This is a genomic window from Pseudarthrobacter quantipunctorum (assembly GCF_045291495.1).
Lineage (GTDB): Bacteria > Actinomycetota > Actinomycetes > Actinomycetales > Micrococcaceae > Arthrobacter > Arthrobacter quantipunctorum.
In genome coordinates this window covers 2,283,045-2,513,730 of sequence record NZ_CP148033.1, presented here as the reverse complement: position 1 = coordinate 2,513,730, position 230,686 = coordinate 2,283,045, and the positions used below count along the sequence as shown (strand labels likewise).

The 230,686-nt window shown below is 66.4% G+C and carries 192 protein-coding genes, 8 tRNA genes and 1 riboswitch (2 of these 201 only partly in view); of the genes, 134 read left to right on the top strand and 66 right to left on the bottom strand.

The window, feature by feature from the left end; all coding sequences use genetic code 11:
• The 7 genes from WHH00_RS11395 to WHH00_RS11365 form a co-directional block, all read left to right on the top strand.
• Nucleotides 1–766, top strand: partial view of a TlyA family RNA methyltransferase gene (locus WHH00_RS11395; protein WP_406632851.1) — the 3' portion only. The gene continues 50 nt to the left of window position 1, outside the view; the window shows 766 of its 816 coding nt (coding positions 51–816); its start codon lies off the left edge, out of view; it ends in the stop codon at nucleotides 764–766.
• A 13-nt stretch (nucleotides 767–779) separates the two neighbouring features.
• Entirely contained in the window at nucleotides 780–1,805 is a 1,026-nt protein-coding gene (locus tag WHH00_RS11390; protein ID WP_231456494.1) for an NAD kinase, read from the top strand.
• Between the two features lie 4 nt (nucleotides 1,806–1,809).
• A complete protein-coding gene (gene recN, locus WHH00_RS11385) occupies nucleotides 1,810–3,549 on the top strand; it encodes a DNA repair protein RecN (protein WP_406632849.1) in 1,740 nt (579 codons plus the stop codon).
• A 113-nt stretch (nucleotides 3,550–3,662) separates the two neighbouring features.
• On the top strand, nucleotides 3,663–5,432 hold the full coding sequence (locus WHH00_RS11380) for a CTP synthase (RefSeq protein WP_406632847.1): 1,770 nt from the start codon (nucleotides 3,663–3,665) through the stop codon (nucleotides 5,430–5,432).
• A 23-nt stretch (nucleotides 5,433–5,455) separates the two neighbouring features.
• Complete coding sequence (locus tag WHH00_RS11375) at nucleotides 5,456–6,118, top strand: NUDIX hydrolase (RefSeq protein WP_231456497.1); 663 nt, start codon at nucleotides 5,456–5,458, stop codon at nucleotides 6,116–6,118.
• On the top strand, nucleotides 6,118–7,155 hold the full coding sequence (xerD, locus tag WHH00_RS11370) for a site-specific tyrosine recombinase XerD (protein WP_406632844.1): 1,038 nt from the start codon (nucleotides 6,118–6,120) through the stop codon (nucleotides 7,153–7,155). The genes WHH00_RS11375 and xerD overlap by 1 nt, the downstream gene beginning before the upstream one ends.
• A gap of 2 nt (nucleotides 7,156–7,157) precedes the next feature.
• Entirely contained in the window at nucleotides 7,158–7,637 is a 480-nt protein-coding gene (locus tag WHH00_RS11365) for an 8-oxo-dGTP diphosphatase (RefSeq protein ID WP_406632842.1), read from the top strand.
• 114 nt (nucleotides 7,638–7,751) lie between these two features.
• Here WHH00_RS11365 and WHH00_RS11360 read toward each other — a convergent pair whose 3' ends face one another.
• From WHH00_RS11360 to WHH00_RS11345, 4 genes are read right to left on the bottom strand one after another with little or no spacing between them, the layout of a single operon-like run.
• Nucleotides 7,752–8,891 carry a bifunctional 2-methylcitrate synthase/citrate synthase gene (locus tag WHH00_RS11360; RefSeq protein WP_406632840.1) on the bottom strand — a complete coding sequence of 380 codons (1,140 nt, stop codon included), beginning with the start codon at nucleotides 8,889–8,891 and terminating at the stop codon, nucleotides 7,752–7,754.
• A 59-nt stretch (nucleotides 8,892–8,950) separates the two neighbouring features.
• Nucleotides 8,951–9,856 (bottom strand): methylisocitrate lyase, encoded by a 906-nt coding sequence (gene prpB, locus WHH00_RS11355; RefSeq protein WP_406632838.1) that lies wholly within the window; start codon nucleotides 9,854–9,856, stop codon nucleotides 8,951–8,953.
• Nucleotides 9,857–11,377, bottom strand: coding sequence for an MmgE/PrpD family protein (locus WHH00_RS11350; protein WP_406632836.1), 1,521 nt, complete (start codon nucleotides 11,375–11,377; stop codon nucleotides 9,857–9,859).
• Nucleotides 11,370–12,029 carry a GntR family transcriptional regulator gene (locus tag WHH00_RS11345; protein WP_406632834.1) on the bottom strand — a complete coding sequence of 220 codons (660 nt, stop codon included), beginning with the start codon at nucleotides 12,027–12,029 and terminating at the stop codon, nucleotides 11,370–11,372. Before WHH00_RS11345 ends, WHH00_RS11350 begins: the two co-directional genes overlap by 8 nt.
• A 172-nt stretch (nucleotides 12,030–12,201) precedes the next feature.
• Between WHH00_RS11345 and WHH00_RS11340 the strand changes: the two genes are divergently transcribed.
• On the top strand, nucleotides 12,202–14,100 hold the full coding sequence (locus WHH00_RS11340) for an AMP-binding protein (protein ID WP_406632832.1): 1,899 nt from the start codon (nucleotides 12,202–12,204) through the stop codon (nucleotides 14,098–14,100).
• 37 nt (nucleotides 14,101–14,137) lie between these two features.
• On the opposite strand, the gene WHH00_RS11335 is transcribed toward WHH00_RS11340, so the two are convergent.
• The gene (locus WHH00_RS11335) at nucleotides 14,138–14,851 is read right to left on the bottom strand and encodes a response regulator (protein ID WP_406632830.1); all 714 of its coding nucleotides are present in this window, start codon (nucleotides 14,849–14,851) and stop codon (nucleotides 14,138–14,140) included.
• On the bottom strand, nucleotides 14,848–16,482 hold the full coding sequence (locus WHH00_RS11330) for an ATP-binding protein (RefSeq protein WP_406632827.1): 1,635 nt from the start codon (nucleotides 16,480–16,482) through the stop codon (nucleotides 14,848–14,850). Before WHH00_RS11330 ends, WHH00_RS11335 begins: the two co-directional genes overlap by 4 nt.
• Before the next feature lie 204 nt (nucleotides 16,483–16,686).
• Between WHH00_RS11330 and WHH00_RS11325 the strand changes: the two genes are divergently transcribed.
• The 10 genes from WHH00_RS11325 to WHH00_RS11280 all read left to right on the top strand — a co-directional run bounded on the left by WHH00_RS11325 (nucleotide 16,687) and on the right by WHH00_RS11280 (nucleotide 26,337).
• Nucleotides 16,687–18,039 (top strand): cation:dicarboxylate symporter family transporter, encoded by a 1,353-nt coding sequence (locus WHH00_RS11325; RefSeq protein ID WP_406632825.1) that lies wholly within the window; start codon nucleotides 16,687–16,689, stop codon nucleotides 18,037–18,039.
• 244 nt (nucleotides 18,040–18,283) lie between these two features.
• Nucleotides 18,284–19,183 (top strand): ParA family protein, encoded by a 900-nt coding sequence (locus WHH00_RS11320; protein WP_102977304.1) that lies wholly within the window; start codon nucleotides 18,284–18,286, stop codon nucleotides 19,181–19,183.
• 7 nt (nucleotides 19,184–19,190) lie between these two features.
• Nucleotides 19,191–20,003, top strand: a complete 813-nt coding sequence (locus WHH00_RS11315) for a segregation and condensation protein A (RefSeq protein ID WP_406632823.1) — start codon at nucleotides 19,191–19,193, stop codon at nucleotides 20,001–20,003.
• Nucleotides 20,000–20,662 (top strand): SMC-Scp complex subunit ScpB, encoded by a 663-nt coding sequence (locus WHH00_RS11310; protein WP_406632821.1) that lies wholly within the window; start codon nucleotides 20,000–20,002, stop codon nucleotides 20,660–20,662. The genes WHH00_RS11315 and WHH00_RS11310 overlap by 4 nt, the downstream gene beginning before the upstream one ends.
• A 110-nt stretch (nucleotides 20,663–20,772) precedes the next feature.
• Nucleotides 20,773–21,987, top strand: coding sequence for a pseudouridine synthase (locus tag WHH00_RS11305; protein WP_406632820.1), 1,215 nt, complete (start codon nucleotides 20,773–20,775; stop codon nucleotides 21,985–21,987).
• Between the two features lie 3 nt (nucleotides 21,988–21,990).
• Nucleotides 21,991–23,100: a prephenate dehydrogenase gene (locus tag WHH00_RS11300; protein ID WP_406632818.1), complete on the top strand. Its 1,110-nt coding sequence runs from the start codon at nucleotides 21,991–21,993 to the stop codon at nucleotides 23,098–23,100.
• Nucleotides 23,100–23,813 carry a (d)CMP kinase gene (cmk, locus tag WHH00_RS11295; protein WP_406632816.1) on the top strand — a complete coding sequence of 238 codons (714 nt, stop codon included), beginning with the start codon at nucleotides 23,100–23,102 and terminating at the stop codon, nucleotides 23,811–23,813. Before WHH00_RS11300 ends, cmk begins: the two co-directional genes overlap by 1 nt.
• A 46-nt stretch (nucleotides 23,814–23,859) precedes the next feature.
• Nucleotides 23,860–24,540 (top strand): lysophospholipid acyltransferase family protein, encoded by a 681-nt coding sequence (locus WHH00_RS11290; RefSeq protein ID WP_406638576.1) that lies wholly within the window; start codon nucleotides 23,860–23,862, stop codon nucleotides 24,538–24,540.
• Between the two features lie 10 nt (nucleotides 24,541–24,550).
• A complete protein-coding gene (gene der / locus WHH00_RS11285) occupies nucleotides 24,551–26,101 on the top strand; it encodes a ribosome biogenesis GTPase Der (RefSeq protein ID WP_066275036.1) in 1,551 nt (516 codons plus the stop codon).
• 159 nt (nucleotides 26,102–26,260) lie between these two features.
• Nucleotides 26,261–26,337, top strand: a tRNA-Pro gene (locus WHH00_RS11280).
• 430 nt (nucleotides 26,338–26,767) lie between these two features.
• Here the strand turns inward: WHH00_RS11280 and WHH00_RS11275 are convergent.
• Together WHH00_RS11275 and WHH00_RS11270 are read right to left on the bottom strand one after the other, a co-directional pair.
• The gene (locus tag WHH00_RS11275) at nucleotides 26,768–28,414 is read right to left on the bottom strand and encodes a polysaccharide deacetylase family protein (RefSeq protein WP_406632813.1); all 1,647 of its coding nucleotides are present in this window, start codon (nucleotides 28,412–28,414) and stop codon (nucleotides 26,768–26,770) included.
• 355 nt (nucleotides 28,415–28,769) lie between these two features.
• Complete coding sequence (locus WHH00_RS11270; protein ID WP_406632811.1) at nucleotides 28,770–29,639, bottom strand: Fpg/Nei family DNA glycosylase; 870 nt, start codon at nucleotides 29,637–29,639, stop codon at nucleotides 28,770–28,772.
• Nucleotides 29,640–29,804: 165 nt separating this feature from the next.
• Between WHH00_RS11270 and gcvH the strand changes: the two genes are divergently transcribed.
• The 5 genes from gcvH to WHH00_RS11245 all read left to right on the top strand — a co-directional run bounded on the left by gcvH (nucleotide 29,805) and on the right by WHH00_RS11245 (nucleotide 32,893).
• Entirely contained in the window at nucleotides 29,805–30,191 is a 387-nt protein-coding gene (gene gcvH, locus WHH00_RS11265) for a glycine cleavage system protein GcvH (RefSeq protein WP_231456513.1), read from the top strand.
• A gap of 156 nt (nucleotides 30,192–30,347) precedes the next feature.
• A complete protein-coding gene (locus tag WHH00_RS11260) occupies nucleotides 30,348–30,824 on the top strand; it encodes an FHA domain-containing protein (protein WP_231456514.1) in 477 nt (158 codons plus the stop codon).
• Nucleotides 30,825–30,847: 23 nt separating this feature from the next.
• Nucleotides 30,848–31,564, top strand: coding sequence for a MerR family transcriptional regulator (locus tag WHH00_RS11255; protein ID WP_050055550.1), 717 nt, complete (start codon nucleotides 30,848–30,850; stop codon nucleotides 31,562–31,564).
• Nucleotides 31,564–32,067, top strand: coding sequence for a bifunctional nuclease family protein (locus WHH00_RS11250; protein WP_009358600.1), 504 nt, complete (start codon nucleotides 31,564–31,566; stop codon nucleotides 32,065–32,067). The genes WHH00_RS11255 and WHH00_RS11250 overlap by 1 nt, the downstream gene beginning before the upstream one ends.
• A gap of 232 nt (nucleotides 32,068–32,299) precedes the next feature.
• A complete protein-coding gene (locus WHH00_RS11245) occupies nucleotides 32,300–32,893 on the top strand; it encodes a MerR family transcriptional regulator (RefSeq protein WP_009358601.1) in 594 nt (197 codons plus the stop codon).
• A gap of 78 nt (nucleotides 32,894–32,971) precedes the next feature.
• On the opposite strand, the gene WHH00_RS11240 is transcribed toward WHH00_RS11245, so the two are convergent.
• Nucleotides 32,972–33,790, bottom strand: a complete 819-nt coding sequence (locus WHH00_RS11240) for a ParA family protein (protein ID WP_406632807.1) — start codon at nucleotides 33,788–33,790, stop codon at nucleotides 32,972–32,974.
• A gap of 301 nt (nucleotides 33,791–34,091) precedes the next feature.
• On the opposite strand from WHH00_RS11240, the gene WHH00_RS11235 reads away from it, so the two are divergent.
• A complete protein-coding gene (locus WHH00_RS11235) occupies nucleotides 34,092–37,490 on the top strand; it encodes a pyruvate carboxylase (protein ID WP_406632805.1) in 3,399 nt (1,132 codons plus the stop codon).
• Between the two features lie 89 nt (nucleotides 37,491–37,579).
• Here the strand turns inward: WHH00_RS11235 and WHH00_RS11230 are convergent, their stop codons facing one another.
• Nucleotides 37,580–39,388 (bottom strand): AMP-dependent synthetase/ligase, encoded by a 1,809-nt coding sequence (locus WHH00_RS11230; protein ID WP_406632803.1) that lies wholly within the window; start codon nucleotides 39,386–39,388, stop codon nucleotides 37,580–37,582.
• A 189-nt stretch (nucleotides 39,389–39,577) separates the two neighbouring features.
• On the opposite strand from WHH00_RS11230, the gene WHH00_RS11225 reads away from it, so the two are divergent.
• Entirely contained in the window at nucleotides 39,578–40,672 is a 1,095-nt protein-coding gene (locus tag WHH00_RS11225; protein WP_406632801.1) for an ROK family glucokinase, read from the top strand.
• A 77-nt stretch (nucleotides 40,673–40,749) separates the two neighbouring features.
• Here WHH00_RS11225 and WHH00_RS11220 read toward each other — a convergent pair whose 3' ends face one another.
• The 3 genes from WHH00_RS11220 to WHH00_RS11210 are packed head-to-tail and all read right to left on the bottom strand — an operon-like array spanning nucleotide 40,750 to nucleotide 42,930.
• On the bottom strand, nucleotides 40,750–41,337 hold the full coding sequence (locus tag WHH00_RS11220) for a hypothetical protein (protein ID WP_406632799.1): 588 nt from the start codon (nucleotides 41,335–41,337) through the stop codon (nucleotides 40,750–40,752).
• On the bottom strand, nucleotides 41,324–42,145 hold the full coding sequence (locus WHH00_RS11215) for an alpha/beta hydrolase (protein WP_406632797.1): 822 nt from the start codon (nucleotides 42,143–42,145) through the stop codon (nucleotides 41,324–41,326). The genes WHH00_RS11220 and WHH00_RS11215 overlap by 14 nt, the downstream gene beginning before the upstream one ends.
• Complete coding sequence (locus WHH00_RS11210; protein WP_406632795.1) at nucleotides 42,142–42,930, bottom strand: alpha/beta hydrolase; 789 nt, start codon at nucleotides 42,928–42,930, stop codon at nucleotides 42,142–42,144. Before WHH00_RS11210 ends, WHH00_RS11215 begins: the two co-directional genes overlap by 4 nt.
• A 111-nt stretch (nucleotides 42,931–43,041) precedes the next feature.
• Here WHH00_RS11210 and WHH00_RS11205 point away from each other — a divergent pair, with 111 nt between their 5' ends.
• Nucleotides 43,042–43,866 (top strand): lysophospholipid acyltransferase family protein, encoded by an 825-nt coding sequence (locus WHH00_RS11205; RefSeq protein WP_406632793.1) that lies wholly within the window; start codon nucleotides 43,042–43,044, stop codon nucleotides 43,864–43,866.
• A gap of 73 nt (nucleotides 43,867–43,939) precedes the next feature.
• Nucleotides 43,940–45,334 carry a class II 3-deoxy-7-phosphoheptulonate synthase gene (locus tag WHH00_RS11200; RefSeq protein ID WP_231456524.1) on the top strand — a complete coding sequence of 465 codons (1,395 nt, stop codon included), beginning with the start codon at nucleotides 43,940–43,942 and terminating at the stop codon, nucleotides 45,332–45,334.
• A gap of 31 nt (nucleotides 45,335–45,365) precedes the next feature.
• On the opposite strand, the gene WHH00_RS11195 is transcribed toward WHH00_RS11200, so the two are convergent.
• Both WHH00_RS11195 and WHH00_RS11190 read right to left on the bottom strand, forming a co-directional pair.
• A complete protein-coding gene (locus WHH00_RS11195) occupies nucleotides 45,366–47,576 on the bottom strand; it encodes a protein kinase domain-containing protein (protein WP_406632791.1) in 2,211 nt (736 codons plus the stop codon).
• A 100-nt stretch (nucleotides 47,577–47,676) separates the two neighbouring features.
• Nucleotides 47,677–49,062, bottom strand: a complete 1,386-nt coding sequence (locus tag WHH00_RS11190; protein ID WP_406632788.1) for a LysM peptidoglycan-binding domain-containing protein — start codon at nucleotides 49,060–49,062, stop codon at nucleotides 47,677–47,679.
• A 240-nt stretch (nucleotides 49,063–49,302) separates the two neighbouring features.
• On the opposite strand from WHH00_RS11190, the gene WHH00_RS11185 reads away from it, so the two are divergent.
• Entirely contained in the window at nucleotides 49,303–49,656 is a 354-nt protein-coding gene (locus WHH00_RS11185) for an Rv2175c family DNA-binding protein (protein WP_188813264.1), read from the top strand.
• A gap of 73 nt (nucleotides 49,657–49,729) precedes the next feature.
• Here the strand turns inward: WHH00_RS11185 and WHH00_RS11180 are convergent, their stop codons facing one another.
• Both WHH00_RS11180 and WHH00_RS11175 read right to left on the bottom strand, forming a co-directional pair.
• The gene (locus tag WHH00_RS11180) at nucleotides 49,730–50,824 is read right to left on the bottom strand and encodes a polyprenyl synthetase family protein (protein ID WP_406632786.1); all 1,095 of its coding nucleotides are present in this window, start codon (nucleotides 50,822–50,824) and stop codon (nucleotides 49,730–49,732) included.
• A complete protein-coding gene (locus WHH00_RS11175; protein WP_406632784.1) occupies nucleotides 50,821–51,348 on the bottom strand; it encodes a hypothetical protein in 528 nt (175 codons plus the stop codon). Before WHH00_RS11175 ends, WHH00_RS11180 begins: the two co-directional genes overlap by 4 nt.
• Before the next feature lie 75 nt (nucleotides 51,349–51,423).
• On the opposite strand from WHH00_RS11175, the gene dinB reads away from it, so the two are divergent.
• The 23 genes from dinB (at nucleotide 51,424) to dnaE (ending at nucleotide 78,477) form a co-directional block, all read left to right on the top strand.
• Entirely contained in the window at nucleotides 51,424–52,650 is a 1,227-nt protein-coding gene (gene dinB / locus WHH00_RS11170) for a DNA polymerase IV (protein WP_406632782.1), read from the top strand.
• A 274-nt stretch (nucleotides 52,651–52,924) separates the two neighbouring features.
• Nucleotides 52,925–53,299, top strand: a complete 375-nt coding sequence (locus tag WHH00_RS11165; protein ID WP_104188817.1) for a DUF3040 domain-containing protein — start codon at nucleotides 52,925–52,927, stop codon at nucleotides 53,297–53,299.
• Nucleotides 53,300–53,691: 392 nt separating this feature from the next.
• Nucleotides 53,692–54,120, top strand: coding sequence for a division/cell wall cluster transcriptional repressor MraZ (gene mraZ, locus WHH00_RS11160; protein WP_102977276.1), 429 nt, complete (start codon nucleotides 53,692–53,694; stop codon nucleotides 54,118–54,120).
• A 163-nt stretch (nucleotides 54,121–54,283) separates the two neighbouring features.
• Complete coding sequence (rsmH, locus tag WHH00_RS11155) at nucleotides 54,284–55,276, top strand: 16S rRNA (cytosine(1402)-N(4))-methyltransferase RsmH (protein ID WP_406632779.1); 993 nt, start codon at nucleotides 54,284–54,286, stop codon at nucleotides 55,274–55,276.
• Nucleotides 55,273–56,019: a hypothetical protein gene (locus tag WHH00_RS11150; RefSeq protein WP_406632777.1), complete on the top strand. Its 747-nt coding sequence runs from the start codon at nucleotides 55,273–55,275 to the stop codon at nucleotides 56,017–56,019. Before rsmH ends, WHH00_RS11150 begins: the two co-directional genes overlap by 4 nt.
• Nucleotides 56,020–56,067: 48 nt before the next feature.
• On the top strand, nucleotides 56,068–57,864 hold the full coding sequence (locus WHH00_RS11145) for a peptidoglycan D,D-transpeptidase FtsI family protein (RefSeq protein ID WP_406632775.1): 1,797 nt from the start codon (nucleotides 56,068–56,070) through the stop codon (nucleotides 57,862–57,864).
• A gap of 82 nt (nucleotides 57,865–57,946) precedes the next feature.
• Nucleotides 57,947–59,593: a UDP-N-acetylmuramoyl-L-alanyl-D-glutamate--2,6-diaminopimelate ligase gene (locus WHH00_RS11140; protein WP_406632773.1), complete on the top strand. Its 1,647-nt coding sequence runs from the start codon at nucleotides 57,947–57,949 to the stop codon at nucleotides 59,591–59,593.
• A 6-nt stretch (nucleotides 59,594–59,599) separates the two neighbouring features.
• Nucleotides 59,600–61,066, top strand: coding sequence for a UDP-N-acetylmuramoyl-tripeptide--D-alanyl-D-alanine ligase (murF, locus tag WHH00_RS11135; RefSeq protein WP_406632771.1), 1,467 nt, complete (start codon nucleotides 59,600–59,602; stop codon nucleotides 61,064–61,066).
• On the top strand, nucleotides 61,063–62,172 hold the full coding sequence (gene mraY, locus WHH00_RS11130) for a phospho-N-acetylmuramoyl-pentapeptide-transferase (RefSeq protein ID WP_406632769.1): 1,110 nt from the start codon (nucleotides 61,063–61,065) through the stop codon (nucleotides 62,170–62,172). Before murF ends, mraY begins: the two co-directional genes overlap by 4 nt.
• The gene (gene murD, locus WHH00_RS11125) at nucleotides 62,169–63,728 is read left to right on the top strand and encodes a UDP-N-acetylmuramoyl-L-alanine--D-glutamate ligase (RefSeq protein ID WP_406632767.1); all 1,560 of its coding nucleotides are present in this window, start codon (nucleotides 62,169–62,171) and stop codon (nucleotides 63,726–63,728) included. Before mraY ends, murD begins: the two co-directional genes overlap by 4 nt.
• 2 nt (nucleotides 63,729–63,730) lie before the next feature.
• Complete coding sequence (gene ftsW / locus WHH00_RS11120) at nucleotides 63,731–65,071, top strand: putative lipid II flippase FtsW (protein WP_350002197.1); 1,341 nt, start codon at nucleotides 63,731–63,733, stop codon at nucleotides 65,069–65,071.
• Nucleotides 65,072–65,077: 6 nt separating this feature from the next.
• Complete coding sequence (gene murG, locus WHH00_RS11115) at nucleotides 65,078–66,178, top strand: undecaprenyldiphospho-muramoylpentapeptide beta-N-acetylglucosaminyltransferase (RefSeq protein ID WP_406632764.1); 1,101 nt, start codon at nucleotides 65,078–65,080, stop codon at nucleotides 66,176–66,178.
• Nucleotides 66,175–67,551, top strand: a complete 1,377-nt coding sequence (murC, locus tag WHH00_RS11110) for a UDP-N-acetylmuramate--L-alanine ligase (RefSeq protein WP_406632762.1) — start codon at nucleotides 66,175–66,177, stop codon at nucleotides 67,549–67,551. The genes murG and murC overlap by 4 nt, the downstream gene beginning before the upstream one ends.
• On the top strand, nucleotides 67,544–68,515 hold the full coding sequence (locus WHH00_RS11105; RefSeq protein WP_406632760.1) for a cell division protein FtsQ/DivIB: 972 nt from the start codon (nucleotides 67,544–67,546) through the stop codon (nucleotides 68,513–68,515). The genes murC and WHH00_RS11105 overlap by 8 nt, the downstream gene beginning before the upstream one ends.
• A 183-nt stretch (nucleotides 68,516–68,698) precedes the next feature.
• Nucleotides 68,699–69,937, top strand: coding sequence for a cell division protein FtsZ (ftsZ, locus tag WHH00_RS11100; RefSeq protein WP_231456620.1), 1,239 nt, complete (start codon nucleotides 68,699–68,701; stop codon nucleotides 69,935–69,937).
• An 8-nt stretch (nucleotides 69,938–69,945) separates the two neighbouring features.
• A complete protein-coding gene (locus tag WHH00_RS11095) occupies nucleotides 69,946–70,635 on the top strand; it encodes a polyphenol oxidase family protein (protein ID WP_406632758.1) in 690 nt (229 codons plus the stop codon).
• On the top strand, nucleotides 70,628–71,392 hold the full coding sequence (locus WHH00_RS11090; RefSeq protein WP_406632756.1) for a YggS family pyridoxal phosphate-dependent enzyme: 765 nt from the start codon (nucleotides 70,628–70,630) through the stop codon (nucleotides 71,390–71,392). The genes WHH00_RS11095 and WHH00_RS11090 overlap by 8 nt, the downstream gene beginning before the upstream one ends.
• Nucleotides 71,393–71,482: 90 nt before the next feature.
• Nucleotides 71,483–72,013: a cell division protein SepF gene (locus WHH00_RS11085; RefSeq protein ID WP_104188679.1), complete on the top strand. Its 531-nt coding sequence runs from the start codon at nucleotides 71,483–71,485 to the stop codon at nucleotides 72,011–72,013.
• Between the two features lie 121 nt (nucleotides 72,014–72,134).
• Nucleotides 72,135–72,422, top strand: coding sequence for a YggT family protein (locus WHH00_RS11080; RefSeq protein WP_066275136.1), 288 nt, complete (start codon nucleotides 72,135–72,137; stop codon nucleotides 72,420–72,422).
• A 178-nt stretch (nucleotides 72,423–72,600) separates the two neighbouring features.
• Nucleotides 72,601–73,287, top strand: a complete 687-nt coding sequence (locus WHH00_RS11075; RefSeq protein ID WP_350002205.1) for a DivIVA domain-containing protein — start codon at nucleotides 72,601–72,603, stop codon at nucleotides 73,285–73,287.
• 92 nt (nucleotides 73,288–73,379) lie between these two features.
• Nucleotides 73,380–73,952 (top strand): signal peptidase II, encoded by a 573-nt coding sequence (gene lspA, locus WHH00_RS11070; protein ID WP_406632753.1) that lies wholly within the window; start codon nucleotides 73,380–73,382, stop codon nucleotides 73,950–73,952.
• Nucleotides 73,953–73,956: 4 nt separating this feature from the next.
• On the top strand, nucleotides 73,957–74,883 hold the full coding sequence (locus WHH00_RS11065; protein WP_406638574.1) for an RluA family pseudouridine synthase: 927 nt from the start codon (nucleotides 73,957–73,959) through the stop codon (nucleotides 74,881–74,883).
• 36 nt (nucleotides 74,884–74,919) lie between these two features.
• Nucleotides 74,920–78,477: a DNA polymerase III subunit alpha gene (dnaE, locus tag WHH00_RS11060; protein WP_406632751.1), complete on the top strand. Its 3,558-nt coding sequence runs from the start codon at nucleotides 74,920–74,922 to the stop codon at nucleotides 78,475–78,477.
• Nucleotides 78,478–78,574: 97 nt separating this feature from the next.
• Here dnaE and WHH00_RS11055 read toward each other — a convergent pair whose 3' ends face one another.
• Nucleotides 78,575–79,033 (bottom strand): flavin reductase family protein, encoded by a 459-nt coding sequence (locus WHH00_RS11055; RefSeq protein WP_406638572.1) that lies wholly within the window; start codon nucleotides 79,031–79,033, stop codon nucleotides 78,575–78,577.
• Between the two features lie 175 nt (nucleotides 79,034–79,208).
• On the opposite strand from WHH00_RS11055, the gene WHH00_RS11050 reads away from it, so the two are divergent.
• From WHH00_RS11050 to nrdR, 3 genes are all read left to right on the top strand, one after another.
• Nucleotides 79,209–79,739: a hypothetical protein gene (locus WHH00_RS11050; protein ID WP_406632749.1), complete on the top strand. Its 531-nt coding sequence runs from the start codon at nucleotides 79,209–79,211 to the stop codon at nucleotides 79,737–79,739.
• Nucleotides 79,740–79,748: 9 nt separating this feature from the next.
• Nucleotides 79,749–81,116 carry a histidinol dehydrogenase gene (gene hisD / locus WHH00_RS11045; RefSeq protein ID WP_406632747.1) on the top strand — a complete coding sequence of 456 codons (1,368 nt, stop codon included), beginning with the start codon at nucleotides 79,749–79,751 and terminating at the stop codon, nucleotides 81,114–81,116.
• A 199-nt stretch (nucleotides 81,117–81,315) separates the two neighbouring features.
• Nucleotides 81,316–81,819, top strand: coding sequence for a transcriptional regulator NrdR (gene nrdR / locus WHH00_RS11040; protein ID WP_104188663.1), 504 nt, complete (start codon nucleotides 81,316–81,318; stop codon nucleotides 81,817–81,819).
• A 223-nt stretch (nucleotides 81,820–82,042) separates the two neighbouring features.
• Here nrdR and ppgK read toward each other — a convergent pair whose 3' ends face one another.
• Nucleotides 82,043–82,846, bottom strand: coding sequence for a polyphosphate--glucose phosphotransferase (gene ppgK, locus WHH00_RS11035; protein ID WP_104188661.1), 804 nt, complete (start codon nucleotides 82,844–82,846; stop codon nucleotides 82,043–82,045).
• Nucleotides 82,847–82,980: 134 nt separating this feature from the next.
• Entirely contained in the window at nucleotides 82,981–83,859 is an 879-nt protein-coding gene (map, locus tag WHH00_RS11030; protein ID WP_406632744.1) for a type I methionyl aminopeptidase, read from the bottom strand.
• Nucleotides 83,860–83,980: 121 nt separating this feature from the next.
• Between map and WHH00_RS11025 the strand changes: the two genes are divergently transcribed.
• Complete coding sequence (locus WHH00_RS11025) at nucleotides 83,981–84,145, top strand: SPOR domain-containing protein (RefSeq protein WP_188732230.1); 165 nt, start codon at nucleotides 83,981–83,983, stop codon at nucleotides 84,143–84,145.
• 56 nt (nucleotides 84,146–84,201) lie between these two features.
• On the opposite strand, the gene panB is transcribed toward WHH00_RS11025, so the two are convergent.
• Nucleotides 84,202–85,104, bottom strand: coding sequence for a 3-methyl-2-oxobutanoate hydroxymethyltransferase (gene panB / locus WHH00_RS11020; RefSeq protein ID WP_406632742.1), 903 nt, complete (start codon nucleotides 85,102–85,104; stop codon nucleotides 84,202–84,204).
• Nucleotides 85,105–85,378: 274 nt separating this feature from the next.
• Between panB and glnA (WHH00_RS11015) the strand changes: the two genes are divergently transcribed.
• Genes glnA (WHH00_RS11015) through WHH00_RS11005 form a run of 3 tightly spaced genes read left to right on the top strand, consistent with a single transcriptional unit; the run spans nucleotide 85,379 to nucleotide 90,286 of the window.
• The gene (gene glnA / locus WHH00_RS11015) at nucleotides 85,379–86,719 is read left to right on the top strand and encodes a type I glutamate--ammonia ligase (RefSeq protein WP_066280551.1); all 1,341 of its coding nucleotides are present in this window, start codon (nucleotides 85,379–85,381) and stop codon (nucleotides 86,717–86,719) included.
• Between the two features lie 9 nt (nucleotides 86,720–86,728).
• Nucleotides 86,729–89,740, top strand: a complete 3,012-nt coding sequence (locus tag WHH00_RS11010) for a bifunctional [glutamine synthetase] adenylyltransferase/[glutamine synthetase]-adenylyl-L-tyrosine phosphorylase (protein WP_406632740.1) — start codon at nucleotides 86,729–86,731, stop codon at nucleotides 89,738–89,740.
• Nucleotides 89,741–89,761: 21 nt separating this feature from the next.
• The gene (locus tag WHH00_RS11005; RefSeq protein ID WP_406638570.1) at nucleotides 89,762–90,286 is read left to right on the top strand and encodes a GNAT family N-acetyltransferase; all 525 of its coding nucleotides are present in this window, start codon (nucleotides 89,762–89,764) and stop codon (nucleotides 90,284–90,286) included.
• A gap of 242 nt (nucleotides 90,287–90,528) precedes the next feature.
• On the opposite strand, the gene glnA (WHH00_RS11000) is transcribed toward WHH00_RS11005, so the two are convergent.
• Nucleotides 90,529–91,953, bottom strand: coding sequence for a type I glutamate--ammonia ligase (glnA, locus tag WHH00_RS11000; protein ID WP_174177032.1), 1,425 nt, complete (start codon nucleotides 91,951–91,953; stop codon nucleotides 90,529–90,531).
• A 300-nt stretch (nucleotides 91,954–92,253) separates the two neighbouring features.
• Between glnA (WHH00_RS11000) and WHH00_RS10995 the strand changes: the two genes are divergently transcribed.
• On the top strand, nucleotides 92,254–92,691 hold the full coding sequence (locus WHH00_RS10995) for an RDD family protein (protein ID WP_188813216.1): 438 nt from the start codon (nucleotides 92,254–92,256) through the stop codon (nucleotides 92,689–92,691).
• Nucleotides 92,692–92,724: 33 nt separating this feature from the next.
• Here WHH00_RS10995 and WHH00_RS10990 read toward each other — a convergent pair whose 3' ends face one another.
• The 4 genes from WHH00_RS10990 to lipB form a co-directional block, all read right to left on the bottom strand.
• Nucleotides 92,725–93,084: a DUF3817 domain-containing protein gene (locus WHH00_RS10990; RefSeq protein WP_406632737.1), complete on the bottom strand. Its 360-nt coding sequence runs from the start codon at nucleotides 93,082–93,084 to the stop codon at nucleotides 92,725–92,727.
• 82 nt (nucleotides 93,085–93,166) lie between these two features.
• Nucleotides 93,167–93,919 carry a DUF4191 domain-containing protein gene (locus WHH00_RS10985; protein WP_188813212.1) on the bottom strand — a complete coding sequence of 251 codons (753 nt, stop codon included), beginning with the start codon at nucleotides 93,917–93,919 and terminating at the stop codon, nucleotides 93,167–93,169.
• Nucleotides 93,920–94,016: 97 nt separating this feature from the next.
• On the bottom strand, nucleotides 94,017–95,024 hold the full coding sequence (gene lipA / locus WHH00_RS10980; protein ID WP_400516826.1) for a lipoyl synthase: 1,008 nt from the start codon (nucleotides 95,022–95,024) through the stop codon (nucleotides 94,017–94,019).
• A complete protein-coding gene (gene lipB / locus WHH00_RS10975) occupies nucleotides 95,021–95,689 on the bottom strand; it encodes a lipoyl(octanoyl) transferase LipB (RefSeq protein ID WP_406632734.1) in 669 nt (222 codons plus the stop codon). Before lipB ends, lipA begins: the two co-directional genes overlap by 4 nt.
• A gap of 161 nt (nucleotides 95,690–95,850) precedes the next feature.
• Here lipB and WHH00_RS10970 point away from each other — a divergent pair, with 161 nt between their 5' ends.
• The gene (locus WHH00_RS10970; protein ID WP_406632732.1) at nucleotides 95,851–97,812 is read left to right on the top strand and encodes a protein kinase domain-containing protein; all 1,962 of its coding nucleotides are present in this window, start codon (nucleotides 95,851–95,853) and stop codon (nucleotides 97,810–97,812) included.
• A 163-nt stretch (nucleotides 97,813–97,975) separates the two neighbouring features.
• Here WHH00_RS10970 and WHH00_RS10965 read toward each other — a convergent pair whose 3' ends face one another.
• Complete coding sequence (locus WHH00_RS10965; protein WP_406632730.1) at nucleotides 97,976–98,869, bottom strand: TIGR01777 family oxidoreductase; 894 nt, start codon at nucleotides 98,867–98,869, stop codon at nucleotides 97,976–97,978.
• A 73-nt stretch (nucleotides 98,870–98,942) separates the two neighbouring features.
• Here WHH00_RS10965 and WHH00_RS10960 point away from each other — a divergent pair, with 73 nt between their 5' ends.
• Entirely contained in the window at nucleotides 98,943–102,500 is a 3,558-nt protein-coding gene (locus WHH00_RS10960) for a S41 family peptidase (RefSeq protein WP_406632728.1), read from the top strand.
• A gap of 78 nt (nucleotides 102,501–102,578) precedes the next feature.
• On the opposite strand, the gene WHH00_RS10955 is transcribed toward WHH00_RS10960, so the two are convergent.
• The 5 genes from WHH00_RS10955 to WHH00_RS10935 all read right to left on the bottom strand — a co-directional run bounded on the left by WHH00_RS10955 (nucleotide 102,579) and on the right by WHH00_RS10935 (nucleotide 108,770).
• Complete coding sequence (locus WHH00_RS10955) at nucleotides 102,579–103,007, bottom strand: OsmC family protein (protein ID WP_406632726.1); 429 nt, start codon at nucleotides 103,005–103,007, stop codon at nucleotides 102,579–102,581.
• A 190-nt stretch (nucleotides 103,008–103,197) separates the two neighbouring features.
• On the bottom strand, nucleotides 103,198–103,548 hold the full coding sequence (locus WHH00_RS10950; RefSeq protein WP_406632724.1) for a hypothetical protein: 351 nt from the start codon (nucleotides 103,546–103,548) through the stop codon (nucleotides 103,198–103,200).
• 179 nt (nucleotides 103,549–103,727) lie between these two features.
• Nucleotides 103,728–105,488: a 2-oxoglutarate dehydrogenase, E2 component, dihydrolipoamide succinyltransferase gene (sucB, locus tag WHH00_RS10945; protein ID WP_406632722.1), complete on the bottom strand. Its 1,761-nt coding sequence runs from the start codon at nucleotides 105,486–105,488 to the stop codon at nucleotides 103,728–103,730.
• 114 nt (nucleotides 105,489–105,602) lie between these two features.
• Nucleotides 105,603–106,985, bottom strand: a complete 1,383-nt coding sequence (lpdA, locus tag WHH00_RS10940) for a dihydrolipoyl dehydrogenase (protein WP_350002224.1) — start codon at nucleotides 106,983–106,985, stop codon at nucleotides 105,603–105,605.
• Between the two features lie 261 nt (nucleotides 106,986–107,246).
• A complete protein-coding gene (locus WHH00_RS10935; RefSeq protein WP_406632719.1) occupies nucleotides 107,247–108,770 on the bottom strand; it encodes a leucyl aminopeptidase in 1,524 nt (507 codons plus the stop codon).
• Nucleotides 108,771–109,028: 258 nt separating this feature from the next.
• Here WHH00_RS10935 and WHH00_RS10930 point away from each other — a divergent pair, with 258 nt between their 5' ends.
• From WHH00_RS10930 to WHH00_RS10915, 4 genes are all read left to right on the top strand, one after another.
• Entirely contained in the window at nucleotides 109,029–109,967 is a 939-nt protein-coding gene (locus tag WHH00_RS10930; RefSeq protein WP_350002226.1) for a PAC2 family protein, read from the top strand.
• 49 nt (nucleotides 109,968–110,016) lie between these two features.
• Nucleotides 110,017–111,363, top strand: a complete 1,347-nt coding sequence (locus tag WHH00_RS10925) for a nitrate/nitrite transporter (protein WP_406632717.1) — start codon at nucleotides 110,017–110,019, stop codon at nucleotides 111,361–111,363.
• A 92-nt stretch (nucleotides 111,364–111,455) separates the two neighbouring features.
• Nucleotides 111,456–112,727, top strand: coding sequence for a DUF4192 family protein (locus tag WHH00_RS10920; RefSeq protein WP_350002228.1), 1,272 nt, complete (start codon nucleotides 111,456–111,458; stop codon nucleotides 112,725–112,727).
• A 303-nt stretch (nucleotides 112,728–113,030) separates the two neighbouring features.
• The gene (locus WHH00_RS10915) at nucleotides 113,031–114,335 is read left to right on the top strand and encodes an RNA polymerase sigma factor (RefSeq protein WP_406632714.1); all 1,305 of its coding nucleotides are present in this window, start codon (nucleotides 113,031–113,033) and stop codon (nucleotides 114,333–114,335) included.
• Nucleotides 114,336–114,539: 204 nt separating this feature from the next.
• On the opposite strand, the gene WHH00_RS10910 is transcribed toward WHH00_RS10915, so the two are convergent.
• Nucleotides 114,540–114,761 (bottom strand): hypothetical protein, encoded by a 222-nt coding sequence (locus WHH00_RS10910; protein WP_406632712.1) that lies wholly within the window; start codon nucleotides 114,759–114,761, stop codon nucleotides 114,540–114,542.
• A gap of 256 nt (nucleotides 114,762–115,017) precedes the next feature.
• Here WHH00_RS10910 and WHH00_RS10905 point away from each other — a divergent pair, with 256 nt between their 5' ends.
• On the top strand, nucleotides 115,018–117,126 hold the full coding sequence (locus tag WHH00_RS10905) for a type IIA DNA topoisomerase subunit B (protein WP_406632709.1): 2,109 nt from the start codon (nucleotides 115,018–115,020) through the stop codon (nucleotides 117,124–117,126).
• Nucleotides 117,127–117,206: 80 nt separating this feature from the next.
• On the opposite strand, the gene WHH00_RS10900 is transcribed toward WHH00_RS10905, so the two are convergent.
• Together WHH00_RS10900 and WHH00_RS10895 are read right to left on the bottom strand one after the other, a co-directional pair.
• Nucleotides 117,207–118,199: a M56 family metallopeptidase gene (locus WHH00_RS10900; protein ID WP_406632707.1), complete on the bottom strand. Its 993-nt coding sequence runs from the start codon at nucleotides 118,197–118,199 to the stop codon at nucleotides 117,207–117,209.
• A gap of 6 nt (nucleotides 118,200–118,205) precedes the next feature.
• Nucleotides 118,206–118,592, bottom strand: a complete 387-nt coding sequence (locus WHH00_RS10895) for a BlaI/MecI/CopY family transcriptional regulator (RefSeq protein WP_013600699.1) — start codon at nucleotides 118,590–118,592, stop codon at nucleotides 118,206–118,208.
• A gap of 272 nt (nucleotides 118,593–118,864) precedes the next feature.
• On the opposite strand from WHH00_RS10895, the gene WHH00_RS10890 reads away from it, so the two are divergent.
• Genes WHH00_RS10890 through cydD form a run of 3 tightly spaced genes read left to right on the top strand, consistent with a single transcriptional unit; the run spans nucleotide 118,865 to nucleotide 125,113 of the window.
• Nucleotides 118,865–120,469, top strand: coding sequence for a cytochrome ubiquinol oxidase subunit I (locus WHH00_RS10890; protein WP_406638568.1), 1,605 nt, complete (start codon nucleotides 118,865–118,867; stop codon nucleotides 120,467–120,469).
• 32 nt (nucleotides 120,470–120,501) lie between these two features.
• Complete coding sequence (gene cydB, locus WHH00_RS10885) at nucleotides 120,502–121,551, top strand: cytochrome d ubiquinol oxidase subunit II (RefSeq protein ID WP_406632705.1); 1,050 nt, start codon at nucleotides 120,502–120,504, stop codon at nucleotides 121,549–121,551.
• Nucleotide 121,552: 1 nt separating this feature from the next.
• A complete protein-coding gene (gene cydD / locus WHH00_RS10880; RefSeq protein WP_406632703.1) occupies nucleotides 121,553–125,113 on the top strand; it encodes a thiol reductant ABC exporter subunit CydD in 3,561 nt (1,186 codons plus the stop codon).
• Here cydD and WHH00_RS10875 read toward each other — a convergent pair.
• Both WHH00_RS10875 and WHH00_RS10870 read right to left on the bottom strand, forming a co-directional pair.
• Nucleotides 125,095–125,613 carry a DinB family protein gene (locus WHH00_RS10875; RefSeq protein WP_406632701.1) on the bottom strand — a complete coding sequence of 173 codons (519 nt, stop codon included), beginning with the start codon at nucleotides 125,611–125,613 and terminating at the stop codon, nucleotides 125,095–125,097. The two genes, cydD and WHH00_RS10875, sit on opposite strands and share 19 nt — an antisense overlap.
• Nucleotides 125,614–125,633: 20 nt before the next feature.
• A complete protein-coding gene (locus WHH00_RS10870; protein ID WP_406632699.1) occupies nucleotides 125,634–128,150 on the bottom strand; it encodes a DNA topoisomerase (ATP-hydrolyzing) subunit A in 2,517 nt (838 codons plus the stop codon).
• A gap of 89 nt (nucleotides 128,151–128,239) precedes the next feature.
• Here WHH00_RS10870 and WHH00_RS10865 point away from each other — a divergent pair, with 89 nt between their 5' ends.
• From WHH00_RS10865 to WHH00_RS10850, 4 genes are read left to right on the top strand one after another with little or no spacing between them, the layout of a single operon-like run.
• Nucleotides 128,240–130,924 carry a GNAT family N-acetyltransferase gene (locus WHH00_RS10865; RefSeq protein WP_406632697.1) on the top strand — a complete coding sequence of 895 codons (2,685 nt, stop codon included), beginning with the start codon at nucleotides 128,240–128,242 and terminating at the stop codon, nucleotides 130,922–130,924.
• A gap of 42 nt (nucleotides 130,925–130,966) precedes the next feature.
• Nucleotides 130,967–131,707, top strand: coding sequence for a DUF5998 family protein (locus WHH00_RS10860; protein ID WP_104187600.1), 741 nt, complete (start codon nucleotides 130,967–130,969; stop codon nucleotides 131,705–131,707).
• Between the two features lies 1 nt (nucleotide 131,708).
• The gene (locus WHH00_RS10855) at nucleotides 131,709–133,001 is read left to right on the top strand and encodes an alkaline phosphatase family protein (RefSeq protein WP_406632694.1); all 1,293 of its coding nucleotides are present in this window, start codon (nucleotides 131,709–131,711) and stop codon (nucleotides 132,999–133,001) included.
• Entirely contained in the window at nucleotides 132,994–133,719 is a 726-nt protein-coding gene (locus WHH00_RS10850; protein WP_406632692.1) for a thymidine kinase, read from the top strand. The genes WHH00_RS10855 and WHH00_RS10850 overlap by 8 nt, the downstream gene beginning before the upstream one ends.
• Nucleotides 133,720–133,758: 39 nt before the next feature.
• Here the strand turns inward: WHH00_RS10850 and sepH are convergent, their stop codons facing one another.
• Both sepH and WHH00_RS10840 read right to left on the bottom strand, forming a co-directional pair.
• Nucleotides 133,759–135,090 carry a septation protein SepH gene (gene sepH, locus WHH00_RS10845; protein ID WP_406632690.1) on the bottom strand — a complete coding sequence of 444 codons (1,332 nt, stop codon included), beginning with the start codon at nucleotides 135,088–135,090 and terminating at the stop codon, nucleotides 133,759–133,761.
• Nucleotides 135,091–135,214: 124 nt separating this feature from the next.
• Nucleotides 135,215–135,703 (bottom strand): DUF3093 domain-containing protein, encoded by a 489-nt coding sequence (locus tag WHH00_RS10840; RefSeq protein ID WP_406632687.1) that lies wholly within the window; start codon nucleotides 135,701–135,703, stop codon nucleotides 135,215–135,217.
• A gap of 171 nt (nucleotides 135,704–135,874) precedes the next feature.
• Between WHH00_RS10840 and dut the strand changes: the two genes are divergently transcribed.
• The 4 genes from dut to WHH00_RS10820 all read left to right on the top strand — a co-directional run bounded on the left by dut (nucleotide 135,875) and on the right by WHH00_RS10820 (nucleotide 138,372).
• Nucleotides 135,875–136,405, top strand: a complete 531-nt coding sequence (gene dut, locus WHH00_RS10835; protein ID WP_406632685.1) for a dUTP diphosphatase — start codon at nucleotides 135,875–135,877, stop codon at nucleotides 136,403–136,405.
• A 110-nt stretch (nucleotides 136,406–136,515) separates the two neighbouring features.
• Entirely contained in the window at nucleotides 136,516–137,244 is a 729-nt protein-coding gene (locus tag WHH00_RS10830; protein WP_406632683.1) for a DUF3710 domain-containing protein, read from the top strand.
• Nucleotides 137,237–137,596 (top strand): hypothetical protein, encoded by a 360-nt coding sequence (locus WHH00_RS10825; protein ID WP_406632681.1) that lies wholly within the window; start codon nucleotides 137,237–137,239, stop codon nucleotides 137,594–137,596. The genes WHH00_RS10830 and WHH00_RS10825 overlap by 8 nt, the downstream gene beginning before the upstream one ends.
• Nucleotides 137,593–138,372, top strand: a complete 780-nt coding sequence (locus WHH00_RS10820; RefSeq protein ID WP_406632679.1) for a DUF3159 domain-containing protein — start codon at nucleotides 137,593–137,595, stop codon at nucleotides 138,370–138,372. The genes WHH00_RS10825 and WHH00_RS10820 overlap by 4 nt, the downstream gene beginning before the upstream one ends.
• Here WHH00_RS10820 and WHH00_RS10815 read toward each other — a convergent pair.
• Nucleotides 138,369–139,112, bottom strand: coding sequence for a potassium channel family protein (locus tag WHH00_RS10815; protein WP_406632676.1), 744 nt, complete (start codon nucleotides 139,110–139,112; stop codon nucleotides 138,369–138,371). The genes WHH00_RS10820 and WHH00_RS10815 overlap by 4 nt on opposite strands.
• The gene (locus WHH00_RS10810; protein ID WP_406632674.1) at nucleotides 139,109–139,783 is read right to left on the bottom strand and encodes a potassium channel family protein; all 675 of its coding nucleotides are present in this window, start codon (nucleotides 139,781–139,783) and stop codon (nucleotides 139,109–139,111) included. Before WHH00_RS10810 ends, WHH00_RS10815 begins: the two co-directional genes overlap by 4 nt.
• A gap of 120 nt (nucleotides 139,784–139,903) precedes the next feature.
• Between WHH00_RS10810 and WHH00_RS10805 the strand changes: the two genes are divergently transcribed.
• The 8 genes from WHH00_RS10805 to WHH00_RS10770 all read left to right on the top strand — a co-directional run bounded on the left by WHH00_RS10805 (nucleotide 139,904) and on the right by WHH00_RS10770 (nucleotide 151,573).
• Nucleotides 139,904–141,880, top strand: a complete 1,977-nt coding sequence (locus WHH00_RS10805; protein WP_406632672.1) for an APC family permease — start codon at nucleotides 139,904–139,906, stop codon at nucleotides 141,878–141,880.
• The gene (locus WHH00_RS10800) at nucleotides 141,877–143,262 is read left to right on the top strand and encodes a class I SAM-dependent RNA methyltransferase (RefSeq protein ID WP_406632670.1); all 1,386 of its coding nucleotides are present in this window, start codon (nucleotides 141,877–141,879) and stop codon (nucleotides 143,260–143,262) included. Before WHH00_RS10805 ends, WHH00_RS10800 begins: the two co-directional genes overlap by 4 nt.
• A 179-nt stretch (nucleotides 143,263–143,441) precedes the next feature.
• Nucleotides 143,442–146,267, top strand: coding sequence for an aconitate hydratase (locus WHH00_RS10795; protein ID WP_406632668.1), 2,826 nt, complete (start codon nucleotides 143,442–143,444; stop codon nucleotides 146,265–146,267).
• 143 nt (nucleotides 146,268–146,410) lie between these two features.
• Nucleotides 146,411–148,384 (top strand): 1-deoxy-D-xylulose-5-phosphate synthase, encoded by a 1,974-nt coding sequence (gene dxs / locus WHH00_RS10790; RefSeq protein ID WP_406632666.1) that lies wholly within the window; start codon nucleotides 146,411–146,413, stop codon nucleotides 148,382–148,384.
• Nucleotides 148,381–148,998, top strand: a complete 618-nt coding sequence (locus tag WHH00_RS10785; protein WP_406632664.1) for a DUF402 domain-containing protein — start codon at nucleotides 148,381–148,383, stop codon at nucleotides 148,996–148,998. The genes dxs and WHH00_RS10785 overlap by 4 nt, the downstream gene beginning before the upstream one ends.
• The gene (locus WHH00_RS10780) at nucleotides 148,995–149,555 is read left to right on the top strand and encodes a hypothetical protein (protein WP_406632662.1); all 561 of its coding nucleotides are present in this window, start codon (nucleotides 148,995–148,997) and stop codon (nucleotides 149,553–149,555) included. The genes WHH00_RS10785 and WHH00_RS10780 overlap by 4 nt, the downstream gene beginning before the upstream one ends.
• Nucleotides 149,556–149,562: 7 nt before the next feature.
• Nucleotides 149,563–150,540 (top strand): aldo/keto reductase, encoded by a 978-nt coding sequence (locus tag WHH00_RS10775; protein WP_406632660.1) that lies wholly within the window; start codon nucleotides 149,563–149,565, stop codon nucleotides 150,538–150,540.
• A 7-nt stretch (nucleotides 150,541–150,547) separates the two neighbouring features.
• The gene (locus tag WHH00_RS10770) at nucleotides 150,548–151,573 is read left to right on the top strand and encodes a nucleoside hydrolase (RefSeq protein WP_406632658.1); all 1,026 of its coding nucleotides are present in this window, start codon (nucleotides 150,548–150,550) and stop codon (nucleotides 151,571–151,573) included.
• A 23-nt stretch (nucleotides 151,574–151,596) separates the two neighbouring features.
• On the opposite strand, the gene WHH00_RS10765 is transcribed toward WHH00_RS10770, so the two are convergent.
• A complete protein-coding gene (locus WHH00_RS10765; protein WP_406632656.1) occupies nucleotides 151,597–153,021 on the bottom strand; it encodes a mycothione reductase in 1,425 nt (474 codons plus the stop codon).
• 215 nt (nucleotides 153,022–153,236) lie between these two features.
• On the opposite strand from WHH00_RS10765, the gene WHH00_RS10760 reads away from it, so the two are divergent.
• From WHH00_RS10760 to WHH00_RS10750, 3 genes are read left to right on the top strand one after another with little or no spacing between them, the layout of a single operon-like run.
• Nucleotides 153,237–154,055 carry an ECF transporter S component gene (locus WHH00_RS10760; RefSeq protein ID WP_406632654.1) on the top strand — a complete coding sequence of 273 codons (819 nt, stop codon included), beginning with the start codon at nucleotides 153,237–153,239 and terminating at the stop codon, nucleotides 154,053–154,055.
• Between the two features lie 11 nt (nucleotides 154,056–154,066).
• The gene (locus tag WHH00_RS10755; protein WP_406632652.1) at nucleotides 154,067–154,810 is read left to right on the top strand and encodes an energy-coupling factor transporter transmembrane component T; all 744 of its coding nucleotides are present in this window, start codon (nucleotides 154,067–154,069) and stop codon (nucleotides 154,808–154,810) included.
• A gap of 3 nt (nucleotides 154,811–154,813) precedes the next feature.
• Entirely contained in the window at nucleotides 154,814–156,391 is a 1,578-nt protein-coding gene (locus tag WHH00_RS10750; protein WP_406632650.1) for an ABC transporter ATP-binding protein, read from the top strand.
• On the opposite strand, the gene WHH00_RS10745 is transcribed toward WHH00_RS10750, so the two are convergent.
• The 9 genes from WHH00_RS10745 to WHH00_RS10705 all read right to left on the bottom strand — a co-directional run bounded on the left by WHH00_RS10745 (nucleotide 156,392) and on the right by WHH00_RS10705 (nucleotide 166,670).
• Nucleotides 156,392–158,551 (bottom strand): 3-hydroxyacyl-CoA dehydrogenase NAD-binding domain-containing protein, encoded by a 2,160-nt coding sequence (locus WHH00_RS10745; RefSeq protein ID WP_406632648.1) that lies wholly within the window; start codon nucleotides 158,549–158,551, stop codon nucleotides 156,392–156,394. It lies immediately after the preceding gene.
• Nucleotides 158,548–159,825: a thiolase family protein gene (locus tag WHH00_RS10740; protein WP_406632646.1), complete on the bottom strand. Its 1,278-nt coding sequence runs from the start codon at nucleotides 159,823–159,825 to the stop codon at nucleotides 158,548–158,550. Before WHH00_RS10740 ends, WHH00_RS10745 begins: the two co-directional genes overlap by 4 nt.
• A gap of 262 nt (nucleotides 159,826–160,087) precedes the next feature.
• Complete coding sequence (locus WHH00_RS10735; protein ID WP_406632644.1) at nucleotides 160,088–161,422, bottom strand: HRDC domain-containing protein; 1,335 nt, start codon at nucleotides 161,420–161,422, stop codon at nucleotides 160,088–160,090.
• Nucleotides 161,423–161,534: 112 nt separating this feature from the next.
• A complete protein-coding gene (locus WHH00_RS10730) occupies nucleotides 161,535–162,185 on the bottom strand; it encodes a DUF3000 domain-containing protein (protein ID WP_400515771.1) in 651 nt (216 codons plus the stop codon).
• 76 nt (nucleotides 162,186–162,261) lie between these two features.
• Complete coding sequence (locus tag WHH00_RS10725; protein WP_406638566.1) at nucleotides 162,262–163,347, bottom strand: threonine aldolase family protein; 1,086 nt, start codon at nucleotides 163,345–163,347, stop codon at nucleotides 162,262–162,264.
• 46 nt (nucleotides 163,348–163,393) lie between these two features.
• Nucleotides 163,394–164,128, bottom strand: a complete 735-nt coding sequence (locus WHH00_RS10720) for an SDR family oxidoreductase (protein WP_406632641.1) — start codon at nucleotides 164,126–164,128, stop codon at nucleotides 163,394–163,396.
• Nucleotides 164,125–165,492, bottom strand: a complete 1,368-nt coding sequence (locus tag WHH00_RS10715; protein WP_406632639.1) for a DUF6421 family protein — start codon at nucleotides 165,490–165,492, stop codon at nucleotides 164,125–164,127. The genes WHH00_RS10720 and WHH00_RS10715 overlap by 4 nt, the downstream gene beginning before the upstream one ends.
• A gap of 144 nt (nucleotides 165,493–165,636) precedes the next feature.
• Complete coding sequence (gene msrB, locus WHH00_RS10710) at nucleotides 165,637–166,164, bottom strand: peptide-methionine (R)-S-oxide reductase MsrB (RefSeq protein ID WP_406632637.1); 528 nt, start codon at nucleotides 166,162–166,164, stop codon at nucleotides 165,637–165,639.
• A 14-nt stretch (nucleotides 166,165–166,178) separates the two neighbouring features.
• Nucleotides 166,179–166,670: a hypothetical protein gene (locus WHH00_RS10705; RefSeq protein WP_406632635.1), complete on the bottom strand. Its 492-nt coding sequence runs from the start codon at nucleotides 166,668–166,670 to the stop codon at nucleotides 166,179–166,181.
• A gap of 126 nt (nucleotides 166,671–166,796) precedes the next feature.
• Between WHH00_RS10705 and WHH00_RS10700 the strand changes: the two genes are divergently transcribed.
• Nucleotides 166,797–168,071, top strand: coding sequence for an alpha/beta hydrolase family protein (locus tag WHH00_RS10700; protein WP_406632632.1), 1,275 nt, complete (start codon nucleotides 166,797–166,799; stop codon nucleotides 168,069–168,071).
• Nucleotides 168,072–168,134: 63 nt separating this feature from the next.
• Here WHH00_RS10700 and WHH00_RS10695 read toward each other — a convergent pair whose 3' ends face one another.
• The 4 genes from WHH00_RS10695 to WHH00_RS10680 all read right to left on the bottom strand — a co-directional run bounded on the left by WHH00_RS10695 (nucleotide 168,135) and on the right by WHH00_RS10680 (nucleotide 170,546).
• Nucleotides 168,135–168,347, bottom strand: coding sequence for a hypothetical protein (locus tag WHH00_RS10695; RefSeq protein ID WP_406632630.1), 213 nt, complete (start codon nucleotides 168,345–168,347; stop codon nucleotides 168,135–168,137).
• A 257-nt stretch (nucleotides 168,348–168,604) separates the two neighbouring features.
• The gene (gene ybaK / locus WHH00_RS10690; RefSeq protein ID WP_406632627.1) at nucleotides 168,605–169,105 is read right to left on the bottom strand and encodes a Cys-tRNA(Pro) deacylase; all 501 of its coding nucleotides are present in this window, start codon (nucleotides 169,103–169,105) and stop codon (nucleotides 168,605–168,607) included.
• A gap of 20 nt (nucleotides 169,106–169,125) precedes the next feature.
• Nucleotides 169,126–169,584 (bottom strand): SufE family protein, encoded by a 459-nt coding sequence (locus WHH00_RS10685; RefSeq protein ID WP_350002269.1) that lies wholly within the window; start codon nucleotides 169,582–169,584, stop codon nucleotides 169,126–169,128.
• A gap of 38 nt (nucleotides 169,585–169,622) precedes the next feature.
• Nucleotides 169,623–170,546 carry a sulfurtransferase gene (locus WHH00_RS10680; protein ID WP_406632625.1) on the bottom strand — a complete coding sequence of 308 codons (924 nt, stop codon included), beginning with the start codon at nucleotides 170,544–170,546 and terminating at the stop codon, nucleotides 169,623–169,625.
• 263 nt (nucleotides 170,547–170,809) lie between these two features.
• On the opposite strand from WHH00_RS10680, the gene zapE reads away from it, so the two are divergent.
• Nucleotides 170,810–171,847 (top strand): cell division protein ZapE, encoded by a 1,038-nt coding sequence (zapE, locus tag WHH00_RS10675; RefSeq protein ID WP_406632623.1) that lies wholly within the window; start codon nucleotides 170,810–170,812, stop codon nucleotides 171,845–171,847.
• On the opposite strand, the gene WHH00_RS10670 is transcribed toward zapE, so the two are convergent.
• The 7 genes from WHH00_RS10670 to WHH00_RS10640 form a co-directional block, all read right to left on the bottom strand.
• Nucleotides 171,804–173,087 (bottom strand): benzoate/H(+) symporter BenE family transporter, encoded by a 1,284-nt coding sequence (locus WHH00_RS10670; RefSeq protein ID WP_406632621.1) that lies wholly within the window; start codon nucleotides 173,085–173,087, stop codon nucleotides 171,804–171,806. The genes zapE and WHH00_RS10670 overlap by 44 nt on opposite strands.
• Nucleotides 173,088–173,226: 139 nt before the next feature.
• Nucleotides 173,227–173,490: an antitoxin gene (locus tag WHH00_RS10665; RefSeq protein ID WP_174179273.1), complete on the bottom strand. Its 264-nt coding sequence runs from the start codon at nucleotides 173,488–173,490 to the stop codon at nucleotides 173,227–173,229.
• A gap of 238 nt (nucleotides 173,491–173,728) precedes the next feature.
• Nucleotides 173,729–173,800: transfer RNA gene (locus tag WHH00_RS10660), tRNA-Val, on the bottom strand.
• A 40-nt stretch (nucleotides 173,801–173,840) separates the two neighbouring features.
• Nucleotides 173,841–173,913 (bottom strand) — tRNA-Gly (locus WHH00_RS10655).
• A 58-nt stretch (nucleotides 173,914–173,971) separates the two neighbouring features.
• Nucleotides 173,972–174,046, bottom strand: a tRNA-Val gene (locus WHH00_RS10650).
• Nucleotides 174,047–174,087: 41 nt separating this feature from the next.
• A tRNA-Cys gene (locus WHH00_RS10645) sits at nucleotides 174,088–174,158 on the bottom strand.
• Nucleotides 174,159–174,205: 47 nt separating this feature from the next.
• A tRNA-Gly gene (locus WHH00_RS10640) sits at nucleotides 174,206–174,278 on the bottom strand.
• Nucleotides 174,279–174,585: 307 nt separating this feature from the next.
• On the opposite strand from WHH00_RS10640, the gene WHH00_RS10635 reads away from it, so the two are divergent.
• From WHH00_RS10635 to hisF, 14 genes are all read left to right on the top strand, one after another.
• Nucleotides 174,586–174,657: transfer RNA gene (locus tag WHH00_RS10635), tRNA-Val, on the top strand.
• Between the two features lie 101 nt (nucleotides 174,658–174,758).
• Nucleotides 174,759–175,619, top strand: coding sequence for a cytochrome (locus WHH00_RS10630; RefSeq protein ID WP_406632619.1), 861 nt, complete (start codon nucleotides 174,759–174,761; stop codon nucleotides 175,617–175,619).
• Between the two features lie 93 nt (nucleotides 175,620–175,712).
• Nucleotides 175,713–176,312: a peptide deformylase gene (def, locus tag WHH00_RS10625; protein ID WP_406632617.1), complete on the top strand. Its 600-nt coding sequence runs from the start codon at nucleotides 175,713–175,715 to the stop codon at nucleotides 176,310–176,312.
• The gene (gene fmt, locus WHH00_RS10620; protein ID WP_406632615.1) at nucleotides 176,309–177,229 is read left to right on the top strand and encodes a methionyl-tRNA formyltransferase; all 921 of its coding nucleotides are present in this window, start codon (nucleotides 176,309–176,311) and stop codon (nucleotides 177,227–177,229) included. Before def ends, fmt begins: the two co-directional genes overlap by 4 nt.
• A complete protein-coding gene (locus tag WHH00_RS10615) occupies nucleotides 177,226–178,830 on the top strand; it encodes an RsmB/NOP family class I SAM-dependent RNA methyltransferase (RefSeq protein ID WP_406632613.1) in 1,605 nt (534 codons plus the stop codon). Before fmt ends, WHH00_RS10615 begins: the two co-directional genes overlap by 4 nt.
• A 35-nt stretch (nucleotides 178,831–178,865) precedes the next feature.
• Nucleotides 178,866–179,546, top strand: coding sequence for a ribulose-phosphate 3-epimerase (gene rpe, locus WHH00_RS10610; RefSeq protein ID WP_406638564.1), 681 nt, complete (start codon nucleotides 178,866–178,868; stop codon nucleotides 179,544–179,546).
• Between the two features lie 39 nt (nucleotides 179,547–179,585).
• A riboswitch (FMN riboswitch) is annotated at nucleotides 179,586–179,735 on the top strand.
• Nucleotides 179,736–180,028: 293 nt separating this feature from the next.
• A complete protein-coding gene (gene ribD, locus WHH00_RS10605; RefSeq protein ID WP_406638562.1) occupies nucleotides 180,029–181,096 on the top strand; it encodes a bifunctional diaminohydroxyphosphoribosylaminopyrimidine deaminase/5-amino-6-(5-phosphoribosylamino)uracil reductase RibD in 1,068 nt (355 codons plus the stop codon).
• Nucleotides 181,096–181,740 (top strand): riboflavin synthase, encoded by a 645-nt coding sequence (locus WHH00_RS10600; RefSeq protein ID WP_406632611.1) that lies wholly within the window; start codon nucleotides 181,096–181,098, stop codon nucleotides 181,738–181,740. The genes ribD and WHH00_RS10600 overlap by 1 nt, the downstream gene beginning before the upstream one ends.
• Nucleotides 181,737–182,468, top strand: a complete 732-nt coding sequence (ribB, locus tag WHH00_RS10595) for a 3,4-dihydroxy-2-butanone-4-phosphate synthase (protein ID WP_406632609.1) — start codon at nucleotides 181,737–181,739, stop codon at nucleotides 182,466–182,468. Before WHH00_RS10600 ends, ribB begins: the two co-directional genes overlap by 4 nt.
• The gene (gene ribA / locus WHH00_RS10590) at nucleotides 182,465–183,274 is read left to right on the top strand and encodes a GTP cyclohydrolase II (protein WP_406632607.1); all 810 of its coding nucleotides are present in this window, start codon (nucleotides 182,465–182,467) and stop codon (nucleotides 183,272–183,274) included. Before ribB ends, ribA begins: the two co-directional genes overlap by 4 nt.
• A 72-nt stretch (nucleotides 183,275–183,346) precedes the next feature.
• Nucleotides 183,347–183,835 (top strand): 6,7-dimethyl-8-ribityllumazine synthase, encoded by a 489-nt coding sequence (gene ribH, locus WHH00_RS10585; protein ID WP_104187712.1) that lies wholly within the window; start codon nucleotides 183,347–183,349, stop codon nucleotides 183,833–183,835.
• 103 nt (nucleotides 183,836–183,938) lie between these two features.
• A complete protein-coding gene (locus WHH00_RS10580; RefSeq protein ID WP_015936881.1) occupies nucleotides 183,939–184,202 on the top strand; it encodes a phosphoribosyl-ATP diphosphatase in 264 nt (87 codons plus the stop codon).
• Between the two features lie 90 nt (nucleotides 184,203–184,292).
• Nucleotides 184,293–185,153, top strand: coding sequence for an ATP phosphoribosyltransferase (hisG, locus tag WHH00_RS10575; protein WP_066275344.1), 861 nt, complete (start codon nucleotides 184,293–184,295; stop codon nucleotides 185,151–185,153).
• Nucleotides 185,154–185,208: 55 nt separating this feature from the next.
• Entirely contained in the window at nucleotides 185,209–185,985 is a 777-nt protein-coding gene (gene hisF / locus WHH00_RS10570) for an imidazole glycerol phosphate synthase subunit HisF (RefSeq protein WP_406632604.1), read from the top strand.
• An 82-nt stretch (nucleotides 185,986–186,067) separates the two neighbouring features.
• Here the strand turns inward: hisF and WHH00_RS10565 are convergent, their stop codons facing one another.
• Nucleotides 186,068–186,712 (bottom strand): TIGR03085 family metal-binding protein, encoded by a 645-nt coding sequence (locus WHH00_RS10565; protein WP_406632602.1) that lies wholly within the window; start codon nucleotides 186,710–186,712, stop codon nucleotides 186,068–186,070.
• A gap of 111 nt (nucleotides 186,713–186,823) precedes the next feature.
• Between WHH00_RS10565 and hisI the strand changes: the two genes are divergently transcribed.
• From hisI to pyk, 11 genes are all read left to right on the top strand, one after another.
• Entirely contained in the window at nucleotides 186,824–187,267 is a 444-nt protein-coding gene (hisI, locus tag WHH00_RS10560) for a phosphoribosyl-AMP cyclohydrolase (protein ID WP_406632600.1), read from the top strand.
• Nucleotides 187,268–187,385: 118 nt separating this feature from the next.
• On the top strand, nucleotides 187,386–188,948 hold the full coding sequence (locus WHH00_RS10555) for an anthranilate synthase component I (protein ID WP_406632598.1): 1,563 nt from the start codon (nucleotides 187,386–187,388) through the stop codon (nucleotides 188,946–188,948).
• A complete protein-coding gene (locus WHH00_RS10550; protein WP_406632596.1) occupies nucleotides 188,948–189,640 on the top strand; it encodes a Trp biosynthesis-associated membrane protein in 693 nt (230 codons plus the stop codon). Before WHH00_RS10555 ends, WHH00_RS10550 begins: the two co-directional genes overlap by 1 nt.
• A 104-nt stretch (nucleotides 189,641–189,744) precedes the next feature.
• Nucleotides 189,745–190,032, top strand: a complete 288-nt coding sequence (locus tag WHH00_RS10545) for an HGxxPAAW family protein (protein WP_066275356.1) — start codon at nucleotides 189,745–189,747, stop codon at nucleotides 190,030–190,032.
• Nucleotides 190,032–190,853, top strand: coding sequence for an indole-3-glycerol phosphate synthase TrpC (trpC, locus tag WHH00_RS10540; RefSeq protein ID WP_406632593.1), 822 nt, complete (start codon nucleotides 190,032–190,034; stop codon nucleotides 190,851–190,853). The genes WHH00_RS10545 and trpC overlap by 1 nt, the downstream gene beginning before the upstream one ends.
• Nucleotides 190,854–190,966: 113 nt before the next feature.
• The gene (gene trpB, locus WHH00_RS10535; protein ID WP_406632591.1) at nucleotides 190,967–192,307 is read left to right on the top strand and encodes a tryptophan synthase subunit beta; all 1,341 of its coding nucleotides are present in this window, start codon (nucleotides 190,967–190,969) and stop codon (nucleotides 192,305–192,307) included.
• Nucleotides 192,304–193,149: a tryptophan synthase subunit alpha gene (trpA, locus tag WHH00_RS10530; protein WP_406632589.1), complete on the top strand. Its 846-nt coding sequence runs from the start codon at nucleotides 192,304–192,306 to the stop codon at nucleotides 193,147–193,149. Before trpB ends, trpA begins: the two co-directional genes overlap by 4 nt.
• A 3-nt stretch (nucleotides 193,150–193,152) precedes the next feature.
• A complete protein-coding gene (lgt, locus tag WHH00_RS10525) occupies nucleotides 193,153–194,307 on the top strand; it encodes a prolipoprotein diacylglyceryl transferase (protein ID WP_406632587.1) in 1,155 nt (384 codons plus the stop codon).
• 264 nt (nucleotides 194,308–194,571) lie between these two features.
• Nucleotides 194,572–199,185, top strand: a complete 4,614-nt coding sequence (gltB, locus tag WHH00_RS10520; protein WP_406632585.1) for a glutamate synthase large subunit — start codon at nucleotides 194,572–194,574, stop codon at nucleotides 199,183–199,185.
• Nucleotides 199,178–200,635, top strand: coding sequence for a glutamate synthase subunit beta (locus WHH00_RS10515; RefSeq protein ID WP_231454632.1), 1,458 nt, complete (start codon nucleotides 199,178–199,180; stop codon nucleotides 200,633–200,635). Before gltB ends, WHH00_RS10515 begins: the two co-directional genes overlap by 8 nt.
• Nucleotides 200,636–200,700: 65 nt before the next feature.
• Nucleotides 200,701–202,191, top strand: a complete 1,491-nt coding sequence (gene pyk, locus WHH00_RS10510) for a pyruvate kinase (protein WP_231454633.1) — start codon at nucleotides 200,701–200,703, stop codon at nucleotides 202,189–202,191.
• 105 nt (nucleotides 202,192–202,296) lie between these two features.
• On the opposite strand, the gene WHH00_RS10505 is transcribed toward pyk, so the two are convergent.
• The gene (locus WHH00_RS10505) at nucleotides 202,297–202,902 is read right to left on the bottom strand and encodes an ANTAR domain-containing response regulator (RefSeq protein WP_009358190.1); all 606 of its coding nucleotides are present in this window, start codon (nucleotides 202,900–202,902) and stop codon (nucleotides 202,297–202,299) included.
• Between the two features lie 203 nt (nucleotides 202,903–203,105).
• Here WHH00_RS10505 and WHH00_RS10500 point away from each other — a divergent pair.
• From WHH00_RS10500 to WHH00_RS10490, 3 genes are all read left to right on the top strand, one after another.
• Nucleotides 203,106–203,187, top strand: a tRNA-Leu gene (locus tag WHH00_RS10500).
• 1,128 nt (nucleotides 203,188–204,315) lie between these two features.
• Nucleotides 204,316–205,203, top strand: a complete 888-nt coding sequence (locus WHH00_RS10495) for a PASTA domain-containing protein (protein WP_406632582.1) — start codon at nucleotides 204,316–204,318, stop codon at nucleotides 205,201–205,203.
• A 171-nt stretch (nucleotides 205,204–205,374) separates the two neighbouring features.
• Entirely contained in the window at nucleotides 205,375–206,697 is a 1,323-nt protein-coding gene (locus WHH00_RS10490; protein ID WP_406638560.1) for a peptidoglycan DD-metalloendopeptidase family protein, read from the top strand.
• A gap of 40 nt (nucleotides 206,698–206,737) precedes the next feature.
• Here WHH00_RS10490 and WHH00_RS10485 read toward each other — a convergent pair whose 3' ends face one another.
• On the bottom strand, nucleotides 206,738–207,055 hold the full coding sequence (locus tag WHH00_RS10485; RefSeq protein ID WP_308192102.1) for a PAAR domain-containing protein: 318 nt from the start codon (nucleotides 207,053–207,055) through the stop codon (nucleotides 206,738–206,740).
• A gap of 10 nt (nucleotides 207,056–207,065) precedes the next feature.
• Nucleotides 207,066–208,328 carry a hypothetical protein gene (locus WHH00_RS10480; RefSeq protein ID WP_406632579.1) on the bottom strand — a complete coding sequence of 421 codons (1,263 nt, stop codon included), beginning with the start codon at nucleotides 208,326–208,328 and terminating at the stop codon, nucleotides 207,066–207,068.
• A gap of 312 nt (nucleotides 208,329–208,640) precedes the next feature.
• On the opposite strand from WHH00_RS10480, the gene WHH00_RS10475 reads away from it, so the two are divergent.
• The 16 genes from WHH00_RS10475 to WHH00_RS10400 all read left to right on the top strand — a co-directional run.
• Nucleotides 208,641–209,264, top strand: coding sequence for a response regulator transcription factor (locus WHH00_RS10475; RefSeq protein ID WP_231455414.1), 624 nt, complete (start codon nucleotides 208,641–208,643; stop codon nucleotides 209,262–209,264).
• A gap of 193 nt (nucleotides 209,265–209,457) precedes the next feature.
• Entirely contained in the window at nucleotides 209,458–213,429 is a 3,972-nt protein-coding gene (locus tag WHH00_RS10470) for a hypothetical protein (protein ID WP_406632577.1), read from the top strand.
• Between the two features lie 10 nt (nucleotides 213,430–213,439).
• Nucleotides 213,440–214,096 (top strand): DUF4255 domain-containing protein, encoded by a 657-nt coding sequence (locus WHH00_RS10465; RefSeq protein WP_406632575.1) that lies wholly within the window; start codon nucleotides 213,440–213,442, stop codon nucleotides 214,094–214,096.
• A 19-nt stretch (nucleotides 214,097–214,115) separates the two neighbouring features.
• Nucleotides 214,116–216,197, top strand: a complete 2,082-nt coding sequence (locus tag WHH00_RS10460; protein ID WP_406632573.1) for an ATP-binding protein — start codon at nucleotides 214,116–214,118, stop codon at nucleotides 216,195–216,197.
• Nucleotides 216,198–216,311: 114 nt separating this feature from the next.
• Nucleotides 216,312–217,091 carry a DUF4157 domain-containing protein gene (locus WHH00_RS10455; protein WP_406632571.1) on the top strand — a complete coding sequence of 260 codons (780 nt, stop codon included), beginning with the start codon at nucleotides 216,312–216,314 and terminating at the stop codon, nucleotides 217,089–217,091.
• A gap of 188 nt (nucleotides 217,092–217,279) precedes the next feature.
• On the top strand, nucleotides 217,280–221,056 hold the full coding sequence (locus WHH00_RS10450; RefSeq protein WP_406632569.1) for a hypothetical protein: 3,777 nt from the start codon (nucleotides 217,280–217,282) through the stop codon (nucleotides 221,054–221,056).
• Between the two features lie 166 nt (nucleotides 221,057–221,222).
• Nucleotides 221,223–222,779 carry a phage tail sheath family protein gene (locus tag WHH00_RS10445; RefSeq protein ID WP_406632567.1) on the top strand — a complete coding sequence of 519 codons (1,557 nt, stop codon included), beginning with the start codon at nucleotides 221,223–221,225 and terminating at the stop codon, nucleotides 222,777–222,779.
• Nucleotides 222,780–222,803: 24 nt separating this feature from the next.
• Nucleotides 222,804–223,247: a phage tail protein gene (locus WHH00_RS10440; RefSeq protein WP_231455407.1), complete on the top strand. Its 444-nt coding sequence runs from the start codon at nucleotides 222,804–222,806 to the stop codon at nucleotides 223,245–223,247.
• The gene (locus WHH00_RS10435; protein WP_406632564.1) at nucleotides 223,247–223,720 is read left to right on the top strand and encodes a hypothetical protein; all 474 of its coding nucleotides are present in this window, start codon (nucleotides 223,247–223,249) and stop codon (nucleotides 223,718–223,720) included. Before WHH00_RS10440 ends, WHH00_RS10435 begins: the two co-directional genes overlap by 1 nt.
• Entirely contained in the window at nucleotides 223,717–223,875 is a 159-nt protein-coding gene (locus WHH00_RS10430; protein WP_406632562.1) for a DUF6760 family protein, read from the top strand. Before WHH00_RS10435 ends, WHH00_RS10430 begins: the two co-directional genes overlap by 4 nt.
• A 3-nt stretch (nucleotides 223,876–223,878) precedes the next feature.
• On the top strand, nucleotides 223,879–226,767 hold the full coding sequence (locus WHH00_RS10425; protein WP_406632560.1) for a hypothetical protein: 2,889 nt from the start codon (nucleotides 223,879–223,881) through the stop codon (nucleotides 226,765–226,767).
• A 7-nt stretch (nucleotides 226,768–226,774) separates the two neighbouring features.
• Entirely contained in the window at nucleotides 226,775–227,212 is a 438-nt protein-coding gene (locus WHH00_RS10420; protein ID WP_231455403.1) for a phage tail protein, read from the top strand.
• Nucleotides 227,213–227,221: 9 nt separating this feature from the next.
• Nucleotides 227,222–228,076, top strand: coding sequence for a peptidase M23 (locus WHH00_RS10415; protein WP_406632558.1), 855 nt, complete (start codon nucleotides 227,222–227,224; stop codon nucleotides 228,074–228,076).
• Nucleotides 228,063–229,883 carry a VgrG-related protein gene (locus tag WHH00_RS10410; RefSeq protein ID WP_406632556.1) on the top strand — a complete coding sequence of 607 codons (1,821 nt, stop codon included), beginning with the start codon at nucleotides 228,063–228,065 and terminating at the stop codon, nucleotides 229,881–229,883. Before WHH00_RS10415 ends, WHH00_RS10410 begins: the two co-directional genes overlap by 14 nt.
• 41 nt (nucleotides 229,884–229,924) lie before the next feature.
• Nucleotides 229,925–230,338 (top strand): GPW/gp25 family protein, encoded by a 414-nt coding sequence (locus WHH00_RS10405; protein ID WP_231455400.1) that lies wholly within the window; start codon nucleotides 229,925–229,927, stop codon nucleotides 230,336–230,338.
• Nucleotides 230,338–230,686 carry the start of a putative baseplate assembly protein gene (locus WHH00_RS10400; RefSeq protein WP_406632554.1) on the top strand. The gene runs 1,601 nt beyond the window's last position, so the window shows 349 of its 1,950 coding nt (coding positions 1–349); it begins with the start codon at nucleotides 230,338–230,340; its stop codon lies beyond the right edge, outside the window. Before WHH00_RS10405 ends, WHH00_RS10400 begins: the two co-directional genes overlap by 1 nt.

Genomic DNA, 230,686 nt, shown 5'->3' with positions numbered 1-230,686 from the left:
CCGAACGCACGCAGCCGCCTTGATTGCCGAGGGCAAGGTCAGCTCAGCAGGCCAGGTCCTGGCCAAGGCGTCCCTGCAGGTGGACGAGGACAAGCCCCTGGAGGTCGACCACGACGAACGGGACACTTACGTAAGCCGGGCAGGGCACAAACTGGCCGGCGCGCTTGACGCCTTCCCGGAAGTCCAACCGGAGGGCAAGAGGTGCCTCGACGCCGGCGCCTCCACCGGCGGTTTCACTGACGTCCTGCTTCGGCGCGGGGCCGCGCACGTGGTGGCGGTCGACGTCGGACACGGCCAGCTGGTGCAGCGGCTGCGGGAAGATCCCCGAGTGGAAGTCCACGAGGGACTGAACGTCCGTTACATGTCGCCCGTGGACATCGGGGGCACGGCGGAACTCACCGTTGCCGACCTCTCCTTCATCTCCCTCACCCTGGTGGTCCAGCCGCTGGCGCTGTGCACCGAACCCGGTGGGGACCTGGTGCTGATGGTGAAGCCGCAGTTCGAGATCGGCAAGGACCGGCTGGGACGTACAGGTGTGGTCACTTCCGAGCGGGAACGGCGCCTGGCGGTGGAGAAAGTAGCCAGGGCATCGCTCGACGCCGGGCTGGACCTGTGCGGCCTGGCGGTCAGTCCGTTGCCGGGCCAGGACGGAAACGTTGAATACTTCCTGTGGATAAAGCGCAGGATCAGCCAAGACTTGCCTAAGATCGAAGAGCGGGAGGCAGCGGCTGCTGCCTTGCTCGGACGTATCTGGCCGAACCACTAGAGAGCGGAACCTGATGAGCAGGCGTGTACTGGTCCTCGCCCATACCGGCCGCGAGGACTCGCTGAAGGCCGCGTGGGAAGCGTGCGCCCTCCTGCACGCCTCAGGCATCGTGCCGGTCATGCAGGAATCCGAACTTGCGGACATGGAGCGTTTCTTCGGACACCTGGCCCAGCCCGTGGAGGTCCTCCACGACCACGTCCAGCTCCCGGATGTTGAACTGGTGATGGTCCTGGGCGGGGACGGTACCATCCTGCGCGCCGCCGAGCTGGTCCGGGAAGTGGACGTGCCGCTGCTGGGCGTCAACCTTGGCCATGTGGGCTTCCTGGCCGAAAGCGAGCGGGCGGACCTGGCCCAGACCGTCGAGTGGATCGCCAGCCGCGAGTACACGGTGGAAGAGCGGATGACCATCGATGTCCAGGTGTGGGTCCGCGGCCAGAAGATCTGGCACACCTGGGCGCTGAACGAAGCCGCCATCGAGAAAGCCAACCGCGAACGCATGCTCGAGGTGGTGACCGAAGTGGACGAGCGTCCCCTCACGTCCTTTGGCTGCGACGGCATCGTGCTGGCCACCCCCACCGGATCCACGGCGTACGGCTTTTCGGCCGGCGGCCCTGTGGTCTGGCCCGAGGTGGAGGCACTGGTCATCGTCCCCATCAGTGCCCACGCACTCTTCGCCAAGCCGCTGGTGGTCTCGCCCCGTTCCAGGCTGGCCGTGGAGGTCCTTGGCCGGACGGATGCCCAGGGCGTCCTGTGGTGTGATGGCAGGCGCTCCGTGGATTTGCCGCCGGGTGCCCGGGTTGAGGTCACAAAATCCGCCACGCCCGTGCGGCTCGCCCGCACCCACCAGACGCCGTTTTCGGCCCGGCTGGTCCGCAAGTTCGAGCTGCCGATCCATGGCTGGCGGGGACCGGTACCGAAGGCGGACGCCATCCACACCGGCCCCATACCCATCGTCAGGACACCGCGGCCCATGCCTCCGCTCCAGGTGCCCCAGCCGGACCAGCCCGGCGATGACAACGATCCCACCACCGCAAAGTGAAGCCATGCTTGAAGAACTGAGAATCCGCGATCTTGGCGTCATCACCGACGCAACGCTGCCGCTCGGGCCTGGCTTGAGCGTGGTGACCGGCGAGACCGGTGCCGGCAAGACCATGGTGGTCACCGCCGTCGGTCTCCTCCTGGGGGCGCGGTCCGATGCCGGCGCCGTCAGGAGCGGCGCCAAGAGTGCCACCGCCGAGGCAGTGCTGAAGCTCGACGCCGGCCACCCCGCGATTGCCAGGGCCCTGGAGGCCGGGGCAGAGGCGGAGGAGTTCGACGGCGGCGCGGAGCTGATCCTTGCCCGCCGCCTGGGCTCCGACGGCCGCAGCCGCGCCTTCCTGGGCGGCAGGGCCGCGCCGGTGGGGGTCCTGGCCGAGATCGGCGAGACCCTGGTGGTGGTCCACGGACAGTCGGACCAGATCCGGCTCAAGGGAGCTGCTGCCCAGCGGGGCGCCCTGGACAAGTTTGCCGGCGAAGCACTGGCTGGCCCGCTGGCCGCCTACCAGGACCTCTACAACCACTGGAAGTCCAGCCAGGCCGAGCTGGACACCCTCCGCAGCGCTGCACGCGACAGGCTGCGCGAGGCCGAATCCCTGCAGAGCGCCCTTGCCGAAATAGACGAGGTTGACCCGCAGCCGGGGGAGGATGAAGTCCTCAAGGCGGAAGCGGTGAAGCTGGCCAATGTGGAGGAGCTCCGCATCGCTGCCAGCACGGCCCACCAGGCGCTTATCGCCGAGGACTTCGGTGACGAGGGGGATGCAACCACCCTGGTTGACGCCGCCAAACGGACGCTGGAGCACGTGGCCGAGCACGACGCCGAGCTGGGCTCCGCGGCCGCCCGGCTGGCCGAGGTGGGCTTCCTGCTGAACGACATCGCCACCGAACTGGCCAGCTACCAGGCCGGACTGGACACAGAAGGCCCCGAACGGCTCGCGGAAATTGAGGACCGCCGGGCAGTCCTGGCCAAACTGGTCCGCAAATACGCACCGACCATCGACGAGGTCCTGGTCTGGGCGGAGAACGCCCGCGTGCGGTTTGATGAGTTGCAGGACGACTCCACCCGGATCGAAAAGCTGGACGCGGAAGTGGTCCAGGCAGAAGCGGACCTGAAGAAGCAGGCCGCCGCCATCAGCAAAATCAGGGCCAAGGCTGCGAAGGACCTCTCAGCCCGGGTCAGTGCGGAGCTGAAGGCGCTGGCCATGGCCGATGCCACCCTGGTCATCAACCTCGAACCCGGGGGCCAGTTGGGGCCGCACGGCGCTGACGAGATCAGCTTCCTGCTGCAGCCGCACTCCGGTGCCCCCGCCCGGCCCCTGGGCAAGGGCGCCTCCGGCGGTGAACTCTCCCGCGTCATGCTCGCCATCGAGGTGGTCCTGGCAGCCGTGGATCCCGTTCCAACATTTGTCTTCGATGAGGTGGACGCCGGAGTGGGCGGCCGCGCCGCCGTCGAAATTGGCCGCAGGCTTGCCATGCTGGCCCGTCACGTCCAGGTGCTGGTGGTCACGCACCTGCCTCAGGTGGCCGCCTTCGCGGACCAGCACATCACCGTCACCAAGACCTCCGTCCGGGGGGCCGACGGCGGAACCGCCACCGGGTTCACGTCCAGTGATGTCCGCCTCCTCGACGGTCCGGAAAGGGTCCGCGAACTGGCCCGCATGCTGGCCGGCCAGGAAGACTCCGAGTCGGCGCAGGCCCACGCCCAGGAACTGCTGGACGACGCGAAACTCCTGCCCCAGGGGGCCTGAAGGCTGGTTGGGGGCGTGCCCGGCGTGCCGGCCGCCCCTTGATCGGCGGACGGCCGAAGGGCAGACTTGGACGTTTGGGGAACACTGCCGGCGATCCGTGGAAGGCTCAAATGATGATAAGCTCGAATTCCGTGGTGCAGCGATCAAATTCCCGTGTAAATTCCCGGTTCCCGGGTTCCTCCAAGACGACCAAACACATCTTCGTAACTGGTGGTGTGGCGTCCTCGCTCGGTAAGGGACTGACGGCATCAAGCCTCGGCCACCTGCTGCGCGCACGCGGCCTGTCTGTAACTATGCAGAAGCTCGATCCCTATCTGAACGTGGATCCGGGCACCATGAACCCCTTCCAGCACGGCGAAGTCTTCGTCACTGACGACGGCGCCGAGACCGACCTGGACATCGGGCACTACGAGCGCTTCCTCGACGAAAACCTTGAGGGCTCGGCCAACGTGACCACGGGGCAGGTGTACTCGACAGTCATCGCCAAGGAGCGCCGCGGCGAGTACCTCGGCGACACCGTCCAGGTCATCCCGCACATCACCGATGAGATCAAGCGCCGCATGCGCCTGCCGGCCGAGGGCAAGAATGCCCCCGACGTCATCATCACCGAAATCGGCGGCACCGTGGGTGACATCGAATCCCAGCCGTTCCTCGAGTCGGCCCGCCAGGTGCGTCAGGACATCGGCCGCACCAACGTGTTCTTCCTCCATGTCTCCCTGGTCCCGTACATCGGGCCGTCCCAGGAGCTGAAGACCAAGCCAACCCAGCACTCTGTCGCAGCCCTGCGGTCCATCGGTATCCAGCCCGAAGCGATCGTTATCCGCTCGGACCGCGAAGTACCCGAAGCCATGCGGGAAAAGATTGGTCGGATGTGCGACGTCGACATCGACGCCGTGGTTAACGCCGCCGACGCCCCCAGCATCTACGACATCCCCAAGACCCTCCACACGCAGGGCCTGGACTCGTACATCGTGCGCGCCCTGGACCTGCCCTTCAAGGACGTGGACTGGACCAGCTGGGACAAGCTGCTCGAGGCGGTGCACAACCCCAAGCATGAGGTTGAGATCGCACTGGTGGGCAAGTACATCGACCTGCCCGACGCCTACCTGTCAGTGACTGAGGCCCTGCGTGCAGGCGGCTTCGCCAACGACACCAAGGTCAAGATCCGTTGGGTCCCGTCGGACGAATGCGAAACCCGCGAGGGCGCCATTGCCGCGCTCGACGGCGTCGACGCCATCTGCGTGCCGGGCGGCTTTGGGATCCGGGGACTTGAGGGCAAGCTCGGCGCCCTGAAGTTCGCCCGCGAAACTAAACTCCCCGTCCTGGGCCTCTGCCTGGGCCTGCAGTGCATGGTCATCGAATACGCCCGCAACGTGGTGGGACTCGAAGGCGCTTCATCCAGCGAATTCGAGCCGGACTCCAAGTACCCGGTCATTGCCACCATGGAAGAGCAGCTCGAGTTCGTCGAAGGCCGCGGCGACCTGGGCGGCACCATGCGCCTGGGCCTCTACGAAGCAAAGCTTGATCCCGGATCGGTCATTGCCGAGACCTACGGCAAAACCACCGTCAGCGAACGCCACCGCCACCGCTACGAGGTCAACAACAAGTACCGCGACCAGATCGCAGCCAAAGGCCTGGTCTTCTCCGGCACGTCCCCGGACGGCAAGCTCGTTGAATTCGTCGAGCTGCCCGCGGACGTCCACCCGTACTACGTGGCCACCCAGGCGCACCCTGAGCTGAGCTCGCGTCCCACCCGGCCGCACCCGCTCTTCGCGGGCCTGGTCAAGGCAGCCCTGAACCACCAGAAGGGCTCCGACACGGCAGGCACCGCGGATGCCGGTGCAACCGAGGCCCTGCAGTCCGGTACGGTAGCCGCTAAGTAGTTCCAACAGAAAAGGACGGCGCGATGCCCGGTACACCTGAAACCACCCCTGCTGCGAAGCAGGTTTCGGATGCACCGAGCCCGCGCCGTCTTTTGTCTACCGAGAAGGTCTACGAAGGCCGGATCTGGGATGTGGTCAGCGACAGCTTCCAGCTGCAGGAAACCGGCGAGGCACTCACCCGCGACTACATCGACCACCCCGGTGCCGTGGCCGTCCTGCCCATGAACGCTGCCGGCGAGATCCTCCTCCTCAAGCAGTACCGCCATCCTGTGGGCATGGATCTCTGGGAGATCCCCGCCGGCCTGCTGGATATTGAGGGTGAGGACTTCGTGGTGGGGGCCGCCCGCGAACTGGCCGAGGAAGCAGACCTTGCCGCGGGTACCTGGAACGTCCTGGCGGACTTCTTCAACTCACCGGGATCCTCCAGCGAGGCCATCAGGATCTACCTTGCCCGGGACCTGCTCGACATACCCCACCACGAACGCCACGAGCGGACGGATGAGGAAGCCGAGATCGAGTTCCACTGGATCAGCCTGGACGACGCCGTGGACTCGGTACTGGCCGGAAGGCTCCACAACCCGTCCGCCGTCGTCGGAATCCTTGCAGCCGCCGCCGCGCGCGCCAGCGGATTTGAGGGGCTCCGTCCCGCGGACGCACCCTGGCCTGCGCACCCCAGCCAGCGCTGATGGTGCCCCCTCCCTCCGCAGAACTTGCCTCCGCAGGGCCGGCTGTCGCCGAGGCAGCCCCGGCCGGACCGGTCCGGGACGCCGCACCGGCCCCCGCCCCGCACACGGCGATTGACCGCGGCATCACAGACTACCTGCAGCACATGGGCGTGGAGCGCGGACTGGCGGCCAACACCCTGGCAGCCTACAAGCGGGATCTCGCCCGTTATGCCCGCTTTCTGTCAGCGGCCGGCTGCGTCCGCCCTGAGGACGTCACCCGCCACCACGTCACGGGGTACGTCCGTGCGCTGACAGACGGGTCCGACGGCGGCTCCACCCTGGGCGTCCGGTCCGCCGCCAGGACCGTGGTAGCCGTCCGCGGCCTCCACAAGTTCTGGGCGTTGGAAGGCTTTACGCCCACTGACCCCGCCAGCGAAGTCCACCCGCCCATGCCTGGCAAGCGGTTGCCGAAGGCCATCAGCGTGGACGAAGTCACGCGGATCCTCGAAGCCGCAGGAACGGACACGGCAACGGGGTTGCGCGACCGGGCCCTCCTTGAATTCCTGTACTCCACCGGAGCGCGGATCAGCGAGGCCGTTGGCCTGGATGTTGACGACATCTCACTGGATGGTGGGGCGTCCGGGCCAGCCATCGTGCGGCTCTTCGGCAAGGGTTCCAAAGAGCGGCTGGTGCCCCTGGGCTCCTATGGTGCAAGGGCGCTCGAAGCCTACCTGGTGCGGGGCCGGCCCCTGCTGGCAGCCAAGGGAAAGGGTACCCCGGCGCTGTTCCTCAACGCCCGCGGCGGCCGGATCAGCCGGCAGAGCGCCTGGACCATCCTGAAGGCGGCGGCCGAAAAGGCAAACATCACCAAGGACGTCTCACCCCACACGCTCCGGCATTCCTTTGCCACCCACCTGCTCGAGGGCGGTGCCGACGTCCGCGTGGTCCAGGAGCTCCTGGGCCATGCCTCGGTGACCACCACGCAGGTGTACACCCTGGTCACGGCCGACACCTTGCGGGAGATCTACGCCGCCGCGCATCCACGGGCACTGGGCTGAGCATGGCTGCTGCGGTTGCCCTCTGCTTCCTGCTTCGGGAGGTTGACGGTGTCTCCCAGGTCCTGCTGGGGCTGAAGAAGACGGGCTTTGGGCGCGGGAAGATCGTTGGCATCGGTGGACACGTGGAACCGGGCGAGAGCGACGCGGAAGCGGCAATCCGTGAGGTGCGGGAGGAAGCCGACGTCGGGCTCCGGCACGAGGACCTCCGGGATGCCGGAATCATCCGGTTCGTGTTCCCGGCCAGGCCGGAGTGGGACATGCACACGCGGTTGTTCACAGCCGTCCGCTGGGAAGGCGAACCCACGGAAAGCGCCGAGATCGCACCGGAGTGGTTTGATACCGCAACCCTGCCTGTGGACCGGATGTGGCAGGACGCGGACCATTGGCTGCCCGTGGTGCTGGAAGGCGGGAAGGTGAACATCGTTGTGACCATGGACAACGACAACGAAGCCGTCGCCTCCTCCGAAAGCCTGCTGTTCTAAGCCTTCAGGACCAGGACTCCAAAGAGGGAAGAACGACGGCGGCTCGGCCACCCTGGAAGGTGGCCGCGCCGCCGTGGGCCACTGGCCGTCGTCGTGCTTTCCGCAGGGGCGGGGTTACGCCAGGTGCCGTTCCTCCGGACCCACGTATTCGCTCAGCGGACGGATCAGGGAGTTCGAGTCCAGCTGCTCCATGATGTGCGCCGTCCAGCCCGTGATCCTGCTGGCGACGAACAGGGGAGTGAACGTCTCGGTGTCGAAGCCCATCAGGTGGTAGGTGGGTCCCGCCGGATAGTCGAGGTTGGGCTTGATGGCTTTTGCCTCGTCCATGGCGGTCTCGAGCCCCTGGTACAAGCCCAGGAGTTCCGGCCGGCCGTAGTGGGCGATCATCTTGTCCAGGGCCGCCTTCATGGTGGGGACCCGGGAGTCGCCGTGTTTGTACACCCGGTGACCAAAGCCCATCACCTTCTTTTTGTGGGCCAGGGCGTCCTCCATCCAGGCCTTGGCCCGCGCTGCCGCTTCTTCCAGCGATTCCTCCGGACGGATGCCGATCTCGTCGAAGGTGTGCATGACAGCCTCGTTTGCGCCGCCGTGCAGCGGGCCCTTCAGGGCGCCGATGGCGCCCGTGACCGCTGAGTGCAGGTCCGAGAGTGTGGAGGTGATCACCCGCGCCGTGAAGGTTGAGGCGTTAAAGCTGTGTTCGGCGTAAAGGATCATGGAAACGTTGAAGGCCTCCACCACTTCGGGGACCTGTTCCTCACCGAAGGCCATCCACAGAAAGTTGGCCGAGTAGCCCAGATCGTCACGGGGCTCAATGGCGGCTTGCCCGTGCCTGCGCCGCTGGTCATAGGCCACCACGGCCGGCATCGCTGCGAACAGATCCACAGCCTTTGCCATGTTGGCTTCCCGCGATGAATCCTCCGCCAGCGGATGCCTGGCACCCATGACCGAGGCCGCCGTCCGGCACACATCCATGGGGTGGGAGCTGGTGGGAAGGGCATCGATCACCTGCTTGACAACCGGGTCCAGGGCGCGCCCGGCCCGCTCCCGGGCGGTGAACTCAGCCAACTGCTCCGCGGTGGGCAGCTCCCCGTTCCAGAGCAGGTATGCGACTTCCTCAAAGCTGCACCGCGCCGCGAGCTCCTGGACCGGGTAGCCGCGATACAGCAGCGAGTTGGTGTCCGGGTTGACCTTCGAAACGGACGTGTAGTCCACTACGACCCCGGCGAGACCTTTTTTGATGTCCTGTTCAGCCATGCTGAAACTCCCTTGTTCCTGTCGCCTTTCGGATGCCGGCCGCGGCCGGCGGTGGTCCTTTAGTGCTTCCCGGGGACCTGGAAATTGAAGACCCCGGTGTCAAAACGGTTGTATGCCTCGTAGTCAACGAGGTCGTACAGCCGCGCACGGGTCAGCATGCTGCCAACCTGCGCCTCCTGCGTTCCCTCAGCCTTGATCGAGTCCAGCGTACGCTCAGCAGCGCCCATGGCACTACGGAGCAGGGTGACCGGATAAATCACCATGTTGACGCCCACTGCTGCCAGCTGGTCCACGGTGAAGAGGTCGCTCTTTCCGAATTCGGTCATGTTGGCCAGGATGGGCACGTCCACGGCGTCGCGGATGGCCTGGAACTCGCTGAGGTCCTTCATGGCTTCCGGGAAAATCGCGTCGGCGCCCGCCTCCACGAGTGCCTTTGCCCTGTCCTGGGCGGCCGCCAGTCCGTCCGTGGCGCGGATGTCGGTGCGGGCCATGATGAGGAAGTTCGGGTCCCGGCGGGCATCCGCAGCCGCCCGGATGCGCTTGGTGGCCGTTTCCAGGTCCACCACGTTCTTGCCGTCCAGGTGGCCGCAGCGCTTGGGGTTGAACTGGTCCTCGATGTGCAGCCCGGCCAGGCCGGCGTTCTCAAGTTCCTGCACGGTGCGCGCAACGTTCATCGGCTCGCCGAACCCGGTGTCTGCGTCCACGATGGAAGGCAGGTCCGTCATGCGGGCAATCTGCCCGGCCCGGGTGGCAACCTCGGTCAGCGTGGTCAGTCCAATGTCCGGGAGGCCGAGGTCGTTCGCCAGAACTGCTCCGGAGATGTAGACCCCCGCGAACCCCTTCTCCTCGATGAGCCGGGCGGAGAGGGGATTGAACGCGCCGGGGAACTGGGCGATGGTTCCGGATGCCAGGAGTTCGCGGAACCGGAGCCGCTTCTGCTCCGGGGTGGTCTTGGAGTACAGCATCTAGAACAGTCCCTTGGGTGCGGCGCCCAGGTCGATAACGCCGGGGGCGGCGGTGATGTTCAGCTGGTCCAGCTCGCCGGCAGCGAGTTCCGGGAGGCGTTCGACGGCGGCGAGGAACCTTTCGATTTCGGCCTCCTCTACGAGCCCGGCGGCGAGGGTGCGGAACTTGTTGACGTACTGCTCGCGGCCGAAGGGCCGGGCTCCGAGCGGGTGGGCGTCGGCAACCGCGTTGCTGTCCTTGATGACCGTGCCGTCCGTCAGGGTGATCTCCACGGAGCCGCCGAAGGCCTTCTCGGCAATGTCCAGGGAGTGGTAGCGGCGGGTCCACTCAGGGTCTTCCTCGGTGCTGACCTTCTGCCACAGGTCAACGGTGTCCGGCCGTGCGGCGCGTTCGGGGGAGTAGGAGTCCACGTGGTGCCAGGACCCGTCCTGCAAAGCCACAGTAAAGATGTACGGGATGGAGTGGTCCAGCGTTTCCCTTGAGGCGGTGGGGGAGTACTTCTGTGGATCGTTGGCGCCGGAGCCGATGACATAGTGCGTGTGGTGGCTGGTTTTGATCAGGACGGACTTCACGTTGGCCGGGTCCGTAGCCTCGGGATGCTCACGGTTCAGTTTCCGGGCCAGGTCGATCCAGGCCTGCGCCTGGTACTCCGCGGAGTGTTCCTTGGTGTAGGTGTCCAGGATGGCCCGCTTTGCTTCCCCGGCCTCCGGCAGCGGCACCAGGTACGAGGCGTCCGGGCCGTCCAGCATCCAGGCGATGACGCCGTCCTCACCCTCATAGATGGGCACCGGAGAGGTCTGTCCGCGCATGGCACGGTCTGCGGCCTCGACGGCCATCTTTCCGGCGAAGGCCGGTGCGTGCGCCTTCCAGGTGGAGATCTCGCCCTTGCGCGACTGCCTGGTCGCGGTGGTGGTGTGCAGGGCCTGGCCGACGGACTGGAAGATGGTTTCGACGTCGAGCCCCAGCAGGGTGCCGATGCCGGCGGCTGCCGACGGGCCGAGGTGGGCCACGTGGTCGATCTTGTGCTTGTGCAGGCAGATGGCCTTGACCAGGTTCACCTGGATTTCGTAGCCGGTGGTGATGCCGCGGATGAGGTCCTGTCCGCTGGAACCGGTGTGCTGGGCAACGGCCAGGATCGGCGGGATGTTGTCGCCCGGATGTGAGTAGTCGGCGGCCAGGAAAGTGTCGTGGTAGTCCAGTTCCCGCACGGCAACCCCGTTGGCCCACGCTGCCCATTCCGGTGACACGCGCTCGCCGATGCCGAAGACCTTGGCCCCTTGCCCGCCGGTGCTGGGGCCGTGGGCCAGGGCCTGGGCGCGGGCAGCCACGATCGGCGCCCGGTTCAGGGAAGCGATGGCCACGGACGCGTTGTCGATGACCCGATTGATCACCATGTCGGCCACCTCGGGCGTTACCGGGACGGGATCGGTGGCCACCCTGGCAATCTTGTAGGCGAGCTGCTCCTCGCGGGGCAGGTTTTCCTCGCTCTTGTAAACCCGGACGTGGTGTTCCTTAACCATGGTGCTCCTTGTGGTGGGGTGTGTGCGTGTTCTTGACGTGCGAAAGGCTTCGATGCAGGTGGAGGATGGTGGCGGCCTCGGCCAGCCGGGGATTGCGGGCGGCGATCGCTTCGGCGATGGCTGCGTGCTCGGCTGCCGCGGCCGTGAGCCGCTGGGCATCGTCGGCTGCGAGGCGGCGCACGCGCACCAGGTGCACACGCAGGCCCCGCATGGCCTGTGCCAGGTAAGAGTTGGAGACGGCGGCATCGATGGCGGCGTCGAGGCGCCCGGCAAGATCGTAGTAGGCGTGCCGGCCGGGGTCGCTGCTGTCAATAAGGGCCGGAGCTTCGAGGAGCTCCTTGTGGAGCTGCAGGAAAACGCCGGGGTCCCCGCGTTCGGCTGCCAGCGCTGCGGCTTTGCATTCGAGGGTTTCGCGCAGCTCGAAGAGTTCGTCGATGTCATCGAGTGAAACGTCGGTGACGACGACGCCGCGGCTGCCTGCCGTCGTCGTGAGCCCTTCGGCGGTAAGCCGGCTCAGCGCCTCCCGCAGCGGAGTGCGCGAAACGCCGAGGCGTTCGGACTGCTCCACTTCAGCAAGCACCGTGCCCGGGAGGAGGCGCCACTCGGTGATGTCGTCGCGTAGCGCGGCGTAGGCCCTGTCACTGGCGCGCATCGTTGCCTCCTTCGGTATCGAACCCACTCAGTGTATACAGAACTTCCCCTTATGCCAACGAAAACCTTGCTGGATGCATTTTTAGGCCGTCTGTGTATACAAAAGTCTTGTTTCGCCTTCGTGTTCCCCGCTAGCATGTCCCCTACACAACGTCGTGGATGGGAAGTGCTTCATGGTCACCAGCAGCTATCGGGACAGCTACGAACAAAGCCTCGGGCAGCCGGGCGAGTTTTGGCTCAATGCCGCCGCCAAGGTTTCCTGGTCGGTGCCGCCCCGGCGCGCCCTCAACTCAAGCCGGGCTCCGCTCTTCACCTGGTTCCCTGACGGCGTCCTCAATACCTCCTACAACGCCCTTGACCGCCACGTGGAAGCCGGCCGGGGGGACCATGACGCGCTGATCTACGATTCCGCCATGCTCGGCATCCGCCAGCGCTTCACCTACACGGAACTCACCCGGCTGGTGTCACGCTTTGCCGGCGCCCTCCGCAACCGCGGGGTGGGCAAGGGGGACCGCGTCGTGATTTACATGCCGATGATTCCCGAGGCTGCCATCGCCATGCTGGCAACAGCGCGCCTTGGAGCCGTCCATTCGGTGGTCTTCGGCGGGTTTGCCCCGAAGGAACTCGCAGCACGCATCCGCGACGCCGCTCCCGCCGTCGTGGTCACGGCTTCCGGAGGAATCGAACCGTCCCGCCGCATTGAGTACCTCCCCGCCGTCGGGGAAGCCCTTGAACTTGCTGGGGTACCGGACCTTCCCGTGATCGTCCGGGCACGTGACGGATTCGCCAACACGGCGGCGGACCGCGGCTGGCATGACTGGGAAACGGAAATGGCCGCTGCGGAACCTGCCGCCCCCGTGGACGTCGCGGCCACGGACCCGCTGTACATCCTCTACACCTCAGGCACCACCGGGACGCCCAAAGGCGTGGTGCGGGACAACGGCGGCCACGCCGTCGCGCTGGCCTGGACCATGGAAAACATCTACGACGCCGGTCCCGGGGACGTCATGTGGACCGCGTCGGATGTCGGCTGGGTGGTAGGGCACTCCTACATCGTCTACGGTCCCCTGCTTGCCGGTGCCACCACTGTCCTCTATGAGGGCAAGCCGGTTGGAACGCCCGATGCCGGCGCGTTTTGGCGGGTGATCCAGGAGCACGGGGTCAACATATTGTTCACCGCCCCCACAGCGCTGCGGGCCATCCGGAAGGCAGACCCCGGGGCGGACCTGCTGCGGAACTATGACGTCTCCAGCCTGCGCACGCTTTTCACGGCGGGGGAGCGGCTGGACACGGACACGTTCCACTGGGCCTCCCGGTCAGTGGGCGTTCCTGTGGTGGACCACTGGTGGCAGACGGAAACGGGCTGGGCCATCTGCGCCAATCCCCGCGGCCTGGAAGAACTGCCCATCAAGGCAGGTTCGCCCAGCGTGCCCATGCCGGGGTTCAGGCTCAGCATCGTGGACGGCCTTGGCGGGGAGGTGGCACCCGGCACGGAGGGGAACATCGTGCTCGGGCTGCCGCTGCCGCCCGGGACCCTGGCCACGCTCTGGGGCGACGACGAACGGTATATCTCCTCCTACCTGCAGGCTTTTGAGGGGTGCTACGCCACCGGCGACTCCGGCTACCGGGACGCGGACGGCTACGTGTTCGTCATGGGGCGGACCGATGACATCATCAATGTTGCCGGGCACCGGCTGTCAACGGGTGCCATGGAACAGGTCATCGGGCAGCATCCGGCCGTCGCCGAGTGCGCGGTGATCGGCCTGGCCGACCCCCTGAAAGGCCAGCGGCCCAGCGGCTACGTTGTGCTCAAGTCCGGGGTGGAGGTGTCCGGTGACATCCTGGCCAAGGACCTGGTGGCGATGGTCCGGCGGGACATCGGCGCTGTTGCGGACTTCAAGCACGTGACGGTTGTAGATGCCCTGCCCAAGACCCGGTCCGGGAAGATCCTCCGCAAGACCATGCGCCAGATTGCCGACGGCGAGGAGTACACAGTGCCATCCACAATCGAAGACGCAGGGGTGATTGACCAGCTGATCGGGGCCCTCCGTCGCGGCGGCAGCGGAAACTAGCAGCGGGCACTAGCGGCGGCTGGAGTCAGCAGCCGGGTCAGCGCCCGCTCCAGCGGTACTCGTTTTCCGGCCTGCCCGGTGTGCCGTAGCGGGCAGTCCTGGAGACCGTGCCGGCATCCGCCAGGTACTCGAGGTAGCGGCGCGCGGTGACACGGGACATGCCCAGGGCGTCCATGACTTCCGTGGCGGACACGGCGACGCTGTGTTGCCTGACAAACTCCTGCACCGAGCCCAGCGTGGATGCGGAGAGGCCTTTGGGCAGGGGCAGTTCCGACGGCGCCCGCAGGCTTGCGAAGGCCTGGTCCACTTCGCTTTGGGATGCTCCGGCTTTTCCCGAGCCGGCGTCCGGGCCTGTGAGCTGCTGCCGGAACTGCCGGTAGCTTTCCAGCTTGTCGGCGAACGTGGCGAACGTAAACGGCTTGATCAGGTATTGCACCACCCCGATGGCCACGGCGCTCCGCACGATGGCCAGCTCCCGGACAGCGGTGATGGCAATGATGTCCGCCAGGATTCCCGCAGCCCGCATCCGCCGTGCAATGTCCAGGCCGTGGAGGTCCGGCAGGTTCATGTCCAGAAGGACCAGCTCCACCGGGTTGCCCGCCGCAGAGAGCTCACCGAGCAGCCGGAGTGCGGACTGGCCGTCCGGTGCGCTTCCGGCAAGCTCAAAGCCCGGCAGCCGCCCAATGTAGGCTGCGTGCGCCGCCGATGCGATGGCCTCGTCCTCAACAACGAGGACCCGGATGTTGCTCACGGTGTGTGCTCCTTCTGCGGGGACGCTGCCGCGGGAAGGAATACTTCGAATTTCGCTCCGCGCCGTCCGTTAATGGTCAGGGTACCGCCCAGCCGCTGCACTGCCTGCCGGACCAGTGCCAGCCCGATGCCGCGGCCGCCGGGCCCGGAGGGCTTGGTGCTGAAGCCGTGCCGGAAGAGCCGATCCGCGGACTGGGCGTCCAGTGCGGCGCCGGAATCGTGGACGGCGATATCCAGTCCCTCCTCATCCGATTCCACGGTCAGCTCCACGCGCCGGGGCGGGGGACCGTCCGCAGCCGCATCGATGGCATTGTCCAGCAGGTTCCCCAGGATTGTCACCAGGTCCTGTACGGCTACTCCCGCCACCGTACCGGAACCCAGCGTGGCAACGTCCAGCTGGACCCCGCGTTCGTGGGCTTCGGCCACCTTGCCCATGACCAGTGCGCCAAGGACGGGTTCATCAACGGAACTGACCATGTCATCGGTCAGCTGCTGGCTCAGTTCCAGGTCCCGGGTGGCAAAATCCAGGGCTTCCTGCGTCCGGCCCAGCTCCAGGAGCGAGACCATGGTGTGGAGCCTGTTGGCGTGCTCGTGGGTCTGGGCGCGGAGGGCTCCGGACAGGGTCCGCATGGTTTCCAGTTCGTTGCCCAGTGCCTCAATTTCGGTACGGTCGCGCAGCGTTGCCACCGTGCCGTAGACGGGTGTCCTGCCCCGGGTTCCCGGAGAGCCTGGCGCCCTCGCCGGTCCCTGGTTGACCACCAGCACGCGGGAACCCGTAAGGATGATTTCGTCCTTGACGTGCCGTCCGGATTCGAACAGGTCCCGGAGTTCCTCCTCGAGCGGCAACTCTGCCAGCGACGGCGGCATGGTGGGGTCCTTGCTGCCGGCCCCTTCGAGGCCCAGCAGTTCCGCCGCCTGGTCGTTGTACATCACCACACGGCCCTTCGTGTCGATGAGGATCAGGCCTTCGCGCACCGAGTGCAGGACGGATTCGTAGTAGGCAAACAGCTGCGAGAGCTGCTCCGGCCCCCAGCCACGGGTCACGCGGCGGAGGTACCGGCCCAGAAACCAGGATGCCAGTGAACCTCCCACCAGCAGGGCGAGGCCAATCGACAGCAGGGCGGGCAGGCGTCCGGCAAAGGCTACATCCACCGTACGGACCGTAACGCCCACTGCCACCAGTGCCTTCACTTCACCCGCCTGGTCCTTGACGGGGACAATGGTCCGCACCGACGGGCCCAACGTCCCCGCCGTCACTTCGGTAAGCCGCCCGCCCTGCAGCGCAGCGTCGATGGAGCCGATGTAAGGCCGGCCGATTTCCTCGTCCCGCGGATGCGTCCACCGGGTCCGGTCCGGAGCCATGATTGTGACGAAGTCGACGTCGGCCTCTGCCATGACGTCCCTGGCGTAGGGCTGGAGCGTCCCCGTCGGGTCCGGGCTGGAGGCCGCGTCCAGCACCAGGGGGCTGGCCGCGATGGCCGCGGCTATCCCCGCCATCCGTTCGCCGGCCTCATCATAGGTACGGTCCCGGGCATCTACGAACGTCGCCGAACCGACGATGGCGATAAACACCACCACGATCAGCAGGTTCGCCACGAAAAGCCGGCGGGCGATGCTCCAGGGGTGGATCATGTGTACCTCCCGACGCCCTTTCCGGCCGCCATCCTTAGGAAATCCAGTGCGCCACGACCAATATGAACGGCGCCGCGACCAATATGAACGCAACGGTGAGCTGGGTCACGGCGTACCCAATGATGGATATCACACCGGAGGACGCGTAGAGCCCAGAGAATGTGCCGCAGCGTCTATCAGATTATCCATATAAGGAGACACATCATGGCTTCTCAACGAGGAGAGTCGCTTGACACCGTGAAGACGCGGCGCAAGGGCATCGACAAATCGCACTACCTCTACATTGCCGTCATCGCCGCCGTTATCCTCGGCGCCGTGGTGGGCCTGATGTTCCCCGAGGTGGGCAAGTCCCTCAAGCCGCTCGGCGATGGATTCATCAAGCTCATCAAGATGATGATTGCGCCCATCATCTTCTGCACCATCGTCCTGGGCATCGGCTCCATCGCCAAGGCCGCCACGGTGGGCAAGGTCGGTGGACTGGCCCTGGGCTACTTCGTGCTGATGTCAACCTTCGCGCTCGCCATCGGTCTGGTGGTCGGCAACATGATCCACCCGGGCGAAGGCCTGAAGCTGGCACCGTACGATCCCTCCAAGAAGGCAGAAGTCGACAGCACCGTTGCCTTCCTCCTCGGTATAATCCCGGGTGATATTCCGGTCCTTCCCACGCTCTTTGCAGCCCTCCTCGTAGGTTTCGCCCTCCAGAAGATGGGCCCGCAGGGTGCACCCGTACTCAAGGCCATCGGCCACGGCCAGGCACTTGTCTTCCGCATCCTCATCATGATCATGTGGCTTGCCCCCGTGGGTGCCTTCGGTGCCATCGCCGCCGTCGTGGGAGCCACCGGCTTCCAGGCCATCGTCAGCATGTTCACCCTGATGGCGGCCTTCTACATCACCTGCGCACTGTTCATCGTCATCATCCTCGGCGGACTGCTGAAAATCGTGACCGGCGTCAACATCTTCAAGCTCATGAAGTACCTGGGCCGCGAATACCTGCTGATCTTCTCCACGTCCTCCTCCGAAGCCGCGCTGCCCCGCCTGATCGCAAAGATGGAGCACCTCGGCGTTTCCAAGCCGGTGGTAGGCGTCACCGTTCCCACGGGCTACTCCTTCAACCTGGACGGCACAGCCATCTACCTGACCATGGCTTCCCTGTTCGTCGCCAACGCCATGGGAACCCCGCTTGACCTGGGAGCCCAGGTTTCGCTTCTGGTCTTCATGATCATCGCCTCCAAGGGCGCCGCCGGCGTCACCGGCGCCGGCCTGGCCACCCTCGCTGCCGGCCTGCAGGCCCACAAGCCGGAACTGCTCGGCGGCGTCGGCATGATCGTCGGAATCGACCGCTTCATGTCCGAGGCCCGCGCCCTGACCAACTTCACCGGCAACGCCGTGGCCACCGTGCTGATCGGCACCTGGGTGAAGGAGATCGAACGGGGCCAGGTTGACCAGGTGCTCTCCGGCAAGCTGCCCTTCGACGAGCAGACCATGATCGCAGGCCACGGCCACACCGAGCACGCAGCTCCGGAAACCGAAGCTCCGCGCGTTCCGGCCGCCGTCTAGGCCCCAGCCCGCAACCGCGGCACCCAGTACCAGCACAGCAGCCCCCGCAGCCATGGCCGCGGGGGCTGCTTTGTGCCATGAATAAACCAACCTTCGACCTCAGCTAGAGGGTCAAGGCTCAACATGGGCGGAAAGTCAAGTTCCGCCGAATACCGTGTCGGTCGCTGTAACCTTGGGAAGAAGAAGGAACGGCGCTGGCATCCAGCGGCAGGAAATCACCGTCATCGAAAGTGTGGATAGATACGTGAGCAGCGAACAGGGTTCGGCAACTCTGGAGGGCACGGAATTTGACCTGGACAACGCGGTGATGGGCCCCACGGGCCGCCCATACCGGGAGTTCCCGGAACCTGCACCGCTGTCCTCCCACGGTCCGGCGCGTGTGATCGCCATGGTCAACCAAAAAGGCGGCGTCGGCAAGACCACCTCCACCATCAACCTCGCGGCAGCGCTGGCGGAATACGGCCGCCGGGTGCTCCTGGTCGATTTCGATCCCCAGGGTGCGTTGTCGGCAGGCCTCGGCGTGAACCCCCACGAGCTTGACCTTACGGTCTACAACGTGCTGATGGACCGCAAGGTCAACATCCGTGACGCCATCCACCAGACCGGAGTGGAGAACGTCGACCTGCTGCCGGCCAACATCGACCTCTCCGCGGCCGAAGTTCAGCTGGTCAATGAAGTGGCACGGGAACAGGTCCTGGACCGTGCCCTGAAGAAGGTCGAGGACGATTACGACGTCGTCCTCATCGACTGCCAGCCCTCCCTGGGCCTGCTGACCGTGAACGCGCTGACCGCGGCTCACGGCGTCATCATCCCGCTGATCTGCGAGTTCTTCGCCCTTCGCGCAGTGGCCCTGCTGGTGGAGACCATCGACAAGGTGCAGGACCGGCTCAACCCGCGCCTGCAGGTGGACGGGGTGCTCGCCACGATGTACGACGCCCGCACCCTGCACAGCCGTGAAGTCATCACCCGGCTGGTGGAAGCTTTCGGGGACAAGGTCTTCGAAACCGTCATCAAGCGTTCCATCAAGTTTGCCGACGCCACGGTGGCCGCTGAACCGATCACCAGCTACGCCGGCAACCACGTGGGTGCGGACGCCTACCGGCGCCTGGCCAAAGAGCTGATCTCGCGCGGCGGCGCGCCCTAGCCAGGACGTGGCCGAATCCAAGCCCGGCTTCGAGGTGCGGCTGGCCAACTTCACGGGTCCCTTCGACCTCCTGCTGGGACTGATCGCCAAGCACCAGCTGGACATCACCGAGGTGGCCCTGGCCACGGTGACGGACGAGTTCATCAAGTACATCCGGAACCTGCAGGAATGTGGCGGGGAATGGGCGCTGGATGAAGCCAGCGAGTTCCTGGTGATCGCCGCGACGCTCCTGGACATCAAAGCTGCCAGGCTCCTTCCGGCCGGTGAAGTGGAAGACGACGAGGACATGGCACTGCTCGAGGCCAGGGACCTGCTCTTCGCCCGGCTCCTGCAGTACAAGGCCTTCAAGCATGTGGCCGGCCTCCTGGGCGAGAGCCTGCACCAGGAAGCCATGCGCTATCCCCGGCAGGTTGCCCTTGAGGAGCATTTCGCGGCCATGCTCCCGGAACTGGTGTGGAAGCACACCCCTGAACAGTTCGCCGCGTTGGCGGAAGCGGCGCTGCGGCCCAAGGCCCCCAAACCCACCGAAGTTGGGCTCACCCATCTCCACGGCGGCAATGTCAGCGTCAAGGAGCAGGCAGAAATAGTCGGGCTGCGGCTCCAGCGGGAATCACCACTGACGTTCCGGGCCATCATCGCCGACGCCGAATCCACGCTTGTGGTGGTTGCGAGGTTCCTGGCGCTGCTGGAACTGTTCCGGGACAAGGCGGTGTCATTCGACCAGTTGTCGCCGCTGGCGGACCTGGCCGTCCACTGGACCGCCGGCAGCCGGCAGTGGTCGGCAGAGAACCTAAGCGAAGAATTCGAGGAGCAGCTGTGACCAAAGAAGCCACGGAAGACGTGCGACTGGGGGAGGAAGACCTCGAGAACCTCCCGGGCGGGGCCAAGGCTGCCATTGAAGCTGTGCTGATGGTCATCGACCAGCCGGCCACAGAGGAGGAACTGGCCGCAGGCCTTGGCCTGACCGTTGAAACGGTCGGCGCCCTGCTGGCCGAACTGCAGCGCGAGTATAGCGGCTATACTGTTAAAGCCCCGGATATGGATCAAGCCAGCGCCGCTGGTTTCGGCTCCAGCCCCCGGGGCTTTGAATTGCGGAACATCGCCGGTGGCTGGCGGATCTACTCGCGCGTGGACTTCGCCGACATTGTTGGCAAATATGTGCTCGAAGGCCAGACTGCCAGGCTTACCCAGGCAGCCCTGGAAACGCTCGCGGTCATCGCGTACCGGCAGCCGGTCTCCAGGGCAAGGGTTTCGGCAATTCGGGGCGTCAATGTTGACTCTGTGGTGCGGACACTCGCCCAGCGCGGGCTGATCGAGGATTCGGGAACGGATCCGGAATCCGGGGCCATGCTCTACCGGACCACGTCGTATTTCCTGGAACGGATGGGAATCGGCTCCGTGACGGAGCTGCCGCAGCTGTCTCCACATCTTCCGGGCCTTGACGGCATCGCGGAGTACTACGACGCCGAAGGGATCTAGGCAGCTTCGCGCTGCCTGCGCAACAGTATTTATCAGGGCAGATTATTTCTGCACGGCTGGTTAGGGTTGTCTCTGGACACCTTTCCGGCCAAACAATTGAAGGACGGGTCATGACACAGGCGGGACGCCAGGGTTCACCACGTAACAGTTCGGGACGTAACGGTTCGGAACGAAAGACAACACAGCGCAACACCTCCCAGGGTGGCAAGTCAGCGGGCGGTTTCCGCGGCGCTGCCCCGAAGCGGAGCGGCGGGTTCGGCAGCGACCGCCCGCAGCGCGCACCCAAGCCGCGCGAGGAACGCTTCATCGATCCGGATCTGGCATCGGACGGCCCCCAGCAGGGCCGCAGTGCCGCAGATCCGAAGGCCGCCAGGCCTTCCTCGCGGAAGCCTGCAGCGCGCAAGCCCGGAGCCAAGAAGGCCCCGGGCACTCCGGGCGCCCTTAAGCCCAAGCCGCGCACCGGCGCACCTGGCGCCGCAGCCTCCCGCGCGTTCGGAAGCGAACGCTTCGGGCAGAACCTGGGACCAGTCCGCAGGCCCTCGCGCAAGAAGGGCCCGCGCGGCGACGTTCCCCAGTCGGAACTCCACGACGCCGACGGCGTGCGCCTGCAGAAGGTCATGGCCTCGGCCGGCGTCGCCTCGCGCCGCGTCTGCGAGGAGATGATTGCCGAGGGCCGCGTGGAAGTGGACGGACAGGTAGTCACCGAGCTCGGCGTCCGGGTCGACCCCAAAACCGCCGTCATCCACGTGGACGGCCTGCGGATCCAGCTGGATGAAAACCTCGTCTACATGGTCTTCAACAAGCCGAAGGGCGTCGTCTCCACCATGGAGGACCCCGAGGGCCGGCCGTGCATCAGCGATTTCCTCAAGAGCAACAAGAACACCGGCGAACGGATGTTCCACGTTGGGCGCCTGGACGTCGCCACCGAGGGGCTGCTCCTGCTGACGAACGACGGCGAACTGGCCAACCGCCTGACGCATCCTTCCTACGAGGTGCCCAAGACGTACCTGGTGCAGGTCCGCGGACCGTTCCCGCAGGGGATCGGTGCCCAGCTCAAGGAAGGCGTGGAACTGGAGGACGGTTTCGCGTCCGTGGACTCCTTCCGCCTCGTTGACTCCACCCCGGGCCACGTCCTGATCGAGGTTGTGCTCCACTCGGGCAAGAACCGCATTGTCCGGCGCCTGTTCGACGCCGTCGGCTTCCCGGTCCTGCGCCTGGTCCGCGTCAAGGTGGGTCCCATCGGCCTGGGTGACCAGCGCCAGGGCAGCATCCGCAACCTCGGCAAGCAGGAAGTCGGGCATCTGCTGGCATCCGTAGGGCTCTGAGGCATGTCCGCCTTCCACAGCCAGGGCCGCGGGCACCTGGATGGTCCGGTGGTGGTCCTCGGGACCGGCCTGCTCGGCGCCAGCATTGGCCTGGGCCTGCGCGGACGGGGCGTGCCGGTGTTTCTTTCCGACCCCTCGCCCACCAACCAGGCGGTCGCCGTGGACATCGGTGCGGGCCGGCCGCTGCCGGAACTGGGCAGCGCTGTCCCGCAGCTGGTGGTGGTTGCCGCCCCGCCGGACGTTACGGCCGACGTCGTGGAAAAGGCCCTTTCGGATTTCCCCGGCTCCGTTGTAGTGGACATTGCCAGCGTCAAGGCGGGCATCCTGGACAGCCTGCGGCGCCGCGGCGTCGACCTCTCCCGGTACGTGGGCACACACCCCATGGCCGGCCGGGAAAAGTCTGGCCCAGTGGCTGCCCGCGGTGAGCTGTTCACCTCGATGCCGTGGGTGGTGTGCCCGTCAGGGGAAACCTCTGGCGCCGCCCTCCAGACGGCCCGGTCCCTGGCTTCGGACCTGGGCGCGGTGGTCTCCCAGTTCACGGCCGACGAGCACGACGAAGCTGTTGCCCTGGTGTCCCACCTGCCCCAGGTCATGTCCTCGCTGCTGGCCAGCCGGCTCCAGGGTACGCCGCTGCATGCCCTGTCCCTGGCCGGTAACGGGCTGCGGGACGTCACCCGGATAGCTGCGAGCGATCCGGCGCTGTGGGTCCAGATTCTCGGCGGCAATGCGGCGAAAGTCGTGGAAATCCTTTACGGCGTCAGGGATGACCTCAACCGCCTGATCGGAACACTTGAGCATCCCACGGCGCCCGGCGCCCGGCTGGACCTCGCGCAGCTGATGAGCGAAGGCAACGCCGGACAGGCACGTATTCCGGGCAAGCACGGCGGACCGCCGCAGGCATACTCCTGGTTGACCGTCCTGGTGGACGACAAACCCGGACAGATCGCCCGGCTCCTCACGGAAATAGGCGAGATCGGCGTCAACCTCGAGGACCTCCGCCTTGACCACTCTTCGGGCCAGAACGTGGGTATGGTGGAAATATCCGTGTTGCCGAACAAGCATGACCACCTGATCGAAGCACTCAACGACCGCGGATGGCGGGTACTCCAGTAATGACACAGGAACTTCTCGATACCATGCCCGCGCTGCGCATCGGCCGGCCGCTGGTGGTGGCCATTGACGGCCCGTCCGGCTCCGGCAAGTCCAGCGTCAGCAAGGAAGTGGCCCGCAGGCTTCGGCTCGCCTACCTGGACACCGGCGCAATGTACCGTGCCCTCACCTGGTACTGCGTCAGCAAGGGCATCGACCTCGAAGACGCCGCCGCAGTGGAGCAGGCCGCCCGGGACCTGGTCCTGGAACTGAGCACCAGCCCCCTGGAGGAGTACGTGCGGGTGGACGGCGTCGACGTTACCGACGCCATCCGCGAGCCCGCCATATCGTCTTCGGTCAGCGCCGTGGCCACCACCCTGGGGGCAAGGACCGAGCTGATCCGCCGGCAGCGGGAACTGATCGAAAAGCACCACCGCCGCATGGTGGTGGAAGGCAGGGACATCACTACCGTCGTCGCGCCCGGAGCGGAAGTCCGGATGTTGCTCACGGCCAGTGAGGAAGCGCGGCTGCGCCGGCGGGGAATCCAGCTGGGCGGCACCCAGAACGCCGAGGAGCTGGCAGCGCAGGTGACCCACCGCGATGCCAAGGACTCCTCCGTGGTGAACTTCACCACGGCCGCCTCCGGGGTGGTGACCCTGGACTCGTCGGACCTCGACTTCGACCAGACCGTCGCCGCCGCCCTGGTGATCGTCACAAAGGTCCTCAACCGTGACTGAACGCGCCGCCACCACCTCCCGGCCGGGTGTTCCCTCCGGCCTGACCATGGCGTGGAGCAGGCCGGTGGGCTGGATCCTCGACCATGTGGTCTACCGGACCACCGTCACGGGCAAGGACAATGTGCCCACCGGCGGCCCCGCGATCTTCGCGGGCAACCACATCAGCTTCCTGGACGGTCCGGTCATGTTCGGTGCCGCACCTCGCCCTATGCACATCCTGGTCAAACAGGAGATGTTCAAGGGCTTCCTCGGCCAGGTACTGACAGCTTCCGGCCAGTTGCCGGTGGACAGGCGCGGAGACCGTACCGCGCTGCAGCGGTGCAAGGAAGTGCTCGACGCCGGCCGGTGCGTCGGCATCCTCCCTGAAGGAACCAGGGGGAGCGGGGCAGCGGCGGACATTAACGGCGGCGTCGCCTGGCTGGCCCTGAACTCCGGGGCCCCGGTGGTCCCCGTGGCCATCCTGGGCACCCGCATAGGAGACGAGCACCTGGATTCCGTGCCCCGGCCCGGCAGGCGGTTCCACGTCAGCTTCGGAAATGCCCTCACCCTTGCCCGCCGGGCAGGGGAAAGCGGGCGTGCTTCAATGGACAGGGCGGCGCTGGAAATCCGCGCCGCGCTGTCAGGGCACGTCCAGGACTCCATTCAACTCAGCGGGCAGCCACTGCCTTTCGCAGATGCCCGCCAAGACTTAACAGCAGTAGCCGGGACGCCGGCAGATGACCACTAAGGACAGTGCAATGAGCGATACGACTCAAACTCCCGGCCACTTCGGCGCCGGCGAAGACGAATACACGCCCACGGGCACGGACCAGGTGGCCGAACGGCTGGCTGCCATTGACGACGACGAGGCCGAGCTCCGCGCTGCGTCCCTCCGGGCGGGACTGGAGGACTATGACCTCGACGAGGAAGACGCCGCCCTCCTCAGCGGCGAATACGGCGACGAGGACTTCGACGGCCCCGTCAAGCTCGATCCCGTCCTGGCCATCATCGGCCGGCCGAACGTGGGCAAGTCCACGCTGGTGAACAGAATCCTTGGGCGCCGGGAAGCCGTCGTCGAGGACACCCCCGGCGTCACCCGCGACCGCGTTATGTATTCCGCCAACTGGAACGGGCGCAACTTCACCCTGGTGGACACCGGCGGCTGGGAGCACGACGCCCGCGGCATCCACGCCCGCGTAGCCGAGCAGGCCGAGATGGCCGTTGAACTCGCGGACGCAGTGCTCTTCGTGGTGGACTCCGCGGTGGGGGCAACCGCCACCGATGAAGGCGTCATGAAGATGCTGCGGCGCAGCAAGAAGCCGGTCATCATGGTGGCCAACAAGGTGGACGACTTTGCCCAGGAGGCGGACTCGGCCACCCTGTGGGGCCTTGGCTTCGGCGAGCCCTACCCGGTCTCCGCGCTGCACGGCCGCGGCGTGGCGGACCTGCTGGACCACGTGATGGACGTGCTCCCGGAATTCTCCACTATCGAGGGCCTGGAACGCTCCGGCGGTCCCCGCCGCATTGCCCTGATCGGCCGCCCCAACGTGGGCAAGTCCTCCCTGCTGAATAAACTGGCCGGGACTGAACGCGTGGTGGTGGACAACACTGCCGGCACCACCCGGGATCCGGTGGACGAGTTCATCGAACTCGGCGGCCGCACCTGGCGCTTCGTGGACACGGCAGGCATCCGACGCCGCCAGCACATGGCGCAGGGTGCGGACTACTACGCCTCCCTCCGTACGCAGGCCGCGCTCGAAAAGGCGGAGGTCGCCGTCGTGCTCCTCGCCGTTGACGAGGTCCTCAGCGAGCAGGACGTCCGGATCCTGCAGCTTGCCATTGAGTCAGGCCGGGCCCTGGTGCTGGCATTCAATAAGTGGGACCTGCTCGACGACGAACGCCGGCGCTACCTCGAGCGGGAAATTGAGCAGGACCTGGCCCACGTGGACTGGGCGCCCCGCGTGAACATCTCGGCCAAGACCGGGTGGCACAAGGACCGCCTGGTGCCGGCACTGGACCTGGCACTGGAGAACTGGGACAAGCGCATTGCCACGGGCCGCCTCAACGCGTTCCTGGGCGAGCTCGTTGCCGCGCATCCGCACCCCGTCCGCGGCGGAAAGCAGCCGCGCATCCTCTTCGGCACCCAGGCGTCGAGCCGGCCGCCGAAGTTCGTGCTGTTCACCACCGGATTCCTGGACCCCGGATACCGGCGCTTCATCACCCGCCGGCTGCGGGAAACGTTCGGCTTCGAAGGCACGCCCATCGAGGTCAGCATGCGCGTGCGCGAAAAGCGCGGCAAGAAGCGTTAATCCCGGTGTTGCCTTCGACACGCTGGGGCAGGAAACCCGGAAAGTGTCACAGGCACCCTCCGGGATCGTGTAAGCTCTTCTAGGTGGTTCGGCCGGACTGCTGGTGGAATTCCTCGAATGATTCGGGGAATGAAACACAGCGGAGAACGGCGGTACCAGCGGGCTGTAGCGCAGCTTGGTAGCGCACTTGACTGGGGGTCAAGGGGTCGCAGGTTCAAATCCTGTCAGCCCGACCAACAAGCCGCGGAAACTCTAGGGTTTCCGCGGCTTTTGCGTTTGCGGGATTTGAACCAGCCAGCGAAACCCCATCAAAACAGGCTGTGACCGGCCGGCGCTTCAGGGTGGCCGTGCCAGTCCTTTGGAGCAGAACAACCAGCGAAGGACCCCGTTCGAGTGATCAGGGGTCATTGACCGGGGGGATTTGGCCCGAGCCTGCTCATGGACGCCTTGATGCTCCCCAGGAGGAGCCCGCCTCGGTCAACACCGCCGCCGAAGCGCGCCGGTGGCCGCCGGGCGACAAGGACGTGGTCCCGGATTTGCTGCCCTACGTCCTTCCCGTTCTGCTCCCGTCGGCGTCCTCAGGCGCCTGTGGAAGGCGTAAAGCGAGGAAGACTTGGTTTCTCCTTGATCACTTGATGCCTCTCGGTGCCCAGCACAGCGTCCCAGCTAGCCGAGGGCGGCGTCGAGGGTGACGAAGCCGTAGCCTGCCGCCCGGAGCTGGGAGATCACCTGTGGGAGGGCCGCTGCGTCGAGCGTTGAGCCGTCGTCGGGGTTGGAGCCGAGGTGCATCAGGACGATCTCCCCGGGCTGCACGAAAGCCATGACGCGCTGGACAATAAAGCTCGGGCCGCGCGTTCCGTTCATGGTGCCTTGCCAGCCCAGGGTGTCAACGGTCCACCGGATCGCCGCGTAACCTGCTGCGTTGACGTCTCCAATCGTGCGGGAATCGCGAGCGCCGAACGGGAAGCGGAAGAACGGGCGCGGGTCTCCTCCAGCGGCCTCGATGGTCTTCTGCGCGCTGCTGATCTGGGCCGCGATCTGGGCGTCGGTCAGGATTGTGAAATCTGGGTGGGTCATGGAGTGATTGCCGATCCGATGCCCCGCGTTGTAGATCAGCGCCAGGTCGGAGGGGAACTGGTTGACCCAGTCTCCGGTGAGGAAGAAAGTGCCCGGGACGCCGTTGGCTCCGAGGGTGGTGAGGATCGATCGGAGGGCGGCGTCGTTGGCGCCGGCGTCGAACGTGAGCGCGACAACCTTCTGCGTGGTCTGAATGCGCTCGAGGTCCACGCCCAGGAGCGCCGACGGGACGCCTGTGTAGATGACGTCGGTCCTGCCGCTGGCCGCGTGCCACAGTATGGAACCGTGCTGGAAGTCGCTGCGGCGCCCGCCCGTGATGCCGTACTCGCCGCTGGTCGGGTAGCCGAGCCGGCTGCGCTCCCAACCGAGGGCCACCCACCGGGCTCGGATGGCTCCGTACACCTCGTGGGCTCCCGTGGCGGGCGACCAGTAGATCGACGAACTGGCGTTCATTCCGCTGAAGTGGTTGTACCGGCCGACCCCGTCGGGGGTGCCGGTCTCGTCCGTGAGCGGGAAGCCCAGCAAGCCGGCCGGTCCGCCGAACGCGAGATAGCGTCCGCGGATGGCCCCGTGCACCTCGTGCGCTCCGGTGCCGGGGCTCCAGTAGACCGACCCTCCGGCGAAGTCGTTGTACTGACCAGCGGTGCCCGAAGTGGTGGTCTCGTCTGTGAGCGGGAAGCCCAGCAAGCCGGCCGGTCCGCCGAATGCGAGATAGCGTCCGCGGATGGCCCCGTGCACCTCGTGCGCTCCGGTGCCGGGGCTCCAGTAGACCGACCCTCCGGCGAAGTCGTTGTACTGACCAGCGGCGCCCGGAGTAGTGGTCTCGTCTGTGAGCGGGAAGCCCAGCAAGCCGGCCGGTCCGCCGAATGCGAGATAGCGTCCGCGGATGGCCCCGTGCACCTCGTGCGCTCCGGTGCCGGGGCTCCAGTAGACCGACCCTCCGGCGAAGTCGTTGTACTGACCAGCGGCGCCCGGAGTGGTGGTCTCGTCTGTGAGCGGGAAGCCCAGCAAGCCGGCCGGTCCGCCGAATGCGAGATAGCGTCCGCGGATCGCCCCGTGCACCTCGCGCGCTCCGGTGCCGGGGCTCCAGTAGATCGTGCCGGCGGTGTAGTCCTGGGCGCGACCCCCAGCGATGTCGTACGTGCTGCCGACTGGCGGGCCGAGGAACGATGCGCTGCCGCCGAGTTGCTCATAGTGCTGGACGATCGCGTCGTTGCCCGCCTGCTCGACCGCCATCAACGCCGGAAAGCTCCGCTGCGCAGCCACTGCTGATGTACCGGCCGCGGGCGGCCCCGGGCCGTGCCCCCGAGGCCACCGCCGAGGGCGAGGGCCAAGGCCATTCCGAGGATGGCAGTTCGAGACCGCCGCATTGTGACCCCTTCGTGCTGATCGAGACATGCGAGCCTTGGTCAAGACGCTACGCCCCAGGGGCGTGCCCAGGTAGGACCAGAAGTCCCGAATCGCAACCCTATTACCTGCGACGCCGTCCGCGGTGCTGCCGCAGTCACTACGTTTGGGTGTCCTACATCCTCGAGCCCGGAAAGTTCGTGGATCGGCGTCCATGGCACGTTGCGGGCGGGTGCCGGCCTCCCTATTTGAGGAACTTCGAGGTCCTGCGGTCTGCCAGGATCTTGCCCTTCGTCTGGCAGGTGGGGCAGTACTGAAGGGCTGTGTCCGCAAAGGAAACCTCCCGGACGGTGTCCCCGCACACCGGGCACAGCTGCCCGGTCCGGGCATGGACGCGCATGTGGCTCCGTTTCACGTCCTTGAGATCCTTCGGCGGCTTGCCGCTTGCTTCCGCCAGTGCAGTGCCCAGGACGTCATGGATGGCGTCGTACAGGACCTGGACCGTTTCCCGGTCCAGGGATTTGGCCGTGGCGAACGGCGAGATCCGGGCAGCATGCAGGATCTCATCGCTGTAGGCGTTGCCGATGCCGGCGATCACGCCCTGGTTCCGCAGGAGCCCCTTGATCTGCTGGGAGCTGGAGCCGAGGATCTCAGCCAGCATGTCGGCGTCGAACGCTGGAGTGAACGGGTCCGGGCCCAGCGTTGCGATGCCCGGCACTTCCTGCGGATCCCGCACCACATAAACCGCCAGGCTCTTCTTGGTGCCGGCTTCGGTCAGATCAAACCCGCGCGGGCCGTCAGCACCGTTGAAGGTAAGGCGCGCGGCGATGTGCCCCTTGCCCATCCGCAACTGGGCATCGGTGGGGGAATCTGTGAAGCGCACCCAGCCCGCCCTGGCGAGATGGAAGACGAAGGAAACTCCGCCCGTATCTATGCTTATGAACTTCCCGAAGCGCCGGACGCCGGTCACAGTCCTGCCTTCGAGCGAACTGAAGGGGGGATCGGCTGTCTTGAGGACGGCAAAGGATACGATCTGCACTTTGGAGACAACGGTTCCCTGCAGATGGTCGGCCAGGAAGCCGGCCAGGCCGGAAACTTCGGGGAGCTCAGGCATCCGTCAACCGCCGTCCCTGGCGTCGCGGCTGCCCGTGCATGCGCTCATGCGTCCCATCTTGTCAGAAACCCCGGCAAACGCCCCGCCGGATGTGCCTATACTTTCAACGCGGCCCGTTTCCCGGGCCGCGTTGACAGTGGTGTTCGACCCGATGAAAGGCCCCTGATGAGCAACATTCCCGAAGATCTGTCCTACACCGCCGAACACGAGTGGGTCACCGCCCCCAATGCCGACGGCGTTGTCCGGGTAGGCATCACCGACTTCGCCCAGGACGCCCTCGGGGATGTTGTGTACGCCCAGATGCCGGAAGTCGGCACCAAGATCACGGCAAACGACGTTGTCGGCGAGGTGGAGTCCACCAAGAGCGTCAGCGACATCTACGCCCCCGTCAGCGGCGAAGTCGTGGCCCGGAACGAGTCCCTTGACACCGATTCCGCGCTCATCAACACCGATCCCTATGGGGACGGCTGGCTGATTGAGATCAAGCTTGCCGAAGCCGACGCCGTCGACTCATTGCTCAGTGCATCGGAGTACGAACAGCAGGTAGGCTAAAGCTAACCGGTTTTTCCGGTCCGGCCCCGGGCGAAGCCAGAATGTCTTCGCACGTCAGCGGCCGGATCGGCAGCCGGTTCCGGACCTGCGCTGCAGGCCCGGTGGGCAGATGTTGGTTGCGCGCCTGATGGCCGCAGCGGAAAAGAGGAGGAGTCCATGGCTGGCCACACACAGAACCCTGCCGACGGGGAATACGGCTCGGGTGCGGCCAGGGAGTCGGAGACCACCTCCATCCATCTCACCCCGGTGAGGGATCAGCCCACGATTACCCCCAAGCTCTCGTCCGAAGAGCGCAGTTCCGTGGAGGCACTGCCGGCTGGCTCGGCGCTCCTGGTTGCCCACAGCGGCCCCAACGCCGGGGCCCGGTTCCTGCTCGATTCCGATGTCACCACGGCGGGCCGGCACCCGGACGCCGACATCTTCCTGGACGATGTCACGGTTTCCCGCCGCCACGTCGAGTTCCGCCGCACCGCCCGGAGCTTCGAAGTCGTGGACAAGAACAGCCTGAACGGGACCTACGTCAACCACGACCGCGTGGACAGCGTGGAGCTCAAGTCCGGCAGCGAAGTCCAGATCGGCAAGTTCCGCCTCACCTTCTACCTGAGCCCTGCCACCGCTGCAGGCCGCGGCTGAGCCGGGGACCACTGCCTGTGGCAATGGCACAACCGGAACGCCGGGGACCCCAGGTCCTCAACATTGGGGAAGTCCTCGCACAGCTCAGCGGGGACTTTCCCGGCATGACTGCGTCCAAAATCAGGTTCCTTGAGGAAAAAGGGCTGATCAATCCGCGCCGGACGCCTGCCGGGTACCGCCAGTACTCCGACGGCGACGTCGAGCGGCTGCGCTTCGTGCTGGCCCTGCAGCGGGACCAGTACCTTCCGCTGAAGGTCATCAAGGACTACCTCGACGCGATCGACAGGGGCGAACGCCCGGAGAACCTGCCGCCCGGCGTCGTCGTTTCCCCCCGCATCGTCTCCGACGAGCTGGCTGCCGAACTGCAGAGCCGGGGGCGCAAGCTCACCGAGGAACAGCTCCGCACTGAATCCGGTGCCAGCGTGCCGCTGCTGCAGGCCCTCCTGAGCTTCGGCCTGATCAGCCACACCAACGGGCAGTTCGATGAGCATGCCCTCCAGGTGGCCCGTGCCTGCGTCCAGCTGGAAAGCCACGGGCTTGAACCCCGGCACCTGCGCCCCTTCCAGGCGGCTGCCGAGCGGGAGTTCGGCCTGGTGGAACGCGCGGTGGCGCCGCTGGCATCCCGCAAGGATGCAGCGTCCCAGGCGCGCGCCGCGGAAGCCGCCCGCGAAATCAGCGACCTCTGCCTCACCCTGCACCGGGCTCTGGTGCAGGACCATATCTCACGCATGGACATCTGATGATTGAAGTCGAGATTGTAGGCGTTCGCATCGAACTGCCTTCCAACCAGCCGCTGGTCCTGCTTCGGGAGATGCATGGTGAGAGGCACGTTCCCATCTGGATCGGTACCCCCGAAGCCAGCGCCATCGCCCTGGCGCAGCAGGGCGTGGTGCCGCCCCGTCCCATGACCCACGACCTCCTGGTCGACGTGGTGGAAGCGCTGGGGCACTCGGTAGTCAGCGTCAATATCGTGGCGGTGGAAGACAATATCTTTTACGGCCAGCTGCAGTTCGAGAACGGCACCACGGTGAGTTCGCGGGCCTCGGATGCACTTGCAGTGGCACTGCGCGCGAAGTGCCGGATCTGGTGCGCGGACTCAGTCATGGATGAGGCCGGGGTCCGCATCACCGAGCACGACGAGGGCGAGGACACCGAACCGGGTCCCACGGTTGACGAAGAGCGCGAACTGCGCCGCTTCCGTGAGTTCCTGGATGACGTGGAACCCGAGGATTTCGACGGCTAAGGTCACGTTAAGGTTAAAGTTGAGGGTGAATCTTTCGACACGCCTCATCAAACCCCTCAGGGTCTTTGACCTTGCAGGCCGCCGGGCCTAACGTCGAAGTATCAAGTTCCCATTGCTTACGGCAGCCTCGCAAGTCACACTGGAAAGTGCGCCCCGCGAAAATTACATGCATGGTCTTCATGCACCCGCTGCTGCAGTAGTTACCCGGGAGCGCATGACAAGGAGGATCCAGGTGAGTCCCAAAGGCGAAGCAGGCGGGCTGAAGCAGCCCACGGCTGGTGTTGCTGTGCCCGCGAGCGGTGCCCAGGGCCTCCTGTTTACCGAGGACCTTCCCGTATTGGACGAGGACGCCGGCTACCGGGGCCCCACGGCATGCAAGGCTGCCGGGATCACCTACCGCCAGCTCGATTACTGGGCCCGTACCGGCCTGGTTGAGCCCGCGGTCCGCGGCGCCGCCGGATCCGGATCCCAGCGCCTCTACGGCTTCCGCGACATCCTTGTGCTCAAGGTGGTCAAGCGGCTCCTGGACACGGGAGTGTCGCTGCAGCAGATCCGCACCGCCGTGGAGCACCTGCGGGAACGTGGTGTCGAGGACCTTGCCCAGATCACGCTCATGAGCGATGGCGCGAGCGTCTATGAGTGCACCTCCGCCGACGAAGTCATCGATCTTGTCCAGGGCGGACAGGGCGTCTTTGGTATCGCCGTGGGCCGTGTCTGGCGTGAGGTGGAGGGAAGCCTCGCATCGCTTCCCAGCGAGCACGCCGCTGAACAGTCCTTTCCGGACGACGAACTGAGCAAGCGCCGGGCTGCCCGCAAGATCAGCTGAGGCTTTTAACGGATAAGGGCCGCCCTCCACATGGAGGGCGGCCCTTATCCGTTAACGCGGGTTTTGGGGCTGTGTGGCTTACCTGGCGCGGCTGCGCAGGCCGCTTCCCGCTGCCATCAGGTTGGCCAGCAGGTCATCGAAGAGTGCCGCGGCGGATTTTGCGGACTCTCCGGGCCAGTGGTGTACGGGGTGGGCTGCGCCCTGGATCTGCTGCCAGTTGGCCTGCTCGGGGATACGGGGGCTCAGGAGGAGGTCGCCGAACATGGACTCCATTTCCGCGAGCCGGTAGGTGTGTTCGGAGGATCCTGACCGCACGCGGTTTGCCACGATGCCTGCAGGCGAGAGGTTGGGGGCGAATTCCTGCCGGAAAAGCTGGATGGCCCGCATGGTCCGCTCGGTGCCGGCCACCGAGAACAGTCCGGGCTCGGCAACCAGCGCCACCTTGTCACTGGCAGACCACGCCATCCGGGTCAGCCCGTTGAGGGACGGCGGGCAGTCCACCAGGACCAGCTGGTAGTCGCCGCCGGTGGCCAGCACCGCCGCGAGCCGGCGGAGGTCGCGGCGGCGGAGGTCCGGGCGGTCGTAGATGCCCGTGTAGGCGGATCCGACGGCGACGTCCAGGACTGCAGGGCCGGAACCGTTGGATCCTGCGCGCGCCGTCCAACTGCTGCGCACCACGTTGTTGGCCAGATTGGCCCGCCGGGGGCTTTTGAGCATCCGGCCGATGTCCAGCTGGTCGCCGGGCTGAACGCCCAGGGCGGTGGTGGCATCTGCATGGGGATCAAGGTCCACCACCAGCGTGCTGATGCCTGCGGCCAGCGCCGCAGACGCCAATCCTGTGGTGACGGAAGTCTTGCCGACTCCACCCTTGAGGCTGCTGATGCTGACTACTTGCACTTGAGAGACCAAAACCTAACGCCGGATGCCGTGTTGGGGGTAATGTTTGCTCCGGCAGTGCCGAAGCCGGACGGTCCTGCCGCCCTACTCATCATATGTGGATGCGTCGGCGAATCCTGCTTTATTGGGCGTCGGCATGGCACCGACTGTGCTGCGGGGGCGGTTTCTGCCCGCGTTGGCAAAAGGGTTCGGGACATGACGGCGAAATCTGTGACGGTGGCCACAAAGATTTGTGTTTGTCCTTGTAGGTCCTAGACACTGTGACCACTCACCGATCCACCCGCAATGATGCAGGAGAAGTATGTTTTCCAAAGTTCTGGTGGCCAACCGCGGCGAAATCGCGATCAGGGCCTTCCGCGCCGGCTACGAGCTGGGCGCCAAGACCGTTGCCGTATTCCCCCATGAGGACAGGAACTCGATCCACCGCCAGAAAGCGGACGAGGCCTACCTGATTGGCGAAGAGGGCCACCCCGTCCGGGCGTACCTGGATGTGGATGAAGTGGTGCGGGTAGCCAAGGAATCCGGCGCGGACGCCATCTACCCGGGCTACGGCTTCCTTTCCGAGAACCCGGACCTTGCCCGCGCAGCCAAGGCTGCAGGCATCACCTTTGTGGGGCCGCCCGCAGAGGTCCTGGAACTGGCAGGCAACAAGGTTGCCGCCCTGAAGGCTGCACGTGACGCCGGCGTGCCGGTCCTGAAATCCAGCGCGCCGTCCAAGGACCTGGATGAACTTATCGCCGCTGCCGACGAAATCGGCTTCCCCATCTTCGCCAAGGCCGTCGCCGGCGGCGGTGGCCGCGGCATGCGCCGGGTGGATACCCGCGAAGCCCTGCCGGAAGCCCTGCAGTCCGCCATGCGCGAAGCCGATGCCGCGTTCGGGGACCCCACCATGTTCCTGGAGCAGGCAGTCCTCCGCCCGCGCCACATCGAGGTGCAGATCCTGGCCGACGCCGAGGGCAACGTTATGCACCTCTTTGAACGCGACTGCTCCATCCAGCGCCGCCACCAGAAGGTCATCGAAATCGCGCCCGCCCCCAACCTGGATGAAGGCATCCGCCAGGCGCTGTACCGGGACGCCGTCAAGTTCGCCAAGGCGCTGAACTACGTCAACGCCGGCACCGTTGAGTTCCTCGTTGATACTGTCGGTGAGCGCGCCGGCCAGCACGTCTTTATCGAAATGAACCCCCGCATCCAGGTGGAGCACACCGTCACGGAGGAAGTCACCGACGTCGACCTGGTCCAGGCGCAGATGCGCATCGCTTCCGGCGAGACGCTGGCGGACCTGGGCCTCTCGCAGGATACGGTGCACCTCAAGGGCGCTGCGCTGCAGAGCCGAATCACCACGGAGGACCCCGCGAACGGCTTCCGTCCCGACGTTGGAAAAATCACCGGTTACCGGTCCGCCGGCGGTGCAGGAGTACGGCTCGACGGCGGCACGGTGTACTCGGGTGCCGAAATCAGCCCGCATTTCGATTCCATGCTGGTGAAGCTGACCTGCCGCGGCAGGGACTACCCGTCCGCCGTCGCCCGGGCCCGCCGTGCGCTGGCAGAGTTCCGCATCCGCGGCGTCTCGACCAACATCTCGTTCCTGCAGGCAGTACTTGATGACCCCGATTTCATTGCGGGCGACGTCGCCACCTCCTTCATTGACGAGCGTCCGCAGCTGCTCAAGGCCCGCGTCTCAGCCGACCGCGGCACCAAGCTCCTCACCTGGCTGGCTGAAGTCACCGTCAACAAGCCCAACGGCGAACTGACTGTCCATTCCAACCCGGCCAGCAAGCTGCCGTCCGTCAAGGACAAGCAGGCGGCCCCCGGCTCACGCCAGAAGCTGCTTGAGCTGGGCCCCGAGGGCTTTGCCAAGGCGCTTCGGGAACAGAACGCCGTCGCGGTCACGGACACCACCTTCCGCGATGCACACCAGTCGCTGCTGGCCACCCGGGTCCGCACCAGGGACCTGGTGGCTGCCGGCCCCGCGGTCACTGCGCTCCTGCCGGAACTGCTGTCCGTCGAGGCCTGGGGTGGTGCCACCTATGACGTGGCCCTCAGGTTCCTGGGCGAAGACCCCTGGGACCGGCTCGCCGCCCTTCGCCAGGCGCTCCCGAACGTGTGCCTGCAGATGCTCCTGCGCGGCCGCAACACCGTGGGCTACACGCCCTACCCGGAGGAAGTCACCGAGGCGTTCGTCAATGAGGCAGCGGCCACCGGCATCGACATCTTCCGGATTTTCGACGCCCTGAACGACGTCAGCCAGATGGCACCCGCCATCCGGGCGGTCCGGGCAACCGGCACCGCCGTGGCCGAGGTGGCACTGTGCTACACGGCGGACATGCTGGACCCGGAAGAAACGCTCTACACGCTGGACTACTACCTGGAGCTGGCGCAAAGGATCGTGGACGCCGGAGCCCACATCCTGGCGATCAAGGACATGGCGGGCCTGCTCCGTCCCGCCGCTGCCGCGAAGCTCGTTGCGGCCCTCCGGGATCGCTTCGACCTGCCGGTGCACCTGCACACCCACGACACCGCGGGCGGCCAGCTGGCCACGCTCCTGGCTGCCGTGGACGCCGGCGTTGACGCCGTGGACGTGGCCTCCGCATCGCTGGCCGGAACCACCAGCCAGCCGTCGGCCTCGGCCCTGGTTGCGGCACTGGCCCACACCCCGCGCGACACCGGGCTGAGCCTGGCCGCCGTGAGCTCCCTCGAACCGTACTGGGAAGCGGTCCGCCGGGTCTACGCGCCCTTCGAATCCGGCCTGCCGGGCCCCACCGGCCGGGTGTACCAGCACGAAATTCCGGGCGGACAGCTGTCCAACCTCCGCCAGCAGGCCATGGCGCTGGGCCTGGGCGAACGGTTTGAGGCGATCGAGGACATGTACACCGCCGCCGACCGCATCCTTGGCCGCCTGGTCAAGGTCACGCCGTCGTCGAAGGTTGTTGGCGACCTTGCCCTGCACCTGGTGGGCCTGAACGCGGACCCCGCAGACTTCAACGAGAACCCGCAGAACTACGACATCCCTGATTCGGTCATCGGGTTCCTGTCCGGCGAGCTTGGCGACCCTCCGGGCGGGTGGCCGGAACCGTTCCGCACCAAGGCCCTGCAGGGCCGCAGCGTGAAGGTCCGGGACGTTGAACTGAGTGCCGAAGACAGTGCTGCCCTGAAATCCGATTCCAAGACCCGGCAGCACACGCTCAACCGGCTGCTCTTCGACGGTCCCACCAAGGACTACCTCAAGAGCGTGGAGACCTACGGCAACCTGTCCGTCCTGGACACGCGCGACTACCTCTACGGCCTGCAGCGCGGCGCGGAACATGAGATCCAGCTGGAAAAGGGCGTGCGCCTGATCGCTTCCCTGGAAGCGGTGTCGGAGCCGGATGAGAAGGGCATGCGCACCGTCATGTGTACGCTCAACGGCCAGTCCCGGCCCGTTGTTGTCCGCGACCGGTCCGTGGTGAGCAACGTCAAGGCTGCCGAGAAGGCGGACCCGGCCCAGCCCGGCCACGTTGCGGCGCCCTTCGCCGGTGCCGTCACCCTGACGGTCAAGCAGGGCGACGACGTCAAGGCAGGCGACACCGTGGCCACCATCGAGGCGATGAAGATGGAGGCGTCCATTACGACGCCGGTGGCCGGCAAGGTTTCCCGGCTCGCCATCTCCGCCGTGGAACAGGTGGAAGGCGGAGACCTTCTCCTGGTGGTGGAGCAGTAGCCGGAGCAGCTGAGAAAAACAACGAGAGGGTCCCCCGTCAGGAGGGCCCTCTCGTTTCGTTGCGGTAGTGGTTGAGGCAGCGGTGCCTGCTACGAACGCGGCGCGGCGTACATCTCTTCTATGACCGTTTCAAAGTCCTTCATGACCTGGGCACGCTTGACCTTCATGGACGGCGTCAGGTGGCCGGATGCCTCTGTGAAGTCGGCGGGGACGATGCGGAACGACTTGATCGCTTCGGCCTGTGAGACGGAGGCGTTGGCCGCAGTGATCAGGTCCTGGACTGCCGCCTTGACCACCGGGTTGTTTGCGGCGTCCGCAATGGAGGTGTCCGCGGGGAGGTTGTGGCGCTGCAACCAGCCGGGCAGGGCTTCCTGGTCCAGGGTGACCAGGGCGCCGATGAACGGCCGGTTGTCTCCCACCACCAACACCTGCGAGACAAGCGCATCCGCGCGGATCTGGTCTTCCAGCAGGGCCGGAATGACGTTCTTGCCGCCGGCGGTGACGATGATTTCCTTCTTGCGCCCGGTGATCCAGACGAAACCGTCCTCATCGAGGCGGCCGATGTCGCCGGTACGCAGCCACCCGTCGTCGAAGGTCTCGCCGGTGAGGTCGGGCCGCTGGTAGTAGCCGCGCATCACGCAGACGCCCTTGGCAAGGATCTCCCCGTCCTCTGCGATCCTGACCGAGTTGCCGGGCAGGGGCTTCCCAACGGAGCCGATCTTGATCAGTGAAGGGGTGTTCACGGATATGGGGGCGGTGGTTTCGGTCAGGCCGTATCCTTCGAGCACCTGCAGTCCGATGCCCTGGAAGAAGTGGCCCAGGCGTTCGCCCAGGGGACCTCCGCCGGAGACTGCGTGGGCCACGTGCCCGCCCATGGCCGCCCGCAGCTTCCCGTAGACGAGCTTGTCGAACAGTGCGTGGCGGAGCTTGAGGCCCAGGCCGATGCGGCCGTCCTGCCGTGCTTTGGAGTACGCGATGGCGGTATCGGCCGCCTTATGGAAGATCGCTCCCTTCCCGCCGTCCTCAGCCTTGGTCAGTGCGGAGTTGTAGACCTTTTCGAAGACGCGCGGCACCGCGAGTATGAAGGTTGGCTCGTAGCTCTGCAGGTCTGCCAGGAGGTTCTTGATGTCCGGGGTGTGGGCCACGGTGGTGCCGGCGGCCATGGCGAGGACAGAGATAAAGCGGGCGAAGACGTGCGCCAGGGGGAGGAACATGATGGTCTTCGCGTTTTCATGGACTATCTCGCCAATGATGGCCAGCGCGTTGTCCGAGAGCTCAACGAAGTTTCCGTGCGTGAGTTCGCACCCCTTGGGCCTGCCCGTGGTGCCGGAGGTGTAGATGATGGTGGCGGTGTCGCGCAGCCCTGCGGTTTTCCTGCGGGCCTCAAGGTCGTCGTCGCTGACGCCCCGGCCGGCTTCGCGGAGGGCATCGAGACCGTTGCCTTCGAGCTGCCAGACATGCTGGAGCGAGGTCAGTGCTTCAGCCGTAACCGCCTGGCGGATGATGTCCTCATGGTGGGCTGCCTCGCCGAAGGCGGCCACAGCACCGGAGTCACCGAGGTTCCACGCAACCTGGGAGGGTGAGGACGTTTCGTAGATGGGAACGGAGACGGCTCCGGCGAACCAGATGGCAAAGTCCACCAGGGACCATTCATAGCGGGTGCGGGACATGATGCCCACGCGGTCGCCGGCTCCCACGCCGCTGGCCATCAGCCCCTTTGCCAGCGCCCTGACGTCAGCCAGGAAATCGGTGGCGGAAATGTCCTGCCAGGTTCCGGAGGCATCGAGTCGCGAAAAGAGTGCCGGGTTGCTGGCCTTTGCTGCCTGCCGCAGCACAAGGTCGGTGATGTTGGTCTCCGGTGGGACAACAACAAGAGGCGGAACACTGAATTCGCGCACTATAGCTCCTTTGATATCCGAGGTCCCGCACAGGGGCATGCCTAAAGACTAGTACGCCCGTGCCGGACCATGCAGTATCTAAAGTTACTGGCCAGTAACTTTGCCGTCAACGGTGCGCTGCGACACGTGGGTGGCAACTCCGCCTGTCCACACGGTGCCGTGGAATATGCCCACCTAGAATGGGGAACTATGTACGCACCGCCCCCCGGCAAGCAGCCCGGGCCCCTGAGCAGACCTGCCCCCTGGAGGGCGCGGCCCACCTCGCGCCGGGCGCGGACACGGCACGACGGCGGTGGCTTCCGTGAGCACTTGCGCCTCGGCCGCAAAGGCCTCGCCATTGGCATCGACATCGGCGGCACCAAGGTGGCAGCGGGAGTGGTGGATGCCGACGGCCGCATACTCAGCGAAGCGCGGCGCGCGACCCCCGGCAGTGACCCCCGGGCAGTGGAGCAGGTCATCGTGGAGCTGGTGGAGGAGCTCGGCAGGGGGCACCGGATCTGGTCCGTGGGCATCGGCGCCGCCGGGTGGATGGACCTCGACGGCGGCACGGTGCTTTTCAGCCCCCACCTGGCCTGGCGCAATGAGCCGCTGCGGGCAAACCTACAGCAGCTCCTCCGCCGGCCGGTGCTCCTGACCAACGACGCCGATGCCGCGGCCTGGGCGGAATGGCGCTTTGGAGCCGGCCAGGGGGAAGACCGCCTGGTCTGCATCACCCTGGGTACCGGCATCGGCGGTGCCATGGTGATGGACGGCAGAGTGGAACGCGGACGGTTCGGTGTGGCCGGCGAGTTTGGCCACCAGATCATCATGCCCGGCGGGCACCGGTGTGAATGCGGAAACCGCGGCTGCTGGGAACAGTATGCGTCCGGGAATGCGTTGGGGCGTGAAGCGCGGATCCTGGCCCAGGCAAACTCCCCGGTGGCCCAGGACCTGCTCGCGGCGGTGGGCGGGCGGACCGAGCTCATCACGGGAGCGATTGTCACGGAGCTCGCACTTGCCGGCGACCCGGCGTGCCGGGAGCTGATCGAGGAAGTGGGGGAGTGGCTCGGGCTGGGGCTGGCCAACCTGGCGGCGGCCCTGGACCCCGGGCTTTTCGTCATCGGAGGCGGACTGTGCTCAGCAGGGGACCTGCTGGTGGAGCCCGCACGGAAGGCATTCGCCCGCAACCTGACGGGGCGGGGTTTCCGGCCGGCCGCCGGCATCCAGCTCGCTGCCCTCGGGCCGAACGCGGGACTCATCGGCGCCGCAGACCTGTCCCGCGTCAGCAGCCGGGCGCGCCGCTGAAGTCATCCCGCGCACTCCTCCTCTGTGCCTGGCGGCGCTCTGTTGCCTGGCCGCGCAGCCGGGGAGGGCCGGCCGCGCTAGACGCGTGCGCCGTCGTCGTTCTCGTCTTTTTCCTGCGGCAGCTTCATGATCAGGTACACGGTTCCCAGGACGAACGCCGCAACGATTCCCACGATGGCCAGGAGCGGGGCGGAGCGCCAGAACATCACGGACAACAGGAGCGCTACCGGTCCGCCCACGGCGGCCAGCCATGCCAGCATGGTCAACGGATCCGTTCCGGCCAGGCTGGGCGGTTCCTCCGGGACGAATTCACCGTCATCCGGGTTCACACCGTAATCACGGGGTCCCGACGGGAAGCCTGCTCCAGTGCCGGGGACCGGGGTCTGCGCGGGGGCCTGCCGCTCTGCCGCGGACAACTCGGCAGGAGCTGTTCCCGCAAGGCCGAGCGGATCGAAGTCGCGGAACGCGGGCGGCCTTCCACCCGGCGCCGCCGTATCCTGGCGCGGTGCCGCATCCGTGGCGGGATCGATGGCGGTGCCAGTGCCGGTGGTGCTGCCGGTGCCTGCGTCGGGGGAACCGGATTCAAGCCGGGCCACCAGGTCCAGCCAGACGGCGTCGTCCTGGTTGGCGCCCTGGTCCGGGGAACCGGAATCAGGCCTGTCCATGGTGCGTGGCCTCCAGGTCCGATGCTGCACTTGCCGCCGGCCGTTCCGGACTTCCACCGGAAACCACCGCCCGGATGAACTCCACGGAGCCCTGGAAGATCTGCTCGGCGTCGTTGTCCAGGGTCGCTACGTGGTAGCTGTTCTCGAGGCGGACCAGCTCCAGGGGAGCGTGCGTCAGTCCGCGGCGGAGCGCATGGATGCTGGAGTCCGAGACCACGTGGTCAATGGCGGACCGGTAGACCCGGACGGGGGCGGTGACCCGGGGCAGGATCCTGATGGTGTCCTTGAACAGCTTGTTGAGCTCATGCGCGGCAGCTACCGGGGTCCGGGCATAGGCGCCTTCGTCCATGCCCTCTTTGAGGATGTCGTTTCCGATGGCCGGCGTACTTTTCATGACCAGCTTCAGGATGCCGGCCAGCGGAGCGCGCGGATCGTCAATGACCAGCCCCGGGTTGACCAGGACCACCCCGGCCACTGGCCGGGTGGCAGCGATCCGCAGGGCCAGCGCGCCACCCATGCTCAATCCTGCCGAAAAGACGTAGTCGCAGTCCGCGTCCAGCTCCAGGTAGGCGTCATCCAAGGCACCGTGCCACTGCTGCCACCGCGTACGGGCCAGTTCCTGCCAGCTGGTGCCGTGTCCGGGCAGCAGTGGCATGCGCACGGCGAAGCCGGCGCCTGCCAGGGCTTGGGCCCAGGCGCGCAGCCCGTGCGGGCTGCCGGTAAACCCATGGGAGAGGACCACACCGATGCGGGGCCCGCCTCCGGTGCAGCTGCTGCTGAAGGGACTGTGGTCCAGGCTGGAGGTCATGGAGTCTCCAATGCGGTGTTTTGGCGGGCGAGGGCGTGGAAGAAAGCACTGGATTTCGCAAAGATCTCCGGGGCGTCCACGTCCAGCGTAGCCACATGTCCGCTGCTGTGGAGGTCCACCACCTCAGTGAGGTGCGCGCCGAGGCCTTTGCGGAGCAGAGCCAGGGAAGTCGGCGGCACCACCGCGTCGGTGCGGGACTTGAAGACCTGGACAGGTGCCGTGACCTTGGGCAGGCCGCGGGCGGCGGCGCCAAAGAGCTTCTTCAGCTCGTGCACGGCAGCCAGGGGAGTGCGTGAGTAGTCCCCGTCATTGGTGACTGCCGCCGTCGCCTGTTCCTCCCCTATAGGGAGGGTCGTTCGCTGGAAGTACTTCAGCACTCCGATCACCCGGACCCGGCGGTCGTAGAAGCTCAGGCCCGGGTTGACCACGGACACCCCGGCAACGTTGTGCCGGGAGGCGGTCAGCAGCGCAATGGCACCACCCATGGAAAGCCCGGCCACGAAGCATGTTTCGGTTGTCCGCCCGAGCTCCAGGTAGGCGGCCTTGAAGCTGCGGTACCAGTCGCTCCACCGCGTCCTCGCCAGCTGGCGCCAGTCGGTACCATGGCCCGGCAGCAGGGGGACCGTCACGGCGTAACCCTGCGAGGCAAGGTGCTCGGCCCACGGCAGGACACTGAGGGGGCTTCCCGTGAAGCCATGGCAGATGGCTATGCCAATCCGCGCATTGGGCCCGTGTCCGGGGTAGCTGAAAGCGGCAGGAGGGGACGGGGTGCTGCTTTCGCTCATGCCTCCATCGTGTCACTGTTCCGGACAATTCTCACTAGAGTAGGGTTGCATTGAACTGCCGGACAGGCCCGACGCGGGGCCTGCAGGCCGCCTTCCGGAGGGGTTTCTCACGTGTTCTATTGGGTCATGAAGCGGATCTTCCTCGGTCCTGTGCTGAAGCTCCTTTTCCGCCCCTGGGTGAAGGGGCTGGACAACATTCCGGCTGACGGCCCGGCGATTATTGCGTCCAACCACCTCTCCTTTTCCGATTCGATCTTCATGCCGTTGATGGTCCGCCGGCCGGTGGTTTTCCTGGCCAAATCGGAGTACTTCACCGGCACCGGCATCAAGGGCAGGCTGACTGCCCTGTTCTTCCGCCTGACCAACCAGCTGCCCATGGACCGGTCCGGGGGAGCTGCCTCGGCAGCCTCGCTGACTGCCGGCATGGAGGTCCTCTTGCATGGTGGACTGCTGGGCATCTATCCGGAGGGGACGCGGAGCCCGGACTCGAGGCTCTACAGGGGCAAGGTTGGCGTGGCCAGGCTTGCGCTGCAGGCCGGGGTTCCGGTGATACCAGTGGCAATGATCGGAACGGACAAGGTGCAGCCCATCGGCAAGCGGCTGCCGAACATCCGCAGGATCGGCATGATCTTCGGCGAGCCGCTCGACTTCAGCCGCTACCGGGACCAGGCCGAGGACCGCGACATCCAGCGGAAAGTCACCGATCAGATCATGTTCGAACTGATGCGGCTCTCAGGGCAGGAATACGTGGACGAGTACGCTGCAGTGGTAAAGCTGCGGCTGGCGGGCAAGGCCGTGGAACCGGCAGCTGCCGCAGAGCCCCTGGCTTCTCCGGCGGCTGATGCCGGCCGCGGGGAGACCTCGCCCGGCGCCAGCCAGGGCACCCCGCAGGACATGCGCAAAGCGGACGACGGCGGGGCTGCCGCCGCCGGGTGAGCGGCTTGTGACGTTGCGGGCGGTGTGCGTGACAGTGCGGTGTCCCGGGGCCCTGCACGACCGCTAGTCTTAGATGGTGACTGAGCTATCTGCAAAACCCGCCTTTTCGCTGTCCAGCACCGCCCAGAGCGGAGCAGCCGACTATCCCGGACTTGATAACTGGCGGGACCTGCCCATCTCCCAGCAGCCCAGCTGGCAGGACCGGGACGTGTTCGACGCCTCGGTGAAGGAACTCTCCGTCCTTCCCCCGCTGGTTTTTGCCGGAGAGGTGGACGTCCTCCGCGAGCGGCTGGCCGCCGCCGCCCAGGGCAAGGCCTTTCTGCTGCAGGGCGGTGACTGCGCCGAAACCTTCGAAGCCGCCACGGCAGATAAGATCAGCGCCCGGGTCAAGACCATCCTCCAGATGGCCGTGGTGCTCACCTATGGTGCCGCGATGCCCGTCATCAAGATGGGCCGCATGGCCGGACAGTTCGCCAAGCCCCGTTCATCCAATGACGAGACCCGCGACGGCGTAACACTTCCCGCCTACCGGGGCGACATCGTGAACGGTTACGAGTTCACTCCTGAGTCCCGGGGCCACGACGCCTCCCGTATGCTCCGCGCGTACCACACGTCCGCTTCCACGCTGAACCTGATCCGCGCCTTCACGCAGGGCGGGTTCGCGGACCTGCGTTCGGTGCACCAGTGGAACAAGGGCTTCACCGAAAACCCGGCACACGCACGCTACGAGTCCCTGGCCCGCGACATCGACCGTGCCATCAAGTTCATGGCCTCCTGCGGCGCCGACTTCGAAGCCCTGAAGCGGGTCGAATTCTTTGCCAGCCACGAAGCCCTGCTGCTGGACTACGAGCGGGCGCTGACCCGGATCGATTCACGCACCGGATTCCCGTACGACACCTCCGCCCACTTCCTCTGGATCGGCGAGCGGACCCGCGAACTGGACCACGCACACGTTGACTTCCTCTCGCGGGTGCGGAACCCCATCGGCGTGAAGCTGGGCCCGTCCACCACCGGGGATGACGCCCTCCGGCTGATCGACAAGCTGGATCCGGAGCGCGAGCCCGGCCGGCTGACATTCATCACCCGCATGGGGGCCGGCAATATCCGCGAGAAGCTGCCCGCCGTCGTCGAAAAAGTCACCGCGTCCGGCGCGCAGGTTCTGTGGGTCACCGACCCCATGCACGGCAACACCGTGACGTCCCCCAACGGCTACAAGACACGCAATTTCGACGACGTCATCGACGAAGTGCGCGGCTTCTTCGAAGTGCACCACGCGCTGGGGACCGTTCCCGGCGGCCTGCACGTGGAAATGACCGGCGACGACGTCGCGGAGTGCCTCGGCGGCGCCGACCCCGTGGACCAGGACGCGTTCCTGGACCGTTACGAGTCCGTCTGCGATCCGCGGCTGAACCACATGCAGTCCCTCGAAATGGCCTTCCTGGTAGCTGGAGCCCTGGCCAAGCACTGACACCATCCGGTGGTGTGGGCGGTTCCTCCGCCTACACCACCGTCAGGGTAATCACTGAGCCCTCGGGGACCTCCGTGTTTACGGGATCCTGGTCCCGGACCGTGCCGAAGAAGCCGCCGAGGATATTGTTCACTTTCACATCGAAGCCGAGCTGGCGCAATGCCTGTTCGGCGTCTTTGGCCTGCTTGCCGATGTAGCTGGGAACCTCCACCATCCGGGGACCCTTGGAGATGGTCAGGGTCACGGTACCGCCGCGGGTGAGCGTTCCGTCCGCGGGTGCCTGGCTGGACACAGCGCCTTTGGGAATGTCCCGGCTGAACACCTGCTCGCCAGCCACGTCCGCCTGGAGCCCGGCTGCCGTGATGGCATCAACGGCGTCGTCCTGCTCCTGGCCCACCACCACCGGCACCGGTAGAGGCTCGGGCCCCTTGGACACGACGAGGCTGACGGGCGTACCGCGCCGGACATCCGTACCTGCCGAGGGATCCTGCGACAGGACTGTGCCGGCGGGGGCCTGCTCATTGAATTGTTCCGTCACAGGGCCCAGCGCCATTTCCGCCGCGTTGAGGCCGTTCTTGGCCTCCTCAAGGGTGCCGCCAGCCAGCTCAGGCAGCGGAAAAAGCTGAGGCCCCTTGGAGACAAAAAGGGACACGGGCTGGAACTTGCGGACTTCGGCGCCCTCGGCCGGTTCGCTGCCCACCACCAGGCCCGAAGGCACGTCATCGTCGAAGACGTCCCTTGTGACCGACCGGAAGCCGGCGTCGCTGAGCAACTGCTGCGCCTGCGCCACGGTTTTGTTGGCGACTGAAGGAATTGAGGCGGCTGCGCCGGGGCCCATACCGAAAAACCAGCCCGCGCCCGTTGCCAGGAGGGCGGCAACCACCAGGATTATCACCCACAGGACGCCGCGGCGCCGGGGGTTTCCCTCCCTCAGCGTCCGCGCGGGGGTGGCCGCAGCCCGGGCACGTGCCCTTTCGTCCTCCTTGTCTGCCTTGCGCTGGGCACGCTTGCCCAGCACCGGCGGAGGGGGAGGCCATGCCTGGTCCTCGTCCGGTGGTGAAAGGGTGGGCCTGGCAGCACCGGGCGCCAGGCCCGAAGGCTGCACATTGGACCGTGACTGGCCCGGCGGGGGCGGGTAGGCGGGCGCTGCCCGCTGTCCGTATGGCATCACCGTTGTGGGATTGTTCGTGCGGCCGATGACCTCGGTGGGGTGCTGGACATGCACGGTGTCAGTACGCGTGCCGTCAATAAACTCGGTTTTATCGGCCCCGGCTGGACCGCGGGACGGAGGGGGGCCCGGGGGCGGGGAAGGATACCGGCGCGGGGGAAGCTGTTGGTCCCCGCGCACGGGGACGGCTGCCCCTGCTGCAGCCGCGGGCGGACGCAGGTCCAGTTCAGCATCCGTGAGGTTGGTCCTGATGTGCCGCAGTTCCTGGAGCAGGGCATTCCCGTCCACCGGCCGGTTCTCGGGGTCGCTGGCGGTGCACCACTGCACGAGTTCGTCCAGTTCGGCGGCCAGGCCCGGGACCAGTGCCGACGGCGGCCCCACCGTCCCGTGGACGTGCTGGTACGCGACCTGGATGGGGACCTCGCCGTCGAACGGCTGCCGTCCGGTAAGCATCTCGTACAGCATGATGCCCAGGGAGTAGATGTCGCTGCGCGCGTCAGCCGGGCGTCCCAGGACGAGTTCAGGGGAGAGGTAAGCGACCGTGCCGATCAGCGCGCCGGTGCTGGTGGCGGTGGTGACGGCGCGGGCCAGGCCGAAATCCCCGATCTTGATCCGACCGTCGTCGGAAATCAGAACATTCTCCGGCTTGACGTCGCGGTGGATGAAACCGGCGGCATGGGCGGCGCCGAGCCCTTCGACCACCGGGTCGATCAGCGCCAGTGCCAGCCGCGGCGGCAGGGCGCCCTTCTCATTAATAAGGTCACGCAGGGTGTGGCCCTTGATGTATTCCATGACCAGGTACGCCGTGGGGCCGTCGTTCCCCTGGTCGAGGACCCCCACCACGTGGGGGTGGGACAGCCGTGCAGCCGCCTTGGCCTCCCGGCCTAGCCTGCCCAGGAAGTTGTCATCAGCGGCGAGGTGCGGATGCAGCACCTTGAGGGCCACGTCCCGTTCCAGCCGCTGGTCCACGGCAAGGTAGACCGTGGACATGCCGCCGCGTGCGAGCTTGGACCGCACGGCGTACCGGTTGTCCACCAGCGTTCCTACAAGAGGGTCAGACACGTGTTCCTGCACCCTACGATCCTAATCCCCGCAACGGAACGGGCCCGAACCAATACCGGTCCGGACCCGTGCCGAATGTTTCGTCCCCCCAGGGCGCGGCCGCCCCGGCAGCTCAGCCGAAGTTTTTCTGGTGTGCCTTGATGGCTGCGACATAGGCCTTGGTGTCGTCGTACATGCCGTACTTGCTCACCGAGTACTGGCCCTGGTAGTAGCCTGCGATGGCCGTGTCCTTGTCCTTGCTGGTGGCCAGGAGCTGGCGGATGATTGCCACACCGGCCGTTGCGTTGTCATAGGGGTCCAGCAGGTTCAGCTTGCGTCCTACCAGGTCAGATGCCCACTGGCCGGAGGTAGGGATGACCTGCATGGTTCCGATGGCGTTGGCCGGGGACACTGCCCGCTGGTCGAACCCGGATTCCTGGTGCGCGAACGCAAGGGCCAGGGAGGGTTCCACGCCCATGCGGCGCGCGGTGTCCGCCACGATGTTTCGCATTTCGGCGCGGGAGGGCACAGGAGAGGCGTTCAGCAACGCCTTGTTCTCGTTGGCGGAGCTGACCACTGCGGCAGGGTAGCTGAATCCCAGGAATGAGCTCGGAACCAGCGGGGTGACCGAGGCGGCCGGCTGCGGCGCGGCGCCCTGGCCGTTGGCCCCCGGGATGGCCAGCTTGTTGCCCGGGTAGATGACACTGGTCATGGCCAGGCGGTTGGCGGACAGCAGCTCGGAGAGCTTGACGCCGTGCCGGGATGCTATCGCGGAGAGCGTGTCTCCGGCTTTGACGGTGTAGGAGCCGGAAACCGGAGCCGCAGGCGCGGCGGGAGCCGACGTTGAGGCAAGCCCGCCTCCGGAAGGAGCCGCGGCGGGCGCGGGAGCCGCATCACCGGCACCCACCTTGATCTCTTGTCCCGGGTAGATGATGGAGCGCATGTTGAGGTTGTTCCACGAGAACACATCGGACAGGCCTACGTTGTGCCGGGCGGCGATGGCACCCAGCGTGTCACCGGGCTTGACCGTGTAGGTGGCTCCGCCGGCAGGTGCGGCTGCGGGTGCGGCCGGAGCGGGGGCGGCGGAGGGTGCTGCCGGCGCAGTGGCCGAACCGGAAAGCTTGATCTTCTGGCCGGGGTAAATGATCGTGTTCGCCTGCAGGTTGTTCAGCTTCAGAACCTCAGCGGTGTCCAGCCCGAATTTGCCGGCAACGGCGCTGATCGTATCGCCGCGGGCAATCGTGTACTCGGCCGGGGCCTGCGGCTGTGCCGGCTTGAAAGCGGAGGGGATGGCCGTCGAAACCGACGACGCCGGGATCACTGCCGCGGTCGCCTGTGCGGCCTGGGCTTTCATGGCTGCTGCAAGGGTCCCCGGAATGGAGCGGACGGGCTGCTCGGCAGCAGCGGGCTGGGCCAGGGCCAGGGATGACAATACAACCGCTGGCAGCGCTGCCGTCGTTGCGGCGAGCATAGGAAGGCTCGGCTTGGGGGGCTGCTTGTGCGAGCGGGACATCGTCATGGAAAGAATCCTCTTCTCAACTGCGGGCGCGGGCAGGGATGCCGCTGTTTCCGATACTACTGTTACTGCTGTTAATGCTGTTACAAATGTGGTCAATGAGAATCTCTCACGGATTGTTGATTAGCACAAGAATTCGGGGAACCGCTGCAAGGAATAATTTCGGGAGTGTCCGCAGGTCAATGGATACCCGCTGAATGCATCAACTAGGCGACGGGGCGCACGCCGTGGCAACCTTGATCCGTGAGTAACGTAGAAAACCTTGTGGGCGAATGGTTGCCCCTGCCCGACGTCGCCCGTTTACTGGATGTTTCCATCACGAAGGTGCACAGCCTGCTTGATGAACGAGCCTTGGCGGCGCTGAGGGTTGGTGAACGGAGAATCAGGTCGGTGCCTGCGGAATTTATTCAGGACGGCCAAGTGGTGGACAGCCTCAAGGGAACAATTGTTGTCCTGTCCGACGCAGGGTATTCGGACGAGGACCTGATCGTATGGCTCTTTACCCCGGATGAGTCATTACGCGGACGCCCCATTGATGCCCTGCGTGAGGGCCGGAAAACAGAAATACGTCGAAGGGCCCAGACCCTCGCCTGGTAACTCCAGGCAATCGTAAATCCGGGCACTCGCCCGGTAATTGCGGCACGGCACTTCGCCGGCCGGCCGCAGGCCGCTAGGAGGCCCGGCTGACGGTCGCTTCAGCCAGCCTCCGAAGGGCAGTCTTCGGCAGCTCGACCAGGGGGAGTGCCTCCAGGGCCTCGAACGCGGCGGCACCGAATTCATTGATGAGGACCTCGGTGGCCGCCAGCGCCCCGGACTCCTCAATGATCCGCCGGAGCTCGTTGATGTCTTCTTCCGAGAGGTCCGGGCTCCCAAGCCTGGCGTCGATGAAGGCCGCCTCGTCAGCCGTTGCCTGGTCCATGGCCAAGGCAACCAGCACGGTGCGTTTCCCCTCCCTCAGGTCGTCGCCGGCCGGCTTGCCGGTTGTCAGCGGGTCGCCAAACACGCCGAGCACGTCATCCCGGAGCTGGAACGCTTCCCCCAGGGGCAGTGCAAACGCCGAGTAGCCGCGGAGCAGGTCATCAGACGCTCCCGCGAGGGCTCCTCCGAGGGCCAGCGGATGTTCGGTGGAGTACTTGGCGGACTTGAAACGGATGATGGACTGCGCCCGCGAAACTGCGCCTGCGCGGTCCCTGGCGGGCCCGGCCACTTCTTCCAGGATGTCCAGGTACTGGCCTGCCATCACTTCGGCCCGCATGAGGTTGAAGATCAGCCTTGCCCTGCTGCCCGCAGCAGCCCGCTCGCCAATGTCGGTGAAGGCTTCCTCACTGAAGGACAGGCAAAGATCTCCCGCCAGAATGGCCGCGGCCTGCCCGAAGCGTTCGCTGTCCAACGCCCAGCCTTGTGAGCCGTGCAGATCGCTGAACCGGCGGTGGACGCTGGGTCCGCCCCGCCTGGTATCGGAACGGTCGATGATGTCGTCGTGGATCAGTGCAGCGGCCTGGAACAACTCGAGGGCGGCGCCTGCCGTGACCACCTGCTGGGCTGCCGGTTCTCCGCCGGCCCCCCGCCAGCCCCAATAGCACATCAAGGCCCGCAGGCGCTTGCCGCCGGTGACCAGATTGGAGATTGAACCCATGATCGGATCAATGTCCGGGGAAATGGAGGACATGACAGACTGCCGCGAGGCCAGGAACCCGGTCAGCTCGCCGGCCACCGCCGCCACGAAGTCCGCCTGTTCATGCCGGAGCTGCTCGGCCGCCGTCACTTGGCTGACTCAGCTGGCACGTTGGCGCCGATGGTGAAAGTGGAAACTCCCGCTGCTTCAACAACCGAGATGTTAACAGTCTCGCTGTCCCCCCGGACAAAGTCCCTGGAAGCCACTGCCCCCACGGCTTCGCCGGGTACGGCCTTGAAACCCTGCCCTTCAAGCGCCTTGACGTAGAATTCGAGGACTGCCGCGGTGGGGGCCGCAACGGTACCCACCAGCGCGGCTGTGGCTGGGGTGGATGCCTTATCGAAACTGCTTGAGACAACTGTGGCGCCCGGCATGAGGGGAAGGAGCTGTTGGGGGAACCCGTCCACCAGGGCGCCAACGGTGGCGGAGGTGTTGGGCGTAGCCGAACGGCTCGGGGAAGCAGTTATGGTGGACGCGGAAGTCGCCGGCGCCGATACGGAGGCCGAAGGGTCCTGGCTTGCTGACGGAGTTGGACTGCAGGCTGCAAGTGCCAGGACTGCGCCGGCAGCGAGAACTGCCGCGCCTGCTGGCTTGAGGTTTCCAAAGACCGTCACAGGGACTTTCCTCCTGGTGTTGATGCCGGATTCAGCCTTCAGTTTAGTCAGTACAAAACGGCTAGGATTGCAGCCGTGGGGCCCGAAGGTAAGAACCAGCCACCCGGAGCGCTGCTTCCGGGACGCAGGCGCAAGTGCATCATGCACGTGGACATGGATGCCTTTTACGTATCTGTCGAGCTGCGGACGCGTCCTGAGCTCCGCGGCAAGCCTGTCATCGTTGGCTTCCCCGCGGACCGTTCCGTGGTTCTCTCCGCCTCCTACGAGGCCCGGGCGTTTGGAGTGAAATCAGCCATGCCGATGGCCGTGGCGTCCCGGATGTGTCCGCAGGCGGTCATCATCGAACCGCGCCACAAGCTGTACTACGAGGTCTCAGCCCAGCTGATGGCTATTTTCGGGTCAGTCACGGAACTCGTGGAACCGCTCAGCGTCGACGAGGCGTTCCTCGATGTCACCGGCGCCATCCGCCGCCTGGGGCCGCCGCGGGGCATCGGGGAAATGATCCGGCGCCAGGTAGCTTCGGAGCTGGGCATCACCGCGTCTGTAGGCATCGCGGAATCAAAGTTCGTGGCAAAGATTGCGTCAACACGCTGCAAGCCGGACGGACTGCTCCTGATTGGCCCCGACGAAACCGTGCCCTACCTGCATAGCCTGCCGGTTGGGGCGCTGTGGGGCGTAGGTGCCAAAACGGCGGATGTCCTGGCAAAGATGGGCATCAGGACGGTCGCGGATGTGGCAGCAACGCCGGTGGCCACCCTCAAGAGGATGCTGGGTGCCACGGGAGAGCATGTCCACCAGCTGTCCTGGGGTATTGACCACCGCGCAGTGACTCCGGTCCGGCTGGAGAAGAGCATCGGCGCCGAGGAGACCTTTGCCGTCGACACGGCGGACGACGCCGTGCTCCACCGCGAACTCCTGCGGCTCTCCCACCGGACGGCCTCGCGCCTGCGAAGCTCCGGGATGGTGGCCCGGACCATCGCGCTGAAATTAAGGTTTGCCGATTTCTCAACCATCACGCGCAGCCGGACGGTCCACACCCCGGTGGACAGCGCCCAGCTGATCTATTCGGTGGCGCTTCAGCTGCTGGAGTCGGTAGGGGAGAGGACCATGACCGTGCGGCTTGTGGGCGTACGCGCCGAACAACTGGAAGATGCAGCCCGCACCTCGCTGCAGCTGAGCATCGACCGGCGGGACGAGAACTGGCGCGCGGCCGAACAGGCCCTCGACGAGGTGGCACGCAAGTTCGGCAGCAAATCCGTCCTTCCTGCCCGCTTGATGGAGCCAGGAGCCGGCCCTGAATAATGCCCTGGTTGCGGCGGCCGGGGGCTCTTCGTTAAGTCATTGCCGTCTTTCAGAACAGCCCTCAACAAACTATCCTTAGATGTACATAGTTTTTGAGTGACTGGACTTACTGCCGGACCCTCTTGGACATGCTCCCGCTCCCGCGGCGGCGTGCCTGGTTACCGACTTTTGCCAATGTGGGCGGGGCGGGAACCTCTTAGGCACAACAGCCGTTAACGGTGCAGAAGTAGTGGCTGGGATCAGCCCGGACGTTGGCCTACAAAAGGAGGTCGTGATGCCGCTGTCGGAGCACGAACAGAAGCTGCTTGAGCAGCTGGAGAAGCAGCTTCACGAGGACGACCCGAAGTTCGCAAATTCCATGGGTTCAGACCCAGGGCGTTCATGGTCCACGAGGCACGTGGTGATTGGCGTCCTCTGCGCCTTGGCCGGCGTCTTCCTGTTGCTCGTGGGTGTCACTCTCCAAAATATCTTTGTTGGAGTGTTGGGCTTCATAGTGATGGGCGGCGGCGTTTACTTCGCCACCATGCGCAGCAGCGCGGCCGCGAAGCCGGGATCCAAGGCAGGCAGCCGAAAGCCCGGCAAGCAGAAGAACTCCTTCATGAGCAGCCTCGAGGAACGCTGGGACGAAAGGCGCAGGGGCGAACCCTGAACCACCGGGAGCCGCCCGTGAGGGCATCCCCACTTTCCTCCCCTGTGGAGTAAACGAGAACAGACCCGCCAGTGGCGGGTCTGTTCCCGTTTAACATGCCCTTCGCCGAAATGCCCTTGATTAGCTGGCGATTGGGGCGGGAAAGCCACTGCGTCTGCTGCTGAGCCGGCGCCCACGTCCTGCCGGCGTGGAATCGCCGGGCAGCAGAATTCCTCCACTTTCCACCCCCGCCCTCAAATCCGCGCCAATTCAGCGTTCCTTTCCCACGAAGTGGAGGTCCACCAGCCCGGTTTGCGTTGACTGTGGGGGAAAGTGGAGTAATGTGGAGGACATAAGAGGGTAGTTGCAACATAGGGGATGTGCAGTTCCTGACATGGACAGGCGGTGGGCCAGTGTTTCTTGGCACTCACTCGCCGCGTCTGGATGAAAAGGGACGGATTATCCTCCCCGCCAAGTTCCGTGAGGAACTCGCCAGCGGGCTGGTGCTCACAAGGGGCCAGGAACGTTGCATCTACGTCTTCAGCGAGAAGGAATTTGCGCGGGTCCACGAGCAAATGCGGGAGGCACCAATTTCCTCCAAGCAGGCGCGGGACTACATCCGCGTTTTTCTCTCTGGAGCCTCGGACGAGGTACCTGACAAGCAGGGGCGCGTGACTATTCCACCGGCGCTCCGGGAGTATGCAGGCCTCGGCAGGGAGCTTGCCGTCATCGGCGCCGGCTCACGCGCCGAGATCTGGGACGCCCAGGCTTGGACCGAATACCTCGCGGAGAAGGAAACAGCCTTCTCTGAGACTGATGACCCCATTCCGGGCATTCTCTGACCGGGTGGACAGCAGGCAGTTTCTTGGATGAGATCTCCAGCCGCCCATCGGCTGGCCATCCTGGCTCACTTCCCCGGAGCCAGGCTGGCGGACGATAGGCGCGGATGGGGATCTGGTCCCAGAAGCACCAAAGGCAACACCCGACGGCGAGAAAGGACGAGGCATGAACGAACACCCGAAGCCCACGTCCGAACGCCATGTACCGGTCCTTCGGGACCGGTGCATCAATTTGTTGGCACCAGGATTCGAGGCAGCCAGGCTGCGCGGCGAAACACCGGTAGCCGTCGACGCCACCCTGGGCATGGGCGGCCATTCCGAGGCCATGCTGCAGCGTTTTCCGGACCTGCACCTCATTGGCATCGACCGCGATGAAGAAGCGCTCGCGCTTGCCGGCGAGCGGCTGGCCCCGTTCGCCGCCCGCACCGACCTGGTACACGCCGTCTATGACGAGATCCAGGACGTCCTGGCTGACCTTGGCGTCCCCGAGGTCCACGGCATCCTGATGGACCTCGGTGTCTCTTCCCTCCAGCTCGACGAACGCCAACGCGGGTTCGCCTACTCCTTTGACGCCCCCCTGGACATGCGGATGGACACCAGCCGAGGCCAGACTGCGGCGGACGTTGTGAACAACTACTCCGAAGAGGAACTCGTCAGGATCATCCGGAAGTGGGGCGAGGAAAAGTTCGCGGGCCGGATCGCAAACAGGATTGTTGCAGCGCGGGCCGCCAAGCCGTTCGCCACAACCGGAGAGCTTGTTGAACAGATCCGGTCAGTGGTTCCGGCGTCCGCGGCAAAATCCGGCGGGCACCCCGCCAAGCGGACTTTCCAGGCTCTCCGGATCGAGGTCAACGAAGAACTCGACGTCCTGGAGCGTGCCGTTCCGGCCGCAGTGGACTCCTTGGCCATGGGCGGACGGATTGTTGTCATGTCCTACCACTCCCTGGAGGACAAGATCGTCAAGAGCGTCCTGCAGGCACGGTCCAAATCCTCCGCTCCGCTCGGATTCCCGGTGGAGCTGGAAGAGCATAAGGCCGAACTGAAAACCCTCACCAAAGGCACCGAGGTGCCCACCGCCGTCGAAATCGCCGAAAACCCGCGTGCTGCCTCTGCAAGACTGCGCGCGGCGGAACGAATCAGAGCCAGGAGAGCTGCATGAGCACCGCTGCCGTCAAGAACTTTCCCGTCGCTTCCGGCAGTTCGGCGGCCGGCAGGAATCTTCCGGCCCGCACCTCCGATGACGGCCGGAAGTCCCGGACTCCGCTGTCGGTGGTACGCAGTGCGCCCCGCAAGCGCCGGGCACCGTTTGTGGTGCTCTGCTTCGCCATGCTTGCACTGGCGCTGATTGCCGTGCTGGTGCTGAACATTTCGGTGTCCACCGCCCAGTACCAGCTGGTGGAACTGCGGGCCAAGCAGAGCACCTTGACCAAGCAGAACCAGGACCTCACCCAGCAGGTGCAGAACTTCGAAGCACCCCAGAACCTGGCCGCCAAAGCCAAGGACCTGGGAATGGTGGCCTCCACCGTCAAAGGCCAGATCGATCTGTCCACCCTTTCTGTCACCGGCAAGGCGACGCCCGCCGTCAAGGGAGGCGCGGAAGGGGCTGTCATCCCCGCGCCGGCCGTAGCCGGACAGCTGATCGTCGTCCCGCCGGCAACCAAGGGCGAACCGCTGGCGAGCCGCAAGCCGGCCGAAGCGGCTGCTCCCGCAGCCCAGGGCGGCGAAGCAGCCGATGCTGCTGCGTCCGGCACGGCAACATCGGGTGCTGCGGCCCCGGCAGCCGGTGATCCCGCTGCTGCGGCAGCGGCAGCTGCAGCAGCTGCAACAGCCGCCGCCGCGGCAGCCGTTGAGCTGAACGGGGGATCCGTCCCCGCACCGGAACAGAAGGTGCCCGGACAGTAAGACGGCAGGTCTGGCAGGCAGCAGGGTCGAACAGCAAGGAATATCAGGGTGGCGCAGAGGACCGGCAAGGCAAACAACGGCAGGGTGCCCAACGCCACCAAGCGCTTGCGCCTGGGCCTCGGCATCATGCTGACGCTCCTGCTGGTGGTGGGCGGCAAGCTCTTCCTGGTGCAGGGACTGGACGTCGGCGGCATGGCCGAGGCCGCCCTGAACAGCCGGATGAAGCAAACCGTCCTCCCGGCAGAACGCGGAAGCATCCTGGACTCCCGGGGTACCGTGCTCGCCAACAGCGTGATCCGCTACAACGTGGTGGTGGACCAGCGCGTCAACACCAAAACGGAGACATTCAAGCGCCTGGACGACGCCAAGGAGAAACTGGTGGACGTCAGCCGGGAACAGGGGCTGACGGAACTGGCGGCCGCCCTTGGCATGGAAAAGGACGCGATCCGCGAGGCCGTCACCGGGCAGCAGCCCTATTACATTGTGGCCAAGGACGTGAAGCCGGACGTTGAGGACCGCATCTCGCAGCTCCAGATTCCCGGCATTGTGACTGAGGGCGTCAGCAAGCGTGTCTACCCGAACGGGTCTGTGGCGGGCGGCATCATCGGTTTCCTCCAGGACGGCACCACCGGCCAGGCGGGGATCGAGCAGACCCAGGATGGACTCCTGAAGGGTGCGGACGGCAAGAGGCTGTTCGAGATCGGTGCGGACGGCCTGCGCATCCCTGTTGGCGTGGATGAACTGACCCCGCCGGAGGACGGCAAGGACGTCAAGCTCACCCTCAACTCGGACCTCCAGTACTTCGCGCAGCAGGCCATCCAAAGCCAGACGGAGAAACTGAACGCCGAGTGGGGCTCCATCATTGTGATGGACGCCAAGACCGGAGACCTGGTGGCCATGGCGGACACCAACTCGCCGGACCCGAACGATCCCGGCAGGGTGGCAGCGAAGGACCGCGGTGTCCGCTCTGTCACAGCAGCCTACGAACCAGGCTCGGTGCAGAAGATGATGACCGTGGCCGCTTTGATTGAAGAGGGCAAGGCCGGCCCGCTCGACGAATTCACCCTGGACCCGACCTACACGGTGAACGGCCAGACCTTCAGCGACTCCTTTGCGCACGGCACGGAGAAGCGGACGCTCGCCGGCATCCTGGGCTACTCGATGAACACCGGAACCGTCATGTCCGGGCAGCGGCTGAGCAAGGAACAGCGCTATGACTGGCTGAAGAAGTTCGGCATCGGCGAAGCTCCGGACATCGGCCTGCCCGCCACGGCCTCCGGGATACTCACGCCCTGGCAGCAGTGGGACGGCCGGCAGGAGTTCACGGTCCTGTTCGGCCAGGGCGTCTCCCAGTCCACGCTGCAGACCGTGCGTGCGTTCCAGTCAATCGCCAACAACGGCGTGATGCTGCAGCCGCGCCTCATCGACTCGTACATCTCCGCGGATGGAACCGAGGAAAAGGTTGCGCCTGCGGAACCACGCCAGATCGTGTCGGAAGGCACCGCCCAGCAGGTGCAGGACATCCTGGAGAGCGCGGTGACTGAGGGCCAGATCAAGGATGCCGGCATCGATGGCTACCGGGTGGGGGCAAAGACCGGCACCTCGGAGTCCCCGTGCGACGACGGCAAGTCCGGCTTCTGCGGCTACACCGCCTCGATCGTGGGCATGGCCCCCATGGATGATCCGCGGTTTATTGTTGAGGTGGTACTCCAGCGGCCCAAGGGCAGCATCTACGGGATTACCAACGGGCCGGTCTTCCGGTCGGTCATGAGCCAGGCACTGCGGACCTACAACGTCCAACCGTCCACGGGTGAACCGGCCAGGCTGGCCCAGTTCGCCAAGTAATACTCCGGCAGCAGCCGCAGCAGCCCCGGCTGCTTCGGCTGGTTTACGCCGGGCACGGTCCACTAGCACCATCGGAGATCCCTTGTCAGAGTTCAACGCGTCCGATCAGCGCCCTGCCCCTCAGGGAATTGCCCCGCAGGGACAGGGCAGCCAGGCACGCTTCCGCCCCTCCGCTGTGGAGGCGGTCCGGCTGGAAAGCATTGGTGACGCTGTCGGCGTCGTCATCCCGGGGGCCTCGGCGGATGTTGCGGTGACAGGCATCTCGCTGAATTCCCGCACCGTGGAACCAGGCGACCTGTACGTGGCCCTGCCCGGTGCTGTCAGCCACGGCGCCGACTTCGCCGCCCAGGCCATTGAAGCGGGAGCGGCGGCCGTCTTGACGGACGACGCCGGTGCCCGCCTGCTTGCCTTGTCCTCCGACACAGCGGTCCCTGTGCTGGTGGTTGACACCCCCCGGAACGTGGTGGGGCCGCTCTCCGCCATGATCTACCGCAGCGGGCAGGATGCTTCCCCCCAGTTGTTCGGCGTGACAGGCACCAACGGCAAGACCACCACCACCTACTTCATTACCTCGCTGCTGCGTTCGCTTGGCAAAAAGATCGGCCTGATCGGCACCATAGAGATCCTGGCCGGCGGGGACCCCATCCCCAGCCTCCTCACCACTCCGGAGTCCCCGGACGTCCACGGGCTGCTGGCGCTCATGCAGGAAAAGGCCATCGACGCGGCAGCGATGGAAGTCTCGTCCCACGCGATCTCCTACCAGCGGGTGGACGGCGTATTCTTCGACGTCGCGGGCTTCACCAACCTCACCCAGGACCACCTGGACCTGCACCACACCATGGAGGACTATTTCGCCACGAAGGCGGAGCTCTTCACGCCCGCCCGTGCGCGGAAGGCCGTAGTGACTGTCGACGACGAATGGGGCCGCCGCCTTGTTGGCAGCGCCGGGGTGCCGGTCACCACCCTCAGCACCTCAGGGGAAAACCCAGCCGACTGGACCGTTACGGAAACCGTGCCCCGCGGGCTGGGCACGGAGTTCACGCTCAGCGGGCCCGGCGGCACCGTCCTGCGCGTCCACACAGGGCTTCCCGGAAGCTTCAACGTCGCCAACGCGGCCCTGGCGGCAGTGATGGTGCTCGCCGGCGGCGTGGACGCCGCCACCCTGCAGGCTGCCCTCGACGCCGGCGATCCCTTTACGGTGGCCGTGCCGGGACGGATGCAGCTGGTCTCTGAACAGCCGGCCGCCGTCGTGGATTTCGCCCACAACACCGACGCGCTGGCCCGGGCGCTCGAAGCGGTCCGGTCACCGGAACCGGGGTCCCGGCTGATCGTTGTGTTTGGTGCGACAGGCCAGCGGGACCAGGGCAAACGGCCGGCCATGGGCGCCATCGCCGCCCGGCTTGCCGACACCGTAATCATCACCGACGACGACCCCCACGACGAGGACGCGGCAGCCATCCGCGCCGATGTCCTTGCAGGGGCCAGGGAGGCCCAGGAGACGGAAAAGCTGCCCTGCACCGTGCTTGAAGTCTTCCCCCGTGACACGGCCATTCAGCGCGCCGTGGAACTCGCCCGGCCGCACGACACCATCCTGGTGGCCGGCCGCGGCCACGAGGTGTGGCAGGAAGTGAAAGGCGTCAACCTCGCACTCGACGACAGGGTGGAGCTGCGCAGCGCCTTGACAGCCAGGGGATTCAACGTTCTCCAAGACGACCGGATAGAGTCCTAGACCGAGATGATTGCATTTACTGCGGCGGAAATTGCCGATATCACCAAGGGGCGCCTGGACGCCGATCCTGGAATCACGCCTCTTTCGGTGGTCACGGATTCCCGCGAAGCCACGCCGGGGTCGCTCTACGTGGCGAAACCCGGCGAGTACGCTGACGGCCACGACTTCACAGCGGACGCCTTCGCCGACGGTGCCACACTGGCCCTCGTGGAGCGCCCGGTGGCCGGCCCTGACGGCGTCCCCTACCCTTCCATCGTTGTTCCTGATGCGGTGCTGGCCATGGGCGCGCTCGCTGCGGAGGCCGTCCGCAGGATCCGCGCCGCCCGTGCCGAAGCACAGGACGAACTGACAGTCATCGGCATCACCGGCTCGGCGGGAAAGACCACCACCAAGGACCTGCTTGCAGGGATCTTCGCCCTGCACGGCAACACGGTGGCGCCGCGCGGTTCCTACAACGGCGAGATCGGGGTGCCCCTCACGGTCTTCACCGCCGGAACCGATACCCGGTACCTGGTCATCGAGATGGGCGCCACAGGCATCGGCCACATCAGCTACCTCGCAGACATGGTCAAGCCGGATATCGGCGTAGTACTCGGCGTGGGAACTGCCCACGCCGGCGAATTCGGGGGAGTGGACAACATTGCCCTGGCCAAGGGCGAAATGGTGGAAGGCCTTGCAGCCTCCGGAACCGCTGTCATCAACCTCGACGACGACCGGGTGGCGGCCATGCGCGCACGCACCGTTGCGTCCGTCGTCGGCTTCTCCGCAGAAGGCCGGCCCGACGCCGCCGTGCAGGCGCTGAACGCGGACACCAACACTGACGGCAACCCAGAATTCGACCTCCTCCTCCCCGGAGAAGGCACGCCGCACCACGTCAGGAGCCGGCTGATCGGCGCCCACCACACGGGCAACCTGCTGGCAGCGGCAGCGGCCGCGTGGGCAGCAGGTATTCCCGGCGCAGACATCGCCGCGGCGCTCAGCAGCCAGGCGGCCGCGAGCCGGTGGCGCATGGAGCGCACGGAACGCGCTGACGGCGTGACCATCATCAACGATGCCTACAACGCCAATCCCGAATCCATGCGGGCCGCGCTGCGCACGCTCGCCGACCTTGGACAGGGCAGGCGCACCTGGGCAGTCCTGGGCGCCATGCTGGAGCTCGGCGAGGACTCCATCCGCGAACACACGGCCGTGGGCACCCAGGTGGTCCGGCTCAATATCTCCCGGCTGGTGGTGGTGGGCAGGGAAGCCCGCGCGCTCTACGTCTCCGCCGTCCAGGAGGGCTCCTGGGGGGACGAGTGCGTCTTCGCCGAGACCGCCGATGAAGCCTTCGAACTGCTGGACGCCGAACTCGAACCCGGCGACCTGGTGCTGTTCAAATCGTCCAACAGCGTTGGACTTCGCCACTTGGGCGATCGGATAGCATTACCCCGACAAACCCCGCAACCCGCCGATGAAAGGAGCTCTCTGCTGTGATTGCACTTTTGATCGGCGCCGGACTGGCCCTGCTGTTCGCGCTGGTAGGCACGCCGCTCTTCATCCGGCTCCTGGTGCGCCGCGGGTACGGACAGTTCATCCGTGACGACGGACCCACCTCCCATCACACGAAACGCGGAACGCCCACCATGGGCGGGACCGTGGTGGTTGCCGCCGTCCTCTTGAGCTACGGACTGACCCACCTCATCATGCTGATGGTGAACCCGGCTTCCCCAGGCCCCTCGGCATCTGCCCTCATCCTGCTGTTCCTGATGGTCGGCATGGGACTTGTGGGTTTCCTGGACGACTTCATCAAGATTTCGCGCCAGCGCAGCCTGGGCCTCAACGCCAAGGCCAAGCTCATCCTGCAGGCCGCCGTCGGCATTATGTTTGCCATCCTTGCCTTGAACTTCCCCGATGAAACCGGCCTCACGCCGGCTTCCACCAAGATTTCCCTGGTGCGGGACCTGCCGTGGCTGGACCTGGCTTTCGGCGGGACGGTGCTGGGGGCCATCCTTTTCGTCATCTGGTCCAACCTGATCGTTACCGCTGCCACCAACGGGGTGAACCTCACCGACGGCCTTGACGGGCTGGCGGCCGGGGCCTCGGTGATGGTGTTCGGCGCCTACACCCTCATGGGAATCTGGCAGAGCAACCAGGCCTGTGGTTCCCCCCGCGAGGCGGGCAGCGGCTGCTACCTGGTCCGGGACCCCCTGGACCTCGCACTGCTGGCAGCCATCATGAGCGCGGCCCTGGTGGGCTTCCTCTGGTGGAACACCTCGCCGGCGAAGATTTTCATGGGCGACACCGGCTCGCTGGCCATCGGCGGTGCCATCGCGGGTTTCGCCATCCTTTCCCGGACCGAGCTGCTGCTGGGCATCATCGGCGGGCTGTTCGTCCTGATCACGCTGTCCGTCATCATCCAGGTGGGCTACTTCAAAGCCACGGGGGGCAAACGCGTCTTCAAGATGGCGCCTTTGCAGCACCACTTTGAACTCCAGGGCTGGGCGGAAGTGACGGTGGTGGTCCGCTTCTGGATCCTCGGCGGACTCTTCGTCGCCGTGGGCCTGGGAATCTTCTACGCTGAATGGGTTGTGCTGTTATGACCGTTTTCCCACGCCTCCAGAATCTTGTGAGCTGGGACTCCGACTGGTCCGGACTCCGGGTGGTCGTCACCGGCATCGGGGTCTCGGGGTTCGCCGCTGCGGACACCCTGATCGAACTCGGTGCCCGGGTGGTGGTTGTGGACGCGGCCACCAGCGACAAGGCGAAAGCCCACGCCGACACCCTTAAAATTGTCGGCGCTGCGGACGTCCTGCTGGGCGAGGACGCCGTCACGCGCATTCCCAGGATCGACGGCGAACTGCCGGAACTGATTGTCACGTCGCCGGGGTGGCGCCCGGACCAGGCCCTGCTGGCCGCGGCCGCACGGGCCCACATCCCGGTATGGGGAGATGTTGAACTGGCCTGGCGCGTGCGCGTGCGGGAAGGCCGCAAGACCGCGGACTGGCTTGCCATTACCGGAACCAACGGAAAAACCACCACTGTGGGGCTCACCGAATCAATGCTGCGGGCGGCCGGGCTGAAAGCCATCGCCGTAGGAAACGTGGGTACGCCCATCCTGGATGCGCTCCGGGATCCGGTGGAGTACGACGTCCTGGCCGTGGAGCTTTCCAGTTTCCAGCTGCACTGGTCCGAATCCCTCTCGCCGGTGGCCAGTGTCTGCCTGAACGTCGCCGAGGACCACGTCGACTGGCATGGATCCTACGATTCGTACCTTGCGGACAAGGCCAAGGTCTATGAACGCACCCAAAAGGCCTGCCTCTACAATGCGGAGCAGATCGAAACCGAGCGGATGGTGGAAAACGCCGACGTGGTGGAAGGCTGCCGCGCCGTCGGATTCACCACCGTCACCCCCGCCGTCAGCATGCTTGGGGTTGTGGAAGGGCTTTTGGTGGACCGGGCGTTCATCGAAGAGCGCCGAAACAGCGCCGCGGAACTTGCCGCCATGACCGACCTCGGCGCGCTGGCGCCCCGGCACATGGTGGCCAACGCCCTGGCGGCCGCAGGACTGGTACGTGCCTACGGCGTCGAACCCAAGGCTGTCCGGCAGGGGATCCAGGACTATGTACCGGGAGACCACCGCATCCAGCCGGTAGCCCGCCACAACGGTGTCCTGTGGATCAACGACTCCAAAGCGACCAACCCGCACGCGGCTTCGGCCTCCCTGGCAGCCTTCAGCAACGTCATCTGGATCGCCGGAGGACTCTCCAAAGGAGTGACCTATGACGACCTGGTGCGGGAACACGCCCAGCGGCTCAAGGCCGTGGTGCTCATCGGAACTGATTCCTCAGCGCTGGCCGATGCCCTCCGGCGACACGCGCCCGATGTCCCCGTGATCGGGACGGCCCCGGGTGAAACTGAACAGGTGCAGACTGCTGCAACAGACGGCACAGAGGCCGGTTCTCCCGCCGCCGGGAAAGCCGTCATGTCCCGCGCAGTTGCGTCAGCAGCCCAGCTGGCCGGGTCCGGCGATACTGTGCTGATGGCTCCGGCAGCTGCTTCCATGGATCAGTTCTCTTCCTACGCTCACCGTGGTGACACTTTCATCGAAGCTGTCCGCGAGCTGGTGGAAGGGCAGGCCCAGACCGGCGAGGAGTAACAATGGTCAGCACGCCCACACGCCCGCCAGCCCGGAAGCAGGCAGGCAAGCCGCGTCCCGGCTCCTCCGCATCACCAGTCCGGCCCCCGGCCGCTGCCGGCACCCGCCTGCGGGCCGCCTACCGCAAATTCTGGTCGGCGCTGGAGGGGACCGGAACGTCCAGGAACGGCTCCACGTATTACCTCATCCTGGGATCCACCCTCGCACTGACGGCAATCGGCATCATGATGGTCCTCTCCGCCTCCAGCGTGGAATCGATCGCCGCCGGCAAGTCGCCGTACGGGGATGCCCTGAAGCAGGGCATGTTCGCCGCTATCGGCATCTTCACCATGTTCGTGCTCTCCAGGATCAACGTGGTGTGGCTCAAGCGCCTCGCATGGCCCGCCATTATCGCTGCCGTTGTCCTCCTTGGCCTGGTCCAGCTCGTTGGCGCGGAGGTCAACGGCAACAAGAACTGGATCGACCTTGGCGGGATCACCTTCCAGCCGTCCGAAGCGTCCAAGCTGGCACTCGCGCTGTGGATGGCCACCGTCCTGGCCCGGAAGGGGAAGCTGCTCAGCCGCTGGCAGCACGTCGCGGTCCCGGCCGTCCCCATGGCCATCATCATCGTTGGACTGGTCCTGGTGGGGAACGACCTTGGAACGGCCATGATCATCATGATGGTCACGGCCGCCGCGCTCTTCTTCGCCGGGGCACCGCTCTACCTGTTCGGCATCGCTGGCCTGGCCGCCGCCGCCGGAACGGCCGTGATGGCCGTGACCAGCTCCAACCGCATGTGCCGCATCACCTCGTGGTGGACCGGGCAGTCCTGTGCCGACGGCATTGACGCCAACTACCAGGCAACCAACGGCCTTTACGGGCTCGCCTCCGGCGGATGGTTCGGGGTTGGGCTGGGACAAAGCCGGCAAAAGTACAGCTGGATCCCCGAAGCCCACAACGACTTCATCTTCGCCATCATCGGCGAGGAACTCGGACTGGTGGGGACCGTCGTCGTCCTGATCCTTTTCGCCATCCTGGGAGCCGCAATCTACCGCGTGGTGGTGGCCCAGGAGGACATGTTCCACCGCGTCCTCGCCGGCACCATCATGGTGTGGCTGCTGGGCCAGGCCACGGTGAACATGTCCGTGGTGACCGGCCTGATGCCCGTCATCGGCGTGCCGCTGCCCTTCATCTCCTACGGCGGCTCGGCACTGCTGATGTCGCTCTGCGCCATTGGTGTTGTGCTTTCCCTGGCCAGGGAGCAGATGGCCCCGGCGATCAGGCCCAAGCGGATGCTCAAGTTCAAGGCCAAGCCGGCGCGGAAAAACGCGGACCGGAAGAAAACTGCAAGAAAGCGTACCTAGCCCTCCATGACCACCAAAACCCCGTCCATCGTCCTGGCCGGCGGCGGCACTGCCGGACACATCAGCCCGCTGCTCGCCATCGCCGCGGCACTCCGGAACGCCTCCCCGGACGCCGCCATCCTTGCCGTAGGCACGCCGTCCGGGATGGAAACCAGGCTGGTTCCCGCCGCCGGGGTGGAACTGGCAACCATCGACCGGGTGCCGTTCCCGCGGCGGCCTTCAGCGGACCTGCTCCGGCTCCCCGCCAGGCTGGCCGGGGCGGTACGCCAGGCAGGAACAATCCTGGACACAGCGGCCGCCGATGTCCTGGTGGGGGTGGGCGGCTATGTATGCACGCCCATGTACCTGGCCGCCCGCAAGCGCCGGATCCCCATTGTGATCCATGAAGCCAACGCGCGTCCCGGACTGGCGAACAGGGTCGGTGCCCTGATGACCCGCCGCGTCGCGGTAGCCTTCGCCAACACCCCGCTCCGCCACGCCATGCACGTGGGAATGCCCATGCGCACCGAGATTTCGGGCCTGGACAGGGCAGCCGCGCGCACCGCTGCCCGCACGGCCCTCGGACTGGATCCCGCAAAGCCCGCGCTGATCGTCACTGGAGGATCCTCCGGCGCCCAGAGCATCAACCGCACCATTGCCGCAGCCGTTGACCGGCTGTCCGCAGCCGGTATCCAGACCCTGCACATCACCGGACGCGGCAAGGCTGTCATGGGCACTGACGGCTTGCCGCTGGCCGCCAAGGACTACCGGCAGGTGGAGTACGTCGACGGCATGGAGCTCGCCTACGCGGCCGCGGACGTACTGCTTGCCCGCTCCGGCGCGGCCACCGTCTGCGAGGTTGCCGCCGTCGGCGTTCCCGCTGTGCTGGTGCCGCTGCCCATCGGCAACGGCGAGCAGGCCTTGAACGCTGCGGGACTGGTGGCTGCCGGGGGCGCCCTGCTGGTGAATGACCGCGACTTCACCCCCGAATGGGTGGACAGGGAACTGATCCCGCTCGCCACGGACCAGCAACGTCTTGCGGCCATGGCCAGCAGTTCCTCCCGGCTTGGTATCCGAAATGCCGATCAGCGCATGGCCGACCTCATCCTGGAAGCAGCAGCATCATGAACCACGCCACCGTCCCCAGCCTCGAATCCCTGGGCCGCGTCCACTTCGTCGGAATCGGAGGCGTCGGGATGTCGGCCGTGGCCCGGATCATGGTTGCCCGCGGCGTTCCCGTCAGCGGCTCCGACGCGAAGGACCTGCCGGTGATGGCGGACCTTGCCGCCGCGGGTGCCCGCATCGCCGTCGGATATGCCTCCGCCAACCTTGGCGATGCCCAGACGCTCGTGGCAGGATCCGCCATCCGCCCGGACAACCCCGAAATTGTTGCCGCCAGGGAAGCGGGGCTGCCCGTGCTGCACCGGTCAGAGGCCCTGGCCGCCACCATGGGCGGCGACACGGTGGTCACCGTGGCCGGCACGCACGGCAAGTCCACCACCACATCCATGGTCACTGTCCTGCTGCAGGGCGCCGGACTGGACCCTTCCTTCGCCATTGGCGCCAATGTTCCAGCCCTTGGGGTCAACGCGGCGCACGGGAGTTCCGGAATCTTCGTGGCAGAGGCTGACGAATCCGACGGCTCCTTCCTCAACTACCGGCCCAGGATAGCCGTGGTCACCAACGTTGAACCGGACCACCTTGACCACTACGGGACGGCCGAGGCCGTTTACGAGTCCTTTGACAGGTTTACCGCGCTGCTTCCCGCGGACGGCGTGCTGGTTGCGTGCGCGGACGACGCCGGTGCGCTGGCCCTCGCTGAAAGGACGCGGACCAGGGGCAACACCCGCGTGGTGCTCTATGGAACCAGCGAGGGTGCGGACCTCGTGCTGCACGACGGCGGTCCCGGTGACGTGGCGGTCTCCGCGGCCTCCGGACGTTTTCCGCTGGCGCTGCAGGTGCCCGGGCGCCACAACGCGCTGAACGCGGCGGCCGCATTCGCCGTCGCGCTTGAACTTGGAGTCGACCCCGCAGCGGCCGCGGCCGCCCTGGCGCACTTCTCCGGGGCCTCCCGCCGCTTCGAGCTCAAAGGCGAGGCCCGCGGGATCCGCGTGTTCGATGACTACGCCCACCACCCGACCGAAGTCCGGGCCGCCCTCGCCGCGGCACGTTCGGTGGCCGGCACGCACAAGGTGCACGTCCTCTTCCAGCCCCACCTGTTCTCCCGCACCCGCGAGTTCGCGCAGGAGTTCGCCGAGGCGCTCAACCTTGCAGACACCGCCCTTGTGCTAGATATCTATCCCGCCCGCGAAGATCCCATTCCGGGCGTGACCAGCCAGCTCATCGCCGACCACCTGGACCACGGAGGACGCCTGGTGGCCGCCCGCGACGCCGTCGCCGCACTGACGGCCGCAGCCGAGCCCGGCGACATTGTGCTGACGGCCGGCGCCGGCGATGTCACGGCGTACGGGCCGCAGATCGTCGAGGCCCTGCGTGGCTAGCACCCGCCGCCCCACCTACACCTCCAAAGGCCGCCCGGGCCGGTCCGGCGGCACCGCTGGAGACGCCGGCGCCGGTGGAAGTACGGCACCCGCCGCGGACGACGTGATCTCAGCCTCCCGGAGCGTTCCGGAGCCGGCTCCCGCGGGCGGCGCCAAAGCAAAGGAGCCGGCAAAGCCGAAGCTGGCAGGCATTCCCGGCCTGGGCAGGGGCAGGAAAGCGGAGCCGCCAGCGGCAGCCGCGGAGAACGTGGTGGCTTTTCCGGAGCCGAAGGGTAAGCGCCGCAAGCGCAATATCCTCGCCGTGGGCGCCACGCTCGTCGCCCTTGTGGCGGGCCTCCTGGCGGCGGCCATTTTCTCGCCAGTCCTGGCCGTTGACACCATCTCCGTATCAGGGACGCGCCTCCTGACGCCGGCCCAGGTGGAGTCCGCACTTGAGCCCCTGCGGGGGAAGCCCCTGCCGCAGATCAGTGACGATGAGGTGGCCAGGCTGCTGGAGCCCCTGGTCCAGGTCAAGTCAGTCTCCGCTGAAGCCCGGCCGCCCTCAGGGCTGGCCGTGCAGGTCCGGGAACGGGTGCCGGTAGCCCTGGTGAAACAGGGAGAGCAGTACCAGCTTGTGGACGTCGAGGGCGTACAGCTCGCTGCCACCGCCGACCCCCCGTCCGTCTCCCTGCCCGTCATCGACGGCGGAGCGGGAACCATCGGCCAGGATCTCTTCCGTGCAACGGCCGCCGTCCTCGGCGCCCTGCCTGCCGACGTCCTCGCAAGGCTTTCCAACGCCTCCGCGCAGTCGGTGGACGCGGTGGAACTCAAGCTGGTGGACGGCCAGACCATCATCTGGGGCAATGCGGGGGAGAAGGAGCTCAAGGCTAAAGTCCTGGCCGCACTCCTAAAAGTTCCTGCTGATCCCAAGACCCCGGTCAAGGTTTACGACGTCAGCGTGCCCCGGCACCCGGTGACGCGCTGACGGCTTTCTTTCCGGTATTAATCCGACACGCGGAGCCGGTTATTGAATGTGGCAACCATAGGAAATACCGTCACAGACATGAGTTACTTGACATAACTATAACCTTCAACTCGAAGGTTAAGGTTACAGGCTTCAAGCTCTCCATCAGTTTTCGCAATAAGACACGAACAAGGGACACGTAACGTGGCAGCTCCGCAGAATTACTTGGCCGTCATCAAAGTCGTCGGCATCGGCGGCGGTGGCGTGAACGCAGTCAACCGCATGATCGAGGTCGGCCTCCGCGGTGTTGAATTCATCGCCATCAATACCGACGCCCAGGCTCTGCTCATGAGCGACGCGGACGTGAAGCTCGACGTCGGACGCGAGCTGACCCGCGGGCTCGGTGCAGGCGCCAACCCCGAGGTCGGCAAGCAGGCCGCCGAAGACCACGCTGACGAGATCGAGGAAGTGCTCCGCGGCGCGGACATGGTCTTCGTCACCGCCGGCGAGGGCGGCGGCACCGGCACCGGCGGCGCCCCCGTGGTCGCCCGCATTGCCCGTTCCCTGGGAGCGCTGACCATTGGCGTGGTCACCCGTCCCTTCACGTTCGAGGGCCGCCGCCGCGCCGGTTCCGCAGAGGCCGGCATCGACGCCCTCCGGGACGAGGTGGACACCCTCATCGTGATCCCCAACGACCGGCTCCTGTCCATCAGCGACCGCAACGTGTCCGTCCTGGACGCCTTCCGTTCAGCAGACCAGGTGCTCCTCTCGGGTGTCCAGGGCATCACGGACCTCATCACCACCCCGGGCCTGATCAACCTCGACTTCGCCGACGTGAAGTCGGTCATGCAGGGTGCCGGTTCCGCGCTTATGGGCATCGGCTCCGCCCGGGGTGAAGACCGCGCCGTCAAGGCAGCCGAGCTTGCCATCGCCTCACCGCTGCTGGAAGCGTCCATCGATGGTGCCCACGGCGTCCTGCTGTCCATCCAGGGCGGTTCCGACCTCGGCCTGTTCGAGATCAACGAAGCCGCGCGCCTGGTCCAGGAGGTCGCCCACCCCGAGGCGAACATCATCTTCGGTGCCGTGATCGACGACGCCCTCGGCGACGAGGCCCGCGTAACGGTCATTGCTGCCGGTTTCGACGACGTCAAAGCCACCTCGCCGTCCATGGACCAGTCGCAGCCCCAGGTTGCGCCCCAGCGGCCCGCCGCCCCGGCAGCGGCTCCCGCTCCGTCGCAGGCACCCTCCGCCGGAAACCACCAGGTGCACGTCCAGCCCGTCCACGCGGGCGTAGGCGCAGCAGGGCTCAGCAACTGGGGACAGCAGCGCCCGACGGCCGTCCCTGCCGACTCCGGCTTCGACGTGGACCTTCCCTCCGTGGTGGAACCGGACCTCACCGGCAGCCGCTCGGATGACCTGGATGTCCCCGACTTCCTGAAGTAGGCCGTAGCTTGTTCCATTGGCGGGCCGAGATCCTTCCCGGGGTCTCGGCCGCTTTTACGGACAGCGGCGCGGGGAACCTCGCACTGCACGTGGGCGACGACCCCGGCGCCGTGCAGCGGCGGCGCGAACGGCTCGAGGCCGCCGTGGGCATTGAGCCCCGCGGCCTGAGGTTCATGAACCAGGTGCACGGCACCACGGTTGCCGTGATGGACCGGGGGACCGGTACGCCGGACGCTGACGCAATGGTCTCGACGTCCGTGCCGCTGGCGGTCATGGTGGCTGACTGCATCCCGCTCCTGCTGGCAGGGGCGTCCGCGGACGGTCCTGTCCTGGCCGCTGTCCACGCAGGGCGGCCGGGGGTGGCCAACGGGGTCATTCCCGCCGCCGTGGACACCATGGAATCCCTTGGAGCTACGGGCATACGCGCCTGGCTCGGCCCGTCCATCTGCGGCTCCTGCTACGAAGTCCCGGCTGCCCTGCGGGACGAGGTGGCTGCGGCCGTACCTGCCACCTGGTCCACCACGTCCTGGGGAACCCCGGCGCTGGACCTTCCGGCCGGCGCCCGCAGCCAGCTCGAAGACGCCGGGGTTGGCATCGAGTACGCCGGTCCGTGCACCCTGGAAACAGGTTCCCTCTACTCCTACCGCCGCGACACGGGCACGGGACGTTTCGCCGGCCTGGTCTGGTGCCATGACTGACTCCGCGCTGAACGACGGCGGTGCAGCCGCCGGTGATCCGCGCGCGGCTGAGCTGGCCGGGCGGCTTGAAGCGGTCAGGCGCCGGATAAGCTCTGCTGCCGCGGCGGCCGGACGCACCGACAGGCTGCCCACCCTGATTGTGGTCACCAAGTTCCATCCCGCGGAAGACATCCGGCGGCTCGCCGCCCTGGGAGTCACCGACGTCGGGGAAAACAGGGACCAGGAGGCTGCAGGGAAAGCCGGGATCCTGGCCGACTGCGGGCTGACCTGGCACTTTGTGGGCCAACTGCAGACAAAAAAAGCCAAGTCGGTGGTCCGCTACGCTTCAGCCGTGCACTCGGTGGACCGGCCGCAACTCGTGGATGCCCTGGCGAAGGCGATGCAGAACGAGCGCGCCGCCACAGGGCGCGCGCCCCTGGACTGCTTCATCCAGGTCAACCTTGAAGACCAAGCCGGCGACGCCGGTGCGCACCGGGGAGGCGCAGCACCCGAAGACGTGCTGCTCCTGGCGGACCGGATAGCAGCAGCCGACGGCCTGCGGCTGGCAGGCGTCATGGCAGTGGCCCCGTTGGGCGCACCGCCGGAGCCCGCCTTCGCAAAACTGGCCGTAGTCTCTTCGCAGCTGGTGGCGCAGCACCCCGGAGCCTCCGCCATCTCCGCCGGCATGAGCCAGGACCTTGAGGCCGCCATCGCGTTCGGAGCGACACACCTGCGAATCGGTTCCGATATTCTCGGATCGCGTCCCGCCGTGGGGTAGCGTCGGAGCTATTGCAAGTGATGGGCGGGGGACTCCAGTGCAGTCAAGTCATTGGGCGGCCCGCTTACGGGACACGATTAGGAGTCGACCATGGCCGGCGCTCTGCGCAAGACAATGATCTATCTTGGGCTCGCCGACGGCGATGAGCATTACGAGTCCGAGCAACAGACAACACGTAAGGATGAGGACGAAACTATGGAAGCTGACCGCGAGGAGCGCCGTGCACCCGCACCCGTCCGTGAGGTCAGCCGCGAAACGTCCTACACCCCCGAAGAGGAATACCGCGCGCCAGTGACCCCCATCAAACGTGCGGCCTCAAGCCGCGAAGAGACCAGCGGGCTTCGCCAGATCACCACTATCCACCCGCGCTCCTACAACGATGCCAAGCTCATCGGTGAGAGCTTCCGTGATGGAATCCCTGTGATCATGAACGTTACGGACATGGGCGAGGCCGACGCCAAGCGCCTGGTGGACTTCTCCGCCGGACTGGTCTTCGGACTCCGCGGAAGCATCGAGCGGGTTACCAACAAGGTGTTCCTGCTCTCGCCGTCGTACGTTGAAGTCATCGGTGACGACAAGAAAATCAGCGAAACGCAGGCAAGTTTCTTCAACCAGAGCTGAACCTCGGGCAGCAGGCGGATGCCAGGCAGGGACACCTGTCTGGCATCTGTGTTGAAATAGACGGGACACATCGGCAGGAAGCCGCGGTACCCCAGATGAACATGGAGATATGAGTTAAGTCATGGGAATTGCTTTCGGGCTTGTCTATCTCGCGCTGCTTCTGTTCTTCGTTGCCCTGATCATCCGCCTCGTCTTCGACTGGGTGCAGATGTTTGCCCGTGAATGGCGTCCGCGCGGTGTTGCCCTGGTGGCTGCCCATGCGGTGTACTCCATCACCGATCCGCCTCTGAAAGTACTGCGCCGGGTGATCCCGCCCCTGCGACTCGGCGGCATCTCCCTGGACCTGGGCTTCCTGGTTCTGTTCATCGCCGTCAGCATTGCGATGGGAATCACCAGGGGCCTGGCCTGATTTACCCCCTTTAGACCTAGCAGCACAGGGCTGACCCGACCGGGAACAGCTACTGTGAAGCGAAGAAAACTCACGTTTGACACCGCAGTGTTGAATTAGAGTAACCAGACCAAATTTAGGTACCGTAGTTTTGACGGCCGGAAGGCCTACTGACTAACTAGACCAGTGAGGTGACCAGATGGCTTTGACGCCAGAAGACGTTGTCAACAAGCGCTTTCAGCCGACCAAGTTCCGCGAGGGGTACGACCAGGATGAAGTTGATGACTTCCTGGACGAGATCGTCGTTGAACTCCGCCGCCTGAACCAGGAGAACGACGAACTTCGCAAGAAGCTCGCCGAAGCCGGTTCCAGCGTTCCGGCCAGCTCGGCCGCCGCTCCCGTTGTGGAGAAGGTCCCCGCGCCCGTCAAGGCCGACAAGGACGAGGCACGCGAAAAGGCAGAAGCCGAAGCCAAGGCTGCCGAAGCCAGCAAGAAGAAGGACGTCCAGCCGGCTGCCGCTGCAGCCCCCGCGGCCTCCGCACCCGCCGCCGTTGCAACACCTTCTGCCGAATCCGCAGCCGGCCTCCTGGCCATGGCCCAGCAGATGCACGACCGCCACGTGGCCGACGGCCAGGCCCAGAAGGACAAGATCATCGCCGAGGCGCAGATCGAAGCCAGCAGCCTGGTCAACGACGCACAGGAGAAGTCCCGCAAGATCCTGGGCGCCCTCGAGCAGCAGCGTTCGGTCCTGGAGCGCAAGGTGGAGCAGCTCCGCGGCTTCGAACGCGACTACCGTTCACGCCTGAAGGCCTACATCGAAGGCCAGCTGCGCGACCTTGATGCCCGCGGTTCCGTGGCTACGCCGGAAGTCAGCGAAGCCAACTAGTCCGTCAAAGCACGTATTCTGAAAGCCGGTGGCTGAGGATTCCTCGGCCACCGGCTTTTGGCATTGAGACCTGTAGTACGAATGAAAGCACCATGACTGACGAACTTGCTGCGGATCCCGCACGCCCTGTCCCACCCTCTCCGCGCCCGCGCCGGGCGGTACTGCTCTCCGTCTTCGCCGGGTTCTCCCTTTTCGCCTACGTCCTGGACCAGCTCACCAAGCTCTGGGTTACCTCCAGCATGGTGGAGGGCGAACGGATCCCCGTGTTCCCGCCGCTGCTGCACTGGTACTTCATCCGGAACTCGGGAGCGGCCTTTTCCATCGGCGAAAACGTCACCTGGGTGTTTTCCATCATCATGGCCGCGGTGTCCGTGGCCATTCTCTTCCAGGTCCGCAAGCTGGGTTCGGTGTGGTGGTCCCTGGCGCTGGGGCTGCTCCTGGGCGGGGCGCTGGGCAACCTCACCGACCGGCTGTTCCGGGAACCGTCCTTCGGCATGGGGCATGTGGTGGACTTCATCCAGCTCCCCAATTTCGCCATCTTCAACATCGCGGACTCGGCGGTGGTGTCCGCGGTCGCCATCATCTGCATCCTGACGCTGCGCGGCATCGCCCTGGATGGAAGCAGGCTCACCCACGAACACAAGGACAAGTCCGGCGATGCCTGAGACGATGCCTGAGCACATTGTTGTTGCCGACGAGTTCGGCGGAGCCCGTGCGGACGCCGGCCTTGCCGCACTCCTGGGCATTTCGCGGTCCCTCGCGGCATCCCTTCTTGCCGAGGGCCGTGTCCAAAGCAAAGGCAAGGCGCTGGGCAAGTCGGCAAAGCTGGTGGCGGGTGATGTCCTCCAGGTCAGCATGCCGCAACGGCGTGACCCGCTGGAAGTCGTGGAGGAAGTTGTGGAAGGCCTGAAGATCCTGCTGGACGACGAGGATTTCGTCGTCGTCGACAAACCGGTCGGCGTTGCCGCCCACCCCTCGCCGGGGTGGGTGGGACCAACCGTCGTCGGAGGCCTTGCCGGCGCCGGCTACCGCATCTCCACGTCCGGGTCGCCGGAGCGGGCAGGGATCGTGCACCGGCTCGATGTCGGGACGTCCGGCGTGATGGTGGTGGCGAAGTCCGAGCGTGCCTACACGGCCCTGAAAAGGGCCTTCAAGGAACGCACGGTGGACAAGGTCTACCATGCCGTGGTGCAGGGCCTGCCCGATCCCCTGGCGGGAACCATCGACGCGCCGATTGGCCGGCACCCCGGGCATGACTGGCGCTTCGCGGTGATTGAGGACGGGCGTCCGTCCGTCACGCACTACGAAGTGCTTGAAGCATTCGGCAAGGCCAGCCTGGTGGAGGTCCACCTGGAAACGGGCCGCACCCACCAGATCCGCGTCCACTTTTCCGCGCTCCGGCATCCTTGTGCCGGAGATCTCACCTACGGCGCCGACCCGCGGCTGGCCGCCACACTCGGCCTGACTCGGCAGTGGCTGCACGCCCGCGAACTGGGGTTCGACCACCCTGTGACGGGGGAGCGCGTCCGGGTCACCAGCGACTACCCGCAGGACCTGGCGTACGCCCTGGAAGTCCTCGGGTCCGGGCAGGCCTAGCGCTAGACCCGCCTGACCGGCGCATAGAATAGTGCGGTGACTTCCAGCAATGACTCGTTTGTCCATCTCCACACCCACACCGAGTACTCGATGCTGGACGGTGCCGCCAGGCTCGGTGAACTGTTCGATGAAACCGAGCGGCTGGGGATGCCCGCCCTCGCCACCACTGACCACGGATACCTTTTCGGCGCTTTCGATTTCTGGAAGAAGGCCACTGACAAAGGGATCAAACCGATCATCGGCGTCGAAGCCTATGTGACTCCGGGAACGGCCCGCGGTGACAAGAGCCGCGTGCGGTGGGGCGAGGAGCACCAGCGCAAGGACGACATTTCCGGTGGTGGCTCCTACACCCACATGACGCTCCTGAGCTACAACAACGTGGGAATGCGGAACCTGTTCCGGGCGTCCTCCATCGCCTCCCTTGACTCCGTCTTCGGCAAGTGGCCCCGGCTGGACCGCGAACTCCTCAACACTTATTCCGAGGGCCTCATCGCCACCACCGGCTGTCCGTCCGGCGAGGTCCAGACACGGCTGCGCCTGGGCCAGTACCGCGAGGCGCTGGAGGCTGCGGCCGAGTTCCGGGACATCTTTGGTGCGGAGAACTACTTCTGCGAACTGATGGACCACGGGCTGGACATCGAACGCCGGGTCACAGGGGACCTGTTGCGGCTCGCGAAGGATCTGAACCTCCCGCTGGTGGCCACGAACGACCTCCACTACACGCACGAGCACGACGCCAAAGCGCATGAGGCCCTGCTGGCCATCCAGTCCGGTTCCACGCTGCTGGAACCCACCTACGACAACGGCGGTTCGCGGTTCGCGTTCTCCGGCAGCGGCTACTACCTGAAATCTCCGCAGGAGATGCGGGAGCTGTTCCGGGACCACCCCGAGGCGTGCGACAACACCCTCCTCATCGCCGAACGCTGCGAGGTGTCCTTCAACACGGACGCCAACTACATGCCGCGCTTCCCCTGCCCGCCGGGGGAGGATGAGACCTCCTGGCTGGTCAAAGAGGTGGACAAGGGGCTCCAGTACCGGTACCCCGGCGGGATTCCGGACGAGGTCCGCAAGCAGGCCGACTACGAGCTGGGCGTCATCACCTCGATGGGTTTCCCGGGCTACTTCCTGGTGGTGGCCGACTTCATCAACTGGGCCAAGAACAACGGCATCCGGGTAGGTCCGGGCCGTGGTTCCGGTGCAGGCTCCATGGTGGCGTACGCCATGCGCATCACCGACCTCGATCCGCTGCGCCATGGCCTGATCTTCGAGCGCTTCCTCAACCCCGACCGTGTCTCCATGCCCGACTTTGACGTCGACTTCGATGACCGGCGCCGCTCCGAAGTCATCGACTACGTCACCCGGAAGTACGGTGACGAGCGCGTGGCGATGATCGTTACGTACGGCACCATCAAGACCAAGCAGGCGCTCAAGGACTCCTCCCGCGTGCTTGGCTATCCTTTCAGCATGGGCGAGCAGCTCACCAAGGCCCTGCCGCCCGCGGTCATGGCCAAGGATATTCCGCTGGCGGACATCCAGAACCCGGAAGCCAAGCGCTACGGCGAGGCGGGGGATTTCAGGCAGCTGATTGCCACCGACCCCGAAGCTGCAAAGGTTTTCGAGACCGCCCTGGGCATCGAAGGCCTGAAGCGCCAGTGGGGCGTGCATGCCGCCGGCGTGATCATGTCCTCGGACCCCATCATCGACGTCATCCCCATCATGCGTCGGTTCCAGGACGGCCAGGTGATCACCCAGTTCGATTACCCCACGTCCGAGGGCCTCGGCCTGATCAAGATGGACTTCCTGGGCCTGCGGAACCTGACGATCATTTCCGATGCCCTTGAGAACATCAAGATGAACCGCGGCATCGACCTGGACCTGGAAAACCTTGAACTGGACGACGCCCCGTCCTACGAGCTCCTGGCCCGCGGCGACACCCTGGGCGTGTTCCAGCTTGACGGCGGACCCATGCGGTCGTTGCTTAAGCTCATGAAGCCTGACAACTTCGAAGACATCTCCGCCGTGCTGGCGCTCTACCGTCCGGGCCCCATGGGCGCTAACGCCCACACTGACTACGCGCTGCGCAAGAACGGGATCCAGGAAGTGATCCCCATCCATCCGGAACTGGAGGAACCCCTCAAGGAGATCCTCGGCGGGACCTACGGCCTGATCGTGTACCAGGAACAGGTTATGGCGGTGGCGCAGAAGCTGGCCGGGTACTCGCTGGGCCAGGCGGACATCCTCCGCCGCGCCATGGGCAAGAAGAAGAAATCGGAACTGGACAAGCAGTTCGCCGGTTTCTCCCAGGGCATGCAGGACAACGGCTACTCAATGGAAGCCGTCAAAACGCTGTGGGACATCCTGCTTCCCTTCTCCGACTACGCCTTCAACAAGGCACACTCTGCCGCGTACGGCGTGATCTCGTACTGGACCGCCTACCTCAAGGCGCACTACGCGCCGGAGTACATGGCTGCCCTGCTGACGTCGGTGGGGGATGACAAGGACAAGTCGGCGATCTACCTTAACGAGTGCCGCCGCATGGGCATCACCGTGCTGCCGCCGGACGTCAATGAGTCCGCACTGAACTTCACCCCGGTGGGCAACGACATCCGCTTCGGCATGGGCGCAATCCGCAACGTGGGTGTGAACGTGGTGGAGGCCATGGTGGCCGCCCGCGAAAGCGAGGGCGCGTATACGTCCTTCAAGGACTACCTGATGAAGGTCCCGGCGGTGGTCTGCAACAAGCGGACCATCGAATCGCTGATCAAGTCCGGCGCCTTCGACTCCCTGGGCCACCACCGACGGGCCCTGGCCATGATCCATGAAGAGGCCATCGACTCCGTCATCACCCTCAAGCGGAACGAAGCGATCGGGCAGTTCGATCTCTTCGCCGGGTTCGATGAAGCCGAATCCGAGTCATCGCTGAGCATCGAGATCCCCGACCTGCCGGAGTGGGAGAAGAAGGACAAACTGTCCTTCGAACGGGACATGCTCGGACTGTACGTCTCGGACCACCCGCTGCAGGGCCTGGAGGGACTGCTCAGCCAGCACGCGGAGATGAGCATCACCTCTGTCCTTGGTGAAGACGGGCCGCAGGACGGCGCGATCATCACCATCGCGGGCATGATCACCTCGCTGAGCCGGCGCATCGCCAAAGCCAGCGGCAACGCGTACGCCCGGGCAGAAGTTGAGGACCTGGGCGGTTCCATGGAAGTCATGTTCTTCGGCCAGGTCTACGGACCCATCGCCTCTGTCCTGGCGGAGGACCTGATCGTGGTGGTCAAGGGACGCCTGCAGAAACGCGACGACGGTGCCATCACCCTGAACTGCATGGAGTTGTCCGTTCCCGACCTCAGCGAGGGGCTCAACGGCCCGCTGGTGATCACCATGCCCACCTACAAAGCCACCGAGGCTGTGGTCACGGAACTGGGCGAGGTGCTCCGCACGCACCGCGGCAACTCCGAAGTCCGCCTGCACCTGCAGGGTGACACACGGACGGAAATCATGGGTCTGCCGGTCCACCTGCGCGTGAACCCCAGCCCGTCACTGTTCGGCGACCTGAAGGTGCTGCTCGGCCCGGCCTGCCTGGACGCCTAAGCGGCCTGGGTACGGAAGGACGGCGGCGGAAGGACGACGACGGGAGGCGCGTCCCGTCGTCGTCCGCCTCTTCGCTGCCAACTGTGGTGGGCCGCTGCTAGATCTCGTAGTCCAGCGGAACGGGCTGGCCGTACGCGCCGCCGTGGTACAGCAGCGGCGAGGTGTCGCCGCCCACCTGCCCGTCCACCACCTGGACCACCACCACGGCATTGTTCTCGAAGGACAGCCGCATCTGCACCTCGCCAATCAGCCAGCCGGCCACATCCTTGAGGATGGGCACCCCGTGCGGGCCCGTTTCCCAGTGGTCGCCCTCAAAACGGTTGCCGGCGCCGGCAAACCTGTCGGCGAGCTGCAGGTTGTCCAGGCCCAGCATGTGCACGCCCAGGTAGGTGGTGTTTGCGACGGCCGGCCACGACCGGGAGCTGCGGGCCATGTTGAACGTAAAGCGCGGCGGGTGCGCCGAGAGTGAGGCCACCGAGGTGGCGGTGAAACCGTAGGGCTGGTCCTGGTAGTTCACCGTGATGATGGCGACGCCGGCAGCGTGGCGCCGGAACATCTCCCTGAACGTCCGCTCGAACGGAACGTCATGTGTTGTCACGGAAACTCCTGGTGCTGGCAAGTGGTGTACATGGGTCTCCTCCAAGGGTATGGCCCTGCCGTGCCGGCGGTGAATTCCTGGCAGGCCCCGGTTCTGCGCTGGACCCCGCGGAACATTTGTTAAGGTTTGTTGCATGACGAAAGCCACCCGCCGCACACGCTCCCGGCTGCCTTGGGCAATGCTGGTGATTCCGGCAGCGGCAGGTGTCCCGCTGGGCATCCTCTGGTGGCTCCTGGCGCCCGGAGGCCTGAATCTGGTCACCAGGGACCCGGCATTTGGCAGCGGAACCAACCCGGATGTCTGGCTGCCACGGGACCTGACGCTGGCAGCACTGCTGGTTTTTGCCGGGTGCCTCCTGGCCGTTGTGCTGGCGGACAAGAAGCGGAAGGACCCGCAGGCGGACCTGGTGGCAGGGCTTATAGGAGCCCTGTGCGGTGCAGTCCTGGCCTGGCAGGCGGGGCTCCTGGCCGCGCAGCTGTGGGCGCCTGCGGTTGATGCCTCAGCAAACGCCAGTATTGCCTTTTCGCTCCGCGCCTGGCCGGTGCTGCTTTTGTGGCCTGCCGCCGCGGCAGTCTCGGTTTTCGTGCTGGAGCTTCTCAGCCTCCTGGGCCGCAAACCGGCAACGGAACACGCGGGTCGCCGGACGCTGCGGCAAGGCCAGTAAAATAGGCCGGTGACCATTTCTTCGGAGAACCCCGCCAGCCCCGCTGCCACCGCCGTGGACTTCCGCACCGTTGACCTGCGCGGCCAAAGCCTCACCCTCGCCGCACTCCGGGCCGCCGTACCGCGGGCCCAGGGCCAGACCGTGGCCGACGCTGAGGAGAAGGTCCACCACATCATTGCGGCTGTCCGCCAGGGCGGCTTCGTGGCGCTGGGCGAACTCGCCCAACGTTTCGACGGCGTGGTGCAGTACCACCCGCTGGTTCCCCGGGAGGCCCTGGCGTCCGCCCTGGAGGCCTTGGAACCGTCCGTCCGCGGCGCGCTGGAGGAATCCATCAGCCGGGCCCGCCGTTTCGCTGACGGCCAGCGTCCGCGCAATATCGAGGTCCAGCTCGGCGACGGTGCAGTGGTGGCGCAGAACTGGGTGCCGGTGGCGCGCGTGGGGCTCTATGTCCCGGGCGGCCTGGCGGTCTACCCCTCCTCCGTGATCATGAACGTCGTTCCGGCCCTCGCCGCGGGTGTCCAGTCCATCGCCCTGGCGTCCCCTCCGCAAAAGGAGTTCGGGGGACTGCCGCACCCCACCATCCTCGCCGCTGCCGCCCTGCTGGGCATCACCGAGGTATACGCCATCGGCGGCGCCCAGGCCATCGCCGCCTTCGCCTACGGTGTTGCCGCAACGGAGGCCGGCCCGGCGCTGGAACCGGTGGATGTTGTCACTGGACCGGGCAACATCTTTGTTGCCACCGCAAAGCGACTGGTCAAGGGCGTCGTGGGGATCGACTCGGAGGCGGGCACCACGGAAATTGCCATCCTTGCAGACTCCACGGCGCAGCCCCGCCTGGTGGCAGCGGACCTGATCAGCCAGGCCGAGCACGACCCCAAGGCAGCATCCGTGCTGATTACCGACTCGGAGGCCCTCGCCGCCGCCGTCCGTACCGAGCTTGACCGGCAGGCTGCGGCCACCAAGCACTCCGCCCGCGTCCGCGAGGCGCTCTCCGGTCCGCAGTCCGGCGTGGTCCTGGTGGACGGCCTGGAACAGGGGATTGCCGCGTGCGACGCCTACGCAGCGGAACACCTGGAGATCATGACGCGGGATGCCCCCGCCGTCGCCGCCCGGATCCGGAATGCCGGTGCCATCTTCGTGGGCGATTACAGCCCGGTCAGCCTGGGGGACTACTGTGCCGGATCCAACCACGTCCTGCCCACCAGCGGCACGGCTGCGTTTTCGTCCGGATTGAACGTCACCACGTTCCTGCGGGCCATCCAGGTGGTGAATTACAGCCGTGACGCGCTTGCGGAAGTCAGCGGCCACATTGTCAGCCTGTCCGGGGCTGAGGACCTTCCCGCGCACGGGGACGCGGTGACCATACGCTTCTCCTGATCGGCAAAAGACGACATGTAGTGGTGGCAACCACAACATGTAGTACTTACACGCTTGTTATTAGCGGGAGCGGAGCCGTAAACTAGGAGACGGCGCAGCTGCGCCTGCAGGCAGCTTCGCCTGCAAGTAGTTTCGCCTGGAAGTAGTTTCGCCTGCAGCGTCAGTTCTGCTGGCACAGGTCCTGGGAGAGGGAGGCACAATGTACTGTCCGTTCTGCCGCAACCCCGATTCCCGGGTGGTGGACAGCCGCATGGCTGACGACGGCTCAGCCATCAGGCGCCGCCGCCAGTGCCCTGAGTGCGGACGCCGGTTCACCACCGTTGAAACCACCAGCCTTTCCGTGATCAAGCGTTCCGGCGTGGGCGAGCCCTTCAGCCGCAGCAAGGTGATCAACGGCGTGCGTAAAGCCTGCCAGGGGCGTCCGGTCAGCGAGGACGACCTCGCGCTGCTGGCACAGGAAGTGGAAGAGCAGATCCGTTCCTCCGGCGCAGCGGAAATCGACGCCCACGAGGTGGGACTGGTCATCCTCGGGCCCCTGCAGAAGCTGGACAAGGTCGCCTACCTCCGCTTCGCGAGCGTTTATCAGGCCTTCGAATCCCTTGAGGATTTCGAGACTGCCATTGCCCTGCTGCGCCAGGAAGAACAGGACGCCCGGGGCGTTGCCGCGAAGGGCGCCAAGAGCTCCGAGAAGAGCCCCCTGTAGACTCCGGTGGCGGCAGCGGAGGGGAAGCCGCAGCCGCCACCGGCACCACGGCCAAATGAAAAAAGGCCAACTCCAGTAAAACCCAAAAGACGGGCGCCTCCTGTGCGCCCGCGCACCCAGGCCGCGCGGACAAACGCGGGATGTAGCTGCCGCATCTGCGCGCTTAAACTCCCGTGCCGCCGTCGTCTGCTGGACCGCTGACGACGGCGGCACGCAGGCCGCGCTATTTGGCGAGTTTGTGCTTCAATGCGATTTCGATCGCAGCGCCCACGATGCCGGCCTCGTTGCGGAGGACCGCGGGCACGATGGGTGTGCGCAGCCGCAGGTTGGGCAGGTACTCGTCGGCGCGCTTGGAAATGCCGCCGCCCACAATGAACAGCTCGGGCGAGAACAGGAATTCCACGTGGGAGAAGTAGCGCTGCAGCAGGACGCTGTACTCGTCCCAGGACAGGCCATCGCGTTCGCGGGCCACTGCGGAAGCTTTGGTTTCGGCGTCGTGGCCGTCAATTTCCAGGTGGCCCAGTTCAGCGTTGGGGACGAGTTTGCCGTCGAAGATGAAGGCCGAGCCGATTCCGGTGCCGAGCGTGATCACCAGGACCGTGCCCTTGACGCCGGCTCCGGCGCCGTAGCGGGCCTCAGCCAGGCCGGCGGCGTCGGCGTCATTGATGACCTCGACCGGGCGGCCCAGGCGGGCAGTGAGGAGCGCATCGATGTCCGTGTTGAGCCAGCTCTTGTCCACGTTGGCGGCAGAGTGGACCACGCCGTGCTGGATGATGCCCGGAAAGGTCACGCCGACGGGAGAGCCGGCAGCGGGCGCCTCGGGCCGGGCAGACAGCTCGGAGACCACCAGGGCCACGGCTTCGGCAACTGATTCAGGGGTGGCGGGCTGCGGGGTGGGGACCCGGAACCGTTCCCCCAGCAGTTTGCCCTTCTTCAGGTCGACGATGCCGCCCTTGATTCCGGTGCCTCCGATGTCGATGCCGATCAGCGGGGCGTTCTTGTGCGACTTCTCGTCCTTCTTGGCCAATGGGTTTTCCGTTCGTGGCAGGGGCGGGCAGGGTTGCGGCGGCCGGTGGCCGGCCGGGAAAAGATGTCCGGTCGGGAACCGGGAAGGGGTAGGGCCTTGGTGCGTGCGTCGGGGTGGTGCCTGGTTGGGCCGGGCTAGGGCAGCGTGAGGATTTCCGCGCCGGAGTCCGTGACCAGCAGCGTGTGCTCGAACTGGGCAGTGCGCTTCCGGTCCTTGGTGACCACGGTCCAGTCATCGGACCACATGTCCCATTCCACGGTGCCGAGGGTGAGCATCGGTTCAATCGTGAAGACCATGCCGGCCTCGATCACGGTGTTGTAGGCAGGTGCCGCATCGTAGTGCGGAATTATGAGCCCGGTGTGGAAGGCTTCGCCCACGCCGTGCCCGGTGAAATCACGGACAACACCATAGCCGAAGCGCTTGGCATAGGACTGGATTGCCCTGCCGATGACGTTGATTTCCCGCCCGGGAGCCACAGCCTTGATGGCACGGTTCAGTGACTCCTGCGTGCGTTCCACCAGCAGCCGGGATTCCTCGTCCACGTCACCCACCAGGAAGGTGTAGTTGGTGTCCCCGTGGACTCCGTTGATGAAGGCGGTGATGTCGATGTTGAGGATATCCCCGTCCTGGACCACTGTGCTGTCCGGGATGCCATGGCAAATGACCTCGTTCAGGGATGAGCACAGCGACTTCGGAAAGCCCCGGTAGCCGAGGGTGGACGGGTAGGCGCGGTGGTCAAGGAGGAACTCGTGGCCCACCTTGTCCAGCTGGTCGGTGGTGACGCCGGGCTGGATATGCTTCCCCACCTCCACGATGGCCTGCGCTGCGATCTTCGCCGCGATCCGGATCTTCTCGATCGTTTCGGGGGTTTTGACCTCCGATCCGGTGAATTTCGCCGGTGCGGGCCTGCCGACGTACTCCGGCCGGGGGATGGACGCCGGGACGGGACGCTGCGGACCTATGGTTCCCGGGGTGAGGGTGCCGATGGGTGCAGTCGAGGCAAGGGAAGGCATAGATTGATCATATAAGGCACTGCAGAACGCCTAACAACCGGAAGCCGCGCGCGGCCCGCGTAAGAGTTTAAGTTACGCGGATCACGCCGCAGGTTTCCCGCCGCCGGAACGAGGAGCACCGATGACTGAGTATTGGTACAACGTTAATACGCATGAGATCGAAGAGGACCGGCTGTCCGACTGGAGCCAGCTGATCGGGCCGTATAAAACGCGGGAGGAGGCCGAACACGCGCTGGAAAAGGTGCGGGCACGCAACGAGGCCTGGGAGAAGGACGACGACGACTGAGCGTTGCGCGGCCGTGCGGGCCGGGTGCCGGCCCGGCTGCCCCGTGGGAACCGCTGCTAGAAAGAGTGTTCCGGCCCGGGGAACTGCCCTGACCTGACGTCGTTGCCATAGTGGGTGGCGGCGTCCAGGAGGGTGCTGCGCAGGTCTGCGTACTGCTTGACGAACTTGGCCATCCGCCCGCCCCGCATCCCGGCCATGTCCTGCCAGACCAGCACTTGTCCGGTTGTTTCCTTGCCGGCGCCGATGCCCACCGTAGGGACGGGGACAGCCGCATCCACTGCGGCTGCGGTCTCTGCAGGAACCATTTCCATCAGCACGCAGAACGCCCCGGCCCCGGCGAGGGCCACCGCGTCATCGATAAGCCGCTGTGCGTCGTCGCCGCGGCCCTGGACACGGTAGCCGCCGAGGGCGTGCTCGCTCTGCGGGGTGAAACCGATGTGGGCCATGACGGGGATGCCGGCCTGGACCATGGCCTTGACCGTGGGGGCATAGTAGGCGCCGCCCTCGATCTTGACAGCGTGGGCCAGGCCTTCCTTGAGGAACCGGACGCCGGCGCCGACTGCCTGCTCCGGGGACACCTCGTAGCTGCCGAACGGCAGGTCGGCCACGATGAGCGCCCGCTTGGCGCTGCGGGCCACGGCACGGCACAGGGGCAGCAGCTCGTCCACCGTGACCGGAAGGCTGGTCTCGTTGCCGAAGACGTTGTTCGAGGCCGAATCACCGACGAGGAGGACCTCAATTCCGGCTTCATCGAAAATTTCGGCTGTGTACTGCTCGTAGGCAGTCAGCATGGCGAACTTCGTCCCGTCCCTCTTGGCCTGCTGCAGGTGGTGGATGCGCACCTTGGCCGGCTTCCGCTGCGGCGCAGCAGCAGACGCAGCTGCCTGGGCCGGCCCGCTGCCGTAGGGGGCGGGGACGTCGGCGGACATGCTGGAATCGGAGCTGTTGCTTGAGGCCATGGCATGAGCGTAGTGCGGGAGCCGCTGTCCTAGCTACCGCCGGCCGAAGGCTCCATTGGTGATAAGGGTCATACGGGCCTCCCCCCAGGCGGGTCCGGACGGCGCGGACACCGGTTCCGCAGCTGAAATCCGGCGGCGGGGCGTTAACGCTGTGTTACGCGCGGCGCAGGCTTCAGCATCGGCGCCGAATGCTTAGTACAGTGTTGGTGAACTGCTGCCGGCTTCCCTTTACTGCGGGCCCGGAGCATGGACGTTGACCGGAGAAGAGGCCATCATGGACCGCCAGCAAGAGTTTGTCCTGCGCACAATCGAAGAGCGCGACGTACGTTTCGTGCGCCTGTGGTTCACCGACGTCGTGGGTTCGCTCAAGTCCGTGGCACTTGCCCCCGCCGAGGTTGAGGGTGCCTTCGAGGAGGGACTGGGCTTCGACGGCTCCGCCATTGAGGGCCTGGCCCGGGTGTTCGAGTCCGACATGCTGGCCCAGCCCGATCCCTCCACCTTCCAGATCCTGCCCTGGCGCGGGGAGACGGAACAGACCTCCCGCATGTTCTGCGACATCCTCACCCCGGACGGTGAACCGTCCGCCGCGGACCCCCGCAACGTCCTGAAGCGGACCCTGGCCAAGGCTGCCGACATGGGGTTCACCTGCTACACCCACCCCGAAATCGAGTTCTACCTCCTCAAGTCGCAGGAACCCGGGCCGGACGGCGCGCCGGTGCCTGTGGACGAAGGCGGCTACTTCGACCATGTCCCCGGCGGCGTGGCCCAGGACTTCCGCCGGACAGCGGTCACCATGCTCGAATCCGTAGGCATCTCCGTGGAATTCAGCCACCACGAAGCCGGCCCCGGCCAGAACGAAATCGACCTTCGCTACGCCGACGCCCTGCAGACCGCGGACAACATCATGACCTTCCGCACGGTCATCAAGGAAGTTGCGCTGCAGCAGGGCACCTACGCCACCTTCATGCCCAAGCCGTTCACCGCCCACCCGGGCTCCGGCATGCATACGCACTTCTCGCTGTTCGAGGGCGACACGAACGCCTTCTACGAGGCCGGGGCCGAGTTCCAGCTCTCAAAGACCGCGCGCCAGTTCATCGCCGGCATCCTCAAGCACGCGCCCGAGTTCACCGCAGTGACCAACCAGTTCGTCAACTCCTACAAGCGGCTCTGGGGCGGCGGAGAGGCTCCCAGCTACCTGAGCTGGGGCCACAACAACCGCTCCGCCCTGGTTCGGGTTCCGCTGTACAAGCCGGGCAAGGGCCAGTCCGCGCGCATCGAGTACCGCGGCATCGACTCCGCGGCGAACCCCTACCTGGCCTACGCCGTCCTGCTTGGAGCGGGCCTGAAAGGCATCGAGGAAGGCTACGACCTCCCGGCCGCGGCCGAGGACGATGTGTGGTCGCTGAGCTCGGCCGAACGCCGCGCCATGGGCCACGATCCGCTGCCGGCCAGCCTCCACGACGCCATCCGGACCATGGAAGATTCAGAGCTCATGCCGCAGATCCTGGGCGAGCAGGTGTTTGAGCACTTCCTGCGCAACAAGCGCGCCGAGTGGCAGGACTACCGCCTGCAGGTGACGCCCTACGAGCTGCAGCGCAACCTCGGCATCCTCTAGGCTGCGGGCGTGAGCCTGGCTCGCCGCCTCATCGCGGCTGGATTCAGCGACCTCGAAAAGGGGGAGCGGTTCCTTGCTGCGCCGGAACTGGAAGGGCTGGACCAGGACAGGCTGTTCGCCGGCCTGCAGATGGCAGCCAGCCCGGACACAGCGCTGCAGTCCCTGGTCCGCCTGATCGAAAAGCATCCGGACCTCCGGGACCTGGCCGCGGCCGACCCCGACACCAGCGAACCGATGTACCGGGTACTGGGGGCGTCCGAAGCCCTGGGGGAGTTCCTGATCCGGCATCCGGAACACCTGGAGGCCTTCCACGTCCGCGCCAGCCCGGAGCCGCTGCAGGCCGATGCCGCCGCCCTGCGCGGGGTCCTCCTGCAGTCCGTGGGCGCCGATCCCCGTGCCGCCCGGCCGGTGGCGGCCGCCACCGGAAATGAGGCCTATGCGGCGCTTCGCACGGCGTACCGCAGGGGCGTGGTGGATCTCGCTGTCAAGGACCTGTGTGCGGCCGATCCCCTGGACTTCCTCCCCTCGGTGGGCGCGGAGCTGGCAGACCTTGCCGGGGCAGCCATCGAGGCGGCCCTCGCGGTCTCGCGTGCCGAGGCGGGTGAGCAGTACGGCACCGGGGACGTAGCCGACGTCGGCCTGGCCGTGATCGGGATGGGCAAGTGCGGCGCCCGCGAACTGAACTACATCTCTGATGTGGACGTCATTTACGTGGTGGATCCCGGCGCCCTGGATGATGCGAAAGCGAACACCATAGGGACCGCCCTGGCGAGTGGAATTTCCCGCGCCATCTCCTCCGTGGCGCGTGAGCCGGGGCTGTGGGAGGTGGACGCGAACCTCCGCCCGGAAGGAAAGTCCGGGCCACTGGTCCGGACCCTTGCCTCGCACCAGACGTACTATGCCCGCTGGGCTGAGAGCTGGGAGTTCCAGGCGCTGCTCAAGGCGCGGACCATTGCCGGCGACGCCGATCTTGGCCGCCGCTACGAGGAAGCCGTGGCGCCGTTGATCTGGAGTTCGGCTAGCCGGGATGGATTCGTGGAATCGGTGCAGGCCATGCGCCGCCGGGTGACCGAACACATTCCGGCTGCGGAGGAGCAGCGGCAGATCAAGCTTGGCCGCGGCGGGCTCCGTGATGTGGAGTTCACCGTCCAGCTGCTCCAGCTGGTCCACGGGAAAGCAGACGAAACGCTGCGGCGGCGGGACACCACCTCCGCCATTGCAGCACTGTCCGCGGGCGGCTATATCGGCCGCTCCGACGCCGCTGCCTTCGATAACGCCTACCGGTACCTGCGCCTGCTCGAACACCGCATCCAGCTCTTCCAGCTTCGCAGGACCCACCTGATGCCCGTTGCCGAGCCGGCGCTCAGGTCGCTGGCGAAGGCCGTGCTGGGCCCCTTCTCCAACGAGCGGCCCCACCCGGACGCGCTGCTCTCCACCTGGCAGAAAACAAAGCGCTCCGTCCGGGAGCTGCACGAGCGCATTTTCTACCGGCCGCTGCTCAACACGGCTGCCAAACTCAGCAGTGAAGACGCCAAGCTGACCCCGGAAGCGGCAGAGGGCCGGCTGGCTGCCCTCGGTTACCGGGACCCGAAGGGCGCCATGCGCCATATCGAGGCCCTGACCGCGGGGGTCAGCCGGCGAGCAGCCCTGCAGCGGCAGCTGCTGCCCATCCTGCTCGACTGGCTGGCAGAAGGCGTGGACGCGGACGCCGGGCTCCTCGCGTTCCGGCGCGTCAGCGAGGCCCTGGGAACCACGCACTGGTACCTGGGGATGCTCCGGGACTCAAATGCGGCCGCGGAGCGGCTGTGCCACATGCTCTCCAACTCACGGCTGATCGCGGATCTGCTGGAGGTTTCGCCTGAGTCGGTGGCCTGGCTGGGCCAGGACAAGGACCTGGCGCCCGTGGGGTTCGATGCCCAATGGCAGGAAATCACCTCCAAGATGTCGCGGCACGCTGATCCGGAAAGCGCCATGCGCCTCATCCGCCTGATCCGGCGCCGGGAGATCCTCCGGATCGCCATCGCCGATTCAGCGGGCCTGCTGGACCAGGACCAGGTGGGGAGGGCCCTGGCGGACACGGACAGGGCCGCGGTGCTGGGCGCCCTGCGCGTGGCTGAGGGTATCGTCTCCGCCAACGGGCCGCTGAAAACAACCGTGCTGGTGGTTGCCATGGGGCGCCAGGGCGGCCGCGAGATCGGCTACGGTTCGGACGCGGATGTTATGTACGTGCACAGGGCCCTGCCCGGTTTCACTCCCGAGGAAGCGCAGGAGCAGGCAGCCCGGATCGTCAACAAGGTGTCCACCCTGCTGACCCAGCCCTTGAAGCCGGCCATCATGGCTGAGCGGGTGCTCCAGATGGATGCGGACCTGCGGCCGGAGGGGAAAAACGGTGCCATGGTCCGTTCCCTCGACTCCTTTGCCGAATACTACCGGCGCTGGTCACTGATCTGGGAAGCCCAGGCGCTGCTCAGGGCCAGGCCCATGGCCGGAAACGACGACCTCGCCAAGGACTTCCTGGAACTCATCGACCCCATCAGGTATCCGGAATCGGTGGCTGAGACCGACGTACGGGAGATCAGGCGGATCAAGGCACGCGTGGAGTCTGAACGCCTGCCCCGCGGAGCCGACCCCGCGCGCCACCTCAAGCTCGGCCGCGGCGGACTCAGCGACGTCGAATGGCTCGTCCAGCTCCTGCAGCTCCAGCACGCCGGCAGCCACCCGGAGCTGCGCACCACGTCCACCCTGGAAGCACTGGACGCCGCCGCCCGGCTCGGCCTGCTCACACAGGATGACGCCGGCCTGCTGGGTACCGCCTGGCGCCTTGCGAGCCGGATCCGGTCTGCGAACGTTATCTGGAGCGGCAAGGCCTCGGACCTTCTGCCCTCGTCCCGGCGCGACCTGGAAGCCGTTGCCCGCTGGTGCGGATATGAACCCGGACAGGCAGCGGCGCTGGAGGAGGACTACCTTAGGGTCAGCCGCCGGGCCCGGGCGGTCTTCGAGCGGGTCTTCTACGGCCAGTAGCCCATGGCCAATAACAGCGGCATGGACCGGAGCGTCTGGCTGATTTCACTCCAGGACCTCGACGACGACGCCCGCGCCATCCACCTCGAGGCAGTGGCGGGACTCGAAACAGGGCCCGGGCAGGACAGGTTTGTTGGCGATCCGCTCCGCATGGCCCTCGCCGGGCTGGCTGAGGAATCACGCCGGCCCTATGTGATCGAGTCCGCCGGCCTGGCCGTGGGGGTACTCACCTTGCAGGCCGGGGCGGCACGCCTGGCAGGCTGGCCGGACGACCACTCCGCGTGGCTCCTCAGGGGCTTCCTGATCGACAGGCGTGAACAGGGGAGGGGGCTCGGTCCGCTCGCGGCGGCCGCCGCTGTGTCCGCCGCGGAAAAACTTACGGCCAGGCACCATACGGGGGAGGCCGGCGTCGTTCTTTCCGTCAATGAAGCAAACGCTGCTGGCCTGTCCGCCTACCACCGTGCCGGGTTCGTGGACCGGGGCCGGTACACCGGCGGGCAGGCAGGTCCCCAGCGGATCATGTTCCGCAGTTTTAGACCACAATGACATAACGGGCGGCGGGCCGCATTGCGCTGAGAAAGCGATTGCCCGATCATGTGGAATGGCGGTGTTCTTCAACCTTGTTGGGGGGAGGGCTGAAACTGGTCTTCGTCCCGGGGGGCATTCGTCAGGGGGTCCGGCTCCCGGTCTCAGCACGTCTGGAGCCGGGCTCCCACCTTCGGGCCGCACGCAAAAGGCGGCCACCGGATAACCGGTGGCCGCCTTTGGTGTCTCAGGAGACTGTGATGCTAGACGCCGTAGTAGAGCTCGAACTCGTAGGGGTTCGGGCGCAGGGACAGCGGGCGGATCTCGTTCTCGTACTTGTACTCGATCCAGGTGTCGATCAGGTCCTGGGTGAACACGCCGCCGGCCTGCAGGAACTCGTTGTCCTCGCGCAGGGCCTCCAGCGCTTCCTCGAGCGTGCCCGGAGCCTTCGGGATGTCCTTGGCCTCTTCTGCGGGGAGCTCGTAGAGGTCCTTGTCGATCGGGGCCGGGGGCTCAATGCGGTTGCGGATGCCGTCGATGCCGGCCATCAGCTGGGCAGCGAACGCCAGGTACGGGTTGGAGGAGGGGTCCGGAGCGCGGAACTCGATGCGCTTGGCCTTGGGGTTGGAGCCCGTGATCGGGATGCGGATACCTGCGGAGCGGTTGCCCTGCGAGTAGACCATGTTGACCGGAGCTTCGAAGCCCTTGACCAGGCGGCGGTAGGAGTTCACCGTCGGGTTGGTGAAGGCCAGGACGGCGGAGGCGTGCTTGAGCAGGCCGCCGATGTACCAGCGGGCGGTGTCGGACAGGCCGGCGTAGCCCTTCTCGTCGTAGAACAGCGGCTCGCCGCCGTTCCACAGCGACTGGTGGCAGTGCATGCCGGAGCCGTTGTCACCGAAGACCGGCTTGGGCATGAACGTGACCGACTTGCCCCAGGCGTCTGCGGTGTTCTTGATGACGTACTTGAACTTCTGCAGGTCATCGGCAGCGTGGGTCAGGGTGGTGAACTTGTAGTTGATCTCAGCCTGGCCGGCGGATCCAACTTCGTGGTGGCTGCGCTCGACCTCGAGGCCGGCCTCATCCAGGGCGACACACATGGCGTCGCGCAGGTCAGCCTGCTTGTCGGTGGGGGAAACCGGGAAGTAGCCGCCCTTGACGGGGGTCTTGTAGCCGAGGTTTCCGCCTTCTTCCTCGCGGCCCGTGTTCCAGTGGGCTTCTTCGGAGTCGATCTTGTAGAAGCTGCCCTGCGGGGAGGACTGGTACTGCACGTTGTCGAACACGAAGAACTCAGCTTCGGGGGCGAAGAATGCGGTATCGGCAATGCCCGTGGAGGCCAGGTAGGCTTCGGCCTTCTCGGCAACGCCTCGGGGGTCGCGGTGGTAGGGATCGCCCGTACGAGGGTTGACGATGGAGAAGTTCAGCGCCAGCGTCTTCTCCATGCGGAAGGTGTCCAGGAACGCAGTGGTGACGTCCGGGATCAGCTGCATGTCAGACTCTGCAATGCCCTGGAAGCCGCGAATGGAAGACCCGTCGAAGAGCTGGCCGTTGACGAAGAAGTCTGCGTCAACGCTCTTGGCCGGCACGTTGAAGTGCTGCTGGACGCCCGGGAGGTCGGTGAAGCGGATATCGACGAATTTAATATCTTCGTCCTTGATGAACTTGAGGACTTCGTCCGCAGTCTTGAACATCTATGCTCCTAACGCATATGTAAATATCTGGCTGGCAAGCCAGCTGATCCAGCGCAATCCGACGGGCAGGGAAACGCAGTTTCCCTGCTGTGAGTACCTGCTGTGTAAACCTGCCCCGTACTGCCTGGCGGCGGATTGCTTGAAACTGGTAACAGCCTATGGACGCGGCATTTCCCGTCCGTGTCCGCATTGTTTCGGGCAGGTTACATAATGCCCTGATATGGCAACGCTATCTTCCGTCCACTCTGTGGTCTAACCCCATCCACAGTGTGGTCGGCGGGAAGTCGCTAAGCTTGGACCGTGGTAGATCGCAAAGACATCGGCTCCTGGCTCTCCGGCCCCGACACTTCGGGCATCTCGAAATATCCGGGGGAGCGGCTGGGACTGCCGGAGTCGGGGCCGGGCTCCATTGCGCGGGCCGGCCGCAGGATCGCTGCCATCATGATCGACTGGGGCATCGCGCTCCTGATCAGCAACTTCGCTTTCGGGGGCGATCCCTGGGCAACCCTGGCGATCTTCGCCGTCGAGCAGACCCTCCTGATCGGAACCCTTGGCTACAGCATCGGACACCGTGCCATGGGCATCCACGTGGTGAGGGCCGGCGGCGGCCCGGCGGGCCCGCTGGCCGCGCTGGTGAGGTCCCTGCTGCTCTGCCTCGTCATCCCTGCGGTCATCTTCGACCCCGATCACCGGGGCCTCCACGACAAGGCTATGGACACGCTGCTGGTGCGGCGCTAAGACCTGCAGCCCCGGAGCCGTGCCGGGGCGGCGCTAGACGGAGCTGGGTTCCCGAACTTCCCCGGCGCCACGCGTTACCGGGGTGGCATCCAGGTAGTTCCGCTTGTCCGCCCAGCGCTCGAACAGGATGGTGGCGAACGGGAAGACGGCGGAGACTCCTGCGAACAGCGCCACGACGAATGGCCAGCGCTGCAGCCTCCAGAGGGCCAGGGCGGCGATGCCATAGCCCACGAACAGTGCGCCGTGGATGGGGCCTGCAACCTGTACGCCTAGCTCGGTGGTGCCGGCGATCCATTTGAAGTACATGCCGATGAGGAGCGCTGCCCAGCTGAAGGCTTCGGCGACTGCCAGGATCCGGAATGCGCGGATCACCGCTGTTTTCTTGAAGGTCATAATGATGTCCTCTCCTGCCGTGAGGGCCGCAAAGAAACGCCCCGGCTGCCGGCCGGAGCCGGAACCGGGGCAGGTTCAAAATCTAGCGTCCGCGGTTGGGACGCGCCTTGTAGGGGTCGATGCCCTTGGGGATCGGGAGGCGGTTTCCCAGTGAGGCGATGCGCTTGGACACCGCGTTCACCTCAAGCTTGGTCAGTTCCTTCTTGAGCTTGCCCATCTTCTTGGCCACCTCGCTGATGGGCACCTGGCCCTCGCCCCGGCCGCTTTCGATGACGTGCACCGTGACGTTCGGCAGGATGCGCGCAAGGCGTTTGCGTTCCGCGTCCAGCAGCGGCTTCACGCGGTGCGTGGGGCCTTCGCTGACCAGGACGACGCCGGGACGGCCGATGGCGCGGAACACAGCGTCCTGCGTCCGCGGGTTGACGGCAACAGGCTGTTCCTCGGTGATCCAGCCGCGGCGGAGCGTTCCCAGTGCGGCGCCGGAGGCGCCGGGCTGGTTCTCGATCTGCGCGAAGGCGGCGCGTTCTGCCCTGCGGGACAGGATGAACGTGGCGCCGAGCAGGCCCAGGGGTATGCCGATGATCAGGCCGGTGATCCAGTTATCCAGCCAGAAGCCCACTAGGAAGCTGACGGCCACGACGCCAAGGAAAACCAGCAGCATGAGCCACGGGACCATGGGGTCATGACGGCGGGTCATGGTGAAGACTTCGCGGATCTGCTTGAGCCGGCTGGGCTTCTTGGCCTTCGCTTCTTTCGGCTTGCGGGAGAAGAGGCCACGCTTGACTGCGCTGGAGCCAGACGGAGTGGAGTTGCTGGAATCAGGGGATTTCGCCATAGTGCCTTAATTCTACGTGACCAAAGCCGAAGGGCCGGCACCGGATTATTCAGGTGCCGGCCCTTTGGGGACGGTGTGTTTTGTTGTGAACTGCAGATCAGTGGTGTGCTGCGATGAGGGAGCTGGCTTCTTGGCGGGTGCTGCCGGAGGACTCGATGTGGGCGAGTTCGGCGGGGATTTCCCAGCCTTTCTTCCGCATCGCGGTGGCCCAGAGCCGGCCGGCGCGGTAGGAGGAACGGACCAGCGGCCCGGACATCACGCCGAGGAAGCCGATCTCGGTGGCCTCATCCTGGAGGTCCACGAATTCCTGCGGCTTGACCCACCGGTCCACCGGCAGGTGCCGCTCGGACGGGCGCAGGTACTGGGTGATGGTGATCAGGTCGCAGCCGGCCTCGTGCAGGTCCCGCAGGGCCTCGGAGATCTCCTCGCGGGTCTCGCCCATGCCCAGGATCAGGTTGGACTTGGTCACCATGCCCAGGTTCCGGCCCTGCGTGATCACGTCCAGGGACCGCTCGTACCGGAACGCCGGGCGGATCCGCTTGAAGATCCGCGGCACGGTCTCGACGTTGTGCGCGAACACCTCGGGCTTGGAATCGCAGATCGCGGCGATGTGCTCGGGTTTGCCGGAGAAATCCGGGATCAGCAGTTCCACGCCGGTGCCGGGGTTCAGCTCGTGGATCTTCCGGACCGTCTCGGCGTACAGCCACACACCCTCATCAGCGAGGTCGTCGCGGGCCACCCCGGTGACCGTGGCGTAGCGCAGCTGCATCGCCTGCACCGAGCGGGCCACCTTGGTGGGCTCGAACCTGTCCACCGGGGACGGCTTGCCGGTATCGATCTGGCAGAAATCACACCTACGGGTACACTCCGAGCCGCCGATCAGGAACGTGGCTTCCTTGTCCTCCCAGCACTCGAAAATGTTGGGGCAACCGGCCTCCTCACACACCGTGTGCAGGCCCTCTTTCTTGACCAGGTTCTTGAGCTGGACAAACTCCGGGCCCATCTGGACCTTCGCCTTGATCCACTCCGGCTTACGCTCCACCGGGACAGCAGAATTACGCTGTTCAACGCGCAAAAGCTTCCGGCCTTCAGGTGCCAATGTCACAGTAGAGCTCCTTCGGGGGTAGCGACCAGGGCGTCTTCATTCTTGCGCAGTTCTTCGGTAATACGGTCCACCAGGTCGGCCGGGGCAACGTCATGGCCGGTTTCCTGGGCAATGGTTGTAACTCCGGCGTCAGTAATGCCGCAGGCGATGATCTGGGAATACGGGGCGAGGTCGTTGTTGCAGTTGATGGCGAACCCGTGCATGGTCACGCCCTCGTGCACCCGGATGCCGATGGCGGCAATCTTCCGGTCGGGGCCTTTGCTGTCCGCAGTGATCCACACTCCGGCCCTGCCCTTGATCCGGACCGCGGAGATCCCGTAATCGGCCAGCACCGTGATGATTACGGCTTCCAGGCGTTCCACGTAGTCGCGGATCCCCGCCCGGTTCTTAAGCTTGATGATGGGGTATCCCACCAGTTGGCCGGGGCCGTGCCACGTCAGTTTTCCGCCGCGGTCCACGGGGACAACCGGGGTACCGTCGAACGGCCTTTCATGATCCTCGGTCCTTTTGCCGGCCGTGTAGACGGCTGCATGTTCCAGGAGGAGGACAGTGCTGGGGGCCACCCCCGCGACCACCTTGTCGTGGAGTTCGCCCTGGATCTGCCAACCCTGGGTGTAGTCGACAAAATCGGGAGCAAGACCCAGCTGTGAAAACTCAAGAGTCATGGCATCCAGCTTAGACGCCGTGGCGTCCCTTGCCCGGTTTAGTGCTTAAGCTCACCCACCTTCCAGGGGTACGTCACATGCGGGCAAGGGCATGCGGCATGCCAGCGCGCAGCCTGTGGATAACTTCTGCACGGGGAAGTGGATTCGAGTAGACATGTCCTATGGAAATTTCGGAGGTGCCAGAGGTTCCCGGCTTCGCCGTGGGACGGCTCCTGGGCCGCGGAGGAAGCGCGACGGTCTGGCTGGCCAGGGAAAACCGGACCGGACGGGACTTTGCCGTCAAGTGCTTCCACCCGGGCCAGGACGGGCCAGCCGGCAGTGACGCGGTCACGGAGGACGCCGTCCGGCGCGAGATCCGCATCCTGTCGGTGCTGGACCACCAGCACCTGGTCAAGGCACACGACGCCGTCCGGCTTCCAGCGATGCCGGACGGCGGAACCGCCCTGGTGATGGACTACGCGCCCGGCGGGTCACTGGCCGCACTGGTGGCCAGCCGCGGGAAACTGAGTGTTGGCGAAACGGTGACGGTGCTGACACCCATTGCCCAGGCCCTTGGGTATCTGCACAGCAAGGGGTTTACCCATTCGGACGTCTCGCCGGGAAATGTCCTGTTCACCGGCCAGGGAAAACCCCTGCTGTCCGACGTCGGCATCGCGCGCATGCTGGGTGACCCGGGCTCTGCTGCCGCATCAGGAACACCGGGCTTCGTGGACCCGTCCCCCGTGGACGCTGTGCGTGGCCTGCAGCCCGAAAGGGATGTCTATTCGACGGCGGCGCTCGGCTGGTTCTGCCTGACGGGCCAGGCTCCGCCCAGGACCTCTGCCCGGCCGCCGCTGCCCCTCCTGGTCCCGGACGTTCCGCGGGAGCTGGCGGCTGCCCTGGAGGCAGGCCTGAAGGAGGACCGGAGGGGCCGGCCCACGGCCGCCGCGCTGGCTACGGCCATCTACCGCAGCGCGTCGCCCCGGCCGCTGGACCTCGCGGCCTCTGTCCATCCCACCGTGATTCCGGAGCTGTTGACCCGCCGGCAGGTTTCGGCAACGTCCCGGCCGCGGGCGGCTGCGGAGAAGTGCAGGGCAGCGGGCAGGTGGATCGCCACGGCCAAATGGTCCGGCCCGCCGTTTTCCGGGCTGCGCATGCCATTTCCGCAACCCGTCAAGGACCGCCGGCCTTCCGTCGGGAAACATGCCGGCAGAGCACAACCCGGCACAGCACGAACCGGGGGAGCACAGCCCGGCACAGCACAAACCGGCACGGCACTCTCCGGTGCAGTTCAACCAAGCACCGCTCGACCCGGCACAACACAACGGGGCACGGCACTGTCCGGCGCAGTTCAACCGGGCGCAGTTCAACCGGGCGCAGTTCAACCAAGCACGGCTCAACCCCTCACGCCCCTATCCGGTAGGGCCCGATCCGGCAGGGAACGGCGCCGCCCGCCTTTGCAGCTGCGCGTACCGCGGCTGCGGGGCGTCCTTGCCTCGGCGGCCTTGGTGGGGGCAGCCGCGGCGTGGTGGGTTGCAGGAGCAGCGGGACTGCCGGCCGTTCCTGCTTCTCCGACGGAGTCCGGCATCACGCCCGAGTCCGTCATCGCGCAGGAATCCGACCGGGAACGGGGGATCGGCACTGCAGCAGCGGGAGCCCCGGCGACTGAACCAGCGCAGGCTGTCTCCGGCGGTGGAGCTGAAGGGGAAAGCGCCGGCGGTGACAGCCGCACGGCGGTTGCCAGGCATCAGGCGAGGGCGTCGGACCCCAGCCAGGCCGTCCAAGGACTCGCTTCCCTCCGGGACCTGGCCTTCAGCACCGGAGACCTCGGGCTGCTGGACGAGGTGAACGCAGAAGGTTCGCCGGCAGCGGCCGCCGATGCGCGGACAGCCGAGCGGCTTCGCAGCTCCGGGCACGTCCTCGCCGGTTATTCCAGCACCCTTGCAGACCTCCGCACGGAGGACGGTGCTACGGCCGAGCGCGCCCTGGTACGGGTGCGCTCCAGTTCCTCCTCATATGAGGAAAAGGATGCTGCGGGCTCCGTCGTCGCGGCGGGCCCTGCCGGCACCAGCCGCCAGCTCCGGCTGGTGCTCGTGGCAGTGGACGGTACATGGAGGATCAGCGAGATCCTTCCGGGAGACTGAGCCTCGCGGGCCCGGTTTTCCCTGGTCCGTTTTGTAATGCCCTGGTCCGCTTCACCTTTATCGCTTCCGCCCGCCGTGCCGCTGGGCGTGTACCGCGTCCGCCTGCACAAAGCACTTCCCGCTGAACGAACGCCGCGAAGCCTCCGCCCTGATTCGGGCCCCGTTAATCCTTGCCGGCAACCCACTGGGCGGCCTGTGCCACCGTGGGATGCTGCCACACGAACCCGGCTTCCAGGAGCACCGCGGGTTCCATGCGCTGGCTGGACAGCAGGAGTTCTTCGGCCAGATCGCGCATCAGCAGCCGCAGCACAGGGGCGGGGACCCGCAAAGCGGCGGGCCGGTGCAGTGCACGGGCAATTTCCCCCACCAGGGTGTCCACGTCAGCCTGTTCGGGGGCCGACAGGTTAACCGGCCCGCTGACCCGGGACTCCAACAGGAAAAGGAACGCCGCTGAGACATCCGGCAGCGTGACCCACGGCCAGTACTGCCGGCCGTTCCCCAGCGGCCCGCCCACGCCCAGCCGGATCAGGGGAAGCAGCTTGCCAAGGGCTCCGCCCGACCGGCTCAGGACAACACCCGTCCGCGTGGTCACCACCCGCACCCCTGCCGGGGCCGAGCGGGCCGCTTCCTCCCACTCCACGCAGATCCGGGACAAGGTCCCTGCGCCCGGCGGCGCCGATTCCCGAAGAACCGTGTTGCCGGCGTCGCCATAGTAGTTCGACCCGGACTGGCTGATGAAGGCCGCGGGCGGGGAATCCAACTGGCGCATCGCGTGCGTAAGTGTCCGCGTTGAACCAATCCGTGAGCTGAAGAGCTCCTCCACCCGTTTGCGGGTCCAGGGCCGGTCCCCGATGCCGGCGCCGGACAGGTTTACCACGGCGTCCGCCCCGGCCAGCGCCTGCGGATCCAGTTCACCGGCCGCGGGATCCCACCTGACCTCGGACGCGGAGGCCGGGTTCCCCCTGACCAGGGACACGACGTCGTGTCCGGCCTTCGTGAAGGTTTCTGACATGGAAGTGCCGATGAGCCCGGAGGCGCCGGCCATGACGATGCGCATGGTCCATCTCACCACGCCGCAGCGCCGGCGGCACCTCCCGACAGGCCGCAGGACGGTTGACTATGATCAAACGATGACCTTTTCGAGCTACTTCCGTTTCCCGCATCTGCACGGCGATCTGGTCACCTTCGTGGCCGAGGACGACGTGTGGATTGCGCCCCTGGGCGGCGGCCGCGCCTGGCGCGTCTCGGCGCTCCAGTTACCCGCCCGCAACCCCCGCTTCACCCCTGACGGGAAGAGGCTGGTGTGGTCCGTGGTCCAGGGAACGGCGCCGGAAGTGGTATCGGCAGAGGTCGACGGCGGCGGGTACCGGCAGCTGACCTTCTTCGGCCACAGCACAACGCGGGTCAAGGGTTTCACCGCCGGCGGTTCAGTGGTGGTCACCAGCGCGTTCCGCCAGGCCGAAAGCAGGCACACCCACGCCTACAGCGTCCCGCTGGAGGGCGGCTGGGCCGAGGAACTCCCGTTCGGGCCGGTTGAGTCAGTGGCCTTTGGCCCGGAGGTGGGCGACGAACGGCCTGTGGTGGTGGGCAGCGTGCTGTCCCGCGAACCCGCCTGGTGGAAACGGTACCGCGGCGGCACTGCCGGGAAGCTGTGGATCGACGCAGACGGCAACGGGGAGTTTGAGCGCCTTGTGCCGGAGCTTGACGGCAACCTCGCTGATCCCATGTGGGTGGACGGACGCATTGCGTTCCTTTCGGACCACGAGGGCTACGGCAACCTGTATTCGGTCCTTCCCGGCGGGAAGGACCTGCGCCGGCACACGGACCACGAGGACTTCTACGTCCGGCATGCCGCCACCGACGGCAAACGTGTCATTTTCGAATCCGCCGGCGAGCTGTGGGTACTGCACGATCTCGGCTCCGACGCCGTTCGGCTGGACATCACCCTTGGCTCGGCGTCCCAGTCCAGGCGTCCTGCACTGCTCAAGACCGCCAAGCACCTTGGTGCGGCGGTGCCGGACACCACGGGCTCCGCCAGTGCAATCGAATCCCACGGAACCATCCATTGGCTCCGCCACAAGGACGGGCCGTCCCGGATCATCGAGGCGACGCCGGGCGTCCGTGCCCGCCTGCCGCGGCCCCTTGGCGACGGCCGGATTGCCTACCTTGCCGACCACGGCAATGTGGAGGCGTTGTACATCAAGGACATCGCCGCTCCTGTGCCGCATGCCGGGATTGGCGGTGCGGACGCGGGGCAGGATGCCGTGGCAGCCCGCAGCACGGATGACGTCCCCGCGCCCGTGGCCGCGGGACGGGAAGAAGCTGTGATCCTGCCGCAGCCGGTTCCGGCAGCCGGTGCTGCAGCGCTGGCCGGGAACAACGCGCTGGCCGGGCTTAACGCGCAGGCCGGAAACACAGGGCAGGCCGGGAATGCGGTTCCTGCCCACGCCTCTGATGAGCAGGCCGACGTCGCCCCCGGGGCCGGTACCTCCGCTGCGGAGGCGCAGGCGCTTCCGGTTGAGACCCGCATCGAGTTTCCCCGCCCCTCGCGGGCCAGCGCCCTGGAGGCCAGTCCTGACGGAAACCGGCTCGCCCTCGGCACGTCCTTCGGCGAGGTTTACGTGGCGGATACCCGCACCGGGGAACTGACGCTGGTCTCCAGCATCGGCGAGGGCACAGTTGCCGACCTCTCGTGGTCGCCGGACTCGCAGTGGCTCGTTTGGTCAGAGCCGGTCACGTCCTTCGGTTCCCGCAGCAGGCTGCGTCTGGCCAACGTGGCTACGCCGGGATCCGCCCCGGTGGATGTCACGGACGGCCGCTTCGGAGACAAGTCCCCGGTCTTTACCCCGGACGGGAAGTTCCTGGCGTTCCTGTCGAACCGCAGCTTCGACCCTGTGTACGACGGGCACTCCTTCGACCTCTCCTTCCCCACCCCCATCAAGCCGTACCTCGTGGCACTCTCTGCTGACACGCCGTCGCCCTTTGGCCCCGCGGTGGACTCCGATGCGGGGGAAGCGGCAGGGGGAGACGGGGCTGGGCCCGACGCCGAACCGGCAGTACCAGAGGTCCGGGTGGAGGCCGAGGGCCTGGCGCACCGGGTCATCACCGTTCCCGTGCCGCAGGGGAACTACACCTCCCTCAAAGCCACTGAGGGAGCGCTGCTCTGGCTCGACTGGGCCCTCGCGGGGGTCACCGGCGACGGCAAGGCCAGCCAGGACGACAAGGACGCCCGCCCCAGCCTGGTCCGGTTCGACCTTGCACGGCGCAAGCAGACCACCCTGGTGGATGCACTGGACAGCTACCGGCTGTCGGGGGACCGCAGCAAGGTGGTGCTGGTCTCTGACAAACAGGTCACGGTGGTGCCCGCCGACGCCAAAGCAGATGAGGATTCCGGGAAGCTGGTCAAGGTGGACCTGGGCCGGATCCGGGTCATGATGGACCCGCTCAGCGTATGGGGCCAGGCGTTCGACGAGGCCTGGCGGCTGCAGCGCGACTTCTTCTGGACCGAGGACATGGCCGGACAGGACTGGGAATCCATCCATAGCCGGTACCGTCCCCTGGTGGGGCGTCTCGGCTCGCACGATGACCTGGTGGACCTCCTGTGGGAACTGCATGGCGAACTGGGAACCTCGCACGCCTACGTCCGGCCGGCCCTTGTCACCGAGAACGGCAGCCACGGCCAGGGCCGGCTGGGTGCGGACCTGGCCTACACATCCGGTGGATGGGAAATCACCCGCATCCTTGCCGGCGAGTCCTCCGACCCGCTGGCCACCTCGCCCCTGACACGGCCCGGCGTCGGCGGGAAGGCAGGGGACATCCTGCTCGCCATCGACGGCGTACCGCTGTCCGAAAGCGTCACGCCCGCCATGCAGCTGGTGGGAGCCGCAGGCCGCGCCGTGGAGCTGACCCTCCTGAACGGTTCCGCGCACGGTGCCGCGGCAGGCACCCAGCGCCGCGTCGCCGTCGTGCCCGTCAAGGACGAGGAGCGCCTGCGGTACCAGGAATGGGTGGCCTCGAACAGGCGCACCGTCCGCGAAGCGTCAGCGGGCAAATTCGGTTACCTGCACATCCCGGACATGATGGCGAACGGCTGGGCACAGCTTCACCGTGACCTTGACACCGAGACCGCGCTGGACGGACTGATCGTCGATGTCCGGCGCAACCGCGGCGGGCACACCTCGCAGCTGGTGGCAGAGCTCATCGGACGCAAGGTCACGGGGTGGAGCATGCCGCGCGGGGAAAAGCCGCGAACGTACCCCCACCACGCACCGCGCGGACCGGTGATCATCCTGGCCGATGAGTTTGCCGGCTCCGACGGGGACATCATCACGCAGGTGTCCAAGCTCAGGGGGATCGGCCCGGTCATCGGGACGCGCACCTGGGGCGGTGTCGTGGGCATCGACAACCGCTACGCCCTCGCTGACGGCACCGGAGTGACGCAGCCGCGGTACGCCACCTGGTTCGGCGGCGGGGTGGGCTGGAGCGTGGAGAACTACGGCGTTGACCCGGACATCGAGGTCACGTTCCCGCCCCATGCCTACGCGGCGGGCCGGGACCCCCAGCTGGAGTACGGCATTGGTGCGCTGAAGGAAATGATCCAGGAACTGCCCACCGACCGTCCGCCGGCCCGCGAAGGGTACCGCCGGCTGCGTCCCGCCCCGCTGCCCGCACGCCGCCAGGGCCAGTAGTCCAGGCAGCAAGAGCAGCAGCGCAAAAAGCCCTGCCTGGCCACAATGGCCAGGCAGGGCTTTTTTACTGCTGCCGGATCAGGACTCCAGGGTCGCGTCCAGGGTGATGTCGATGCTGGCCAGGGCGCCGGAGACGGGGCAGCCCACCTTGGCCTCGCCCGCAATCTTCTGGAATTCCTCCTCGGAAATGCCGGGGACCTTCGCGGACATGGTGAGGTGGCTGCCGGTGATCCCCGTGCCGGGAACGAACGTCACGTCAGCCTTGGTGCGGACTTCCTCCGGCGTGTGGCCGGCCTTGTCGAGCTCGTTGCTGAAGGCCATGGAGAAGCACGCGGCGTGGGCTGCGGCGATGAGTTCTTCCGGGCTGGTCTTGCCGTTGGCCGCTTCGGTGCGGGCCTTCCAGGTGACGTCGAACGTGCCCAGGCCTGAGGTGGCCAGGCTGGTGGTGCCGGAACCTTCCGTCAGGTTGCCGTTCCATACTGCGTTTGCTGAACGTGTTGCTGCCATGTTCACTCCTCAGGTCGATGTGTACCGGGGCAGGCTGCTGCCTGGACCCCGCCGTCTCCCATCCTAGGGACAACACCCGCGGCATGCACCGGCTGTCCGCTGTCAGAGGATTATGACCAGGGCATTAAACAACGACGGCGACGCCCCCGCGTAGGGAAGCGTCGCCGTTGTGCTTTATCGCACGGACCTGCTACTGCCAGAGCGTCGCGATGGCGATGTTCAGCAGCGCGAGTCCGCCTACGCCGTGCGCCAGGCCTGCGCTGATGTCCTCGCCCTTCTTGTACTTGCGGCGGCCAATGAAGGCGAGCACGCCGACAGCAAGGGCCACCGCGAACTTGATGCCGAGCTTGAAGTAGTTGGCGTCCATGTCCAGGGCCGGGATAAGCCCCATCAGGGCGACGCCGGTCAGCAGCTGGAGCATGGCGCCGTCGAATTGGCGGGGATGGACGGTGGGCTTCTTCATCTGGCCGATCCAGATGCCCACGATCATGGCTGCGCCAATGATGTGCAGGAAGACCACAATGTTATAGACGATGTTCATGGGACCAGTGTAGCCATTTCTACCAGCCGTAGTAGCTGGCTCAGGCGGGTGCCCCGTCCGCCGTGCTCCACGGGCCGGCGCCCGCAGCAGCACCCGGATGGTTAAACGACGACGGCGGTGCAGGCCGTCCGGCAGGTTTCCCGCCGTTGCCTGCGCCGCCGTCGTGCGCGTTGTGGCTGTTACAGCCCCAGGTCCGCTTCGAAGGCGCCTTCTTCAAGGCGTGCCTTCAGGGTCTGGAGGAAACGGCCGGCGTCCGCGCCGTCCACCAGGCGGTGGTCGTACGTCAGGGACAGGTACATCATGGATCGGATGGCGATCGAATCGTCACCGTTCTCATCTGCAACCACCACGGCGCGCTTGACGATGGCGCCGGTGCCGAGGATGCCCACCTGCGGCTGGTTGATGATCGGGGTGTCGAACAGGGCCCCGACCGATCCGATGTTGGTGATGCTGAACGTGCCGCCGGACAGCTCGTCCGGGCCGATCTTGCCATCGCGGGTGCGGCCGGCGACGTCGGCGATCTTGCCCGCCAGTCCGGCCAGGTTCAGGCTGCCGGCGTCGGAAATGACCGGAACCAGCAGGCCCTTGTCGGTGTCCACGGCGATCGCCAGGTGCTCGGCGTTGTGGTACGTGATCTCCTGCTTGTCCTCGTCGTACGCAGCGTTGAGCTTGGGGTGCTGCTTGAGGGCCTCGGCGACGGCCTTGGCGATGAAGGGCAGGAAGGTCAGCTTGACGCCGTTCTGTGCCTGGAAGGAGTTCTTGGCGCGGGCGCGGAGCTTGGCGACCTTGGTCATGTCCACTTCGTGGACCTGGGTCAGCTGCGTGGAGACCTCGAGGGATTCACGCATGCGGCGGGCGATGACCTGCCGGATGCGCGGGGCCTTCTGGGTGGTGCCGCGCAGCGAGGAAGCCGCCTGGCCGGCGGACGCGGAGGCTGCCGGGGCGGAGGCTGCCGGAGCGGCAGCGGGAGTTGCCTTTGCCTCGGCGGCGGCGATGACGTCCTGCTTGCGGATGCGGCCGCCGACGCCGGTGCCGGAGAGGGAGGTGATGTCCACGCCGTGCTGGTTTGCCAGCTTACGGACCAGGGGAGTCACATAGCCGGACTCGGATCCGCCTGCAGCTTCGGCGGAAGCCGGCGCTGCTGCGGGAGCCTGGGGAGCGGGCGCAGCCTTGGGGGCTTCCTGCTTGGGTGCTTCCTGGGCGGGAGCGGCCTGCGGTGCGGGTGCCTCAGCCTTCGGCGCTTCGGCTTTGGGCTCTTCCTTGGCCGGTGCCTCGGTGGAAGGGGCTTCGGCCGGGGCGGCTGCAGCGCCTGAGCCGATGACGGCAAGGACGGATCCCACCTCTGCGGTCTCGTCCTCGTTGACGCGGATTTCCTGGAGGGTACCGGCCACGGGGGAGGGAATTTCGGTGTCGACCTTGTCGGTGGAAACCTCCAGCAGGGGCTCGTCCACCTCCACGGCGTCGCCTACGGCCTTGAGCCAGCGGGTGACGGTGCCTTCGGTAACGCTCTCGCCGAGGGCCGGTAGGGTGACCTCGTTGCTTTCGCCGCCGGCAGCCGGTGCCTCTGGTGCGGACGCTTCCGGCGCGGGTGCTTCTGCGGGGGCGGGCGCCTCGGTGGAGGGAGCTTCGGCAGGAGCCGGTGCCTCCTCGGCGGCCGGTGCCTCTTCCGCGGGGGCCTCTTCGGCGGGTGCGCCTCCGCCGGAACCGTCTCCAATCCGGACCAGGGGAGCGCCAACTTCGGCGGTCTCGTCCTCGGCCACGAGGATTTCCTCAATCACGCCAGCTACAGGAGAGGGGATTTCAGTGTCGACTTTGTCGGTGGAGACTTCGAGCAGCGGCTCGTCCACCTCTACCCGGTCACCTACCTGCTTGAGCCAGCGGGTGACGGTTCCTTCGGTGACGCTCTCACCGAGGGCGGGCAAGTTAACGGATTCAGACATGTCGTCCCCGTTCTCCTTATTGATCTTTAGTGCGGATGAATGCTGCCTGTTGGCCAGCCTAGTGCACCCGGCATTCCGTGCCGGGCGCACCAGGCCCTTGGGTGTTGGGGGAGACTAGCCGTGAAGCGGCTTGCCCGCGAGTGCCAGGTGGGCTTCGCCCAGGGACTCGTTCTGGGTGGGGTGGGCGTGCAGCAGCTGGGCCACATCCTCCGGGTACGCTTCCCAGTTCACGATCAGCTGGGCTTCGCCCACCTGCTCGCCCATGCGGGCGCCGATCATGTGGACGCCCACCACGGGGCCGTCCTTCTGCCGGACCAGCTTGACCAGGCCGGAGGTGCCCAGGATGGAGCTCTTGCCGTTGCCCGCGAGGTTGTATTCCTGCGTCTGCACCTGGTCCTCGCCGAACTTCTCCTTAGCGGCCTTTTCGGTGTAGCCCACGGTGGCGATCTCCGGCTCGGAGTAGGTGACCTTGGGGATGTTGATGTCCTCGACCACCACAGGCTTCAGGCCGGCGATTTCCTCGGCCACGAAGATGCCCTGCTGGTAGCCGCGGTGCGCCAGCTGGACGCCGGGTACGATGTCGCCCACGGCGTAGATGTTGCCGACGCCCGTGTGGAGGCGCTCGTTGGTGATGACGAAGCCGCGGTCAATGGTGATGCCCGCTTCCTCGTAGCCCAGGTTGGCGGTGACGGGACCGCGGCCCACGGCGACCAGCAACAGGTCAGCCTCGAACGTCTTGCCGTCCACCAGGGTGACCTTGACGCCGTCGTCATTCTGCTCGACGCCCTGGAAGAACACACCGGTGGAGAACTTGATGCCGCGCTTCTTGAAGGCACGCTCGAAGTTCTTGACGATGGTGGCGTCCTCGTTGGGGACCAGCGAAGGCAGGCCCTCCACGATGGTGACGTCCACGCCGAAGGACTTCCACACCGAGGCGAACTCGACGCCGATGACGCCGCCGCCCAGGATGATGGCGCTCTTGGGGATGAAGTCCATGGTCAGGGCCTGGTCGGAGGTGATGACCTTGCCGCCGAGCTCCAGGCCGGGAAGGGTGCGCGAGTAGGAACCGGTGGCCAGGACGATGTTCTTGCCCTTGTAGGCGGTGCCGTTCACCACGACGGTGTCGTTGCCCTGGAGCTTGCCTTCACCCTCGATGACGGTGATGCCCTTGGACTTGATGAGTCCCTGCAGGCCCTTGTACTTGCCGGCGATGATGCCGTCCTTGTACGCGTTGACGGCGTTGATGTCGATGCTGTCAAGGGTGACGTTCACGCCGTACTTGGCGGAGTCGCGGGCGTGGTCGGCCAGTTCCGCTGAGTGCAGGAGGGCCTTGGTGGGGATGCAGCCGTTGTGGAGGCAGGTGCCGCCCAGCTTTGCCTTCTCCACGAGGCCGACGGTGAGGCCAAGCTGTACTGCCCGGAGCGCGGCGGCGTATCCGCCGCTGCCGCCACCGAGTACCAGGATGTCGAATTCTTGCGCAGTTGCCTGATCGGCCACTAAAACGCTCCCTCGCGTGAACGATGACGCGGTCCTGCGCATCATCTGGTCTTGGAACTTGCACTGCCGTGATTATGCCAGCAGGCCGATTCTCTTGCATTTGTGACTACCGTGGTTCACCTTAGCGAACCACTTATCCATGCTCCACCCTGGCACCACGTTTGTGGAGCGCTTGTGTCGAGTGTCACGCGGCTTTGTGGCACAGGGATCACCGGTCCCGCAAAGCCGCGTGACAGCATGCCGGAGGCGCGGCCAAAGGGGTCAGGCTGCAGCCAGGATGTCCTCCACGTACGCCACCAGGGTACGGACCGTGCAGCCCGTTCCCTGCTTGTGCGTGTAGCCATAGGGGCTCCCGTTGTTAAAGGAGGGCCCGGCGATGTCGATGTGGGCCCAGGGGATCTGTTCCCCGTCCTTGCCCTTACCCACGAACTCGCGGAGGAAAACGGCGGCAGTCATCATGCCGCCGTGGCGTTCGCCGATGTTGGCGAGGTCGGCGACCTGCGAATCGAGGCTGGGGCGCAGTTCTTCTGGGAGCGGCATGGGCCAGACGAGTTCGCCGGCCCGGTCTGCTGCTGCCTTGAGGGGGCCCGTCACGCTGTCCGATCCCATGACGCCGGCGGTCCGGTTGCCCAGGGCGATCAGCTGCGCGCCGGTGAGGGTGGCTACGTCGATGATGGCATCCGGGTACTCGCGGCTGGCGGCGACGATGCCGTCGGCCATCACCAGGCGGCCTTCGGCATCGGTGTTCAGGACCTCAACGGTCTTGCCGCCGAACATCGTGAGGACGTCAGCCGGGCGGGAAGCGGCACCGGAGGGCATGTTCTCGGCGATGCAGAGCCACGCGGTGGCCTTGACCGGCAGGCCAAGTCCCGCGAGGGCCAGGACAGTATTAAGGACGACGGCGGCCCCTGCCATGTCGCTCTTCATGTCGCCCATGCCGAGGGCGGGCTTGATGGAAATGCCGCCGGTGTCGAACGTGATGCCCTTGCCCACAAGCGCGATCTTCGAGGTTGCCTTGGCCGGGGAGTACTCCACCTTCACCAGGCGGGGCTGGCGTGCGGACCCCTTGCCCACACCCATGATGCCGCCGAAGCCTTCCTTCTCAAGGCGCTTCTCGTCCCAGACGGTCACTTTGACGGGCAGGCCCTTGGCCAGGTCCTTCGCAGCCTCGGCGAAGGTCTCCGGGTAAAGGTGGCTGGGCGGCTGGTTGACCAGGGACCGGGTGGCGTTGACAGCCCTGCCGATCAGCGTGGCCCGCTTGAGGACTTCGTCCAGTTCCTTCTGGCCGGCCAGTTCAGTGAAGATCACGGCGTTGCGGACGGGGTCCTTCAGGCCGTCCTTGGAGGAGCGGAACTCGCTGAAGGAGTAGGCCCCCAGTGCGGCACCTTCAGCCACGGCCTCAACATCGGCGAGGGACGCCGTCGGAAATGCCAGGGCAACGGTCGCAAGGCCGGCGAGCTGGCGGACGGCGGAACCTGCTGCCCGCCGCAGGGCTTCCCCTGCCAGGGGCTGCGAGGCTGACACCTTGCCCACGCCCGCCAGGACCAGCACGCCCGCGCCGGTCTCAGGCAGGCCCGGCAGGCGCACCAGCTGGTCGGCGGCGCCCGTGATACCGAGGGCCTTGAGGGAATCAGCCAGCGCCTCGGCGGACCGGGCGGTCAGCGGGTTGTCCAGGAGGACGGGCCCGTCCGCACCCTGCCCCACACCTATGACGACGGCGTCACTGGGGCTTTTCTTCAGGTCCCGCGAGAGGGTACTAAGGTTGATTTCAGTATTCTTGACCACGCGGATCAGTCCTCGATTCTCGAAAGATGTTCGGGCAGGGGTGCATGTTCGGCGCTCTGCCATGGTTGCCCGGGTACGGCCGTTCGGAACGCAGTCCGGGTGTCTGCGGGCCCGCCTGGCAGGCCAGTTCCGATCGTAGCCCGTCCGTGTCTGAGCTGGTGAATTTCGTGAGAGGTGCGCCACAGCCGGCGCCGGAATGCCCGGCTGTCCCGGGGCGTTGTACAGAATGTCCACCCGCACCCATGAAAGGAACATGCCGTGCTTGAACGGATCTCCGGCTCCCTGCTGGACCCCGATGCGCTCTATGCGAGCAACATCGAGCTGTTCCACAGCCCTGAACTCCGCGGGCTGAACCTGGTGATGGGCTTTACCGGATTTGCCGACGCCGGCCACGTGGTGAAGCAGATCAACGCCGAACTGCTGGATTCCCTCGATGCGGAGCCGGTGGCCGTCTTTGATGCGGACCAGCTCATTGACTACCGCTCGCGCCGGCCGCACCTGACGTTCGTGGAGGACCACCTCCAGGATTACCAAGAGCCCCGGCTGGCCCTGTACCGGCTGGTGGACGGGCTCGGCAAGCCCTTCCTGCTGCTGGCAGGGTTCGAACCGGACCTGCAGTGGGAGAGGTTCGCGCGCGCCGTGGTGGGCATCGTGGAGAAACTGGACGTGAACCTGGTGACCTGGATCCATTCCATCCCCATGCCCGTTCCCCACACCCGGCCGGTGGGCGTGACGGTACACGGCAACCGGCCCGAGCTGATCGAGGGCATCTCCGTCTGGAAACCGACAGTTGAAGTCCCCGCCGCGGTGGGCCACATCCTGGAACTCCGGCTGGTGGAGGCAGGACGCAACGTGGCCGGCTACGTCATCCACGTTCCGCACTACCTGGCGGAGGCGGAATACCCCACCGCCGCCGTCGCAGGCCTTGAATACCTGGGTGCCGCCACTTCCCTGATGCTGCCCTCGGACAGGCTCCGTGAAGCAGGCCGCGAGGTAAGCCGGCAGATTGCGGAGCAGATCGACGCCTCCGAGGATGTCCAGCAGGTGGTGTCGCGGCTGGAGGCCCGCTACGACGAAAAGGCCGAGGGCACGGTGCGCCGGTCGCTCCTGGCCGACGAGAACGATGAGCTGCCCAACGCCGACGACCTCGGCGCTGCAGTGGAGGCGTACCTGGCCAGGGAGAACCCGGGCCAGTAAGAGACTGGACCGATAAAAGCCTGCGGCGTCCGCCCGGCATAATGAAGTGGTGACTGCACCCCGCGCCTGGATCATCTGGACCATCGGAATCTTCGGGTACCTAGTGGCCGTGGCGCAGCGGACGTCCTTCGGCGTGGTGGGGCTGGAAGCCACCGAGCGCTTCCAGGCCAGCGCGTCAGCCATCTCCTTCTTCACCGTCCTTCAGCTCCTTGTCTACGCAGGTCTCCAGATTCCCGTGGGGCTGCTGGTGGACAGGTTCGGCTCCCGTGCAATGATCGCCGGCGGCGCAGTACTTATGGGCCTGGGCCAGCTCCAGCTCGCCTTCGCCGACAGCATCCCCGGGGGAGTGGCCGGCCGGGTCCTGGTGGGCGCCGGGGACGCCATGACGTTCATCTCCGTGATCCGCCTGATCCCGCTCTGGTTCGCTCCCGCCCGGGTACCCCTGGTAACCCAGCTGACCGGCATGTCCGGCCAGCTCGGCCAGCTGTTCAGTGTCATACCCTTTGCGTTCGTCCTGCATCTCGCCGGCTGGACCCCGGCGTTCCTCATGCTGGCCGGGATGTCAGCCCTCGCCGTCGTCCTTACCCTGGTGCTGCTGCAGGACGTCCCGCGGGGAACCGCGCGCCCGCACGCCCAGCAGGGGCTTCGGGCCACCGGAACGTCGCTTGCCCGCGCCTGGCGCCAGCCGGGGACGCGCCTCGGCCTCTGGAGCCACTTCACCATCCAGTTCAGCGGCACCGTGTTCGCCATGACCTGGGGCTACCCGTTCCTGCTCTCCGGGCAGGGCCTGGACGCCGGAACGGTTGCGGCCCTGATGGCCCTCTACGTCGCCGCAGCGATGGCGGTGGGGCCCTTCATCGGCCGGTTCGTTTCCCGCCACCCGCTGCGGCGTTCCACCATGGTCCTGCTCATCGCCGGCGCAACCGCCGCCGCGTGGGCTGCCGTCCTGCTGACCCCCGGCCGCGCACCTCTGTGGATGCTGGCCGGCCTTGTGGTGGTGCTGGCCGTCGGCGGCCCGGGATCCATGATCGGCTTCGACTTCGCGCGCACCTTCAACCCTGCGCACCGGATCGGTACGGCCACGGGAATCGTCAACGTGGGCGGGTTCATCGCCGCCCTTGTTGCCATCTTCCTGATCGGCTTGGTGCTGGACATCCTGTTTGCCAGCGGCTTCTCCCAGGGCGTCCTCTACGGCCTGGATCCCTTCCGCATCGCCCTGAGCGTCCAATTCCTGCTGCTGGGGTTCGGGGCGGCAGCCATGCTGGTCTGCCGGCGCAAAGTGCGGCGGCAGATGGCCGCCCAGGGCGTGGTTGTTCCGCCGCTGCGCAGCGCGCTGGCCCGCCAGCGGCGCGAAAACCTTGCCCGGCGGCGCGGGTCCGCACTCCCCGACGAATGACACTGGTCCTCCACAGGCCGGTGCAGGCGCCGGTTTCCACATAACAGCGGCCCGCACTGTCAAGCGGGCCTTGGTCCGCGAATGCTGGAGCCATGACACCTCCAGAACGGCTCACAGTCCGCGGCCCGGAAGACATCCTGGGTTTCATTCCCCACTCGCTGGGATACTGGCCGGCGCAGAGCCTCGTGGCCATGACCCTGCAGGGCAAGAGTCTTGGCGCCACCCTGCGGCTGGACCTGCCGGGACGCGAAGTCCTGGCCTCACCGGCACAATTCCTGCTGGCCGTCCGGCGCTACCTGGAGGCGGACAAGGAGGCTGACGGCACATTGCTGGCGTTCTTCACCAGCAATGGCAACGCGTCCTCGCCGTCCCGGTATGACGGTCTGCTGGCCGGCCTGGACTCCATGCTGGAAAGGGCTGGGATGCCGGTCCGGGAAGCCTGGTACGTCGGCGAGGATTTCTGGCGGGAGGCGTGGTGCATGGATGCTTCATGCTGTCCGGTGCCGGGCCGCCCCGTCCAGCAAATCCGTGACAGCATGCTCAACACCGAGATGGTGTACCGCGGAAGCAGCGTTGGCCCGCAGCCGGAGGAGCAGCTGCCGTCCGTGCTTCCGGTTTCAAGCCTCCACCTCGCTGCCGTCCGCGAGGCTGAAGCCGCGTGGTCCGCGCAACTGGACCTTCGCCGGGCAAGCAGGCCGCAGTTCGATGCGGTCCTCGGGCTCTGGTGGGCATTGCTGAGCCGCCCCCAGGGGGAAGCCTGGGTGCCTGAAGCGGACCGCGACGGATTCCTGCGGGCGTCGTTGCTGGTCCCCGCTTACCGGGATGCCCTGCTGATGATGGCGGCAGCAGGCGTCCGGGCTGCCGAAGCCGGCGCCGGACAGGGCGGGCTCTTCCGGGGCGGGTGCCCCCTGGACCCTGTAGCGCCCCAGGAGCACTTGCCGGGCGCCGGAGCATCCGCGGACGGGCTGCAGGGCGGAGCAGTGCAGGAAGAACTGTGGGGGCAGGAAGAACTGTGCGGGCAGGGAATGCCCGGTGCGGGCCTACCCGCCTATGGCGACGTCCTGATGGGCGTTGCCCCGGCCGCCCCGGACTGGGACCGGCTCAACGCCCTGGACCTGGCCCTGGAGCAGCTTGCCGCAGCGGGCGGACGGGCGGCGGCCGCAGCGTTCACGGGCAGGGGCTGGATTGCCTGGTGCCGGGGACGCGGCTCCTATTCGGCGGCTTATCTCCGGCAGGCCCTTGAAGCGGAACCCGGATACCGCCTCGCGGAACTGTTGCTGGAACTTGTCCGGCGCGGAACACTGTGCGGCTGGGCGGCGCGCCGGGAAGCCGCCTGGCAGAAGTTCGGCCCGGATGCGGCGTGACGGCCGCCGGAAGAATACCGGCGGCGGCGGGTGGGACAGGACCGGCGGGTCCGCCGCGGGCGGGCGAATGACGGGGAGGCCCGATTCGGGGAAAACATGAGACAATGGAGGCCGAGACCCGGTTGGGTCCGTGTATTGAGCGCACATTGGTGAACCCTCCGGGGAACATAACAGCGGCTCCGGCAGTTGTCTTAACAGACTCTGCAGGCCGTGGTGGCGCTTGGTTTTCACCACGGACTTGACAGGGTCATAGTGGTGTTGCCCGTATGGTGATTCCACAGACCACCGCTAGAAAGGTTTTCTGTGACCCCGTCTTCCACGAAGAAGGACCCCGCCGCCCAGGACGAACTGTCCGCCGAGGAGAAGCATGCGGCGACCAACGCCAAGCGTGCGGCTACGCGGGCAGCCAACAAGGCGTCGGCCGGTGCGGCAGCAGCGGACGGCAAGCCCGAGCCCAAGAAGCGCGGCCCCAAGCCCGGCGCGAAGGCAGCAGCTGCGAAGTCCGCTGCCGGTGACACTGACGACGCAGAAGAAGTCGAGGAAGACCTCGACGACATCGTCCTCGAAGGACCCGAAGTCATTGAGGAGGACGCCGAGGCCGATCCCGCCAAGGCGGTCGCCGGCTCAGGCAAGGGCTTTGTCTACTCGGACGCTGACGACGACGACGCCCCCGTCCAGCAGGTCATGTCCGCCGGAGCCACGGCCGACCCCGTCAAGGACTACCTGAAGCAAATCGGTAAGGTGGCACTGCTCAACGCCGAGCAGGAAGTGGACCTTGCCCTCCGGATCGAAGCCGGGCTGTTCGCCGAAGAGAAGATCAACGCGGACGACGGTTCCATGGATCCGAAGTACAAGCGCGAGCTTGAATTCATCATCCATGACGGCAAGCGGGCCAAGAACCACCTCCTCGAAGCCAACCTCCGCCTGGTGGTCTCGCTGGCCAAGCGCTACACCGGACGCGGCATGCTGTTCCTGGACCTGATCCAGGAAGGCAACCTGGGCCTCATCCGTGCGGTGGAGAAGTTCGACTACACCAAGGGCTTCAAGTTCTCCACCTACGCCACCTGGTGGATCCGGCAGGCGATCACCCGCGCCATGGCCGACCAGGCCCGGACTATCCGTATCCCGGTCCACATGGTCGAGGTCATCAATAAGCTGGCCCGCGTCCAGCGGCAGATGCTCCAGGACCTGGGCCGCGAACCCACGCCCGAAGAGCTGGCGCTCGAGCTGGACATGACGCCCGAGAAGGTTGTCGAGGTCCAGAAGTACGGCCGTGAGCCCATCTCGCTGCACACGCCGCTTGGCGAGGACGGCGACTCCGAATTCGGGGACCTGATCGAGGATTCCGAGGCCGTCGTGCCTGCGGACGCCGTGAGCTTCACGCTCCTGCAGGAACAGCTGCACTCGGTCCTGGACACCCTGTCCGAACGCGAAGCGGGGGTTGTGGCCATGCGCTTCGGCCTGACCGACGGACAGCCGAAGACTTTAGACGAAATCGGCAAGGTCTACGGAGTAACGCGTGAGCGCATCCGCCAGATCGAATCGAAGACGATGTCCAAGCTCCGCCACCCCTCGCGGTCGCAGGTTCTCCGGGACTACCTCGACTAAGAACCAGAACATCTGGAGAAGCGGCCTGCCGGCTGCCTGCCCTTCGCGGGTGCGGCAGCGGGCAGGCCGCTTTTGCGGTTCCCGGGAGATGTACGGAGCAGGAACAGGTGCCCCTGGCTGGGTCCCGGCGGCCGTCCTCCAGGGAGTGGGCTTAAACGAATTGGGACCCCACCTTCCGGTGGGGTCCCAACAGCTTGGGGGAAGCTAGTCGATTGCTACGGCTGCCTTCTCGTGAAGCTTGCCCGTCTCATCGTGCCAGTCGGAGCTCAAGGGCTTCAGAGTCGCCTCGACTGCACGGGCGTGGTGGCCGCAGAAGAGCAGCTCACCGCCGGAGGACTCCAATACAACCCGGACATAGGCCTGAGCTCCGCAACGATCGCACCGGTCCAGTGCATTGAGTGTGCGGTCTGCCACTGCTGTTGTCATGTCGGCCTCCTTAGTAGATCAGTACGTCTATATAACCAGCATTCGTAACAAAACCATCGCAAGGATGGGGCAAGTTCGCTGTGCGCGTATCCGCAATGTTGGCTCAAGAACGTCCAAGCAGCGTTAGGGGGCGCCGACGTGGCGCGGTCCACACCCTCCTTAAGGTGTGGCAGCCGGACCGCAGGCGCCGCGCCGACTACCCTAGAGGAAGCGACCCCAGCCCGCTGTCTTACGTCCCTGAAGGAGCTCACCACCAGTGGCACCAAGTTCTGATTACACTGCCCGGCACCTGTCTGTACTGGAGGGCCTGGAGGCCGTCCGCAAGCGCCCGGGCATGTACATCGGTTCCACCGACTCCCGGGGCCTCATGCACTGCCTCTGGGAAATCATCGACAACTCCGTTGACGAGGCGCTGGCCGGGTTCGGCCACGACATCAAGATCATCCTGCACTCGGACAACTCCGTGGAGATCCACGACGACGGCCGCGGCATTCCCATCGACAAGGAACCCAAGACGGGCCTGACGGGCGTCGAGGTGGTCTTCACCAAGCTGCACGCGGGCGGCAAGTTCGGCGGCGGCTCCTACACGGCCTCAGGCGGTTTGCACGGCGTGGGCGCGTCCGTGGTCAATGCCTTGTCCTCCCGCCTGGACGTCGAAGTGGACCGGGGCGGGAAAACCTACAAGATGTCCTTCCGCCGCGGCGAACCCGGGCGCTTCAAGGACACCGGCTCCAAAACGGATCCCGCCGCACCCTTCACCCCGTTCGTTGACGACTCGGTCCTCGACGTCGTGGGCAAGGCCAAGCGCGGCGTCACGGGTACCCGGATCCGCTATTGGGCCGACCGGCAGATTTTCACCCCGGATGCGAAGTTCTCCTACGAGGAACTCGCCGCCCGCGCCCGGCAGACCTCCTTCCTGGTTCCCGGCCTCAAGCTGACGGTGCGGGACGAGCGGAGGGTCCCGGGAACCCCCGGCGAGGCGGGAGCCCACGAAGAGGTGTTCCATCACGACGGCGGCATCTCGGAATTCGTCGAGTTCCTCGCCGCCGATCCGGCAGTCACCGATGTGTGGCGGCTGCACGGCTCCGGAAAGTTCAAGGAGACGGTTCCCGTCCTGGACGAGCGCGGGCACAGCCAGCTTGCCGAGGTGGAGCGGGACTGTGAGGTGGACGTCGCGCTGCGCTGGGGGATCGGTTATGACAGCACGGTCCGCAGTTTCGTCAACATCATCTCCACGCCCAAGGGCGGAACCCACCAGTCCGGATTTGAGCAGGCCCTGGTCAAGACCTTCCGCAAAGCCGTGGAAACCAATGCCCGCAAGCTCAAGGCCGGCAACGACAAGATCGAAAAGGACGACATTTTCGCCGGCCTGACCGCCGTCCTGACGGTACGGCTGGCCGAGCCGCAGTTCGAAGGCCAGACCAAGGAAATCCTGGGCACATCGGCCGTCCGCGCCATCGTGGCCAGGGTGGTGGAGCGCGAGATCAGTGCCAAGATCAGCTCCGCGAACCGCAACGACAAGGCCCAGTCCGCCCTGCTGCTTGAAAAAATCGTCAGCGAGATGAAGTCCCGCATCTCGGCCCGCGTGCACAAGGAAACCCAACGGCGCAAGAACGCCCTGGAAACCTCCTCCATGCCCACCAAGCTGGCCGATTGCCGCACGGACGACGTCGGACGTTCCGAACTGTTCATCGTGGAAGGCGACTCGGCGCTCGGAACGGCCAAGCTGGCCCGGTCCTCCGACTTCCAGGCACTGCTGCCCATCCGCGGGAAGATCCTCAATGTCCAGAAGGCGTCCGTGGGGGACATGCTCTCCAACGCCGAGTGCGCCGCCCTGATCCAGGTGGTGGGGGCGGGATCGGGCCGCAGCTTCGACCTCGCGGCCGCCCGCTACGGCAAGGTCATCCTAATGACTGATGCCGACGTCGACGGCGCGCATATCCGCACGCTGCTGCTGACTCTATTCTTCCGCTACATGCGCCCCATGATCGAGGAGGGCCGCGTCTTCGCTGCGGTCCCGCCGCTGCACCGGGTGGAGGTCATCAACGCGGGCCAAAAGGCCAACGAAATGATCTACACCTACTCGGAGGCGGAACTCCACGTCCTGCTGGGCCGGCTGGCGAAGGAGGGCAAGCGGTACAAAGAGCCCATCCAGCGCTACAAGGGCCTGGGCGAGATGGACGCGGAGCAGCTTGCAGAGACCACCATGGATCCCCGCCACCGGACGCTGCGGAAGGTGGGCATCGAGAACGCCAAGCAGGCGGAGGAGATCTTCGACCTCCTGATGGGCTCGGACGTTTCCCCGCGCAAGGACTTCATCATTGCGGGCGCCTCAAGCCTGGACCGGGAGCGCATCGACGCCTGACGGCCGCAGGCGCCAGGACAGGTGTCGGCGCGGGCGCCGGCATGGGCGTCGGCGCCGCAAGGGGAGGACGACGGCGGGACTCAGCCCAGCAGGCCGGGCACCACGAGCAGGGCGGTGGGCAGCGCCAGAAGCAGCACGGAGCCCGCCATAACCATGCTGCGGACCGGCGCCGGCAGCTCGGGCCGGGGCGAGAGCAGCCTGCTGACCCGTGAGGCGGTGGTCCGGGCGGAGTCCGCGCCGGACGTGCCGGCGGCGGCGTCGAGTCCGGAGAGCGCCAGGCTGGAAACCTCCTGCCGGAGCTCCGCGCCGCCGGTGCTCCCGGCCGAGCCGCTGGCCACAATGGCGATGGCCTTGATCAGCGTGGCCTTGCTTTCAGTCTTAAGCGCGACGTCGTCGGCCAGCATCTCGATCAGCGAGTTCACGGATTCCTGGGCGAGTCGGGTGGTTGGCAGCCAGGGCAATGCCTGCCGCCAGGCGGCGAAGGCCCACAGCAGCAGGTGGTGGCGCTGGCTCAGGTGGGCGTTCTCATGAATCAGGACCGCACGGAGTTCTGCCGGCTCAAGGGCCGCCATCAGGCCATCCGAAAGGACGGTCACCGAACGGGCGCCGCCGGGAAGGCAGTACGCCACGGGGTAGTTGTGGCTGATGACCAGGGTTCCCGTGCCCTCAGCGGACGGCGAGGCCAGCAGGGACAGCAGTTCGCGGTGCCGCCGCCGCTGGCGCTCAATCTTGTAATAGGTCAGCAGGAGCGTGAACACCAGGTGGGCGGTGAGCAGCGCCGCCGCGGACAGGGCGAAAATATGCCAGAAACCCAGAGCCGTGGTGGGGGCGTTGTACAGCACCATGCCCGCCAGCGCCCGCAGGCCTGCGATCAGGTTGTCCCCGATCGGCTCCAGGCCGTACACCAGCATCGCGCCGATCATGGACAGCCCGCCGGCCAGCGCTATCGCCTGCCACAAAATCATGGCAGTGAACGGTGAGCGGGCGGGCCACTGCGCCCGTGAGAGGAGGACAGGCACCGGCCACGCCAGGACTATCGCAAGGACCGCCAGCAGGTACGAGGCCCAGAACATGGTCCGCTAGAGGTGGCCAAGCAGTTTGCGCAGAGTCTCGGCTTCGCCCTCGGACACGGACCCGATAAAGCGGGCCAACACTGCCTCGCGGTCCGGAGCCGAGCCCAGTACCTCGTGCATCAGCTCGGCGGTGTGGTCCTCGCGGCTCGAAACAGCCTGGTAGCGGTGCGGACGGGTGCCGCGTTCGCGCTCCACCAGGCCCTTCTTCTCCAGCCGGGACAACACGGTGAGCACGGTGGTCACGGCAAGTTCCTTGCCCTCGTGGCCGGCCGCGCCGCCCTGCCCTGCGGAGGTCTGCGCGAGCCTGTCCCGCAGGGTGTTGGCTGTGGCTGCTTCCTGGCCCGCCCAGAGCAGATCCATCACTGCCCGTTCCAGTTCACCAAGACTAGCCATTGCACTTTTCCTTTGTTCCCCGCGCCACCGCCGCCCGTGCGGCGGTGACTGCATGCATTGTTTGAACTACAACCTCCAATTTACCCGGTTTTCCCGCGACTTTCTACGTTGGGTAGAACACGTGGCGCGATGCCGCCCTTGCCTGGCGTGGCGGGGGAGTGGAAGCTGGTTTTTACACCGCTGCCGACGTTGTTCTACACTCGGTAGAAGTTGGAGTTCTACAAAACGTAGAAGATCCGCATCCGCCGACACGAGGGACCGCCTTGGACGCTATGGACGCGCTGGAAATCGCACGCTGGCAATTCGGTATCACCACCGTTTACCACTTCATGATGGTCCCGCTGACCATTGGCCTTGGCCTGGTTGTCGCGGTCATCCAGACCGCCTGGCACCGCACGGGCAACCCCGAATACCTGCGGATGACCAAGTTCTGGGGAAAGCTGTTCCTCATCAACTTCATCATGGGCGTGGCCACGGGCATCGTCCAGGAGTTCCAGTTCGGCATGGCCTGGAGCGAATACAGCCGGTTCGTGGGCGACGTCTTCGGTGCGCCCCTTGCCCTGGAAGCGCTGCTGGCGTTCTTCGTCGAATCCACCTTCCTGGGCCTGTGGATCTTCGGCTGGAAGCAGCTCAAGCCCGGCATCCACCTGGCGTGCCTGTGGATCGCAGTAATCGGGTCAGTCTTCTCGGCCTACTTCATCATCGTCGCCAACAGCTGGATGCAGCACCCTGTGGGCGTGGAGATGGTCGACGGCCGGCCGGTCATGACCGATGCGTGGGCCGTCTTCACCAACAACACCGCACTCGTCGCGGTTCCGCACACCCTCTTCGGCGCCCTCGCAGTGGCCGGCGGCTTCCTGCTGGGCATCGCCTGGTACCACCTTTGGCGGAGGCGGCGCGACGGCGTCGACACGGTGGGTGCCGACGGCAAGGTGATCCCGGGGGAAGCGGAGGATATTCCCGGCCGCGACCGCGACGACCACAAAGTCTGGCTCCGGTCCCTGCGCATCGGCGCAGTGGTGGCCATGATTTCCTTCGCCGGCACCGCCCTCACCGGGGACCTCCAGGGCAAACTGATGTTCGAACAGCAGCCCATGAAGATGGCCGCAGCGGAAGCCGCCTGCCATGACGGCACCGGCTTCTCCGTCCTGAGCATCGGCAACCTCGGTTCACAGGACTGCGATGACATCGTTGCCCTGATCGAAGTACCGGGCATCCTCTCCTACCTGGCGAAGGGCGACTTCACCACCGAAGTCCAGGGCGTCAACAGCCTCCTGCCCCAGTACAAGGAGGCCTACGGGACCCACCTGCCGGACAACCCCATCTACGGCGAACGCGCCGGCCAGGAAATTGATTACCTTCCCGTCATGGAGGTCACCTACTGGGGCTTCCGAATGATGATCGGCTTCGGCGGACTCGCCGCCCTGGCAGCCCTCGTGGCGCTGTGGATCACCCGGAAGGGGACCGTTCCCGAATCCCGGTGGCTCATGCGGCTCGCCGTGTTCGGCATCCTGGCGCCGTTCGGGGCCAACGCGGCCGGCTGGATCTTCACCGAGATGGGCCGCCAGCCGTTCGTGGTGGCCCCCAACCCCGATCCCAGCGGCATCGACCAGGTGTTCATGTTCACCGCCGCCGCCGTTTCACCGGGGGTCACTGCGGGAGAGCTGCTGGCCTCGCTGGTCACCCTGACGGCGGTCTACGCAGTCCTGCTGGTGGTTGAGGTCAAGCTGCTGGTGAAGTACATCCGCGGTGGAGTGGTCTCCGCCATGCCGGAGCTGGTCCATGCGCCGGCCGACGAAAACGAGGACGCCACCCCCGGATCCGGTGGCCCCGGCGGCGGCAAACCCGGCGACGACGTCCTGGCCTTCGCCTACTAAGCCGCGCACGAAAAAGCAGAGGAAACAAAGAAATGGAACTGCTGCCAACCGTCTGGTTCATTGCCATTGCGGTGCTGTGGACCGGGTACCTCTTCCTGGAGGGCTTCGACCTCGGCGTCGGAATGCTCATGAAGCTTTTCGCCCGCAACAACACCGAGCGCCGTGTCCTGCTCAACACCATCGGTCCCGTCTGGGACGGGAACGAGGTCTGGCTCCTGACGGCCGGCGGCGCCACGTTCGCCGCCTTCCCGCTCTGGTACGCCTCCCTGTTTTCGGCCCTTTACCTGCCGCTGCTGGTGGTGCTTGTTGCCCTGATTTTCCGGGCGGTTGCCTTCGAGTACCGGGGCAAGGTGGACACCGACCAGTGGCGTGCCCGCTGGGACTGGGCCATTGCGCTGGGATCCTTCTTCGCGGCCTTCGGCGTGGGTGCAGCGCTGGCGCTTACCACCACAGGCCTGCCTTTGAACGCCAATGGCGACCGCGAGGGAGGCCCGCTCGCGTGGTTCAGCGGATACGCCGTGCTCGGCGGCCTCGCCGTCGTGGGCTTTTCGCTGCTCCATGCCCTGGCTTTCCTGGCACTGAAGACCGACGGCGACGTGCGGCACCGGGCACGGGCCTGGTTCGTGCGCCTGCTTCCCGTCCTGCTCCTGCCCATCGCGGCCTGGGCGCTCAGCATCCAGTTCCTGGACGGCAAGCCCTGGACCTGGGCCCTTGTCCTGCTGGCTGTTGCCGCCGCTGCCGCAGCCTGGGTGTGGGGCCGCAGGGGAGCGGAGGGCAAGGCCTTTTCCGCCCTTGGAGCGTTCCTGGCCCTGGGATCGGCTTCGATTTTTGCCGCGGTGTTCCCGGTGGTTCTGCCGTCCACCCTCAACGAGGCCTTTGACCTCACCGTTTCCAACGCCTCCTCCTCCGAATACACCCTGGGGCTCATGAGCGTGGTGGCGGCCTTCGGGCTTCCCCTTGTCATCGCCTACCAGGCCTGGACCTACTGGGTGTTCCGCCGCCGCGTCAGTGCAGCGCACATCCCGGAGGCCCACAGCTTCCTGCCGGCCATCGCCGCCAGGGCTTTCACAACGAAGGGCTGACATGCGGCCAAGTTTCCCTCCCGGCCCGGCCACCCGCTCGGCCATCTACCTGCTCGGCCTGCTGGCAGCCCTGAAGGCCCTGTCCCTGGTCCTGATGGGCCAGGCCGTGGCGTCGGTGCTGGCCGGTCTGGTGGCGGGGGATCCGGACTGGGCAAGCCAGGTTACCTTGGGGCTGGCCGGAGCGGTCCTGCGGTCCCTGACGGTCTGGGGCCAGGCCGTTGCTGCCCGGCGGGCCGCCCTTGGCATCAAGGAGGAACTGCGGGCCGGGCTGCTAGAACGGGCGCTGCGCAACGGCGCCAGGGGAACCGGCCCTGCCGACGGCGGGCTCGCCGTCCTGGCAACCCGTGGACTGGACGCACTGGACAACTACTACACCCAGTTCCTCCCCGCACTGGTGAACTGCGCGGCCATCCCGCTGCTGCTGGGAGCACGTATCCTCTTCGCGGACTGGGTCAGCGCGGTGGTGATTGTCCTGACGGTACCGCTGGTGCCGCTCTTTATGGTGCTCATCGGCCGGTACACGGAGGACAACGTCCGTGAAGCGCAGGCTGCCCTGGGGAGGCTGTCCGCCCACATGCTGGAGCTGGCAAAAGGCCTGCCGGTCCTGGTGGGGCTCGGACGGGCCACGGCCCAGCGGAAGGCCCTCGAGGAGATTTCCGAGGAATACCGGACCCGCACCATGGGAACCCTGCGCACCGCTTTCCTCTCAGCGCTGGCACTGGAACTGATCGCCACGATCTCCGTCGCCGTCGTGGCGGTATTCATCGGCGTCCGGCTGGTGCACGGGGACATGCCGCTCGAGGCAGGCCTGCTGGCACTGATCCTGGCCCCGGACTGCTATCTCCCGCTGCGTGAACTGGGCACCGCCCACCACGCCAGCGACGACGGGCGGGTGGCCCTCGCGGAAACCACCGCGGTCACCGAAGCCCCCGAACCCCGGCCGCTGCCCGCTGCCAGGGCGGGACGGCCCGGCGCCCCGGTTACCGTCACAAACCTGGCCGTTGACTACAGCGGACGGTCCGGCCCCGCCGTCGGCCCCCTTACCTTCACCGCGCCGCAAGGCAGGATCACTGCCTTGGACGGAGCCAGCGGCGCAGGAAAAAGCACGGTCCTGGGCGTGCTCGCGGGAACCATTGGGGACGGAGCCGGCACCACCGTCACCGGCACCATCCAGGGCCTTGACCGCGATGCGCTGGCCTGGGTGCCGCAGCATCCGGTGATGCTCGCGGAAACCGTCCTGGGCGAGGTGCTGCTGTACCTTACCGGGGATATCGAGGGCTCCCGCGGCCACGCAGGGATGGAAGCCGCAGCCCGCGCATGCCTGGCCCGCGCCGCCGCCGGCCACCTGGCCCACCAGCACCCCGCGGAGCTGAGCCCCGGCGAACTGCGGAGGGTGGCACTCGCCAGGGGGCTTGCCCGGATAGAAGCCGGCGCAACGGTCCTGCTGCTCGATGAACCCACAGCCCACCTGGACGATGCCTCGGCCATGGTGGTTGAGGACGCGATCCGCCACCTCCGCGGACGCGTCACCGTCATCCTGGTGGCGCACAACGGGCGCACCCGCAACCTGGCCGACCACCTGGTGCCCGTGGCTGCCCACGCGGAGCCTGTCCACCCCGAGCCTGTCCGGACAGGGCCTGTCCGGGCAGGGGAACCAGGCCTGCGGGCCATGGTGCACCCTGCCGCCGCAGGGATTGCGCCCGGCGCTGAAACGTCCCTTGGCGGCACGGCTGCGGGCCCGCAGCAGGCCGGGCCGGCCTTCGGAACTGCCCCGGCCCCCGGTACTGCCCCGGCCCCCGGTACTGCCCCGGCCTCCGGCACCATTGCCGGTGCCCCCGGCGCGTCCGGAGACCGGCAGCCGGCAGCCAGGCTCCTTGCGGCGCTCCTGGCGCCGGTCCGCGGCAAGTTCACGGCCGCCGCCGCCGTGGGCATCCTGGCGGCCGTCTTCGCCGTCGCGCTGTCCGGCCTGTCCGGCTGGCTGATCATCCGTGCCAGCGAGCAGCCGCCCATCCTGTACCTGCTGACGGCCATCGTCGGCGTACGGTTCTTCGGGATCGGGCGGGCCGTGCTGCGCTACTGCGAGCGGCTCCTGCTCCACGACGCAGTGTTTGCCGCCCTCACCCGCCTCCGGGGACGTCTCTGGGAATCCCTGAGCCGCAGGGCCCTCGCGCTCCGCCGCCTGCTCCAGGGCGGCAACGTCCTGGGGACGGTCATTGACGACGTCGATACCGTCCGCGACCTCCTGCCCCGCGTTGTGCTGCCGCCGGTCACCGCGCTCGCAGTGTCCGCGCTGGCCCTGGCCACCACCTGGTTGCTGGTCCCGGATGCGTTCCCGGCCGTGCTGGCCGCCGCGGCAGCGAGCCTGTTCCTGGCCCCGGCGGTGGCGCTGTGGGCTGACCGGAAATCCGCCAGTGCCGAGCAGGTCCTCAGGTCCGGGGTCCTGCACCGGATTTCGGCAGCCCTTGATGCCCGCGCGGAACTGCATGCCAACGGTGTTGCGGCTCCGGTGCTGGCCGGACTGCGCTCCCAGGACCGCAGAGCCACCCGGGCGTCCCAGCGGTCAGCCTGGGCCGACGGCCTGGGGCACGCAGTCACCACCGCCTCCTGCTGCGCGGCGGCGTTCGCAGCCGCCTGGCTGGCTGCTCCCGCCGTGCTCGAAGGCCGGATTGCCCCGGCAACGGCTGCGGTGGTGGTGCTGCTGCTCCTCGCGCTGGTGGAACCCTACGCAGCCATGACGACGGCGGTGCGCCAGTTCCCGGCGCTGCGGACAGTCATGCGCCGCGTGGCGGCCTCCGGCGCCCTGGACGCCGCCGCGGAAGGCGCCCCGGATGACGGCCTGCACAAGGTGCCTGCCCGGCGCAACGGTGCTCCCGGCGTCGAACTTGTTGACCTGGCCGTGGCCTGGCCCGGCGGCGCTCCCGTGTTTTCAGGGCTCAGCGCTGTTGCGGAACCCGGCCGGTGGCTGGCTTTCACCGGGCCATCGGGTTCCGGAAAGTCCACTCTGCTCTCGGTCCTGCTGGGCTTCCTTCCTGCCGCGGAGGGTAGCGCCAGTGTGACCGGCCGGGCCGCGTGGTGTCCGCAGGAAGCCCACCTTTTCGACTCGACCATCCGCGGCAACCTTCTGCTGGGCAGGCCCCCCGCGAGCGGCCCGTCAGGGGACGGGGAGCTGCTGGACGTACTGGCGTCTGTGGGACTGGCAGGCCTGGTGGAGCGCCTGCCGGCCGGCCTGGACACCAGGATCGGTCCGGGCGGGGCGTTCCTGAGCGGGGGAGAGCGCCAGCGCCTGGCCGTGGCGCGCACGCTGATGACGGGCGCGGAGGTGATCCTGCTGGATGAGCCAACAGCGCACCTTGATGCTGAATCGGCCCAGGCCATGCTGGCCGACCTGCGCGCGGGGCTCGAGGCACGGACCGTGGTGCTGGTGACCCACAACCCGGCTGACATACACCCGGAGGACGCGCGGCTGGTGCTGGCCGGTTCCGGGAACGCTGGGGGCGCGGGACGGGCCGAAGCGCCGGCCTACGCCGTAGTGGCTGAAGGTGCTCAGCCGTCCACGTCGTGAAGGTGGTGGACAACGTCATGCAGGAAGTACTGGGCCAGCGTCAGGACGGTGAACTCCGAACCGTTGCTGCGCAGCCCCTTCCGCCCCCATTCTGATTCCCGGACGCCGGCGAAGGACTCCGCCGCCTGCTTCCCCTCAGCCGTCAGCTCCGCGCTGACGACCGCCGGATCCGCGTTGGCGTAGTCCTTGTCGATGGCCGTCTGGTCCTGGTCCCAGTTCTCGAAACGCGCGTCATCCGAATCGAGCATAAGGTTCAGCCGCTGGTCAAAGAGGCTGAAGACGTCCCGGACATGGCAGGCATACTCCAGCGCAGACCAGGTGTCCCCGTTGGGCCGTTCCGCCACGTCCGGCCTGCGCAGCACGGCACGCCAGCGGGGCAGCATGTTCTCGATGCTCCCCGGAACGGTGGAGGGCGTCACCGTTGCGGCGTCGAACGAGCATTCCGGGCAGGGACGGGTCAGGACCCAGGTCCAGTCCTTCTCATCAGGCACGATAGGCATGCAAGCAGTCTATGGCCGGATCAGGCAGTCTGGGCGGGGTCGGCCCACGCCATGGCGGGACCCACCACATCCACCGGCTGCGACAACGGGACGCCAGAGCCGTCCCGCCGGCCATGCTCCTGCGGCAGGGACCTTGCAACCCCGGCGGCTGAGGCGGCCTTGGCCGGGCCGTGCCCCGCCCAGGCCAGCAGCAGCGTGTCTTCGCCCTTCAGGAAACGGTGTGCCCGCACGCCGGCGGTTGCGCGTCCCTTGACGGGGTACTCGGAGAACGCCGTGACCTTCGCCGTTCCCGGGGCAGTCCCGGGAAGGGCGCCTGTTGTCCCGGCGATGGTTACCACCACTGCGGCCTCGTCCTGGGGCTGGACCGCGCCGAAGAACAGCACCCGGTCACCGGCCGCCAGCTTGATTCCCGCCATGCCGCCGGCCGTACGGCCCTGCGGGCGAACGCCGGCCGCTCCGAACTTCAGCAGCTGGGCCTGGCTGGTCACGAACACCAGTTCGGCATCATCAGCTCCCGCCGGCACCACGTTGACCACGAAGTCCTTGTCCTTGAGGGCTATGACCTCCCAGTCCTCCCGGTTCAGGGGGTAGTCCGGCTGCACCCGCTTCACCACACCCTGGGAGGTGCCGATTGCCAGCACTTCGTCAAGCGGCACGAACGCCACCAGGGTTTCCCCCTTGAGCAGGGTAAGGAAGTCCTTGGCCGGAACCCCGCCGGCGAGGTTGGGCAGGCCGGACATGGGCGGCAGCACCGGCATGTCCATCACCTGGAGGCGCAGCATCCGCCCCAGCGAGGTGACCGCCGCGATCTCGCCGCGCGCCGAGGTTTTCACCACGGAGGTGAACACATCGTGTTTCGCCCGGGGGCCCGCCTCCGCCAGCGGCTCCTGGTTGCTGGTGCGGGCAACCTGTCCCGAGGTGGTCAGGATGGCCCAGCAGGGATCGTCGGCGATTTCCAGGGCGAGCGGCGCCGCCTTGCCCTTCTTCCCCGCCGCCAGGGCAAGATCGGCAGCCACCGTCGGTGCCACGGCTTCGGATTCCAGCAGGACGGTGCGCCGCGGAGTTCCATGCTCCTCGGCGATTTCGCCCAGTTCGTCGGACACCAGGGTCCGGAGCCGCTCCTCGGAGCCCAGGATCGCCTCGAGCTCCGCGATCTCGCGGCGCAGCTCGTCCTGCTCCTTCTCCAGCTCGATCCGGGAGTACTTCGTCAGCTGGCGCAGCCGGAGTTCCAGGATGTAATTCGCCTGGATTTCCGTGAGGTCGTAGATGGACATCAGCCGGGCCCGTGCCGCTGCCGCCTCATCGGAGGAGCGGATGATCTGGATGACCTCGTCGATATCCACGATGGCGATGAGGAGGCCCTCCACCAGGTGGAGGCGGTCCTTCTTCTTGCCCAGCCGGAACACCGTCCGGCGGCGGACAACGTCGATCCTGTGGTTGACGTAGACGGTCAGCAGCTGCACCAGGCCCAGGGTCTGGGGCTGGCCGTCCACCAGGGTGACGTTGTTGATGCCGAAGGAGTCTTCCATAGGCGAGTAGCGGTACAGCTGCTGGAGGACGGCATTCGGGTTGAAACCGTTCTTGAGCTCGATGACCAGCCGCAGGCCGTGCTTGCGGTCGGTCAGGTCCACGATGTCGCTGATGCCGGTCAGCTTCTTGGCGTTGACGGCGTCCTTGATCTTCTCGATGACCTTCTCCGGGCCCACCATGTAGGGCAGTTCGGTGACCACCAGGCCGGTCCGCCGCGCGGACAGCTGTTCCACCTCCACCTTGGCCCGGGTCTTGAACGATCCACGTCCGGTGGCGTAGGCGTCGCGGATGCCGTCCAGCCCCACGATCCGCCCGCCGCTGGGCAAGTCAGGGCCCGGCACGAACCGCATGATGTCATCCAGGGTGGCGTCCGGGTGGGCAATCAGGTGCCGTGCGGCGGAGATGACTTCCACCAGGTTGTGCGGGGCCATGTTGGTGGCCATGCCCACGGCAATGCCGGTGGCCCCGTTGACCAGCAGGTTGGGGAACGCGGCCGGAAGGACATCCGGCTGGGTGAGCTGGTTGTCATAGTTGGGGACGAAGTCCACCACGTCTTCGTCGAGGTGGTTGGTGAGCGTCAGGGCGGCCGCCGCGAGCCGCGCTTCCGTGTAGCGCGGGGCCGCGGGGCCGTCGTCGAGCGATCCGAAGTTGCCGTGCCCGTCAATCAGGGGCAGCCGCAGCGAGAAGTCCTGCGCCATGCGCACCATGGCGTCGTAGATGGCGGTGTCGCCGTGCGGGTGCAGCTTGCCCATGACCTCGCCCACCACGCGGGCACTCTTCACATGGCCGCGGTCCGGGCGCAGACCCATGTCGCTCATCATGTAGAGGATGCGCCGCTGCACCGGCTTGAGCCCGTCGCGCGCGTCCGGAAGCGCCCGGGAGTAGATCACCGAATAGGCGTACTCCAGGAAGGAACCTTCCATTTCGGAGGTGACATCGATGTCCACGATGTTCTCCGTGTAGGGGGTGGTGTCTTCGGGCGGGGCTGAACTTTGGCGGCGGGCCATGGGGTTGGTAAATCCTTCTGCAGAGCTGTGCAATGGGTTTGTTGAGCGCAAGCGGCGGTGCTGCGGGAGTTTTTGGCTAGGCTAAGCCTATGGTGGAACAGCCCGTGGACGGCGAATATCCGGAACATTGGGAAGCCGATGTCGTACTGCGGGACGGCGGAACGGCGCATCTGCGGCCCATCCACCCCTCGGACGCGGACGCCGTCCAGAAGTTCCACATGGGACAGTCGCAGAATTCAATCTACATGCGCTTCTTCGCCTTCAAGGCCAAGCTTTCCAGCAAGGAGCTCAAGCGGTTCACGGAGGTGGACTACCGGGACCGGGTTGCGTTCGTCATCACCATCGGCGGTGAGATCGTGGGAATTGGCCGGTATGACCGGCTGGACGACCCCACGGAGGCGGAGGTGGCGTTCAACATCGCCGATTCGCACCAGGGGAGGGGAATCGGCTCCATCCTGCTCGAACATCTTGCTGCCGCCGCCCACGAGAACGGGATCCGCCGCTTCAGCGCCGAGGTGCTGCCGGAAAACCGCAAGATGCTGATGGTCTTTTCAGACGCCGGCTATGACGTAAAACGGCATTTCGACGACGGCGTGGTCAGCCTGGAGTTCAACATCGACCCCACCGAAAAATCACGGGCCGTGATGGAATCCCGCGAGCACCGCGCGGAGGCGAGGAGCGTTCGGGACCTGCTGACGCCGTCGTCCATTGCCGTGATCGGCGCGAGCCGCAAATGGGGGACCGTTGGCTACCAGCTGCTGGAGCACATCATCGAAGGCGGCTTCCACGGGCCCGTGTATGCCATCAATCCCGAGGCCCTGGAACTGGCCGGCATGATCTCCTACGGCAAGCTCCCAGAGGTCCCGGAGCCCGTGCAGCTGGCCGTCGTCGCCGTGCCGTACGAGGAAGTGCCCGCCGTCGTCGCCGACTGCGCAGCGGCAGGGGTAAAGGGCCTGGTGATCGCCTCGGCAGGTTTCGCGGACGACGGCGAACGCGGCCTGGTGCGGCAGCGTGACCTGGTGCGGCAGGCACGCGCCAACGGGATGCGGGTGATCGGACCGGCGTCCCTGGGGATCGTGAACACGCACCCCGCCGTGTCGCTCAACGCCTCGATGGCGCCCGCACTGCCGCTGCGCGGCGGGCTGGGGCTGTTCTCCCAGTCAGCGGCCATCGGCGTTTCGCTCTACGCCGCGTCCAGCAGGCGCCGGCTGGGCCTGTCCACCTTCCTCTCCGCCGGAAACCGCGCGGACGTGTCGGGCAACGACATGATGCAGTACTGGGAGGACGACGCCGACACCTCCGCCGTGGGCCTCTACCTGGAATCGATCGGCAACCCGCGTAAATTTTCCCGGCTGGCACGGCGGCTGGCGCGCATCAAGCCGGTCATTGTCGCCAAGTCCGATGCCATGGGGCTGCGGCTCCCGCCCGGCCACGCCGTACGCACCACCCAGGCGCCTGCGGGTGCGCTTGACGCGATGCTCCGCCAGTCCGGCGTCATCCGGGTGGAGACCATAGAGCAGCTCGTGGACGTGGCGCAGGTGGTGTCCAACCAGCCGCTGCCCGCCGGGCCCGGGCTGGCCATCTTCAGCAACTCCCAGGCGCTGGGGAAAGTGGTGGCAGACAGCGCCTCGTCGCATGGACTCAGCGTTGCCCGGCTGGTGACAGGCGTGGACCTCGACGCCGGCCAGTCAGTCGCCCTTCCCGCCCTGCGTTCGTCCCTGCTCGCAGCCCTCGAGTCCGATGCCGTCCATGGGGCCGTCGCAGCGCTGCTTCCGGCCCGCGGGCTCACCGTGGACAACATCGCAGAGGTGCTTGCCGAATGTTCGGTGAAGTCCGGAAAACCCGTGGTGGCCGCCTTCACCGGAATCCTGGATCCCTCGATCTACGTTGAGGGCATGGTGGGCTCCGTGGGGCAAACCGTGCCCTGCTTTTCCAACCCGGGCGCTGCGGTGGCCGCGCTCGCAGCCGTGGTGCGGTACTCGGAGTGGGTCTCGCGCGACCATGGGCACTTCGTTGAGCCTGAAGGCTGTGATCCGCAGCGCGCGCGGGCTGAACTGGAGGGCCTCCTCCGCGACGTGAAGGGGGAGCAGCTCAAGCAGCTGGACCCGGCGGCCACGCGTTCCCTGCTGGGCCACTACGGCATCTCCGTGCTGCCTTCCGTTGGCTTCGACACCCCGGACCAGGCTGTTGAAGCGGCGGACATGCTGGGCTGGCCGGTGGCGCTGAAAACCACCGACCCCTCGCTGCGCCACAGGCTGGACCTCGGGGGAGTCCGCCTGGACATCCAGGACGCCGAGTCCCTGCGCCTGAACGTGCTGCAGATGCGCCGGACGCTGTCCCGCTACGGTGACCCGGCGCTGGAAGTGCAGAGCATGGCGCCGGTGGGGCAGGCCTGTACCTTCCGGGCCATCGAGGACCCGCTCCTGGGGCCGGTCATTTCATTCGGCCTGGCCGGGGACGCCGTCAACCTGCTGGACGACTGGGCGCACCGGGTGCCGCCGTTGTCCGCCGCAGACGTGCACGATTTCATCCGCGGGCCGCGGGCGGCCCGGAAGCTGTTCGGCTACCAGGGCCTGCCGGCAGTGGACGTGGCCGCCCTTGAGGACCTGGCCGGCAGGCTCGCCTGGCTCAAGGACAGCCATCCGGAGATTGCGCTGGTGGAATTCAACCCGGTGCTGTGCGGCGTGTCCGGGGCGGTGATCCTGGCCGCCGATGTCCGGATCGGCAACGCGGCCCAGCGCACCGACAGCGCCCGCCGGGCCATGCTGGGCTGACGCGGTTAGCAATGTGGAGGGCCGATCTGTGAAAATGGGGGAATGAGCTCACAGCCTCCCGCGTCGGCGCCCGAAACGCCCGGCAATGAAAACCAGGCAGTCCGCCACAGCTCACACAGCCACAGCGCCCAGGGCCAGAGCCTGGACGGCGCGCTCCAGAAAGCGGGCTTCTACCCCCGCCTCGTGGCTGACGTGGTGGACGACGCACTGGACGGCCGCGAGTGCGTCGCCCACCTGGTGCACCTGGAAACCCACTTCGACCGTGCCGAGGTGCGCCGCCACATCACCGTGCTGGTGCTGACTGCGGACATGCTGGTCATCACACACGTGGACGACCAGCAGCTGGATGAGGCGGGTGAGCAGATCGTGGCCCAGATCTCCACCGAGTCCGTGCCCGTGGCGCAGATCCGCTCGGTGGTCCTCAGCTACATGTACGCCCAGCCGCAGGACTACAAGCCCTCAGACCCGGTCCGCGAAGTGACGCTGTCCATAGCATGGTCCGGCGGCCAGCGGCTGGACATGGGCCCCGCCAGCTGCGGGGATCCGCAGTGCGAGGCGGACCACGGGTACAGCGGCACCATTGCCCAGGAAGACATCGTCCTGCGGATCAGCGCCGAGGCGGACGGACTGCAGGCCGTCCAGGATGCCAAGCTTTTTGCCCGCGCACTGCGCGCCGTGAACACGGGCTCCGCCGCCCCGGCGCCCCACATCCAGTCACTCCCGGCCCGGCCGCGTTCAGGCGTGTTCGGCAACCGGCTCAGCCGCGGGCACCAGCAGCGCTGAGATGCCGGACGAACGACGAACAAGCAGCAACGTCCCACCAACCGGCACGGTCCCACGAATTCCCGCCAGCGACGCGCCCTTCCCGGCCGGAGCCTCCGCTGGCCGGCCGGCCAACGCGCCGGACCTGCCGCCCGCTCCTGCCTACGGCCGGCGTTCCGTAGCGGACGTGCTGACCAGTGCCGCAGCCAGCCTGGGCCTCGATGGGTTCACCAACACCCTTAGCCTTCCTGCCGCGTCCCGCGTGTGCGTCGTCGTCGCCGACGGTCTTGGCCGGAACCTGCTGAAGCAGAAATCGGCCCACACCCCGTTCCTCCGGTCCGTCATCCAGGCCGGCCAGGGTGCGGTCCCCGTATGGCTTGATTCGGCGTTCCCCTCCACCACCGCGGCCGCCCTGGCGAGTTTCGGCACCGGACTGCCCCCGGGCCAGCACGGCATGGTGGGCTACGACGTGCTGGATCCGGAACAGGACAAGGTGGTCAACCTTCTTGGCAACTGGGACCCCGGCGTTGACCCCCTGGCCTGGCAGCCGTTCCCCACAGTGCTGGAGCGCGCCGCCGGCCAGGCGGCAGTGACCACCGTCAGCCTTCCCCAGTTCGGGGACTCGCCCATGACCCGCGCCGCCCTTCGCGGCGGCACCTTCCTGCCCGCCACCACCTCCCACGCCCGGACCGCTGCCGCCGCCGAGGCTCTCGCCGCGCCGGGTCCGGGCCTGATGTACTTCTACCTCAACGAACTGGACAAGGCCGGGCACCGGTACGGCTGCCAGTCGCAGGAGTGGGAACACCAGCTGGAGGAGCTGGACGCCGTGATGAAGCGGCTGAATGCCTCCCTGCCGGCGGGCACCAGCATCCTGCTGACGGCGGACCACGGCATGCTCGACGTCCCGGAGCAGCAGCGCATCGACTTCTCGGCGGATCCGCAGCTGGTGGAAGGAGTACGCCACACGGCGGGCGAACCGCGGATGGTGCATCTGTACCTGGAAAACACGGCCGATCCAGGTGCGCGGGACCGGCTCCTCGCAGCCTGGCGTGCCCGCTTCGGCAACCGCATCTGGGCCTTCACCAGGGACGACGCCATTGCCGCAGGCTTTTTCGGCCCGGTCCGGCCCGCCGTCGAGGGCAGGATTGGAGATCTGATGATTGCGGCCCGGGACGAGCTGGCCCTCTACGACACAAGGCGTGTCCGGCCCACCGCGATGGAAGTCGTGGGCCAGCACGGATCGCTGACCAAGGCTGAGCGGGAGGTTCCGCTGCTGTGTTTCACCGCTGAGGGCAGGAGCGGCCGCCGTGGCTGAGCTCGTCTTTTTCTCCGGCACCATGGACTGCGGAAAGTCCACGCTCGCGCTGCAGATGGACCACAACCACCGGGTCCGGGGCCGGGGCGGCGTCCGCTTCAGCCGCAACGACCGCGCCGGGGAGTCCCGTATCTCCAGCCGCCTTGGACTGGAAACTGACGCCGTGGAAGTGGTGGACGGGACGGACTTCTGGGAGGAAGTCATGCGGCGGCGCACCCAGGGCCAGCGCGTGGACTACCTGATCTGCGATGAAGCGCAGTTCTACACGCCGGAGCAGGTGGAACAGCTGGCGAAAGTCGTGGACGAGATCGATGTGGACGTCTTTGCCTTTGGCATCACCGCTGACTTCCGAACCCGGTTGTTCCCCGGCTCCCAGCGCCTGATCGAACTCGCGGACCGGGTGCAGGTCCTGCAGGTTGAGGCCCTGTGCTGGTGCGGCCGCCGGGCAACGCACAATGCACGCACGGTGGACGGCGTCATGGTTACCGAGGGCGCACAGGTTGTGGTGGGGGACGTGGACATGGCAGTTGACGGACCGGCCGCCACGGCGGCAGGCCACATCCCCGTCGTGGGATATGAGACGCTGTGCCGCCGCCACTTCATGCGCCGCGTCACGGCGCATGGCGCAAACCTCATGGCCGAACAGGACCAGCTGCTGCCGTTCGAGGTGGACGCTTGCCTGTGGCGCGGCACCGGCGGTAACGGCGCCGACGCCTAAAGCCGCGTTCCCGTGCTGCGCCAGGCGCTGGCCCGGGAGTCAGTCCCCGCGGGTACCGAAGACGATTTCGTCCCAGGACGGAACGCTGGAGCGCTTGGGCCTGGCCGGCTGGCGTTCGGGAGCGCCGGCCTCAGGCAGTTGCCCCGTGGTAGGGGAGGGATCATCATTCCGGACCGGGCGCTTCGGGGTGCCGCCCAGCAACTCGTCCAGTCCCGCACCGCCTGACGTGCCGTTCCCGCTACCCTGTGCAGCGTCTGCGGGGCCGGCAGCCCGCTGCGGTGAAGCCACAATGGTGATCTCCCGGGTGTCGGTGCTGACACCGTTATGCAGCCGCAGGTTTTCGTCGGCGGGCTCGTGCTGCGGAGGCAGGAGGCTGAGCCGGGACAGCATGGACGGCCGGGCATCCCGCCGCCGGACGAAGGAATCGCCCTGGGCGGCAGGAGCTTCGGTGCGGTCCGGCTCCGTGCCGGCGTCGTGTTCTTCCGCTTCGGGGGTGACCTCAGAGGGCCGGGGGTGGGCTGCAGGCACACCGTTCGTCAGGAGCAGCGCCAGGGCGTCGTCGGAATCCTCATCCACGCCAAGCCGCTGGCCCCGGCGCGAACGCAGCATGTCCAGGAGGCCGTCGGATTCCTTGTCCTTGGCGGCTGCCTGGCCGGCGTTGCCGCCCTGGTTCCCCTGAGCGGAGTCGGCATCGGTTTCAAAATCAAAGGGCCGGTCCGAAACGGCGGACAACCTGCGTGCCGGGACCGGCCCGTCCAAAGGCTCCAGCTCGCTGAGCTGCTGTGCCCAGCGGTTGGCGTTATGCAGGGCCTTCCGGGCTGGGTTGAAGGTCCACAGCGCCGGCGGCTCCTCGCCGATGCCCGGAGCGCCGCCGTTCTTCTTCTCGAACATGGCAGACACAGTCCAGGTTCCGTCCTGGCGGCGCCAGGAATCCCACTCCACGGAGGCGGAGTCGATGCCATGCGCCGAAAGGCGGTGGGCCACCATGTCGCCCAGCGTCGCCGGGTTGTCGCCGAATGCCGAGCGGTAGATGTCGTGCCCGGGCGAGGGCGCGGCCACTTCCACCTTGCGGGCCTGCTGGGCCACGTATTCCCGTTCCGCAAGGACCGGGCCCTCGTACCGTTCAACCTTGGCGAGCGGCAGCCCGGAAGCCTCGGCCACGTCCGCCGCCGTGGCTCCTGCCCTGATCCGGGCCTGGATGTCCCGCGGGGACATGGGAACGGAAGGCCGCTCGACCCGCGGCTTTACCGCAGACCTGCTTGCCGTCCTCAGCGCTTCATCGATCGGCAGCTGGAACATCTCGCCGCCGGCCCCGCTCAACAGGAGGTGAGTCCCGTCGTCGTGTACGCCTACAAGCCGTAGATCCTGCATACAAATCCTCCACCCTGGCATTACTATCACTCGAAACTTTGCCATCCGGGGGCCGTGTTTTGGCTCAAGGGGCAGGGCGCGCCGCGATATTCCGGGACATCCGGCTGAAAGGAGGCGCCGAAGGCTACTGCCGCGTGAGGGCTGCGGTCAGCTCATCGGGGCGGCGGGTGGAGGCCAGCCAGTACGGCGTCGGGTCTGAGGGATCCGTGATCTCAACCTTGACCACTGGATCGATCCAGCCCCGGATGCAGAGGTAGGCCAGCCCGTTCAGCCGTGTGCCGCGTTCCGCCGTCGCTTCCTGGCCGCGGAACGGCTGGGCGGCGCCCACGAAGCGGCGTTCGATGGTGGCCCGCCCCACGGTCAGCGTTTTTTGGGTCACCAGGATGCTTGGGGTGGAAAGGATCAGGAGAACGGCGATGATGGAAAAAAGCACCACTGCAGCCGTGTACCCGGCGGCCGCGCTGATGGGAGCGAATACCAGGATTCCCGCGCCGGAAACGCCTGCCGCGATGATCCAGATCCATGCGTTCGGCCACAACTTCTCGCGATAGATCACTGCAGCCTCTGCGGAGGGAGTGCTGGGAACGGGCGCGGCTGAGCTGGATTCGGGCATGGACCAAGCTTTCCACCTTTCCCTGGCTATTTCATCCCGGCGGTGCCGTCCCGGCGTTGCCGTGCCAGCCCTGCACGGCGCCGGCCGGGCGGTTCCGTGGCAGACTGCACGCCGTCGGCGGCCGGCCGCGGCCTAGGCTCCATCCGCGGGCGCGGGTTAGAGTGAGTGACTGTGACTGATCAATCCGCAGCAGTAGCCACCTTTCCTCCGTCGCACCCTGCCGGGGTTGCGCCCCTTGCCTCAGCCCCTACCCTGCAGGTCCAGCTGAAGATGCTGGACCCTGGCCTGGAAGCGCCGTCCTACGCGCACCCGGGCGACGCCGGCGCTGACCTTCGTGCCAGGGAAGACGTTCTCCTGCAGCCGGGGGAGCGCAAGCTCGTGCCCACCGGAGTGGCAATCGCCCTGCCTGAAGGGTTCGTGGCCCTTATCCACCCCCGCTCCGGGCTGGCCACCAAGCATGGGTTGACGATCGTCAACGCCCCGGGAACCGTGGACGCCGGGTACCGTGGGGAAATAGCAGTCACGCTTCTGAACACCGACGCCACCGAGCCCATTGAGCTGCACCGCGGCGATAGAATTGCCCAGATGGTCATCCAGCGTGTGGAATACGCGCAGTTCATCCCCGTCAACGATTTAAGCGGATCCGTGCGCGGTACCGGAGGATTCGGATCGACCGGCGGTTTCAAGCGGCCTGGCGCCTGAGGCACAACATTTTTCCCTTCCGGCAGCTTGCTGCCGGGCAGCGGCAGAGCACGACGGCGGGACCCCCTGGGGCCCGGACCGGCACATTTCATAACTAAGGAGACACCCTCATGGTCTTTGGGCTCGGCAGGAAAGCCAAGAAGGAAGAAGCATCCGCACCGGATGGTTCCCTGACCACCGCGGAGTCCCCGGAGGACGTGGAGGCCGGCTCCGGCGTCCGCGCCAATGGACCGTTTGATGAATCCGAAATTACCAGCCGCGACGGCTACGTGGACCTTGGCGCGCTGCTGATCGCCCCCAGTGAGGGCCTGCAGCTGCGGCTCGAGGTGGAAGAAGCCACCCAGCGCGTGGTGGCCGTTACCTTGGACCTGAACGGATCGAGCCTGCAGCTGCAGGCATTCGCCGCTCCCAAGACCGAAGGGTTGTGGGATGAAATCCGGGAGCAGATCGGCCAGTCCGTCGGAGCGCAGGGCGGCCAGGTCGAGGAAGTCGACGGCGGCTTCGGGACTGAACTCGTGGCGAAACTCCCCGCCGGGCTGCCCGACGGCAGCCAGGGCTACCGGGTGGCGCGCTTTGTTGGCGTCGATGGCCCCCGCTGGTTCCTCCGCGGCGTGCTGGGGGGCCCGGCGGCCCTGGAACGTGCGGCCGCCGAGCCGCTCGAAGCCCTCTTCAGGCAGGTTGTGGTGATCCGGGGCGGCAGCCCCATGCCGCCCCGGGACCTGCTGCAGCTCCGGCTGCCCAAGGACGCAGCCGCCACCCCGCCGCCTTCCGCCACCCAGCCGCCGACCTCCTCGCTCCAGGAACCGGAACGTGGTCCGGAAACCACACAGATTGGCTGATTCTGCACCGGAGGGCGGGCCCCGGCACCACCCCGGCACGCTGCCCATCAGCCAGCTTCCGGACAAGGGCCGGGTCGCCTGCCAGGGGCGCGTCGAATCGGTGACTTTCCTCCCGGCAGACCAGGCTGCCGCCTTCAGCGCCATGGTGTCCGACGCCGAGCCGGGAAGGCTTGCCCCCCGGGCCGGTGGCAGGCGCGGGAGGCTGCGCGTTGTGTGGCTGGGACGCCGGCGCGTGCCGGGCATTGAAGCCGGCGCGGAGATCCGGCTGGAAGGAATGCTTTCCATGAACAACGGACTGCCCACCATGTTCAACCCACGCTACGAAATACTGTCCCGCCAGGAGGACGAATGACCTCGCCCCAGCCCGACCCTTCCGCTGGATCCCAAGGCCCGGATTCTACCGGCCAGGCAGGAAAGCCGGCACCTGGCCAGGAGCCGTCTCCCATGGCGGGCCTTGCAGCGGAATATGCCGCAAAGGCAGGACTGCACCGCACCCACGACGGCCGCGTGGATGTCCTCCGAAGCGCCGGCGGCGTCCAGGGCATTGCCGAAAGCATAGCCCCCGGACTGGTCTTCCTGGTGGCGTTCACCGTCACCCGGGAACTCACCCTGTCCCTGGTGGCGGCGCTTGCGTCCGCAGCAGTCTTCACAGTAGTCCGGCTGGTCCAGCGCAAGCCGCTGACACAGGCACTTGCCGGTGTGGTGGGCGTGGGCATTTCTGCCTGGCTCGCCAACACCACCGGTAAGGCAGAGGACTTCTACCTGCCCGGTTTCTTCACCAATGCCGGGTACATCCTGGCGATGGTGCTCTCCATCTTCCTTAAGTGGCCGGTAGCGGGCCTGCTCTTCGGTTTCATCCGGAACGAGGGCCTCGACTGGCGCAAGGACCCGGCGCGGGTCAAGGCGTACCAGATGGGCACGTGGATCATCGTCGCGGTCCTCGCGCTTCGGCTCGCGGTGCAGGTTCCGCTCTACCTCATGGGTCCGGACGGACTTGCAGCCCTGGCCACCACCCGGCTCATCATGGGCGCACCGCTCTACATCCTCGGCGTCTGGATTGCCTGGCTCGTCACACGGCCCGGCCCGGCAGAGGCCGGGCCGGAGCACACAAAGGCTGCCGGAAACTAGCCGTCGAAGCCGTCGTCCTCCGGGCCCTGCTGCTCCAGGTGGCCGGCGTCGTCGGCGGGCCGGGGCTGCGGCGCTTCCGAGGAGTCCGGGGAGAGCAGTGCGCGCAGTTCGTCCTCGGCGGCGATAGTCGTCACGAAGAACAGCTCGTCCCCGCCGTCGATCACGTCATCGCGGCTCGGCGTGATGGGTGCGTGGTCCCGAAGGATGGCCACCAGCGTGGAGTCCTCCGGCCACCGGATCTCGCCCACGGTGCTGCCAATGACGTGGGAATCGTGCGGAACGGTGAACTCCACCAGTGAGGACACTCCGGTCTGGAGCGTGAGGAGCCGGACAAGGTCGCCGATTTCCACGGCTTCCTCCACCAGGGCGGTCATGAGCTGCGGGGTGTTGACCGCAACGTCCACGCCCCAGGAATCGTTGAACATCCAGTCATTCTTGGGGTTGTTGACCCGCCCCACGGTGCGGCCCACCCCGAACTCGGTCTTGGCCAGCAGCGAGACCACCAGGTTGACCTTGTCGTCACCGGTGGCCGACACCACCACGTCCGCGTCCTCAACCCTGGCTCCCTGGAGGGTGCTCAGTTCGCAGGCGTCGCCCACCAGCCAGTGCGCCCCCCGCAGGCCGCTCCGTCCGATCACTTCCGGTTTGAGGTCGATCAGGAGGATCTCGTGCTTGTGCGCCAGCAGTTCCCTGGCGATGGACGATCCGACGCTTCCCGCGCCAACGATCACGACTTTCACTGGGACTCCTTGGCAGGGGCTTTGGCCAGGATCTGGGCAACCCGCGAGCTGCGGTCCACCTGGAGCATGGCGTGCACGGTGTCGCCGTCCTGGTACGCGGTGCCCGCGGCCGGCAGGATTCCCTCACCGAAGCGGGTCAGGTAGGCAATCCGGATGTCCGCGGCTTTTTCGATGCTGCTGACCGCGTGCCCGATCCACCCGGGGTCGAGGTCGAGTTCGGCCAGTACCAAGCGGCCCGAGGGTTCGCGGAAATCACCGGCGAGGTGCTGTTCGGGCAGGATGCGCCGGAGCACCTGGTCCGCACTCCAGCGGACCGCCGCCACAGTGGGAATGCCCAGGCGCTGGTAGATCTCTGCGCGGCCGGGATCATAGATCCGGGCCACCACGTGGGGGACGTGGAACGTTTCCCGCGCCACGCGGGTGGCGAGGATGTTGGAGTTGTCACCGCTGGACACCGCCGCGAAGGCGTAAGCCTCAGAGACCCCCGCCTGCTTCATGGTGTCCCGGTCGAAGCCAACACCGGTGACTTTGCGGCCGGTGAACCCCTGCCGGAGCCGGCGGAAGGCGCGGTCGTCCTGGTCGATGATGGCCACAGAATGCCCGGCGTCCTCCAGCGTGTGCGCCAGCGTCGCCCCCACCCTGCCACATCCCATGATCACGAAATGCGCCACGGTGTTTCTCCTCTGTAATCCTGTCAAGGTCCTGCTGCTAGAACTCTACCGCCAGCATCCGGGCTGCAGCCGTCCGGTGCCCGTCATGACATAGTCCGGGAATCAGACTAGCTTTGTGGGGTGCTGACAATATTGAACGCCGCCAAGCGTGTGCTGGTGGGCCGTCCATTCCGAAATGACCGGCTGGCCCACACGCTGCTTCCCAAGCGGATTGCACTTCCCGTCTTCGCCTCCGACGCCCTTTCGTCCGTGGCGTACGCACCCGATGAGATCCTGCTCACCCTGGCGCTGGCGGGCGTCAGCGCCGTGGCGTTCTCGCCCTGGGTGGGCCTGGCGGTCATGGTGGTCCTTCTCACCGTTGTGGCTTCCTACCGGCAAAACGTCCACGCCTACCCCTCCGGCGGCGGCGACTACGAGATTGCCGGCGAAAACCTTGGCAAGTACGCGGGCCTCACCGTGGCTTCAGCGCTGCTGGTGGACTACGTCCTGACTGTTGCGGTGTCCATCTCCTCGGCCGCCACGTACCTCACCACCGCGGTCCCGTCGCTGCACGGCAACCAGGCGGCCATTGCCGCCGTCGGCGTCGCCGTCCTTGCACTGGTGAACCTGCGCGGAGTGAAAGAGGCAGGCACGATGTTTGCCCTTCCCACCTACCTCTTCATGGCATCCATCCTGGGCATGACGGCCGTGGGCATCTTCCAGGCGGCCACCGGGCAGCTGGGGGAGGCGCCCTCCGCCGCGTTCACGATCGTCCCCGCTCCCGGGTTCGACGAAGGGCTGGTGGGCCTCGCCGGCGCCTTCCTGCTGCTGCGCGCCTTTTCGTCGGGCGCTGCGGCGCTGACCGGCGTCGAAGCCATCAGCAACGGCGTGCCCAACTTCCGTCCCCCGAAAAGCAAGAACGCGGCCACCACCCTGCTGCTGCTGGGCGTTATCGGCGCCACCATGCTGGCCGGCATCATGTACCTGGCCAACGCCACCAAGGTACACATCGTCCTTGACCCCGCCACGGAGTTCCTGCTCAACGGCAGCCCGCTCCCCGAGGGGTATATCCAGACACCGGCCATCAGCCAGATCGCCCACACCATCTTCGGACCGGGATCCATACCGTTCTATATCGTGGTGGCCGCAACCGGCGTCATCCTGGTCTTCGCGGCCAATACGGCCTTCAACGGCTTCCCCGTGCTCGGCTCGATCCTGGCCCAGGACGGCTACCTTCCCCGCCAGCTGCGCACCCGGGGTGACCGGCTGGCCTTCAGCAACGGTGTCCTGGCCCTCGCCGCGGGTGCACTGGTGCTGATCCTGGCGTTCAACGCGGACGTCACCAAGCTCATCCAGCTCTACATCGTGGGCGTCTTCATCTCCTTCACGGCCAGCCAGCTGGGAATGATCCGGCACTGGGGCCGCCAGCTCAAACTGGCCAGGGACAAAGCCGTCCGCCGCAGGATGTTCAAGTCACGGATCATCAACAGCATTGGCTTCGGCATGACCGCCACGGTCCTCGTCATCGTCCTGGTGACAAAGTTCGAGCAGGGCGCCTGGATCGCCCTGCTCGCCATGGTCATCCTGTTCCTGATCATGTGGAGCATCAGGGCCCACTACGACAATGTGGCCAGGGAACTGGCAGTGGATGAGGATTCCTCGCCGCGTGCCCTTCCCACGCGGGTGCACGCCGTCCTGCTGGTGTCCCATGTCCGCAAGCCCGTGCTGCGGGCACTGGCCTACGCCAGGGCGTCCCGGCCCTCCCGGCTCGATGCGGTGACAGTGGACATCGACGCCGAAGAGACCGCACAGACTGTGGCTGACTGGGAAAAGCTGGAGATTCCCGTGCCGCTGACGGTACTGGCGAGCCCCTACCGCGAGACTGTCACGCCCATCATGGAGTACGTCAAGCAGATGCGGCGGGACTCGCCGCGGGACCTGATCGTTGTGTACATCCCCGAGTACGTGGTGGGCAAATGGTGGGAACAGCTGGTCCACAACCAGACAGCCCTCCGCATCAAGACCCGGCTGCACTTTGAACCAGGCGTCATGGTGGCGAGCGTTCCCTGGCAGCTGAAATCATCCGAAGAAGCCAAGAACCTGCAGGACGTCCAATGAGCGCAAAGACCCAGTTGCAAACCAGCCACCAGGCATCGGCAGGAGCGATGGGCACTGAAATAGTGCTCGACGTCGGCCCGGTGGCCCATGGCGGCCACTGCGTCGCCAGGCACGAGGGGCGGGTAATTTTCGTCCGGCACGGCATACCCGGCGAGAAGGTGAGGGTACGGCTGACCGACGCAGAAGAAACGGCCAAGTTCTGGCGGGCGGACGTAGTTGAGGTTCTTGAAGCCTCCCCGGACCGCGTGGAGCATTTCTGGCATGCGGCCGATTCGCTGCGGGCGTGGAGCCACGGGCATCCGCCGGTGGGCGGGGCGGAATTCGGCCACATCTCCCTGGCCCGGCAGCGGGCCCTGAAGGCAGAGGTGCTGGCTGAACAGCTCAGGCGCCTGGCCGGCGTCGAACAGGTCCCCGGCTGGGCCGGCACCAGCGTGGAGGCGGTGGGTGGAGCTTCCGACGGCGGGAACGGCCTCGGGTGGCGGACGCGCGCCAGCTTCTCGGTCACCCCGGGCGGGAAGCTCGGAATGCACGCGCACCGCTCCACGCACATCGTTCCCGTCCGGGAGATGCCGCTGGCCGTTGATGCCATCAATGCCCTGCGCCTCTGGGACATCGACCTGCAGGGCATCGACCGGGTGGAAGTGGCGGCCCCAGCCAACGGCTCGCGTCCGCTGGTGCTCCTGGCGCCGGCCCCGGGGACCAAGCCCAAGCGGCTCAACGCCGTCGCAGCCCAGCTGCCAGGCGAGGTGTCAGTAGCCTCTTTCGACCCCGCGACCGAAGCTGTGCAGCAGCTGCGGGGCCGCACGTGGGTGCATGAAACAGCGGCCGGCCATGACTACCGGGTCACCGGTGCCGGGTTCTGGCAGATCCACCGCGACGCGCCCGGGGCCCTTGTGGGGGGCGTCACAAAATTCCTCCAGGACGGCGGCTTCCTCCACGCCGGCGCGGTGGTGGCGGACCTCTACGCGGGGGCAGGACTGTTCACTGCCGTACTGGCGGACGCCGTGGGGGAGACCGGCTCCGTCCTGTCGGTGGAGGGGGCTCCCGGAACCAGCCGGGACGCGCGCAAGAACCTGCACGCAGCGCCCCAGGTGGAGATCGTCCAGGGCAGGGTGGAGCGGGTCCTCCGCCAGAAACCGCGGAATTTTGACGCGCTGATCCTTGATCCGCCGCGTGCAGGCGCGGGGAAGGCAGTGGTCCGGCAGTTGGTCGATGCGCAGCCGCGCGCCATTGCCTACGTGTCCTGCGATCCGGCGTCGTTCGCCCGGGATGTGGGGTACTTCCGCCAGGCCGGGTGGGACCTGTCAGGACTCCGGGCCTTCGATCTGTATCCCCACACCCACCACCTGGAGACAGTGGCCCTGCTTGCGCCGCGCGACTGAGGAAACCGTCCATGATGCCACCGGGGTTTTCGACTACGATGGCCGTAGTAGTCCCACGTCGCGCTCCGTAATCACGGCCGGCCGTGTGCAATTTCGGGCCCGGATCTAATTAGGGCTTCCTAACTAGCAGGCGGTCAACCGCGCGACAAAGATGAAACTGTTGCGAGAGGAGTCCTGCGATGAGCACTGTGGACAGCTTCGGTTCAAAAGGCAAACTTAATGTAGCCGGAACCGAATACGAAATTTTCCGGTTGAACTCCGTTGAAGGTGCAGAAAACCTTCCGTTCAGCCTCAAGGTATTGCTTGAAAACCTGTTGAGGACCGAGGACGGCGCGAACATCACTGCCGATCACGTCCGCGCCTTGGCAGGCTGGGATCCGAATGCCCAGCCCGATACAGAAATCCAGTTCACGCCGGCACGCGTGATCATGCAGGACTTCACCGGCGTTCCCTGCGTGGTTGACCTGGCGACGATGCGCGAAGCGGTCAAGGAACTGGGTGGCGACCCCAAGCGGGTCAACCCCCTGGCGCCTGCCGAGATGGTCATTGACCACTCGGTCCAGATCGACGCCTTCGGCAACTCCGGCGCACTGGAGCGCAACATGGAGATCGAATACCAGCGCAACGGGGAGCGTTACCAGTTCCTGCGCTGGGGCCAGACTGCGTTCGACGACTTCAAGGTCGTCCCGCCGGGAACCGGCATCGTTCACCAGGTCAACATTGAATACCTGGCCCGCACGGTCATGACCCGCGAAGTTGACGGTGCCCTGCGCGCCTACCCGGACACCTGCGTCGGTACCGACTCGCACACCACCATGGTCAACGGCCTGGGTGTCCTCGGATGGGGCGTCGGCGGCATCGAAGCCGAGGCTGCCATGCTGGGCCAGCCCGTCTCCATGCTGATCCCACGTGTTGTGGGCTTCAAGCTGACCGGCTCCATCCCGGCCGGCGCCACCGCCACCGACGTGGTGCTCACCATCACCGAGCAGCTCCGCAAGCACGGTGTCGTGGGCAAGTTCGTGGAGTTCTACGGCGAAGGCGTTGCCGCTGTGCCGCTGGCCAACCGCGCCACCATCGGCAACATGAGCCCGGAATTCGGTTCCACGGCTGCCATGTTCCCGATCGACGACGTCACCCTGGACTACCTGCGCCTCACCGGCCGTTCGGACCAGAACGTGGCACTCGTGGAGGCCTACGCCAAGGAACAGGGCCTCTGGCACGATCCTTCCCGCGAGATCAAGTTCTCTGAGTACCTGGAACTGGACCTGTCCACGGTTGTTCCGTCCATCGCCGGCCCCAAGCGCCCGCAGGACCGCATCGAACTGACCGAGGCCAAGGACGAATTCCGCCACGACCTGAAGAACTACGTCTCCCACGACGCCAACGCCGGCACCCTGGACGAGTCGCTCGAGGAAACCTTCCCGGCTTCGGACGCTCCGTCCTTCACCGGGGGAGCGACCCACGTCTCCGATACCGACCGCGAGCCGCCGAAGTACTCGGCAGGCCACGGGGGCGCGGGACGCGTCTCCCAGCCGGTCCCGGTCAAGATGGCTGACGGCCGCGAGTTCGAGCTGGACCACGGTGCAGTCACCATCGCATCCATCACCTCCTGCACCAACACCTCCAACCCGTCGGTCATGCTGGCCGCGGCAGTCCTGGCACGCAACGCCGTGGACAAGGGCCTGACCTCCAAGCCCTGGGTCAAGACCTCCGTTGCCCCCGGCTCGAAGGTTGTCACCGACTACTACGAGAAGTCGGGCCTGACGCCCTACCTGGAGAAGCTTGGCTTCTACATCGTGGGCTACGGCTGCGCCACCTGCATCGGCAACTCCGGCCCGCTGGAAGCCGAAGTTTCGGAAGCCATCCAGGCCAATGACCTCGCCGTCGCGGCCGTCCTCTCGGGCAACCGCAACTTCGAAGGCCGCATCAACCCGGACGTCAAGATGAACTACCTGGCATCCCCGCCGCTGGTCATCGCCTACGCCCTGGCCGGTTCCATGGACTTCGATTTCGCAACCGACGCCCTGGGCCAGGACAAGGACGGTAACGACGTCTTCCTGAAGGACATCTGGCCCAACCCGGTCGAGGTCCAGCAGGTCATTGATTCCTCGATCGACAAGGAAATGTTCGCGAAGGGCTACGAGGGCGTTTTTGAGGGTGACGACCGCTGGAAGGCGCTCGACACGCCCGCCGGCGACACCTTCGCCTGGGACCCGAACTCCACCTACGTCCGTAAGCCCCCGTACTTCGAGGGCATGCAGGCGCAGCCGGAGCCGGTCAAGGACATCACGGGCGCCCGCGTCCTGCTCAAGCTGGGCGATTCGGTCACCACCGATCACATCTCCCCGGCCGGTTCGTTCAAGTCGGACACCCCTGCCGGCCAGTACCTCCTGGCCAACGGCGTGGAGCGCAAGGACTTCAACTCCTACGGTTCCCGCCGCGGCAACCACGAGGTCATGATCCGCGGAACGTTCGCGAACATCCGCATCAAGAACCAGATCCTGGACGGCGTCGAGGGCGGCTTCACCCGCGACTTCACCCAGGACGGCGGCCCGCAGGCCTACGTTTACGACGCCGCGCAGAACTACCAGGCAGCCGGCACCCCGCTGGTGGTCCTGGCGGGCAAGGAGTACGGATCGGGTTCCTCCCGTGACTGGGCTGCCAAGGGTACCGCCCTGCTGGGTGTCAAGGCCGTCATCGCCGAGAGCTACGAGCGCATCCACCGCTCCAACCTCATCGGCATGGGCGTCCTGCCGCTGCAGTTCCCGGCCGGCGAATCCGCCGCCACACTGGGCCTGTCCGGCACGGAAACGTTCTCGGTTGAGGGCGTCACCGCCCTGAACGAGGGCACCACGCCCAAGACCCTCAAGGTCACGGCGACCGCCGAGGACGGCAGCTCCACCACGTTCGACGCCGTCCTGCGCATCGACACCCCCGGTGAAGCGGACTACTACCGCAACGGCGGCATCCTGCAGTACGTCCTGCGCCAGATCTCCGCGAACTAGCGGTAACTGCCAAGCAGGCACCACCATCCCGAAGCCCCGGCCGGTCACCGACCAGCCGGGGCTTCGGCTGTGCAGATACGTCTGGTCCTGTGGACCAAGGCGTTAGAGTTAAACGGCACGTCTACCACCTGAAGGAGGGGTCAGTGGGAATCTTGGAGACCATCCGGAATCCGCAGGACCTGAACGAGTTGTCAGAAGACCAGCTGAAGCAGCTGGCTTCGGAGGTCAGGGACTTCCTGATCACGAACGTCTCCCAGACGGGCGGGCACCTCGGACCCAACCTCGGCGTGGTGGAACTGACGCTCGCCGTGCACCGCATCTTCGACTCGCCCCGTGACAGCATCGTCTTCGACACGGGCCACCAGTCGTACGTCCACAAGCTGCTGACCGGGCGCCAGGATTTCAGCACCCTGCGCCAGGAGGGCGGAATCTCCGGCTACCCCTCCCGGGCCGAATCCGAGCACGACATCGTCGAAAGCTCGCACGCTTCCTCGTCGCTGTCCTGGGCGGACGGCATCTCCCGTGCCCGCCAGCTCACCGGGGAAGGCGACCGGTACGTCATCGCCGTGGTGGGCGACGGTGCGCTGACCGGCGGCATGGCCTGGGAAGCCATCAACAACATCGCCGCGGACAAAAAGCGCCGCGTCGTGATTGTGGTCAATGACAACGGCAGGTCCTATGCGCCCACCGTGGGCGGTTTCGCGGATTACCTTGCGTCCCTGCGCCCCACGATCGACTCCTTCCGGACGGCACCGGCCTACGAAGTGGCCCTCGACTGGTGGAAGAAGAAACTCCAAAACGGGGGACCGGCGGGCCAGTTCACCTACAAGAGCCTGCATGCCATGAAAAAGGGCATCAAGGACTGGTGGGCCCCGCAAGGCATGTTCGAAGACCTTGGCATGAAGTACATCGGTCCCGTGGACGGCCACAACCTCCAGGCAATGGAACACGCACTGTCCACGGCCAAGCACTACGGCGGGCCCGTCATTGTGCATGCGATGACCGAAAAGGGCCACGGCTACGCCCCCGCCCGCGCCCACGAGGCAGACCAGTTCCATGCCGTCGGCATCATCGACCCCGAGACCGGCGAGCCCACCGGCGCCGCCGGCGCCCAGTCCTGGACCTCGGTCTTCGCCGACGAAATCGCAGCCATCGCCGATGAGCGGACGGACGTCGTCGGCATAACCGGCGCCATGCTCATCCCCGTTGGCCTGCACAAATTCGCGGCCCGGCACCCGGACCGCGTGATCGACGTCGGAATTGCCGAACAGCACGCACTCACATCCGCCGCCGGCATGGCCTTTGGCGGGCTGCATCCCGTGGTTGCCGTCTATGCAACCTTCCTGAACCGGGCCTTCGACCAGCTCCTCATGGATGTGGCCCTGCACAAGGCCGGCGTCACCATCGTCCTGGACCGCGCAGGCGTCACCGGTCCGGACGGGGCCAGCCACCATGGCATGTGGGACATGTCCATGGTCCAGATCGTCCCCGGACTCCACCTTGCAGCCCCGCGCGACGCCAGCCGGCTGCGCGAGGAGCTCCGCGAGGCGGTGGCAATCGGCGACGCTCCCACCGTGGTCCGCTTCTCCAAGGGATCCGTGGGCGCGGAAGTGGAAGCCCTTGAACGCCTCAGCGACGGCGTTGACGTGCTGGCCCGGCGGCCCAGCGGCTCCACAGAAAACGATGTCCTGATCGTCAGCGTGGGTGCCATGTCCGAACTCGCGCTGGACGTGTCCAACCGCCTCGGCGCGCAGGGCATCAGCACCACCGTGGTGGACCCGCGCTGGGTCCTGCCCGTCCCGCGTTCCATCATCGCGCTGGCGTCGCACCACCGCCTGATGATCTGCATTGAGGACGGCGTCCGTGCCGGCGGCGTCGGTTCGCGGATCCGCCAGGAAATGCGGGCCGCGGGCGTGGACACCGCCCTGAACGAGGTGGGCCTTCCGGTCGAATTCCTGGACCACGGCACCCGGGCCCAGATCCTCGAACGCGTCGGCCTGACCGCCCAGCAGATCACGCACGACGTCGTTGCGCAGGTTCTCGGCACAAAGGTCCCCTTTGCGCGTCCCCTGCCCGGCCAGCAGCACCCCACCACCGGAAGCCTTCCGATTCTGTGAGGGGAGAGGCTGAACTGAAATACCCCGGTCTCCTGGGGGAACCTGCAGGGGAAAACCACCCGGGGGCAACGCGGGTACCGGAGAACCTTCATCCCGGCCAGCTGGTGGTCGCCCGGAACCGGAAATGGAACGGCAAAGCCCACTGGGTGGTACCCGGACGCTACCTCGGCGAGGACCGGCACGGCTGGTGGATTTTCCAGGGAACCAATGAATTCTGTTCCCGTCCGGGCGCGGCGTTCTACACCCAGTCTGATGCCGTGCTCCTTGTGCCGCGCGAAGGCGACTGGGTGGCCACGTTCTACGACGACGCCCACCCAGGTGGGGTGCGGGTCTACATCGACCTGGCCGTCGCCCACGAATGGAGCACCATCCGTCCCGCCGTCACCGAATTCCATGTCATCGACATGGACCTGGACGTCGTCCGGACGGCCGCCAGGGGCGTGTTCATTGACGACGAGGACGAATTCGCCGAGCACCGGGTGGCCATGGACTACCCCGCCGCACTTGCCGAATCCCTCGAGGCTTCGGCGGACCAGCTTTACCAGGCCGTAAAGGCGCAGAACGCACCATTCGACGGCACCGACGTCGAATGGTTTACCAAGGGACGGTCATGAGCGGAATTGTCAGGGTCTACAAGCGCGACGACGAGGGCACCCTCCATTTCCGGGAGGCCTGGTATGACGAGGACTACAGCCAGTTCGTGATGAACTACGGCGCTGTGGGCCACCAAAGCAAAACCGAGGAGACAGATGTCTCCACCCCCGAGGCGGCGGAGAGCCTCCTGGACGCTTTCGCAGCCCAGTGCGCCGAGGACGGCTACGCAGAGATTCCGGAAAAGGAACAGTTCTGGGTGGTGGCCCAGTTCGCGCTGAAGACCCGTGAGGGCACCGACAGGGACCGCTACCTGGAGGAAAAGGCCACCGACGCGCTCATCAGCCACCTGGCCTGGCGTGGACTGGGAACGGTGGAACGTTCCGAATTCACGGACTACAAGCTCAACATCTTCTGCCTGTGCCCGGAGGTGAACAAGGCCGTCAACGCCGTCAAGGTGTGCATCCGCGGCGAGGACCTGGACTTCACCAAGCTGAGCATCGGCGCAGCCCCCTTCAACGAGCCCGGCAACTTCAAGCTCAAGTATTCCGCCAAGCCGGCTGCCGGCTTCAGCCTCTAGGAGCACAATGCCCACGTACCGCCGGCTCGGAAAATCCGGCCTGACCGTCTCCGCCGTCGGCCTGGGCTGCAACAACCTGGGCCGCGCCAACACCGCCACCGAATCCCAGGACGCCACGGACGCCGTGGTCCACGCAGCGATCGACGCCGGGATCACGCTGTTCGACGTCGCCGATACCTACGGGCGGGAACCCGGGCTCAGCGAGGCGATGCTCGGCAAGGCGCTCGGCGCAAGGCGGGCGGACGTCGTCCTGGCCACCAAGTTCGGCATGGACATGAAGGGTGCCAGCGGCCCCGACTTCGGCGCCCGCGGATCACGCCGCTACATCATCCAGGCCGTGGAGGCATCGCTGCGGCGGCTGGGCACCGACTGGATCGACCTCTACCAGTTCCACACGCCTGACCCCTTGACTCCCATCGATGAGACCCTGTCCGCACTGGACAGCCTCGTCAACAGCGGCAAGGTCCGCTACATCGGCCACTCAAACCGGGCCGGCTGGCAGATCGCGCAGGCCGAGTACGTGGCCAGGGAACTGGGCTGCACCCGCTTCATCTCCACGCAAAACCACTACAACCTCCTGGACCGGCGCGCCGAGCTTGAGGTGACGCCGGCTGCGGAAGAATTCGGCCTGGGCGTCCTGCCCTACTTCCCGCTCGCCAACGGACTGCTGACCGGCAAGTACTCGCCCGGCCACGCCCCGGACGGATCGCGGCTCAGCCACACCCGCCAGCACCTGGTCCACGACGCCGACTGGGACCAGCTGCGCAGGTTCGGCGATTTCGCCAGGGACCGCGGCCTGACCGAAATCCAGGTGGCCTTCTCCTGGCTGGCGGCCCAGCCCTCGGCGGCCAGCGTCATCGCCGGCGCCACCACGCCGGACCAGGTCCGCCAGAACGCTGAATCAGCTGGCTGGGTGCCCTCCGAGAAGGACCTCGCGGAGCTGGACAGTATCTTCCCGGCCGCTCCCAAGGTTGCCCTGTTCTAGGACCGGGATGACCGCCTTCCTGCTGGACGTGGACACGGGCATCGACGATGCCCTTGCCCTGGCCTACCTTGCCGCCCTGCCGGACACAGAGTTCGTTTCCGTCACCGCGACACCGGGAAACGTGGACGCGGACCAGGTGGCACGCAACACCCTGGCGTTGCTCGAACTGTGCGGCCGGCCGGGTGTGGAAGTGGCCATCGGCGCGCGCAAGCCCCTGGCCATACCGCTGCTCACCACTCCCGAGACCCACGGACCCCAGGGGATCGGGTACGCGGTCCTGCCTCAACCCTCCGGCGCGGTGTCCGGGCGGAACACCGTGGACCTTTGGGTTGAACATGCCCGCCGCCGCCCAGGGGAGCTCACCGCCCTCATCACTGCGCCGCTGACCAATTTTGCGCTGGCCCTGCGGAAGGAACCGGCACTTCCGCGCCTGCTGGCCGGGGTGGTGATCATGGGCGGCAGCTTCTACCACCAGGGCAACACAACGCCCACGGCCGAGTGGAACACCCACGTTGACCCGCACGCGGCCAAGGAAGTGTACGCCGCGTTCCGCGGCCTGCCGCAGGAGAAGCTTCCGGTTGTGTGCTCGCTGGATACCACCGAGCGGATGGAACTGCACCCCCACCACGTGCGGCAGCTGGCGGAAGCGGCCGGTGCGCGCATCCCCGAACTGGTGCTGCCCGAGCAGCCGGAAGGACTGCGCAGCACCTCGGACAACACTCTGGTCCGGCACCTGTCCGACGCCCTGCGGTTCTACTTCGAGTTCCACCGGCACTACGACCAGGGATACCTGGCCCATGTCCACGACTTCTTCGCCGCGGGGGTGGCAGCGGGAACCCTGGAGTTTCAGGCCCGTCCCGCCACAGTGGACGTCGAGACCGGGTCGCCGCTCCTGATGGGCACCACGGTGGCAGACTTCCGCGGGCTGTGGGGTGCCCCGCCGAACGCACGCGTGGTCTCCGCCAACCATCCGGCAGCGGCCTTCCGGGAGCTGGTCTCCGCTGTGGGCAGCCTCGCCGCCCGGGTCGGCTGAGGGGACCGCTGACGACGGCGGGACTACAGCGGGGCGTCCTCCGGCAGGTCGGTGTCCAATGCCAGGAGGGCATTTTCCACCACCTCGGTCAGGGCCGGGTGGATCCAGTACGGGCCCCGGGCCAGCTCATGGACGGGCACGGACCCGGCCATGGCCTGGACCAGGGGCTGGAGGAGGATGGACGCTTCATGGCCCAGGATGTGGGCACCCAGCAGCCTGCCCGAGGCCCGCTCGGCCACAAGCTTCACCACGCCTTCCCCGTCCTCCATGGCCCATCCGTAGGCGGTGGTGCCGTAGTCCTGGACCGCCGTCACCACGTGGGTTCCCGCGGCTGCCTGTGAACGGGCCTCTGCTTCGGTGAGGCCAACCGATGCCACCTGCGGGCTGGAGAAGACTGCGGAGGGCACGGCGGTGTAGTCGATGCGGCGCAAGCGGTCCGGGTGTTCCAGGTTGTGCGACACCACGCGGGCTTCCCGGTTGGCCACGTGCTTGAGCTGGTACGGGTTGGCCACGTCGCCCAGGGCGTAGACGCCGTCCACTGGGGTGCCGCGGGAAAGGATCCGCAGGTTGGCATCCACGGCCAGGGTGCCGTCGTCGTTCACATCGAACCCGGCGGCCTCCACGCCCAGCCGGTCCGCGTTGGGAACCCTGCCGGTGGCCATGAGTACAACATCCGCAGGGACGCGCAGCGGCCGGCCGTCAGCATCGGCAAAGTTCACCACTACGGTGCTGTCGCCGTTGTCCTCGATGGACTGGAGCGAGAAGCCCAGTTCCAGCCTCCAGCGGCTTGCCGCCGCCGCCGCGAACCGCCCGGAGATTTCGGCGTCGTGGCCGCGCAACAGGCGCCTGGTCCTGTTGACCTGGGTCACGCTGGAGCCGAATCCGTGGAAAATCCCGGCAAACTCGGCAGCGATGTAGCCGCCGCCAACTACCACCACCCTTTCGGGCAGCCCGTCGATCCGCATCACGGTGTCCGAGGTATGCACCTGCGGCAGGCCGATCCCCGGCACCTCGGGCAGGACCGCCCTGGACCCGGCGGCAACCACAACCTGCCCGGCCGTGATGTCCACACCGGATTCGGTCCGCAGGGCCCGCGGGCCGGTGAAGCGGACGTAGTCCTCATAGAGGTCAACGTGGTCCAGTTCCGTTGCCCGGTAGTCCCGGCCGGCGGAGGAGATGGAGTCTATCCGGCCAAAGATCCGGTCGCGGATGGCATTCCAGTGCACTTTGTCCAGGCTGAGGTCCACTCCAAGCCGGGCTGCCTCCTGCTGCGCCGCGGCAAGCCCGGAGGGGTACACGTACATCTTGGTGGGAATGCACCCCACATTGAGGCAGGTGCCGCCAAAGACGCCGCCGTCAACCAGGGCCACCCGCTTGCCATCCCAGTACGGGGTGATCAGGGAATTGCCGGAGCCGGATCCGATGATGGCAAGGTCATAGTGGGGCATGGCAGGTCTTTCCGAAACGGCAGCGGCAGGCGGATTTTGCCTGTCCGGGCAGTCTAGGCCAATCCGGACCGGATGCCCCGGCAGCGGTGCGGCGCCAGTAGAATAATCGCGGACGGAACAGGCGCAGCAGCCTGCCGCCAGCTGCCGAGGTGACATACGCAGCGTTCCATCGGCCCGGTTTCCCGGGCCCTCCACGCGCACCCTGAAGGAACCCCATGTCATCGCCCTCCCTGACGCTGCCTGCCCCGGCACCGGCTGCCGCCCGTAAACGCCGGCTGCTGGAAATTCTCGGCGCGGCGGCCATCGCCGCCACCTATGTCTACCTTGTCCTCAACCAGCCGGCCGACATCACCGGCGGGCCCGGCAGCGCGTCCGCGCTGATTGCCCTTTCCGGATTCCTGGTGGGCGCCATCCTGCTGATCGTGGCAGTCCTGCCGACGTTGCCGGCCTCCACCGTGGTGCTGATCCCCGTGGCACTGGTGTTGAACATCGTGCTGGGACAGTTCGTGGGCAGCACTTTGGTCCCGTTCTACCTCGATGCGATCGGCACGGTCCTCATCGCCGTGCTGGCAGGACCGGCCGCAGGCGCCGCAACCGGAGCGCTCAGCAGCATTGTCTGGTCCTTCTTCAACCCCACGGTGCTGCCGTTCGCAGCCGGCGCCGCACTGATCGGCTGCCTGGCGGGACTTGCCGCGCGGCACGGGATGTTCCGCCGCTTCTACCTCGCCCCCGTGGCCGGTTTTGTCACCGGAATCATCGGCGGCGTGGTGTCCGCGCCGGTGGCGGCTTTCGTCTTCGGCGGCACCTCCGGGGTAGCCACCGGAGCAATCGTCAGCGCCTTCCGGTCCATGGGGGACACGCTCCTGGCCGCCATCACCAAGCAGGCGCTCATCTCCGATCCCATGGACAAGGCCATCGTCTTCACCGTGGTGGCCGTCCTGGCCTACGCGCTTCCCCGACGCGCGCGCCTGCAGTTCCCGTTCGTCCGCCGGCACCGCGTGCTGGCCGGCACGTCGCCCGAACAGGGCTCCTGACCCCCACGCCGATGCGCCTGCATCCGCTGACCTCCCTGGCCGCCGCCGGCAGCACGGCGGTAATAACGACGGCGGCAGCCAGCTGGCCGCTGTCCCTCGCCGTCATGGGTGCTGCCGTGGTCCTCTCGGCAAGGGGAGGCACGGCACGGCAGCTGCTGCCCGCGGCTGCGGCAGTGCTGCTGCCCCTGGGCTTGTCGCTGCTGGCCATGCATGGGCTGTTCTTTCCCGAGGGCCGGACAGTCCTGGCCGAGTGGGGAGTGGCCCGCATTACCACCGAGGGCCTTGTCTTCGCCCTGGAGCGGGCAGCGCAGCTGGGGGCGGTGGTCCTGAGCTTCCTGGTGTTCTCCTTCAGCGTCAGCGTGCCGGACCTGGTGGCGGTGCTGTCCTCCCGCGGTGTCCACGGACGGTTCGCCTTCGTGCTCGCCTCCACCTTGACCCTGCTGCCGGCCATCTCCTCCCGGGCGGAACGGATCCGGCAGGCCCAGGAGTCCCGTGGACTGGTGGTCCGCCGCGGACTGCTGCACCGCGCGGCCGCGTTCCGGCTGCAGGCGGTGCCGCTGGTCCTGTCCCTGATCGAGGATGCCGGAACGCGGACAGCCGCCCTTGAAGCGCGGGGCTTCAGCAATCCCGGGCCGCGGACCAGCTACCGGAACGTTCCGGATCCGATCCGCCAGCGCGTGTTTCGGGGTGTGCTGCTGGCGGCCGCTGCAGCCGCGGTTGCTGCGCGGCTGCTGCTGACCCGGGCGGGAAGCTGAGCCATGTCCGCCACCCACCCGATGCGAACCCAGCCGGTACTGTCAGCCGGAATCCGGAGCTTCACCTACCACGGGGATGAGGCCCCCGTCCTGGAGGGGATTGACCTCAACCTCGTCCCCGGAACGTTCACGGCCATCCTCGGAGCGTCCGGAAGCGGCAAGTCCACGCTGGGCCGGCTGCTGTCCGGCTGGCTTCCCCCCGGAACCGCTGGCACCCTCCGCGGTTTCCTGGAACTCGCAGGCACGCGCCTGGACTTCGGCGGTGACGCGGACCCGCGGATCAACCCGGCGGAGTGGGGCCGGCAGGTGGGCTTCGTTCCCCAGGACCCTGCCGCCGTCCTGTCCACCGTCCGGGCAACGGTGGCGGAAGAACTGGCGTTCGGACTGGAAAACGCGGCACTGGAACGGCAGGCCATGAAAGCCACGGTGGAACACACTGCCGGCCTCCTGGGGCTCTCGGAGCTTCTGGGACGGAACCCCGCCGCGCTGTCCGGCGGCCAGCTCCGCCGCCTCGCCATCGGCTGTGCCATCATCACCGGGCCGCGGGTGCTGATCATGGACGAGCCCTTCGCATCGCTGGACAGCGCCGGAACTGCCGAACTGGCACGCCTGCTGCAGGACCTCGCGACGGCCGGTACCGCCGTCGTGGTCCTCAGCCAGGTGGTTGACGCGCCACTCCTGGACGCCGGAACCTGGGTTCTTCTGGCGGACGGCAGCGTCATGGGGAGCGGAACGCCGGCCGAAATGGGGGCCGGCCCCGGGCTGCTGCCGTCCGGTATCCGGTACGCCGGCGGCGGGACGGCGCCGGGGCAGGGCCACAAGGAAGCAGTGCAGACGGAGACGCTGCCGCCGCGCAACGATGGCAGCGTTCCCGCACTTGAGCTCCGCGGCGTCTCCTTTGGCTACAGCGCCCGGGGCAAGGAAGCGCAACTTAGGAACATGCGGCGCCGGGACCCGGGCGGAAAAGCGGCAGGCAGCGCTCTGGTGCTGCAGGGCATCAACCTGCGCATCCATAGCGGCGAGATCGTAGCGGTGACCGGGCCCAACGGGGCAGGAAAATCAACGCTGCTGCGCCATTTCAACGGACTGCTCCGGCCCACCGCGGGCCGCGTCCTGGTCCACGGCAGGGACATTGCGGGGGTGCCGCCAGGGGAAGCGGCCGGCTCCGTGGGCCTGCTGTTCCAGCAGCCCCGGGACCAGCTGTTCGAGCGGACCGCCCTCCGCGAAGTGCGCTTCGGCCTGGACCGCCTGTTCCACCCCGGCGAGGCAGCCTCCCGGGCCCTGGAAGCACTGTCCGCCGTCGGCCTGGCAGGGGCGGCGCACACGCACCCAGCCGAACTTCCCGCCTCCGGCCAGCGCCTCCTCGCCCTGGCCACGGTCCTTGCCCGCAAACCGTCAGTCCTGGCCCTGGATGAACCCACCGTGGCGCTGGACGGCGGCGGCCTCGCCCTGCTGGACGCTGCGGTGCGTTCCGCGGCAGGGGAGGGCGCCGCCGTCGTGCTGGTCACGCATGACCTTGGCTATGCCCGCGCTGCTGCCCACCGGGTGGTAGCGCTCGACGGCGGGCGGCTGGAGGGCTGATCAGGCGGGGCGGGACGCCATTCCCGGCGGCAGGAACCGCCTGCCGTTGACGCGCTCGGAGGCTCCCACCCTGTCAAGGTAGGGGGTGATGCCGCCGAGGAACATGGGCCAGCCCGCGCCCAGGATCATGCAGAGGTCGATGTCCTCGGGAGCGGCAACCACGCCTTCGGTGAGCATGAGGCCGATTTCCTCCGCCAGCGCGTCTTGCGTGCGCCGCAGCACCTGCTCCGCCGTTGAGGGGGAGGTGCCGAAGGACATCAGTGCCAGGGTGGAATCGGGGATTTCCTGCGATCCGTCCGGGCCGGTCGCCCACAGGCCCTTCACACCGTTGTCAATGAGTTTCTGCAGGTTGGCGGAGACCGTGAAGCGTTCGCCGAAGGCCGCGTGCAAGGATTCCTGGACGTGCTGGGCCACGGGCAGGCCCACCATGGCGCCGAGGGTGAAGGGCGTCATCGGCAGGCCCATGGGACGGAGGGCGTTGTCCGCCACCTCGGCGGGGGTGCCCTCATCAAAGGCGGCCGTGACCTCGCCCATCAGCCGCAACAGGATGCGGTTCACCACGAACGCGGGGGCGTCCTTGACCAGCACCGCTGTCTTCTTCAGGCCCTTGGCCAGTTCGAAGGCGGTGGCCAGCACGGCGTCGTCCGTCTTCGGAGCACGGACGATTTCCAGGAGCGGCATGACGGCCACGGGGTTGAAGAAGTGGAAGCCCACCACGCGCTCCCGGTGCTGCAGGTCCGCCGCCATGGCGGTGACGGACAGCGAGGAGGTGTTGGTGGCCAGGATGCAGTCCGGGGAGACGACTGCCTCCAGTTCGGCAAAGACCTGCTTCTTGACGTTCAGTTCCTCGAACACGGCTTCAATCACAAAGTCCGCGTCAGCGAAAACCTCCTTGGATACGGAGCCCGTGACCAGCGCCTTGGTCCGGTTGGCGGCGTCCTGGCTGATGCGCTTCTTGCCCAGGAGCTTGTCCACCTCGGCGTGGACGTAGCCAACGCCCTTGTCCACCCGGGCCTGGTCAATGTCCGTCATCACCACGGGGACCTTGAGCTGGCGGGCGAACAGCAGTGCCAGCTGGCTTGCCATGAGGCCGGCGCCAACCACCCCAATCTTCGTGACAGGACGGGCCAGCTTGCGGTCCGGGGCTCCGGCGGGGCGCTTGGACCGCCTCTGGACGAGGTCCAGGAAGGCATAGACGGTGGCACGGAACTCGTCGGTCTGCATGAGGTCGGCGAGGGTTTCGCATTCCAGGGCAGCAGACTGCGCCTGGGTCATGGTGCGGTTCGCCTCGAGGATGTCCAGGACCTTTCCCGGCGCAGGCGCAGCATTGGACGTCTTCGCGTCCACGAAGGCCCGCCCTGCCGTGACGGCTGCATCCCAGCGCGCGGCGGTTGCTGGGTCGGCGGGATCGACGGCGTTGGTCCGTTCCGGGACCAGGTCGCCTGAAATGACGCCGGCCGCCCACGCAAGGGACTGCTCCAGGAAATCCGCAGGCTCGAACAGGGCGTCCGCGACACCCAGGCTGAACGCCTGGGGTCCGGTCAGGGTCCGGTTGTTGCTGAGCGGGTTCTCAATCATCACCTTGACCGCGTTTTCCGGGCCGATCAGGCGCGGCAGGATGTACACGCCGCCCCAGCCAGGGACCAGGCCCAGAACGGCTTCAGGCAGCGCAAGTGCGCCTGCTCCGGTGGAGACTGTGCGGTACGTGGACTGCAGGGCAATCTCCAGCCCTCCGCCCAGCGCCGCGCCGTTGATGAAGGCGAAGCTGGGGACCCCCAGGCCGGCCAGCGTGCTGTACACATCGTGGCCCAGCTGCGCCATCCACAGCCCGTGCTCGCGTTTGTCCAGGTTCTTGACGGCGGAAAGGTCGGCGCCCGCCACCAGGTAATAAGGCTTGCCCGTTACTCCCACGCCGACGATCTCACCCCGGGCCGCGCGTTCCCGGAGACCCTCCAGGACCTTGCCGAGCTCCACCAGGGTGTTGGGCCCCAGTGTGGTGGGCTTGGAATGGTCCAGGCCGTTGTCGAGGGTGATGAGGGCGAACGTGCCAGGGCTTGGCTTCCCGGCCGGTGCCGGCAGCTCGATGTCCTGGACGTAGGAATGCGTCACTGTTTCGTTGGGAAACAGGTCTGCAAGTCGGGTGAAATCTGCGGCGCTCATGCGGCTCCTTCGGAAACGGTGTGGGTGGCGGAGTTTGCCGGCCGGGCTCCGCTGTAATCGGCATGGTGGGCGTTTTCCCAGATCACGGTGGCGCCCATGCCCAGGCCAACACACATGGTGGTGATGCCGTAGCGCACGGAAGGGTCTTCCTCGAACTGCCGGGCCAGCTGGGTCATCAGCCGTACGCCGGAGGAGGCCAGCGGGTGTCCCACTGCGATGGCGCCGCCGTAGCGGTTGACCCGGGTGTCGTCGTCGGCAATGCCAAAGTGCTCAAGGAAGCTCAGGACCTGGACGGCGAACGCTTCGTTAATCTCGAAAAGGCCAATATTCCCGATGGAAAGCCCCGCGTTCTTCAGGGCCTTCTCGGTGGCGGGCACCGGACCAATGCCCATGACTTCCGGTTCCACGCCCGCGTAGGCATAACTGACCAGGCGCATCCTGACCGGCAGTCCGAGCTCCGCCGCGGTGTCAGACGAGGCCAGGACAGCGGCGGTTGCGCCATCGTTCAGGCCCGCGGCGTTACCTGCGGTGACCCGCCCGTGTGCCCGGAACGGGGTGCGGAGGCCTGCGAGGTCGGCCAGGGTGGTCCCGGGCCGCGGGGGCTCGTCCACGGTGTGCAGCGACCACCCCTGGCCGGGCTTCATGGCTGCCACCGGCACCAGGTCCGGCTGGATGCGGCCGCTGCGGCGGGCGGCCTCATATTTGGCCTGGGATGCCACGGCATAGGCGTCCGTGCGTTCTTTGGTGATCGACGGGAAACGGTCATGCAGGTTTTCTGCGGTGTTCCCCATGTTGAGGGCGGCCGGGTCCACCAGCCGCTCCGACATAAAGCGCGGGTTCGGATCGGCGCCCGAGCCCATGGGGTGGTTGCCCATATGCTCGACGCCCCCTGCCACCGCCACGTCATAGGCTCCGAAGCCGATTCCGCCGGCAACGGATGTCACGGCAGTCATCGCCCCGGCGCACATACGGTCAATGGCGAACCCGGGAACCGTCCTGGGCAGGCCGGCGAGCAGGGCGGCGGTCCGGCCCAGGGTGAGGCCCTGGTCTCCGGTCTGGGTGGTGGCAGCAATGGCCACCTCGTCAATCCGCTCCGGCGGCAAGGAGGGGTTCCGGCGCAGCAGTTCACGGATGCATTTCACCATCAGGTCATCAGCCCGGGTGCCGGCGTAGATGCCCTTTTCCCCGGCCCTGCCGAACGGTGTGCGGAGGCCGTCCACAAAGACGACGTCCCGGACAGTGCGCATGGATGCGCCGCTTTCCTGGTGGCTCACGTATAACTCCTCATCGAGACGTAGGCGCCGGCTGCGTGCCGGAATGCGGCAGCCAGCCTGGCGGCAATACCCTCGATGTTACTCGCGAGTAACTTAGCCCGCAAGGCCCCGGGTTGAAGGGACGCTCTCTCATTTAATGCGCCTTTTTGGCTGGCGCTCTCTCACTCTCTTCAGGAAAGTGAGCGAGCGTTGCCAATATTCACGCATCAACCGAGAGAGCGTTTGGGGATCCGGTTCGGGAGCCAGTGGCCGGCGGCGGGACCTACTGTCCTGCTGCGGCTGCGTCCGCTTTTGGTTCCTTGGCAGGCAGTGGCTGGGGGTTCAGGAAAGCCGCGGAAATAAGGGGTGCAGCCAGTTCCACCTGCCAGTCCCGCGCGCCCAGGGCGCGGAGTTCCGCGGCAATCGCGTCTTTGCTGACATCGGCCGGTGGGCGCCAGGCCACCCGGCGCAGGTAGTCAGGGGTCAGCAGGTTCTCCAGCGGCAGGTTCAGCTCCTCGGCCCTGGCCTGCAGCAGCGGCCGGGCGGTGGCCAGCCGGGCAGCTGCCGCCGGATCACGGTCGGCCCAGACCCTCGGCGGGGGCGGGGCATTGGTGGGCAGGTGCAGCGGCGGGAGCTCCTTGAGGTCGCGGGCTGCGGCTATGCACCGCAGCCAGCGGGGAGCCTCCCGCTGGGCAGCCCGGCCGTGGAAGCCCTTGGTTCCCAAAAGCTGCGGCACCGTGGACGGCATCGCCTTGGCTGCAGCCACCAGCGCAGAGTCCGGGATCAGCCTGCCGGGAGCAACATCCCGTTTCTGCGCCAGGGAGTCGCGCTCCAGCCACAGCTCGCGGACGGCAGCGAGCTGCCGGCGGTCCCGGATCTGGTGGAGCCCGGAGGTCTTCCGCCATGGGTCGACGCGGGCCGGCGGCAGCCCCGCGGCCAGGATCGCCGCGAATTCCTGCTCGGCGTACTCCAGCTTGCCGTCAGCCTCCAGGAGTTCGATCAGCTCCTCCCGCAGCTCCGTCAGGACCTCAACGTCCAGCGCGGCGTACCTCAGCCAGGGTTCCGGCAGGGGACGGGTGGACCAGTCGGCGGCGGAATGCTCCTTGGCGAGACCAAAGCCCAGCAGTTGTTCGATGACGGCCGCGAGTCCCACCCGGGGGAGCCCGGCGAGCCGTGCCGCGAGTTCGGTGTCAAAGAGCCTGTCCGGCCACATGCCCAGCTCGGAGAGGCAAGGCAGGTCCTGGCTGGCGGCATGCAGGATCCACTCGACGCCGCGCAGGGCGTCGTTGATGATGTCCAGGTTGCCGAAGGGTTCGGGGTCGATCAGCCAGGTTCCGGCGCCTTCACGCCGGATCTGGACAAGGAAAGCCCGCTGCCCGTAGCGGAAGCCGGAAGCCCGCTCAGCGTCAACCCCCGCGGGCCCTGTTCCTGCGGCTATGGCCGCGGCGCAGCGCTCCAGGCCGGACTGCGTTTCGATCACCAGCGGAACGCCGTCCCGGGGCGAGGCGAGTTCAACGATTTCGGGGACGGGGCTGTCAAAGCCTTCCACCGTGATGTGGGGTGCGGTATCAGCAGCCGGGACGCCGGCCGTGGTGTTATCCGGAATGTTAGGGGTCATGATGCCTTCAGTTTACCGGCCGGCCGGTCCACGCCTGCGTGCGGGCGTGCGTACGGTCCCGCAGTGCCGCCCTGTGCGCCGCGCGCCATCTGGACGCCACCGGCCAGGGATCTCAGTTCCGCCGCCGGTGTGTCAGCGGCGTAACGCCGTCAGGAAGCGGTGGCAGGCCGGCGAACGTGCAGACCATATCGGACCACGCCTCGAGGTGGGCCCGGACATCGGAGCTGGCAGGTGTCCAGGACGCACGGAGTTCAATGTCGATGGATCCCGGCCGCTCCGAGAGGGTGCCGAAGCTTTCGGAGAGGACACGGGTGGCGGTGCCGCCTGCAGCCCGGTACGGCGCCTTGTGGTTTTCCAGTGCCTCCACGAGCCAGGTCCAGGCGACGGTTCCGAGCATCTCGTCGTTGCCCATCTCGGGCTCCAGTTCCGCGCGGATATAGGTGACGATGCGGAACTCCCCGCCCCAGACCTCCGATCCCTCCGGATCATGCAGGAGGATGAACCGGCCGGTTGCCAGTTCCGTGCCGCCGTCGTCTTCCGTTCCCGAGGCGGCAGCCAATGCCATGGCGGCCGGGCCGTGAAGGGGCGTTCCGGGCGTGCCGGCGCCGGGAGCATAAACCTCGGCGCCCAAGGCCACGGCAAAGGGTGCCAGCCGGGCAGGCGCGGGAATCTCCGCCAGGCGGAGCTCCCGGCGGCACTGGGCTTTCCTGAGGGTTCCCAAGGCGTGGAGAAACTCCGGGGGAACCTGGTCAAGTGCGTTCACCTTCGCAGGTTACGCAACTGTGCCGGGCAGGGCGGGTAGGCTCGCCGCCGGTCCCTTGCCCTGGGTGCCGGCAGCGTCAGCCGGCACGCTGCTGAAGTTCCCGGCGGATGGCGTCAGCAAAGGAATCCACGTCCTCTTCGGTTGTATCAAAGGAACACATCCACCGGACTTCCCCGGCGGCTTCATTCCAGTCGTAGAAGCGGAAGGATGCGCGCAGCCGGTCCGCCACGCCGTCGGGCAGGATGGCGAACACACCGTTGGACTCGGTCTTCTGGGTGGGCTGGACGCCGTCGATGGTGTCGACGGCGGCGCGGAGCCGTGCGGCCATGGCGTTGGCGTGGGCGGCGGAGCGCAGCCACAGATCGCCCTCCAGGAGCGCGATGAACTGGGCGGACATAAAGCGCATCTTGGACGCCAGCTGCATGTTCATCTTGCGCAGGTACACGAGCCCGTGGGCGGCTTCCGGGTTCAGCGCCACCACCACTTCACCGAAGAGCAGGCCGTTCTTGGTCCCGCCGAAGGACAGGATGTCCACGCCGGCGTCGCGGGTGAAGGCGCGCAGCGGAACCTGGAGGTGGGCTGCGGCGTTGGCCAGCCGGGCGCCGTCCATGTGGAGCTTCATGCCCCTGGCGTGGATGTGGTCGGCGATGGCGCGGACTTCCTCAGGCGTGTAGCACGTGCCAAGTTCGGTCGTCTGGGTGATGGAGACGGCGAGCGGCTGGGCGCGGTGCTCGTCGCCCCAGCCCCAGGCCTCCCGGTCGATGAGTTCGGGGGTCAGCTTGCCGTCCGGTGTCGGGACGTGCAGCAGCTTGATGCCGCCGACGCGCTCCGGGGCGCCGTTCTCATCCATGTTGATGTGGGCTGTGGATGCGCAGACCACCGCACCCCACCGGGGGAGCAGCGACTGCAGCGAAAGGACGTTGGCGCCGGTGCCGTTGAAGACCGGAAAGCACTCAATCCCGGGCCCGAAGTGATGCTCCATCAGCTCCTGCAGCCTGGCGGTGTATTCGTCCTCGCCGTAGGAGACCTGGTGGCCGCCGTTCGCGGCTGCCAGTGCCGCGAGGACTTCCGGGTGCACCCCGGAATAGTTGTCCGAGGCAAACCCCCGCACGTTCGGATCGTGGAGGCGGACCCCGGCGGCGGTTTCAGCAGTTGTTGTCATCGCTTTGCTCACGCTTTCAGTCTAAGTAAAGTCGGGCGCCGGTAAGTCAGGGCGCCAGCAGCAGCCGGCTGCCGTTCAGTTCAGCGGCCGGGGCCTGGAAGAGGCCGACGACGGCGCGCGCCAGGTCCCCGACGTCCGTTGCCCCCGGGAAAGTCCGCCCTGGATGGCTGCGGCGCAGCCCCTCGTCAACCAGGGCCTTGACCACCAGGACGACGGCGGCTGCCGCGCCGCCGCCGTTCCCGGAATCGCGGCGGAAGCCGTCCGCCACGGCCATAGTCCAGGCTTCAGCGGCGGCCTTCGCTGCGGCATAGCTGGCTCCTGCCGCCGAGGGCTTGCTGACGGCGGTGGAGGACACCAGGGCGAAGCGGCCGTTCGGGGAGGCGGCGACGTCGTCGTAAAAAACGCGCGAAACGTTGCGGAGCGTCGTGATGGCTCCCCGTTCAAGGAAGTCCCAGTCCTCGTCCGTCTGGTCCGTGATGCCGCGTGCGCCGCGCCAGCCGCCCACCAGGTGGATGACCGCGTCCATTGGTCCGGCGGCAGCGGAGACCTCGGCGCGCAGCTGCCGGACCTCTTCCATTTGGGCGAGGTCGCACACAAAGGGGGCAACGCCGTCGCCCGCCTGTTCCGCCGCCGCGCTGATCCTGGCCCGGTCCGACCCCACGGTGAAGACGCGGTGGCCTGCTTCCCGGAGCGCGCGGGCCACGGCGATGCCGGACGCTCCGCTGCCGCCGGTAACAAGAACGTTCAGCCGCTGTGGTGCTGTACCCGGTGCTTCCGTCACAGGGCGGAGGCTCCGGTGATCCCGGCAGTGGACTCGATGACAGGGCGCATCTTCTTCTCCAGCGCTTCGTAGAACATGGACAGCGGGAATTCGTCGTCAAGCACCTGGTCCGTAAGGCCGCGGGGCGGACCGGCCAGCGGCAGTGCCTCCGGCCCCTTGGCCCAGACGGAGGCCGGGTGGGGAGTGACGGTCGCGGAGATCAGCTGGTACGCGGCCAGCCAATGGGCGGTCTTCGGCCGGTCTATGGAGCGCCAGTACAGTTCGTCGATGTTCGCGCCGAGCGCGATGACGGCGTTGGCTACCTCGTCCCAGTCGATGGTGAGCCGGGTGTCCGTCCAGTGCAGGACCCGCTGCTGGTGCAGCCAGGCGAACAGGAGCTGGCCGCCCAGTCCGTCGTAGTTCCGTACCCGGCTGCCGGTGATCGCGAACCGGAAGATGCGGTCGAAGATGATGGCGTACTGCACCAGTTTGGCGTGGCGCCTAGACTCAGGGTCGGCGTCCTCGTCATTTTCGATCCGTACGGACTCGCGGAAAGCAGTCAGGTCGCAGCGCAGTTCCTCGAGCGAGTACAGGAAGAAGGGCATCCGCTGCTTGATCATGAACGGATCAAAAGGCAGGTCGCCACGCATGTGGGTCCGGTCGTGGATCAGGTCCCACATGACGAAGGTGGCCTCGGTCAGGTCCTGGTCGGCGAGCATTTCCGCCGCGCCGTCGGGCAGTTCCAGGCTGGTGGTCTCGGCTGCGGCTTTGAGGACGCGGCGGAACCTGGCCGCCTCCCGGTCCGCGAAGATGGCTCCCCAGGTGAAGGTGGGGGTCTTGCTGACCGAGACGGTCTCAGGGAAGAGTACTGCGGAGTTGGTGTCATAACCGGCTGTGAAGTCCACGAAGCGGATGGGAACGAACAGCTTGTTCGAGTAATCGCCCGCCTCGAGGCCGGCGATGAACTCGGGCCAGATCACCTCGATCAGGACTGCCTCCACGAGGCGGCTGCTGCTGCCGTTCTGCGTGTACATGGGGAAGACCACCAGGTGCTGGAGGCCGTTCCGCCGCTGCTCCTGAGGCTGGAAGGCCAGGAGGGAGGACAGGAAGTCAGGGATGGCAAACCCGGAGCGCGCCCAGCTGGAAAAGTCCGTGCACACAGCGTCCAGGTATGTGGCGTCGTGGGGGAAGGCGGGGGCGAGGGCGCGGACGGCGCTGACGATGTCTTCCACCTTCGAAGCTGCCTCGGAATGGTGGGCGGCGTCGGGGATGGAGCCGTCCTGGGCCTGGAGGGCCTGGAGGGCGGTGGCGGCGGCCTTGAGCCGCTTCCAGTCCTGGTTCTCCGCGGAAATCCCGGTGACGGCGGTGGTCAGGGTTTCGGTCATCGTCGGCTGCCTTTCTGGTTGCTTGCTACCTAATGCCGAGCGTAGCAAGCAACCAGTAGGGCTAATGCAGAAAGGGGCTAAGCCTAAGAAAGCGTTAGGCTCGAGTGCGTAGATTGCTGCCGGAGGAGGCCGCCAGCTGGGGCATTACTTCTCCGGTTCCGTTCCGCTGACCTGCTGATCCTCCTGCGGGACCAGCCGGATGGAGATGGAGTTGATGCAGTAGCGCTGGTCCGTGGGGGTTCCGAAACCCTCACCCTCAAAGACATGGCCCAAATGCGAATCACAGGCTGCGCACCGGACCTCCACCCGGTCCATGCCCATGGTGCGGTCGTGGATGTAGCGGACGTTCCCTTCCGCAAGCGGTGCCCAGAAGGACGGCCAGCCGCAATGGGAATCGAACTTTTCGTTGCTGGTGAAGAGCTCTGTCCCACATGCGCGGCACTGGTAAACGCCTGCCGTGTGGGTGTCCCAGTATTCACCGGTATAAGGACGCTCGGTACCGGCCTGGCGGAGCACGCGGTATTCCTCCGGAGTGAGTTCCTCACGCCATTGGGCATCGCTCTTTTCAACGCCCTTGCCGCCGGGGGCGGAACCGGCGGATGCCGCCTCAGGGGCAGGCGCGGCCGTATCTGGGGCCTTATGTCCGAAGATGCTGTTTCCGAAAATGCTCATAGCCTTCTCAACGCTCACGAGTCGCCAATAAATCCCGAGCCCGCGTACAGGTGGAGCACCGGTACGCCCAGCTGGTCCTGTGCCTTGTTGGCCCAGTCCGTGTGGAAGGTGTCTGATACGGCATGCGGCCGGGTAATCACCACAGCCTGCGCAGCGCCGGTCTCGCGTACCTTGGAGACCAGTCCGCTGACGGCCCCGCCGTCCACGACTTCCCCTGTAACGCCTGAGCCCAGTCCTTCCAGGGCCGCCAGGGATACGGACAGGGTCTCGGCTGCCTTGGCACGTTCCTGGGTGGGATCCGGGGCGTGGGAGGTCAACTCCCGGAAGGCTTTTGCTATGTCCAGCAGCGAAAGGTTCTCGAGGAAGTCCACCAGCAGGTGCCGCTCGGTGTTTGCCGGCACCAGGACAACCAGGCGGGTATCCGAGCCGTCCACGAGGCGTTCGATGTTCAGGCGGTCGTCCGCCCCCAGGGGTTCTTCGGTCAGGATGACGATGGGTTCACTCATGGCCCTAGCCTAGTCCTGCAGCGCTGCCCTGCGCAGTGGCCGCCACGCCCGTCCCTGAGGGCCGGCGGGCAGCGGCCACACGCGGCGGAATGCGGGCATCGGTGCCGGGCCGGTAAGAATAGTTTCATGGCATCTTTCCAGCAAACCCGCCCCGCCCCCGTTCAGAGCACCCCCGAAACCGGGGGGATGTCGCTGCGCGCCAAATGGGCAATCGGCGGAGCGATCGGCGGAGGCGGCCTGGCAGGGCTGCTGGCCACAGGGTCATCGGCGCTCGCCGTGTACTTCGCGCGGCGGGTCATCACGCCGGCGCGGCAGCGGGCAGCAGACCAGGAAATGCTCGCGCTCATCAGGGACGGCCAGCGGCAGCAGGCAATTTTTGCCGCCACGGACGACACCACCGTGGACGGTGTCTACGGGTTCTTCTTCGACGGCGGCAAAGGGCACGCGCGGATCGGCCGCATCGTCTCCTACTCGCCCGCCGAGCGGACCGTCCTGCGGGACGTCGAAGCGGTCTATGCCGGTGACCTCTCAAAGGCCCGCCGCGGCTGGTGGAGCGGGGCTGTCCACCCGGACCCTGCCGCCGTCGGAATCCCGCACGAGGAAGTGATGATCGACGTCGACCGGGGGCAGGCTCCCGCGTGGCTCGTCCGCGCCGGCGGAACGGCCCGGACCTGGGCGGTAATGGTGCATGGACGCGGAGCCACGCGGCAGGAGGCGCTGCGCGCTGTAGGCCCGGCGTTGGAGCTGGGGCTTACCAGCCTCCTGGTTTCCTACCGCAACGACGGCCTTGCGCCCTCCGCCGATGACGGCCGTTACGGCCTGGGTTCGACGGAGTGGCGTGACGTCGAAGCGGCAGTCGAGTACGCGCTGGCCAACGGTGCGGAAGAGATCGTGCTGTTCGGGTGGTCCATGGGAGGCGCCATCTGCCTGCAGACGGCCGACCTTTCCCGCTACCGCCACCTCATCCGGGCGATGGTGCTCGATGCGCCCGTCACTGACTGGGTGAATGTCCTGGCCCATCATGCGCAGCTGAACAGGATTCCCTCCCTTGTGGGCCGGTATGGCCAGCTTATGCTGGGGCATCCCCTGGGACGGCGCCTCACGGGATTGTCCGCCCCGGTTGACCTGAAGGCGATGGACTGGGTGTCGCGGGCAGTCGAACTCCGCACGCCCACGCTGGTGGTGCACAGCGTCGATGACGAATACGTGCCCTACCGGCCATCGGCCCTGCTCGCCGAGCGCAATCCGGAGATGGTGACCTTCGAGCCGTTCCACCAGGCACGGCACACCAAGGAATGGAACGTTGATCCGGAGCGGTGGGAAAGCCTGGTCAAGGCGTGGCTGCGGCAGCAGCTGGCACCCCGGCTGAATCCGGGCGCCTTGAACCCGGTCAGCCCCTGACACGGTTTAGGTTCCACTGTCAGCGCTGAATCCGTTGCGGGACGCGCCTGCTCCGGAGCAGCTTCAGCTGAAGCCTGGACCGTCCGAAGGGGTAATGGGATCCGCGAAGTTGGAATGGGTGGGACGGTCGCGGTCCGACAGACGTCCTGACCATCGAGCGGCGTGCGGATCGACTTTTCCGCACTTCACGCAGTGGCGCGTGAAGGTGCCGTCGCGGTCCGCTTCCGCCACCCAGTGGTGCCCCAGGTTTGCCTTGCAAAACAGGGTTTTGAGCATGACGTTTGTCCATAAAACATCGGCCCTGCGTCAGGCCGGGCCGGCTAACGGCTGAACCGACCAGTGGCGTTGCGTCAGCCGGTCGGGCTGATCCTGCTGCAGGTAGGTGCGCCCTGACGGATCTTGTGTGCCTTGAACATACGACGGCGGCGCCGGCGGCGTGTTTTGGGGCTATGAGAGAAGTGGCATTTTTGGTGCTGAATCGGTGCATCGATTGTAGCGCCGCAAAAGGGCCAGGTGTATACGGGCTGCGACCCCTATGGGGCGGACAACGAGCCTATGGGTGCCGTGACTGCCTGGGTGAGGCGGATCAGGTCAGCCGGCGCCAGTTCTATGTCCAGGCCGCGCTTTCCGCCGGAGACCAGCAGTGTTCGCAGGCCCACGGCGCTTGAGTCCAGCACCGTGGGGGAGGGCAGCCGCTGGCCGAGCGGGGAGATGCCGCCCAGTACGTAGCCGGTGCGCCGCTGGGCTGCGGCCGGATCCGCCATGGCCGCCTTCTTGGCCCCCAGAGCGGTGTCGAACGCCTTCAGGTCCAGGGTTCCGCTGACCGGGACGATGCCCACCGCCAGCCGGCCCTCCACCTCAACCATCAGCGTCTTGAAGACCCTTGAGGGGTCGATCCCGAGGGCCTCGGCCGCCTCGGCCCCGTAGCTGGCTGCCGAGGGATCGTGCGTGTAGGGGTGCAGCACAAAGGGAACCCCGGCCGCGGCCAGCGCCGCCGTTGCCGGGGTTCCCTGTGAAGCATTCCTGCGGGCCATGGTGCTGGTCCGGGCAGCAGCTAGGAGCGCACGCCGGAAGCGGCAGCGACCTTGCGCTTGATCCGTCCCAGCATGGCCGTCATGCCCCGCATGCGCAGCGGCGTGATGGCCCGGGTGAGTCCCAGGAGTTCGGGCATATCGTCCGGGACAGCGAGGATCTCTTCGGCGGACAGCCCGTCCAGCCCCTCGTGCAGCACACCGGCGAACCCGCGTGTTGTCGGGGCCTCGGCGGGAGCCTTGAAGAACAGCCGCACGGTACCGGCCGGGCCGCCGTCTTTTTCCGTTTCGATGGTGAGGAAGAGCGGCGACTGGCACTCCACAACCTGCTCGAGCAGTTCGGGGTGGTCCTTGAGCCGGTCCGGCAGCTCCGGCAGGCCCTCGGAGAATTCCAGCAGCAGCTGCAGCCGCTCGGGTTCGGACATGGCCTGGAAATCGTCCACGATGGCCGCCAGGGCGGAAGGCAAAGCTTGAGTAGTCATCGGTCCAAGTCTACGCAATCGCTGTGGAGCGGGCCGCGTCAGGCTCCGACTGCAACGGGAACGGAACCGCGTTCGGCACCCTTGACGATCGGTACCCGCACGGCGTTGCCCCATTCGGTCCAGGAGCCGTCGTAGTTGCGGACGGATTCAAAGCCCAGGAGGTACTTGAGAGCGAACCAGGTGTGGCTGGAACGCTCGCCGATGCGGCAGTAGGCCACGACGTCGTCGCCCTCGGCCAGCCCCGCTTCGCCGAGGTAGAGGGCCTCGAGTTCCTCGCGGCTGCGGTAGGTGCCGTCAGCTGCGGCGGCGCGGGCCCAGGGGATGGAAGCGGCGGTGGGAATGTGGCCGCCGCGCAGGGCGCCCTCTTCCGGGTAGGCCGGCATGTGCGTGCGCTGGCCCGTGTATTCCTCGGGGGAGCGTACATCGATGAGCGGCTTGCCAAGATGGGCAAGGACGTCTTCCTTGAAGGCGCGGATGGGAGCGTCATTGCGCTCGACGACGGGGTAGTCGCCCCTGGCCGGAGCCGGCTTTTCCCTGGTGAGTTCCCGTCCTTCGGTAATCCACTTGTCCCTGCCGCCGTCCAGCAGGCGCACGTCCTGGTGGCCGAAAAGCTCGAAAACCCACAGGGCGTAGGCAGCCCACCAGTTGGACTTGTCCCCGTAGATCACCACTGTGCTGTCACGGGAGATGCCCTTCGACGCCGCCAGTTCGGCGAACGCGGCGCCGTCCACGTAGTCGCGGGTTACGTCGTCGTTCAGGTCCGTGTGCCAGTCAATCTTCACGGCGCCGGGGATGTGGCCGGTTTCGTAGAGAAGGACGTCTTCATCGGACTCCACCACCACCAGCTCGCCGTTGGCGACGGCGCCGCTTTCGACAGCGGCAGCGAGCCACCCGGTGGAGACCAGCCGCTCCGGATGGGCGTAGGCAGCGAACTTCTCGTTCTGTTCAACGGGGTAGGGCATGATCTTGGCCTTTCATTGAGGACACGGATAGCCTGCTGGACCTTGGCGGGGCCGGCATTGGGACCTGCTTCCACACTAGCCAGCACCCCGGCCGGTGTCCGTATTCCGTTAATACGACGAAATGTTGCCTTCATCACCCCGGGCTGGCCAGGCACCAGTGACACAGCGTGGGGCGGCAGTACGTGAGGGCATGGATATGGGCAAGGAGACGCCGCATTGCCGGTATTCTTTCTGGGGACCAACCACCAGCAGAACGGACCCCCTTGGTACAGATCGAACAGCTTGCCGCCCGCACTCCGGCAGTTTCGGTGGATGAGCTCCTCAAAGGTTTCTATCCATCGCCCCGGTTCGGCCAGGTTTCGTTTTCCAGCTACCGCCCCGATCCCAAGCAGCCCAGCCAGTCTGCAGCCGTCAGGGCACTCGAGGGGTTTGCCGACGGCGTTGGCTCCGCGGGCGGGGGCGGACTGTTCAAGAAGTTCTTCGCGAAGAAGGATGAGTCCCGCGCCGGCATTTACCTCGACGGCGGGTTCGGCGTCGGCAAGACCCACCTTCTGGCCTCGCTGTGGCACGCCTCGCCCGGCCCCAAAGCCTTCGGTACCTTCGTGGAGTACACCAACCTGGTGGGCGCCCTTTCCTTCCGCAAGACGGTGGACGCGCTCAGCAGCTACAAGCTCGTTTGCATCGATGAGTTCGAACTCGACGATCCCGGCGACACCGTCCTCATGTCCCGGCTGATGCGGGAACTGGCAGACGCCGGGGTGAAACTTGCGGCCACCTCCAACACCCTGCCCGGTTCGCTGGGCGACGGCAGGTTCGCGGCGGTGGATTTCCAGCGCGAAATCCAGGTCCTCGCGGACCAGTTCGACGTCCTGCGGATCGACGGGGAAGACTTCCGGCACCGCGGGCTGCCGGCAGCGCCGGCACCGCTGAAGAACACTGAACTGTCCTCGCACATGAAAGCGGAATTCGACGGGAAGACGGTGGCCCAGGACGAATTCAGCACGTTGATCCACCACCTTGCAGGGGTGCACCCCAGCCGCTACCGCCAGCTGATTGACGGCATTGACGGGGTGGTGTGGCGCAACGTCCACACCATCACTGAGCAGGCGGTGGCGCTGAGGTTCGTGGTGCTTGCTGACAGGCTCTACGACAAGGATGTCCCCATCCTCGCCAGCGGGGTGCCGTTCGACCAGCTGTTCACGGAGGAAATGATGACGGGCGGCTACATGAAGAAGTACTTCCGCGCCGTCTCCCGGCTCACCGCACTGGCCCGCGAAGGCCAAAACCACGAACCCTCCTAGCGGAGGTACAGCCTGGTAAGCCTGCTGCTCCGGGACTGTGCGGCTTCAGCACCAGGCGAACCGCCAGCCCGGCGGCGAGGGCCCAAAACGCCGACCCGATACCGGCGAAAGCAAGGCCCGAGGCCGCCATGAGGAAGGTGACCGCCGGGGCTATCCTGTCCTCTGGGTCGGCCAGCGCGGCTGAAACGGCACCGGCAAGGGTTCCCAGGAGTGCAAGGCCGGCCACTGCCTCGAGCATGCCGGCCGGTGCGGCGGTCACCAGGGCCACCAGCGCAGCGGAGAACGCAGCCAGCACAAGGTAGGCAAATCCGGACGTGAAGCCGGCCACCCACCGGCGGTGCCGGTCCGGACCTGCCTCCTCGCCAGCTGCCAGGGCGGCGCTGAGCGCTGCCAGATTGACGGCGTGGGCGCCGAACCCAGCTGCCGCCGCGGTACCGGCGCCGGTCACCAGCATGGCCGGACGCCACGGGGTGTCGTAGCCGAAGGACCGCAGGACAGCCACGCCGGGAACGTTCTGTGACGCCATCGTCACCACAAACAGGGGAAGCGCAATACCCGCCATCGCCTGCAGGCTGAACGCAGGCGCGGTCCAGGCCAAGCCTGGAAGGATCTCCCCGTCACCCGGGGAGCTGCCCCCTGCGGCCAGGGAAATGCCGATCACGGCCAGGGCCACCAGCAGGGCTGCCGGCACGGACCAGCGGGGCGCCAGCTTCATCATCAGCAGCCAGCACAGGATGACCGGCGCAATGAACAGCGGAACAGTCCCCAGCGCCTTGAAGGGGGCAAGGCAGAGCTGCAGCAGGACGCCGGCAAGCATAGCCTGCGCAAGGGTTGCCGGGATCCTCGCCATCAGCCGGCCCAGGGCAGGCACCAAACCTGTCATGGCAATCAGTACCCCGGTGGCAAGGAAGGCCCCGACGGCGGCAGGCCACCCGCCGTCGACCGCTCCGGACGTTGCCAGCAGGGCAGCGCCGGGCGTGGACCACGCAAGTGTCACCGGCACTTTGGAACGCCACGCAAGCCAGAGCACCCCCAGGCCCACGGCCACGGTCAGCGCCAGCAGTCCGGACGCTGCCTGCTCAGGGCTGGCACCCACTGCCCTGAGCCCGGCCAGCACCACGGCGAAGGACGACGTGAAGCCCACCAGAGCAGTGACAATGCCCGCCACAATGGGCCGGGAGTCGAGCCGGGACTGCCCGGGTGGCTGGTGTGCCGTGGTGAAGGTAGGGGATTTCGCCATACGGGCAGGTTACCGGCCCTCTTTCGCGAACCCTTCATCGGCCCTGACATGCCGGTTAAACGCCGAAGGTGCAGGTGCCGCCTCCCGGCGGGACCTGCACCCCCTTGACGTGCTAGGGCAAGACCCTGGCCAAATCCTGTTACGGAGTCCTGTCAGCCGGCGGAACCGGGTTGACGGGAGTTACCGGCGGAACCTGCTCGGCGGCAGGTGCCTGTCCCGGGGTTCCGTTCTTGTCAATGAGCTTGGAAGCGCCATCCTGGACCTTGTTGACGTGGCCCGAGTACTTGCCTCCGGTCTTGGTGTCCACAAAATCACCGGCCTTGTTGATGCCGTTCTTGATGGCCTGCTCGTTGCCGCGGATGAGACCCTGAGCCTTGCCCTTTAGATCGTCAATCAGTCCCACGAGCACCTCCCTTCAATCGCGGAGCCAGGTCGCTCCTCCGCATTCGATCCTAGCGCCGCCGGGAAGGCATGCCAAGGAAATCGGGGGTTCCGGGCGTTCGCCCGCAGCGGATGCCGTTCCGCCAACGGGATCGCTCTGTCTGCTGTGGCTGCCGCGGAGGGGGACGCCCGGTGATGGCGAGTGGGGGGAGGGGTGGCCGGGCAAGAAAAAAGCAGCTCCCGGGGGGAGCTGCTGGATGTGGGCGATACTGGGATCGAACCAGTGACCTCTTCCGTGTCAGGGAAGCGCGCTACCGCTGCGCCAATCGCCCGGAACCGGAAGTCCGGCTTATGGGATTGTAAAAACAAGAGAGCGGACGACGAGATTCGAACTCGCGACATCCACCTTGGCAAGGTGGTGCTCTACCAGCTGAGCTACGTCCGCAAAATGGAGTACGTTCCGGCCAGGGCCGGGCGAACTGCCTGAAGCAAGTTTCCTTGCTTGGTGGGCGATACTGGGATCGAACCAGTGACCTCTTCCGTGTCAGGGAAGCGCGCTACCGCTGCGCCAATCGCCCATGTCCATCCGGGTATTATCCGGAAACCATGGTTTTCACCGAGGTGGGTACGGGATTCGAACCCGTGTATACGGCTTTGCAGGCCGCTGCCTCGCCTCTCGGCCAACCCACCGTGTTAGCGCCCATTCCGAAGAATTTTTGCTGTGACAGTGTCCTGCGAGCGGACGACGAGATTCGAACTCGCGACATCCACCTTGGCAAGGTGGTGCTCTACCAGCTGAGCTACGTCCGCATTTTGGAGGCTGATTCCCTGCCGTTCCCGGCATTTCCTCGCGTTCCAACGAGTAAAAACAATATAGGAGGTTCAGGGATTCTCCAAATCGCCAGTGCCTCGCCCACCCTTTGTGTCCGTCCTTCCCAGCAAGGGCGCGGTTTTCGCGTACTTACAGCCGTGTAATTCACGACGACGGGTGGGTGGCCTGGGTGCCGCGTCCGGCGGGTTGGCGGGACGCGCCTGCCCCCTTCCGGCTGTCCGGCATGGCTGCGCGGGCGCCGATTTTTGAATTGGGTGCGGTGTCGGCTAGCATTCAAGTGCACCAGGGCGATTGGCGCAGTGGTAGCGCGCTTCGTTCACACCGAAGAGGTCACTGGTTCGAACCCAGTATCGCCCACCGCACAAAGGTCCGTTTCCGCTCGCAGCGGAAGCGGACCTTTTTTATGCGCGGATCCATGCCTGCAGATTTTGTCGGCCCCCTGTGAAAGAGTTTTTTCCATGACAGCTCCACTCCTCGCCCACGCCACCGAATACGGCCGTATGTACGCCCGTTCAACGTCGGAGCAATTTTCGGTTCCGTCCATCACCACTGTTATCAGCCAGCAGCCGCACGGGCTGGATGGCTGGTTCGGGTACATGGGCGCCAGCAGCCTGGCAAACGATCCGCTGCTGGCTGACTGCCTGGGAAGTCCTGCCAAAATCCGCCAGGCTGTCAGCCGCGCAGCCAAGGCAGCCGAGACCTATCGGGACGACGCCGCCAAGCGTGGGGACCGCGTGCACAACTACTGCGAGCAGGTGGCCCTCCGCGCCCTGGGCCGCCCGCACACCATGAAGGAAGCCCGCGAGGCCCTGGCAGTTAACGGCGAGGAAGCCTTCGCGGTGCGCTTTGACGAGTGGTGGGAGCTGTTCCGGGTGGAACCCATCGCCCCGGAAATCACCGTGTGGAACAACGCGGTGGGATATGCGGGAACGCTGGACCTGGTGGCCCGAATCAACGGCCGCGTTTGCCTCATCGACTACAAAACCAAAGGCACCACCCGGGACGGCCTGGTCAAACCGCTCGATGACAAGGTGGTGATGCAGCTCGTCGCCGGGATGAAGGCGGAAGAGAGCCTGGTTGATCCCGAGGCCGGGACCTGGGAGCCGTGGAAATACGGTGAGGACCCCGTCCTGCTGGCGGTGGCCATCGGCGAAACCGAAGTTCGTCCCGTGCGGGCCAACCCCGACGTCCTCAAGCACCACTGGTGGAAGTTCTGTGCCCTGCGGCGGGTGTGGGAGCTCAACGCGGATACCATCAGCGCCGGTGCCGCGCTGCTTCCCATCGCACCGCCGCCGCTGGCACAGGCGCGCACGGCCTAGCGCTTTGTCTGCTCTTGGGATGTCTGCGGACCAGATGACTGCGCCTAAACTGGACAGGTTCCCTTTACCGCCAACTGTAAGGAATTACTGCGCATGGCTATCCTGAATATCCGCATCATCGGCGATCCTGTGCTGCGCACAGTGGCCGATCCCGTGACGGAATTCGGGCCGGAGCTGGCCAAACTGGTGGCGGACATGACCGAAACCATGGAGGACGTGGACGGTGCAGGCCTGGCCGCGCCCCAGGTGGGCATCAGCCAACGCGTCTTTACCTACCGGATTGGCGGCGTGGAAGGCCACATCATTAACCCCGTCCTGGAAAACAGCGGTGACTACCAGGAGGACCAGGTGGAGGGCTGCCTGTCCATCCCGGGCCTCGGTTTTCCCGTGCGGCGTTTCCGCTCCACCCGCGTGACCGGAGTGGACATGCACGGAAACCCCGTCACGGTGGAAGGGGAAGGGATGCTGGCACGGTGCTTCCAGCATGAGAACGACCACCTGGACGGCATCCTTTACACCGATCGGCTTGAGGGGGAGGACCGCAAGGCCGCCCTGCGGTCAATCAGGAACGCCAACTACGGCTCTGTCACCGAGCGGACGGCCGCCAAACGGGCCAAAACGGTGGGGTCCAGTTTCGGCGGCTCCACGCCCGGCTCCAGTTTTGGTGCCGGAGCGGCCGGTAACGCCGGGTGAGGGTCCTCTTTGCGGGGACTCCCGCTGTCGCCGTCCCGTCCATTGATGCGCTGGTGGAGGCAGGCTTCGAGGTCGTTGCCGTGCTGACCCGTCCCGATGCCCCCGTGGGCCGCAAGCGGGTCCTGACGCCGTCGCCCGTGGCTGCGCGCGCAGCTGAGCTCGGCATCGAGGTCATCCACGCAGCGCGTGTAGACGCCGAGGCGACTGCCAGGATTTCCGGCGTAAACCCGGACGTGGCCGCGATCGTGGCCTACGGCGGACTGGTTCCGCCTGCAGCCCTGGCTGTTCCCCGGTACGGCTGGGTCAACCTGCACTTCTCCCTCCTGCCGGCCTGGCGCGGAGCCGCACCCGTGCAGCGTGCCGTCATGGCCGGGGACGACGTCACCGGGGCCGTGACGTTCCTGTTGGAAGAGGGGCTGGATACGGGTCCTGTTTTCGGTACCCTGACAGAATCCGTTGGCCCGGAGGATACCGCTGGTGAACTCCTGGAAAGGCTGTCCCGGAGCGGGGCGGTCCTCATGGCCCAGACGCTGTCTGCTGTCGAGGCTGGCAAAGCGGCGCCGCAGCCGCAGGCAGGCGAGGTTTCCCTGGCACCCAAGCTGACCCTTGAGGACGGCCACCTCAACTGGAACCATCCCGCACTTGCCATTGGCCGGCAGGCGCGCGGCGTCACTCCCGAACCGGGGGCATGGACGGTCCTGGACGGACAGCGGGTCAAACTGGAACCTGTCCGGCTGCGGCCCGATGTCACGACGCTTGCTCCGGGCGCCCTGTCGCTGCACGGCAAGAGCGTTCTGGTGGGCACGGGCTCCCATGCCGTGGAACTGACCCGGATCCAGCCTGCGGGCAAAAAGATGATGGCCGCTGCTGATTGGGCACGCGGCATGGCTTCCCTTGAAAGCGTGGTGTTCGAATGAGCGGGTCCGGCGGCAATCCAGGCGGGCGCGGCAGCGGCGGTCAGGGCAACACAGGCAAAGGCAGCTCCGGGAAAGACAGTACAGGGCAGGGCCGGGGCAAAGGCGGACCCCGGGATAACAGCCGTCGAAACGCCCAGGGCCGTGAACGCAACCGCGGTCCGCAGCGGAACTTCACGGACAGCGCCCCCTCCCAGCGCACCCGCCGGGCCGATCCCGCCCGGCTGGTCGCTTTCGAAGTCCTGCGGGCCGTGGCGGCGGAGGACGCCTACGCCAACCTTGTGCTGCCGGCACGGATCCGCCACCACGGGCTGGACAAGCGCGATGCCGGATTCGCCACCGAACTGACGTACGGCGCCCTGCGCGGCCAAGGCACCTACGACGCCATCCTGGCCCGCTGTGTGGACCGCCCGCTGGACCAGCTGGACCCTGCCGTGCTGGACGCCCTGCGGATTGGCGTGCACCAGTTGCTGGCCATGCGCGTCCCGGCGCACGCGGCCCTGGACCAGACCGTCGGCCTGGCGCGCGCCGTGATTGGAGCTGGCCCGTCTGCGCTCATCAATGCCGTGCTGCGCAAAGTTGCCGCGCGCACCCTTGAGGAGTGGCTGGATGAGCTCGTGGCAGGGGAAACCGACGCAACGAAGATCGCTGCGCTCCGCTACGCCCACCCCGAATGGATCGTCCGTGCCATGCGGCAGTCACTGGTTGCACACGGGCGCTCCGCCGATGAAATCCAGGACCTGCTGGAGGCGGACAACGCAGCTCCCGTGGTCAACCTGGTAGCCCTTCCCGGCCTTGGCAACCTCGACGAGGCACTGGAGCACGGCGCTGCTCCGGGCGAACTTGTTGAGGGCTCCGCGCTTTCCAGCGGCGGAGACCTGGGACGGTTCTCCTCTGTCCGGGAAGGAACCACCCGCGTCCAGGACGTCGGCTCGCAGCTGGTGGCCAGGGCCATGGCATCGGTCGATCTTGGCGGGCCGGCAGGCGGACCTGGCGATGGAAAAGCCGAGGCGTGGCTGGACCTCTGCGCCGGCCCCGGCGGAAAGGCCGCCCTGCTGGCTGCACTGGCGAAGCAACGGGGTGCCACGCTCCTGGCCAATGAGCCCGCCCCGCACCGCGCCAAGCTGGTGAGCCAGGCCCTCGCCGCCGTCCCGCGGGAAACCTGGCAGGTCCGGACCGGCGACGGCCGCGAGCTCGGCACCGAAAAGCCCGGCTCCTTTGACCGCGTCCTGGTGGACGTTCCCTGCAGCGGGCTGGGCGCCTTGCGGCGCCGGCCCGAGTCCCGCTGGCGCCGGTCGCCCAAGGACCTGGCGGACCTTGGCCCGCTGCAGCGCGAGCTCCTCGCCTCGGCCCTGGCAGCCGTGCGGCCCGGGGGAGTGGTGGCCTACGTGACGTGTTCCCCGCATCCGGCGGAGACGACGGCCGTGGTTGCCGACGCCCTCCGCAAGCGTGAGGACCTGGAACTCCTGGACGCCGGGGCAGCGGTGGACGCCGTCAGCCTTCCGGGGAAGCTGGACGCGGGCCACGAGTCCACGGCGCAGCTCTGGCCGCACATCCATGGCACGGACGCCATGTTCCTGGCGCTCATCCATAAAAAGGCCTAGGCGCAAGCAACAACAGACCAGTGAAAGGCAACCCCATGACGCAATGCTGCATCAACCCGAGCATCCTCTCCGCCGACTTCGTCAACCTCGAGGCCGAACTGCAGCGCATCAGCACCGCTGACGCCGTGCATGTGGATGTCATGGACAACCACTTCGTCCCCAACCTGACCATCGGACTGCCCGTGGTGCAGCGCATTCAGGCTGTCAGCCCCATCCCCCTCGACGCGCACCTCATGATCGCCGATGCCGACCGGTGGGCGCCGGGATTTGCCGACGCCGGCCTGGCCTCGGTCACCTTCCATGCCGAGGCATCGATTGCGCCGGTGAAGCTGGCGCGCGAACTTCGCACCAGGGGATCAAAAGCGGGAATGGCGCTCCGGCCCGCCACCCCTGTTGAGCCGTACCTGGACATGCTCTCCGAGCTGGACATGCTGCTCATCATGACCGTTGAGCCCGGGTTCGGTGGACAGGCCTTCCTGGACCTCACCCTGCCGAAGATCCGGCGGGCAAGGGCGGCCATCGACGGGTCCGGAGCCGGCGTGGCCATCCAGGTGGACGGCGGCATCACGGAGGAAACCATCGTCCGGGCAGCAGAAGCCGGCGCCACCATTTTTGTGGCCGGTTCCGCTGTTTACGGTGCTGACGATCCCGCCGCAGCCATCGAACGGCTCCGTGTCCAGGGCAGCCGTCCGTTACGTGCGGCGTCTGCGGAATAGCGGGGAGCCCGCGCCTGTTATGGCACAATAGCAACACACATACGTGCTCCGGGGTCGGTGTAAGTCCGAACCGGCGGTGACAGTCCGCGACCCGCGAGCAGGTGCCTTCCGCAAGGAAAGCCCGGCAGACGGTTGAACCGGTGAAATTCCGGTACCGACAGTTAAAGTCTGGATGAGAGAAGCACGTACAGCTGTATCTGTGGGCCCGTCCCGGTCCCGCAGCCTTCTGCTGTCGTATACCCCCGGAGCCATCGCGGTTCGAGAGGGAAGGAACGACACAGCATGAACCCCCAGCGATGGCTCTTAACTGCCGAACGTCCCGCCGCTTCAGCGCAGGACGCCGCCGCGGCGATGGTCGCTGCATGACGGCGGCCAACCAGTTTCCTGGAACCGGTGCCGCCGCCACCACCCTCCATCCGGGCCACCCGCTCCAGCCCGCCGACGGTGTGGTGACCGCCTTCAGCGCCGGCGAGACCCGGGCCATGGAGGCTGCACTGCAAGCAGCCCTGCGGGGCCCGCGCGGGGCGAACCCCCTGGTGGGCGCCGTCGTCGTCGATCCTAAGGGCAACCACCTGATCACCGGGCTCCACCGCGGCGCCGGCACCGCGCATGCGGAGGCCGATGCCATTGCCCAGGCGGCAGCAGCTGGCCTGGACCTTTCGGGCTGCACCATGCTGGTGACGCTGGAGCCCTGCGACCACCTGGGACGCACCGGCCCGTGCACGCAGGCGATCATTGCCGCCGGCATCACGGACGTGGTGTACGCCGTGGACGATCCGCATGACCCTGCTGCGGGTGGAGCGGCAACGCTGCGTGCCGCCGGCGTGCGCGTCCGCAGCGGCCTGGGAGCTGCTGAATCACTGGACTTGAACCGGCAGTGGTTTGAAGCGGTGACGGCAAAGCGGCCTTTTGTCACCCTCCACATCGCCCAGACGCTGGACAGCCGCATCGCTGCCCAGGACGGCACCAGCCAGTGGATCTCCAGCCCGGAATCCCTGGCGGACAACCACGCCATCCGCGGGCGGATCGACGCCATCCTGGTGGGGACCCAGACCGTCCTGGTGGACAACCCCCGGCTCACCGCCCGCGACCCGCAGGGAACACCGGCGCCGAACCAGCCGGTACGGGCTGTCATGGGCCTGCGGGACGTCCCCGGCGGGGCCGCCGTGCGCGGAACGGACGGGCGCGTCGCGCACCTGCGCACCCGCGACCCCCACGAGGCGTTGTCCCTGCTCTATGCGTCCGGGACCCGCCACCTCATGGTGGAGGGAGGCTCGCGCATCCTCAGCGCCTTCCTTGCCGCCGGGCTTGTTGATGAACTCATTGTGTACCTGGCGCCCACACTGCTCGGCTCCGGCACCCCCGCCCTGGACGGCCTTGGAATCACCACCCTCGGCGACGCCCAGCAGTGGGAATGGGACGAGTCCGACGGCGGTGCCGTGCGCAGGTTGGGCCGCGACCTGAGACTTCACCTAAGACCGCAACGAACCGTTGCCCTAGACCCCCAACCATCCCGCGGAACCGCGGAGCAAGCCCAGGAAGGCCACTGATGTTTACCGGAATTATTGCCGAACAAGGGCACGTTTTGTCCGTCGAGAGGGACGGGGACGCCAGCGCCACCCTCCGGCTGCACGCACCCGGCAGCACTGAAGGGCTCGCCCTGGGCGGCTCGGTCGCCGTGAACGGGGTCTGCCTTACGGCCACCGAGATCAACGGCACCGAATTCAGTGTCGACGTGATGGGGGAGACCCTGGTCCGCAGCACCATCGGGGAACTGGCGCCGGGCGACTCCGTCAACCTGGAGCGCTGCGTTCCCGCGGGCGGCCGGCTGGACGGGCATGTGGTGCAGGGGCATGTTGACGGCGTGGGCGTGCTGCTGGAACGGGAAGCCCTGGGCAACTGGGAGCGGCTCCGGTTCGGCGTGCCGGCCAACCTGGCCCGCTACATCGCGGAAAAGGGCTCCATCGCCATCGACGGCGTCTCCCTCACTGTCACGGCCGTCAGCGACGCCGCCGAGCGCGAGCCCTGGTTCGAAGTCGGCCTGATTCCCACCACCCTGGCCGAGACCGGGCTGGGTTCCAAGACCACGGGCAGCCGGGTCAACCTTGAGGCGGATGTCCTGGCCAAGTACACCGAACGCCTGCTTGCCTTCAGCACACCAGCGTCTGCTGTCCTTGACGGAGGTGCACCGTGAACGCCGTTCTCCGGCTCGAGCCCGAGGCGTCGCAAACAGGCGCTGAACCTACCCCGGGTACCCGCGGACTGGACTCCATCGAGGCAGCCGTGCAGGCCATGGCCGCCGGCAGGCCGGTGCTTGTGGTGGACAACGAGGACCGCGAAAACGAAGGCGACATCATCTTCGCGGCGCAGCATGCCACCCCCGCGCTGATGGGATGGACCATCCGCCACAGTTCCGGCGTCATCTGCGTTCCGCTGTCCGGGGACCGGGCGGATGCCCTTGCGCTGCCTCCCATGGTGGCGGTCAACGAGGACGCCAAGGGGACCGCCTACACCGTTTCCTGCGACGCCGCCCTCGGTGTCAGCACAGGGATCTCCGCCACGGACCGGGCCCTCACCGCCCGGGTCCTGGCGGACCCCCACGCCGTGCCGGCGTCCCTGACCCGGCCCGGGCATATATTCCCGCTCCGTGCAGTTGACGGTGGTGTGCGGGAACGTCCCGGCCACACCGAGGCCGCGGTGGACCTGTGCCGCCTGGCCGGGCTTGAGCCGGTGGGCGTGATTGCAGAAGTTGTATATGACGACGGCGAGATGATGCGCCTGGACGGGCTCCTGACCTTCGCAGCTGAGCACGGCTGCCCCCTGATTTCCATTGAGGATCTGGCGGCCTACCTCGCAGCGGGGGGAAGCGAACCCACGAAGAGCGCCCGCGAGGTTCCGGGCGGCAAGAAGGAGACACGATGACCTCTTCGACAGCCCGCGGCAGCGGTTCGCCGAACGGCCACGGGACTTCCCCGGAGGGCCTTGCGGCTTCCCTGAACAGCCACCCTACTTCCCAGGACAGCCACGAACCCGCTGCCAGCGGGCAGGAACGCAGCGGCAGCGGCGTTACCCCGCATCCGGTAAGCGGCGGCCCGGTAGTGCAGCTGCCCACGGCCTTCGGTGATTTCGTGGCGCAGGCCTGGACGGACCTGGTCACCGGCGTTGAGCACCTCGCCGTCAGTTCACCCAACCCGCCCAAGGACGGCAAGGCGCCCCTCGTCCGGCTGCACTCGGAATGCCTCACCGGCGACATCTTTGGCTCGTACCGCTGCGATTGCGGGGAGCAGCTTGCCTTCGCCCTGGAAATGATCCAGCAAAACGGCGGGACGCTGCTCTACCTGCGCGGGCAGGAGGGCCGAGGCATTGGCCTGGCCAACAAGATCAAGGCCTACGCGCTGCAGGAGGCGGGCTTTGACACGGTGGAGGCCAACGAGCAGCTGGGGCTCCCCGTGGACGCCCGCTCCTACAACGCCGCGGCTCAGGTCCTAGCGGAAATGGGCCTCCATGAGGTGCGGCTCCTGAGCAACAACCCGGACAAGCAGAACAGGCTGGCACGGGCGGGCGTGAAGGTTGTGGAGATGGTTCCCACAGAGGTGCCGTCCCGCGATGAGAACATCCGCTACCTGCGGACCAAGAAGGACCGCATGGAGCACCGGCTGCTGCTGGACACCCATGTGGTTGCGGTTCCCGTCACCACCCCGGAAACCTTCGAGCACGAACAAGACTGACGCGCTGCGGCACACCACGGGCCGCAGCACCGGCAAGACACACCACCACGACTGAACGGAACAGACTGACCCATGAGCGGACACGGCGCCCCCGATATCGACCTCAGCACCCTCAACCCCGCGGAAACGTCCCAGCTGCGGCTGGCGATTGTGGCGGCAAGCTGGCACACCCAGATTATGGACGGCCTCCTGGACGGTGCACTCCGGGCAGCCAAGGACGCCGGCATTGCCGAGCCCACCGTCCTGCGCGTTCCAGGCAGCTTTGAGCTGCCGGTCGCTGCCGCCCGCCTGGCACCGCACTTCGACGCCGTTGTTGCACTCGGCGTCGTAATCCGCGGCGGAACCCCGCACTTTGACTACGTGTGCCAGGCAGCGACGTCGGGACTCACCGACGTCAGCGTGCGCACCGGCGTCCCCGTGGGCTTCGGCGTCCTGACGTGCGACACCGAGCAGCAGGGCCTTGACCGGGCAGGACTTCCCGGCTCCAAGGAAGACAAGGGCCACGAGGCCGTCACCGCGGCGCTGGCCACCGCCGTCGTACTCAAGCAGTACGGCAAATAACGGACCCTGCAGGACGGGCGCGCGTGTGTATTCGCTCACATCGCGCCCGTCATGCAACGGCCCGGGAAGCGCCCCGTGGGCTGCAGCAAGTAGGCTGGAGGGCGTGAAGAATTTCGAGACGCTGTTCGCTGAGCTCAGCGAGAAGGCAGCCACCCGCCCGGAAGGCTCCCGCACCGTCGCTGAATTGGACTCCGGTGTTCACGGCATCGGCAAGAAAGTCGTTGAGGAAGCAGCCGAAGTCTGGATGGCTGCCGAATATGAATCCGATGAAGCCGCGGCAGAGGAAATCTCCCAGCTGCTGTACCACCTGCAGGTTCTGATGCTCGCCAAAGGCCTGACCCTGGAAGACGTCTACAAGCATCTGTAGCCACCGGTCCGGCGCGCTCCAAGCCGCCGGTGCCCGCCGTGGCCTGCATTGCCTGAACACCTAGACCTCCCCAAACCAGAAAGACCTCCAATGCTGCGAGTAGCCGTCCCCAACAAGGGCTCCCTGTCCGAAGCCGCCTCCGCCATGCTGTCCGAGGCGGGCTACCGCCAGCGCCGGGACACCCGCGAACTGGTCATGGTGGACCCGGACAACGACATCGAGTTCTTCTTCCTCCGCCCCCGCGACATTGCGGTGTACGTTGGCCAGGGAACGCTCGACGTCGGCATCACCGGACGCGACCTGCTCCTGGACGCCGAGGTGGAGGCCGAAGAGCTGCTTCCGCTGGGCTTCGCTGCATCGACCTTCCGTTTCGCGGGGCCCGTGGGGGACTTCGCCAAAGTCGAGGAGCTTGAGGGCAAGCGGCTGGCCACCAGCTACGACGGCCTGCTCCGCGGCTACCTCGCCGGGAAGGGCATCAACGCCAAGGTTGTCCGGCTGGACGGCGCCGTTGAGTCATCGGTCAGGCTGGGCGTGGCAGACGCCATCGCCGATGTCGTCGAAACCGGCAACACCCTGAAGGCTGCCGGCATGGAAATCTTCGGCGATCCCATCCTGAAGTCCGAGGCCGTGCTGATCCGCCGCACCGGCGAAGGCGGCGCCGCGAACGGCACAGCCAAGGAGATCGAAGTCCTGATCCGCCGCCTGCAGGGCGTGCTGGTGGCTCGCCAGTATGTGCTGATGGACTACGACATCCGCAAGGAACTTGTGGAAAGTGCCGCTGCCCTGACCCCCGGCCTTGAATCACCCACCGTCTCCCCGCTGCGGGATTCGGACTGGGTGGCAGTCCGCTCCATGGTGCCCAAGAAGGAAACCAACCGGATCATGGACGAGCTCTACGACCTCGGCGCCCGCGCCATCCTGGTCAGCAGCATCCACGCCTGCCGCATCTGAGCCGTCCCCCGCAGCACCCACCCGCGCAGTCAAGCCAGAATTTCCAGGAGTTCCCATGGCAGTAGCAGTACGCGTCATTCCCTGCCTCGACGTGGACGCCGGGCGCGTCGTCAAAGGCGTTAACTTCGAAGGCCTGCGGGACGCCGGCGATCCCGTGGAGCTGGCGCACCGCTACGACAACGCCGGTGCGGACGAGCTGACCTTCCTCGACGTCACGGCGTCCTCAGGCAACCGGGAGACCACCTTTGACGTGGTCCGCCGGACTGCCGAGGAAGTCTTCATCCCGCTCTGCGTTGGCGGCGGTGTCCGCGGCGTCGCAGAGGTGGACAAGCTGCTGCGGTACGGGGCGGACAAGGCGTCCATCAACACCGCCGCCGTTGCCCGGCCCGGTGTCATTGACGAAATAACCCGGCACTTCGGCTCGCAGGTCCTCGTCCTGTCCCTTGATGCCCGCCGCACCCGCCCCGGTTCCCAGCCCACGCCGTCGGGCTTTGAAGTGACCACCCACGGCGGACGGACCGGCACCGGGATCGACGCCATCGAGTGGGCCAAGGAAGCCGCGGACCGCGGCGTGGGCGAGATCCTGCTCAACTCCATTGACGCTGACGGCACCAAGGACGGCTTCGACCTGGAACTCATCAGGCTGGTCCGGGCTGCGGTCAAGGTGCCCCTCATTGCGTCCGGCGGAGCAGGGGAGCCTGCCCACTTCCCGCCGGCCGTCGCCGCGGGTGCCGACGCGGTGCTGGCAGCCTCCATCTTCCACTGGGGACCGGACAACATGATGTCCCAAGTTAAGGACGCCATCCGGGACGCAGGCTTCGAGGTCCGCTAACGCGTGTCCCAACCCAACTGAGTAGCGCCAAGTGTCTTTTTGAGGGCTCATAACGACACTTGGCGCTACTCAGTTGGAGGGGTTAAAGGCCCACTTCGGCTGACTGGAGGAGCGCGACGGCGTCGGGCTGGCCTTCGAAGGTCACCAGGGCGTGGCGGGTGCGGCCATGGGCGTGCATCAGCAGCTCGCCCGGCTCGCCCACGATGGCCACCGAAACAGGTGCGCGCTTGGCGACGTGCCGGGGCCCGGACGGCCGGACCAGGACAATTCCCAGGTCGACGCCGCGGTAAAGGATCGCGGCGCGCTTGACGAGCTCGTCCCAGAGGGCCTCCGAGTACGCCTCGTCGAGTGCCCTCGGCGCCCACCGGTCAACTGCGCGGCGGATGTCCTCCGTGTGCACGAAGTACTCGATGAGGTTGGCACTTTCGTCGAGGGCCTTGATGTTCATCGGGGAGAGCGCCGGCGGTCCTGCCCGGAACGTGTTGACCAGCTTTGCATAGGCTTCGGCAGTGGTCAGCTTCGCCGCGAGCCTGGCAGTGGCCTGGTCCGAGGCTTTGGCCAGGCGTTTGATAATCAGGCCCAGCCCCACGGCTGCTTTGCGTTCGCGCAGGTACAGGTGCGCGGCAAGGTCCCTGGTGCGCCAGCCCTTGCACAGCGTGGGCGCATCAGGACCGGCCGCAAGCAGGGTCTCGGCCAGGACTTCTCGGGACGGTTCGACGAAATGCATCACTTGTGAAACTAGCATGACCGGCGCGGAGTTGGGCAGCGCGGCCACCCCTGCTGGCGTGCCGTCGTTCACACACGTTCGGGCCGGCGTACAGGCACTAGACTTGACCTGATGTCTGAGTACCCCGCCCCCGTCCCGAACTCCGGCCCCGCCGTGCCTGTGGCTGTCCCGCCCGGCCCGGCCGCCGCTACATCGCCAAGCCCGCTTCCCGCGGACCTGGCCGCCGTGCTCAAGCGTGACAGCGCCGGCCTGGTTGCCGCGGTGGTGCAGCAGTACGACACCAACGAGGTCCTGATGCTGGGCTGGATGGACGACGAAGCGCTGCACCGCACCATGACCACCGGGCGGGTCACCTTCTACTCGCGCTCCCGCCAGGAGTACTGGCGCAAGGGCGATACCTCCGGGCATGTGCAGTGGGTCAAGTCAGTGGCAATGGACTGCGACGGCGACGCGCTGCTGGTACGGGTGGACCAGGTGGGCGCAGCGTGCCACACCGGCACCCGCACCTGCTTCGACGGCCGGGACCTCGCCGTCACCACCGGCCAGGCCGGCTGAAACTCTTCACGACCCGCAGCCAGCTGCGGTCACGCGGGGGAGGGCCGGCCACCCCCGCAAGAACACCCAGACGCGCCGGCGCAGACGGCCCAACGAGAACAGGCGGAACAGCATAGCCATGCAGGACCTTGGAATCATCAGCCCGGGCCTCGAGGAATTCCGGGAGCTCGCCGGGCACAGCCGCGTCATCCCCGTCCGCCTCAAGGTGCTCGCCGACGCCGAGACCCCCATCGGCCTGTACCGGAAGCTCGCCAACGGCCAGCCCGGCACGTTCCTGATGGAATCGGCCGCTGTAGGCGGGGCGTGGTCCCGCTACTCCTTCATCGGCGCGCGGTCCAGGGCCACGCTGACCACCAAGGACGGCAACGCGCACTGGCTGGGCGAGCCTCCCGCCGGCGTCCCGGTGGACGGCAGCCCCGTGGATGCCATCCGCGACACCATTGAGGCCCTCCGCACCGACAGGTTCGACGGACTGCCGCCCTTTACCTCAGGCTTGGTGGGCTTCCTGGGCTGGGAAACAGTCCGGCACTGGGAACGCCTGGTCAGCCCGCCCGAGGACGACCTGCAACTCCCGGAGATGGCGCTGAACCTGGTGACGGACATGGCGGTCCACGACAACGTGGACGGTACGGTGCTGCTCATCGCAAACGCCATCAACTTCGACGACAGTTCGGAGCGCGTGGATGAGGCCTGGCACGACGCCGTGGCCAGGGTCAAGGCGCTGCTTGCCAAGGTCAGCACCCCCGTGGCCCAGCCCGTCTCAGTCCTGGCTCCGGCGGCACTGGACTTCGCCTCCAGCGTCCAGGAACGCTGGGACGAAGCCGAGTACCTGGCTGCCCTCGACCGCGGCAAGGAGGCCATCGTTGACGGCGAGGTGTTCCAGGTGGTGATCTCCCGCCGCTTCGAGATGGAGTGCCAGGCATCGGCCCTGGACGTCTACCGGGTACTGCGGAACACCAACCCGAGCCCTTACATGTACATCTTCAGCCTCGAGGACGCGGAGGGCCGCGAGTACTCCATCGTCGGATCCTCGCCCGAGGCCCTGGTAACGGTGACCGGCGAGGAAGTCATCACCCACCCCATCGCTGGATCGCGCCCGCGGGGCAGGACGGTGGAGGCGGACAAGGCGCTTGCCGAGGAGCTCCTGGCGGACCAGAAAGAACGTGCCGAACACCTGATGCTGGTGGACCTCTCACGGAACGACCTGTCCAAGGTCTGCGTGGCGGGGACGGTGGACGTCACCCAGTTCATGGAAGTGGAGCGCTTCAGCCACATCATGCACCTGGTGTCCACGGTGGTGGGCAAGCTCTCACCCCCGGCCAAAGCGTACGACGTCCTCAAGGCAACGTTCCCGGCCGGCACCCTCTCCGGCGCCCCCAAACCCCGTGCGCTGCGCCTCCTGGATGAACTCGAACCCCACCGCCGCGGCATCTACGGCGGAGTGGTGGGATACCTCGATTTCGCGGGCGACATGGACATGGCAATCGCCATCCGCTCGGCCCTGATCCGCGACGGGCGCGCCTACGTCCAGGCCGGTGGCGGCATCGTGGCTGATTCGGTCAACGACACCGAGGCTTTGGAAACCGTCAACAAGGCCGCAGCGCCCCTCCGGGCCGTCCACACCGCGGGCACGCTGCAGAACATCTCGGCGGACTCGCTGCCCGGCAGGTCGGACTCCTGATGCCCGGTCCGGGACCCGGAACAGGGCAGGAACCCGCAGCAGGACAGGCAGGCGGAGCAGCGCGGGCAGGTGCAGGAGAGGCGGCAGCTGCGGGCAAGGGCCCGGTTGCGCCCGCCTGGGCACGCAGGTCCACGCTGGTGCTGCTCATTTCCGTCCTGGCGCTGGCGGTGTTCGGCACCACCACCCAGACCTGGATCAGCGTCACCCTCGATCCCAACCAGCTTGGCCAGGGCGGCGCCGCGCAGGAGCCGCTCCCGGTGCAGGGCAGCAAGGCAGCCACCGCTGTCACGGCCCTGGCACTGGTGGCACTGGCCGGCGGCCTGGCAGCCGCGATCGCGGGCAGGATCGCCCGGTGGATCATCACCGCCATCATCGTCCTGGCGTCCGCCGGAATCGTTGCTGCCGCTGCAACCGTCCTCACCAACCCGCTGGCAGCGGCCCAGGGTTCCATTGCCGAAGCCACCGGCGTCACCGGAAGCCAGGCCCAGGTGGCGGTCACCGCCTTCCCGGTCCTTGCCGTCGTTGCCGGATGCCTGCTGGCACTGGCAGCCCTGCTGATCGTCCCCGCAGGACGGTACTGGAAAGCGCGGACTAAATATGACGCACCGGCGCCCGGCAGTCCCGCGGCGGCAGGCCCGGTGGACGAGATCGACAGCTGGGACCGGCTCTCCCGCGGCGACGATCCCACCTGACCCGGCGTATACCAGCCGCAGGCACCGGCAGCGCGCCGCCCGATAACCGGTTGCGGGCCAAAAAATGGCAGAATGTAAGCAGTATTCACCCTGAGGAGATTTCCATGAGCAAAGCACCTGCGTCCGTTTCCAAGTCCGGCACCCGCACGGTAGCCCCGGGCGTCATCGACCACAGCCAGGAACTTGGCCACGGCAACAGCCCCGCAGCCTGGACCTGCGTCATCGTGATGCTGGTGGGCGCCCTGATCATGTCAATCGCATTCGTCATTGCCAACACCCCCATCTTCATCGCCGGCGGCGGCGTCATGGTGCTGGGCCTGATCCTGGGCTACGTCATGCGCAAGGCAGGCTACGGCGTTGAAGGCAGCAAGCTGAAGAACTCCGGCCACTGATGTCCACTGTTCTCGATGACATCAACGCCGGTGTCAGGGAGGATATGGAGGCCCGGAAACGGCTTGTTTCGCTGGCTGAACTGAAGGACCTGGCCCAGGCCGCGGCACCTGCCCGCGATGCCTGGGCAGCGCTCGGCGGCCCTTCAGCCTCCCGGGCTGAGCTCAAAGTCATCGCGGAGATCAAGCGCCGCAGCCCCTCCAAGGGAGACCTTGCCGCCATCGGCGACCCCGCCTCCCTCGCCAGGCAGTATGCCGACGGCGGTGCCTCCGTCATCAGCGTCCTCACCGAACAGCGCCGCTTCAGCGGGTCCCTCGCGGACCTCGACGCCGTGCGGGCCGCCGTCGACGTTCCGCTCCTGCGGAAGGACTTCACGCTTGACGAGTACCAGATCTGGGAAGCCCGTGCCCACGGCGCGGACCTGATCCTCCTCATCGTTGCCGCGCTCTCCGACGCCCAGCTCACCGAGTTCAGCGCCCTCAGCCGGGAACTTGGCATGAACGTGCTGGTGGAAACGCACACTGAAGAGGAAATAGAGCGGGCGGTTGCCGCGCAGGCGCGCATCATCGGCGTCAACGTGCGGAACCTGAAGACGCTCGACGTCGACCGTTCAGTTTTTGCCTCGCTGGCCGGGCAGATCCCGGCCGGGGCAGTGGTGGTCGCCGAGTCGGGCGTGCGCGACGCCGACGACGTCACGCATTACGCCGCCAGCGGCGCCAACGCCGTGCTAGTCGGCGAGGCCCTGGTCAGCCACTCGACGCCGCGGGAGCGGATCGCCGAATTCAAGGCGGCCGGCGCCGCCGCTATTGCCGCCCGCGGCTGACGCCCACACCGGTGCAGGAGCGGAAGGCGGGTTTTGCCCCGCCCGGCGGTCCTGCCCGGCCAGCCCGCGGAACCACACTTTGAGAAACATCCAACTGGAACAGGACGGGACTGATGGCTGAAGCACCCTCCGGCAACGCCGGCAACGATACTGACAACAATGCCGCCGAAGCATTCCTGCAGGGCGGCTCCCTCAAGCACGCCCCGGGGCCCTACTTCGGCAGCTACGGCGGACGCTGGATGCCGGAATCCCTGATCGCCGCGTTGGACGAGCTTGAGGACACCTTTAACAAGGCCAAGGAAGATCCCGAATTCCGGGCACAGATCGCGGACCTGAACAAGAACTACTCCGGCCGGCCGTCCCTGCTGACCGAAGCCAAGCGCTTCTCCCAGCACGCCGGAGGGGTCCGCATCTTCCTCAAGCGCGAGGACCTCAACCACACCGGATCGCACAAGATCAACAACGTCCTCGGCCAGGCGCTGCTCGCCAAGCGGATGGGCAAGACCCGCGTCATCGCCGAGACGGGCGCTGGCCAGCACGGCGTGGCAAGCGCCACCGCCGCTGCCCTGATGGGGCTTGAGTGCGTTGTCTACATGGGTGCCGAGGACTGCCGCCGCCAGGCACTGAACGTTGCCCGCATGGAACTCCTTGGCGCCACCGTCATCCCCGTGACCAGCGGATCGCAGACCCTCAAGGACGCCATCAACGACGCCCTGCGCGACTGGGTGGCCAACGTGGACAATACCCACTACCTCCTGGGCACCGCGGCAGGCGCGCACCCCTTCCCGGCCATGGTGCGCTACTTCCACGAGGTAATCGGCGAGGAAGCCCGCGTCCAGATCCTTGAGCAGGAAGGCCGGCTCCCGGACGCCGTCTGTGCCTGCATCGGCGGCGGCTCCAATGCCATCGGCATCTTCCACGGCTTCCTTGACGATCCGTCCGTGAAGATCTATGGCTTCGAAGCCGGCGGCGACGGCGTGGACACGGGACGGCACGCAGCCACCATCACGCTGGGCAAGCCCGGCGTCCTCCACGGTGCCCGTTCCTACCTCATGCAGGACGACGACGGCCAGACAATCGAGTCCCACTCGATCTCCGCCGGCCTGGACTACCCCGGCGTGGGCCCCGAGCACTCCTACCTGGCGGACATCGGGCGGGTCAGCTACGAGCCCATCACGGACAGCGAGGCCATGGAGTCCTTCCGGCTGCTGTGCCGCACGGAAGGCATCATTCCCGCCATTGAGTCCTCCCATGCCCTGGCCGGAGCGATCAAGGTGGGCCAGCGCCTTGCAGCCGAAGCCGCTGCAAGCGGCGGTACGGCACAGGACAAGATCGTGATTGTGAACCTTTCGGGCCGCGGTGACAAGGATGTGGCCACCGCAGCCGAATGGTTCGACCTGTTGGACAAGGATTCCGCCGAGTCGGAAATCGGCAAAGAGGGGGAGCAGCTGTGACCACGGCACAGGCAACCAGCAAGTCAGCGGCGGCCATCGACAAGGCCCGTGCCGAGGGCCGCGCCGCCCTCATCGGATACCTTCCCGCCGGCTACCCCAGCGTGGAGCAGACCATCGCCGCCGGCATCGCCCTGGCGGAGAACGGTGCCGACCTCATTGAGATCGGCATTCCCTATTCCGACCCCGTGATGGACGGCCAGGTCATCCAGGCCGCCACCACCGAGGCGCTGGCCAACGGGTTCTCCGTCAGCCAGGTGTTCGACGTTGTCCAGGGCATCACCAGCAGGACCGACGCCGCCGTCCTGGTGATGACTTACTGGAACCCCGTGGTCCGGATGGGCGTGGACGAGTTTTCCCGCCGCCTGGCCGAAGCCGGGGGAGCAGGGCTCATTACACCGGACCTCATCCCGGACGAGGCGGCCGAGTGGATGGCCGCTTCCGACAAGTACGGCCTGGACCGCGTGTTCCTCGTGGCGCCGTCCTCCACGCCCGAGCGCATGCAGCGGACAGTGGACGCCAGCCGCGGCTTCGTCTACGCAGTCTCCATCATGGGCGTCACCGGCGCACGGACTTCAGTCAGCACCGCGGCGAAGGACGTAGTGGCAGCAGCACACGCCGCCGGCGCTGAGCGCGTCTGCGTGGGCCTTGGCGTCTCCAACGCCGGCCAGGTCCGCGAGATTGCCGCGTACGCCGAAGGCGTCATCGTTGGCACCGCGCTCGTGGCCGCAATCCGCGACGGCGGCGTCGACGCAGTTGCCGCCCTCACCAAGGACCTGAGCACCGGACTGAGCCGTGGCACCTTACTGAGCCGTGACACCGGACTGACAGCGGAAGAAGCCTAGTCAATGCAGATCCTCCTTCAGGCCGCCGCACTGGTGCCGGCCAGTATTCCGAGCCCGGACTGGTCCGGGTTCGATATTCCCCTGCCCTGGGGAACGCTGCGCATCCACGCCTACGCCCTCTGCATCCTGGCGGGCATCATGGTGGGCCTCTGGCTGACCTCCGTCCGCTGGGCCAAACGCGGCGCGCCTGAAGGCAGCGTCTGGGACATCGTGGTCTGGGCCATCCCCTTCGGCATCATCGGAGGCCGGCTCTACCATGTGGTGTCCTCGCCGGACGCCTACTTCGGCCCCGGTTTCGACGGCACCGGCGACCTTTCCCTCATTCCGCAGATCCAGCGGGGCGGGCTGGGCATTTGGGGTGCAGTAGTGCTGGGAGCCGTGGGCGCCTGGATCGGCTGCCGCCGCAGCGGCGTCAAGCTCAGCGCCTTCCTGGACGCCGCCGCGCCCGGACTGCTGCTGGCCCAGGCAGTGGGCCGCTGGGGTAACTACTTCAACCAGGAACTCTTCGGCGGGCCCACCACCCTGCCGTGGGGCCTGCAGGTCGATGCCGACAATCCCAACTTTCCGGCCGGAACGCCGGCGGACACCCTGTTCCACCCCACGTTCCTGTACGAATCGCTGTGGAACCTTGCCGGCGTCGTCCTCCTGCTCGCACTGGACCGGAAATTCAACTTCCGCCGCAGCAGGCTCTTCTGGCTGTACGCCATGTACTACACGCTGGGCCGGGTCTGGATCGAGGCGATGCGGATCGATGATGCCGAGCAGATCGAACTGTTTGGCATCACCACCCGCCTGAACGTCTGGACCAGCATTTTCGTGTTCCTGGCAGCGCTCGTGGCCTTCATCCTGCTGGGAATGAAGAAGCGCACCGAGAGGGACAGCGTGTATTTGCCGGGCCGGGAACCGGAGAAGGTGGCCGGTCCGAAAGAGGCAGCCGCCGCCGGCGACGACGTCCGTGATCCGGACCCTGTTGTCTCAGATAGTGAATCGCGTGATAATCTCCCTGATAACCAAAACGGTTCCCGGCGTGCTTCCGTGCCAACGGAAGAGGCCGCGGCTGCGCCGGCGGGCTCCACGCCCGGACCGGACGCAACGGCTTCCGGAAAGTCCGGCAGCACTGCCACAGGAACCGCGCCGGAAGCCGGCGCTACCAAGTAGCGCGCGGGCCAGGCAGGGCAGCAGAGCCACCGCTCGAAGCGCCCAATCACCACAGCGTCGTGGCAGCGGGGCCACCCTGGACAGCATAGAGCTGCTGTCCGGTGTTGCCCGGGGCAGGGGCCTGCGTAACTGTTAGTTCAGCAGGCCACGCTGACCTACAATTTCCAGTAAATAACACTTTGTTGTGCCCATGAGAGCGGCGCCCGACGAGTGGGGCCAACGGTGTCCCTTCCATACGCACGATCAGGAGGAAGGACGTCTCCCATGACCCAAACTCTTCACACTCCCAGCTGGTCAGAACCGGACCAGCCTGAGACTGCCATGTCGCCGTTCAAGCGCTTCGCAGCGATGCCGGAGGCTGCCGGGCTCTACAACCCGGAGCAGGAGAAGGACGCCTGCGGTCTTGCGATCATCGCCACCCTCCGCGGCGAGCCCGGCTACGACATTGTGGACGCCGCCCTCACCGCCCTGCGCAACCTCGAGCACCGCGGTGCCGTGGGCGCGGACGAGGGTACCGGTGACGGCGCGGGCCTCCTCATGCAGATCCCGGACGAGTTCTTCCGGGCTGTCACGGAGTTCGAACTTCCCGCTCCCGGCCAGTACGTGGCCGGCACGGCTTTCCTTCCCGCCGAACAGCGCGAGGCCGACGCCGCGAAGGCCGGCATCGAGGGCCTTGCGGCCGATGAGGGCCTGACGGTCCTTGGCTGGCGCGAAGTCCCCATCGTCGCTGACCTGGTCGGCGCCATGGCCCGCGCCTGCATGCCGTACTTCGCCCAGCCCTTCCTGGCATCTGCCACCGGTGAGGAACTGGAACGCAACGAACTGGACTCCCGCGCATGGCGGATCCGCAAGCGCGCCCAGAACAAGTTCGGCGTCTACTTCCCCTCGCTGTCTTCGCGCACCATCGTCTACAAGGGCATGCTCACCACAGCCCAGCTGGAGCCGTTCTACCCGGACCTTTCGGACAAGCGCTTCAAGACCAAGCTGGCCATCGTCCACTCGCGCTTCTCCACCAACACCTTCCCGTCCTGGCCGCTGGCCCAGCCGTTCCGCACCATCGCCCACAACGGTGAAATCAACACCGTCAAGGGCAACCGGAACTGGATGCGCGCACGCCAGTCGCAGTTGGCCAACCCGCTGCTGGGCGACACCCCGGAAGAGCTGTACCCCATCTGCACCCCGGGCGCCTCGGACTCCGCGTCCTTCGACGAGGTGGCCGAGCTGCTGTGGCTGTCCGGCCGCCCCATCACGCACTCGATCATGATGATGATCCCCGAGGCCTGGGAAAACCACGCCACCATGGATCCGGCCCGGCGCGCGTTCTACGAGTACCACTCCCTGCTGATGGAGCCGTGGGACGGCCCGGCGGCTGTCTCCTTCACCGACGGCAGCCTGGTGGGCGCCACTCTGGACCGTAACGGCCTGCGCCCCGGCCGTTACTGGATCACCGAGGACGGCCTGATCGTCTTCGCCTCCGAGGTTGGCGTCATCGACGTCGAAGCCTCCAAGGTGGTCAAGAAGGGCCGCGTGTCCCCGGGCAAGATGTTCCTGGTGGACACCGAGGCCGGCCGCGTCATTGACGATGAAGAGGTCAAGGCTGAGGTCGCCGCCGCCAACCCGTGGGCGGAGTGGGTCAAGGACAACCTGATCGACCTCAATGAGCTCCCCGAGCGCGAGCACGTGGTCCACACCGCCGCGTCGGTGAACATCCGCCAGCGCACCTTCGGCTACACCACCGAGGAACTGAAGATCCTCCTCGGCCCCATGGCCCGCACCGGCGCTGAGCCGCTGGGTGCCATGGGCTCGGACACCCCGGTGGCCGTGCTGTCCAAGCGCCCCCGCCTGCTCTTCGACTACTTCGTGCAGTCCTTCGCCCAGGTGACCAACCCGCCGCTGGACGCCATCCGCGAAGAACTCGTTACGTCGCTGACGTGTGCCATCGGCCCCAACGGCAACCTCCTGGACACCAAGCAGGTCCGCCAGCCCCAGGTCCAGCTGCCGTTCCCGGTAATCAACAACGACCAGCTGGCCAAGATCGCCAACATCGAGGATGCCGACGGCAACCGCGTTGCTATGAAGGTCCGCGGACTTTACCGCCCCGAGGGCGGCGAGAACGCGCTCCGTGCACGGCTCACCGAGATCTGCGAGCAGGTGTCCGGTGCCATCAACCGCGGCGTCCAGTACGTGGTGCTCTCCGACCGTGACTCCAACGCCCAGTGGGCGCCGATCCCGTCGCTGCTGCTGGTCAGCGCCGTGCACCACCACCTGCTGCGCAGCGCCAACCGCACCAAGACCGCCCTGGTGGTCGAAGCCGGCGACGTCCGCGAGACGCACCACGTGGCTGTATTGATCGGCTACGGCGCCTCCGCCGTCAACCCGTACCTGGCCATGGAGTCAGTGGAACAGCTCATTGCTGCCGGGGACGTCACCGGGGTCACCCCGCAGGACGGCGTGTACAACCTGATCAAGGGCCTCGGCAAGGGCGTCCTGAAGATCATGTCCAAGATGGGCATCTCCACCGTGGCGTCCTACACCGGCGCCCAGACGTTCGAGGCGCTCGGCCTGGGCCAGGAGCTGGTGGACGAATTCTTCGCCGGCACCCACTCGCAGCTTGGCGGCGTTGGCTTGGACGTCATCGCCGCGGAAGTTTCCGCGCGCCACCAGATGGCCTACCCCGAGGGCGGCATCGAGCAGCCCCACCGCCCCCTGCTGGGCGGCGGCGAATACCAGTGGCGACGCGACGGCGAGCCCCACCTGTTCAACCCCGAGACCGTCTTCCGGCTGCAGCACGCAACCCGTGAGCGCCGCTATGACATCTTCAAGGCGTACACCAGGGGAGTGGACGACCAGTCCGAGAACCTGATGACCCTCCGCGGCCTCCTCAAGTTCAAGAACGAGCGCCCGGCCGTTCCGCTCGAGGAAGTGGAGCCCGTCTCCAGCATCGTCAAGCGGTTCTCCACGGGTGCCATGAGCTACGGCTCAATCTCCCAGGAAGCCCACGAGACGCTGGCCATCGCCATGAACCAGCTCGGTGGCAAGTCCAACACCGGCGAGGGCGGCGAGGACGTTGACCGCCTGCTCGACCCGAAGCGCCGCTCTGCCGTCAAGCAGATCGCCTCCGGCCGTTTCGGCGTGACCAGCCTCTACCTGACCAACGCCGACGACATCCAGATCAAGATGGCCCAGGGCGCGAAGCCCGGCGAAGGCGGCCAGCTGATGGCGCAGAAGGTCTACCCGTGGGTGGCCCGTACCCGCCACTCGACCCCCGGCGTCGGACTCATCTCCCCGCCCCCGCACCACGACATCTACTCCATCGAGGACCTCGCGCAGCTGATTTACGATGCCAAGCGCGCCAACCCCTCGGCACGGGTACACGTCAAGCTCGTCTCCGAGGTGGGCATCGGCACCGTTGCCGCCGGTGTCACCAAGGCGAAGGCCGACGTCGTACTGGTCTCCGGCCATGACGGCGGAACCGGCGCCTCGCCGCTGAACTCCCTCAAGCACGCAGGTGTTCCGTGGGAGCTCGGCCTGGCCGAGACCCAGCAGACCCTGATGCTCAACGGCCTGCGCGACCGCGTGGTGGTGCAGGTGGACGGACAGCTCAAGACCGGCCGCGACGTGGTGATCGCCGCGCTGCTGGGCGGCGAGGAATTCGGCTTCGCCACCGCACCGCTGGTGGTGGAAGGCTGCATCATGATGCGCGTCTGCCACCTGGACACCTGCCCGGTGGGCGTGGCCACGCAGAACCCGGAACTGCGCGCACGCTTCACCGGCAAGCCCGAGTTCGTGGTCAACTTCTTCGAGTTCCTTGCCGAGGAAGTCCGCGAGATCCTGGCCGAGCTGGGCTTCCGGAGCCTGGAAGAGGCAATCGGCCACGCCGAGGTCCTCGACGCCCGCGACGCCGTCAACCATTGGAAGGCAGACGGCCTGGACCTGGACCCGATCCTGCACGGGCTGGAGTTCGACGACGACGCGCCGTTGCGGAACATGACCGGCCAGAACCACGAGCTGGACAAGCACTTCGACCAGCGCCTTATCACCATGGCCACCGAGGCGCTGACGGACCGCAGCCCGGTCAGGATCGCCGTGGACGTCATCAACACGGACCGCTCGGTGGGCACCATGCTGGGGCACGTTGTCACCAAGACGTTCGGCACCGATGTCCTGGCCACGGACACGATCGACATCACCCTCAGCGGCACCGCCGGCCAGTCACTGGGCGCCTTCCTGCCCGCAGGCATCACCCTGCGGCTGTTCGGCGACTCCAATGACTACGTGGGCAAGGGCCTGTCCGGCGGCCGCATCATCGTCCGCCCGGACCGCACGAACGTCTTCAAGGCAGAGACCAACGTGATCGCAGGCAACGTGATCGGTTACGGTGCCACCAGCGGCGAGATGTTCCTGCGCGGCCAGGTGGGCGAACGGTTCCTGGTCCGCAACTCAGGCGCCACCGCCGTCGTCGAAGGCATCGGCGACCACGGCTGCGAGTACATGACCGGCGGCCAGACGCTCATCATCGGCCGTACCGGACGCAACTTCGGCGCCGGCATGTCCGGCGGCACCGCCTACGTCCTGGACCTGGACTCAGCCCGGGTCAACAAGGACGCCCTGCAGTCCGGCGAACTCCAGCTCCGCGAGCTGGACGCCGAGGACCGCGACATCGTGCACGGCCTGCTGGTCAAGCACGTTGAAGAAACTGATTCCCAGCTGGCGGCGCGCCTCCTCGAGAACTTCGATGACACCGCCGCCCGCATTACCAAGGTGCTGCCGCGCGACTACGCTGCCGTACTGCAGACCCGTCTTGACGCCATCGAAGAGGGCCTGGACCCCGACGGCGAAGAAGTCTGGTCCCGAATCCTGGAGGTAACCGGTGGCTGATCCACGCGGATTTTTGAAAGTACGCCAGCGTGAAACCCAGCCGCGCCGTCCCGTTCCCGTGCGCATCATGGACTGGAAGGAAGTGTACGAGGCGCAGGAGAAGGGCACCCTGAAGGCCCAGGCCGGCCGCTGCATGGACTGCGGCGTGCCGTTCTGCCACCAGGGCTGCCCGCTGGGCAACCTCATTCCCGAGTGGAACGACCTCACGTGGCGGGACAAGGGCGAGGAAGCAATCGAGCGCCTGCATGCCACGAACAACTTCCCGGAGTTCACCGGCCGGCTCTGCCCGGCACCCTGCGAGGCGTCCTGCGTCCTGGGCATCAACCAGCCCGCGGTCACCATCAAGCAGGTGGAAGTCTCTATCATCGACGAGGCCTGGGACAACGGCTGGGTGGAGCCGCTGCCGCCGGCGCGCCTCACCGGCAAGACTGTCGCAGTGGTCGGTTCCGGCCCGGCCGGCTTGGCCGTTGCGCAGCAGCTGACCCGAGTGGGCCACACCGTGGCTGTATACGAGCGCGACGACAAGATCGGCGGGCTGCTCCGCTACGGCATCCCCGACTTCAAGATGGAAAAGGAGCAGGTGGACCGCCGCGTCGAGCAGATGAAGGCCGAAGGCACCCGCTTCCGGACCGGCGTTGCAGTCGGCACGGACGTGACCTGGGAGCAGCTGCGGCGGCGTTACGACGCTGTTGTTGTCTGCACCGGCGCCACCGTCCCGCGCGACCTGCCCATTCCGGGCCGCGACCTTGAAGGCGTGCACTTTGCCATGGACTACTTGGTTCCGGCCAACCGCGCCGTGGCGGGGGAGGCTGTCGAAAACCAGATCCACGCCCAGGGCAAGCACGTGGTGATCCTCGGCGGCGGCGACACCGGCGCGGACTGCCTCGGCACCGCACACCGGCATGGTGCAGCTTCGGTGACCACGCTCGCGATCGGTAAGCAGCCGCCGTCGGAACGCGCCGGCCACCAGCCGTGGCCGACGTTCCCCACCCTCTTCGAGGTTGCCAGCGCCCACGAGGAAGGCGGAGAGCGCACGTACCTCGCCTCCACCGTGGAGTTCGTAGGCGAAAACGGCCAGCTTACCGGCGTCAAGGTTGCCGAAACCGAGTTCGTTGACGGCAAGCGCCTGCCTAAGGCCGGAACGGAACGGATCATTCCCGCGGACCTGGTGTTCCTGTCCCTGGGCTTCACCGGAGCCGAGCCCGCCGGCATCACCGACCAGGTGAAGGCGGAGTTCGACGGCCGCGGCAACGTGTCCCGCGACGGCTACTACATGACCAACACCGAGGGCGTCTTCGTGGCCGGTGACGCCGGCCGCGGCCAGTCCCTGATCGTGTGGGCCATTGCCGAAGGGCGCGCCGCAGCGGCAGCCGTGGACAAGTACCTGATGGGCAGCACCATCCTGCCCGCTCCCGTGGCCCCGACGGACCGCGCCATCGCCGTCCTCTAGCGATGCAACGGAGGGTTCACCTCCGCGACAACTTAACCAATGCAAGAGACCAATAGGGTAGGTATATGAGACGCGCAAAAATTGTGGCCACGTTCGGCCCGGCCATCGCCAGCTACGAAAACACTCTCGCGGTGCTGGAAGCCGGTGTTGACGTTGCCCGCATGAACATGAGCCACGGCGACTACTCCGTGCACGACAACACCTACGAGAACGTCCGCAAGGCCGCCGCGGACCTGGGCAAGGCCGTGGCCATCATGGCTGACCTGCAGGGTCCCAAGATCCGCCTGGGCCGCTTTGTTGACGGTCCGCACGCCCTCGCCGTTGGTGACACCTTCACCATCACCACCGAAGACGTTCCGGGCACCAAGGACATCTGCTCCACCACGCTGAAGAGCCTCACCGAGGACGTCAACGTGGGCGACGCCCTGCTGATCGACGACGGCAAGGTGGCCCTGCGTGCCACGGCTGTGGACAACGTCAAGGTTGTCGCCGAGGTGACCGTGGGCGGCATGGTGTCCAACAACAAGGGCATCAACCTTCCCGGCGTGGCCGTCAACGTGCCCGCGCTGAGCGAAAAGGACGAGGACGACCTCCGCTGGGCCATGCGCCGCGGGGTCGACCTGGTGGCACTGTCCTTCGTCCGCGATGCCTCTGACATCGTCCGCGTGCACGAGATCATGGACGAGGAAGGCCGCCGCGTTCCGGTCATCGCCAAGATCGAGAAGCCGCAGGCCGTGGAACAGCTGCCCGAGATCATCGATGCGTTTGACGCCATCATGGTGGCCCGTGGCGACCTCGGCGTCGAGCTTCCGCTGGAGGAAGTGCCGATCGTCCAGAAGCGCGCCATTGAACTGGCCCGCCGCTGGGCCAAGCCGGTCATCGTGGCAACCCAGGTCCTGGAATCCATGATCGACAACCCGCGCCCCACCCGTGCAGAGGCCTCCGACTGCGCCAATGCCGTCCTCGACGGTGCCGACGCCGTTATGCTCTCCGGCGAGACCAGCGTGGGCAAGTACCCCATCGAGACCGTCAAGGTCATGGCCCGGATCATCGAGTCCACTGAGGTCCACGGCCTTGAGCGCGTTCCGCCGCTGGGTACCAAGCCCAAGACCCGTGGCGGCGCCATCACCCGTGCCGCCGTCGAAATCGCCGACCAGCTGGACGCAAAGTACATCTGTGCTTTCACCCAGTCCGGTGACTCCGCACGCCGCCTGTCCCGCCTGCGTCCCATCAAGCCGGTTTTCGCTTTCACTCCGGTGGAGCAGGTCTGGAACCAGCTGGCGCTGACCTGGGGCATCCAGCCGGTGCTGGTCCAGATGGTGGACCACACCGATGAGATGACCGCACAGGTTGACCGCAGCCTCATGGAGATGAACCTCGTGGAAGACGGTGACCTGGTGGTTATTGCCGCCGGTTCCCCTCCCGGAAAGGCCGGCTCCACCAACTCGCTGAAGGTGCACAAGGTGGGCGACCTCGCCGACTCCACCCGCGTTGGCGAAGCGACCAGCAACAAGGAAAAGCTCGGCCCCTGGCCGGAAAAGAAGAAGAAGGCCTAGGCTTTCGGATTACGCAAAAGGACCCCTGCCGGCTGGCAGGGGTCCTTTTCGTTGTGGTCTGCTGGTTTGGCCTGCCGGATTTTTGGCAGACCCAACCAGGCGGAACTAGTTGACCTGGTTGATGATGGTCTCAGCCACTTCGCGCATGCTCAGGCGGCGGTCCATGGAGGTCTTCTGGATCCAGCGGAAGGCTTCCGGTTCCGTGAGGCCCATCTTGGTGGTGAGCAGGCTCTTGGCGCGCTCCACGAGCTTGCGGGTGGCGAACTGCTCCTGGAGGTCCGAGACTTCACTTTCCAGGGCCTTGATTTCCTCGTGGCGGGAGAGTGCGATCTCCAGGGCCGGGATGAGGTCTGCGGGAGTGAACGGCTTCACCACGTACGCCATGGCACCGGCGTCGCGGGCGCGCTCCACGAGTTCCTTCTGGCTGAATGCGGTCAGCAGCACTACGGGGGCGATGCGGGCCTTGACGATCTTCTCGGCCGCGGAAATGCCGTCCATAACGGGCATCTTGACGTCCATCAGGACGAGGTCCGGCTTCAGTTCCTCGGCGAGCTGGACGGCCTTCTCGCCGTTGTCCGCCTCGCCCACAACGTCATAGCCTTCGCCGCGCAGGATTTCGATGATGTCGAGGCGGATGAGGGTTTCATCCTCGGCCACAATGACGCGGCGCGCCGGCTGGGACGTGGGCTTTGACTCCGTCTGTTCAGTCACGGGATCTCCTTGGAAAGGTACGGCGGGGACATCACTATCTTAGGTGCGCCCGGTCCTGTACATGATCTGCATGGTCGGTTGCGGCGTCGGCGGCGCGATTCTGGAATTCAGCCTATCTGGCTGTAGAGTAATTCCGCGTACGTGAAGCGATCGCGTTGCTCACAATCAGCTGTGGGCGTACCGGTTTGCTTTGTGTATTCCGCGCCCGAGTGGCGGAATTGGCAGACGCGCCGCACTCAAAATGCGGTATCGAAAGGTGTGTGGGTTCGAGTCCCACCTCGGGCACAACGTTTTCCCTCGTCAGGGGCGATTTTGCTTTGACGTGTGTACAAAGCTTGCCGTCGCGTCGTCTGGCGGGTTGGGTCGCGGGCTGTGGCCTGGCCGCCGCGGTGGCCTATTCAGGTGTGTGGGGTGGCAGGTTCAGGACCCTGGCTAATGGGCCCTCCGCCTGCTGCAGTTGGGTTCATGCGTTACCTCCTTTGGATTCTGTCGGGTTGTCGGGCCGGCCAGCACCTATTCATGGTCCGGCGTGTGGGGTGCAATATGACTTCGGCGACTTCAGGACGAAATTCTCTTGAAGGCGTCTTTTAGTCGTCGCGGGAGCTGGGCTTGCATGGTTTGTCCTGCCAAAGGGGGTGTGGACACTGTCCACACTTACGTCTGCTTTATTGGAGTGGCCATGCTCGGCGCCTGGAAGCACCGAAAGTTGCTGCCGTGACTTTCGAAGCTGAAGGGGCAGGAATCAATGTGACTTGGCGAACATGCCCGCCGCTGCCGATCCCGGACACTGCGCCACGGTCTCGGAGCGTCGGGGGCCAGCAAGGCAGAGCGCCGTCAACCGGGATAACAGCTCTCCATCATGCCGGTGGGGCCGGGTAATCAGCGACTTCAACGTTGTGTCCATCCGGACGGCATAACCACTTCCTCCAGTTCGACGAAAGTGCCCCTATGGGCAGAATCATCGGTCCATTAGTTCACCTCAACCATCGGCCGCGCATAAGGGGACCAAGCCTATTCTTGCCGCGTATATCTTCACAGATCCAGTCAACTGGGCTGGGAGCGGATCAGTCCTATTGGGGTACAGGACAACCGAACCGGACCTTCAGTTATTTCGTGAGGAATCAGATGGAACGGTTGAGACGCAGCGCGACCACGTGGATGCTTGTATTAGCTACGGTTGCATTGGTCAGCGGTTCGATAGCTGCCTGTGAGCAGGTTCCGGTCCCGCCGCTGTCGATTGCGCCTGCGACAGCGGTCGCTCCGGTGTCGACCGAGACGCCTACTGTTCGTGGTCCACAATCGACCAGTTCTGCTACTGCGAGTGCAGCTGGGCCGGTTGGGCCCCTGTCGAGTGGTTCTCCGACTGCCATTGGCAAGACAACCCCGAATCCAACCGTGTCTAAAACGGACGCCATGAAACAGCGTGTGCCAAAAGACCTTGTAGGTAAGAGCGTGGAGGCTGCCCAGGCAGATCTGTCCGCCGCTGGAATCCCTTTTACGGTTAGCTTTCGGGAAACCGAGGACGCAGGTGTCGGCGTTGTGCTGGAAGTCGACCCGGTTGGCGGGATGGTTCTTAGTGAGGGCCAGAGCGTTGTCCTGTTGGCGGGAAAGCCCACGGAGACCATAGGGCCGACCGTGCCAACGGATCTCGTAAACAAGCCCGTGAATGCTGCCCAGGCAGATCTGTCCGCCAAGGGCATCCCTTACACCGTTACTTATCGGGAAACCGAGGACGCCGGTGTCGGCGTTGTGCTGGAAGTCGACCCGGTTGGCGGGACGGTTCTTAGTGAGGGCCAGAGCGTTGTCCTGTTGGCGGGAAAGCCCACGGAGACCATAGGGCCGACCGTGCCAACGGATCTCGTAAACAAGCCCGTGAATGCTGCCCAGGCAGATCTGTCCGCCAAGGGCATCCCTTACACCGTTACTTATCGGGAAACCGAGGACGCCGGTGTCGGCGTTGTGCTGGAAGTCGACCCGGTTGCCGGGACGGTTCTTAGTGAGGGCCAGAGCGTTGTCCTGTTGGTGGGAAAGCCCACGGAGACCATAGGGCCGACCGTGCCAACGGATCTCGTAAACAAGCCCGTGAATGCTGCCCAGGCAGATCTGTCCGCCAAGGGCATCCCTTACACCGTTACTTATCGGGAAACCGAGGACGCCGGTGTCGGCGTTGTGCTGGAAGTCGACCCGGTTGCCGGGACGGTTCTTAGTGAGGGCCAGAGCGTTGTCCTGCTGGTGGGCAAGGCTAAAGAGGGTATCCCGCCAACTCCACCTATGGCTCGGGCCCATCCCAAAAGCCCCTAAGAGTTGTTGCTCCTGCAGAGTTCCGGAGGTGCACAGTGCCCACTTGACTGCCCATTTGGGCGTCTTTTCAGCGCCTGTCGGCTTTAGAAAAGAAGCCAAAGGATTACAGGATCCGGGGTGAGGAACATCGTGGCCAAAAAAGACGAACGTGGCCTGCATGGGCTCTTACTGATGCCATCGAGGTCTTGGCTGGGTGCAACCTTTACAGCCGCGCTCCTCTGCTTCTGCGCTTCCTTGCCTGCAACCGCCGCTGGAGGGAACGACGAAACGCCAATTCCATCGATAACGGTAAAGTCCGAAGGGCCAGCCGGATTAGAAGGGGGCGTGCCCCAGGAACGTGTACCAGATCCCGTGGTGGCTGATTCTGCCGGGTTCCTTTATTTCGAACGCGTGGACGTGGAATCGATCGGGGCTGACGGTTCTCGAAGGATGCGGGTCGCGTCGCGCGGTCTTGGTCGTCCCCCGGCAGGTTGGTTGCTTGCGCCACTAGAAGTTCTCAACCTCTCGTCTTCATACGGTTCTCGGATTAGTCCCATTACTGGCGCGGCAGGTGAATTCCACTGGGGGCAGGATTTCGGCTCCCCGTGCGGCACCCGCGTTTATTCGGCCGACTCTGGCGTAGCCAGGGCAGTCGGTTGGCACCCTTGGGGCGGCGGCAACCGCGTGGAGATTGACCACGGCAACGGGATCATCTCAACCTACAACCACCTGGAATCCACTGCGGTGGAGCAAGGCGAATCCGTAAAAGTTGGTGAGGTCATCGCGCATGTTGGCACCACTGGATCCTCTACAGGATGCCACCTGCATTTCGAAACGCTAGTTAGGGGCATTCATACGGACCCATCGAACTGGGAACTTCTGCCCGTCTCCCAGCTGGACCAGCTGGACGATCTGCCCAGGAATAGGTTTGATCCGGGCACAGGCAGCAAGACTGACAAGCCTACGGTGTGGGCAATTCCGGCCAATCGGCCCACCAACCGTGAAATTTCGGGTGGTGAAATGGAGGCACCTGCCGTCAAGCCGCCCGTGTCCAGCGACGAAAAGCGCAATACCCCGCAGCCAACTGCAACCGATTCTTCGTCCACCGAGACGTCGCCTTCTTCCACCAACCCGACGAGCGCTGCCCCTGTCACGACGAGCCCCGCCCCGGTTACGGAGGATCCGCCTGGTCCTGCCCCGGTGACGTCGAGTCCTGCCCCGGTTACGGAGGATCCGCCTGGTCCTGCCCCGGTTACGGAGGATCCGCCTGGTCCTGCCCCGGTGACGTCGAGTCCTGCTCCGGTTACGGAGGATCCGCCTGGTCCTGCCCCGGTGACGTCGAGTCCTGCCCCGGTTACGGAGGATCTGCCTGGTCCTGCCCCAATCACGACGGAGCCGGCCACAATGTCGGTGGAGGAATCGTCAACGACTTCGACTGTAGAGGAAGATCCGTTGCCCGCGCTTTCATCAACGGCAGGTCCTCAGAAGACCGGCAAAGCGAGAGTTTCTCCTTAATCTCCGGTCTACTGATGCATAACGGAAAGTCCGCTATCGCTCACCCGCCGATAATGACGGTCGGGCATCCCGGACCTGGCGCAATAGGGGTCCCGTGAAGCGAGAGGTCACCAACCCGGGCTGCCGGAAAGCCTCCGATCAGCACCGTGAGGCTGCCGGACGCGATTCCATTCGGGGCAGGCGAAACGCAGAGGATTCCGCCGGGTGCTGAGTTGGCCACGGCGGCCGGCATGCCACCAATGAGCACCGTCACGGTGGCTGCGGCAGGTGTGACCGGTCCGCCCCCATGCGGTTTTGGCCCGTCGAAGAGGGGACACAGGGATGTGTCTCCTACCCTCAGGGCGGGCCCTGTAGGCACAGCGCGCCTCCTATTGTTGGGCTGACGACGGGTTTGGAATCGTTATTGTCCCGCTAAGAAAGGCCGCCGACTTGCATTGGGGAGGCGCGGCCTGATCGGGAGGCGACCCCACGCGGTTGCAGGACATTGTTAGGGTAAGGCTCTGTCCTGCAGTGACCCTGACCGGAGTGAGGAAGTGGTAGTCCATGTCCCGGAAGTTTTCCAATGCCATGTCCAGGAGCGGGACACCATCAAGCTCCAGGCGCAACCGTCCGAAGTCGCCCTGCGGGTTGTTAAGTACAAGGTCGGTCAGCTTTAGGACTCCGGTCGGATTGTCAAAAACGAAAGGTGCTGAGCTGGAGGCGCCTGCCGCCGACTCAACTTCCAGGCGCTTTGCGATAGAACTGACAATTTCCGGCTGAGGCGGATTTCCGGCCGCCTGCGATGCTTTTTCTGCGGACGTTGCCGCACTCGTGGCTGCCTCCCCGGCCGACTGGGCTGCTACCCCCGCATCCGCAGCTCCCGCCGAGGCCTCGGATGCCTTGGTTGCCGCCTCGGAAGCGCTCTGGCCAGCCTGGTTGACGGAATCCTGGACAGCCGCTTTGGCAGTCGCTTCGACCGCAGGCTTGAACAACAGTTGCCAGGCGGCGAAAAGGCCAACAGCCAACGCCAACAATGCAATGGCAGCTTTGGTGATCCATGCCGGCAGAATCGGCTCCTGTAGGTACGTCCCATCAAGCACCACCGGCGGCCCATCGGTCGGTGTGGCCGTTATGGCGAAAGGATGCGTGGCGGACATGCCGCGCCAGATCTTTCGGACAGGACGGATGCGAACGTGGGCGAACTGAACCGTTCCCGGCTCAACAGTCAGCGCCTCTTCGGGCAGTCCCATGTCGAGCATTTCTCCCGGATCGGTACCGGTGAGCGTGACGGCAATGGGAATGTTGCCCCTGTTGTCCACGGCTAAGCGGTGAAGGGCACCGAAGCGACCCCGCGATGTCCGCGGCATCAGTTCAGCTGTCGTTTCATAGAAGGGGAGGAGGCTCAGCACCCCTTCGGGCACAACCGCCTCTTCCGGATGTTCGGTGGGGAGGACCTGGACGCCATAGAGAAATTCGCCTGCTTGGACGGCAGCAGAACGGGGAGGCCTGAACTCCACGGAGGCTGTCGCATCCTGGCCCGGGTACAAGGACACCAGCCCGGGAACAACCTCAGACCACGGGCCGCTGGGTCCCACAACCTCAAGTTTGTACTCCTCGACGATTTCGCCATCATTGCGAATGTGCAGCGGCACAGACGCTTGGGCGCCGGCCTCCAGGGTCAGGGGGCGCGAATCCAGCGTTGCAGTGGTGCTCATGGCCTCTCCTTGCAAACAGAGCAGCGTCCGAGGGACGCACCGCGCTCGTCGGTATTTTCGAGGCTAGGGCTCCCGTGACAACCGGCATCACACCGGACAGGCGGTCTTACGGGCACAGGGGTTGCCCGTTGAGCCTGTGTTGATTGCACGAAGAGGACTCGCCTCTACATTGGTGGCACAGGGCAATCTGGGCAGACACTGCAGGCTAGCCCACCGCAGCCGTCGGCCCTGTACGTTGAGGGAGGAACCATGGAACCAATAACGGTCCGCGTCCACGCACGCGACCCAATTTCTGAAGCTGGCGTCGCCAGCGAGCTGCGTGCACGCCCCGAGGTGCGGGTGGTGAAGACAAATGACTCTGAACAGGTGCGGGTGGTCGTTATTGTTACGGATTCCGTAGACGACGACGCCCTGACGCTTCTCCGCATTGTCCAGCGGACAGGCGTGTCCCGCGCCGTCCTGGTTGCAGGCCATCTCGACGACGGCGATCTCGTCAAAGCGGTTGAAACGGGCGTTGTTGGGCTGGTGCGGCGCAGCGAAGCCACACCGGACCGGCTGGTTTCCGTTATTGCGGCGGCCGCTTCAGGCGAAGGGAGTGTGCCACCAGATCTGTTGGGACGCCTCCTGGACCAGGTGGGCAAACTGCAGCGGCACGTCCTTGGCCCGCGGGGCATCATGTTTACAGGGCTCGCCCCCCGCGAGGTGGAGGTTCTCCGCCTTCTTGCCGATGGTCTGGATACGTCCGAAATAGCACGGAAACTCGCGTATTCAGAGCGGACTGTAAAAAATGTTGTCCACGATGTCACTACGCGTCTGCAGCTCCGCAACCGGTCCCACGCCGTGGCGTACGCCTTGCGGGAGGGCCTGATCTGATCGGCTGCCTTTTGGGGCAGAATCTGGTTCCCAAACGTGTGTCCGGGGCACCGAGCCGGACCGCGGCGCGGGCCAGCACTGTGGTTCCTAGGGTTGTAGGGGTGTGCCGTCAGGTTCGCCCCTGCCGTGACGTCGGTTCGACAGCGCAGGAGAGAGGCCAGTGCAACAGCGAAGGTGGGCAGGAGCGTCGCTCATGGTGTGGGCGATCGCTCTTGCCGGACTGGCGGTACCCTCCGCAGAAATAACGGACCCGGCCATGCTGTTGTCTACGGCAGTCAACGTCCCCGAGCTGGCAGCACCAAAGGTGGCGTTCACAGACGGACGGGCCGATATCTACAAGGTCGCTATTTCCGGTGGTTCCGAGCGTGGCGGTGCTCCCGAGCCGGAACTTTGGGGTGACGATCCCGCCGCAGTCAAGGCGGAGCTATCAGCAGGTTATGGGACGCCGAGCTTGGCGTATGTCAGCAGCAAAGACAGCCAGCAAGGGGACGTATATGCCGTTCGAGGTGATGCTGACGGCGCGCGCCATCAGCGCATCACCTGCGACAACAACTCAGCGGAGTTTCATCCGGTCATTTCGCCCGACGGCGCCATGCTGGCGTACGCTTCGGAGGCGGCCGGAAACCTGGACATTTGGGTTGTCCGGCTGGGGGAGAACCCGGACGACTGCCCGCCGTCCCGGCAGCTGACGCTGTCAACAGCCACAGATACCTGGCCCACTTGGTCGCCGGACTCTTCGGCAGTAATTTTCAGCAGTACCCGCGAGGATCCACTCGGTGACCTCTTCCAGCTCTCTGTTCCAGACCTGAATGAAACTTTTGACGCAACGTCAGAGGTCGGCCTCATGCAGCTCACTGCCGGTCCCGATGCGGATACGCAGCCGGCTGCTTACCGGCCCACTGGTCGGATTGAAAGCTCCGGATCAACCTGGGTCATCTTCACCAGTACTCTGTTCGAACAGTCCGGGAGCCTGGCGATCCTTGAGCTCCCCTCCGCCGGCGCCAAGAATCCACAAGTCTTGCCCGTCTGGCCTGCAGCATCCGAGCCTAGTCCCCGGTTGGCCCCGGGATATGGCAGCTCGGAGGTGGCCTGGTCCCCAGATGGCCACTGGATTGCCTTTACTTCAATTCGTAGTGATCCCGGTGGCGACGTACTGATAGCTGCTTTGAATTTCAGCAACGGTGCCCCCGAAATTGACCCGGCGCGGGTCGTGGAAGTTGCCGTGGATCCTGGAACAGCCGAGTCCCATGCAGCCTGGCTTGTAGATGGAGGCTCTACATCCATTGGCTTCACGTCCCGGACCGCAGATGCGAATATTTCTGATGCCAATGCGTCCGACGGCGGGGCGCAGCGCGTCATTGCTGCTGCCGCCCTGGACGACGCCGGCCCCGCCTACTCGCCTGACGGAACGTCGATCTCGTGGAGTCAAGAAGTCGGCCAGGTAGATGGGGCCATCCCTCGTGTGCTGTACCGCGGTCAGGCTGACGGTCAGGATGCGGGCATGCTCAATTATGAGCGGGGCGACAAGGACGTTGACGTTGATCCGGTCTGGTCGCCGGATGGCCGGCGGATTGCCTTCACCCGCTATGAATGGAGGGGGAGCGACTACGGCGACCCGGCCACCTGGATTGTTGATCTGGAGGCGGAACGGGAGAAAGGCGCCCGCGCGCCCAGCCGACGAGTTGGTGGGGTACCGCCTGAAGGTGTCCGCTACGGCGAGGAGAACCCGGCCTGGTCACCGGACGGGATGTTCCTCGCAGTCGACAGGCGCTACGCCCCGGATCTCCAAATCGAACTCAAGGCTCCGGCCTCGGCGAATGCCGGACAGGAGCTAAGTTTAGTTGCGACAATAACGAATGTTGGGCGGGTCCCTACCGATTCAGCAAATGTTGTTCTTGACCTCCCCCAGGGAATGTCTGTCAGCGCGCGATCATCATGCGACAGCATGCCCCAAACTGATACTTGCCCCATAGGCCCGCTTCCGCCGGGTGCGAGTTCAGTTCAGGAGTGGACGGTGAGCGGCAGTGTTGCCGGAAGTAAGCGCATTGCCGTGCGACTAAACTTGTCCGGCGACTCGGACTCTAAGAACGATGCCGCCGAATCCGTTATTGAGATTGTCGCGGGAGACCTGCAGATCACCCTTCCGGAAAAGATGACCATGGACCTGGGCCAGTCTGTGGACGTAACAGCCGCTATCGCTAACAACGGACTTGGCCGCACCGATGCTACGAGTGTGACGTTCAGTCCGTCACGGGGGCTCAACCTAACTGATCCGACCGAGCGATGCACTCCAGAGGGCCGGGGCATTAGATGTGCCATTCCCTCCCTAACGCCGCGAGACAGGCCTATCGAGTTGACTGTCTCCATCCGTGCCCAGGAGTGGGGTACGAAGAGCGTCACAGGAACAGTTGCAAATGTCATCGGCGAGACGATGCTCGCGAACAATACTGCCGTGACCACGGTGGACGTCCCCGAGGTGATCGTTGAGGGACCAGGTCCATCGGAGGGGGAGGAGACTCCGCCTCCGACGACTCCGCCGGAACACCAGATCGAGCTCCGGCTTCTGTCCTCAACCAGCGCTGTTCCGGGCGTTCCAAGAGCCCAAACATTGCCTGCTCAATCGCTGCTGACATTGTCCCTACCGCCGGAACCCATTACCTCGCCGCCGGAGGTGTGGGTGCTGAACGCCGCCACAGGTGAGGGGAAGCCGCTGGAAGCCCCTGGCCGGTGCGTGGCCGAGTGCCCGGTCGCAGGCGCTCATCCGGCCTGGTCGCCAGACGGGACCCGGATCGTGGTCACAGACCGCGGCATGCTTGCGGCAGTGACGCTTAGGGACGACGACGGGGCCAACGGTCCGGACGTCCCGCACGCCGCCGCGTCCATCGCCGCAGTTACTGGCTTCGACGCAGCAGGCGCGCCCACTGCCAGCCGTGGCGAGATCCGTTCCGCGGAGGATCCCGCTTGGGCCCTGGACCGGACGGAGATTTACTTCACCGGCCAGCCCGCCGGGCAGCCGGACCATCCGGGCATCTATGCCGTCAGGCCTGATGGCAGCAACGTCCGGCCCGTCGTCCAGAGCCGCCGCGCCGAAACCCAGCCGGCCCTTCAACCGTGGGCAGACCTCGCCATCAAGCTGGCCGGCGATCCGGCCACCGTAGCGCAAGGGAACACGGCCACGCTTAAGGCCTCCGTAGTCAACAACGGACCGTCCTCGGCGGCGTCGGCGAAGGTCCTTATTGAGGTGCCCGAAGGCATGACCGCCCTGAAGGCAACCGGCGACGGGTGCGAAGTGTCCGCCAGGTCTGTCCAGTGCAACATTGACGGACGGCTAAACAAGGGCATAGCTATGGATATCGATGTCGAGGTAAGGAGCGACGCCGCAGGCGAACACGTCTCAACTGCGACTATCACCGCCGGAACCCCCGACCCAAGCCCGGCTGACAACCAGGCCACCACCACCACGCGAACGCTGGGAGGGGACTCCTCGGCGGACATCGGTGTGGAGCTCACCCTTCAACAAAGCGAGGGCTGGACGGGTGGCCAGCCGGCAACCGCCACAGCAAAAGTCACGAACAACGGCCCGGGCACAGCATCGGGCATCAGCATCAAGGCCGCCACCACAGGTCCGCTCACCTTCGAACCGGCCGACGGCTGCACGGATGCTGGATGTCCACTGGACAATCTCGATTCGGGAGCAAGCCGGGAGGTGGACCTGAAGTTTAGCCTGCCGGAAAGTGATCCTACCGGGGGAGTCTCGGCCCAGTCGGCGGAGATCAACGTTGAAGCCAGCACATCGAGTACGGATCCGAAGCTCGAGAACAACAAAGACAGCGAAGGGTTAACTGTCCGCCAGCCCGGCGTCTCCGTCTATCCCGCGGTGGCCAAACCGGGCGACGTGGTCACCATCGTGGCGGAGGGCCTGCCACCCGGCGCCCCAGTGATATTTGCCTGGTCGAAGGGTATTCCCCCGGACTCAACAGCCATCAAACACGACGGCACCGACCTGCGAAGGGGAGTGCTGCTGGTTCGCCGGGACCAGCTGGGAACGCGGGACATCATCGTCACCAGCGCGGACAAGGAGAAACTCTTCGGAGAACTCCGTGCACCGGTCCTCGTTGTCGCCCGTCCGATGACGCCGTCGCCGGATCTGATTGGGCGGGGATGAGGGGACAAACGTGATAGCTCAAATCGACGACGCCCTGCGGTCGCTGGTCCGTTCTGAAGCGCTGGACGGTTCGGAGGTGGATGTGGTGTTCGATGCGCCCACAAAGGATTGGGCCAGCCGGCGGAACGCCCCGACCGTGAACATCTACCTCTACGACATCAGGGAAGATCTCCGCCGGCGGGAACGCGGGCTGTCAGAAGAACGTGGAGATGACGGCTATGTCCGGACCCGCAGGCCGGCGCCCCGCCACTTCAAGCTCTCCTACCTCGTCACCGCGTGGACCCAAAGGCCCGAAGACGAGCACCGCCTGCTGGACCAGCTGCTGCGCTGTTTCCTTAAGCATGAGGCGCTGCCTGATGAACTGGTGGTCGGTCCGCTCGCCGAGACAGGACTCGTGGTCCCCATGACGGTGGGGCTGCCCCCGCCAGAGGACCGCGCGTTTGCGGACGTTTGGTCGGCCCTTGGCGGTGAGCTCAAGCCGTCACTCGACATAGTGGTCATCGCACCGGTTGCTACGGGCATCGTTTACGAAGCGGCACTGCCGGCTTCCAAGGGCACGCACGTGGACATGTCCGACCTGATCGGCGGCGGCACCGATACGGGACGGCACCAGCACGTCCCGCCGCCGGTCTCCGTGCGCGGACCCGCCCGCCGCCACCCGAGGTGACCGTCATGGCGCGGGCACAATGACCAGGGATCCCAGTCTCGCCCACCTGCTTGGCCGCGTGGGGGTGGTGGAGGAGCGGATCCGTCTCCTCGTCGCAACGCGCCGTGCCGATGACCCGCAACCCGATGACCCCTTCCGCGGGCTCTACCTCAGCGACGACGCCGTCGACCGTCTTCTCGGTCAGGAACCTGCAGACCCGGAGGAGGAAGGAAAGGCGGGTCCCGGCGGTTCATCGCGGCTCGAGGAATGCGAGACTCATGCGGATGAGGCCCAGGCCAACGGACACCGGCTGCGGTTGCGGGACCTGACGGACACATTTGGCCTTCAACCCCTCGACGTCGATCTGCTGCTGGTGGCGCTCGCGGCCGATCTTGACCCGCGCTTCGAACAGCTTTTCGGCTACCTGAATGACGACGTCACCCGGCGCCGCCCGTCAGTCGCCGTCGCGCTGGCCCTGTGCGGCAGCCCCCTGTCCGCCGCAGACGGGCGGGCGAGGGTGCTGTCCGGTCCGCTGATCACCGGCGGCCTGCTCGCCGTCGAGGACCCCGAGCGCCCGTTGCCGGGGAGGGCGCTCCGGGTGCCGGACCGCGTCGTCGGCCATCTCCTGGGCGGTGACATGCCCGAACTGTCCCTTCAAGCTGTATTGGCCGAACCCCCGGACGTCGACTGGGGTGATGCGGTGCCGCTAGAACGCGCGCTCCGGGCCGGTGTCCGGCTGGCCTACCTGCGGGAACCGGCCACCGGCTCCGGCCGTGTCCTCGCTGCAAGCGCCCTGACTGCCGCGGGCTACGGAACAGTCCTGCTGGACCTGGCCCGGCTGGCCGCCGAGCGTGATCCGCTTCAACTCATTGACGCCGCCGTGCGGGAAACGCGGCTTCGAGGCGCAGGACTCGTAGCCGGGCCGCTGGCGGCGGTGGCGGACCGGCCCGCCGTGCTCGAATCCCTGCATGCCGAACCGATGCCCGTATTGCTCATTGGCGACGGCACCTGGGATCCGGCATGGACCACCAGGCCTCCGCTCCTGGTGGATGTCCCGGCAAGCACAACCGCCGAACGTTCAAAGCTGTGGCGCACCGCGCTCGGGGCCCTCAATGGGCTCGACATCGGGGCCGCCACCTCGGCGTTCCGGCTGCGTCCCGAGCAGGTGGCCCGGGCCGCCGGATCGGCTCAGGTGCAGGCGACGTTGACCCCCGACGGCCGCCTCACCGCTTCACACCTCGGTGCGGGGGCCAGAGCAGAGAACGGTTCAGCCCTGGACCGCCTGGCCCGGCGGGTGGAGCCGGTGGTGGGCTGGGACGACCTGGTTCTCCCGGACGCCGTCCTCCTGGCGCTGAAGGAAGTGGCACTGCGGGCCAAGCACCGCGAGCAGGTCCTCGGCGACTGGGCGATGCGGCCCGGGGCGGGCCGCGGACACGGCGTGGCCGCCCTGTTTGCTGGAGATTCCGGGACGGGCAAGACCATGTCCGCGGAGGTAGTGGCCCGGGCGCTGGGACTGGACCTGTACGTGGTGGACCTGGCCACCGTCGTCGACAAATACGTGGGTGAGACCGAGAAGAACCTGGAACGGATCTTTACCGCTGCGGCAGGGGTCAATGGCGTCCTGCTCTTCGACGAGGCGGACGCCGTCTTCGGGCGCCGCTCCGAGGTCAAGGACGCCCACGACCGCTACGCCAACATTGAAAGCGCCTACCTCCTCCAGCGGATGGAAACGTTCGACGGCCTGGCCATCCTTGCGACGAACCTGCGGGCAAACATCGACGAGGCGTTCACCCGCCGGCTGGACGTCGTCGTGGATTTCCCGCTGCCGGACGCCGCATACCGCCGCATCCTATGGGACCGCTGCCTCGGGCGGACACTCGGCCGGGCGGGGGACATCGACCTCGCCTTCCTCGGCCAGGCCTTCGAACTGGCCGGCGGGGCGATCCGCTCGGCTGCCGTCACGGCCGCGTACCTGGCGGCGGACGACGGCGGCACGGTCACCATGACCCATCTGGTCACCGCGGTGCAGCGCGAGTACCGCAAGCTGGGGCGGCTGACGCTGGAGAGCGAGTTCGGCCCGTACTGGGGGATGCTGACGGCGGCGCGTCGGTCCGGCGGGTAGGGGGAGGTTGCCCCTTTGGGCACTTTTGGCTGCCCGTTGGTACGCGGCGGCGGGGCTTGCCGGCCCGGAGTGCACGGTGCATCGTCGGTGTAGGTCTGATGAAAGGTGTCCATCATGCGCAGCTATGACCACGACCAGTCCGATGTAGACGGGCTGCTCACCAAACCCGCCCGGAAGGAAGCCGCGGACTCTGCGGTGCTGTTCCGGGCTGCAGCTGCCGGCCGGGCCGACGTCGTCGGCTCCCACGGAATGCTGGCGCTGCAGCGCGCTGTGGGGAACAGCGGCGTCCGCGGCCTGGCCGAGGAAGAGTGGTCACCGGTTCTGGACGTCGTCTCGTCCGGCAGCGGCCGGCCGCTGGAGGAACCGGTCCGGGCCGACATGGAAGACCGGCTGGGCCACAGCTTCTCGGACGTCCGCGTCCATACGGGCGAGGCCGCGCACAATTCTGCTGCGTCCGTGAACGCCCATGCCTACACGGTGGGTTCCAATATCGTTTTCCAGCGCGACAAATACGACCCCGGCTCTGATGCCGGCAGGACGATGATTGCCCATGAATTGACGCACGTGGTCCAGCAGCGGAGCGGGCCCGTGGACGGAACCGCCACGGGCACCGGGGTGCGGGTCAGCGACCCGTCCGACCGGTTTGAACGGGAGGCTGCCGCCACCGCCGAGAGGGCTGTGTCCGCACCCGCAGCCCCGGCGACGGCGCAGCGGACGGCGGGTGCCGCCGTCGTGCAGCGCGACGCGGACGAGGAGACCGCGCAGGGGACGTTCACGGACGGCGCACCTGTCCAGCGCGAAGAGAAAGAGGAAGAGGAAACTGCCCAGGGCTCCTTCGCGGACGCAGGGTCCGTCCAGCGGGAAGAAGCCGAAAAGGAAGAGCCAACGGGCTGACCCAGCCGGTGTGACCCATGGCGACGACATTCCAGGGCGGCCCGGGAAAGGCCCCCGCCCAACGGGCAGGGCGTCCAGTTGCGCTTGTTGTGCCGGCTGTTTCGCGGCAGGCGGCTGGAGCAGCGGGGATCGAGGTCGCCAGCGCCCTCATTGACGGCAGGCGCAGGGCAGGGGCCGATCCGCGCGCCATGCTGGCGCTGCAGCGGCAGGCCGGCAATGCCGCTGTGGGTGCCCTGATGGCAGCGAAGCTGAAGAGTCCGGGGGAGCAGGCAGTCAGCGAGATCGACGCAGCCCTGAAAGAGATCCGCACGGACCAGCCGGTAATCGGCACCGTGGAAAAGGGACTTCAGGCCGCCAAGACTGCAGGCGTGCCGGTGGAGCTCGAAGGACCCAAACCGCCGGCTGCGGCGCTCGCCGTAACGAAGACGGGTTTTGGCCCGGGGTCGGTACCGGCGAAAAAGCCTGCACAGCCGCCCAAGCAGGTGCCTGCCGTCAGTCCTCTGGGGAAAGCCGGTGCCGCGAAGATGCAGGGCGAGGCCAAAGGATCGGCAGCAGGCGAACCCGCCGCCGCCAGCGTAGGCGGGGGAGCGGCGGCCCCAGCCATGCCTGCGCCCCTCGCCCTGCCCGCCGACAAGCTCCTGCAGCCCCCTGTAGCACCGTTTGCGGTCAGGCCTGAGGAGGATCCGGGATTCGCGCAGGTTGCCGGCGCTATCAAGGGCGTTGCACAGTCCCGCAAGGCCCACCCTCCGGCCGCGGCCAAAGCCCAGGAAGCCCAGGGTGCCGCACTTCCGCCTACGGACGATGTTGCAGGCCAGGCCAAGGCCGCCAAAGTCGACGCCATGGACGCCGAGCAGCCGGGCACCTTCGACAAGCAGGCATTCATTGCCGCGGTCAAGGCGGCCATCGAGTCGAAGTCGCCGAAGACCCTTGAGGAAGCGGATGAGTACAGGAAGTCCGGCAAGGCTGGGCAGGCTAAAGGAGAGGTCAAGGGCCTCGTCTCGCAGGGCAAGGAGGGGCAGGCGAAGGACATTGAGGCCGCCACGGAGGCTCCGCCTGACCAGTCGAAGGCGGTTCCGAAGCCCGTCACCCCGATGGCCCAGGAGCAGCCGGGACAGGCTCCGGCCGTCACCGCCGTCGGGGCCGCGCCCAAACCGGCGCCGGCCGACCAAGTCAATCTTGCCGCCGGCCCGCAGCAGGCCAACCAGGAAACGGCCGACGCCGACGTCAGTGAACAGCAGTTGGCCCAGTCCAACGAGCCCGAATTCCAGCAGGGCCTCAAGGACAAGCAGGCCGCTGCCGAGCATGCCCAGACCGCGCCCGTGGAATACCGGCAACAGGAACAGCAGGTCCTTCAGCAAGGCAAAGCGGAAGCCGGCGCCGTCACGGCCGGCGGCGTCTCGGGCATGCAGAACGCCAAGGCTTCGGCGCTGGCCAAACTGGCCGCGGACAAGGGTAAGACCAAATCCAAGGACGAGACCCGCCGCGCCGAAGTGACGGCCAAGGTCCAGGCCATCTTCGCCGCCACTGAGGCGGACGTGAAGAAGACCCTCGACGGGATCGACCCGGAGGTCGATAAAGAGTTTGAGACGGGAGAGGCCGGGGCACGCGCGGCGTTTGAGGCCTATGTTGAGGCGAAGATGTCGGCGTACAAGAAGGACCGGTATGGCGGGTGGCTGGGCGGGTACCGCTGGCTACGGGACAAAATTACGGGCATGCCCCCGAAGGTCAACGAGTTCTATGAAGCCGGCCGCGAGTTGTATCTCTCGAAGATGAACGGCGTCATTTCCCGGGTTGCGGACATCGTCGGGAGGGCCCTGACGGGGGCCAAACAGCGGATAGCCAAGGGCCGCGCCGAGATTTCGACCTACGTTGCGGGTCTCCCGGCCGACCTTCAGAAAGTCGGCGCCGACGCTACCAAGGAAATCGGGGACAAGTTCGAGGCGCTTGAGGGCGAGGTCAACGCAAAGCAGGAATCGGTTGTGGATGCCCTGGCGACCAAGTACGTCGAGGCGGGCAAGGGGCTCAACGACCGCATCGAAGCGCTGCAGGCGGAGAACAAGGGCCTGGTGGACAAGGCGATCGGTGCGCTCAAGGCGATCATCAACACCATCCGCGAGCTTGCCGGGATGCTGAAGAATGTCCTCTCCCGGGCAGCGGGTGTGGTTGGGGACATCATCAAGAACCCCGTGGCGTTCCTGGGCAACCTGATTGAGGGCGTGAAGGGCGGCATCCTCAAGTTTAAGGACAATATTCTGGGCCACCTCAAGAAGGGCCTGATGGGCTGGTTGTTCGGCGCCCTGGCCGAGGGCGGAGTCGAGCTCCCGGAAACCTTCGACCTTAAGGGCATCATCAAGCTGCTCACCTCGATTTTTGGTTTGACGTGGGCCAACATCCGCAACCGGCTGGTCAAGCAGATCGGCGAGCCTGCGATGGCCGCGGTGGAGAAGGGCGTGGAGATCTTCCAGATCATCCGCGGCCAGGGCGTCGCGGGCCTGTGGCAGATGCTCCTGGACAAGCTCGGCAACATCAAGGACATGATCCTCGAGCAGGTGAAGGACTTCGTCATCACGAAGATCATCACCGCAGGCATCACGTGGCTCATCGGCCTGCTCAATCCCGCCGCGGCGTTCATCAAGGCCTGCAAGCTGATCTACGACGTTGTGATGTTCTTCGTGAACAACGCCGAACGGATCATGAAGTTCGTTAACACCATCATCGACTCCGTGGCCGACATCGTCCGCGGCAATGTCAGCGCCGTGGTGAACAAGATCGAGGACGTTCTGGGCCAGATGGTTCCGATCCTCATCGGGTTCCTGGCAAGCGTGATCGGCATCGGCGGCATTGGCCAGAAGATCCGCCAGATCATCGAGACGCTGCAGAAACCGGTGAAACAGGCCCTCGACTTCGTGATCAAGACGGGCCTGAAGCTCGCCGGCCCGATTATTCGAGGGATCAAGGGTTTTGCAGGGAAGGTGAAAGCCGGCGCAAAGAAGCTGGGCCAAAAGGCGCTTGCAAAAGTTCGAGGGGGTGACGATTCGCCCGAGGGGAAGCAGAAGCGACTAGACAAGGCCATGACTGCCGCTCAAGCGCTTGCGAGTCGGTTCTCTGGAAAGCCGGTCTTGGCAAAAATGCTCATACCGCTACTGACAGGCATTCGGCTGAAGTATGGTCTTACTTCCCTGCGGCCGGTCGCTGACGGAGGCATGTGGACTGTCGAGGGTGCGATCAACCCTAGAAGTAAGCGAAAAACAAGAATGAGGGCGACCGCAGAGTCTACCGTAACGGCGAAGCTAAAAGTAAAGATGTCCAAAGCAACGGCCGCTTCCCGTCCTTCTCGACCTCTCAAATCTTCTGGACTTGACCCAGCCGCAGCGCCGCCAGGAGTGGCAGTGCTGTCCCAGGTTGAGCGAGATGAACTCCATGACCGATGGATGGCACTTTATGCATCGGCCCCGGCCAGGGAGGCCGAGCTGTACAAGAAGTGGGCAGCCAATGCGAAAACCGGAAGGCTGCCTGACCCTCGGGCATCTGAACGTGAAATCGCTTGGCTTCACGAGATCATTGGGGCCCGAACTCAGGTCTCGTACCGAGACCGGCAGGAGCAATGGGGCGAGGGAAGCACACGCCCAGATCTTCAAGCTGGTTCGTGGAACATCGAAACCAAGCGATATATCATCATGCGCCAAGGCGGTAAGGGTAAAGCGGAGCTAATAGCCGAGCTTCGAAGGCAGTTCAATGCCAGGCTCGAACATCTGCCAGCACACATGGTGCTTCAAGCGATTATTGTCGACATACGAGGGCAACGCTTAAAGCTTGACGTTATCCAGGATTTAATTGCCGATATCTATGCAGAAGTTGTTGTTGCCGGCTACAGGGAGGCCAAAGCCGCTGGTCTCTGGTATGCCCCGAGCGGCTCCCCGCCGGGCCCAGAGACCGTGACCGTTTTGGCGGGTGACGTGGGTTGAAAGCTCTGCACTAGCGGCCTTCTGACTGTCGGTTGTCAGAAATAATGCTACCGCCCTGCCCCTTCGTGCACCCCATCCTTCCCGTCAGCGCATCCGCTTGGCCGTACCGCGCACCTTCTCCCCGCTGGAACCTTGAATCACGTTTCGGTTCATCGAGGAGACAAAAATGCCAAGCTATCTTTCGCCAGGTGTATACGTCCATGAGGTCGAAGCGGGCACCCGTCCGATCGAGGGCGTGGGCACTGCGGTGGCCGCCTTCGTCGGGCTCGCCGCCAAGGGCCCGGACAACGAACCCACCCTCGTGTCCAACTGGACCCAGTTCTCCGAGACCTTCGGGGACTTCATCCCGGGCTCCTACCTGGCCCACGCCGTGTACGGCTACTTCCTGAACGGCGGAGGTAATTGCTACGTCGTCCGCATTGGCGCTGATGGCCGGCGTGAGGAAAAACCAAAGCAGCAGCCCAAGGCGGTAGCCGCCGCCCCCATGGCGGAACTCGGAGGGTACCGCCTGACGGCCAAGTCCAACGCGGCCAACCCCAAGCCTGTGACCGTGGAAATCGCCGATCCCGGCGGGGAAAATCCCCCCGAAGACCAGTTCAAGATCGTCATCACGGCTGAGGGCAAACCGCCGGAGATCTGGGACAACGTCACCACCAAGCGCGGCGCGAACAACGCCGCAATCAAGGTCAGCGCCGAGTCCAAGATCGTCACCCTCGAGGAAGTCGCCACGGGAGGTGCCCTGATTAAACCGGACAAGGGAACCATCCAGCTGGTCGCCCCCGAACCGGAGCCTGAACCTCCCAGCACCGAAGAACTGAACGTGGACGACTACGTCGGCGACGCCGCCGACCGCACAGGGTTCAGCGGCCTGGAGGCCGTCGACGAGGTCACCATGGTGGCCGTCCCCGACCTGATGGCCGCCTACGAACAGGGCTCCATCGACGGCGAAACCGTGAAGGCCGTCCAGCTTGCCGCCATTGCGCACTGTGAACTGATGGGCGACCGCATCGCCATCATCGACCCGCCCCCAAGCCTGAACGCCCAGCAGATCAAGAACTGGCGCATGGACGGCGGCGGCTACGACTCCAAATTCGCCGCCCTGTACTGGCCCTGGATCAAGACCTTCGACCCCTCCACCGGCACCAGCAGGTTCATCCCCCCGTCCGGCCACATGGCAGGCGTCTGGGCCCGCAACGACGACACCCGCGGCGTCCACAAGGCCCCAGCCAATGAGGTCATCCGCGGCGTCACAAGCCTGCAGACCCAGATCACCAAGACCGAGCAGGAACTGCTGAATCCCCTAGGGGTCAACTGCATCCGCACCTTCCCGGGCCGGGGAATCCGCGTCTGGGGCGCCCGCACCCTGTCCAGCGATGCCGAATGGCGGTACCTGAATGTCCGGCGTCTTTTCAACTACTTGGAGGAGTCAATCCTCCAGGGCACCCAGTGGGCCGTTTTTGAACCGAATGACCCTGCCCTGTGGGCCCGCATCCGGCGCACCATCAGCGCCTTCCTGACGAACGAATGGCGCAAGGGCGCACTCTTCGGGCTTACCCCGGAGCAGGCCTTCTACGTCAAGTGCGACTCGGAAACCAACCCGGCCGAGGGCATCGACGCCGGCCAGGTGGTCTGCCAGATTGGCGTAGCCCCGGTGAAGCCGGCCGAATTCGTTGTCTTCCAGCTATCCCAGTTCTCCGGCGGCACCAGCCTCGTGAGCGAGTAATCCCAGTTCAAAAGGAGCAAGACCATGGCCCTCGGCGATTTTGACAACTCACCGGCCAACGCGTTCACGGTCACGATTGATGGCATCGAAGTGCCCAGGGTGATCGAAGTGAGCGGCCTCAAAACGGAGGTCGACAAGATTGAGCTGAAGCAGCAGACCAAGGACGGAAAGTACGTGGTCCGCCAGCTCATCGGCCGTCCCAAGGCCGGCGAGCTGACCGTCACCAGGGGACTCACCGACAGCAAGACCGTCTCCGACTGGCTCAAGACCGTCATGGAAGGTGACGTCGCCGGTGCCCGGAAGACGGCCGCCGTCGCCCTGCTGGACTATAAGGGCGAGACGCTCAAGACGTACAACTTTGTGAACTGCTGGGTGAAAAGCGTTGAACTGAATTCCCTCAAGGCCGGCGCCACTGAACAGGCCACCGAGAAATTCGTCATCTGCTACGACGAGTCCACCATCTCGTGATGCAGCGGACGCATGGCGCCGCCGTGTTCGCCGACCCGGACGTGAATGACGGGCAGCAACCGGACCGGCAAATTGAAAGGGGAGGGCCAGCCGAGCGCCAGGAGCTCCGCACCGAGTTCAGCTTCGTCCTGCCCCGCGGCTACGTGGACCAGGACGGAACCGTCCACAAGGACGGTGTCATGCGCCTGGCGACGGCCCGCGACGAACTGCTTCCCCTCTACGACGCCCGCGTCCAGGAGAACTCCGCCTACACCACCGTGGTCCTCCTCGGCCGTGTCATCACTTCCCTCGGCACGCTGGCAGCCGTCACGTCAGCGGTGGTGGAGAACATGTTCGCCTCGGACGTCGCTTTCCTACAGGACTTCTACCGCCGCATTAACGCGGAGGGACACACCCGGATAGCCGTCACCTGCCCGGAATGCTCCCACCGGTTCACGGCGGACCTTGCCGGTGGGCGCCTGGGGGAATCATGACGTACGCCCCGGACCGGATCTATGAGGAGGTGGCGTACGTGGCCTACCACTTTCACTGGCCGCTCAACGACATCCTCGATCTGGAACACGGCCAGCGTCTGCGCTACATCCAGGAAATCGCCGGGATTAACACCCGCTTCTCACAGGAGCGGTAGACCATGCGGTGGCCTTGGCAGCGCGAGCGGATCGAGCCCCCAACTGACGACGCCGGCAGGGGACTTCAGCAACAGGCGGCGGCACCGCCCCGCATCCCGCCCGTCGGCTGGGCCTTCCTTCCGCCGCTGCAGCGCACCACCGCAAACATGCAGCTGATCTCCGAACCCGACCGCTTCACCGGCGCCCTCGCCGCCTGGGGCGACCCGTCCTTCACCAGCCCCATGGCGCACCTGGTCAGCACGGCGGCACCGGCAGGGATCATCGACGTCGACGGCGGCGGTCCCGTTGGCGGCGATGGCGCGTACCCGCCGTCGTCCGTGGAAATGACGCTGCTGCCACCCCCGGCTCCGCGCAGCGGCCCCACCCCGCGCAACGCCGGCACCGCGGGCCCGGTCCAGCGTTCAGCGCCTGACGGCGTCACTTCGGCAGGTGCCCCCGGTCCCGTTGGCCGTGGGCTCACCGCAGCAGCGGGCACCTTTCCCGTCCTTCAGCTTTACGCTTCCCCACCGGAGCAAACCAAAGCCGACCCCGGGCAGGGTGCCGCGCCGGAGCACGCCCAGGCACAGCCCGAGCAGGAATCGAAGGCGCCCGAAGAACTTCCGGCAACGGACGTGCCGGTACTGCCGCCTGAGGAGGACATGTCCAGCGTCGCCGTCGCCCCGACTTCCAGCCAGCCCATCCGCACGGTCGGCAGCACCTCCGATGGGAGCGCCACGTACGTGCCCCTGCCGCCCCCGGCAGTGCAGCGGGCACAGCCGCGGACGCCGGACGCCGCAGCGGCGAGGTGGAAAGTGCCGCCCGCGTCGAAACTTGGCCTCGGCATGCCATTGGCCTATTCGGAACCAGCAGGTCAACCGGAGTCATTTGCCGCGGCCGCGTTAAGGCACATCCCTCCGCCGGTCCAGCGTTCAGCTGCCCCGGAACCGTCAGTGCCGGCCCCGGCCACGCGACCAGTTCCAGGATTTGAGGAGTCCCACCCTGCAGATGGTGGCGGACCTGATGGACGCGATGGTGACCACGACCACGGGACCGGCGCCGCCGATACCTTCGTTACGCCCATCAGCGGCGACCCCGTAGGCGGAACGGTCCACCTGCCCCTTCTTGGCCCGCAGGCCGACCCGGCGCCGTTGCCCGCCGTACCGGTACAAGCGACAGACGCCGGCTCGGGGGACGCTTCCAACGATCACGGTGACCAAGGAGCAGCCGGTCCTGGAGAGGTCGAATCTTCAGCTGTTATGCCTGATCGCACCGTGGACAACGCCGGGGAGGACCGGCAGGACGGGCCGGCAGACGGCCAGGAAAACGATGAGCCGGCGATGCATCCGGAACCAACGGTTGCCCCGCTGCTCTCCGCTGGCGGATTGGACGGGTCGCTCGGCAGCCCAGGCCACAGCGTCCCTGACGATGCCCCGGCCACGCACGCGTTTGATGCGGGCGGTATATCCGGCATGCCCCTCGTCTCGCGCTTTGGACCTGCGGTCGGTTATATATCAGGTCCGGAGGAGGCACCCGGTGAGCCTGCGATCACTGACGCAGCCGCTGAGGAGCTGTCCGGCCCCGCGCCGGACGGGGCTCCCGAACACCCCGTCGATCCGCCGGCAGCACCTCCGGACGCCGGCTGGCGGGGCGGGCCTCAAACCGACGACCGCGAGCCTGTGGCCGGTCAAGCAACAACTCCGGAAGCACCCGCTTCGAACGCCGTCCTCCCGCTCCAACGAGCCGTCGAGCCAGCCACTGGCCGCCCGCTCAGCAGCACTTCCGCCGCCCTAGGTGTCGCCACTCCAATGATCAACACCACTCCACAGAGCAACACCGCTCCGCAAAGACCCTTGGCGTTCCGGATGGCACGGACCGCCACGGCCGACTCCACCCCGGACAGCGTGCAACGCCTCACAGAAATGCCGGCCGCACCGCAGCGGGCATCCCTTTCCCCAGGGTCCTTTACTGCTGCCGACCTGGGGCGCGCAGCACAAGGATCCACGTCCGCCGTTGCACCAAACGCACCGCCGAGCCTCCACGGATACCCCGGACCTGATGTTATGCCGGTGCCGCTATCGGGCCTTCCCGGAATCAACAGCCCTGAAGGCCCCGGCGGCCCGGCCTACGAGCCTGTTCCCCTGCAGCTGTCCGTTGCCGGCGCCGTTGCCTGGCCGGTGGAAGCGCCCCAGGTGACTGCCGCCGTCGGCCGCTCCATTCAGCGAACCCTTGCGCCAGAAGCCCCAGCCTCTGCTGCTGGCGGTGGGCCATGGTCCGCACCCGACTCCTGGCGGCCGGCGGAACTGATCCCCGCAGCGGCGGGCCCAATGACCCAAGTCGGGGGACGGGGACCGGTGAACTTGCAGCGCTCGGCTGCTTCGTCGTCGGCTCTTGCTCATCCTGTCCGGCCGGATCCTGATGGCTCTGCTTTTGGCGCAGGAACCGTACCCGGCGCAGCCTTTCCAGAAGCGACGAACGTAGCACCGACCTTGGACAACCCTTCGGGGCCCGCTGTACTGGCCCTAGCGCTACAGCCCGTGTCCCGGACCGTCGGCGACGCCACCGCTCAAAGGGACGCAGCTGATCCGGCCCCTTGGGCGGGGTCGCGGACCGGTGTCCCCGCCCAAGGGGCCGGGAGCGTCGGAGGACCCTCCGCTGCGGCTTCACCGAGTTCATTTGATACCGAGACATCGGTGCAGGCCGACGCCGGGTCGCCTCCCGCCGGGGCAGGCCAGCCGGTTACAGGGGCGGCCGCCATCGGCCCTGCAGGAAAACAGGCAGCAGGCGCACCGGCGGCCACGCCTGAACAGTTGGAGGAACTGGCCAAGCGGCTTACCGGGCCGCTGATCCGCCGCATCAAGGCAGAAATGCTGCTGGACCGCGAGCGCCGCGGCCTGCGGACCGATGTGAACTGAGGAAACAATGCTCGAGGATGTGGATACCGCCGTCAGTGTCCGGTACACCTTGGCCCTGGACCACGCGGACCTGGGGACGTTCGCCACGTGCGAGGGCCTGGGATGTGAAGTGGTCATCGAATCCAGGGAGGAAGGCGGAAACAACGCCTTCATCTGGCAACTGCCCACCCGGCTTAAGTATCCAAACATCACCCTGACCAGGCCACTGGGAAAAGATACGGAAAAGATCGCCAAGTGGTTCGCCGGGATCGCAACCGGCTACACACGCTGTACCGGCATCATCGAAGTCATGACCTCAAACGGCAGAAAGATTGCTGGCTGGGAACTCTACGACGTGGTGCCCGTGCGGTGGAAGGGCCCGTCGCTGAACCCGGACCAGCCGAAAGTCATCATGGAGTCGCTGGAGATCGCCCACCATGGCTTTGTCTCGAAAATGGGCGGGTAGGCGGCTGACATGGCAAAAGGCGCACTCGAAGCCCGGGCCGCGGCAGAGCAAGATGACAATCCCGCGGCTGCTGCGGCAGCCGCGGCCGGCCGCGGTCCCCGCAGCGGAGGGGAGGAAGCGCTTAAGCTCTCGCACGCATACCTGATCCTCTCCGAACCTTCTGTCGACGGTTCACTGGACAAACCGGGCCCGCAGTTCGGGTTGATCCATTTCCAGTTCAACCCCAAGGAGCTGAGTCTGGGAAAGGCGGCTTCGTGGGTACGCCAGACAGCCAAGGGCAATAAGAAGGCGGGAGCCCCGCAGTACCTGGGCGCCATGCCCTCCAAGATCACGCTTGAGATGTTCTTTGACGCCTCCGGAAAGCAGGATGACTCCGTGGTGAAGCGCGTCCAGCAGTTATTCGACTGTTGCACGCCCACGCCGGCGTCAGTGCAGGCCGGGAAGGGCTCGCCGCCGTGGGTGATGTTTCGGTGGGGTCAGCACACTGAATTCCATGCCTACGTGGCCAGCGTGCAGGCCAAGTACACGCTGTTTACGGCCGCGGGAATCCCCATCCGCGCCACGTGCACCGTGGCCCTGGAGGAGATCGCCGGGGATCCGCCGAAACAGAACCCCACCTCAGGAGGCCTCGTACCGCGCCGCGTTCACACCATCATTGAGGGGGATACTCTGGCAGGCATCGCCTATAAGGAATATGGAAACGCATCCCTGTGGCGGGCTGTGGCCACTGTCAACCGGATTGACGATCCCATGCGCCTGCGCCCGGGAACCTCCATCATGCTGCCCGCTGTAACCGAGCTTCCCGCCGGGGCTCCCACTGACCGTGTTGCGCAGGAGGGGGTGGCTGTCCGTGGCCTTCAATGAAGAGTTCAGCAACATGCTGTTGGTGGAAGTCGCCGGGACGCCAATTCCGCCCGACATCGCCGCACGTTTGGTGTCCGGCTATGTGGACGACAGCAGCAACGTTCCGGACCTCTTTGTGCTCCGCTTCAGCGATGAATATTCGACGGTCCTGGACAAGGCTGGCTTCAAGGTTGGCGTGCCGGTCCAGTTGCTGGTGCAGCAGAGCGGGCCGGGTGGCCCAGCGCCGCTGCTGTCGGGGGAAGTCACGGCTTTGGAAACCGAGATGGACCATGATGGCCTGTACACGATCGTCCGGGGCCTGGACCATTCCCATCGGCTGTTCCGGGGCCGCAGGGTGGAAGCATACCTGCAGAGCACTGCCGCGGACATAGTCCGCAAGGTCGCCCAGCGAGCAGGGATCAAGGCCGGCAAGGTCGACGCGAAGGGCCCGGTGCTGCAGCATGTGGCACAGGACGGCATCAGCGACTGGGATTTCCTGCATCGGCTGGCAGTGGAAGCCGGGGTGGTCCTGTCCGTCTCCGGCGGGGCGCTGCACTTCACAGCCTCCACCGACGCCGCCACGGCACCTCCGGACGCCGCCGGGGCCAGGAGCGAGCCCCTGATCCTTCAGCGCGGCGTGAACCTGGTGTCCCTCCGCGGCACGGTGACCTCCGCGGACCAGGTCCCGGACGTGGAAGTCCGGGGATGGGACGTCACAGCAAAGCGGGCCATCGTCGCCGTCGCGGCCGCGAAGACCAACAGCGCCAAGCTTCCGGATGCGAACCCCGCCGACCTTGCCAAGACCTTCCAGAGCCCCAGGTACATCGCGCCTGCCACAGCGTACGACCAGGCGGCACAATGCGACGCGACGGCGGCCGCCCTGGCATCCCACCTGGGCGGGGCCTTTGCCGAGCTCGACGGCGTTGCCCGCGGAAACCCCAAGCTGCGGACCGGCGCCGCAGTCTCGCTGAAAGGCGCCGGCAAGCCGTTCGACGGCATGTACACCCTGAGCTCCACGCGCCACGATTTCAGCCCGCACAGCGGCTACCTCACCTCCTTCGCCGTTAGCCACGAATCCGAACGGTCACTCTACGGAGTTGCCTCCGGCGCAAACAGCAGGACGGCTGTTCCCGGTGTCGTCAACGCCGTAGTGACCGCTGCGAAGGATCCGGAGAACCAAGGCAGGGTCAAGGTCAAGTTCCCGGTCCTCTCCGACAACTACGAGAGCTGGTGGGCGCGGACCGTCCAGGCGGGCGCAGGCGCCTCGCGCGGCGCCGTCGTCCTCCCCGAAGTGGGGGACGAGGTCCTCGTCGCCTTCGGACACGGAAGTTTCCAGCAGCCCTTCGTCCTGGGCGGCCTTTACAACGGCAAGGACAAACCGGACAAACCGTGGGCAGACCACGTGGGTTCCACGGACGGCGCCGTGCAACGCCGGGCCTTCGTGTCCCGCTCGGGAATGCTGGTCGAGTTCCTGGAATCGCCCGACGGCGAACAACTCACCGTCAGCACACAGGGCGGCGAGCAGAAGATCTCGCTTATCCAGAAACCGGACGCAGCAATCGAGATCCTTTCGGAGGGACCCGTCACCGTGACGGCCAAGAAGGATGTTTCGGTAACCACGACCACCGGCGAGGTGACCATCAAAGGCAAAAAAGTGACCCTGGAAGCCTCCACCGGCCTGGAGCTGAAAGGCGCCACGGTGAAAATCACCGGAAGCGCATCAGCCGAACTCAAGGCACCCAGCGTGAAGGTGGCAGGGGACGCGACGGCCGAACTTACCGCCGGCGCCACCACCACCGTGAGAGGCGGCATGGTCCGCATCAACTGACCGAACACAGGCGTTCCAGACTGACGAGAGGAGGCAAGGGCGTGGGACAAGAATTCATTGGCGCCGGTTGGGCGTTCCCGCTGCGCACCGACAGGACAGGCGGCATCGCGCTGGTCCACGACCAGCGCGAGATTGAAGAAAGCATCCACCTGATCCTTGCCACGTCACCGGGGGAGCGGCCCATGCGACCCGAGTTTGGCTGCGCCGTCCACGACTACGTTTTCGCACCCGCCGACGCAGCCACGGCCGGGGACATTGCCTACGTGGTCCGGGTGGCCCTGAACCGTTGGGAGCCCCGGATTGACCTCGAAAACGTGCTGGTCCATTTTGACGGTGTTGACGACGGCGTGCTTCTGATTGACATCCAATACACCATCAGGGGGACCAACGACCCCCGCAACCTGGTCTTCCCCTTCTATGTCATCCCGCGCAACGGCGAAGAGCGTGACTACTGATGCTGCCCTCACCCAACCTTGATGACCGCCGGTTCCAAGACCTCGTGGACGACGCGAAACGCCTCGTTGCGAACTATTGCCCGGAGTGGACGGACCACAACGTCTCCGATCCGGGCGTAACGCTCATCGAATCCTTCGCTTTCATGGTTGACCAGCTGTTTTACCGGCTCAACCGCGTGCCGGACCGCCTGTACGTCGCATTCCTGGAGCTCCTGGGCGTCACCCTCCACCCGCCGACGGCGGCCTCAGCCGAACTCCTGATGTGGCTCTCCGCCCCCCAGCCGGACGCCGTCGTAATCCCAGCCGGAACAGAAGCTTCCACACGGCGGACCGAGGAGGAAGAGGCAG

Excerpts from the sequence above, each read along its gene's own strand:
- WHH00_RS11390 (WP_231456494.1), top strand. The coding sequence starts at position 780 with ATGAGCAGGCGTGTACTGGTCCTCGCCCATACCGGCCGCGAGGACTCG.
- recN (WP_406632849.1), top strand. The coding sequence starts at position 1,810 with ATGCTTGAAGAACTGAGAATCCGCGATCTTGGCGTCATCACCGACGCA.
- WHH00_RS11380 (WP_406632847.1), top strand. The coding sequence starts at position 3,663 with ATGATAAGCTCGAATTCCGTGGTGCAGCGATCAAATTCCCGTGTAAAT.
- WHH00_RS11375 (WP_231456497.1), top strand. The coding sequence starts at position 5,456 with ATGCCCGGTACACCTGAAACCACCCCTGCTGCGAAGCAGGTTTCGGAT.
- xerD (WP_406632844.1), top strand. The coding sequence starts at position 6,118 with ATGGTGCCCCCTCCCTCCGCAGAACTTGCCTCCGCAGGGCCGGCTGTC.
- WHH00_RS11365 (WP_406632842.1), top strand. The coding sequence starts at position 7,158 with ATGGCTGCTGCGGTTGCCCTCTGCTTCCTGCTTCGGGAGGTTGACGGT.
- WHH00_RS11360 (WP_406632840.1), bottom strand. The coding sequence starts at position 8,891 with ATGGCTGAACAGGACATCAAAAAAGGTCTCGCCGGGGTCGTAGTGGAC.
- prpB (WP_406632838.1), bottom strand. The coding sequence starts at position 9,856 with ATGCTGTACTCCAAGACCACCCCGGAGCAGAAGCGGCTCCGGTTCCGC.
- WHH00_RS11350 (WP_406632836.1), bottom strand. The coding sequence starts at position 11,377 with ATGGTTAAGGAACACCACGTCCGGGTTTACAAGAGCGAGGAAAACCTG.
- WHH00_RS11345 (WP_406632834.1), bottom strand. The coding sequence starts at position 12,029 with ATGCGCGCCAGTGACAGGGCCTACGCCGCGCTACGCGACGACATCACC.
- WHH00_RS11340 (WP_406632832.1), top strand. The coding sequence starts at position 12,202 with ATGGTCACCAGCAGCTATCGGGACAGCTACGAACAAAGCCTCGGGCAG.
- WHH00_RS11330 (WP_406632827.1), bottom strand. The coding sequence starts at position 16,482 with ATGATCCACCCCTGGAGCATCGCCCGCCGGCTTTTCGTGGCGAACCTG.
- WHH00_RS11325 (WP_406632825.1), top strand. The coding sequence starts at position 16,687 with ATGGCTTCTCAACGAGGAGAGTCGCTTGACACCGTGAAGACGCGGCGC.
- WHH00_RS11305 (WP_406632820.1), top strand. The coding sequence starts at position 20,773 with ATGACACAGGCGGGACGCCAGGGTTCACCACGTAACAGTTCGGGACGT.
- WHH00_RS11300 (WP_406632818.1), top strand. The coding sequence starts at position 21,991 with ATGTCCGCCTTCCACAGCCAGGGCCGCGGGCACCTGGATGGTCCGGTG.
- cmk (WP_406632816.1), top strand. The coding sequence starts at position 23,100 with ATGACACAGGAACTTCTCGATACCATGCCCGCGCTGCGCATCGGCCGG.
- WHH00_RS11290 (WP_406638576.1), top strand. The coding sequence starts at position 23,860 with ATGGCGTGGAGCAGGCCGGTGGGCTGGATCCTCGACCATGTGGTCTAC.
- der (WP_066275036.1), top strand. The coding sequence starts at position 24,551 with ATGAGCGATACGACTCAAACTCCCGGCCACTTCGGCGCCGGCGAAGAC.
- WHH00_RS11275 (WP_406632813.1), bottom strand. The coding sequence starts at position 28,414 with ATGGCGGTCGAGCAGGCGGGCAACGACGCGATCGTCCAGCACTATGAG.
- WHH00_RS11270 (WP_406632811.1), bottom strand. The coding sequence starts at position 29,639 with ATGCCTGAGCTCCCCGAAGTTTCCGGCCTGGCCGGCTTCCTGGCCGAC.
- gcvH (WP_231456513.1), top strand. The coding sequence starts at position 29,805 with ATGAGCAACATTCCCGAAGATCTGTCCTACACCGCCGAACACGAGTGG.
- WHH00_RS11260 (WP_231456514.1), top strand. The coding sequence starts at position 30,348 with ATGGCTGGCCACACACAGAACCCTGCCGACGGGGAATACGGCTCGGGT.
- WHH00_RS11255 (WP_050055550.1), top strand. The coding sequence starts at position 30,848 with ATGGCACAACCGGAACGCCGGGGACCCCAGGTCCTCAACATTGGGGAA.
- WHH00_RS11250 (WP_009358600.1), top strand. The coding sequence starts at position 31,564 with ATGATTGAAGTCGAGATTGTAGGCGTTCGCATCGAACTGCCTTCCAAC.
- WHH00_RS11235 (WP_406632805.1), top strand. The coding sequence starts at position 34,092 with ATGTTTTCCAAAGTTCTGGTGGCCAACCGCGGCGAAATCGCGATCAGG.
- WHH00_RS11225 (WP_406632801.1), top strand. The coding sequence starts at position 39,578 with ATGTACGCACCGCCCCCCGGCAAGCAGCCCGGGCCCCTGAGCAGACCT.
- WHH00_RS11220 (WP_406632799.1), bottom strand. The coding sequence starts at position 41,337 with ATGGACAGGCCTGATTCCGGTTCCCCGGACCAGGGCGCCAACCAGGAC.
- WHH00_RS11215 (WP_406632797.1), bottom strand. The coding sequence starts at position 42,145 with ATGACCTCCAGCCTGGACCACAGTCCCTTCAGCAGCAGCTGCACCGGA.
- WHH00_RS11210 (WP_406632795.1), bottom strand. The coding sequence starts at position 42,930 with ATGAGCGAAAGCAGCACCCCGTCCCCTCCTGCCGCTTTCAGCTACCCC.
- WHH00_RS11200 (WP_231456524.1), top strand. The coding sequence starts at position 43,940 with ATGGTGACTGAGCTATCTGCAAAACCCGCCTTTTCGCTGTCCAGCACC.
- WHH00_RS11190 (WP_406632788.1), bottom strand. The coding sequence starts at position 49,062 with ATGACGATGTCCCGCTCGCACAAGCAGCCCCCCAAGCCGAGCCTTCCT.
- WHH00_RS11165 (WP_104188817.1), top strand. The coding sequence starts at position 52,925 with ATGCCGCTGTCGGAGCACGAACAGAAGCTGCTTGAGCAGCTGGAGAAG.
- rsmH (WP_406632779.1), top strand. The coding sequence starts at position 54,284 with ATGAACGAACACCCGAAGCCCACGTCCGAACGCCATGTACCGGTCCTT.
- WHH00_RS11150 (WP_406632777.1), top strand. The coding sequence starts at position 55,273 with ATGAGCACCGCTGCCGTCAAGAACTTTCCCGTCGCTTCCGGCAGTTCG.
- murF (WP_406632771.1), top strand. The coding sequence starts at position 59,600 with ATGATTGCATTTACTGCGGCGGAAATTGCCGATATCACCAAGGGGCGC.
- murD (WP_406632767.1), top strand. The coding sequence starts at position 62,169 with ATGACCGTTTTCCCACGCCTCCAGAATCTTGTGAGCTGGGACTCCGAC.
- ftsW (WP_350002197.1), top strand. The coding sequence starts at position 63,731 with ATGGTCAGCACGCCCACACGCCCGCCAGCCCGGAAGCAGGCAGGCAAG.
- murG (WP_406632764.1), top strand. The coding sequence starts at position 65,078 with ATGACCACCAAAACCCCGTCCATCGTCCTGGCCGGCGGCGGCACTGCC.
- murC (WP_406632762.1), top strand. The coding sequence starts at position 66,175 with ATGAACCACGCCACCGTCCCCAGCCTCGAATCCCTGGGCCGCGTCCAC.
- WHH00_RS11090 (WP_406632756.1), top strand. The coding sequence starts at position 70,628 with ATGACTGACTCCGCGCTGAACGACGGCGGTGCAGCCGCCGGTGATCCG.
- WHH00_RS11085 (WP_104188679.1), top strand. The coding sequence starts at position 71,483 with ATGGCCGGCGCTCTGCGCAAGACAATGATCTATCTTGGGCTCGCCGAC.
- WHH00_RS11080 (WP_066275136.1), top strand. The coding sequence starts at position 72,135 with ATGGGAATTGCTTTCGGGCTTGTCTATCTCGCGCTGCTTCTGTTCTTC.
- WHH00_RS11075 (WP_350002205.1), top strand. The coding sequence starts at position 72,601 with ATGGCTTTGACGCCAGAAGACGTTGTCAACAAGCGCTTTCAGCCGACC.
- lspA (WP_406632753.1), top strand. The coding sequence starts at position 73,380 with ATGACTGACGAACTTGCTGCGGATCCCGCACGCCCTGTCCCACCCTCT.
- WHH00_RS11065 (WP_406638574.1), top strand. The coding sequence starts at position 73,957 with ATGCCTGAGCACATTGTTGTTGCCGACGAGTTCGGCGGAGCCCGTGCG.
- WHH00_RS11055 (WP_406638572.1), bottom strand. The coding sequence starts at position 79,033 with ATGTTCCGGCGCCACGCTGCCGGCGTCGCCATCATCACGGTGAACTAC.
- WHH00_RS11050 (WP_406632749.1), top strand. The coding sequence starts at position 79,209 with ATGACGAAAGCCACCCGCCGCACACGCTCCCGGCTGCCTTGGGCAATG.
- nrdR (WP_104188663.1), top strand. The coding sequence starts at position 81,316 with ATGTACTGTCCGTTCTGCCGCAACCCCGATTCCCGGGTGGTGGACAGC.
- map (WP_406632744.1), bottom strand. The coding sequence starts at position 83,859 with ATGCCTTCCCTTGCCTCGACTGCACCCATCGGCACCCTCACCCCGGGA.
- WHH00_RS11025 (WP_188732230.1), top strand. The coding sequence starts at position 83,981 with ATGACTGAGTATTGGTACAACGTTAATACGCATGAGATCGAAGAGGAC.
- panB (WP_406632742.1), bottom strand. The coding sequence starts at position 85,104 with ATGGCCTCAAGCAACAGCTCCGATTCCAGCATGTCCGCCGACGTCCCC.
- glnA (WP_066280551.1), top strand. The coding sequence starts at position 85,379 with ATGGACCGCCAGCAAGAGTTTGTCCTGCGCACAATCGAAGAGCGCGAC.
- WHH00_RS11005 (WP_406638570.1), top strand. The coding sequence starts at position 89,762 with ATGGACCGGAGCGTCTGGCTGATTTCACTCCAGGACCTCGACGACGAC.
- glnA (WP_174177032.1), bottom strand. The coding sequence starts at position 91,953 with ATGTTCAAGACTGCGGACGAAGTCCTCAAGTTCATCAAGGACGAAGAT.
- WHH00_RS10990 (WP_406632737.1), bottom strand. The coding sequence starts at position 93,084 with ATGACCTTCAAGAAAACAGCGGTGATCCGCGCATTCCGGATCCTGGCA.
- WHH00_RS10985 (WP_188813212.1), bottom strand. The coding sequence starts at position 93,919 with ATGGCGAAATCCCCTGATTCCAGCAACTCCACTCCGTCTGGCTCCAGC.
- lipB (WP_406632734.1), bottom strand. The coding sequence starts at position 95,689 with ATGACTCTTGAGTTTTCACAGCTGGGTCTTGCTCCCGATTTTGTCGAC.
- WHH00_RS10970 (WP_406632732.1), top strand. The coding sequence starts at position 95,851 with ATGGAAATTTCGGAGGTGCCAGAGGTTCCCGGCTTCGCCGTGGGACGG.
- WHH00_RS10965 (WP_406632730.1), bottom strand. The coding sequence starts at position 98,869 with ATGCGCATCGTCATGGCCGGCGCCTCCGGGCTCATCGGCACTTCCATG.
- WHH00_RS10960 (WP_406632728.1), top strand. The coding sequence starts at position 98,943 with ATGACCTTTTCGAGCTACTTCCGTTTCCCGCATCTGCACGGCGATCTG.
- WHH00_RS10955 (WP_406632726.1), bottom strand. The coding sequence starts at position 103,007 with ATGGCAGCAACACGTTCAGCAAACGCAGTATGGAACGGCAACCTGACG.
- WHH00_RS10950 (WP_406632724.1), bottom strand. The coding sequence starts at position 103,548 with ATGAACATCGTCTATAACATTGTGGTCTTCCTGCACATCATTGGCGCA.
- sucB (WP_406632722.1), bottom strand. The coding sequence starts at position 105,488 with ATGTCTGAATCCGTTAACTTGCCCGCCCTCGGTGAGAGCGTCACCGAA.
- WHH00_RS10920 (WP_350002228.1), top strand. The coding sequence starts at position 111,456 with ATGACACCTCCAGAACGGCTCACAGTCCGCGGCCCGGAAGACATCCTG.
- WHH00_RS10910 (WP_406632712.1), bottom strand. The coding sequence starts at position 114,761 with ATGACAACAGCAGTGGCAGACCGCACACTCAATGCACTGGACCGGTGC.
- WHH00_RS10900 (WP_406632707.1), bottom strand. The coding sequence starts at position 118,199 with ATGTTCTGGGCCTCGTACCTGCTGGCGGTCCTTGCGATAGTCCTGGCG.
- WHH00_RS10895 (WP_013600699.1), bottom strand. The coding sequence starts at position 118,592 with ATGGCTAGTCTTGGTGAACTGGAACGGGCAGTGATGGATCTGCTCTGG.
- WHH00_RS10890 (WP_406638568.1), top strand. The coding sequence starts at position 118,865 with ATGGACGCGCTGGAAATCGCACGCTGGCAATTCGGTATCACCACCGTT.
- cydB (WP_406632705.1), top strand. The coding sequence starts at position 120,502 with ATGGAACTGCTGCCAACCGTCTGGTTCATTGCCATTGCGGTGCTGTGG.
- cydD (WP_406632703.1), top strand. The coding sequence starts at position 121,553 with ATGCGGCCAAGTTTCCCTCCCGGCCCGGCCACCCGCTCGGCCATCTAC.
- WHH00_RS10875 (WP_406632701.1), bottom strand. The coding sequence starts at position 125,613 with ATGCCTATCGTGCCTGATGAGAAGGACTGGACCTGGGTCCTGACCCGT.
- WHH00_RS10870 (WP_406632699.1), bottom strand. The coding sequence starts at position 128,150 with ATGGCCCGCCGCCAAAGTTCAGCCCCGCCCGAAGACACCACCCCCTAC.
- WHH00_RS10865 (WP_406632697.1), top strand. The coding sequence starts at position 128,240 with ATGGTGGAACAGCCCGTGGACGGCGAATATCCGGAACATTGGGAAGCC.
- WHH00_RS10860 (WP_104187600.1), top strand. The coding sequence starts at position 130,967 with ATGAGCTCACAGCCTCCCGCGTCGGCGCCCGAAACGCCCGGCAATGAA.
- WHH00_RS10855 (WP_406632694.1), top strand. The coding sequence starts at position 131,709 with ATGCCGGACGAACGACGAACAAGCAGCAACGTCCCACCAACCGGCACG.
- sepH (WP_406632690.1), bottom strand. The coding sequence starts at position 135,090 with ATGCAGGATCTACGGCTTGTAGGCGTACACGACGACGGGACTCACCTC.
- WHH00_RS10840 (WP_406632687.1), bottom strand. The coding sequence starts at position 135,703 with ATGCCCGAATCCAGCTCAGCCGCGCCCGTTCCCAGCACTCCCTCCGCA.
- WHH00_RS10830 (WP_406632683.1), top strand. The coding sequence starts at position 136,516 with ATGGTCTTTGGGCTCGGCAGGAAAGCCAAGAAGGAAGAAGCATCCGCA.
- WHH00_RS10820 (WP_406632679.1), top strand. The coding sequence starts at position 137,593 with ATGACCTCGCCCCAGCCCGACCCTTCCGCTGGATCCCAAGGCCCGGAT.
- WHH00_RS10800 (WP_406632670.1), top strand. The coding sequence starts at position 141,877 with ATGAGCGCAAAGACCCAGTTGCAAACCAGCCACCAGGCATCGGCAGGA.
- WHH00_RS10795 (WP_406632668.1), top strand. The coding sequence starts at position 143,442 with ATGAGCACTGTGGACAGCTTCGGTTCAAAAGGCAAACTTAATGTAGCC.
- WHH00_RS10780 (WP_406632662.1), top strand. The coding sequence starts at position 148,995 with ATGAGCGGAATTGTCAGGGTCTACAAGCGCGACGACGAGGGCACCCTC.
- WHH00_RS10775 (WP_406632660.1), top strand. The coding sequence starts at position 149,563 with ATGCCCACGTACCGCCGGCTCGGAAAATCCGGCCTGACCGTCTCCGCC.
- WHH00_RS10770 (WP_406632658.1), top strand. The coding sequence starts at position 150,548 with ATGACCGCCTTCCTGCTGGACGTGGACACGGGCATCGACGATGCCCTT.
- WHH00_RS10765 (WP_406632656.1), bottom strand. The coding sequence starts at position 153,021 with ATGCCCCACTATGACCTTGCCATCATCGGATCCGGCTCCGGCAATTCC.
- WHH00_RS10760 (WP_406632654.1), top strand. The coding sequence starts at position 153,237 with ATGTCATCGCCCTCCCTGACGCTGCCTGCCCCGGCACCGGCTGCCGCC.
- WHH00_RS10755 (WP_406632652.1), top strand. The coding sequence starts at position 154,067 with ATGCGCCTGCATCCGCTGACCTCCCTGGCCGCCGCCGGCAGCACGGCG.
- WHH00_RS10750 (WP_406632650.1), top strand. The coding sequence starts at position 154,814 with ATGTCCGCCACCCACCCGATGCGAACCCAGCCGGTACTGTCAGCCGGA.
- WHH00_RS10745 (WP_406632648.1), bottom strand. The coding sequence starts at position 158,551 with ATGAGCGCCGCAGATTTCACCCGACTTGCAGACCTGTTTCCCAACGAA.
- WHH00_RS10735 (WP_406632644.1), bottom strand. The coding sequence starts at position 161,422 with ATGACCCCTAACATTCCGGATAACACCACGGCCGGCGTCCCGGCTGCT.
- WHH00_RS10725 (WP_406638566.1), bottom strand. The coding sequence starts at position 163,347 with ATGACAACAACTGCTGAAACCGCCGCCGGGGTCCGCCTCCACGATCCG.
- WHH00_RS10715 (WP_406632639.1), bottom strand. The coding sequence starts at position 165,492 with ATGACCGAAACCCTGACCACCGCCGTCACCGGGATTTCCGCGGAGAAC.
- msrB (WP_406632637.1), bottom strand. The coding sequence starts at position 166,164 with ATGAGCATTTTCGGAAACAGCATCTTCGGACATAAGGCCCCAGATACG.
- WHH00_RS10705 (WP_406632635.1), bottom strand. The coding sequence starts at position 166,670 with ATGAGTGAACCCATCGTCATCCTGACCGAAGAACCCCTGGGGGCGGAC.
- WHH00_RS10700 (WP_406632632.1), top strand. The coding sequence starts at position 166,797 with ATGGCATCTTTCCAGCAAACCCGCCCCGCCCCCGTTCAGAGCACCCCC.
- WHH00_RS10695 (WP_406632630.1), bottom strand. The coding sequence starts at position 168,347 with ATGCTCAAAACCCTGTTTTGCAAGGCAAACCTGGGGCACCACTGGGTG.
- ybaK (WP_406632627.1), bottom strand. The coding sequence starts at position 169,105 with ATGGCCCGCAGGAATGCTTCACAGGGAACCCCGGCAACGGCGGCGCTG.
- WHH00_RS10685 (WP_350002269.1), bottom strand. The coding sequence starts at position 169,584 with ATGACTACTCAAGCTTTGCCTTCCGCCCTGGCGGCCATCGTGGACGAT.
- WHH00_RS10680 (WP_406632625.1), bottom strand. The coding sequence starts at position 170,546 with ATGCCCTACCCCGTTGAACAGAACGAGAAGTTCGCTGCCTACGCCCAT.
- WHH00_RS10670 (WP_406632621.1), bottom strand. The coding sequence starts at position 173,087 with ATGGCGAAATCCCCTACCTTCACCACGGCACACCAGCCACCCGGGCAG.
- WHH00_RS10630 (WP_406632619.1), top strand. The coding sequence starts at position 174,759 with ATGACAGCTCCACTCCTCGCCCACGCCACCGAATACGGCCGTATGTAC.
- def (WP_406632617.1), top strand. The coding sequence starts at position 175,713 with ATGGCTATCCTGAATATCCGCATCATCGGCGATCCTGTGCTGCGCACA.
- WHH00_RS10615 (WP_406632613.1), top strand. The coding sequence starts at position 177,226 with ATGAGCGGGTCCGGCGGCAATCCAGGCGGGCGCGGCAGCGGCGGTCAG.
- rpe (WP_406638564.1), top strand. The coding sequence starts at position 178,866 with ATGACGCAATGCTGCATCAACCCGAGCATCCTCTCCGCCGACTTCGTC.
- ribD (WP_406638562.1), top strand. The coding sequence starts at position 180,029 with ATGGAGGCTGCACTGCAAGCAGCCCTGCGGGGCCCGCGCGGGGCGAAC.
- WHH00_RS10600 (WP_406632611.1), top strand. The coding sequence starts at position 181,096 with ATGTTTACCGGAATTATTGCCGAACAAGGGCACGTTTTGTCCGTCGAG.
- ribA (WP_406632607.1), top strand. The coding sequence starts at position 182,465 with ATGACCTCTTCGACAGCCCGCGGCAGCGGTTCGCCGAACGGCCACGGG.
- ribH (WP_104187712.1), top strand. The coding sequence starts at position 183,347 with ATGAGCGGACACGGCGCCCCCGATATCGACCTCAGCACCCTCAACCCC.
- hisG (WP_066275344.1), top strand. The coding sequence starts at position 184,293 with ATGCTGCGAGTAGCCGTCCCCAACAAGGGCTCCCTGTCCGAAGCCGCC.
- hisF (WP_406632604.1), top strand. The coding sequence starts at position 185,209 with ATGGCAGTAGCAGTACGCGTCATTCCCTGCCTCGACGTGGACGCCGGG.
- WHH00_RS10565 (WP_406632602.1), bottom strand. The coding sequence starts at position 186,712 with ATGCATTTCGTCGAACCGTCCCGAGAAGTCCTGGCCGAGACCCTGCTT.
- hisI (WP_406632600.1), top strand. The coding sequence starts at position 186,824 with ATGTCTGAGTACCCCGCCCCCGTCCCGAACTCCGGCCCCGCCGTGCCT.
- WHH00_RS10555 (WP_406632598.1), top strand. The coding sequence starts at position 187,386 with ATGCAGGACCTTGGAATCATCAGCCCGGGCCTCGAGGAATTCCGGGAG.
- WHH00_RS10550 (WP_406632596.1), top strand. The coding sequence starts at position 188,948 with ATGCCCGGTCCGGGACCCGGAACAGGGCAGGAACCCGCAGCAGGACAG.
- WHH00_RS10545 (WP_066275356.1), top strand. The coding sequence starts at position 189,745 with ATGAGCAAAGCACCTGCGTCCGTTTCCAAGTCCGGCACCCGCACGGTA.
- trpC (WP_406632593.1), top strand. The coding sequence starts at position 190,032 with ATGTCCACTGTTCTCGATGACATCAACGCCGGTGTCAGGGAGGATATG.
- trpB (WP_406632591.1), top strand. The coding sequence starts at position 190,967 with ATGGCTGAAGCACCCTCCGGCAACGCCGGCAACGATACTGACAACAAT.
- lgt (WP_406632587.1), top strand. The coding sequence starts at position 193,153 with ATGCAGATCCTCCTTCAGGCCGCCGCACTGGTGCCGGCCAGTATTCCG.
- gltB (WP_406632585.1), top strand. The coding sequence starts at position 194,572 with ATGACCCAAACTCTTCACACTCCCAGCTGGTCAGAACCGGACCAGCCT.
- pyk (WP_231454633.1), top strand. The coding sequence starts at position 200,701 with ATGAGACGCGCAAAAATTGTGGCCACGTTCGGCCCGGCCATCGCCAGC.
- WHH00_RS10495 (WP_406632582.1), top strand. The coding sequence starts at position 204,316 with ATGAAACAGCGTGTGCCAAAAGACCTTGTAGGTAAGAGCGTGGAGGCT.
- WHH00_RS10490 (WP_406638560.1), top strand. The coding sequence starts at position 205,375 with ATGCCATCGAGGTCTTGGCTGGGTGCAACCTTTACAGCCGCGCTCCTC.
- WHH00_RS10475 (WP_231455414.1), top strand. The coding sequence starts at position 208,641 with ATGGAACCAATAACGGTCCGCGTCCACGCACGCGACCCAATTTCTGAA.
- WHH00_RS10470 (WP_406632577.1), top strand. The coding sequence starts at position 209,458 with ATGGTGTGGGCGATCGCTCTTGCCGGACTGGCGGTACCCTCCGCAGAA.
- WHH00_RS10460 (WP_406632573.1), top strand. The coding sequence starts at position 214,116 with ATGACCAGGGATCCCAGTCTCGCCCACCTGCTTGGCCGCGTGGGGGTG.
- WHH00_RS10455 (WP_406632571.1), top strand. The coding sequence starts at position 216,312 with ATGCGCAGCTATGACCACGACCAGTCCGATGTAGACGGGCTGCTCACC.
- WHH00_RS10450 (WP_406632569.1), top strand. The coding sequence starts at position 217,280 with ATGCTGGCGCTGCAGCGGCAGGCCGGCAATGCCGCTGTGGGTGCCCTG.
- WHH00_RS10445 (WP_406632567.1), top strand. The coding sequence starts at position 221,223 with ATGCCAAGCTATCTTTCGCCAGGTGTATACGTCCATGAGGTCGAAGCG.
- WHH00_RS10440 (WP_231455407.1), top strand. The coding sequence starts at position 222,804 with ATGGCCCTCGGCGATTTTGACAACTCACCGGCCAACGCGTTCACGGTC.
- WHH00_RS10435 (WP_406632564.1), top strand. The coding sequence starts at position 223,247 with ATGCAGCGGACGCATGGCGCCGCCGTGTTCGCCGACCCGGACGTGAAT.
- WHH00_RS10430 (WP_406632562.1), top strand. The coding sequence starts at position 223,717 with ATGACGTACGCCCCGGACCGGATCTATGAGGAGGTGGCGTACGTGGCC.
- WHH00_RS10425 (WP_406632560.1), top strand. The coding sequence starts at position 223,879 with ATGCGGTGGCCTTGGCAGCGCGAGCGGATCGAGCCCCCAACTGACGAC.
- WHH00_RS10420 (WP_231455403.1), top strand. The coding sequence starts at position 226,775 with ATGCTCGAGGATGTGGATACCGCCGTCAGTGTCCGGTACACCTTGGCC.
- WHH00_RS10415 (WP_406632558.1), top strand. The coding sequence starts at position 227,222 with ATGGCAAAAGGCGCACTCGAAGCCCGGGCCGCGGCAGAGCAAGATGAC.